The organism is Streptomyces sp. CB01580 (assembly GCF_001905795.1).
Taxonomy (GTDB): Bacteria; Actinomycetota; Actinomycetes; order Streptomycetales; family Streptomycetaceae; genus Streptomyces.
In genome coordinates, this window is sequence record NZ_LIXJ01000014.1 from 1 (window position 1) to 181,265 (window position 181,265).

Annotated in this window: 157 protein-coding genes, 2 tRNA genes and 4 pseudogenes; 70 read left to right on the forward strand and 93 right to left on the reverse strand. The window is 71.2% G+C overall.

Features of this window, described 5'->3' with window-relative positions; all coding sequences use genetic code 11:
• Nucleotides 1-788 (forward strand): peptide-N4-asparagine amidase (locus AMK22_RS20435; protein ID WP_338014181.1); only part of this gene is annotated, 788 nt, incomplete at its 5' end.
• Nucleotides 789-1,156: 368 nt separating this feature from the next.
• Here the strand turns inward: AMK22_RS20435 and AMK22_RS20440 are convergent.
• From AMK22_RS20440 to galU, 7 genes are all read right to left on the reverse strand, one after another.
• A tRNA-Ala gene (locus AMK22_RS20440) sits at nt 1,157-1,230 on the reverse strand.
• A 96-nt stretch (nt 1,231-1,326) separates the two neighbouring features.
• A complete protein-coding gene (gene sepX, locus AMK22_RS20445; protein WP_073786997.1) occupies nt 1,327-2,445 on the reverse strand; it encodes a divisome protein SepX/GlpR in 1,119 nt (372 codons plus the stop codon).
• A gap of 162 nt (nt 2,446-2,607) precedes the next feature.
• Nucleotides 2,608-3,342, reverse strand: a complete 735-nt coding sequence (locus AMK22_RS20450; protein WP_073786999.1) for a GNAT family N-acetyltransferase — start codon at nt 3,340-3,342, stop codon at nt 2,608-2,610.
• A 17-nt stretch (nt 3,343-3,359) separates the two neighbouring features.
• A complete protein-coding gene (locus AMK22_RS20455) occupies nt 3,360-3,908 on the reverse strand; it encodes a MogA/MoaB family molybdenum cofactor biosynthesis protein (protein ID WP_073787248.1) in 549 nt (182 codons plus the stop codon).
• 146 nt (nt 3,909-4,054) lie between these two features.
• Nucleotides 4,055-4,582 carry a cyclic pyranopterin monophosphate synthase MoaC gene (gene moaC, locus AMK22_RS20460; protein ID WP_073787001.1) on the reverse strand — a complete coding sequence of 176 codons (528 nt, stop codon included), beginning with the start codon at nt 4,580-4,582 and terminating at the stop codon, nt 4,055-4,057.
• Between the two features lie 123 nt (nt 4,583-4,705).
• Nucleotides 4,706-6,013: a molybdotransferase-like divisome protein Glp gene (glp, locus tag AMK22_RS20465; RefSeq protein WP_073787003.1), complete on the reverse strand. Its 1,308-nt coding sequence runs from the start codon at nt 6,011-6,013 to the stop codon at nt 4,706-4,708.
• A gap of 4 nt (nt 6,014-6,017) precedes the next feature.
• Entirely contained in the window at nt 6,018-6,920 is a 903-nt protein-coding gene (gene galU / locus AMK22_RS20470; RefSeq protein ID WP_073787005.1) for a UTP--glucose-1-phosphate uridylyltransferase GalU, read from the reverse strand.
• A 105-nt stretch (nt 6,921-7,025) separates the two neighbouring features.
• Here galU and AMK22_RS20475 point away from each other — a divergent pair, with 105 nt between their 5' ends.
• Nucleotides 7,026-7,670, forward strand: coding sequence for a 5-formyltetrahydrofolate cyclo-ligase (locus AMK22_RS20475; protein WP_079186298.1), 645 nt, complete (start codon nt 7,026-7,028; stop codon nt 7,668-7,670).
• A gap of 236 nt (nt 7,671-7,906) precedes the next feature.
• Here AMK22_RS20475 and AMK22_RS20480 read toward each other — a convergent pair whose 3' ends face one another.
• Entirely contained in the window at nt 7,907-10,783 is a 2,877-nt protein-coding gene (locus AMK22_RS20480; protein WP_242434065.1) for a penicillin acylase family protein, read from the reverse strand.
• Nucleotides 10,784-11,126: 343 nt separating this feature from the next.
• Here AMK22_RS20480 and AMK22_RS20485 point away from each other — a divergent pair, with 343 nt between their 5' ends.
• The 4 genes from AMK22_RS20485 (at nt 11,127) to AMK22_RS20500 (ending at nt 15,820) form a co-directional block, all read left to right on the forward strand.
• On the forward strand, nt 11,127-12,662 hold the full coding sequence (locus AMK22_RS20485; protein WP_242434078.1) for a potassium/proton antiporter: 1,536 nt from the start codon (nt 11,127-11,129) through the stop codon (nt 12,660-12,662).
• Between the two features lie 411 nt (nt 12,663-13,073).
• Nucleotides 13,074-14,354 (forward strand): MFS transporter, encoded by a 1,281-nt coding sequence (locus AMK22_RS20490; protein WP_073787011.1) that lies wholly within the window; start codon nt 13,074-13,076, stop codon nt 14,352-14,354.
• Between the two features lie 66 nt (nt 14,355-14,420).
• Nucleotides 14,421-14,774, forward strand: coding sequence for an FmdB family zinc ribbon protein (locus tag AMK22_RS20495; RefSeq protein ID WP_073787013.1), 354 nt, complete (start codon nt 14,421-14,423; stop codon nt 14,772-14,774).
• 212 nt (nt 14,775-14,986) lie between these two features.
• The gene (locus AMK22_RS20500) at nt 14,987-15,820 is read left to right on the forward strand and encodes an S-methyl-5'-thioadenosine phosphorylase (RefSeq protein WP_073787015.1); all 834 of its coding nucleotides are present in this window, start codon (nt 14,987-14,989) and stop codon (nt 15,818-15,820) included.
• A gap of 181 nt (nt 15,821-16,001) precedes the next feature.
• Here the strand turns inward: AMK22_RS20500 and AMK22_RS41060 are convergent, their stop codons facing one another.
• The gene (locus AMK22_RS41060; protein WP_073787017.1) at nt 16,002-16,274 is read right to left on the reverse strand and encodes a hypothetical protein; all 273 of its coding nucleotides are present in this window, start codon (nt 16,272-16,274) and stop codon (nt 16,002-16,004) included.
• 67 nt (nt 16,275-16,341) lie between these two features.
• On the opposite strand from AMK22_RS41060, the gene AMK22_RS41065 reads away from it, so the two are divergent.
• Together AMK22_RS41065 and AMK22_RS20515 are read left to right on the forward strand one after the other, a co-directional pair.
• On the forward strand, nt 16,342-16,893 hold the full coding sequence (locus AMK22_RS41065) for an RcpC/CpaB family pilus assembly protein (RefSeq protein ID WP_242434066.1): 552 nt from the start codon (nt 16,342-16,344) through the stop codon (nt 16,891-16,893).
• A 123-nt stretch (nt 16,894-17,016) separates the two neighbouring features.
• Nucleotides 17,017-17,529 (forward strand): large conductance mechanosensitive channel protein MscL, encoded by a 513-nt coding sequence (locus tag AMK22_RS20515; RefSeq protein WP_073787021.1) that lies wholly within the window; start codon nt 17,017-17,019, stop codon nt 17,527-17,529.
• Nucleotides 17,530-17,588: 59 nt separating this feature from the next.
• Here the strand turns inward: AMK22_RS20515 and AMK22_RS20520 are convergent, their stop codons facing one another.
• Together AMK22_RS20520 and AMK22_RS20525 are read right to left on the reverse strand one after the other, a co-directional pair.
• The gene (locus AMK22_RS20520; RefSeq protein ID WP_073787023.1) at nt 17,589-17,798 is read right to left on the reverse strand and encodes a hypothetical protein; all 210 of its coding nucleotides are present in this window, start codon (nt 17,796-17,798) and stop codon (nt 17,589-17,591) included.
• Nucleotides 17,799-17,819: 21 nt separating this feature from the next.
• Nucleotides 17,820-18,209, reverse strand: a complete 390-nt coding sequence (locus AMK22_RS20525) for a DUF6755 family protein (protein ID WP_073787025.1) — start codon at nt 18,207-18,209, stop codon at nt 17,820-17,822.
• Nucleotides 18,210-18,641: 432 nt separating this feature from the next.
• On the opposite strand from AMK22_RS20525, the gene AMK22_RS20530 reads away from it, so the two are divergent.
• From AMK22_RS20530 to AMK22_RS20540, 3 genes are all read left to right on the forward strand, one after another.
• Nucleotides 18,642-19,799, forward strand: coding sequence for a low temperature requirement protein A (locus AMK22_RS20530; protein WP_443333305.1), 1,158 nt, complete (start codon nt 18,642-18,644; stop codon nt 19,797-19,799).
• A 301-nt stretch (nt 19,800-20,100) separates the two neighbouring features.
• Entirely contained in the window at nt 20,101-21,135 is a 1,035-nt protein-coding gene (locus AMK22_RS20535; protein WP_073787252.1) for a P1 family peptidase, read from the forward strand.
• 279 nt (nt 21,136-21,414) lie between these two features.
• Nucleotides 21,415-22,185, forward strand: a complete 771-nt coding sequence (locus AMK22_RS20540) for a DUF6227 family protein (protein ID WP_073787029.1) — start codon at nt 21,415-21,417, stop codon at nt 22,183-22,185.
• Nucleotides 22,186-22,356: 171 nt separating this feature from the next.
• On the opposite strand, the gene AMK22_RS20545 is transcribed toward AMK22_RS20540, so the two are convergent.
• Nucleotides 22,357-24,033 (reverse strand): MFS transporter, encoded by a 1,677-nt coding sequence (locus AMK22_RS20545; RefSeq protein WP_079186300.1) that lies wholly within the window; start codon nt 24,031-24,033, stop codon nt 22,357-22,359.
• A 164-nt stretch (nt 24,034-24,197) separates the two neighbouring features.
• Between AMK22_RS20545 and AMK22_RS20550 the strand changes: the two genes are divergently transcribed.
• Entirely contained in the window at nt 24,198-25,199 is a 1,002-nt protein-coding gene (locus AMK22_RS20550) for a helix-turn-helix transcriptional regulator (protein WP_073787031.1), read from the forward strand.
• 167 nt (nt 25,200-25,366) lie between these two features.
• Here the strand turns inward: AMK22_RS20550 and AMK22_RS20555 are convergent, their stop codons facing one another.
• Nucleotides 25,367-26,365, reverse strand: coding sequence for a sigma-70 family RNA polymerase sigma factor (locus AMK22_RS20555; protein ID WP_073787033.1), 999 nt, complete (start codon nt 26,363-26,365; stop codon nt 25,367-25,369).
• A gap of 536 nt (nt 26,366-26,901) precedes the next feature.
• Between AMK22_RS20555 and AMK22_RS20560 the strand changes: the two genes are divergently transcribed.
• Entirely contained in the window at nt 26,902-27,870 is a 969-nt protein-coding gene (locus tag AMK22_RS20560) for a questin oxidase family protein (RefSeq protein ID WP_443333306.1), read from the forward strand.
• 154 nt (nt 27,871-28,024) lie between these two features.
• Here AMK22_RS20560 and AMK22_RS20565 read toward each other — a convergent pair whose 3' ends face one another.
• Nucleotides 28,025-28,804: a dioxygenase family protein gene (locus AMK22_RS20565; protein WP_073787035.1), complete on the reverse strand. Its 780-nt coding sequence runs from the start codon at nt 28,802-28,804 to the stop codon at nt 28,025-28,027.
• Nucleotides 28,805-28,939: 135 nt separating this feature from the next.
• Here AMK22_RS20565 and AMK22_RS20570 point away from each other — a divergent pair, with 135 nt between their 5' ends.
• On the forward strand, nt 28,940-29,452 hold the full coding sequence (locus tag AMK22_RS20570) for a MarR family winged helix-turn-helix transcriptional regulator (protein ID WP_199883276.1): 513 nt from the start codon (nt 28,940-28,942) through the stop codon (nt 29,450-29,452).
• A 138-nt stretch (nt 29,453-29,590) separates the two neighbouring features.
• Here the strand turns inward: AMK22_RS20570 and AMK22_RS20575 are convergent, their stop codons facing one another.
• Nucleotides 29,591-31,168, reverse strand: coding sequence for an MFS transporter (locus tag AMK22_RS20575; protein ID WP_073787039.1), 1,578 nt, complete (start codon nt 31,166-31,168; stop codon nt 29,591-29,593).
• A 379-nt stretch (nt 31,169-31,547) separates the two neighbouring features.
• Nucleotides 31,548-32,210 (reverse strand): TetR/AcrR family transcriptional regulator, encoded by a 663-nt coding sequence (locus AMK22_RS20580; protein WP_073787041.1) that lies wholly within the window; start codon nt 32,208-32,210, stop codon nt 31,548-31,550.
• A 351-nt stretch (nt 32,211-32,561) separates the two neighbouring features.
• On the opposite strand from AMK22_RS20580, the gene AMK22_RS20585 reads away from it, so the two are divergent.
• Nucleotides 32,562-33,839: a M6 family metalloprotease domain-containing protein gene (locus tag AMK22_RS20585; protein WP_073787043.1), complete on the forward strand. Its 1,278-nt coding sequence runs from the start codon at nt 32,562-32,564 to the stop codon at nt 33,837-33,839.
• A 165-nt stretch (nt 33,840-34,004) separates the two neighbouring features.
• On the opposite strand, the gene AMK22_RS20590 is transcribed toward AMK22_RS20585, so the two are convergent.
• Both AMK22_RS20590 and AMK22_RS20595 read right to left on the reverse strand, forming a co-directional pair.
• Nucleotides 34,005-34,952, reverse strand: a complete 948-nt coding sequence (locus AMK22_RS20590) for a M23 family metallopeptidase (protein ID WP_073787045.1) — start codon at nt 34,950-34,952, stop codon at nt 34,005-34,007.
• A 169-nt stretch (nt 34,953-35,121) separates the two neighbouring features.
• Complete coding sequence (locus AMK22_RS20595; RefSeq protein WP_073787046.1) at nt 35,122-35,853, reverse strand: hypothetical protein; 732 nt, start codon at nt 35,851-35,853, stop codon at nt 35,122-35,124.
• A gap of 403 nt (nt 35,854-36,256) precedes the next feature.
• Between AMK22_RS20595 and AMK22_RS20600 the strand changes: the two genes are divergently transcribed.
• Nucleotides 36,257-37,795: a hypothetical protein gene (locus tag AMK22_RS20600; protein WP_242434067.1), complete on the forward strand. Its 1,539-nt coding sequence runs from the start codon at nt 36,257-36,259 to the stop codon at nt 37,793-37,795.
• 48 nt (nt 37,796-37,843) lie between these two features.
• Nucleotides 37,844-38,080, forward strand: a complete 237-nt coding sequence (locus AMK22_RS20605; protein WP_242434068.1) for a hypothetical protein — start codon at nt 37,844-37,846, stop codon at nt 38,078-38,080.
• A 57-nt stretch (nt 38,081-38,137) separates the two neighbouring features.
• On the opposite strand, the gene AMK22_RS20610 is transcribed toward AMK22_RS20605, so the two are convergent.
• The 3 genes from AMK22_RS20610 to AMK22_RS20630 all read right to left on the reverse strand — a co-directional run bounded on the left by AMK22_RS20610 (nt 38,138) and on the right by AMK22_RS20630 (nt 42,507).
• Nucleotides 38,138-38,875, reverse strand: a complete 738-nt coding sequence (locus AMK22_RS20610) for a transglycosylase SLT domain-containing protein (RefSeq protein ID WP_073787050.1) — start codon at nt 38,873-38,875, stop codon at nt 38,138-38,140.
• Nucleotides 38,876-39,113: 238 nt separating this feature from the next.
• Nucleotides 39,114-42,152, reverse strand: a complete 3,039-nt coding sequence (locus AMK22_RS37635) for an HAD-IC family P-type ATPase (protein WP_079186303.1) — start codon at nt 42,150-42,152, stop codon at nt 39,114-39,116.
• Nucleotides 42,145-42,507, reverse strand: a complete 363-nt coding sequence (locus AMK22_RS20630; RefSeq protein ID WP_073787052.1) for an ArsR/SmtB family transcription factor — start codon at nt 42,505-42,507, stop codon at nt 42,145-42,147. Before AMK22_RS20630 ends, AMK22_RS37635 begins: the two co-directional genes overlap by 8 nt.
• Before the next feature lie 284 nt (nt 42,508-42,791).
• Here AMK22_RS20630 and AMK22_RS20635 point away from each other — a divergent pair, with 284 nt between their 5' ends.
• Nucleotides 42,792-43,058 (forward strand): GlsB/YeaQ/YmgE family stress response membrane protein, encoded by a 267-nt coding sequence (locus AMK22_RS20635; protein ID WP_073787256.1) that lies wholly within the window; start codon nt 42,792-42,794, stop codon nt 43,056-43,058.
• Between the two features lie 87 nt (nt 43,059-43,145).
• Here the strand turns inward: AMK22_RS20635 and AMK22_RS20640 are convergent, their stop codons facing one another.
• The 3 genes from AMK22_RS20640 to AMK22_RS20650 all read right to left on the reverse strand — a co-directional run bounded on the left by AMK22_RS20640 (nt 43,146) and on the right by AMK22_RS20650 (nt 46,123).
• Nucleotides 43,146-44,081, reverse strand: coding sequence for a M56 family metallopeptidase (locus tag AMK22_RS20640; protein WP_073787054.1), 936 nt, complete (start codon nt 44,079-44,081; stop codon nt 43,146-43,148).
• Between the two features lie 4 nt (nt 44,082-44,085).
• Nucleotides 44,086-44,586: a BlaI/MecI/CopY family transcriptional regulator gene (locus AMK22_RS20645; RefSeq protein ID WP_079186304.1), complete on the reverse strand. Its 501-nt coding sequence runs from the start codon at nt 44,584-44,586 to the stop codon at nt 44,086-44,088.
• Nucleotides 44,587-44,758: 172 nt separating this feature from the next.
• A complete protein-coding gene (locus AMK22_RS20650) occupies nt 44,759-46,123 on the reverse strand; it encodes an alkaline phosphatase (protein WP_073787055.1) in 1,365 nt (454 codons plus the stop codon).
• 173 nt (nt 46,124-46,296) lie between these two features.
• Here AMK22_RS20650 and AMK22_RS41825 point away from each other — a divergent pair.
• The 5 genes and pseudogenes from AMK22_RS41825 to AMK22_RS20670 form a co-directional block, all read left to right on the forward strand.
• Nucleotides 46,297-46,620: pseudogene (locus AMK22_RS41825) on the forward strand (choice-of-anchor A family protein); the annotation flags it as partial.
• 43 nt (nt 46,621-46,663) lie between these two features.
• A pseudogene (locus tag AMK22_RS42385) lies at nt 46,664-46,990 on the forward strand (choice-of-anchor A family protein); the annotation flags it as partial.
• A gap of 15 nt (nt 46,991-47,005) precedes the next feature.
• Nucleotides 47,006-47,398, forward strand: coding sequence for a prealbumin-like fold domain-containing protein (locus tag AMK22_RS42390; protein ID WP_443333309.1), 393 nt, complete (start codon nt 47,006-47,008; stop codon nt 47,396-47,398).
• Between the two features lie 266 nt (nt 47,399-47,664).
• Entirely contained in the window at nt 47,665-48,588 is a 924-nt protein-coding gene (locus AMK22_RS20665; protein ID WP_073787061.1) for a GNAT family N-acetyltransferase, read from the forward strand.
• A 628-nt stretch (nt 48,589-49,216) separates the two neighbouring features.
• A complete protein-coding gene (locus AMK22_RS20670; protein WP_073787063.1) occupies nt 49,217-53,245 on the forward strand; it encodes a Pls/PosA family non-ribosomal peptide synthetase in 4,029 nt (1,342 codons plus the stop codon).
• Nucleotides 53,246-53,356: 111 nt separating this feature from the next.
• Here the strand turns inward: AMK22_RS20670 and AMK22_RS20675 are convergent, their stop codons facing one another.
• Nucleotides 53,357-53,542, reverse strand: coding sequence for a DUF1737 domain-containing protein (locus AMK22_RS20675; protein ID WP_073787065.1), 186 nt, complete (start codon nt 53,540-53,542; stop codon nt 53,357-53,359).
• Nucleotides 53,543-54,408: 866 nt separating this feature from the next.
• On the opposite strand from AMK22_RS20675, the gene AMK22_RS20680 reads away from it, so the two are divergent.
• From AMK22_RS20680 to AMK22_RS42395, 5 genes and pseudogenes are all read left to right on the forward strand, one after another.
• A tRNA-Arg gene (locus AMK22_RS20680) sits at nt 54,409-54,481 on the forward strand.
• Nucleotides 54,482-54,688: 207 nt separating this feature from the next.
• Complete coding sequence (locus AMK22_RS20685; protein WP_073787067.1) at nt 54,689-55,003, forward strand: hypothetical protein; 315 nt, start codon at nt 54,689-54,691, stop codon at nt 55,001-55,003.
• Complete coding sequence (locus tag AMK22_RS20690) at nt 55,000-55,476, forward strand: hypothetical protein (RefSeq protein WP_073787069.1); 477 nt, start codon at nt 55,000-55,002, stop codon at nt 55,474-55,476. Before AMK22_RS20685 ends, AMK22_RS20690 begins: the two co-directional genes overlap by 4 nt.
• A 450-nt stretch (nt 55,477-55,926) precedes the next feature.
• Nucleotides 55,927-58,011, forward strand: a complete 2,085-nt coding sequence (locus AMK22_RS20695) for a restriction endonuclease (RefSeq protein ID WP_199883277.1) — start codon at nt 55,927-55,929, stop codon at nt 58,009-58,011.
• Nucleotides 58,012-58,288: 277 nt separating this feature from the next.
• Nucleotides 58,289-58,480 (forward strand): annotated as a pseudogene (locus tag AMK22_RS42395) (NACHT N-terminal Helical domain 1-containing protein); the annotation flags it as partial.
• Nucleotides 58,481-58,643: 163 nt separating this feature from the next.
• Here the strand turns inward: AMK22_RS42395 and AMK22_RS41080 are convergent.
• Nucleotides 58,644-59,792 (reverse strand): HNH endonuclease signature motif containing protein, encoded by a 1,149-nt coding sequence (locus AMK22_RS41080; protein ID WP_443333307.1) that lies wholly within the window; start codon nt 59,790-59,792, stop codon nt 58,644-58,646.
• Nucleotides 59,793-59,968: 176 nt separating this feature from the next.
• Here AMK22_RS41080 and AMK22_RS20710 point away from each other — a divergent pair, with 176 nt between their 5' ends.
• A complete protein-coding gene (locus AMK22_RS20710; protein WP_073787075.1) occupies nt 59,969-61,060 on the forward strand; it encodes an alpha/beta hydrolase family protein in 1,092 nt (363 codons plus the stop codon).
• A 175-nt stretch (nt 61,061-61,235) separates the two neighbouring features.
• Here AMK22_RS20710 and AMK22_RS20715 read toward each other — a convergent pair whose 3' ends face one another.
• Together AMK22_RS20715 and AMK22_RS20720 are read right to left on the reverse strand one after the other, a co-directional pair.
• Entirely contained in the window at nt 61,236-62,258 is a 1,023-nt protein-coding gene (locus AMK22_RS20715) for an isocitrate lyase/PEP mutase family protein (protein ID WP_079186305.1), read from the reverse strand.
• Between the two features lie 126 nt (nt 62,259-62,384).
• A complete protein-coding gene (locus AMK22_RS20720; protein WP_073787260.1) occupies nt 62,385-64,202 on the reverse strand; it encodes a hypothetical protein in 1,818 nt (605 codons plus the stop codon).
• A gap of 445 nt (nt 64,203-64,647) precedes the next feature.
• Between AMK22_RS20720 and AMK22_RS41085 the strand changes: the two genes are divergently transcribed.
• Complete coding sequence (locus AMK22_RS41085; RefSeq protein WP_242434069.1) at nt 64,648-64,848, forward strand: hypothetical protein; 201 nt, start codon at nt 64,648-64,650, stop codon at nt 64,846-64,848.
• Nucleotides 64,849-64,924: 76 nt separating this feature from the next.
• Here the strand turns inward: AMK22_RS41085 and AMK22_RS20730 are convergent, their stop codons facing one another.
• Nucleotides 64,925-67,360 carry a serine hydrolase gene (locus AMK22_RS20730; protein ID WP_242434070.1) on the reverse strand — a complete coding sequence of 812 codons (2,436 nt, stop codon included), beginning with the start codon at nt 67,358-67,360 and terminating at the stop codon, nt 64,925-64,927.
• Between the two features lie 145 nt (nt 67,361-67,505).
• On the opposite strand from AMK22_RS20730, the gene AMK22_RS20735 reads away from it, so the two are divergent.
• From AMK22_RS20735 to AMK22_RS20745, 3 genes are all read left to right on the forward strand, one after another.
• Nucleotides 67,506-68,222 carry a GOLPH3/VPS74 family protein gene (locus AMK22_RS20735; RefSeq protein ID WP_073787079.1) on the forward strand — a complete coding sequence of 239 codons (717 nt, stop codon included), beginning with the start codon at nt 67,506-67,508 and terminating at the stop codon, nt 68,220-68,222.
• 463 nt (nt 68,223-68,685) lie between these two features.
• Nucleotides 68,686-69,555, forward strand: coding sequence for a helix-turn-helix domain-containing protein (locus tag AMK22_RS20740; protein WP_073787081.1), 870 nt, complete (start codon nt 68,686-68,688; stop codon nt 69,553-69,555).
• A 247-nt stretch (nt 69,556-69,802) separates the two neighbouring features.
• The gene (locus AMK22_RS20745; protein WP_073787083.1) at nt 69,803-70,009 is read left to right on the forward strand and encodes a DUF397 domain-containing protein; all 207 of its coding nucleotides are present in this window, start codon (nt 69,803-69,805) and stop codon (nt 70,007-70,009) included.
• 225 nt (nt 70,010-70,234) lie between these two features.
• Here the strand turns inward: AMK22_RS20745 and AMK22_RS20750 are convergent.
• Nucleotides 70,235-71,093 (reverse strand): annotated as a pseudogene (locus AMK22_RS20750) (hypothetical protein).
• A gap of 115 nt (nt 71,094-71,208) precedes the next feature.
• On the opposite strand from AMK22_RS20750, the gene AMK22_RS20755 reads away from it, so the two are divergent.
• A complete protein-coding gene (locus AMK22_RS20755; RefSeq protein ID WP_073787085.1) occupies nt 71,209-71,991 on the forward strand; it encodes an SDR family oxidoreductase in 783 nt (260 codons plus the stop codon).
• A 141-nt stretch (nt 71,992-72,132) separates the two neighbouring features.
• Here the strand turns inward: AMK22_RS20755 and AMK22_RS20760 are convergent, their stop codons facing one another.
• The 6 genes from AMK22_RS20760 to AMK22_RS20785 all read right to left on the reverse strand — a co-directional run bounded on the left by AMK22_RS20760 (nt 72,133) and on the right by AMK22_RS20785 (nt 78,527).
• Nucleotides 72,133-73,248 carry an ADP-ribosylglycohydrolase family protein gene (locus AMK22_RS20760; protein ID WP_073787087.1) on the reverse strand — a complete coding sequence of 372 codons (1,116 nt, stop codon included), beginning with the start codon at nt 73,246-73,248 and terminating at the stop codon, nt 72,133-72,135.
• Between the two features lie 236 nt (nt 73,249-73,484).
• Nucleotides 73,485-74,306: an inositol monophosphatase family protein gene (locus tag AMK22_RS20765; protein ID WP_242434071.1), complete on the reverse strand. Its 822-nt coding sequence runs from the start codon at nt 74,304-74,306 to the stop codon at nt 73,485-73,487.
• A complete protein-coding gene (locus tag AMK22_RS20770) occupies nt 74,303-74,929 on the reverse strand; it encodes a 2'-5' RNA ligase family protein (protein ID WP_073787089.1) in 627 nt (208 codons plus the stop codon). The genes AMK22_RS20765 and AMK22_RS20770 overlap by 4 nt, the downstream gene beginning before the upstream one ends.
• Nucleotides 74,926-75,819, reverse strand: a complete 894-nt coding sequence (locus AMK22_RS20775; protein WP_073787091.1) for a carbohydrate kinase family protein — start codon at nt 75,817-75,819, stop codon at nt 74,926-74,928. Before AMK22_RS20775 ends, AMK22_RS20770 begins: the two co-directional genes overlap by 4 nt.
• Nucleotides 75,816-77,081, reverse strand: a complete 1,266-nt coding sequence (locus AMK22_RS20780) for a DUF4145 domain-containing protein (protein WP_073787093.1) — start codon at nt 77,079-77,081, stop codon at nt 75,816-75,818. The genes AMK22_RS20775 and AMK22_RS20780 overlap by 4 nt, the downstream gene beginning before the upstream one ends.
• Nucleotides 77,082-77,255: 174 nt before the next feature.
• Nucleotides 77,256-78,527 carry a hypothetical protein gene (locus AMK22_RS20785; RefSeq protein WP_073787095.1) on the reverse strand — a complete coding sequence of 424 codons (1,272 nt, stop codon included), beginning with the start codon at nt 78,525-78,527 and terminating at the stop codon, nt 77,256-77,258.
• A gap of 663 nt (nt 78,528-79,190) precedes the next feature.
• Between AMK22_RS20785 and AMK22_RS20790 the strand changes: the two genes are divergently transcribed.
• The gene (locus AMK22_RS20790; protein ID WP_242434072.1) at nt 79,191-79,568 is read left to right on the forward strand and encodes a hypothetical protein; all 378 of its coding nucleotides are present in this window, start codon (nt 79,191-79,193) and stop codon (nt 79,566-79,568) included.
• Nucleotides 79,569-79,749: 181 nt separating this feature from the next.
• Here the strand turns inward: AMK22_RS20790 and AMK22_RS20795 are convergent, their stop codons facing one another.
• On the reverse strand, nt 79,750-82,332 hold the full coding sequence (locus AMK22_RS20795; RefSeq protein ID WP_073787097.1) for a bifunctional FO biosynthesis protein CofGH: 2,583 nt from the start codon (nt 82,330-82,332) through the stop codon (nt 79,750-79,752).
• Nucleotides 82,333-83,024: 692 nt separating this feature from the next.
• On the opposite strand from AMK22_RS20795, the gene AMK22_RS20800 reads away from it, so the two are divergent.
• Together AMK22_RS20800 and AMK22_RS20805 are read left to right on the forward strand one after the other, a co-directional pair.
• Nucleotides 83,025-83,363, forward strand: a complete 339-nt coding sequence (locus tag AMK22_RS20800) for an RNHCP domain-containing protein (RefSeq protein WP_073787268.1) — start codon at nt 83,025-83,027, stop codon at nt 83,361-83,363.
• A gap of 39 nt (nt 83,364-83,402) precedes the next feature.
• Entirely contained in the window at nt 83,403-83,822 is a 420-nt protein-coding gene (locus tag AMK22_RS20805; RefSeq protein ID WP_073787099.1) for an RNHCP domain-containing protein, read from the forward strand.
• 176 nt (nt 83,823-83,998) lie between these two features.
• On the opposite strand, the gene AMK22_RS20815 is transcribed toward AMK22_RS20805, so the two are convergent.
• Entirely contained in the window at nt 83,999-84,844 is an 846-nt protein-coding gene (locus AMK22_RS20815) for an LLM class F420-dependent oxidoreductase (protein WP_073787103.1), read from the reverse strand.
• A 98-nt stretch (nt 84,845-84,942) separates the two neighbouring features.
• A complete protein-coding gene (locus AMK22_RS20820) occupies nt 84,943-85,479 on the reverse strand; it encodes an NADH dehydrogenase (RefSeq protein WP_073787105.1) in 537 nt (178 codons plus the stop codon).
• A 233-nt stretch (nt 85,480-85,712) separates the two neighbouring features.
• On the opposite strand from AMK22_RS20820, the gene AMK22_RS20825 reads away from it, so the two are divergent.
• The gene (locus AMK22_RS20825) at nt 85,713-86,372 is read left to right on the forward strand and encodes a DNA polymerase ligase N-terminal domain-containing protein (protein WP_079186306.1); all 660 of its coding nucleotides are present in this window, start codon (nt 85,713-85,715) and stop codon (nt 86,370-86,372) included.
• On the forward strand, nt 86,369-87,109 hold the full coding sequence (locus AMK22_RS20830; RefSeq protein ID WP_073787107.1) for an endonuclease: 741 nt from the start codon (nt 86,369-86,371) through the stop codon (nt 87,107-87,109). The genes AMK22_RS20825 and AMK22_RS20830 overlap by 4 nt, the downstream gene beginning before the upstream one ends.
• Before the next feature lie 177 nt (nt 87,110-87,286).
• Here AMK22_RS20830 and AMK22_RS20835 read toward each other — a convergent pair whose 3' ends face one another.
• The 11 genes from AMK22_RS20835 to AMK22_RS20885 all read right to left on the reverse strand — a co-directional run bounded on the left by AMK22_RS20835 (nt 87,287) and on the right by AMK22_RS20885 (nt 100,856).
• Entirely contained in the window at nt 87,287-88,867 is a 1,581-nt protein-coding gene (locus tag AMK22_RS20835; protein WP_073787109.1) for an APC family permease, read from the reverse strand.
• Between the two features lie 248 nt (nt 88,868-89,115).
• Nucleotides 89,116-90,594: an aldehyde dehydrogenase family protein gene (locus AMK22_RS20840; RefSeq protein WP_073787111.1), complete on the reverse strand. Its 1,479-nt coding sequence runs from the start codon at nt 90,592-90,594 to the stop codon at nt 89,116-89,118.
• On the reverse strand, nt 90,591-92,330 hold the full coding sequence (locus AMK22_RS20845; RefSeq protein WP_073787112.1) for an N-acyl-D-amino-acid deacylase family protein: 1,740 nt from the start codon (nt 92,328-92,330) through the stop codon (nt 90,591-90,593). Before AMK22_RS20845 ends, AMK22_RS20840 begins: the two co-directional genes overlap by 4 nt.
• 288 nt (nt 92,331-92,618) lie before the next feature.
• The gene (locus AMK22_RS20850) at nt 92,619-93,746 is read right to left on the reverse strand and encodes an LLM class flavin-dependent oxidoreductase (protein WP_073787114.1); all 1,128 of its coding nucleotides are present in this window, start codon (nt 93,744-93,746) and stop codon (nt 92,619-92,621) included.
• A 130-nt stretch (nt 93,747-93,876) separates the two neighbouring features.
• Nucleotides 93,877-94,674 carry an SDR family NAD(P)-dependent oxidoreductase gene (locus AMK22_RS20855; RefSeq protein ID WP_073787116.1) on the reverse strand — a complete coding sequence of 266 codons (798 nt, stop codon included), beginning with the start codon at nt 94,672-94,674 and terminating at the stop codon, nt 93,877-93,879.
• 24 nt (nt 94,675-94,698) lie between these two features.
• Nucleotides 94,699-95,607 (reverse strand): TIGR03619 family F420-dependent LLM class oxidoreductase, encoded by a 909-nt coding sequence (locus tag AMK22_RS20860; RefSeq protein ID WP_073787272.1) that lies wholly within the window; start codon nt 95,605-95,607, stop codon nt 94,699-94,701.
• Nucleotides 95,608-95,848: 241 nt separating this feature from the next.
• Nucleotides 95,849-96,355 carry a hypothetical protein gene (locus AMK22_RS20865; protein ID WP_073787118.1) on the reverse strand — a complete coding sequence of 169 codons (507 nt, stop codon included), beginning with the start codon at nt 96,353-96,355 and terminating at the stop codon, nt 95,849-95,851.
• A gap of 395 nt (nt 96,356-96,750) precedes the next feature.
• Entirely contained in the window at nt 96,751-97,221 is a 471-nt protein-coding gene (locus AMK22_RS20870) for a hypothetical protein (RefSeq protein ID WP_073787120.1), read from the reverse strand.
• A 169-nt stretch (nt 97,222-97,390) separates the two neighbouring features.
• The gene (locus AMK22_RS20875; protein WP_073787122.1) at nt 97,391-98,284 is read right to left on the reverse strand and encodes an isocitrate lyase/PEP mutase family protein; all 894 of its coding nucleotides are present in this window, start codon (nt 98,282-98,284) and stop codon (nt 97,391-97,393) included.
• A 619-nt stretch (nt 98,285-98,903) separates the two neighbouring features.
• Nucleotides 98,904-99,869: a phosphotransferase family protein gene (locus tag AMK22_RS20880; RefSeq protein ID WP_073787123.1), complete on the reverse strand. Its 966-nt coding sequence runs from the start codon at nt 99,867-99,869 to the stop codon at nt 98,904-98,906.
• 159 nt (nt 99,870-100,028) lie between these two features.
• The gene (locus AMK22_RS20885; RefSeq protein WP_073787125.1) at nt 100,029-100,856 is read right to left on the reverse strand and encodes a M23 family metallopeptidase; all 828 of its coding nucleotides are present in this window, start codon (nt 100,854-100,856) and stop codon (nt 100,029-100,031) included.
• A 239-nt stretch (nt 100,857-101,095) separates the two neighbouring features.
• Here AMK22_RS20885 and AMK22_RS20890 point away from each other — a divergent pair, with 239 nt between their 5' ends.
• Nucleotides 101,096-102,073: a MaoC family dehydratase gene (locus AMK22_RS20890; RefSeq protein WP_073787127.1), complete on the forward strand. Its 978-nt coding sequence runs from the start codon at nt 101,096-101,098 to the stop codon at nt 102,071-102,073.
• Here the strand turns inward: AMK22_RS20890 and AMK22_RS20895 are convergent.
• On the reverse strand, nt 102,003-102,656 hold the full coding sequence (locus AMK22_RS20895) for a TetR/AcrR family transcriptional regulator (protein WP_073787274.1): 654 nt from the start codon (nt 102,654-102,656) through the stop codon (nt 102,003-102,005). The genes AMK22_RS20890 and AMK22_RS20895 overlap by 71 nt on opposite strands.
• A 285-nt stretch (nt 102,657-102,941) precedes the next feature.
• Between AMK22_RS20895 and AMK22_RS20900 the strand changes: the two genes are divergently transcribed.
• On the forward strand, nt 102,942-104,147 hold the full coding sequence (locus tag AMK22_RS20900; protein WP_073787129.1) for an alpha/beta hydrolase family protein: 1,206 nt from the start codon (nt 102,942-102,944) through the stop codon (nt 104,145-104,147).
• Nucleotides 104,148-104,230: 83 nt separating this feature from the next.
• Here AMK22_RS20900 and AMK22_RS20905 read toward each other — a convergent pair whose 3' ends face one another.
• From AMK22_RS20905 to AMK22_RS20925, 5 genes are all read right to left on the reverse strand, one after another.
• A complete protein-coding gene (locus AMK22_RS20905) occupies nt 104,231-105,607 on the reverse strand; it encodes a dicarboxylate/amino acid:cation symporter (protein WP_073787130.1) in 1,377 nt (458 codons plus the stop codon).
• Nucleotides 105,608-106,166: 559 nt separating this feature from the next.
• A complete protein-coding gene (locus AMK22_RS20910; RefSeq protein WP_073787132.1) occupies nt 106,167-106,463 on the reverse strand; it encodes a DUF4229 domain-containing protein in 297 nt (98 codons plus the stop codon).
• A 145-nt stretch (nt 106,464-106,608) separates the two neighbouring features.
• Complete coding sequence (locus tag AMK22_RS20915) at nt 106,609-107,133, reverse strand: GNAT family N-acetyltransferase (protein WP_073787134.1); 525 nt, start codon at nt 107,131-107,133, stop codon at nt 106,609-106,611.
• 149 nt (nt 107,134-107,282) lie between these two features.
• Nucleotides 107,283-108,446, reverse strand: a complete 1,164-nt coding sequence (gene mqnE / locus AMK22_RS20920) for an aminofutalosine synthase MqnE (RefSeq protein WP_073787136.1) — start codon at nt 108,444-108,446, stop codon at nt 107,283-107,285.
• A 255-nt stretch (nt 108,447-108,701) separates the two neighbouring features.
• Entirely contained in the window at nt 108,702-109,157 is a 456-nt protein-coding gene (locus AMK22_RS20925; protein WP_073787137.1) for an Lrp/AsnC family transcriptional regulator, read from the reverse strand.
• A 132-nt stretch (nt 109,158-109,289) separates the two neighbouring features.
• On the opposite strand from AMK22_RS20925, the gene AMK22_RS41835 reads away from it, so the two are divergent.
• Nucleotides 109,290-109,424: a hypothetical protein gene (locus AMK22_RS41835; RefSeq protein WP_274535432.1), complete on the forward strand. Its 135-nt coding sequence runs from the start codon at nt 109,290-109,292 to the stop codon at nt 109,422-109,424.
• A gap of 64 nt (nt 109,425-109,488) precedes the next feature.
• On the opposite strand, the gene AMK22_RS20930 is transcribed toward AMK22_RS41835, so the two are convergent.
• Nucleotides 109,489-110,166, reverse strand: a complete 678-nt coding sequence (locus AMK22_RS20930; RefSeq protein WP_073787139.1) for a UbiX family flavin prenyltransferase — start codon at nt 110,164-110,166, stop codon at nt 109,489-109,491.
• Nucleotides 110,167-110,307: 141 nt separating this feature from the next.
• Between AMK22_RS20930 and AMK22_RS20935 the strand changes: the two genes are divergently transcribed.
• On the forward strand, nt 110,308-110,973 hold the full coding sequence (locus tag AMK22_RS20935) for a rhomboid family intramembrane serine protease (protein WP_073787141.1): 666 nt from the start codon (nt 110,308-110,310) through the stop codon (nt 110,971-110,973).
• A gap of 184 nt (nt 110,974-111,157) precedes the next feature.
• On the opposite strand, the gene mqnP is transcribed toward AMK22_RS20935, so the two are convergent.
• Nucleotides 111,158-112,078, reverse strand: coding sequence for a menaquinone biosynthesis prenyltransferase MqnP (mqnP, locus tag AMK22_RS20940; RefSeq protein WP_073787142.1), 921 nt, complete (start codon nt 112,076-112,078; stop codon nt 111,158-111,160).
• Nucleotides 112,075-113,532: a menaquinone biosynthesis decarboxylase gene (locus AMK22_RS20945; RefSeq protein WP_073787144.1), complete on the reverse strand. Its 1,458-nt coding sequence runs from the start codon at nt 113,530-113,532 to the stop codon at nt 112,075-112,077. Before AMK22_RS20945 ends, mqnP begins: the two co-directional genes overlap by 4 nt.
• A gap of 176 nt (nt 113,533-113,708) precedes the next feature.
• Here AMK22_RS20945 and AMK22_RS20950 point away from each other — a divergent pair, with 176 nt between their 5' ends.
• The 3 genes from AMK22_RS20950 (at nt 113,709) to AMK22_RS20960 (ending at nt 118,135) form a co-directional block, all read left to right on the forward strand.
• On the forward strand, nt 113,709-114,113 hold the full coding sequence (locus AMK22_RS20950; RefSeq protein WP_073787146.1) for a PLD nuclease N-terminal domain-containing protein: 405 nt from the start codon (nt 113,709-113,711) through the stop codon (nt 114,111-114,113).
• A gap of 265 nt (nt 114,114-114,378) precedes the next feature.
• Nucleotides 114,379-116,571 carry a hypothetical protein gene (locus AMK22_RS20955; protein WP_073787148.1) on the forward strand — a complete coding sequence of 731 codons (2,193 nt, stop codon included), beginning with the start codon at nt 114,379-114,381 and terminating at the stop codon, nt 116,569-116,571.
• Nucleotides 116,564-118,135: an ABC transporter substrate-binding protein gene (locus tag AMK22_RS20960; protein ID WP_073787150.1), complete on the forward strand. Its 1,572-nt coding sequence runs from the start codon at nt 116,564-116,566 to the stop codon at nt 118,133-118,135. Before AMK22_RS20955 ends, AMK22_RS20960 begins: the two co-directional genes overlap by 8 nt.
• Nucleotides 118,136-118,198: 63 nt before the next feature.
• Here the strand turns inward: AMK22_RS20960 and AMK22_RS20965 are convergent, their stop codons facing one another.
• The 8 genes from AMK22_RS20965 to hemL form a co-directional block, all read right to left on the reverse strand.
• The gene (locus AMK22_RS20965; RefSeq protein ID WP_073787152.1) at nt 118,199-118,723 is read right to left on the reverse strand and encodes an SRPBCC domain-containing protein; all 525 of its coding nucleotides are present in this window, start codon (nt 118,721-118,723) and stop codon (nt 118,199-118,201) included.
• 117 nt (nt 118,724-118,840) lie between these two features.
• A complete protein-coding gene (ccsB, locus tag AMK22_RS20970) occupies nt 118,841-119,947 on the reverse strand; it encodes a c-type cytochrome biogenesis protein CcsB (RefSeq protein WP_073787154.1) in 1,107 nt (368 codons plus the stop codon).
• Nucleotides 119,944-121,743, reverse strand: a complete 1,800-nt coding sequence (gene resB / locus AMK22_RS20975; protein ID WP_073787156.1) for a cytochrome c biogenesis protein ResB — start codon at nt 121,741-121,743, stop codon at nt 119,944-119,946. The genes ccsB and resB overlap by 4 nt, the downstream gene beginning before the upstream one ends.
• 6 nt (nt 121,744-121,749) lie before the next feature.
• Entirely contained in the window at nt 121,750-122,472 is a 723-nt protein-coding gene (locus AMK22_RS20980; RefSeq protein WP_199883282.1) for a cytochrome c biogenesis CcdA family protein, read from the reverse strand.
• 46 nt (nt 122,473-122,518) lie between these two features.
• Nucleotides 122,519-123,130, reverse strand: coding sequence for a TlpA family protein disulfide reductase (locus AMK22_RS20985; RefSeq protein ID WP_073787160.1), 612 nt, complete (start codon nt 123,128-123,130; stop codon nt 122,519-122,521).
• 67 nt (nt 123,131-123,197) lie between these two features.
• A complete protein-coding gene (locus AMK22_RS20990) occupies nt 123,198-124,439 on the reverse strand; it encodes a hypothetical protein (RefSeq protein ID WP_073787162.1) in 1,242 nt (413 codons plus the stop codon).
• A 439-nt stretch (nt 124,440-124,878) separates the two neighbouring features.
• The gene (locus AMK22_RS20995; protein ID WP_073787164.1) at nt 124,879-125,580 is read right to left on the reverse strand and encodes a histidine phosphatase family protein; all 702 of its coding nucleotides are present in this window, start codon (nt 125,578-125,580) and stop codon (nt 124,879-124,881) included.
• Nucleotides 125,577-126,884 (reverse strand): glutamate-1-semialdehyde 2,1-aminomutase, encoded by a 1,308-nt coding sequence (hemL, locus tag AMK22_RS21000; protein WP_073787166.1) that lies wholly within the window; start codon nt 126,882-126,884, stop codon nt 125,577-125,579. Before hemL ends, AMK22_RS20995 begins: the two co-directional genes overlap by 4 nt.
• Before the next feature lie 302 nt (nt 126,885-127,186).
• Between hemL and AMK22_RS21005 the strand changes: the two genes are divergently transcribed.
• Nucleotides 127,187-127,777 carry a hypothetical protein gene (locus AMK22_RS21005; protein WP_073787168.1) on the forward strand — a complete coding sequence of 197 codons (591 nt, stop codon included), beginning with the start codon at nt 127,187-127,189 and terminating at the stop codon, nt 127,775-127,777.
• Nucleotides 127,778-127,840: 63 nt separating this feature from the next.
• Here AMK22_RS21005 and AMK22_RS37645 read toward each other — a convergent pair whose 3' ends face one another.
• Both AMK22_RS37645 and AMK22_RS42090 read right to left on the reverse strand, forming a co-directional pair.
• Nucleotides 127,841-130,555: a glycoside hydrolase family 65 protein gene (locus tag AMK22_RS37645; protein ID WP_079186307.1), complete on the reverse strand. Its 2,715-nt coding sequence runs from the start codon at nt 130,553-130,555 to the stop codon at nt 127,841-127,843.
• The gene (locus AMK22_RS42090) at nt 130,552-130,965 is read right to left on the reverse strand and encodes a hypothetical protein (RefSeq protein WP_073787170.1); all 414 of its coding nucleotides are present in this window, start codon (nt 130,963-130,965) and stop codon (nt 130,552-130,554) included. The genes AMK22_RS37645 and AMK22_RS42090 overlap by 4 nt, the downstream gene beginning before the upstream one ends.
• 542 nt (nt 130,966-131,507) lie before the next feature.
• Between AMK22_RS42090 and AMK22_RS39565 the strand changes: the two genes are divergently transcribed.
• The 3 genes from AMK22_RS39565 (at nt 131,508) to AMK22_RS21035 (ending at nt 135,072) form a co-directional block, all read left to right on the forward strand.
• Entirely contained in the window at nt 131,508-132,647 is a 1,140-nt protein-coding gene (locus tag AMK22_RS39565; RefSeq protein ID WP_158072067.1) for a nitroreductase, read from the forward strand.
• A 164-nt stretch (nt 132,648-132,811) separates the two neighbouring features.
• Complete coding sequence (locus tag AMK22_RS21030; protein WP_073787174.1) at nt 132,812-133,720, forward strand: universal stress protein; 909 nt, start codon at nt 132,812-132,814, stop codon at nt 133,718-133,720.
• A 140-nt stretch (nt 133,721-133,860) separates the two neighbouring features.
• Nucleotides 133,861-135,072, forward strand: a complete 1,212-nt coding sequence (locus AMK22_RS21035) for a hypothetical protein (RefSeq protein ID WP_242434074.1) — start codon at nt 133,861-133,863, stop codon at nt 135,070-135,072.
• A gap of 200 nt (nt 135,073-135,272) precedes the next feature.
• Here the strand turns inward: AMK22_RS21035 and AMK22_RS21040 are convergent, their stop codons facing one another.
• Entirely contained in the window at nt 135,273-135,845 is a 573-nt protein-coding gene (locus AMK22_RS21040; RefSeq protein WP_073787176.1) for a TIGR03086 family metal-binding protein, read from the reverse strand.
• 88 nt (nt 135,846-135,933) lie between these two features.
• Here AMK22_RS21040 and AMK22_RS21045 point away from each other — a divergent pair, with 88 nt between their 5' ends.
• Nucleotides 135,934-136,761: a helix-turn-helix domain-containing protein gene (locus AMK22_RS21045; RefSeq protein ID WP_199883278.1), complete on the forward strand. Its 828-nt coding sequence runs from the start codon at nt 135,934-135,936 to the stop codon at nt 136,759-136,761.
• 287 nt (nt 136,762-137,048) lie between these two features.
• Here the strand turns inward: AMK22_RS21045 and AMK22_RS21050 are convergent, their stop codons facing one another.
• Complete coding sequence (locus tag AMK22_RS21050; RefSeq protein ID WP_073787180.1) at nt 137,049-137,486, reverse strand: GNAT family N-acetyltransferase; 438 nt, start codon at nt 137,484-137,486, stop codon at nt 137,049-137,051.
• Between the two features lie 208 nt (nt 137,487-137,694).
• On the opposite strand from AMK22_RS21050, the gene AMK22_RS21055 reads away from it, so the two are divergent.
• Complete coding sequence (locus tag AMK22_RS21055; protein ID WP_079186309.1) at nt 137,695-138,567, forward strand: Mut7-C RNAse domain-containing protein; 873 nt, start codon at nt 137,695-137,697, stop codon at nt 138,565-138,567.
• A 306-nt stretch (nt 138,568-138,873) separates the two neighbouring features.
• Here AMK22_RS21055 and AMK22_RS21060 read toward each other — a convergent pair whose 3' ends face one another.
• The gene (locus tag AMK22_RS21060; RefSeq protein WP_073787182.1) at nt 138,874-139,446 is read right to left on the reverse strand and encodes a TetR/AcrR family transcriptional regulator; all 573 of its coding nucleotides are present in this window, start codon (nt 139,444-139,446) and stop codon (nt 138,874-138,876) included.
• A gap of 125 nt (nt 139,447-139,571) precedes the next feature.
• On the opposite strand from AMK22_RS21060, the gene AMK22_RS21065 reads away from it, so the two are divergent.
• Nucleotides 139,572-141,029, forward strand: a complete 1,458-nt coding sequence (locus AMK22_RS21065) for an FAD-dependent monooxygenase (protein WP_073787184.1) — start codon at nt 139,572-139,574, stop codon at nt 141,027-141,029.
• Nucleotides 141,030-141,109: 80 nt separating this feature from the next.
• On the opposite strand, the gene AMK22_RS21070 is transcribed toward AMK22_RS21065, so the two are convergent.
• On the reverse strand, nt 141,110-141,676 hold the full coding sequence (locus tag AMK22_RS21070) for a hypothetical protein (protein ID WP_242434076.1): 567 nt from the start codon (nt 141,674-141,676) through the stop codon (nt 141,110-141,112).
• 118 nt (nt 141,677-141,794) lie between these two features.
• On the opposite strand from AMK22_RS21070, the gene AMK22_RS21075 reads away from it, so the two are divergent.
• Both AMK22_RS21075 and AMK22_RS21080 read left to right on the forward strand, forming a co-directional pair.
• Complete coding sequence (locus tag AMK22_RS21075) at nt 141,795-142,130, forward strand: YnfA family protein (RefSeq protein ID WP_073787188.1); 336 nt, start codon at nt 141,795-141,797, stop codon at nt 142,128-142,130.
• A 162-nt stretch (nt 142,131-142,292) separates the two neighbouring features.
• Nucleotides 142,293-143,051, forward strand: coding sequence for an SDR family NAD(P)-dependent oxidoreductase (locus AMK22_RS21080; protein ID WP_073787190.1), 759 nt, complete (start codon nt 142,293-142,295; stop codon nt 143,049-143,051).
• A gap of 176 nt (nt 143,052-143,227) precedes the next feature.
• Here AMK22_RS21080 and AMK22_RS21085 read toward each other — a convergent pair whose 3' ends face one another.
• Nucleotides 143,228-144,421 (reverse strand): RtcB family protein, encoded by a 1,194-nt coding sequence (locus AMK22_RS21085; protein ID WP_073787192.1) that lies wholly within the window; start codon nt 144,419-144,421, stop codon nt 143,228-143,230.
• Between the two features lie 171 nt (nt 144,422-144,592).
• Between AMK22_RS21085 and AMK22_RS21090 the strand changes: the two genes are divergently transcribed.
• The 3 genes from AMK22_RS21090 (at nt 144,593) to AMK22_RS21100 (ending at nt 148,618) form a co-directional block, all read left to right on the forward strand.
• Complete coding sequence (locus AMK22_RS21090; protein WP_073787194.1) at nt 144,593-145,411, forward strand: hypothetical protein; 819 nt, start codon at nt 144,593-144,595, stop codon at nt 145,409-145,411.
• Nucleotides 145,412-145,634: 223 nt separating this feature from the next.
• Nucleotides 145,635-146,468, forward strand: a complete 834-nt coding sequence (locus AMK22_RS21095; protein ID WP_073787196.1) for a DUF3558 family protein — start codon at nt 145,635-145,637, stop codon at nt 146,466-146,468.
• 425 nt (nt 146,469-146,893) lie between these two features.
• Complete coding sequence (locus AMK22_RS21100; protein ID WP_443333308.1) at nt 146,894-148,618, forward strand: DUF2637 domain-containing protein; 1,725 nt, start codon at nt 146,894-146,896, stop codon at nt 148,616-148,618.
• 193 nt (nt 148,619-148,811) lie between these two features.
• On the opposite strand, the gene lysS is transcribed toward AMK22_RS21100, so the two are convergent.
• Nucleotides 148,812-150,587 (reverse strand): lysine--tRNA ligase, encoded by a 1,776-nt coding sequence (lysS, locus tag AMK22_RS21105; protein ID WP_073787199.1) that lies wholly within the window; start codon nt 150,585-150,587, stop codon nt 148,812-148,814.
• Nucleotides 150,588-151,097: 510 nt separating this feature from the next.
• Here lysS and argS point away from each other — a divergent pair.
• Nucleotides 151,098-152,864, forward strand: a complete 1,767-nt coding sequence (gene argS, locus AMK22_RS21110; RefSeq protein ID WP_073787201.1) for an arginine--tRNA ligase — start codon at nt 151,098-151,100, stop codon at nt 152,862-152,864.
• Nucleotides 152,865-153,048: 184 nt separating this feature from the next.
• On the opposite strand, the gene AMK22_RS21115 is transcribed toward argS, so the two are convergent.
• A complete protein-coding gene (locus tag AMK22_RS21115; protein ID WP_073787202.1) occupies nt 153,049-154,566 on the reverse strand; it encodes a helix-turn-helix domain-containing protein in 1,518 nt (505 codons plus the stop codon).
• A gap of 367 nt (nt 154,567-154,933) precedes the next feature.
• On the opposite strand from AMK22_RS21115, the gene AMK22_RS21120 reads away from it, so the two are divergent.
• Both AMK22_RS21120 and AMK22_RS21125 read left to right on the forward strand, forming a co-directional pair.
• Nucleotides 154,934-155,677: a DUF4232 domain-containing protein gene (locus AMK22_RS21120; RefSeq protein WP_073787204.1), complete on the forward strand. Its 744-nt coding sequence runs from the start codon at nt 154,934-154,936 to the stop codon at nt 155,675-155,677.
• Nucleotides 155,678-155,933: 256 nt separating this feature from the next.
• A complete protein-coding gene (locus tag AMK22_RS21125) occupies nt 155,934-156,599 on the forward strand; it encodes a hypothetical protein (protein ID WP_143203589.1) in 666 nt (221 codons plus the stop codon).
• A 188-nt stretch (nt 156,600-156,787) separates the two neighbouring features.
• Here the strand turns inward: AMK22_RS21125 and AMK22_RS21130 are convergent, their stop codons facing one another.
• Nucleotides 156,788-157,510, reverse strand: coding sequence for a tyrosine-protein phosphatase (locus AMK22_RS21130; protein ID WP_242434077.1), 723 nt, complete (start codon nt 157,508-157,510; stop codon nt 156,788-156,790).
• Nucleotides 157,507-157,977: an ATP-binding protein gene (locus AMK22_RS21135; RefSeq protein ID WP_079186310.1), complete on the reverse strand. Its 471-nt coding sequence runs from the start codon at nt 157,975-157,977 to the stop codon at nt 157,507-157,509. The genes AMK22_RS21130 and AMK22_RS21135 overlap by 4 nt, the downstream gene beginning before the upstream one ends.
• A gap of 151 nt (nt 157,978-158,128) precedes the next feature.
• On the opposite strand from AMK22_RS21135, the gene AMK22_RS21140 reads away from it, so the two are divergent.
• From AMK22_RS21140 to AMK22_RS21155, 4 genes are all read left to right on the forward strand, one after another.
• Nucleotides 158,129-158,914 carry a helix-turn-helix domain-containing protein gene (locus AMK22_RS21140; protein ID WP_073787208.1) on the forward strand — a complete coding sequence of 262 codons (786 nt, stop codon included), beginning with the start codon at nt 158,129-158,131 and terminating at the stop codon, nt 158,912-158,914.
• A complete protein-coding gene (locus AMK22_RS21145) occupies nt 158,911-159,162 on the forward strand; it encodes a DUF397 domain-containing protein (protein ID WP_073787210.1) in 252 nt (83 codons plus the stop codon). Before AMK22_RS21140 ends, AMK22_RS21145 begins: the two co-directional genes overlap by 4 nt.
• 25 nt (nt 159,163-159,187) lie before the next feature.
• Nucleotides 159,188-159,871, forward strand: a complete 684-nt coding sequence (locus tag AMK22_RS21150) for a maltokinase N-terminal cap-like domain-containing protein (RefSeq protein WP_073787212.1) — start codon at nt 159,188-159,190, stop codon at nt 159,869-159,871.
• 154 nt (nt 159,872-160,025) lie between these two features.
• Nucleotides 160,026-160,817 carry a DUF4253 domain-containing protein gene (locus AMK22_RS21155; RefSeq protein WP_073787280.1) on the forward strand — a complete coding sequence of 264 codons (792 nt, stop codon included), beginning with the start codon at nt 160,026-160,028 and terminating at the stop codon, nt 160,815-160,817.
• Nucleotides 160,818-161,170: 353 nt separating this feature from the next.
• On the opposite strand, the gene AMK22_RS21160 is transcribed toward AMK22_RS21155, so the two are convergent.
• Nucleotides 161,171-161,677: a hypothetical protein gene (locus AMK22_RS21160; RefSeq protein ID WP_073787214.1), complete on the reverse strand. Its 507-nt coding sequence runs from the start codon at nt 161,675-161,677 to the stop codon at nt 161,171-161,173.
• Between the two features lie 784 nt (nt 161,678-162,461).
• Here AMK22_RS21160 and AMK22_RS21165 point away from each other — a divergent pair.
• The gene (locus tag AMK22_RS21165) at nt 162,462-162,818 is read left to right on the forward strand and encodes a hypothetical protein (protein ID WP_073787216.1); all 357 of its coding nucleotides are present in this window, start codon (nt 162,462-162,464) and stop codon (nt 162,816-162,818) included.
• 38 nt (nt 162,819-162,856) lie between these two features.
• On the forward strand, nt 162,857-163,411 hold the full coding sequence (locus tag AMK22_RS21170; protein WP_073787218.1) for a hypothetical protein: 555 nt from the start codon (nt 162,857-162,859) through the stop codon (nt 163,409-163,411).
• 9 nt (nt 163,412-163,420) lie between these two features.
• On the opposite strand, the gene hemB is transcribed toward AMK22_RS21170, so the two are convergent.
• The 6 genes from hemB to AMK22_RS21200 all read right to left on the reverse strand — a co-directional run bounded on the left by hemB (nt 163,421) and on the right by AMK22_RS21200 (nt 170,064).
• Nucleotides 163,421-164,419: a porphobilinogen synthase gene (gene hemB, locus AMK22_RS21175; protein WP_199883279.1), complete on the reverse strand. Its 999-nt coding sequence runs from the start codon at nt 164,417-164,419 to the stop codon at nt 163,421-163,423.
• Between the two features lie 225 nt (nt 164,420-164,644).
• Nucleotides 164,645-166,318, reverse strand: coding sequence for a uroporphyrinogen-III synthase (locus AMK22_RS21180; protein WP_073787222.1), 1,674 nt, complete (start codon nt 166,316-166,318; stop codon nt 164,645-164,647).
• On the reverse strand, nt 166,315-167,301 hold the full coding sequence (gene hemC, locus AMK22_RS21185) for a hydroxymethylbilane synthase (RefSeq protein WP_073787224.1): 987 nt from the start codon (nt 167,299-167,301) through the stop codon (nt 166,315-166,317). Before hemC ends, AMK22_RS21180 begins: the two co-directional genes overlap by 4 nt.
• Nucleotides 167,298-168,701: a glutamyl-tRNA reductase gene (locus AMK22_RS21190; RefSeq protein WP_073787226.1), complete on the reverse strand. Its 1,404-nt coding sequence runs from the start codon at nt 168,699-168,701 to the stop codon at nt 167,298-167,300. Before AMK22_RS21190 ends, hemC begins: the two co-directional genes overlap by 4 nt.
• Complete coding sequence (locus AMK22_RS21195) at nt 168,698-169,516, reverse strand: redox-sensing transcriptional repressor Rex (RefSeq protein WP_073787228.1); 819 nt, start codon at nt 169,514-169,516, stop codon at nt 168,698-168,700. The genes AMK22_RS21190 and AMK22_RS21195 overlap by 4 nt, the downstream gene beginning before the upstream one ends.
• A 272-nt stretch (nt 169,517-169,788) precedes the next feature.
• Nucleotides 169,789-170,064 (reverse strand): glutaredoxin family protein, encoded by a 276-nt coding sequence (locus AMK22_RS21200; RefSeq protein ID WP_073787230.1) that lies wholly within the window; start codon nt 170,062-170,064, stop codon nt 169,789-169,791.
• Nucleotides 170,065-170,280: 216 nt separating this feature from the next.
• Here AMK22_RS21200 and AMK22_RS21205 point away from each other — a divergent pair, with 216 nt between their 5' ends.
• From AMK22_RS21205 to AMK22_RS21215, 3 genes are all read left to right on the forward strand, one after another.
• On the forward strand, nt 170,281-171,402 hold the full coding sequence (locus AMK22_RS21205) for an HAD family hydrolase (protein WP_073787232.1): 1,122 nt from the start codon (nt 170,281-170,283) through the stop codon (nt 171,400-171,402).
• A 393-nt stretch (nt 171,403-171,795) separates the two neighbouring features.
• Nucleotides 171,796-172,572 carry an ECF subfamily RNA polymerase sigma factor, BldN family gene (locus AMK22_RS21210; RefSeq protein ID WP_073787234.1) on the forward strand — a complete coding sequence of 259 codons (777 nt, stop codon included), beginning with the start codon at nt 171,796-171,798 and terminating at the stop codon, nt 172,570-172,572.
• A 396-nt stretch (nt 172,573-172,968) separates the two neighbouring features.
• A complete protein-coding gene (locus AMK22_RS21215) occupies nt 172,969-174,162 on the forward strand; it encodes a DUF5667 domain-containing protein (RefSeq protein WP_073787236.1) in 1,194 nt (397 codons plus the stop codon).
• Between the two features lie 128 nt (nt 174,163-174,290).
• Here AMK22_RS21215 and AMK22_RS21220 read toward each other — a convergent pair whose 3' ends face one another.
• From AMK22_RS21220 to AMK22_RS21255, 8 genes are all read right to left on the reverse strand, one after another.
• The gene (locus AMK22_RS21220) at nt 174,291-175,322 is read right to left on the reverse strand and encodes a lysophospholipid acyltransferase family protein (RefSeq protein WP_073787238.1); all 1,032 of its coding nucleotides are present in this window, start codon (nt 175,320-175,322) and stop codon (nt 174,291-174,293) included.
• Between the two features lie 40 nt (nt 175,323-175,362).
• Nucleotides 175,363-176,463 (reverse strand): NAD-dependent epimerase/dehydratase family protein, encoded by a 1,101-nt coding sequence (locus tag AMK22_RS21225; protein WP_073787240.1) that lies wholly within the window; start codon nt 176,461-176,463, stop codon nt 175,363-175,365.
• A 183-nt stretch (nt 176,464-176,646) separates the two neighbouring features.
• On the reverse strand, nt 176,647-176,745 hold the full coding sequence (locus AMK22_RS21230; RefSeq protein ID WP_003948845.1) for a 30S ribosomal protein bS22: 99 nt from the start codon (nt 176,743-176,745) through the stop codon (nt 176,647-176,649).
• 151 nt (nt 176,746-176,896) lie between these two features.
• The gene (locus AMK22_RS21235) at nt 176,897-177,109 is read right to left on the reverse strand and encodes a helix-turn-helix domain-containing protein (RefSeq protein ID WP_014046653.1); all 213 of its coding nucleotides are present in this window, start codon (nt 177,107-177,109) and stop codon (nt 176,897-176,899) included.
• Between the two features lie 128 nt (nt 177,110-177,237).
• Entirely contained in the window at nt 177,238-178,053 is an 816-nt protein-coding gene (locus AMK22_RS21240; RefSeq protein WP_073787242.1) for a phosphatase, read from the reverse strand.
• Nucleotides 178,054-178,179: 126 nt separating this feature from the next.
• On the reverse strand, nt 178,180-179,352 hold the full coding sequence (locus AMK22_RS21245) for an acetoin utilization protein AcuC (protein ID WP_073787244.1): 1,173 nt from the start codon (nt 179,350-179,352) through the stop codon (nt 178,180-178,182).
• A complete protein-coding gene (locus AMK22_RS21250) occupies nt 179,321-180,526 on the reverse strand; it encodes an MFS transporter (RefSeq protein WP_199883284.1) in 1,206 nt (401 codons plus the stop codon). Before AMK22_RS21250 ends, AMK22_RS21245 begins: the two co-directional genes overlap by 32 nt.
• A 54-nt stretch (nt 180,527-180,580) precedes the next feature.
• Nucleotides 180,581-181,225: an HAD family hydrolase gene (locus AMK22_RS21255; protein WP_073787246.1), complete on the reverse strand. Its 645-nt coding sequence runs from the start codon at nt 181,223-181,225 to the stop codon at nt 180,581-180,583.
• Between the last annotated feature and the right edge of the window lie 40 nt (nt 181,226-181,265).

A 181,265-nucleotide genomic window follows, 5' to 3' on the forward strand; every position in this document is an offset into this window, starting at 1 on the left:
TCCTCTGGTACGTCGTTCCGGCACCGCGCGCCTTCGACGTGAAGCCCCTGGAGTACGACCTGACGCCGTTCGCGGGCATCCTCAACGACGGGCGTGAACACCGCGTCGAGGTGTCGGTGGCGGGCGTGCCCGAGGGACAGAGCGGCTGGAGCACGCCCGCCAACGTACTCGTCTGGCAGGACGAGAACAGCAGGACGGTCACCGGGGCGCTCACCCGCCACGAGGAGAGCGACCCGTCCAACACGACGACGCACACGCCCGGTCCGCTCCACCGCCAGGACACCGAGGGCGGCCACCGGCTCACCGTCTCCGGCTACCTGAACACCTCCCACGGTCGTGTCGTCACCACCGTCGGCCGGACCGTCGCCAACACCTCCACCCACCGCTGGACGGAGGACGAGAACACCGACGGCCTCAAGGCCCGCTGGAGCGACGACGAGACGGTGACCGTGGACGGCCGCGGCCCGGCGCGCGTCACGCACACGAACCGCGCCTACACCGTGGACGGCGAGATCACGGTCGACTCCGCCGACAGGCTGCGCACCGTCATCACCCTCGGCGACCACGCGAGGACCTCGACCACCCGGGCCGGCAAGCGCGTCTCCTGGTCCCGGCTCGACGACACCTACACCGGCGACGCCGCCTGGACGCTGAACGTCCCGCGCGACCAGCGCCGCGCCGTGGGCACGTCCGGCGAGCACTACCGGCTCATCGGTTCCGAGGGCTGCTACGACCGCACGATCCGGACCGAGCAGGGAACGCTGACGCAGGACCGCCGGATCTGCTGACCCGGGCCCTGCCCGCGGCCCGCCGCCGTTCGGCCGCGGGCCGCGCCGCGCGGCGTCCGGTGCGTGCGATCGCGCGGGGCGCCGCGCGGCAGGCGGCCGTTCGGAGTGGCGGTGCCGCCGATGCGACGAGGCCGACCAGGAGGGCCTTCATGACTCATGTCCCGTCCGTCGTACGGCTGTCGGGCGCCGGAACTCCGGCCGCAGCGGGAAGCGCGGTCACCTTCGCCGCCATCCGCAGGAATGCGCTCCCCGGAAAACCGGAAAGCCGAAGAAGCGGAAAAGCCGGAAATGCAGAAATCCCGCCCGATCTTGCGATCGGACGGGATTCTCGTCACCGCTCTTGATCTGACTCAAGAACAGTTGTGCGGTGGACCTGAGGGGATTTGAACCCCTGACCCCCTCGATGCGAACGAGGTGCGCTACCAGACTGCGCCACAGGCCCTTGCAACGAGTGAAACTCTAGCATCCCCGCGCGGGTGCTCGGAAATCCGGTCCTCGCTGGTCAGCCGAGGCGGCCTCGCGGCGAGGGCCGCGGGGCTCACTCGTTGGCGGCACGGGGACGGTCGCCGTCCTCGTACTGGTCGAACAGCGGGGTCCGGCCGCGGTCACGGGTGCGCCGGGGCACGCCGGCGCGCCGACGGGGCGCCGGGTCGACGGGGGGCGCCTCGGGATGCGAGGTGCCCGTCCGCGTGGGTTCGGCGGCGCTGGAGCGGGCCGCGCTCCAGGTCTCCGGGTCGCCCACCTCGACGCCACCCGTGGCGCGCGGGGCGACCGGGGCGGTGACGTACGTGGGCAGCGGGACCGGGACGGGCTCCCAGCTGTCGCCCTGGGCCGGGCCGCGCTGGCGCTGCTGGTCGACCCACTCCGCATGGTCCGTCTGCTCGACGAGGGCGCGGCGGTCCGCCTCCTGCGGGGAGAGCGCGTGGGCGGGCTCGGGCTCGGGGCGGCGCGCCTCGGGCTCCTCGTCGGGCTCGGCGGGGACGGCCTCGGCCGGCTGCTGCCTGCGGGGACGGTTCTCGCGCAGCTGTCGCGCCGCCGCCTCGGCCCGGCGCCGGTCCATGGTGAAGGCGAACCGGCGCCGCTCCTGGGCGCGCAGATGCACGATGTACGTGCTCAGCAGCACCGCCGGAACCGCGGGCGCCCAGAGGAAGGCGAGGCCGCCGACCGCCGCGACGATCGCCCCCAGGGTGAAGGCGAGGAACAGGACGACGGTGGTGCGCCGACGGCGCGCGAGGACCTGGAGGCGCTGGGCCCGCCGGGCGCGCTCGGCATCCGTACGGCCGGAGCGCGGGCGTGCGCGCCGCGCCGGTTCGGGACGCTTCCGGTCCGTACGCTCCGGCGCACGCGCCGGGTCGTGCAACCCGGCTCCGGTATGCGCCTCGGGCGCGGCGAAGGCCCGGACGTCCACGGAGTCCATTCGGTCCGTGACGACATCCGGGTCGGCGTCGGGGTCGGCCTCCTCGCCGGTGCGCTCCCGCAGGTCCTTGACATACCGGCGCTCCATGGCCGCCCGGCCGGACAGCAGCCGGATGGCCGTGCTGAAGCGTTCCGTCGGACGAGCCTCGTTGAGTTCGTCCTGCCTGCGGAGCCACATCGGCACCAAGTAGGCGGCCCAGGCCCCGACGATGACTGCGTAGATGAGGCCGCTGCTGCTCACGTCTCACACCGTAGAGGGGTTTGCACGGAGCCATCGGCCAATTGGGCCGGTGTGTCGCGCAATCCCGCTGATATCAAGTGCTTTTTTTGTGATTGTTCCGATCAAACATGGAGGTTTGGGTGTTCGTTTGTGACCCATGCCGATCGATATCGAACATCTATTTCATTTTTCGGGGGCCCCGGGCCCCTCGGACGTCTCGGATCCGCCCTGTCGTCCGGGCCCCTCCGGCCCGCGCGGTTCCTCGGTCCCCCCGGCCGGTCCCTCGGAGGTCCCGGCCGTCCCGGACGCGCTCGGGTTTCCCGATGCCCCGGACCTCGTACGGTGCCAGCGCCTGAGCAGGCCGTCGGGGATCTCCTCAGCGGTGAGCGCGTAGATCAGGTGGTCCCGCCAGGCGCCGTCGATGTGGAGGTAGCGGGGGCGCAGCCCCTCCTCCCGGAATCCCAGTTTCTCGACGACCCTTCTGCTGGGCCGGTTCTCCGGACGGATGCACACCTCGACGCGGTGCAGTCCGACCCGGCCGAAGCAGTGGTCGACGGCGAGGGCGACCGCGGTCGGCATCACGCCGCGGCCGGCCACCTCCCGGTCGACCCAGTAGCCGATGTGGCCCGAGCACATCGAGCCCCAGGTGATCCCGGCGACCGTGAGCTGACCGACCAGCCGGCCCCGGTACTCGATGGCGAAGGGCAGCATCCGGCCCGCGTTGGCCTCGGCGCGCAGGTGGCGCACCATCTGACGGTACGTGGGGCGCTGGGCCACCGGCGCGCCCGGGGCGGGCGGCGGCACGGTCGCCTCCCAGGGCCGCAGCCAGTCGCGGTTGCGCTGATTGACCTCGCGCCACATGCGCTGGTCACGCATCCTCACCGGGCGCAGGGTGATCTCGCCGTCGGTGAGGACCACCGGCCAGGTCGGAACGTTCAGTTGGGGCTCCCGGGTCGGGGGTGATCGCCGCCGCGCAACTGGTCGACGGCGTGCACCAGGAGGCGTTCGAGGACGGCGAGGCCGTCGCGCACCCCGCCGGTGGAGCCGGGCAGGTTCACGATCAGCGTGCCGCCCGCGACACCGGCCAGCCCCCGGGAGAGCGCGGCGGTGGGCACCTTGTCGCGTCCCTCGGCACGGATCGCCTCGGCGATGCCGGGGATCTCGTGGTCGAGGACGCGGCGGGTGGCGTCGGGGGTGCGGTCGGTGGGCGAGATGCCCGTACCGCCGGTGGTGACGATCACGTCGTATCCGGCGGAGACGCCGTCGCGGAGCGCCCGTTCCACCGGGTCGCCGTCGGGCACGACCCGCGGGCCGTCGGCGGCGAAGCCGAGCCGGGTGAGCGCCTCGACGATGAGCGGGCCCCCCTTGTCGGCGTAGACACCGGCGGAGGCGCGGTGGGAAGCGGTGACGACGAGGGCCGTGTACGGGGCGGTCGGTGCGCCACCGAGCGGCGCGTCTCCGGACGGCGCGTCTCCAGGCGGCACGTCGGTCGTCCCGGGCTTCTGGTCCGGTCCGTCGGGCGTCTCGGTCCTCTGGTCCGGTCTGCCGGGAGTGATGCTGTCCGGTCCGCCGGGTGTCGCGCCGGACGTCGCCGGGGCGTCGTCGGCCGTGGGGCCGGCTCCGGAAGCGGTCATGCGTCCGTTCCGTCCTCATCGGTGTGCCGGGGGGCGTCGGACGTGCCGGTGCGGCGGTAGTCGCCCGACGCGCCGCCCGACTTCTCCTCGACCCGTACGTCCGTGACGACCGCCGCCTTGTCGACGGCCTTGACCATGTCGATCACCGTGAGCGCGGCGACGGAGACCGCGGTCAGGGCCTCCATCTCGACGCCCGTGCGGTCGGTCGTCCGCACGGTGGCGGTGATCTCCACCGCGTCGTCGGCGACCACCAGGTCCACCTCGACGCCGGAAAGGGCCAGCGGGTGGCAGAGCGGGATCAGGTCCGGGGTGCGCTTGGCTGCCATGATCCCCGCGATCCGGGCGGTGGCCAGGGCATCGCCCTTGGGGAGGCCCTCGCCACGGAGCAGTTCGACGACGCGCGGCGAGACGAGGACCCGGCCGCCGGCGCGGGCCACCCGCGCGGTGACGTCCTTCCCGGAGACGTCGACCATGCGGGCCGCACCCGTGTCGTCGATGTGCGTCAGCCTGTTCTGCGTACTCAACTCACTCCGCCTCGCGGTAGCGCGCCGGTTGCCCGCTCGGCCCGCACCGGGGTGCGGGCCCGGGGCCCGGGATCGTCCCCGGGAAGGCACAGCGGCAGATACCGTACCGCCACCGCCCGGGGATCAGCGGAGCAGGACTACCTCGGTGTCGGTGCCGGGCTCGGCGGACGTGACGTCCTCGGGCAGCACGATCAGCGCGTCCGCCCGGGCGAGGGCCGCGACCAGATGCGATCCGGCGCCGCCGACGGGGCTGACCGTCCCGGCCTCCGCATCGTACGTACCGCGCAGGAACTGGCGGCGTCCGGCCGGCGAGGAGAGCGCCTCGTCGGCCTTCAACGTGGCCCGGACCGTGGGCCGGCGCAGGTCCGCGAGGCCCATCAGGGCGCGGATCGCGGGCCGTACGAACAGCTCGAAGGAGACGTACGCCGAGACGGGGTTGCCCGGCAGCGCCAGCAGTGGCGTGTGGTCGGGGCCGATCGAGCCGAAGCCCTGCGGCTTGCCCGGCTGCATGGCGATCCTGCGGAAGTCGACGCCGCCGGGCCCGTCCGCGTCGTCCACCGACGACAGAGCCTCCTTGACGACGTCGTACGCGCCGACGCTGACGCCTCCCGTCGTGACGACGATGTCCGCGCGGATCAACTGGTCCTCGATCGTGGCGCGGAGCGTGTCGGGGTCGTCCGTGACGGCGCCGACGCGATAGGCGATCGCCCCCGCGTCCCGGGCGGCGGCCGTCAGGGCGAAGCTGTTGGAGTCGTAGATGCGGCCACCGGTCAGTTCCTCGCCGGGCTGGGCGAGTTCGGCGCCGGTCGAGATGACGACGACGCGCGGCCGGGGGCGCACCTTCACCGTCGCACGGCCGATCGCGGCGAGCAGCCCGATCTGCGGCGGGCCGATCACCGAACCGGCGGGCAGGGCCAGTTCGCCCGGCTTCACGTCGCTGCCGCGGTCCCGGACATGGGCGCGGGCCTCGACGGAGCGGTGCACGCGGACCTCGCCGCCCGCACCCTCCGGGGCGTCGCCATGGGCGCGCATGGCCTCGGCGGGGCCGCCGCCCGTACCTCCGTCGGTCCACTCGACCGGAATCACCGCCTCGGCACCGGCCGGCAGCGGGGCTCCGGTCATGACGCGGGCGGCCTCGCCGGGGCCGACGCTCCGGCCGCCGGGCAGTCCGCCGCTGCCCGCAGCGACGTCACCGATGACGGTGAGCACCGCGGGGAACTCCTCGTCGGCGCCCTCGACATCGGCGACGCGGACCGCGTACCCGTCCATCGAGCTGTTGTCGAAGGGGGGCAGGGCGATCTCCACGAAGACGTCCTCGACGAGGACGCAGCCCTGCGCGTCGTGCAGTTGCAGCTCGATGGGTTCGAGCGGGCGCACCGCGCCGAGAATGTCGTCCAAGTGCTCGTCCACCGACCACATCGTGCTGCTCAAGGTGCTACATCTCCTCGGTGACGTAACTGCGGAGCCAGGCCCTGAAGTCCGGGCCCAGGTCCTCACGTTCGCACGCGAGCCTGACAATGGCACGGAGGTAGTCGCTCCGGTCGCCGGTGTCATAGCGGCGCCCCTTGAAGACGACGCCGTGCACCGGGCCGCCGACCTTCTCGTCCTCGGCGAGGAGCTGGAGGGCGTCGGTCAGCTGGATCTCACCACCGCGGCCCGGCTCGGTCCGGCGCAGTATCCCGAAGACGGCGGGATCGAGGACGTAGCGGCCGATGATGGCGAGGTTGCTGGGCGCCTCCCCCGGCTCCGGCTTCTCGACCAGGCCCGTGACGCGCACCACGTCGCCGTCGGGGCCGGGTTCCACGGCCGCGCAGCCGTACATGTGGATCTGCTCCGGCGCGACCTCCATCAGCGCGACGACGCTGCCGCCCTCGCGCTCCTGGACCTCGACCATGCGGGACAGCAGCGGGTCGCGCGGGTCGATCAGGTCGTCGCCGAGGAGGACCGCGAACGGCTGGTCCCCGACGTGCGGCGCCGCGCACAGCACCGCGTGGCCGAGACCGCGCGGGTCGCCCTGCCGTACGTAGTGCATGGTCGCCAGGTCGCTCGACTCCTGGACCTTCCGGAGCCGGTCGGCATCCCCCTTGCGGGTGAGGGCGGACTCCAGTTCGTAGTTGCGGTCGAAGTGGTCCTCCAGCGGACGCTTGTTCCGGCCGGTGATCATCAGGACGTCGGAGAGCCCGGCGGCCACCGCTTCCTCGACGACGTACTGGATCGCGGGCTTGTCGACGACAGGCAGCATCTCCTTGGGAGTGGCCTTGGTGGCCGGCAGAAAGCGGGTACCGAGCCCTGCGGCCGGGATGACGGCCTTGCTGATCCTGCGGTGCGACATAGTCATGCGCAGAACGATAACCGGCACGCATGGGCGGAAGGTGAGGGTCCGGTTAACTTTGTACGCCTATATACGCATACGAGAGGTTCAGGGTATCCGTTGAACAGCGAGATGTCCGAAAAGGCCCGTATCAGGCGTGAACTGCTCGCCGCTCGACGCCTTCTGACCGGGGAAGACGCGGAAAACGCCGCAACGGTTCTGTCCCGGAGCGCATTGGATCTGCCGGAGCTCGCCGGGGCCCGTACCGTCGCCGCCTATGTCTCGGTCGGGAGCGAGCCGGGCACCCGCGTGCTGCTGGACGCGTTGCGCGCCCGGGGCGTACGGGTGCTGCTGCCGGTGCTCCTGCCGGACAACGACCTGGACTGGTCGGCGTACGAGGGCGCCGACCGCCTGGTGCGGGCCGGGCGCGGGCTGCTGGAGCCGGACGGGGAACGGCTGGGCCGGGACGCCGTCCTGGAGGCCGACGCCGTGCTGCTGCCGGGGCTCGCGGTGGACGCGCGGGGGATGCGGCTGGGGCGCGGCGGCGGCAGCTACGACCGGGTGCTGGCACGGCTCACGGCGGCGGGGGCGCACCCGGCGCTGATCGTCCTGCTGTACAACGACGAGGTGGTCGCCCGGGTTCCGGCGGAACCGCACGACCACCCCGTGGACGTGGTGGTGACTCCGGCCGCGACCCGCAGGACGGGGCGCACAGCACCCCGGGAGGGCGGCGCGGGGCCCGGGACGGGCCGCATGGAGCCCGGTACGGAGCGCTGAACGAAACGTTCGGGGCCCGGGACGGGCCGTTCCGGGCTCCGGCGGGGCGCGGTCATCCCCGCTGGCACCTGGTACCGGCACGACGGGCCGTTCCGGGCTCGGGCGGGGCCGCGCGGCCTGAAGCTCGCGCGGCCCGAAAGGCGAAGGCCGGGACCTCTCACGGTGGAGAGATCCCGGCCTCCTACGACGCGCGCCCGGTCACGGCCCGGCGGTCGGGCCACGGCCCGGGGGCCGGATCACGGCTTCAGGGTCAGGGTGTCGGTCGTCGACTTGCTCACCGCGTTGGTCCCGAAGGACCAGTCGAGCAGTTCGCCCTTGACCCACTTGTCGGTCTGATCGGTGTAGTGCGCCGCGTACGCGTGCCCGGAGGCACCGGTCAGGTTGATCCAGCGGGACTTGTCCCAGCCGCCCACGTTGACCACCATCCGCATCGACGGCACCCAGACGACCTCGTAGCCGCCCGCCGCGTTCCAGCCGGTGGCGTTCACCGCGGCCTCGCCGCCGCCGAGGTTCCACGGGCCGCGGTTGAGGAGCCGCTGGAGCAGACCAGGGCCCTCGGTGCCGAGGGTCTGGTTCTTCAGGGTCAGCTGGTGCAGTCGGCCCCAGCTCCAGGTGCTGATGTCCTTGCCGAGCTTGGCGGTCAGCTCCCAGCGGGCGTCCTCCATGGCGCGCGCGAAGAGTTCGTCGCGGGTCTCGGTCGCCTCGTACCGGCCGCTCTCCGGCGTCTTCCACCAGTCGCTCTTCGGGTCCTTCAGCAGCCCCTCGACCACCCGGTACCAGCGGTCACCGCCGTCCGGCTGGGCGGAGTCCGCCGCGCGCTGCCCGCACTCGCGCACCAGCTTGTGCCGCTCGTCGACCGGGCCCGAGCTGTCGGCCCGGCGCACGTTGAGGCATTCGCCCTTGACCCGCAGCTCCTTGGGCAGCTTGTCCCCGAAGGCCAGCTTGAGGATGTTGCGCCAGACCGCGTTGAAGTACGCGGCAGCGGCCGAGTCGGGCTCCTGGGTGTATTCCCAGCCCTCCAGCAGCTTCTGCGCCTCGCGGACGCTCTTGTCCGAGATGTTGATCTTCAACAGCTTGGGCACCAGCAGCGGGGCGATCTCGCTGTAGTTGTCCATCTGCATCTTCTGCATGTCTTCGGTCGAGATCTTCCCGCCGTCCTCGATCTTCGCCTTGATGAGGTCGTTGATCCGCTGGCTGCGGGAGCCGTAGCCCCAGTCCTTGGTGAGCAGGTGGGCGTACTTGTCGTCGACCACGGGCTGGTTGGCGGTGACGATGTAGCCGCGCTTCGGGTCGTACTCGTAGGGCAGGGCGTCGAACGGGATGGGTTCCTTCTCCCAGCCGTACTCCGAGGACCAGCCGGGGCTGGGCATCGTGCCGTCGCCCTTCTTGCGGACCGGGATCTTCCCGGGCGCCTGATAGCCGATATGCCCCTCGGTGTCGGCGTAGATCAGGTTCTGCGCGGGAACCTCGAAGTGCTCGGCCGCCTTGCGGAAGGATGGGAAGTCCTTGGCCCGGTTGAGCTCGAAGACGGCGTCCATGGACTTGCCGGGTTCCAGCGCGGTCCACTTCAGGGCCACCGCGTAGCCGTCGGACCGGTCCGGGGCGACGCCTTCGACGGGTGCCTTCTGGCCGACCTTCTCCAGCTCGCCGTTGCGGTCGGAGACCAGCGGACCGTTGTTCGTCTCGCGGATGGTGATCGTCCGGCTCTTGCCGCCCGCGACCTTGATCGTCTCGTCGCGGACGGTGAACGGCTTGACCTTGCCGTCGTACAGGTAGCCGTCGCGCGAGACCTTCTCCAGGAAGAGGTCCGTGACGTCCGCGCCCAGGTTGGTGAAGCCCCAGGCGATGTCCTGGTTGTGGCCGATGATCACGCCGGGCATGCCGGAGAAGGTGTAACCGGCCACGTCGTACTGGCACTTCGCGCTGGTCTCACGGCAGTGCAGCCCCATCTGGTACCAGAGCGAGGGAAGCTGCGGCGCCAGGTGCGGGTCGTTGGCCAGCAGCGGCTGCCCGGTCGTCGTGTACTTCCCGGAGACCACCCAGGAGTTGGACCCGATGCCGTTGCCGTTCGGGCCGAGCAGCGCCGGGATCTCGTCGAGGGTGTCGGAGAGCGAGGCGAGCTGGGTGTGCACGCCCTCGGCGGCGCCCTGCGCGGTGGCCCCCTGCATGCCGGTGCCCTGCCCGGTGGCGCCCTGCGTACCGGTCCCTTGACCGGTCGTGCCCTGCGTGCCGGTGCCCTGCCCGGTGGCGCCCTGCGCGGTGTCCGAGCCGGCGTCGGACGAGGACGGGGTCGCCTCCGGGTCGAACTTCCCGGTCACCGACGAGACCGCGCCCTTCTCGACGATCGGCTTGTGCGTCTCGTACGGGTAGTCCGGGTACAGCTGCGCGATCTGCTTCTTGTCGAGCCTGCTGGCCATCAGCGAGCGGTCGATCTCGTCCTGCATGTTGCCGCGCAGGTCCCAGGCCATCGCCTTGAGCCAGGCCACCGAGTCGACCGGGGTCCACTGGCTCGGCTTGTAGTCGTTGGTGAAGCCGAGGGCGGCGTACTCGACGGAGATGTCCTTGCCGTCGCGGCCCTTGAGGTAGGCGTTCACGCCGTCCGCGTACGCCTGGAGGTTCTTCTTCGTCTCCTCGGACAGGACCTCGTCGTACTCCTGCTGAGCCACCTTGCGCCAGCCCAGGGTGCGCAGGAACGCGTCGGTGTCGACCTGCCCGGAGCCGAACATCTCGGAGAGCCGGCCGGCCGTCATGTGACGGCGGACGTCCATCTCCCAGAAGCGGTCCTGCGCGTGGACGAAGCCCTGGGCGCGGAAGAGGTCGGCGTCGGAGTCCGCGTACAGCTGCGGGATCCCGTAGGCGTCGCGCTTGACCTCGACGTCCCCGTCGAGGCCGTCGAGCTTGATCGACCCGGTGGTCTGCGGGTACGAGGCCCGCACGGTCGACACGGACCAGAAGGCGCCGTATCCGATACCCGCGACGAGCGCCAGCACCAGAACGATCACGATCAGGCGGGCGCGTCGCCCCTTCTTCCTGCCGGGCTTCCCGGCGGCCTTCCCGGCGGCGGAACCGGCCGTACCGGAAGGGCCGGAAGAGGCGGTTGTATTGGCGGGCATCGCTGTCCTTCGAGGGGCAGGTGGTCCTGGGAGTGCAGGAGCAACCTTAGGCGCAGAGGCCGGGCCGCCCTGACGCGGTATCGGAATGGTTCCAGTTCCACAGCGGTCGCCGACGGTCGTACGAATGAACGAACGCGTCAAGAAAGCGTTAAAGATTAGGTAAGGTAACGAAGCACCGACCACCGACGGCCGATGCCGAGGAGCGATCCGGCCGAGCCCGCAGAACCGCTCGAACCGGTCGATTCGGTCGATTCGGCAGGCGCACGCAGGGAAGGAACGGCCACTGACTGTCCACACGCTCAACGAACTCCTGCTCGTCTGCTCGCTCGTGCTGCTCGTCGCGGTGGCGGCGGTGCGCGTCTCGTCCCGCAGCGGGCTCCCCAGCCTGCTCCTTTATCTGGGCATCGGGATGGCCATGGGGCAGGACGGCTTCTTCGATGTGAAGTTCAACAATGCGGAACTGACCCAGGTCATCGGGTATGCCGCACTTGTCGTGATCCTCGCCGAGGGCGGTCTGGGCACGAAGTGGAAAGAGATCAGACCCGCACTGCCGGCCGCCGCGATGCTCTCGATAGCCGGTGTCGCCGTGAGCGTCGGCATCACCGCGGCCGGGGCGCACTATCTGGTCGGGCTGGACTGGCGACAGTCGCTGATCATCGGTGCGGTCGTCTCGTCCACGGACGCCGCCGCGGTCTTCTCGGTGCTGCGCAAGGTGCCGCTGCCCGCCCGGCTCACGGGCGTCCTGGAGGCCGAGTCCGGCTTCAACGACGCCCCCGTGGTGATCCTGGTGGTGGCCTTCTCCGCCGCCGGGCCGGTGGAGACCTGGTACGTCCTGGTCGGAGAGATAGCCCTGGAGCTCGCGATCGGCGCGGCCGTAGGACTGGCCGTCGGCTGGGTCGGCGCGTTCGGGCTGCGCCATGTCGCACTGCCCGCGTCCGGCCTGTACCCGATCGCCGTGATGGCGATCGCCGTGTCCGCGTACGCGGCGGGCGCGCTGGCCCACGGCAGCGGCTTCCTGGCCGTCTACCTGGCCGCGATGATCCTCGGCAACGCCAAGCTGCCGCACTGGCCGGCCACCCGCGGCTTCGCGGACGGGCTCGGCTGGCTGGCCCAGATCGGCATGTTCGTGCTGCTCGGGCTGCTGGTCACGCCGCACGACCTGTACGACGACTTCTGGCCCGCGGTGATCGTGGGACTGGTGCTGACGATGGTGGCGCGCCCACTGGAGGTCTTCATCTCGCTGGCGCCCTTCCGCCTGCCCTGGCAGGAGAAGGTGTTCATGTCGTGGGCGGGGCTGCGCGGCGCCGTCCCCATCGTCCTGGCGACCATCCCGATGGTGTCCGGGGTCGAGGGCTCCACCCGGATCTTCAACATCGTCTTCGTGCTCGTCGTGGTCTACACCCTCATCCAGGGGCCGACGCTGCCCTGGATGGCGAAGGTCCTCAAGATCGCCGAGGACCCGTCCGAGGCCACCGACCTGGGCATCGAGTCGGCGCCGCTGGAGCGACTGCGCGGTCACCTGCTCTCGGTGGCCATCCCCGGCAGGTCGAAGATGCACGGCGTGGAGGTCGGGGAGCTGCGCCTGCCCGCCGGGGCGGCGGTCACCCTCGTCGTACGCGACGGCAAGAGCTTCGTACCGGCGCCGTCCACCGTGCTGCGGCGCGGCGACGAACTGCTCGTGGTCACCACCGATCCGGTGCGCGACGCGGCGGAGCAACGGCTGCACGCGGTCGGCGCGGGCGGCAAGCTCGCGGGCTGGCTCGGAACCACCGGCGGCGGGGAGAGCCTGGCCGGGGCCGATGTGGCGCACGAAGTGGCACATGCGTGGAAGGCCGCGAAGAAGCGGGGGAGGTCGGACGGCCCGAGGGCCCGCCACTGACCTCGCGACGGACCCGGCTCATGCCGTGTGCACGTATGTCGCGCACACGCACGGACGTGATGTCGTACGCGTACACCCACGCATGTACGTCGTACGCGTACGCCCACGTATGTGACGTACGCGACGGATGCGCGAGGTGAGGCCCGCGAGCACGCCGGTTGTATCATGCGGAAAGTCCGACCGGTCTCACCACGAGGCCGGGGACCCGCTTGACCACATCGAACGACCGACTCTGCCTGATGCAGAGCTGGCGCGACCGTATGGCGGTCGTGGCGTCCTCCGCCTCTGCTGAGCGCCCGGCATCTACCGCAGTTCCGCGCGAAGAGGACAGCTCTCGGCTGCGCCCGCCCGAGCCCGTGCCGGCCCGGACCTGCGGACGCTCGGCCACCAGGCGGCGGAAAGGCATGGGCCGTGGCGTCCACGGTCACCGAACGCCCCGGTTACGGGCAGTTGCTGCGCACTCCGGGTGCGTGGACGTTTCTCCTTCCGGGCTTCGCCGCACGGCAGCCCTTCGCGATGCTGACGATCGGCATCGTGCTGCTGGTCCAGCACACCACCGGCTCGTACGGCAGCGCGGGCGCCGTCGCCGCCGTGACCGGTGTGTCGATGGCCCTGTTCGCACCGCAGACCGGCAAGCTCGCCGACCGCTTCGGCCAGCGCGCCGTGCTGCTGCCCGGCGTCCTGGCGCACACGGTGTCCGTGTCGGCGCTGACGGCGCTGACGCTGGCCGACGCGCCCCTGTGGGCGCTGTTCGCCGCGGCCGTGCCGACCGGCGCGTCCGTTCCGCAGGTCGGCCCGATGGTACGGGCCCGCTGGGCGGCCGTACTGGGCGCGGCCCCGGGCCGTGAGGCGTCGCCCCTGCTGTCCACCGCTGCCGCCTTCGAGTCGGTGACGGACGAGTTCACCTTCGTCATCGGCCCGGTGCTCGCCACCGCGCTGTGCACCGGCGTGCACCCGGCGGCCGGGCTGATCGCCGAGGCCGGGCTGACACTGGTGGGCGGCCTGCTCTTCGCCGCACAGCACCGCACCCAGCCGCCGGTGCGCGCCGCTCGCGGTGCCTCCGAGCGGCACGCCTCCGCCCTGTCCGTACCGGGTGTGCGGGTGCTCGCGGTGGCGTTCCTGGGGATCGGCTCGGTCTTCGGTGGCATGCAGGTCTCGCTGACCGCGTTCGCCGAGGAGATCGGCCGGCCCGGCGCGAACGGTCTGCTCTACGGCGTCTTCGCGGCCGGCAACATGCTGGCCGGGATCGCCTGCGGCGCCATCGCCTGGCGGAGCGGGCCGCGGCGTCGGCTGATCGTCGGGTACACGGCGCTGGCTCTGACCGCCTCCGGACTGTGGGCGGTGCACTCCGTGTTCCTGCTGGCCGGGCTCGGACTGCTGGCCGGGCTCTCCATCGCCCCGGCCCTGATCGGCGGCTACACGCTGGTCGAGACGCTGGTTCCGGGAACCGCCCGGACCGAGGCGTTCACCTGGCTGACGGGATCGGTCGCGCTCGGCCAGGCGGCAGCGGTGACGGTCGCCGGGCAGCTCGCCGACGCCCACGGCGCGAGCGCCGGCTTCCTGGTGCCGCTGGTGGGGACCGTGCTGGCCCTGGCGACCCTGGTGACACTGCGTTCGAGGCTGGCACCCACCGTCGCGGGACGGACCGTGGCACGTGGTGTCGGTCACCGGACGTCGGTCACGGTGGACTGAACCGACGGAATACGTCACTATGGAACGTCGTTAGCACTCATTGAGTGAGAGTGCCAGGAGGAGCAAGTGCCGACCTATCAGTACCAGTGCACCGAATGCGGCGAGGGCCTCGAGGCGGTGCAGAAGTTCACCGATGACGCCCTGACCGTGTGCCCGAGCTGCAACGGACGCCTCAAGAAGGTGTTCTCGGCGGTCGGTATCGTCTTCAAGGGCTCCGGTTTCTACCGGAACGACAGCCGTGGCTCCTCGTCGAGCAGCTCCCCGGCGTCGTCCTCGGCCAAGGACTCCGGTTCCGCTTCGTCCGATTCCTCGTCCTCGTCTTCCTCGTCGACGGGTTCCGAATCGAAGTCGTCCGCTTCCTCCTCGTCCGCCGGGTCGTCGTCCTCGGCGTCCTCGACGAGTGGTTCGTCGGCCGCCTGAGCCTCCAGAATCCTCTGAGCTCCCGGAGCTTCCTGGGTCCCCGGAGCTTCATCGATTCCAAGAGCCTGTGAGTTCCCCGGGTCTGTGAGTTCCCCGGGTCCGTGAGTTCCCCGGGTTTCCGGGCTCTCCGCGTTTCCTGAGTTTTCCGAGGGACCCCATCGTTCCGTTCGATGGGGTCCCTCGGCGTTTTCGCCCGCCGCTAGTGTGATCGCATGGTGAACGCAGAGATCGGTGTCATCGGCGGTTCGGGCCTGTACTCCTTCCTGGAGGACGTCACGGAGGTGCGTGTGGACACCCCGTACGGACGGCCGAGCGACTCCCTCTTCCTCGGCGAGGTCGGTGGTCGCCGGGTCGCCTTCCTGCCCCGCCACGGACGCGGCCACCACCTGCCGCCGCACCGCATCAACTACCGGGCCAACATGTGGGCGCTGCGCTCCGTCGGCGTGCGTCAGGTGCTCGGCCCGTGCGCGGTGGGCGGGCTGCGTCCGGAGTACGGACCGGGCACCCTGCTCGTACCCGACCAGCTGGTGGACCGCACCAAGAGCCGGATGCAGACGTACTACGACGGGGAGCCCCGGGCCGACGGCACGGTGCCGAACGTCCTCCATCTGGGCTTCGCCGATCCCTACTGCCCTGCGGGGCGCAAGGCGGCGCTGGCATCGGCTCGCGCCAGGAACTGGGAGCCGGTGGACGGAGGCACGCTGGTCGTCGTCGAGGGACCGCGCTTCTCCACCCGGGCGGAATCGCGCTGGCACGCCGCGATGGGCTGGTCGGTGGTCGGGATGACCGGACATCCGGAAGCCGTCCTGGCCCGTGAACTGGGCCTCTGCTACACGACGACGACGCTGGTGACGGACCTGGACGCGGGGGCGGAGGCCGGGGAGGGCGTCTCGCACGACGAGGTGCTGAAGGTGTTCGCGGCCAATGTGGACCGACTGCGCGCAGTGCTCTTCGACATGGTGGGCGCTCTGCCCGCGGAGGCCGACCGCGACTGCCCGTGCTCGCGTGCGCTGGACGGTCTCGACCCGGGGATCGAGCTTCCGTAACGGGGGAAACGGGCGGGCTGCGAGGAACAGGCGGACGACCGCTGCGTAACGGGAGCAGCGTGGTGGGACGGTCGCGGCGCGAGTGGGTGACCGAGTTGTCCACAACGCCGCGGCCGTCCACAGGCCTCAGCGAGAAGTTCGCGGACTGTGGATCGTGAGGGGTGTTCGTCCGGAACTCCTCTCAGCAGGTGGTGTTGGCCATGCGCCCGTCCTCGTTCCCTTCGCCTTTCCCGTCCTCGGTCCATTCGCCGTTCCCGTCCTCTTTCCCGCCCTCTTTCCCCTCCTCTTTCCCCTCGCCGATTCCGCCTTCTCTCCCCTCGTCGTTTCCTTCGGCGCGGAATGTCCCGTCGTACCAGCGCCTGCCGCCGTCGGTATCGCCCGGGCCGCACACGTCGACCGCCTCGTCGACGCCGTCCGTATCGTCCGCGCCGACTCCGACACCTCGGTCGCCCACGGCTTCCCAGGCTTCCCCGGCCGTCCTCGCTTCGTGGCCCCCGGCGTCCGCTCCCCCGCCCTGCGGTGTGCCGGCGTTCGAGCCGTTGCGGGTGGGCGGAGGCGGTGCGCGCCGACTGCGGCGGGCGTTGTGGCGGCGACGTCACGCCCTGGCCGCCGGGCTCGCCGTGACGGCCGCCGCGTTGGCGGCGACGAGCCTGGGCGGAGGCGGCATGAACGGCGATGCCACGCAGGGCATCGGAACAGGCGCGGGAGGTACGGCCGGGGCCGCGCAGGAACGGGCCCGCAGGCCGGCCCCGCTGGCGTCCGCCCCGGTGCGGATCGCTGACGCGGGGACGGTGCGACTGTTACGGCCGGGGGACCGCGTCGACGTCGTCGCCGTCGGGAGACAGGAAGACCGGGACGGGATCCGGGACAAAGACCGCGACGGAAGCCGGGGCGAGAGCCTGGACGGGGTCCGGGTCCTGGCGAAGGGCGCGCTCGTGGCGGACGTGCCACAACGATCGGCCGAAGGTCTTGCGGAGGACGGTGCGTTGATCGTGCTGTCCGTCCCCCGGAGCACGGCCGCATCGCTGGCCGGTGCCGGAATCTCGACCAGGTTGGCAGTGGTCCTGTGCTGATTCGCGCGAACCATCGACACCACAACCCAACTAAAGGCTCCAATCGGGTGTTTCTTGTGCGTATTGTCGTAAATTCCGGAGGAGTCTGCTCCATCAACGGCACACGTGAAGGAAGGCTCACCCGTGAGCGAGAAGAAGAAGGTCGGCGTGCTGGAAGGGTTCAAAGCCTTCCTGCTGCGTGGCAATGTGATCGACCTGGCGGTCGCCGTCGTCATCGGTGCCGCGTTCACCCAGATCGTGAACTCGGTCGTCAAGGGAGTCATCAACCCACTGGTCGGCGCGTTCGGCACCAAGGACCTGGAGAGCTACAGCTCCTGCCTCAAGGGCCCCTGCGTCACGGACCCGAAGACGGGCGAGGCCGTCGAGGGCATCCGGATCCTGTGGGGTTCGGTGCTCAGCGCCACCCTCAGCTTCTTGATCACCGCAGCCGTCGTCTACTTCTTGATGGTGCTGCCCATGGCCAAGTACCTGGCCAGGCGGGCGGCCATGCAGGCGGCGAAGGAGGGCGTGCAGGAAACGCTGGAGGTGAGCGAGTTGGAGGTGCTGAAGGAGATCCGCGACGCCCTCGTCTCGCAGCGCGGCGGCCCCACGGGCGGGGCTCACGGCGAGGATTCCGGCGGGAATCAGGGCCGGTAGCGGGGCGCACGGCAGAAACACCGGCGGCAGCGTCGTCGGCCCACGCCCGAGCGGGGGGCTCAGATGTGGTGGGGCGGCTTCTCGTCCAGGAAGCGCGCCAGATCGGCGGCGCCACCACCGGCCGGGGCCCGCTCGCCCCACCCTCGGTCCGTATCGTCCGCGGACTGCTGGTCCAACGGATCGTCGAAGACCAGAGCCGGTCTCGGTTTCAGCTGATCCGGCTGCGACGGCTTCGAATCGCGCGGGCCGGGGGCGGGGGCGGTGCTCATGTCTCCAGGGTACGGCGGCGGTCAGCGATCCTCCGGTGCGAGCCTCCACAGCCCGAGCGCCACGAGGAACGACAGACAGAGAAAGCCGGCGCCCCACCAGGCAGAACCGGTGTCGCCCTCCATCCACGCGTCGACGACCACGGTCAGCCCCCAGAGCTGCCCCACGACCACAGTCATCGCCAGGACCAGCCGAGCCGTCAGCTTCGAGGACCGTTCGGGTTGCTGTTCGGCCCCCGCACCAGGAGCGGGGCCGGTGTGCCGGATGCGCGGGTCGCTGTAGCCACTGGTGGCACGGATCTGTGGATAGCGCTGATGGACAGGGCGGTTGAGTTCGGGGCGAGCACTGCCGGGGTGGTATTCCGGGCGCTCGGAAGGCCCCTGGCCGCCCGGGGGATGCTGAGCGCCGCTCATGTCCGCAGCCCGAATGTCCGCCGTCCGGATCCGGCGCCCTTCCGAAGATCTCGAACACCTCGGGTGCCCCGGCTTCGTCGGCGCCCCCACCGCTCCAGGCGATCCCACCGCTCCTGCCAGTCCCCGCTCCACCATGGTTCTCGGATGTTCCGGGCGCCTCGGCCCGGGGTGCCTCCGCTCCCCCGTCCTTCACCGCTGGGCAGCCGATACGGGAAGCGATGTCCGGGTGGTCGGCGGACAGCTCTCCGCACACTCGGTCACCTCGCCGCCGTAAGGACATATGCAACGGTTGGTCCTGTTTTACGGTTCGGCGGGGTGAGGCATTCGTCCGTCCGGGGCGCGACTCACGGTCCGGGCGCGGGTCCGGGCACGGGCCCGTCCTCCGGCATGCCGCCCGCCCCGCATCCGCTCCCGTCTGGTGTGCTTTTCCCCATGCCCACCATGACTGCTCGCAGCCGCACCGAGATACATCGCACGTCGACCCCGCTGGAGCTTCTCTTCGATCTCTGCTTCGTCGTCGCCGTGGCCCAGGCGGGCAGGCGGCTGCTGCACGCCGTCTCCGAGGGCCATGCCGCCACCGGAGTCGTCAGCTACGCGGCCGTCTTCTTCGCGATCTGGTGGGCCTGGGTCAACTTTTCCTGGTTCGCCTCGGCCTACGACACCGACGACGTGTTGTACCGCGTGGTGACGTTCGTCCAGATCGCCGGTGTGCTCGTCTTCGCCTCCGGGGTGCCGCGCGCCTTCGACTCGGGCGACTGGACGATCGGCGTCACGGGCTACGTCGTGATGCGACTCGCCATGACCAGCCAGTGGCTGCGAGCCGCCCACAGCACCCGGGGCGCCGAGCGCCGCGTCGCGCTGCGGTACGCCGTGGGCATCACCCTGGCGCAACTGGGCTGGATCGGCATGCTGTTCCTGACCGAGAACAAGGGAGGCGCGCGTGCCGCCGTGTTCGTCGTGCTCGTGCTGGCGGAGCTGTCGGTCCCGGCGATCGCCGAACGCGACCGTGCGACAGACTGGCATGCCCACCACATCGGCGAGCGCTACGGCCTGTTCACGATCATCGTGCTGGGCGAGACGATCGCGGCGGCCACGGTCGCGGTCCAGGAGGCGATGGCCGAGCACAACGCGTTCGGTGATCTGCTGCCGCTCACCGCGGGTGGGCTGCTGATCGTCTTCTCCGCCTGGTGGATCTACTTCGCCGTCCCGATCCACGACTACCTTCGCGGCAGCAGGGAAGCGTTCCTCTGGGGGTACGGGCACTACCTCGTCTTCGGTTCCGCGGCGGCGATCGGTGCGGGTATCGAGGTCGCGGCGGAGGAGGCCGTGGGCAAGGCCCACGTCTCGGACATAGTGGCCGCCGGCGCGGTCACGGTGCCGTCCGCGATCTTCTTCCTGACGGTGTGGGCCCTGCACGCCCGTCACTTCAAGCGGGATCTCGCGGAGCAGTTGTCGCTGCCCGCAGCCGCGCTGGCGATCCTGGCCTGCACGTTCGCCGGGGCGTGGGCGGTGTTCGCGGCGGGGCTGGTGGCGGCGGCGACCGTGGCCACGGGAGAGCTGCTGTCGCGGCGGGCCGCCCCGGCGCAGTGAGTGGTCGGCGGATGGAGAGTGACGGGGCACGTGACGGCGGTCAGAAGACTATGAGGGGACCATCGGTGGGGCCGAGGACAGGGAGCGTGCGGTGACGGCGGAAGATCCACAGGAACGGCGGGAACCCGCGGCCGGGGGCCCGCAGCGGTCGGGCACCGGCCCGACCGGCCCGGCGGAGCGCAGCGTCTTCGACACCGGCTCGCCCGGTACCGGGCCTGCGGGAAACGGACCATCCGGAAGCGAACCGTTCGGAAACGGACCGGCCGGAAGCGGCCCGGCCGACCGCGGGGCGCTCGACGCGCTGACCGATGTCGCCGGGCTGCGCGTCGGCCATGCACAGGTGGCGGGCGCGGGCGCGCTGACCGGCACCACGGTCGTCCTCGCCCCCGAGGGCGGCGCGATCGCGGCCGTCGACGTGCGCGGCGGCGGTCCCGGCACCCGGGAAACGGACGCGCTCGATCCGCGCAATCTGGTACAGCGCGTCGACGCCGTCGTCCTGACGGGCGGCAGCGCGTACGGGCTGGACGCGGCGTCCGGCGTGATGGCCTGGCTGGAGGAACGGGGGCGCGGGGTGCGCGTCGGCCCCGATCCGGCGCAGGTGGTGCCGGTGGTGCCGGCCGCGTGCCTCTTCGACCTGGGACGGGGAGGTGACTGGCGAGCCCGTCCGGATGCCTCGACCGGACGCGCGGCGGTGGAGGACGCGGCCGGTACAGCGCCCGGCGCACCGGTCCCCGAGGGGTGCGTCGGCGCCGGTACGGGCGCTGTCGCGGGGCAGTTCAAGGGCGGGGTGGGCACGGCGAGCGTGCGGCTGGCGTCCGGGATCACGGTGGGCGCGCTCGTCGTGGTGAACGCCGCGGGTTCGGTGGTCGACCCGCGTACGGGCATGCTCTACGGGGAGTACGGCGCCGCCGAACCGTCGGCGGTCCCGGCGCCCGAGGTCCATCGCGCGGCGCTGCGGCGCCTGGCCGAGGCCCGGGAGGCCGATGCGGCCCCTCCGCTCAACACCACGCTCGCGGTCGTCGGTACGGACGCCGATCTCACCCGGGCCCAGGCGCAGAAGCTCGCGGGTACCGCGCACGACGGTCTGGCGCGCGCCATACGCCCCGTGCACCTGCTGACCGACGGAGACACCGTTTTCACACTGGCCACCGGCGCCCGGCCGCTCGACCCGCGGAATCCGGTCGCTCTCAACGAGCTGCTGGCGGCCGGCGCGGACTGTCTGACCCGTGCCGTCGTGAAGGCCGTCCGGGCGGCACGGGGGACCATGGGCCGCGGCCTTGGCACCGGCCATCCCTCGTACAGCGATCTCTACGGCGGGGCCCGGCCGCCCGTATGAGCGCGGACGACCGCCCCGCAGCCGTCTCGCACGTCCGCCGCCGTGAGTCGGCCGTCGTCACGAGTCAGCCCTGCCCTGGGTCCGCCGTCGTCACGCGCCCGTCGCCCTCGCACACCCGCCCGGCCTCGACTCCCCTGCGGGGAAGGGAAGTTCGGACGAACCACCAGGAACTATCCCCGCGCGCCAATCGTTTTCCTGAACCCCGGTCACGATGTCGGACCCAGGGACTACGTTAAGCACGCATCAAGTAACACGCGGCAACGGCCTGGAGACAGCACCTTGAGCGATCCGTACGAGACAACCGAGCAACACCTCGAGCGACTCCTGCGACGGGCACTCAACTCTTTCGACCTGCCCGACAGTACGGTCGAAAGACTCGGTACCGCGCTCGCCCACAGCAGTTCCCTGCACTCCTCGCACCACAGTTCCGTGCTCCATCGGGAGACCTACCGGCACACGTATCTGCTGTCCGACGGCACCACCCTCTCGCTGTGGGAGCTGGTGCACACAGGTCCGCGGGGTGCGACGGACCCGCGCTCCCGGACCGAACCCGAGTTCCGCCACCACGAGTTGTACGACGACGAGGCCGATGCCCAGGTCGCCGCCGCCCGGCTGGCCGGCGGTCTCGGGGACGTCCCGCTGTTCGGGGACGACGGGCCGCAGACCGATCTGGACACGCTCACGGTCCTGATGGCGGCTCCCCCGGCCCCGTTGCCCCGGACGTACGCCCCGGACAACTCCGCCGACCACGCCCGCCGCGTGCTGCGCCGCGCGGAGAACAATGACGGCCCCGGTGAGGAGACCGCCCGGCTGCTGCGTGCCGCCTTCGCCCACCACATCACCCAGGTCTTCGGCCGCCAGTGCCAAGTGGGCGGGCGGAACGCCGGATTCACGCTGTACGAGCACGCCTTCCTCCTCCTGGACGGCAGCGAGACGAGCCTGTGGGAGGTCGAGCACACGGCCACGCCCGACGGCCGCCACATGTGCGAGGTGTACACCGACGAGGACTCCGCGCGCGGCGCCATGGAGAGCCGTACGCGCATCTGCTGACGGGGCGAGGAACGGACGCCCCCGGCCCTGGCCCAGGGCCCCAGCCCCAGCCCCCGGCCCCGGCCCCGGCCCCGGCCCCGGATGAGACTCCGGGTCCGGAGGGACGACGCACGAAATGGTGCCCGCACCCCGTAGGGCGCGGGCACCATCCGGTCCCTCGGTTTCAGGACCTCACGGCAGCAGCGCGGGCTTCCTGTCCGACGCGGCGTCGGCCCCGGGTGCGGCGCCGCCCTCGGTCCGAATCCCGGCACCGGCACCGGCACCGGCGTGGGTTCCGACACCGGCATCCGCGCCACCTGCGGCTCCCCCGCCGACGGCTCCCCCGCCCGCGAGGTCGCCATCCACGGCCTCGTCGTCGCCCTCCATGTGCTGCTTCGGGCGCGCGGGCAGCGCGAACATCACCAGCACGATCAGCGCGAGCACTCCGATCACCCACCACAGCGAGTGCCGGAACGCCTCCGCGAAGGCCGGTCCCACCTCCTGCGGTGCCAGCCGGTCCCCCATCGAGCCGAAGAAGACGACCGCGACCAGCCCGAGCCCGAGCGCGTTGCCCATCTGCTGAACGGTGCTGATGAGGCCGGAGGCCGATCCGGAGTGCTCCCTCGGTACCTCGGACAGCACCGCGTCCGTCAGCGGGGCCACGATCAGGCCCATGCCGAGGCCCATGACCGCCAGCGGCGGCACCATCTGCCAGGACGTGATACCCATCCCGTACCGCTCGGACTCAGCCATGTAGAGGAGCAGACCCGCGATCATCAGCAGCGCGCCCGCCTGGAGGACCTTGCGGCCGAACCGGGGCACCAGCTTCTGTACGGAGACCCCGGCGGCGCACGAGACGGCGACCGAGAACGGCACGCCGGTCAGCCCCGCCCGCAGCGCGGTCCAGCCGAGCCCCATCTGCATGTAGAGCGTCCAGACCAGGAAGAAGATGCCGAGCCCGATGCCGAAGGTCAGCTGAACGGCGATTCCGGCCGCGAAGCTCTTGAACCGGAACAGCGAGAGCTCCACCAGCGGCGAACCGCCCCTGCGCGTCTTGGCCCGCTCGAACAGCACCAACGCCAGGAACACCAGCAGGCTGCCGACCATCGACACATGGCCCCACAGCGGCCAGCCCAGCTCCCGCCCACGGGTCAGCGGGTAGATCAGCATCAGCATCCCCAATGTCACCAGGGCGACACCGACCAGATCGAGCCGGAGCGCCTTGGGCGCCTTGGACTCGGTGATGAACCTGTTGCCCAGGACCAGGGCGGCGACACCGACCGGCAGATTGATCAGGAAGATCGGCCGCCATTCAAGGCCGGCGATGTTCCACTGGGTGAGCAGCGCGCCCAGCAGCGGCCCCATGATCGCGCCGAGCCCGACGATCGCGCCGAAGAGACCGAATACCTTGCCGCGTTCGTGTGCCGGGAAGGTGGCGTGCACGATCGACAGCACCTGCGGGACCATCAGCGCGGCGGTGCCGCCCTGGAGGATGCGCGAGGCGACGAGCATTTCCGGGCTCACGGCGAAGCCGCAGAGCGCGGAGGCCAGCGTGAAGCCGCCGACACCGATCAGGAACAGCCGCTTGCGGCCGTGGATGTCGCCCAGTCGGCCACCGGTGATCAGTCCGGCCGCGAAGGCCAGGGAGTACCCGGCAGTGATCCACTGGATCGAGCTGAACGAGGCACCGGTGTCCTGCCGGATGCTCGGGATGGCGACGTTGACGATCGTGACGTCGACCAGGTCCATGAAGGCCGCGGTCATCACGATGGCGAGTGCGAACCAGCGTCGCCGGTCCGACGAGGCCGGGGCACTGGAAGCGGCCGGTGCGACCGGAGCACTGGCCGGATCCGGAGCGGCCGAGGCCATGGATGCCGGAGCGCCCGGGGAACCGGACGCCGAGGTCGGCGGTGTTGCGGAAGAAGGCATGGGAAGAAGTTAGATGTCTATTAGGTCAGCTCATGACCCAATGTGTGGGCACCCTGATCGGGTGACCGACCGCACCGGACCGAATCCGACACGAGAGTGAGCCCATGACCAGCACGCCGGCACGACTGCTGAATCTGCTGTCGCTCCTCCAGACACCCCGCGAGTGGCCGGGCAGCGAACTCGCCGAGCGGCTCGCCGTCAGCCCCCGCACCATCCGGCGCGACATCGACCGCCTTCGCGAGCTCGGCTATCCGGTCGAGGCCACGCGCGGTTCGATCGGCGGATACCGCCTGGTCGCGGGCACCGCCATGCCGCCGCTACTGCTCGACGACGAGGAGGCCGTGGCCATCGCGGTGGGGCTGCGGGCGGGGGCCGGGCACGCCATCGAGGGGGTCGACGAGGCGTCCGTACGGGCGCTGGCGAAGCTGGAACAGGTGCTGCCGTCGCGGCTGCGGCACCGGGTCTCGACCCTGCAGAACGCCACGGTGCCGCTGACCCGGGGCGACGGCTCGACGATCGATCCGCGCACGCTGACGGTAATGGCGTCGGCGGTCACCGGACGGGAGCGGCTGCGGTTCGCCTACCGGGCGGGCGACGGCGCCGAGACGCGGCGCGAGGCCGAGCCGTACCGGCTGGTGAGCGCGGGGTGGCGCTGGTACCTCGTCGCGTACGACCTGGGGCGCGCGGACTGGCGTACGTTCCGGGTCGACCGGGTCAGCGAGCCGTTCGCGACCGGGGCCCGGTTCACCCCGCGCGAGCTGCCGGCGGGGGACGCGGCGGAGTTCCTCAGCGGCTCCATCACCCGGCGGCAGCCCGAGCTGACGGTCGAGGTGAGCTTCGCGGCCCCGGCGGAGTTCGTGGCGGCCCGGCTGCCGTCCTCGTTCCGCCCGTTGGAACCGACCGGCGGGAACGGCTGTCGGCTGCGGGCGACACTGACGGACTCGTTGGAGTGGGTGGCCCTCCGACTGGCCCTGGTGGACTGCGAGTTCACGGTTCATGAGCCTGCGGCGCTGGTGACGCACCTGAGCGATCTGAGCGCCCGGCTGAACCGCGCCACGCGCGCCACGGCAGGGCCCGCCGCCGGGCCGGCCGACGCAAAGGAATGAGCCCCGGCGCCAGGGGGGGGTGGGCGCCGGGACTCAGCTCAGGGGCGTCGCGCAGAGCGACGCTCAGGGCCTCACGACCTCATGCGAGGCACGGACCGGGGCGTCGCGCGAGGCGACGATCGGGGGTCACGCGAGGCGACCTGTTTCGGAGGTTACTGGACAACCCCTCACGCCGCGGCGTCAAAACCCGTGTCGCGCGCCATTCGCTTCAGTTCGAGCAGCGCGTGCTTCTCGATCTGGCGGATCCGCTCGCGGGTCAGGCCGTGCTGCTTGCCCACCTCGGTGAGGGTCCGCTCGCGGCCGTCCTCGATGCCGTACCGCATGCGGATGATGGACGCGGTGCGGTGGTCGAGCTTGCCGATCAGGTCGTCCAGCTCCTCGCTGCGCAGCAGCGTCATGACCGACTGCTCGGGCGACACCGCGGAGGTGTCCTCCAGCAGATCGCCGAACTGCGTCTCGCCCTCGTCGTCCACGGACATGTTGAGGCTGACGGGGTCGCGGGCCCAGTCCAGGACGTCGCTCACGCGCTCCGGCGTGGAGTCCAGCTCGGCGGCTATCTCCGTGTGCTCCGGCTCGCGCCCGTGCTCGCGGTTGAACTCGCGCTGCACTCGACGGATCCGTCCGAGCTCCTCCACCAAGTGGACGGGGAGCCGGATCGTGCGGGACTGGTCGGCTATGGAACGGGTGATGGCCTGGCGGATCCACCACGTCGCGTACGTGGAGAACTTGAAGCCCTTGGCGTAGTCGAACTTCTCGACCGCGCGCACGAGGCCCGCGTTCCCTTCCTGGATCAGGTCGAGCAGGGGCAGCCCGGCCCTCGGATAGCGACGGGCGACAGCGACCACCAGGCGGAGGTTGGAACGGATGAATACGTCCTTGGCCCGCTCGCCCTCGGCGACCAGCGCCTCCAGTTCCTCGCGCGTGGCCCCGCCGGCTTCGCTCTCCACCTCGCCGGCGAGTATCTGCCGGGCGTAGACACCGGCCTCGACGGCCTGGGACAGCTCGACCTCCCTGGCGGCGTCGAGCAGCGGCGTACGCGCGATCTCGTCCAGGTACATGCCGACCAGGTCGCGATCGGCGATCTCTCCGCCCGCCGCGCGAACACTGCTTGCCCGGTTGGTCCCACCGGTTGAGGACGAACGACGGGCGACGGCACGGGTTGCCATGCGAGCTCCCTTGCTGAGTAGGTCGCGACACCCTCTCGGGTGCCCTGCATCCGATGGAAACAACGACTGGAATCAGGACAGAATTCCCATGCCCGGCATTCAATTTCTGGATCATGCAGTACCCTGTCTCGCCGCGAAGGGGACGAGCGTGCCGCACGATCAAAAAGAAGTGCAGGTCAGGCCGGGTATCGAAGGCGATCCGGCGAAACTCGCGGACATCTGCAGCCATGAGGTACGTGAGACCGTGGTCACATCCGATTACGGACCTCTTCACACCCGAACGGCGGCTGCCGCGTTTTCGTTCCCGTTCAAAAGACGGCCCGTACCGTCTCCTGGTTGCTCGGGATGTCCGCATTGTCGGACCCGGGTTCGGATTGTCGGACCCGGATCCGGGATGCGATGTCCCGGAATGCGACATACCAGGATGCGGCCGGGTACGAGAAGCGGCGCCGGGCACGAGAAGCGGCCGGGTCCCCGGTCCCAGGGCCCGGGCCGGGGCCGGGGCCGGGGCCGGATGGCTGAGCAATCACGCCCCGATGGCCGTCGAGGCGCTGGTCCGGCACGGCCGGGCGCCGGCCGTGCACCGATGGCTCGATCACTATCGGCACAAGCTGGAGGACATGCCGGACACCGCGTCGCGGATCACGGCGGAGAACTGGCGCGAGGCCCTGGGCGACCCGCGACGGATCGCGGACTGGACGGTGCACTTCGAGCGGGAGACGGCCGAGCGCCCCTGGCGGGAGGTGCTGGCCGAGTGGTGGCCGCGGCTGCTGCCCGGGATCGCGGCGGGGGCCACCCACCCGGCGATCCGGGTCGGCCACGCCGTACGCACCCTGCTCGGCGGTGAAGCGACCGCGCCCCGGGTCACGGAGCCGGCCCACGGCCTCGGCTACTGGGCCGCACGTCACCAGCCACTGCCCGCGCCGACCCCGCTGGCGCCCGAGCCGAGCGCCGCGGCGGCGCTGGACGCGGTGCCTCCGGTGTCCGACCAGAGCGGCGGCATCCGGGACCGGCTCGCACGGCTCACCGGCTTCCCGGTGTGGCCGCCCCGTCCGGCCGGCGCCCCGGACGAGGCGCGGGCCCACATGGAGGAGTTGGTGCGGGCCGCGACCCACCGCTATGCCGCGTACGGATACGGCGAGCCGATCATGCTCGTGCACGCCGCGACCGCACCCAACGCCGTGCTGCGCACCCTGCCCGCGCTCCCCCGCACGCTGTGGGGGCCGAGTCTGGAGGCCACCTGGGCGGCGAGCGCCGCAGTCACCGCCGCGTACGCCCCGGCCGAACCGGCCCCGGCCCGGGGCCCGGACCCGTCCGCCCCCGAGTTCTCGTCCCTGCCCTCGTCCTCGTCCTCGCTCTCGTCAGCCGAGGAAGTATTCGCGCGGGCGGCGGCGCGCGGCAACGATCACGCCATCAAGTTCGCCGACACCGCACTGGACGTGGGTGACGCCACGGCGCTGCGCGCCGCGCTCGGCGCGGTCGAACTGATCCCACCGGCCCTCTGACACACCCGACATACATGACACACCCGACGCACCCGACGCAACGGTCCGGATGGCACCCACAAGCGCCGAGAGACCCGTGAGCCCTATGAGCTCCACGAGACGCGCGGACCCCGCGAGCCCTATGAGGGCCGTGAGCCCCGCAGGCCCCACGGCCTCAGCCGAACTGCACCGAGCGCTTCGCGAGCCCCATCCAGAACCCGTCGATGACACTGCGGCCCCGGTCGAGCTCGTCCTCCGCGGCGCCGAGCGTCACGAAGAGGGGCGCGAAGTGCTCGGTGCGTGGGTGCGCCAGCTGCCCGGCCGGGGACTTGTGCTCGAAGTCCAGCAGCGCGTCGACGTCCTGCGCCCTGAGCGCCCGGTCCCCCCAGTCGTCGAACTCCGCCGACCAGCCGGGGACGCCGCCCGCATGGCGCAGCGCGGCGAGGTTGTGGGTGAAGAAGCCGCTGCCGACGATCAGGACGCCCTGGTCACGCAGGGGCGCCAGCCTGCGCCCGATGTCCATGAGCTTGCGCGGGTCCAGTGTCGGCAGGGAGATCTGGAGCACGGGGACATCGGCATCCGGGAACATCTCCACCAGCGGTACGTACGCGCCGTGGTCGAGCCCGCGGTCGGGCACGTCCTGGACCGGCGTACCGGCGCGCCGCAGGAGTTTACGCACGTCCTCCGCCAGCTCCGGCGCGCCCGGAGCGGCGTACCGCACCCGGTAGTAGTGCTCCGGGAAGCCCCAGAAGTCGTAGACGAGCGGGATCGTCTCCGTCGCGCCGAGGGCGAGCGGCGCCTCCTCCCAGTGCGCGGAGACCATCAGGATCGCGCGGGGCCGGGGCAGCCCGGCGGACCAGGCGGCCAGTTCGCCGGGCCAGACCGGGTCGTCGGCCAGCGGTGGCGCACCGTGAGAGAGGTAGAGGGCGGGCATCCGCTCCGCGGTGACAGTCATGGCACTCCCCATCCGCTGCTGCTCAAGGTATGTCTTCTAGAAGTCTCTTTGAGAAGGAAGAGTTCTTTAATCTTCAAGCTCCTACTTCTTGAGACCTTAGCTCTATCTAGTTAAACTTTCAAGAAAAGGTCTACAGTGGAGTCCATGACCACGGCACACCCCGGCGAACCACGCTGGCTCTCCGACGAAGAGCAGAGCACGTGGCGTGCGTATCTCCACGCCACCACCCTTCTGGAGGACCATCTCGACCGCCAGTTGCAGCGGGACGCCGGCATGCCGCACATCTATTACGGCCTGCTCGTCCAGCTCTCCCAGGCGCCGCGCCGCCGCAAGCGGATGACCCAACTCGCCAAGGATGCCAAGATCACCCGTTCTCGGCTCTCGCACGCCGTCGCGCGGCTGGAGAAGAGCGGCTGGGTGCGCCGTGAGGACTGTCCGTCCGACAAGCGCGGCCAGAACGCGGTCCTCACCGACCAGGGGTACGAAATGCTCACCCGGTCCGCGCCGGGCCATGTCAGCGCCGTACGGCAGGCGATGTTCGACCGGCTCACGCCCGAGCAGGTGCGCTCGCTCGGCGAGATCATGCAGGTCATCGCCACCGGACTGCAGCCGGAGGACACGGACGCGGATCTGCCCTGGCTGCGTTGAGCGGTTCGTCGAACGGTCGTCGAGCGGTTCGTCGAACGGTCGTCGAGCGGTTCGGCGGGCGGTCGGCCCGTGGCGTGGCTCTGCCCCGGTTCCACCGTGCGGAACCGGGGCAGAGCCACAGCTCGGGCCGGCCGTGCGTCAGTGGGCGACGACCGGGATCCCCGCCTCGTCCCCGGCCTTGTCGGCGCCACCCCGAGCGGACGGTCCGCCCGCCGCGTTCAGGTCGGGGCGACCGGCGTCGACGAGGGACACCGCGATCACGAAGGCGACCGCCAGAATGCCGACCGCCCACCAGATGGCACCCGTGAAGCCGTGCACCATGGCCTGGAGTTCGAGCAGCTTCGGGTCGGTGGCGCCGAGTGCGGCGTGCGAGGCGGCGTACGCGGTCGCGGCCGACGCGGCGACGGTGTTCAGCAGCGCCGTGCCGATCGCGCCACCCACCTGCTGCGAGGTGTTGACCATCGCGGATGCCACACCCGCGTCCCTCGGCTGGACCCCGTGCGTGGCCAACGACATGGCGGGCATGAACGCCGTGCCCATGCCCAGACCGAGCAGGAGCTGCGCGGGCAGGATGAGCCCGGCGTACGAGGAACCGATCTCCAGGCGCGTCAGCAGCAGCATGCCGACGGCGGCGGTCAGGAAGCCCGGCCCCATGAGCAGCCGCGCGGGGACCCGGGTCATCAGCCGGGCGCCGATCTGCGTGGAACCGGTGATCATGCCCGCGACCATCGGAAGGAAGGCGAAGCCCGTCCTGATCGGCGAGTAGCCCTTCACGACCTGGAGGTAGTACGTGAGGAAGAGGAACAGCCCGAACATCGCGATGACGGCCAGCCCCAGCGAGAGGTAGACGCCGCCGCGGTTGCGGTCCAGCACGACGCGCAGCGGCAGCAGCGGCGATCCGACCCGGGACTCGGTCACGACGAACGCCAGGAGCAGCGCGCCGGACGCGACGAACGTTCCGATGGTCAGCGCGTCCGACCAGCCGGCGGACTCGGCCCGGGTGAATCCGTACACCAGCGACACCAGGCCCAGCGCGGACAGGACGACACCCGGTATGTCGAGCGGCGAGCGGTTGCGGCCGCCGGACGGCTCGCGGATCACGAAGTACGCGCCCGCCGCGGCGACCACCGCGAACGGGATGTTGACGTAGAAGGTCCAGCGCCAGTTCAGCGCCTGGGTCAGGAAACCGCCGAGGAGCAGGCCGACGGCGCCGCCGCCACCCGCGATCGCGCCGTAGATGCCGAACGCCCTGGCACGTTCCCTGGCATCGGTGAACATCACGGCGAGCAGCGAGAGGGCCGCCGGGGCCAGCAGCGCGCCGAAGACGCCCTGGAGCGCGCGGGACCCGAAGAGCATGCCCTGGTTCTGCGCCGCGCCGCCGAGCGCGGAGGCCAGCGCGAAGCCGATGAGACCGACGACGAAGGTCCGCTTGCGACCCCAGAGGTCGGCGATACGGCCTCCGAAGAGCAGCAGCCCGCCGAACGCGAGTGCGTAGGCCGTGATGACCCACTGCTTGTTGGCGTCGGAGATCCCCAGGGCCGTCTGGGCGTGCGGCAGCGCGATGTTCACAATCGTGGCATCGAGCACGACCATCAGCTGCGCGAGGGCGATGAAGGCCAGCGCCTTCCAGCGACTGGGGTCCGGGAGCCGGCCGTCCGCCGCTTTCGGCGTCTTGGGCGTCTTCGGCAATGCAGGCGCATCAGGTGCTTCCGGCATGGGGGTATCCACTGTTTTTGGCATGGGTGTATCCATCTGAGGGCGTGTGTTGTATCGGGAAACCTGTGTGCACGCGCACGTGGGCGCGCGCAGCCGCCCCGGGAGACCGCCGAGCGGTCGGTGAGCGGGGCGGACGGCCGACGGGACCGCCGACGAAATCGGCTACGGGCGTGGGACGGGAACGGTCGGGTGGAGAGCGGTCGGGACGGGTGACGGGTGGGACGGGTGACGGGTGGGACGGGTGACGGGAGGAACGTGGCGGTCGGGGCGGGTGATGGGCGGGGCGGCCCACGGTGCGGCCGTCGGGGTCTGACGGGCTCCTCGCCCGGCGCCCCCGGGACGCTCAGCGCCCCGCCCCCTCAGCGGCCCGGCTCGGACATCACGCCCGGCGCCTCAGATCCTCCAAGGTCGCGGGCGTTCCGGGCAGCCGGGTTCGGGCGGGGGCCTCCAGGCCGTCCAGGAACAGTTGCAGATGTCGGTGGGCGAAGCGGTCGATGGCCGGACAGCCGGTGCCGGGCAACGGCCGGGTGAGCTGGGAGAGGGCGACCAGGATGTCACCGACGGCGATGTCGGTGCGCAGGCGCCCGGCGGACATGGCGCGCGCCACGAGCCCCTCGACGGCCTCTTCGAGGCGTCGACGCTCGGCGAGCAGTTCCGGGTGGTCCTTGTCGAAGGCGCCCGAGAGCATCGGACACAGCGCCCCGATGCGTTCATCTGCCGCCGCGTGCACGAAGCGGCTGAGCGCGGCGAAGGAGTCGGCCTCCTCGGCCGCCGCCTCCTCGGCACGGTCGGTGGTACGGGAGGTGACCGCGAGCACGACCTCGTGGATCAACGCGGCCCGGTCGGGGAAGTTCCGGTAGAGCGTGGCGTTGCCGACACCGGCGCGCCGGGCGACTTCGTCGAGCGGCACATCGGGGCCGAACTCGACGAACATCTCGCGCGCGGCCGTCACGATCCGCTCCCGGTTGCGCAACGCGTCGGCCCGCGGACGGGTCGTCCGGGGCCGCGCCGCTCCGCTCGCGGCACAGGCGACGGTCTCCACGACGGCTGTCCTTCCTTTCCTCGTGCTTGTCCTTGCTTCTTCCTGGACCCCGTGGTTCCCGGCTTCACGGCTTCCTCGCCCTGCGGCGTTCCGCAACCGAGAAACCGGACCCATCGGGGAACCGAGGAACCGGAGAACCGGGGAACATCTCCCCGTTTCAGCGGGGACACAGCTTCAAACGGGGAAACAGCCCCCACTTATTTCCTCAGCACGGTGTGCCCCGAACCACACCTCCCGGCCGGAAAACCAGCCGATCGGCGCACCCAGCGAGCGATGCCGCGACTCCCGCCACAGGCTGATCGAAGAGCGCAGTCGGGTCCGGCCGACTGCCGCGGACCCCGAGGCGACTCTATGGAACATCCCCGCCACCGGATACGCGGGCATCGCGGCCCGATCGCGCTCACCTCGGCAACGGCCCTGGTCATCGCCGCAGTCGCCTCGGCCAGCAGCAGCCTTCAGATACCCAGCCCGGCCTCGGCCGGACCGGTGGCCGAACCTCGGGCAGCGGGCATAGCCGCGTGCCGGATACCGGCGACCATGGGGGTGCAGATGTCGGAGGGCATGCCCACTCCGGAGGGGTACGCCCGTTCCACGGGCAAGGTACGCGCCCTCAACCTGATGATCGACTTTCCTGACGCGCGGGGACCCGAACCGGCGATGGACCGGTTCGCGGAGTTCTTCCCGCAGACCGTCGCCTGGTTCCGGACCGCCTCGTACGGGCGGCTCATCTACGTCCCCGACGCCCCCGTGAAGACCTGGCTGCGGATGCCGCTGCCGTTCGCCGAGTACGGAATAGACCGCGGGGCACCGTACGAGCCGGGCTACCGCCACCTCGTCCAGGACATCGTCGCCGCCGCCGACCCGAAGGTGGACTTCAGCGCGTACGACCTGGTCAACGTCCTGGTCACGCCGAACGCCGGTCCCCCCGCGCTCGAAACGGTCCTGTCCGTGACCTTCGCCGGCAATGCCAACGCCCCGCACGCGGACGGCGTCCCGCTCGCCAACATGTCCTTCATCTACAGCCGCCAGGACGACGGCTCGGGGTCGTACAAACGGACCGGGTTCCGCGTCCTGCCGCACGAGAACGGCCATGTCTTCGGCCTCCCCGACCTCTACACCATGGAGGGCGGCGGGGCGGTCGGGCACTGGGACATCATGTCCGAGGACTGGGGGGCCGACAACGACCTGCTGGGCTGGCACAAGTGGAAGCTCGGCTGGCTGGACAACAGCCAGATCGACTGCGCCGCCGGGTCCGGCACCAGCGACCACGTGCTCGAACCGCTGGCCACCCGGGGCGGCACGAAGTTGGCGTTCGTGCCGTCGAGCGCCGAGTCCGGCTATGCGGTGGAGGTACGCACCACGGCGGGCAACGATGAGGATGTCTGCCGTCCCGGTGTGCTGATCTACAGGGTGAGCTCCAATGTCGACACCGGGCAGGGCCCTGTGTCGGTCGTGGACAGCACCAAGAAGAGCGGCGGCTGCACCCGGGTGCCCAACGTCCACGCCGAACTCTCCGACGCCGCCTTCCGCCCCGGCCAGACCTTCACCGACCGGGCGACCGGCATACGCATATCCGTGGTCGAGAAGGACGACGAGGGGAACTACCGGGTCCGGATAAGCCGCCCGTGAACGGTTGCGGGTACGAGCGCCCGTCCGGCTACGAGAACCGGTACGGGTACGAGAGCCGGTAGGCGTACGCGTACGCGTGCGGGTGCCGGCACCGGTAGGGGTACGGGCAGGGCCGCGATACGGGCACGCTTGCGGGCACCGGTACGGGCAGGGCTGCGTGTGCGGCTACGGGCAGGGCTGCGACTGCGCCCCTGTTCCCACCTCGCCCGTTCCGACCTCGCCCGTACCCGTTTCACCCGTTCCCGTCTCACCCATGCCCGCCTCGCCCGTTCCGGTCTCGTCCCGGTCGGCGAGGACGTGCGCGAAGTCCTCGGGTATGCCCGTCCGTCGGGTGCCGTCGCCGTCGAGATAGCGCCATGCGAACGGCAGGCCGTGCGCGGTCATGATGTCGGGGCCGTCCATCAGCTGGAAGTGCAGATGCGGCTCGGAGGAATTGCCGGAGTTCCCGCACTCGGCAATCTCCTGACCGGCCGTCACCCTGTCCCCCGCCGCCACCCGCAGGGAGTCGCGCCGCAGATGGGCGTAGACCGCGTACACGCCGCCGCCGAGGTCCATCACCAGGTGGTTCCCCAGGAGATGGCGGGGCCTGCCCAGGGTGCGGACGAACCCCTCCAGGTAGAGGTAGAGGAAGCCGGGCAGCGACGTCCGGGACAGGTGGTCGCGCTGTCCGCTCACGGTCGCGACGACCACTCCGTCGGCCACGGCCAGCACCGGCGCCCCGAAGGAGGGATAACGCCGGGGTCTCCGGCCGAACGGCACGAGCCAGTTGAACGCAGGTGGCGACGGCGCCTCCGCCCCGTCCCGCGAGGCGGGCGGATCGTGCTTCAGATCGACGGCATACGTCTGCGCATGACTGTGCACGTGGCTGGGGACCTTCGTGGTGGGCCCGTTCAGCACCATCCAGCGACCGGCCACCGGCACCCCGACCGACACCGCGGGCCGCTCCCGACGCGGGCGCTGACTGCGCCCCAGGGTCCAGCGCATCAGCCCACCGACGACGAGCAGTGCGACGCCGATGTACCAGAGGGGGCCAAGGCCCTGACGGTTCACCAGGACGCACAGCGCTCCCGCACCGAAGACCGGCCCGTGCCATGTCCAGAGCCTCGTCAGCACCCTCGACATCCTCGATGACTTCGACAACACGCGCCCCCGCTCGTGGTCCGTTCGCGGGGCGGTCCGTTCCCGTCGACCAGTCGGCACGGAACGACAGGCCGACATGGCCGGCCCCCGCACGGCGCCTCCCGCACCCCGTTTACTACTTTACCGTCCGTTGACTATCACTTTACACATCGTGAGGTTCCCTCGCGCAAGGGGGCACGGCGGGCCGACGAGGAGACGAGGCCGCCATCGAGGTCGGCGAGCCCGAGGAATCCCCGTCCCCCGGGATGTCGACGGCGTCGGAGGACGGAGGGCGGATCGCGCCGACGAGAAAGGGCAGCATCCCTCGTTCGAGCAAGGCCCCCTGCCACGCCTCACGCGCGCGGTCGACCTCGGCGTCCCCGTCGGGCTTCGTCGAGCGATTGCCCGCCGCCACCACGAGCAGGCCGACGAGACCGGCCAGCACCGTCACCACCGCGACCCCGGCCGCGACCGCCCCGGCGCCGAGCATCACCTCCGCGAGGTGCGAGTGACTGTCGACGGCCCGGAAACCGAAGCCGATCACCCCGAACACGACGGCGGCCGTGGCGGACAGCCCCGGCACCAGCACGGCCACCGCGTGCAGCGCACTGCCCCTGGTGGCCGCACCGGCGCCGGACTCGCGCCGTGCGGCACCACGCGCTTTCGCCACATCGCCCGAGCCATCGAGGAGTTGACGGTAGGCGCGGTACTCGGCGGCGGCCGAAGACGCGATCGCGGTGCGCGCGCCGAGTGCCCGGGTGCGCAGCTGCTCGTTGTTGAGCGACCCCGGGTTGCCGCGCCGCCCCTCCTGGATCAGGGGCGAGCCCAGCGCACGGTCCAGGATGCGTTCGAATGCGGGCAGGTCCTCTGCGCGCAGGAAATCCGAATGGTCCACGAGTCTTCCTCGGTAGGTGAAGTCCACACAGGCCACGGGTCACAGGTCACGCCACGAGTCACAGGTCACGCCACGAGGCACGGTCGAGGCCACAGGTCAAGGCCACAGGTCGAAGTCACAGACCACGCCCACGAGTCACGGATCAACGGTGAAGCGGCTCCGACGGATCCACGCAGCTTCGGCCTCGACCCGGGCGTCCTCGCACCCCTCGACCCTCCCCAATGATTCCCGGATTGCGCAATTTCTAAAGCGTCTCCCCGCCCCCCACCGGAGCCATCCGGCCACTCGGCGACCCCGACCTCATCTTACTTGCTAGATTACGCAACTGAGCAATCGTTGGCGAGGGAGCCGCCGCAGCAGGGAGCCGCCGCAGCCGCACCCCGTCGCACGAGGAGGAACTCGCATGCCTGTCGCCCGCCGGACGCCACCACGGCCCGGTTCCGCCCCGACCACCGAGACCGCGCGCGCCGTCCCGGCCGTACCCACCGTCCTGGCGGCCAGAGCCCTGCCACTACCCCTGCGCCCGACCCCGAATCCGCCCCTGGCGCGGACTTCGCCCCTGCCTCTCCCCCTGGCTCTGGCTCTGGCTCTGGCCCTGGCGGTCTATGCCCTGCTCGCCGTCACCCCCGCGACCGCGCACGCCGCGGACACCGGGCTCGGCGCCGTGGCCGAGGCCCTTCGGAAGAGCCCGGTGTACGTCGATCCCCGCGCCCGGGACAAGCTCTCCGAGGCCGACGCCGAGGAACTCGCGAAGAAGATCGAGGACGCGGACAGGCCGGTGTTCGTCGCCGTGCTGCCCGAAGCGGCCGAGTTCCCGCCCCGGACTCTGATGCGGGACCTGCGCACCCTGGTCGGCGTCGCCGGTGTGTACGCGGTACGCCTGGGCGACGGCTTCGACGCGAAGGCGGACTCCTCCGTGATGTCACGCGACGCGGTCGGCAATCTGACCGGCGCCGTCAAGCGCTCCCACTCCGGGGACCCCGCCGGGATGCTGACCGCGTTCGTGGACCGGGCGACCGCCCAGGCCGCGGGCCGGGCGCCGGACACCTGGAGCCGGTCCGGGGCCGACGAGGGCGGCGGCGGGGCGGGGCCGCTGCTGGCCGTCGGCGCGGTCGCACTGGCCGGTGGCGGGGGCTACGCCTGGTACCGCCGGTCCCGGAAGAAGCGCGAGCGCGCCGAACTGGACGCCCTGCGCGTGGTCGTCGACGAGGACATCACCGCGTTCGGCGAGGAACTGGACCGGCTCGACTTCCGCCCCTCCGAGCCGGGAGCCGACGACGCGATGCGGCAGGACTACACCCGCGCCCTGGACGCGTACGACCGGGCCAAAGAACTGATGGCGGCCGCCTCCGCGCCACGGGACGTCCGGGCCGTGACCGAGACACTGACGGAAGGGCGGTTCGCACTCGCCACCCTGACCGCCCGCCGCAACGGCACACCGCTGCCCGAGCGCCGCGTCCCCTGCTTCTTCGACCCCCGCCACGGCCCCTCGACCGAAGACGTGCCGTGGACCCCGCCGGGCGGCACGCCCCGCGACGTTCCCGCGTGCCGCGTCGACGCCGAACTCCTGGCATCCGGGCAGGAACCGATGACCCGTCACGTAAGGACCGCCGAGGGGCCGCAGCCCTACTGGAACGCCGGTCCCGCGTACTCCCCCTGGGCCGGTGGCTACTTCGGCGCGGCCGCGGGCGCCGTGGGCGGGCTGCTCGTGGGCACGATGCTGGGTTCGGCACTCGGCGCGCCCGCCGCGTTCGCCGACACCCCGCCGTCCGGCGACGCGCCCGGGGGCGGCGAGTTCACCGGCGCCGACTTCGACTCCGCTGATTTCGGAGGCGGTTCCGGCACGGGAAGCGGCCTCGACGCAGGAAGCGGCTTCGGGAGCGGGGGCGACTTCGGAAGCAACTTCGGAGGCGGAGGCGACTTCGGGGGTGGCGACTGGTGACCCCTCGTCCACTCCCAAAAACTTAAAGGATTGCGCAATATTTAAACCATGACAGCGGATACGAACGACATGACCGGCTGGGAGTACGCGGTTCTCGACGGCGGCCCCGCCGACGGACTACGCATGCGGGTCACCGACCGCCCCGGGGTGCTCCAGGTGACGTACCCGTGCCAACTGGACGCACCACCGGGCGACATACAGGTGGAGGCGCTCTACGTCTACCGCCGCGACCTCCGGGTGCGGAGCGAGCCTCTGAGGTACGGCTTCGACCGCGCCAGCCCCTGACGCCCCGTCGACGCCCGAGAGCGGGCGGGCCCCGCCGTCTCCGGCCGGCCGTAGACCCTACGGCCGGCCGGAGACGGCCTTCCCGGCCTTGTCCCAGTTGGCGTGCAGCCGGTCCAGATAGGACTGCGCCTGGCTGCCCGGACGCGCGCCGCGGGCGAACGCCAGCATGTTGCCCGACCCTGTGTTGTATCCGAGGGCCAGCAGCTCGTCCGTCGTGTACGGCGCCGAGCGGTGCCCGGGCAACATCGCCGCCAGGTCGTGCAGGTGCCAGGCGGCGGCCTCGATCGCCAGGTCGCGGTCGTCGGGCAGTTCCTCCCACCGGCGACCCGCGAGACCGTGCCGCTGTCGCGTTTCGTCGAAGGCGGCACGGTGCATGTTCGCGATGCCGAAGGCGGCATCCGGCTTGTAGCGCTGCCAGGCCCGTTCCAGCTCCGGATCGTGCGGCTTGTACGACTCGTTGTAGAGGATCGCCATCAGCAGCCGGGGCTCGATTCCGGCCCGGGCCGCGTGCTTCCGTACCTGCGCGGCGCAGGACGCCGGGTCATAGGCCCCGTTCGACGGCACGGCCGGTCCGGTGGCCGGGGGCACCGACGGCGCGGGCGTGGTCCCGGCCCGCTCGGTGGGCTTCGCCGCGGCCGGCCCGGTGGGCCCGGTCTCGGACGGTGAGGCTCCGGACGGCGAGGCCCGCGGCCCGTCGGCCGACTCGGGCGCGTGACCGCCCCGTACCAGCAGCCACGCCACCAGTACGAGCACCGGCACCACGACCCACCGCCGACGCGCCCCGGAGTCCGTCATCGTCCGTCGCCTCCTCCGGTGCACCCGTCGAGTACCCACGAGTCTACGAAGTCCGTCCGCACTCTCAGGGTCCGGCGGCACGGGCCGAACGGCGTACCGCAACTCCCCGATGCCCGGCGACTCCCCGGAACCCGTCAACTCCCCGAAGCCCGGCACCGCGCCTGACGCCCGGGGATCACCTCTGGGCACGAGCCCGACATCCACGCCCGGGAATCGTGCTCGCGCCCGGGCACCGCTGCTACGCCCGGGCGCCACGGTTCTCGTGGCGGCGGCGGGCGACCGCGAGGGCGACGGCGTACAGCCCGAGGACGACCACGAGCAGCAGGTAGTAGACGCTCGGCAGCGCCGTCATGCCCAGGGGCGGACCGAGCGGGGAGAGCGGCAGCAGCAGACCGGTGACGGCGAGCGCGGCGGCAGCACGGCCGACCGGACTGATGCCCCGTACGCCGAAGACGCCACGGGCCCCGGAGGTACCAGGGGCCTCGGCGGTGCGGCGACCGGTCCGCAGGAGCACCATCACCAGAGCCTGGGTGAGCAGGTTCTCCGTGAACCAGCCGGAATGGAACAGCGCCTCGTCGTCCGTGCCGCCCGGGCCCCGCAGGGCAAGCGCGAGCACCGCGAAGGTGGCCAGGTCGGCGACGGCGTTGAGCGCGCCGAAGGCAGTGATGAAACGGAGGAAGTCACGCGGCCGCAGCATGGTCGGGCGCCTGAGCGCGGCCGGGGCGACCCGGTCGTAGGAGAAGGTGAGCTGGGCCGCGTCGAAGCACAGGTTCTGGACGAGGGCCTGGGCCGGGAGCATCGGCAGGAACGGCAGCAGGAGACCGGCGGCGAGCATGGCGATGACGTTGCCGAGGTTCGAGGAAAGCGTGATGCGCAGGTATGTCGCGATGGTGACGCTGCTGTGCCGACCCGCCATGATCGCGTGATCGATCGCGGTCAGGTCCTTGCCGTGACCGGCGAGCACCACGCCGGCGCTCTCCCGGGCCACGTCGACGGCGTCGCGCGGGCAGATCCCGACATCGGCGGCGTGCAGCGCGGGCAGGTCGTTGACGCCGTCGCCGAGGAAGCCGGTGGTGTGGCCGGCGGCCCGCAGCGTGGTGACGATCCGGGCCTTGTGCTCGGGGGTGCAGCGGGCGAACACGGTGGTCCGGTCGGCGAGTTCGGCCAGTTCCCGGTCCGTGAGCCGGTCGATGCCGTCCGCCGTGCACACCTCGCCCGGGTCGAGGCCCAGATCGCGGCAGGCCCGCGCCACGGTTCCGGGGTGGTCGCCGGTGAGCACCTTGACCGTGACGCCGCGGTCGGCGAGGACGCGCAGGGCACCGGCGGCGGAAGGGACGAGTTCCTCGCGCAGCGCGACGAAGCCGGTGAACGTCAGTCCGCGTTCGTCGGCGGGCGTGTACGCGCGCTGCCGCGCGGGACGTTCGGCGGTGGCGACCGCGAGGAGTCGCAGCCCGTCGTCCGCCCGGTCGGCGGCGAGTGCGAGCAGCCGCTGTCGCTCGGCGTCGTCGAGGGCACACCGTTCCAGCACGTTCTCGACGGCGCCCTTGACGACGAGGGTGTGGACGCCGAGGCGGCCGGGGGTGCGTACGACGGCCGTGGAGAGGCGGCGAGCGGGGTCGAAGGGCACGGCCGCGATCCCGTCGTAGTCGAAGGGCACGGCCGCACCCCTGCCGTGACCGGGCACACCATGGCCGGACGCGTCGTCCGCGTCGGCCGGGTCTGCCGTATCCGCCCCATCGGCCGTATCCGCCCCATCGACTGTGTCCGCCCCATCGACTGTGTCGCGGGCGTCGGTGGCATCGTGGGCGACGAGAATCGCCTCGCCCAGGGCGTCGTCGGCGTCGAGAATCGCCTCGTCCAGAGCGTCGGGGACGGGCAGGTCGGCGAGCTGAAGGGTCCACCACGCGTTGACGGCGGCCCAGTGCAGCACCTCGGGATCGTCCCGGCCGTCGGCGTCCAGCGCGCGGACCACGACGGGCCGGTCCTGCGTCAGCGTGCCCGTCTTGTCCAGGCACAGGACGTCGACCGCGCCCAGGTCGTGCAGCGCAGGCAGCCTTCGGACGATCACGCCGTGGACGCGGGCGAGGAGCGACGCACCACGCGCCAGGCACGTGGTGACGATGACGGGCAGCATCTCCGGGGTCAGCCCCACCGCCACCGCCACCGCGAACGGCAGCGTCTCCAGGCCCCGGCCGCGCAGGGCCGCGTTCGCCATCAGCACCAGCGGCGGCGTCAGCAGCATGAACCGGATCAGGATCCAGGAGATCCCGTGCACCGACCGGTCGAAGGCGCTCGGGCCGCGCGGGTGCACGGAGTCGTGCGCGGCGGCGAACCGGGTGCGCGCCCCGGTCGCGACGACCACCGCGGTGCCGCTGCCCGCCATGACGCTGCTTCCCTGGAAACACAGCTGCGGCGCGTCGAAGGGGCCGCTCTCCGGCGCCTCGCCGCGCGTCGCCCCGTGCCCCTTCCACCCGGCCCCGCCCCCTGCCGGCCCGTTCCCGTTCCCCGTCGGCCCGTTCCCGTTGCCCGTCGGCCCGTTCCGTGTCAGTCCGTCGTGGGTCGGCCCGTTCCCGTTCCCCGTCGGCGCACCGCCCGTCCACCGGTCCCCCGGCCGGTTCGGGGCGTCGACGGGGTGCTTGACGACCGGGGCCGACTCCCCGGTGAGCGCCGCCTGGTTCACGCTCAGGTTGTTCGCGCGCAGCAGCCGTACGTCGGCGGGGACCAGATCCCCGGGCCCCAGGCGCACCACGTCCCCCGGCACCAGTTCGTCGACCGGGATCTCGCGGGCCACCGGCGCCGCCTCGCCGTCCGCGCGGCGCAGGACCGTCGCGGTGGTCGCCACCAGGTCCCGCAGCCCGGCCATCGAACGGTCGGCGCGGTGCTCCCCCGCCGACCGCAGCACGCAGCTGACCACCACGAGCACGGTGATCACACAGGCGGTACCCCAGGCCGCGACGGCCGCGGACACCAGGCCGAGGCAGAGCAGCACCGCCGTGAACGGATCACGCAGACTGCGCAGGAAGCGCCCGGGCCACGACACGGTCCGCCGGGCGGGCAGCGTGTTCTCGCCGAACCTGACCAGGCGCTCGGCGGCGTCCCCGTCCGTCAGCCCGCGGGGCCCGGTGTCCAGCGTGCGCAGCACCTGGAGCGAGGTCAGTTCACGCAGGCCCCCGCCGATGACGGCGGCTCCGCCCGGCGCCGGGGAGGCCGACGGCAAAGGAGCCGGTGGTCCGGGTGCGGTACGACCTGACTCCTCGGCCTCGGAGGTCTCAGGCACCGGTCCTGCGGAGCGCGCGCACCGGCGCGGACGCCCCGTCGGCCCGTGCGGCCAACTGGCCGACCATCAGCCGTACGACGGTCACGACATCGGGGTCGTCCACGAAATACACCATGCGCCTGCCCTCACGACGGGAGCGCACGAGACCCGCGAGCTTCAGCTTCGTCAGGTGCTGGCTGACGGCGGGCAGCGCACCGCCCACCCGCTCCGCGAGTCCGGTGACATCGCTCTCGCCCTGGGCCAGCGCCCACACGATGTGCAGCCGCGCGGAGGACGCCAGCAGTCCGAAGGCCGCGGCGGCCTCCGCGAGCACCTCCGCAGGCGGGTCCTCGAAGCCGTCGGTGCCTGTCGCCACCGTCGTCCCTCCCTTTCCGCGGGGTCGCTTGCGAACCTGCCCAGTCTAGGCCGTACCCCGGGCGCCCGCCCGGTCCCGCCCGCTCGGCGCCCCGCCCCGCCACCCCAAGCCGAGCGGATCCGCAGGGTGGCGCCCGGTCGCGGCACCGAACCGAAGGGGCCGCGCAACCAGCACCGTCCCGGCGGCGTCTTCACCACCGTCTGTACAGTTGCGCAACCAAGCAACGCACTGTCGCCGTCCTGGACTTGCTCCGCCCGGTACGGCCCGACGAGGGGAACGAGAACGTGGGCATCATCAGCTGGATCATCCTCGGTCTGGTCGCCGGAGTCATCGCCAAGGTCCTGTTGCCCGGTCGTGATCCGGGCGGCCTGATCGGCACCACTCTCATCGGCATCGCGGGCGCCTTCATCGGCGGCTGGCTCTCGGCACGCCTCCTCGACCGGCCCGTGGAGAAGGACTTCTTCGACCTGGCCACGTGGGGGGCGGCGATCGGCGGCTCCCTCGTCCTCCTCATCGGCTACCGCATCCTCTTCGGGAACTCGCGGGACTGACGCCCGCGGAATCGCGCGGGAGCCGACCCCGGGGCCAAGGCCCCATCAGGCGGCCACCCCGGGGGGCTCAGGTCTCCCCACCCGGCTCTACAGCGGCGTGGCTGCCCGCAGGATCACGATCATCGTGACCGCGGAGTTCGCGGACGACATGGCCGACAGGGCCGCACCGGCCACGGCGTACCAGGCCGCGGCGCCGACCGCGGTGAACGTGGGCGGCCAGGTGCGGGCCGCCGGAGCCGGGCCGAGCAGCGCCGCCACCCTGCGCGGTACCGGACCCGGAGCGGCGAAGGCCGTCAGCGTCGAGGCGGGCGGCGGGGGCGAGATCAGCGCGGCCTTGCCCACCGCGCGGGCCGTCACCCGCCGGTCGCCGACCACGCGGGCGGCCTCCTCGTCCGCCCAGCGCTCCACGGTGTACGCCACGGACGTACGGAGCGGCCGCAGGAACGGGTTGGCACGCGCCGCCAGCCCGGCCACCAGGAGAAAGCGGTGGTGACGCCCGTCGAGGTGGGCGCGCTCGTGGGCGAACAGCGCGCGGCGCTCCCGCGAGCCCAGGCCGGCCAGCATCCCCCTGGAAACCAGGATCCGGCCCGCGCCCCCGCTTCCGGGCAGCGTGTGGGCGTACGGCGTGGCGTCCGGCAGTACGGCGACCCGGGTGGCGGGCAGCCCCCGCAGGGCCCGCTCGGCATGACGCCGCACCCGGTAGTGACGCAGCAGGAGCCCCGTACAGGCCGCGGCCACGACCGCGAGGGCGCCGATGGCTGCCTTCCCGACCAGTTCGTGGCGCGGCACTGCCGCCCGTACCTCGGGGTCGGACCAGCCGTCGGGCAGCGGGTTGCCCGGGAGCTGGGCGGTGCCGACGATCGCGAGCAGGACCAGGCAGAGGGTGCTGCACAGCCCGAGGACGGCGCTCGCCGCGGACAGGAGCCTGGTGGCGGCCCGGGGGTGGAGGTGGAGTTCCGCCAGGCGGGCGATCGGCCAGGCGGTCAGGGGCAGGACGAGCGGCAGGAAGACGAAGACGCCCATGGTTTCAGTTCTCCCGGCCGTCCCGGTCCTCGGTACGGCTTCCCGGTTCCCCGTCGTGGGCATCGTTGAGGAGCGCGCGGAGCAGTTCCTCGTCCCGTGCGGACAGGCCCGACACGAAGCTCATCAGCACGGCCTCGCGGTCGGTCTCGCCGTCCAGCACCCGCCGCATGCGGTGTGCGGCGAGCCCGGCCTCGTCCGCGGCCGCCGTCCACAGGAACGAGCGGCCCACCCGTTCCCGGGTGACGACGCGCTTCGCGTGCAGCCGGGTCAGGATCGTCATCACCGTCGTGTAGGCGAGCGTGCCCCCGAGGTACGCCCGTACCCAGGCCGCCGTCTCCGGACCGGGCGCGGCCCGCAGCGCGGACAGCACCTGCGCCTCCAGTTCGCCCTGTCCACGACGGCGACCGCGCGCACCCCACTCCCCGCCGCCGTCCTCGTCGCGTCCCCGGTCCCCGTCCCGGGACCGGCCCAGGTCGTGGTCCCGCTCCTGATCCTGATCCGTCATGCCGTCGTCTCCCTGCCCGTGTGCCCTCCCCGTCGGGTGGGCACCCCATCGTAGTGAGACAGGGCGACGGAGAGGGGCCGCCCGGAATTCCGGGCGGCCCCTCTACTCGTACACGTCACGGCCTGCGCGCGTGACACCGACGGCCGGACGGTCGATACGGACCGGCGGCCGGTCAGCGCAGCCGGAGCGCCTCGCGCAGCGTCGTGAACAGCTCGGTCTGGTCGGTGACGCCGAGGACCCGGTACGCCTGCGGGCCCTGCGCCGCGATCCGGACCTGGGTGCCGGTGTGCTCCTGCGACTGACCGGGCGGGTTGGTCGAGTAGTTGACCTTCAGCTGCTGGCCCTCGTCGGTGATCAGCGTGGAGGACAGGCCGGGCGGCTGGGCCTCCAGCGGCACGATCTGGCTGCTGTGGCCGTGGTCGGCGGTGGTGACGACCAGGGTGTCGGGGTGCTTGGCGGCGTAGGCGCGGGCCACCTTCACGGCGCGGTCGAACGCGGCCGTCTCACCGATCTGGCCGCACGGGTCGGCCGCGTGGTCCTGCTTGTCGATCGAGGCGCCCTCGACCTGGAGGAAGAAGCCCTTCTTGCTGTGCTTCTGCTTCGCCTCCAGGAGCTGGATGGCCTTGGTGGTCTGGTCGGCGAGGTTCGGGGTGCCGGCGGGCCGGTTCGGGTTGCTGGTGACGCAGCGCTGCGGGTCGGTGCCACCGACCGCCGCGGCCTTGCCGGTCCACTCGGTGGGCACGTTGCCCGGCGCGAAGAGGCCGAGCACGGGCTTGTCGCCCTTGACCGCCTTCAGGGACCGGTCGTCGGTGACGACCTGGTAGCCCAGCTTCCGGGCCTGCTCGGTGACGGTCAGGCCCTTGTACCTGCCGTCGGTCACCTTCTGGTCGAAGCGCTGCTTGCCGCCGCCGAGAAGGACGTCGACCTTGTGGTCGACGCTCTGCTCGGCGATCGATCCGGGGCCGCCCTCGGCGATGGTGTCGGTGGGGCACTTGGCCATGTCGGCGGGGCCCTGGCAGGAGCGGTCGGCGGTGTGCGAGGCGAGGACGGCCGGGGTGGCGTCGGTGAGCTCGGCGGTGGTCACCGAACCGGTGGCGAACCCGCCCTTCTGGGCCAGCTCCAGAATGGTCGGGACGGCCTTGTTGCTGCCCGGGGTCTTGGAGATCCGCCCGTTGACGGTCTTCACACCGGTCGCCCAGCCCGTGCCGCTGGCCGCGGAGTCGGTGACGTACTCCGGGGTGCCGTCGGCGTGCACGGCGTACGTCGTGTAGGCGCCGGTCAGCGGGAACTTGTCCATGTTCAGACGACCCGCCGCGCCCACGGTGTAGTCACGGGCGAGGGTGATCTCCGAGTCCCCCATGCCATCACCGATCAGCAGGATGACGTTCTTCGCCGTCCCGCCCTTGACGGCCCGCTGGGCCTGCTCGTTGGGGCCGAACGCGCCCGCCGTCGTGGTGACGGCGACGACGGCGGCGGTGGCCGCCACGACGGCACTCGCGGCCACCAGACGGCTGCGGGACAGTCTCGGTCCGGGCATGCGTGACTCCTTGCACAGGTCGGTACGGGGTGGAACCGGTCGGAACGGGGCCCGACAGCGAGGAGTCCATCAGCGCGACGTTAACTGCGGACGACATCGAGGTGCCCGCTGTTCGGCCGGAACAAGTCGCACCAACCTCCCACGCGCACCAACCTGAACGCGTGGGCTCGCGCGTGCCCCCGCCCAATGGTGCGGACTTCCTGACCACCGGCGGGAACGTGACGATCGCGAGCGGCCAGCGCCTCGACACCACCGGCGGGCTCATCGGCGAGCAGGGCATCGTGCGCTACGCCGGGACGGAGACCGGTACGGTCACCGGGCGGCTCGTCCACGCCCCCGACGCCCAGCCCTACACCGCCCTGCGGAACCAGCTGACCACGGCCAGCCGCTGCTACGCCCGGATCGACGACCGGCCACGGCCGGCCACGGGCACCGCGGTCAACGAGAACACCCAGACGGTCTTCCGGGGCGACGGAACGTCCTCGCTCCAGGTGTTCAACGTGGACTTCAACCTGACCGCGGCCAACGGGCGGCCAGCAGGGAATCGTCTTCCGGAACATCCCCGACGACGCGACGATCCTGGTCAACGTCCTGGGCGGCAACCGCGTCATCAACACCTTCAGCGGCGGCATCGACGACAGCACCTCGCCCCTCAACGCCTATCGCGAGCGGCTGCTGTGGAACTTCCCCGACGCGTCCTCCGTACGCCTCGCCGGCACCGGACAGCTCCAGGGCAGCTTCCTGATGGGCGAGCAGGCGTCCATGACGACGGTCACCATTCCCGGCATCAACGGCCGCTTCTTCACCACGGGTTCGCTGACTCACACCAGCCTGGCGGAGCACGGCGGCCAGGAGTTCCACGCCTACCCGTTCGTCGGCGACCTGCCCGACTGCTCGGGGCCGAACCCGGTCACCGGTGAGGTACGCGTCCTGAAGACCGACGCCGAGACCGGACACGTGCTGCGGGGCGCCGGCTTCGACGCGTGGCGCGAGACCAACGGCATCGCCGGCCCGCAGACCATCGGGATCAACCCGGACACCCGGGTCGGACCGGCCTGCGCCACCGACCCCGCCGGGCTCTGCACCTTCGACGGCCTTCGCCTCGGCGAGTACTACCTGCGCGAGACGGCCGTCCCCGAGGGCTATGTCCTGCCCACGAACCCGGTCTTCGGCCTCTACGCGGTGACCGAGGAGAACAGCGCCACCGGAGTGGCCGTCGAGCTCTCCAACCAGCGCGGCAAGCCGTGCAAGGGCGAGACCTGCACGAACGCCTGACCCACCCGCGCCCCGGCCCCGCCCGGGACCGGGGCGCACCCCTGCCCCGTGAACCGGTCGTGGGCGCCCCGGGCCGCACGGGCGGCACGGGCGAACAGGCGCCCCGGCCGAGGCGACCGACGCCGTCAAAACCGCGGTCGAGACCGACCGTGCCGACTCGGCGGCCCCGCGACCACCCGATCCGGGTATCGGGCGCCGCTCTGCTACATTCGTGGCATACCGCACCTCTTGGCGGCCTCCTGAATCCCTCGACTCGGAGGTTTGTCATGCCGTCCCCTCTGAAGGTGCGCTCCTTTCACCGCGACGACCGCGATCAGCTGACGGAGCTGGTCAACGCCCACGTCTCAGCGGTTGTCCCCGGTCTCTCCGTGTCCGTGAACACGGTTCTCAACCAGTTGCAGCGCCGTCCCGACGAGTTCATCACCGATCCGTGGGTGGCCGAGCGCGTCACGCTCGTGGCCGAACAGAGGCAGTACGTCGTCGCCGCCGCTCACCTGCTGCGCTACCGCGCCGATGCCGCGACCGGAGCGGATTACCGGAACGCGGGCGCGATCGAGTGGTTCGTCTTCCGGCCCCCGGCCTCCTTCTGGCCGGACTCCGAACAGGCGGCCGACCTCCTGATGGCGGCCTGTCTCGCACAGTTGAAGCGCTGGGAGGTGTCGCGGTGCTACGCCGACGGACAGCTCCCCGCACCCGGCATCTGCGGTCTCCCGGAACAGTGGCAGCACGTCCGTGCCTCCTACGAACGGGCCGGCTTCACGCGGACCGGACACACGGAAGTGCTGCTGATGGCCACGGTGGCTGACCTGAGGCAGGTTGTCGGGGCCGCCGCCCCGGGCCTGGCCGTCCAGCGCACCCTCGGCGAGTGCGGGACCCGGTTCTCCGCCTCGCTGGGCGCGGACGTCGTCGGATTCGCGGAGGTGGACACGTCCGTGGACCGGCCCGAGCGGCACGCGCGCAACGGTGGACTGGCGGACCTGACCGAACTCCATGTCGCCGAGCCGTACCGGGATTCGGGGCTGGAGGAACGTCTCCTCGCGCACGTCGCACAGTGGCTGCGGATGGCCGGGGTGGACCGGCTGACGGCATGCGCCTGCGCGGACGACACCGAGGAGATCGAGCGGCTGAGCCGGTACGGCTTCCAGGTGCTGTCCCGTATGACGCGGGGGTGGGAGCACCGGGCCGGCTGACGCCCCGCGACAAAAGTCCTGACCTAGTGCTGTGGCCTTCCGGTCACGGCACTAGCGAGGACCGGGACGTGGGTGGGTGATGCGGCCGTGCCGGATCGCCCGCCCACGACTGCCGGTGCGGTGACGTCGGATCACGGAGCGCCCCACCGCCGTGCCCCGGAGCACGGAAGCGCTCGGCGGCGCCGGTGTCGACGGCCTCCGGCCGTTCGCGACCGAGGATGTCCCGCTGATGGGTCGCACGCCCGCTGACGCGGTTGGCGCGCGCTGACGCGGCTGCCGCGCGCTCCGGCGTCGTGGACGGGAGGAACCGCACGGGCGGCGATCCCTCCTTCAGGTCAACGACACGGTGGCCGTCGTGGTCGATGACACGGCATGGCCGACGGCTGGGTCTATCGTCAGCGGCGTGCTCGCCCTGTGGAGCGCCGACCCGCACCCGGCGGAACGTCGTCCGGGCCATTCCGGTCCGGCTCCCCATGGCGCTCGGTTCTTCCTGCGCGACCGGTCCGCACGCCATTGAGCGCGCCGGTCCACAAGCCGGTGAGCGCAAGGGTGGCGTGCGGAAGGTCAGGGGCTCGCCGGGTCCTCAGCCCGTCCGTCAACGCCCCGCGCAGATGGGAAGGACACGGAGATGTCGGCTGTTCCGGGCTCGTTGCCGTCGCAAGAGGGGCTCCGACGCCTGCACTTCTTCTTCGAATCCTCCTGTGACCGTGTCCCGTCGGCCACGGCACTCGAGTGCGACCACCGGGTACTGACCTACGCCGAGGTCGAGGCGCGTGCCAATCGGCTCGCCCACTTTCTCCACGGACTGGGGATCGGCCCCGGTTCCCGGGTCGCCCTGCTGCTGCCGCGGTCGGTGGAGGGGTATGCGGCGTTGCTCGGGGTGGGGAAGGCCGGTGCGGTGTTCGTTCCGGTCGATCCGGCCTCGCCACCGGACCGGCTCGCCTACATCGCGAAGGACGCGGACGTGGACCTGGTTCTGACCACGTCCGCCCTCGCGCCGACGGCCGCCGGACTCGACCGCCGCGTGATCCGGTTGGACGCGTGCGCCGACGAACTGGTCGCCATGCCCACGGCCCGTCCGCTGCCGGGGCCCACCGGCTCCGGAGCGAAGGACGACGACGCCACCGCGTACATCATGTACACCTCCGGGTCGAGCGGCAGGCCCAAGGGAGTGGAAGTCGCACAGTCGAGCATCTGCAACTTTCTCGACATCGTGCCCCGGGTCTACGACGTGCGGCCGGACGACCGGGTGTACCAGGGCATGACGTTCTCCTTCGACTTCTCCATCGAGGAGATCTGGCCGACGTGGTCGGTCGGTGCGACTCTCGTCGCGGGGCCGGCCGGTCCCGGGCATCTCGGGGCGGACCTCGGCGACTTCCTCGACGACCGGCGGATCACGGTGCTGTACTGCGTACCGACGCTGCTGGAGACGATCCCGCCGGAACTGCCGCGGATCCGCACGCTCGTGGTGGGCGGTGAACCCTGTCCCGCCCAACTCGTCGAGCGGTGGAGCAGGCCCGGACGTCGCATGCTCAACACCTACGGCCCCACCGAGGCCACCGTCACCGCGACCTGGGCGGAGCTGAGTCCGGAACGGGCGGTGACGATCGGCAAGCCGCTGCCGTCCTACCTGGTGGTGCTCCTCGACGAACAGCTGGGAACGGTGCCCGACGGCCAGGTGGGCGAGATCTGCATCGGAGGCCCCGGCGTCGCCCATGGCTACGTCGGACAGCCCGCGCTGACGGCCGACCGGTTCATCGAGCATCCGCTGGCACCGCACGGGAGCCGGCTCTACCGCACCGGCGACCTCGGCCGGAAGGTCGCGAACGGTGAGATCGAGTTCCTGGGCCGGGCCGACGACCAGGTGAAGATCCGGGGCTACCGGGTGGACCTGGGCGAGATCGACAGCGCCCTGCTGGAGGCCCCCGGCGTGGTGGAAGCGGTCACCACGCTGACGGACGCTTCGCACGACGGCGACCGCGGTGACCGCACCGAGGCGGTGGGAACCGGCGAACTGTGCGCCTACGTGGTGCGCGACCCGGACGGTCAGGAGGACGAGCCCGCCTTCGTCGCCGGGCTGTACGACCGTTTGCGGCACAGACTGCCCGTGTACATGGTCCCGGCCTTCCTGGACGTCCTCCCCGCTCTTCCCTCCATGTCCAGCGGCAAGGTGGACCGCAGACGACTGCCCGCGCCGAGCGGCCGGAGGCTGGTCGGCGGCGGCCCGGTCGTGGCGGCCGAGGGCGAACGGGAGACGCGGGTGCGGGACGTCTGGGCGGAGGTGCTCGGGATCCCGCCCGAGGCCCTCTCGGTCCAGGCGGACTTCTTCACCGACCTCGGGGGCCACTCGCTCCTTGCGGCCAAGGTGGTGTCGGCCCTTCGGGACCGCGGCATCGGCGCGAGCGCCACACTGCGCGACCTCTACACGTATCCCACTGTGCGCGGCCTCACCGCCCAGTTGGGCGACGGACCCGGTGCGCAGCACGCGACCACTTCGCCCCGGCCCGATCCGATCCGCCATCGCACCCGCCGGATCGCCGCTGCGGGAACCGCTCAGCTGGGCGTCATCTACCTGATGCTGCTCGTGCTCGCCCTTCCGTTCGCCTATGTGTACAGCCGGCACGGTGGCCAGATCTCGGCCCAGTCCTCGGCGCAGACGACGATCGGCGCCTACCTCAGCTATCTGGGTGTGCGCTGGCTCGCGCCGGTCGCTCTCGTGCGCCCGCTGTCGGCGGGCATCCGGCCGGGCCGCTACCGCTTGTGGGGCCTGGTCTACACACGGCTCTGGACGGTGAACCTGCTGCTCGGCTTCTCTCCGCTCCCGATGCTCAGCGGCTCCCCCCTGATGGCCTGCTACCTGCGCCTGCTCGGCGCCCGCGTCGGACCACGCACGACCATCGCCACCGGCCTGATCACCCTGCCGAGCCTGGTGAGCATCGGCGCCGACGCGTCGATCGGCTACGGCGTCTCCGTCACCCCGTGGCGCGTGTCGGACGGGTGGGTCACCGTCGCCCCGATCGAGATCGGCTCACGCGCCTTCGTCGGAGCGAACGCGGTCCTGGAGCCGGGTGCGCGCATGGGGGCCGGTGCCTCGCTCGGCGAACAGTCCGCCATCGGCCCGGACGAGAGGGTCGCCGCCGGCACCCGCTGGGCCGGTTCGCCCGCGCGCCAGGCGAAGGCGCTGGCCCCCGTGGTCGAGACCATGCTGAACTCCCGTGGTGGCACGGGCCGATGGCGGACACGTCATCTCGTCGCGTCACTCGGCGGCCTGGTGTTCCTGGAGACCGCCGCGGTGGCGACGACCCTCCCGGGAATCGTGCTGTTCTGGTGGGCGATGCTGAACTGGGGCGTCGCGGGCGGCATCGTCGCCACCACGCTGTCCGGTCCCGTGTTCGTGGTCAGCGTCTGCTGCACGGTCGCGGCCGGAAAACGCCTGGTCCTGCCGAGAGCGCCGATCGGCATCCACCCGGTGCGCTCCTGGCTCGGCGTACGCAAGTGGGTGTCGGACAAACTCCTGGAGATCAGTCTCACCTTCACCAACTCCCTGTACGCCACCCTCTACACCGTCCCCTGGCTGAAGCTCCTCGGCGCCCGCATCGGCCGGAGCGCCGAGGTCTCCACCGTCGCGCACATCGACCCGGACCTGCTCACCCTCCACGAGGGCAGCTTCGTCGCGGACCTGGCCAGCATCGGAGGGGCCACGTTCGCGGCCGGCCAGGTGGCGTTCGGCCCCACCGAGGTCGGACGGCGTGCGTTCATCGGCAACTCCGCCCTCCTGCTCACGGGAACGCGGACCGGCCCGGGGTCCCTGGTCGGAGTGGGCACGGTCCCGCCGCAGGACGATGTGGCCGACGGCACCACCTGGCTCGGATCGCCCGCGATGCGTCTGCCCGTACGCCAGAGCAGCGGCTCGTTCCCCGAGGAACTGACGTTCCGCCCCACCCGCCGAGCGGTGCTCCAGCGTCTGGGCATCGAGTTCTTCCGCATCACGATGCCCGCCTCCGCTCTGGGCACGAGCGCCTACCTGTACCTGCAGGCACTGTCCTGGCTGACCGGCCGACCGGGCCTGCTGGTGCCCGTGCTCGCGGCACCGGTCCTCGTGATGGCCGCGAGCCTCGTGGTGATCACGTACTGCGCGGTGGTCAAACGCCTGGTCGTCGGCACCTACCGCGCTCGCGTCGAGCCTCTGTGGAGCCTGTTCGTACGCCGTACCGAGTTCGTCACCGGCCTCTTCGAAGCGGCCGCGGTACCGGTCGGCGCGGGCTTCCTGATCGGTACGCCCTACCTGCCCGTCGTCCTCCGGCTCTTCGGGGCGCAGGTCGGCAGGGGCACCTGGATCGCCACCACCTTCCTCACGGAGTTCGACCTCGTGAGAATCGGGGACGACGCCGCGATCGGCCTGCGCGCGTCGCTGCAGACGCACCTGTTCGAAGACCGCGTCATGAAGATGTCGACGGTCACGGTCGAGAACGGCGCGAGCATCGGCACACGAGCGGTCGTGCTCTACGACTCCGTCGTCGGCGAGGGCGTCCGTCTCGACGCGCTGTCGCTGCTCATGAAGGGCGAGCGCCTCGCACCGGGCACGAGCTGGCGGGGCATTCCCGCGGAATCCGTCGTCGAACGTCACACCCCCCGGATCCCGGAAACAGAGGCATGACACAACGGCCCCGGATCAAGCCCCACTGTTCACCGAACGGCCCACCGGCTCGTGCGAGCTGCTCACCTCACGAGCCGACCACGATCGCGATCGCCACTGCTCGCGAGACCCCTACGATCGCGTCGGCCAGACCAGCGCCTGGGCGACGATGACGCGCTCCCCGTCGAAGGTGACGGCGGGGCCTTCGTGCAGTTCGTAGCCGAGACCGATCGCCTCGCTCACGCGCCGGCAGAACGTCGCGTCGTCCGGTCCGGTCAGGACTCGATAGACGGGCAGTCCGTCTGGTGGTGTGCTCATGAGGGGAAGGATCCCAGACACACCCGCCCACCGAGTCGGCAGGCCGACATCGCCGGTCCGTCGAGGACGGCGTCGAAGGTGTCCCGAATCCTGCGGTGATCGCGCCGAACGCGTCGGCGAGCGCGGAACCCACCAGCAGCAAACCGTTCGTTTCCCGTCTCGGAGGGGCACGATCCGCAGCAGGGGGACGGGTCCGCCGGAGGTGGCCACGACCGGGCCCAGGCTCCACCACCCACAGGGCCCGAGTGCTGCCTCTGCCCGCGCTGCTACGACCATGCGCTGGAGGCCTACGGGACGTGCACCGGCTGCGGCACTGAGCGGCTGACGCCCGGCCTCGCGTCGGACGGCGGCAAGCTCTGAACCGACTGCGCCAGCGGCCTCGGAGACCTCACCTGCGAACGGCGCGGACGAGAGGCCAGGCCACAACCCAGTAGGACCGGCAATCGCCTGCCCTCCGGAGCCGATACCCCTGGCCCGCGGGAAGTGGCTCCTTACTCACGCCCGGCTGGCGACCATCCCGACCTCCGCCCCCAGCCTCGGCACTGACACGCCCATCGAATAGCCAATCGGGCAGAACAGACAAAGCCTCTGGCTGTGATCATGCGTTCCCTCCCTCCTCGTAACCCACACACCGACGAAACAGCAGGCCAGAAGCCCTCCAGACCCGCCCTCGCACGGTCAACCCGATACGGAACCCCCTCCACCAACCCGCATCCGCTACGCTGTCCCTGGTTGGTCACTGGCAAGCCGCACCGTCTGCCCGAGCAAGGCCGCAGAAGGCGCCGCACCCCACCCGACCAGCGGGCTTGTGTACCTAGCTGAAGATCCACTCACCGGGTTTTCTCCAAGGTTTCCTACAAGCCCCCGCCTTCGTAGCTCAGGGGATAGAGCACCGCTCTCCTAAAGCGGGTGTCGCAGGTTCGAATCCTGCCGGGGGCACAACGCATTACCGCTCTGACCTGGGGTTTCTTCCCCAGGGAGAGTTCTTTTCGGCCTCGGACGTCCTCGTCCGGGGCCGTTTCGCGTGAGCGGATGGGGCGCCGGACCCCGATGCTTCCCCGGATCTCTCGGCACTGTCTGGGACGGACTCCGAGCGGGTCCCTCCGCTTCGTCGCGCAAGCGCGGGGCGCTTCGTCCGTGCGCGCGATGGCTCCCGACGCCGATCTGGTCTATGTGGCGGCGCCGAAGGCGAGCCCCACCCCGAAGACGATGTTCGACGCGGTGGCGAAGGGGGTCGACGGCCGGCTGGCGGATGCCGTCTCCGACTCCTGGTATCTGGGGGTGGAATCACAGATGTCGGGTGACGTGACGGCGAGCATGCACCGCCTCTTCGGCCTGGGCGCCGTGGAAGGCATCGGGTTCACCTTCGCCTCCGGCGACGCGGGCGATTCCACGGGACCCGGGGCGACATCCCGCGTGACCGCCTGGCCGTCGAGTACCCGGCGTCGGACCCGTTGGTGACCGCCGTCGGCGGTACGAGCCTGATCCTCGACCGGAACGGACGCCTCCGATACGAGACCGGCTGGGGCAACGCCGTGAACTGGTACGACAGCAAGGCGGGCACCTGGGAAACCGCTCTGCCGGGCTACGACGACGGCGGCTCGGGAGGCGGCACCAGCGATCTCTTCCCCCGGCCGTCCTACCAGGACGGGATCACCCCGGCCGACGCCCGGTCGATCCCCGACATCAGCGCCGACGGCGACCCGGATACCGCGATGCAGATCGGTTGCCTCAACACCTCGGACACGCCGGGGCGCGACGAGGTCAACCAGGTCGGCGGCACCGGCGCCTCGGTCCCGCTCATGGCCGGAATGCGGGCTGTCCTGAATGAGCGGAACCAGCGCCCCACAGCCAAGAGCCACGGCTGCTCGAATCGCCCTGGCGGCGAGAGACCGTGGGTCCGGATACCGGCCTCGCCGCAAGCTCGTGCGTGAGCCGTGTGTGAGCCATGCGCGAGCCGTGTGAGCCGCGCGTGAGCAGACAGTGGCACATGAGGTACCCGAGGGCGGCTCCGGCGGCCCTACCGGAGCACAGCGGAAAAGCAGGTCAGGAAGCCTTCCGCCCAGCGGGCGGGAGGCTCCTGCGCTCGAACGGGCCATCGCGCTCCTCGTCCGTCGACCGGGGCCGGTCTCGATGAGGTGCAGCAGCGACCAGGCTGCCTCGTAGCGATCAGCCTTCCGCTCGTCGCGCCCGACCGCCGAACTGCCCTCTCCCTGCGCTCCGATCCTCCGGACTTCCGCCCACCCCTGGCGAAATGCTGCAATCTGCGGCAACCGGATGGGCGAGTCCGTGGTTGCCGACTAGAGTCGGCCCATCACCGCTGGTTATGGGGCCAGGGCCTGGTGCAGGGGTGCCGGGTGCCTGGTGGGGAGGGCCTGCAGAGCATGAGTCGTCGCTCCAATGGGTTGGTCGGTATCTGGGCCGAGGCGCAGCGCCAACAGCAACGCCGACTGGAGGCGCAAGCCAGGTATCAACGGGATCAGGAGCGACAACAACGCGCTTATGACAGGGAGTTGGCACGAGCCCAGCGTGAGCAGCGGGCGGCTTACCGGCAGCATCGCGAGGCGGAGGCCAGGCGACGTACGGAGGAACTCGACGCGCGCGTCGAGTCGTTACAGGGGCTGCTGGCGGAGGGGTGTCGGGCCCCGGCCTTCAGAGCGGGCGCACTGACCCGGCCCGAACAGGTCGAGGCGTTCTCCCCGGGGCAGCTCGCCCATCCGATCCGGATGCCGGACCCGAACCAGTACCAGCCGCAAGGCGGTTGGGCGGCCTCGCGACGAGCCCAGGCCCAGGCGGAGGCACAGTCCCGGTTCGAGCGCGACTGGCACGCCGCACAGGCGGCGGAGGCGCAGCGCAGGCAGCAGTTGGCCGCCTACCAGCTTCAGTACCAGCATTGGGCCGACGCACAGTTGGCGGAGATCCGACGGCACAACGCCGGTATCGCAGAGATGACGGCGGGGCTTCGCAACAAGGATCCCGAGGCCGCGGTGGAGTACTTCTCCGCCGCTCTCTACGCCTCCACCTCATGGCCCGATGACCTGCCGCGCCAGGTGTCGGCCGCGTACGACTCCGCCGCACGCCAGCTCGTACTGAACTGGGAACTGCCGAAGTACGACGTCGTCCCGGAGACGAAGTCGGTGCGCTACATGCCCACCGCCGACCAGGAGAAGGAAACGGCCCGGCCCGTGGCCCAGCGCCGCTCCCTGTACCGGGACGTGCTCGCGCAGTGCCTCCTGCTGGTTCTGCACGACCTCTTCGGGGCGGACGAGTTCGGCGCGCTGGAATCGGTCGCCCTGAACGGATTCGTGGACGACCACGACCCCGCGACCGGCAGACGGACGCACATGTTCCTGGCCACCGTCATGGCCACGCGTTCCACCTTCGCCGAACTGCACCTGGAACAGGTGAATCCTGTCGACTGCCTGGTGAACGGCCTGCGGGGACAGCTGTCGGCACGCCCCGACCAGTGCGCGACGGTGCGCCCCGTACGGGTTCCCGAGGATGTCGGCGACGGTGTCGTCACGCACGGTGGGGACGAGGAGCCGGACCTGTACGAGATGGATCCGATCGCCTTCGAGTCCTTGGTCGCGGACCTCTTCCGGGCCATGGGCATGCAGGCGGTGACGACTCAGCGCTCCAACGACGGCGGCGTGGACGTCGACGCCCTGGACCCGGCCCCGATTCGCGGCGGCAAGATCGTCGTGCAGGTCAAGCGCTACCGGAACACCGTGCCTCCGACCGCGGTACGTGACCTGTACGGCACCGTCCAGGACGCAGGTGCCAACAAGGGCGTCCTGGTCACGACGTCCCGGTTCGGCCCGGGCTCGCACACCTTCGCCAACGGGAAGCCCCTGGAACTGGTCTCGGGCCCCGAACTCGTCGACCTGCTCCACCGCCACGGACTGCGCGGACGGCTGGGCAGTGGCGAGCGCGCCGTACCGGCTCCGCGGACGGCACCCGACGACGAGCCCGCGGCCGGGGCCGACGACCACAACGTGCTGGGCATGTACTGGGCCGGGGGCGTCGCGCTGGACGTGTGCGCGCTCGTCTGCCGGGGCAGCAGTGTCCTGGACGACGACCACTTCGTCTTCTTCAACAACCCTCGAACGCCCGACGGCGCGGTCCGTGCGCTTCCCCCTGGCGCACCCGACAGGGCTGCCATCCGCGTGGCCTTCGACGCGCTCCCCGAGCGGGCCGACCGCCTCGTCATCGTCGCCGCGGTCGATCCCGAGCTCAATCCGGCGGCAGACCTGTCGGGGTTCACTCAGGCGGGCATCCGGCTGCTCGACTCCGAGGGCACCCAACTGGACCGGCTGGAGGTCTCCGACGGCCGCCCCCACGAGACGGCCCTGGTGCTCGGCTCCTTCCGCCGCCGTGCCGGAGGCGACTGGGACTTCGTGGTCGGCGGCAAGGGGTACCGGGGCGGCCTGGAGGAGCTGGTCCAGGAATACGGCATCGAGGTGGCCTGACGGGCTGGGGGCCGGGGGCCAGGGAGGCCAGGGGCCGGGGAGGCCAGGGGCCGGGGAGGCCAGGGGCCGGGGAGGCCAGGGGCCGGGGAGGCCAGGGGCCGGGGAGGCTGGCTGCCGGGACGGCCAGGGGTGGCCTGACGGTCCGGTCCGAATGGGCCCGAGCGGCAGCCGACCGACAGCGTCGACATGCCGCTGTCAGTCGGCTGCCACAGTCCATGCCCGTGGCGGCGCGTAGAAAGAGCGGGATCCGCTGATCGCTGAGACGGCGGCGCTGCGGCTGGGCACGGCGGTGGCGAACGCCGCGGGCCAGTGGTGGCTTGGCAGCGGACGGCGGGAGCAGGAACGTGCGCTGCCCATGGAGGAGCTGGTCCGTGTACGGGTGCCGGGTGTGCGGCTCCAGCGCGAGGTCCGGCAGCAGTTCGAGCAGATCACGAATGCGGTGTTCGACCGGCTGGAGCCGTATCTCAAGCACGCGTTCCGGACCCCGGGTACGCGTCTCGGTCGCCTACGTCAGCCTGCGGGCCGACGGGGACGACGGGAGGCGGCGGCCGGCGCGGAATGGCTGCGCGCCGAGGACTTCACCGCCCCGCGACCGTCACGCCTTTGCGCGGTTCGCGAACCTGACTCACTTGTCACTCTCCAAGTGCCACACCTCCGACGGCAGTCGTACCACCGCCCTGGACATCCCCGACGTACTCGTCGAGATCGCCTGACGGCATGGCGGCGCGGAAAGGCTGCGTTTCCTCTGCGCTCCGGCTCAGGGCGGCATGGCGTTCCGCCGCCACCGCGAGCAGGACGGCGCGGAGCGCTTCCCGGGTGCTGCCTCGTGTCTTCACGGCGTGACAGTTCGGGCAGAGGGCCACCATCTGCATCGGGTGGTCACGTCCGCCGAGAGCCAGGCCCACGACATGGTCGACCTCGATGATCGGCAGACGGGCATCGGTCACGTCGGTGGGCTGGCCCGTGCAGTGCGGATTCTCGCAACGGCCCTGGCTGCGAGACAGAACCGCCGCGCGGGCCGAGGCCGAACGGATCGGGTTGCGTACGGTCCGGGTGGCCCGCTTTCCGTGGTTCTCCGCCTCCCTGTGCTCGACGATTCGGCAGAGGCGCTCGTACCGGGCGGCCTCGACCGGCCACCGTTCCGACTCCTCCGGCTCCTCCGGTTCCTCCGATCGGTCCGCCCGATCCGCCCGGTCCTGTGGATGCGGTGGGTCCTCGGCTGCCGCGTCCTCGGCCACCCCGTCGTCGTACAGGCCGACATCGGCGAGAAGTTCCTCGTACTCAAGGCCGTCGAAGAACCTGCACAGCAATTGGTCGATCACGGCGAGCCGGGCCTCGCCCGACCGGTTCAGTAGGTCGTACACCGGCTCGATAAGGCCGCCGACCGGCTGGTTGTCGGCGAACCAACTCCGGAGCCCGGAGTCGCCGTGGGCGGTGGGCACGTCTCCCGCGACCCCGGGAAGGGACCAGAGCCCGGCCCGGTGCAGGGCCGCCACGGGGTAGTCGGGACGCGGGCGCTCCCCTCTCATGCCGTGGCGTTTCAGGAGCACCCGGACGGCCTCCTCCGTCTCGCCCCAGGACAGCAGCCGCGGTTCGCCCCGGTGAGCGCGGCCGATGGCCCAGAGCAGGGTGAAACGCGGGCCCGCGAGTCGACGTCGACGATGTCGAGCCGGACGCGTCGGCAGCCGTGGTCGGCTGCCAGGGCGGGCGATCTCCTGCAACAGCACGCCGGCGATCCCGCGACCGCGGCGCACCGGGCTCACCGCGCTGCCGTCCATCACGAGTTCACCCTCCCTGCCCTTCTGAACTCCTCACCCTTCACAGCCCTTTTTCGATCTTTTCCACCATCTCGCTCCCGCGGCTCACCCGGGCGGCAGTTGCCAACCCCCTCCCTTCAAGTCTAATACGTTCGTAAAATTTACGAGCGTTTTGAATTCGATAGAAAAGGTGGTGGATCATGCCGCTCGGGAGACGCGCCGGAGCGGGCCGACGCCGCAGGTGGCGGGTGCTGGCGGGGGTGCTGATCACGCTGTCGCTGCTGGCCGCCTCGGCGGTGGCGGTCGTGGTCTGGCAGAACGACTACGACCTGCGCGAGGGACACGTCACTCTGCGGCACGGAGACACGACGCTCGACGGGGTGCTGGCGCTGCCCGGGTCGGGGGACGGACCGTTCGGGCTGGTCGTCTTCGTGCACGGGGACGGGCCGATGGACGCGACGCACGACACGTTCTACCGGCCGACCTGGGAGTCCTTCGCCCGCGCCGGATGCGCCTCGCTGTCCTTCAGCAAGCCCGGCGTGGCGGGCTCGGAGGGCAACTGGCTGGACCAGAGCATGGAGGACCGGGCCGACGAGACCTTGGCCGCCGTGGCGTGGGCCCGCGCCCGACCGGACATCGACGGCCGCCGCATCGGCCTGTGGGGAGCCAGCCAGGCGGGCTGGGTGATGCCGAAGGTGGCCGCGCGCGATGCCGGGCTGCGGTTCGTCATCGCGGTCGCTCCCGCCATCGACTGGCAGCGGCAGGGGCGGTACAACCTCCTCGCGGAGCTACGCCGCGACGGCGCCTCCGACGAGGAGCGGGCCGCCGCGCTGCACCGCCGGGAGACGATGCTGCGGCTGCTGCGCAGGGGCGCTTCCGTCGAGGAGTACCACAGCGCGATGAGGAACGCCGAGGGCCCCGAGGGCTCCGGGGGCAACGAGGACATGACAGCAGACCGTTGGCGGTTCATCGCCAAGAACTACACCTCCGACGCCACCGCGGACCTGCGGGCGATGCGTGGTACGTCCGTCCTGCTGGTTCTGGGCGGTCACGACACCAACGTGGACGTCGCCGAGACGGAGCGGACCTACCGCGCGATCCTCCCGCCCGGAACCCTTGAGGTGCGGAAGTTCCCGGACGCCACGCACTCCCTGGTGAGGCATGACATCGAGCGCTCCGACACCGCTCTCACCCTGGCCGCGCTGTTCGCGCCCCGAGCCCTGTTCGCCGACGGAGTCCTCACCGGTCAGCGCCGCTTCCTGGAGCGTCTGGGACAGACGGAACGGACGTGACGGCCGACGCGGACGGAGCAGAAAGGGCAGTCGGAGCTGTGGCCGGGACAGGCGGAGCAGCTGGAGCAGCAGCCGGGACAGACGAAGCAGCCGGAGCGGCCGGGCCGGATTGAACGGTCGGCGCAGACAGGGCAGCCGGAGCAGACGGAGCAGCGGCCGGAGCCCCGGGGGCCGCTCAACCACTCAGGGCCCGTACCCACGCATACGTAGGCACGCTGCCGTCCGCCACGGGAATGTCCGCCACGGACCGGCCCACGGGAATGTCCGCCGCGGACCGGCCCACGGGGACGTCCACCGCGGACCCGCCCGCGCGGATGTCCGTCGCCGCGCGCACCGCCGCGCCGAGCGCCGTCCGGAACAGCAGCGATCCGAGACTCACCCGGCGTACGCCCAGATCACCGAGCTGGGAAACGGTCGGCCCGGAAGGGCTGTAGAGGATGTTGAGCGGCACTTCGAGCCGCTTCACCAGAGCGGCGATCGCCACGGGGGCGGCCAGCCCCGGCACGAACACACCGTCCGCGCCCGCCTGTTCGTACGCGTGGAGCCTGAGCTCCGTCTCCTCCGCTGCCCGGTCGACGCCCAACCAGTACGTGTCCGTACGGGCGTTGACGAAGAGCTCCGGCACGGCGGACTTCACCGCCGCGATCTTCGCCGTATGCACCTCCGCCGGAGCGAGTGTGCCGTCGGGACGGCCGTCCTCCAGGTTGATGCCGACCGCCCCGGCGTCCGCGAGCTCGCGGGCCAGTTCGGCGACCTCGCCGGGATCGTCGCCGAACCCGCCCTCCACATCCACCGACAGCAGATACGGCTCCTGCCCGAGCCGCCGGGCCAGTAGCAGCGTCTCCGCCCGGGTCGCCCCGGTACCGTCCGGCACGCCCACCGAGGCCGCCACTCCGAGACTGGTCGTCCCGATGGCCGGGAAGCCCTGCGCGGCGAGGGCGGACGCCGAGGCGTGGTCCCAGGCGTTGGGGATCAGGAGCGGTGATCCGGCCGCACGATGCAGTGCGGCGAAGGCCCCAAAGGACTCAAAGGCATCAAAGGGCTCAAAGGCATCGACGGAGAGAGCGGACGGGCCGGACGAGGCGGGCCGCGCAGACGAGAGGGACGAGGGCGGCAGCGCAGACGAGACGGACAGGGCAGGCGGGACGGATGGAACGGACGAGACAGGGAAGGCGGACGGGTCAGGGCTGGGTGTCATGCCCCGACGCTAGGCCGGGGACGGTTCGGTGAAGGCCGAACCGTCCCCGCTGTGCCCTCTGGCAGCCCGAGACATCGACGTACCGGGCGCGGGCACGAACGAAAAGCCGTCGCATCGGCATCCGGCTCAGCGCAGCTCGTCCGGGCACGGCGTACCGGGCAGCAGCTGGTAGGGCGCGGCCAACCGGTACACGCCCGGCCTCGGCGCGAGCAGTTCCGTCCACTCGTCGCCGTCCGCGTTCTCCTCGACCTTGGACAGGCAGCCATTGGTGTTGACGAAGGTCCGGCGGCCGCTCTCGTCCGCGCGCCCCTTGGACTCCTCGGTCTCCTGGGGTCGCTCGACGCTCTTGCCCGTGTCGTCGACGAGGGCCAGCCAGCGCGAGTACGGGACACGGATCAGTATCCGACCGGGCGTCTTCACACGGATGGTCAGCTCCTCCGCGGCGGCCCGCTCGACCGTGGCCGGCGGATCGGCCAGCGGAACCGGGTCGTCGACCTCGAAGAGCCGCCAGTTGGCATCCGACCAGACCCGCTTCAGGTACGGCAGCCCGGCATCGACCAGTTCCGCTTCCTGCACCGCACCGCTGGAATCCGGCGTCCCCTTGGGCAGCACCACGTAGTGCACGGCCCAGCGGTCGAGCCACTGCCGGTAATTGGCGCTGTTCAGGGTGTCGTCGTAGAAGAGCGGGTTGCGCTCCATGTCCGCCTGCCGGTTCCAGCCCCGGGCCAGGTTCACGTACGGCGCGAGCGCCGACGCCTCCCGGTGGCTGCTCGCGGGCACGACCTCGACCCTCCCGCGCTCCGCCCCGACCTCCTGGAGCTGATGGACCAGCGGGGCCAGCTCGCGCGTCCAGGAGGCGGCCGGGGCGGTCCGTACGACATCGTCGACGCTCTTGAACCCGATCCAGAAGTTCATCCCGACGAATGCGAGCACCAGCGCGTACCAGCGCCGGGAGCGCGGCGCGGTGTACGGCAGCGCGGCGAGCAGCACCACACCGGCGAACAGCATCGCCATGCGGGTGATGTTCGACCCGATCTGCGAGTCGAACACATAGGTCAGGAGCGTCCCCACGGCGTACACGGCGGCCACGGTGCGGACCGTCTTCCAGTCGCGCGGCACGAGGACGAAGACGAGCACCGCGAAGAGGAAGGGGAGCGACAGCGTCGCCAGCGACATGGGCTGCGTGCCGGAGAACGGGAACAGCAGCGCGGACACGGCCACGACCGCGACCGGTGCCAGCCCCAGGGCGTACGCGCCGGGGCGTCGCTTGTTCAGGAAGAGCGCGGCGGCGACCATCCCGAGGAAGAGCCCGGCCACGGGGCTGCCGGCGGTCGCGAGCCCGGCGAGCGGGACGGCGACGGCGGCCTTCGCCCAACGCCTGTGCCGCCACCGGTGCGGCCAGCAGAACACCGCGGCGACCGCGCCGACCGCGAACATCATGCCGAGCCCGAAGGTCACCCGCCCCGACACCGCGTTGCACACGTACGCGAACACTCCGGCGAAGGAACAGGCCAACGGGTTGCGGACGGCCCGGACCCGGACCAGGACCAGCGCGGTCAGCCCGGCCGACACCGTCCCGGCGACCATCATCGTGGTACGCACACCGAGCACCGACATCACGTACGGCGAGACCACGCTGTACGAAACGGGGTGCATGCCTCCGTACCAGGCGAGGTTGTACGCCGTACCGGGATGCCGGCCGACGAACTCGGCCCAGGCGTCCTGCGCCGCGAGGTCGCCACCGCTGTTCGCGAAGACGAAGAACCAGAGCACATGCGCGGCGCCCGCGACCAGGGTCGTCAGCAGGACCGGATGGCGGCGGCATCGCTCCCTGAAACGGCCCGCCCGGCCCCTCTCCCCCGGTACGCCGGCCCGCGCGGAACCCTCGGCCGAGTCCGCACCGGCTGGAGGACGCTTCGCCCATGTGGGCTCAGCAGTGGTCACTGCGACTCTCTCCCGTCCTCGCCCCGACGCGCCGGAACCGACGATCTGCTGCACGGGCGTCATTGCCGGAAGACGCGTCCTTCTGTCCCCACGTTGCTCCGGGGACGCTAGCACGAGGGATTTCGCCCCGTCCGGACGGTTTCCGGCAAACCCCGTCCGAGTGCTTTCCGTCGATCAAGGGCTCTTCGCGCCATGCGGTCGACCGGGTACCTGACCGAGATGGACCGGACGCATCTGGCAGAACCGGGAGGTCAGCCGAGGCACGTTCACGCTTGCCGCCGTAACTGGCACGCTACTCGTTGCCGGTACGACGGCTCCGGCCTACGCGGCACCCAGCCCCGCCTCTCTCTGCGGTTCTGGCTACAGCGTCATCGATTCCCACGCGCTTTCCTCGAGCCCCGCGGCAACGACATACCTCCTGTGGAACGGCAGCACGAACTGCGTCGTGACCATACGAGGAACCGCAGGCGGCGCCACCCTGATGCACGCCAAGGTCAAGGTGGAGGGTGGAAGCTGGAAGGTGGACGAGGGCAACTACACCTCGTACGCCGGTCCCGTCCGGGTTGCCGGGAGCGGCAAGTGTGTGATGTGGGGCGGCGGCATCAATGAGGCCTCCTACACCAGCAACTGGGAACACTGCGGCTGACCTCACGGTCGAACGGACGGTGGCTCTGGGGGCAAAGCCCCCAGAGCCACCGTCCGTTCGACACTGATGCAGCGGATCAGCCGAGCCGGGTCAGTTTCTGGCCGAAGCCCGGGGACTTCAGTTCCTCCTGGAGGGCCACCGGGGCACTGACCTTGCCCGGTCCGGTGCCCACGGTCACCACACCCACCTCGGTGCCTGTCGAAGCGCTGTTCGGGACCCTCTTGCCGTTGTCCGAGATGGAGAGCTCCACCTTGAGACCCGGCCAGCCCTTCGCCTTCAGGTCGCGGGTCGCGACCACCGGGGTACGACCGCCAAGGCCGTCGTCCACGTATCCGACGACGTCCCCCTTCTTCACGACCTGGGCCGACGTGACCGCCTTCTGCGCGCCCTTGATCACCTTGAGGCTGTTCTCCAGCGACATGACGAGGCTGTCGTACGGCTGGCCGGTACCCGCCTGCTGCCCCATGACGGCGCCGTAGATCCAGAGCTTCTTCCCGTCGACGACGGTGTTCGCGGACCAGAGCAGGTTGCCGCCGGCCGGGGTGGACGAGCCGGTCTTGATGCCGCTCACCCCCGGCTCCAGCAGAATCGTGTTGTTGTTGTAGATCACCTGGTCGATGCCCGGAATCTTTATCTGCGGGGTGTCGACGATCTCCCGGAACACGTCGTTCTGCATGACCGCCCGGCCCAGCTTGATCTGGTCCTCGGCGGTGGAGACGGTGGACTTGTCCAGGCCGCTCGGGTCGGTGTACCTGGTATTCGTCATGCCGAGTTCCTTGGCCGCGGCATTCATCTTCGCCACGAACTCCTTCTCGGACGGGGAGTCCCAGCGGGCGAACAGCCGCGCCGCGTTGTTGCCCGAGGGAATCATCAGCAGCTGGAGCAGCTGCTTCTGAGTGAACTGCTGGCCCTTCGTGATCGGCGCCGTCGACTCGTCCTCACGCTTGGACTCGTCCTCCGCCTGCTGGTCGACGGTGATCTTCTCTCCCTCTTCCTTGCCGGTGAGGGGGTGGTCCTTGAGGACCACGTACGCCGTCATGACCTTGGCGACACTGGCGATGGGCGCGGGCTTCTGCGCTCCCGCACTGCCCATCGAGCCGATGCCGTCCACGCTCACCGCGGACTGCCCCTGCGACGGCCAGTCGAGCTCCGGGCGCTGCCCCTTGAAGGTGTAGGCGGACTCCACCGACAGGCCCAGCTCGGGGTCCGGGAGCGGGCGCACCATCTGCACGATCGCAAAGACGACCAGCAGGAGCAGGACCAGCGGCGTCCAGATCTTGACCCTGCGGACGGCTACGCGGACCGGCGTTTCCGGCGGCGGGGGCGTGTTCGTCAGCTCGGCCAGCAGGTCGAGCGGCGGCTTGGGCGGCATCGGCTGCTGCGTCGTCCGCTCGGCGGTGACGAACGAGGGCGCGGCGGGGTGTGCGCCGGGCGTCGCCACGGAGGCGCCCGCCGGTTCCTTCGCCGGTCGTATGTCGTCCTGCCGCAGGGGTACGAACTTGCTCGTCCGCTCGGCGTCGGACTCGGGCTTCGGCTCCGAGCCCGGCTTCGTCCTCGACGGGGGCGGGGTGACCTTCAGCGCGGTCGTCGGCTGGTCGGCCCCAGCGGCGGGCGTCCTGAAGACGGCGGTCGGCTGATCGACCCCGCGCTCGTCGCCGTTGGCCTCCTTGGCGTCCTTGGCGTCCTTGGCGTCCTTGGCGTCCTTGGCGTCCTTGGTCCCCGTGTCGCCCTGGGGTGCTTCGTCGGCGTCGGCCTCGGTGTCCTTGTCGGCGTCGGCCTTGGAGTCCCCGGAGTTCCTGGAGCCCTTGTCCCCCTCTTCGGTCTCATCGGCAGCCTCGGAGTCGGCCTCCTCGCCATCCGTACGCTCCGCTCCCGCGTCCTCGGCCGGCGCGGGCTCCACGGCGTCGTCGTCGCTCTTCGGACCGTCGTCCTTGGCCACCCAAGCCGCGACCGCCTCACGCAGCCGCGCGTCACCCGGCTCGGGCTTCACGGCGTCCGCGTCGGCAGCACCGCCGGAGCCCTTCGAACCCTCGGCACCGGCGTCGGACGCCCCCGCCGAATCCTCCGGGCTCTCCGAACCTTCCGAAGTCGCCTGCCTCTCCGCGTCCTTCCGGCCCTCGGCAGCGCGCCCCGCCGCATCGGAGCTGTCGGGGCCATTGGAGTCGTCGGAGCCGTCGGAGCCACCAGAGCCCTCGGCGCGCGCCGACGACGGCGTGCGGAAGACGGCCGTCGCCGTGTCCGCCCTGCCGTTCCCGGTGCCCTGGGCGTCCGCGCCCTCGTCCCCGCTGTCACCGTCGCCGGACGGCCCGGTGCGGAGGACGGCCGTCGCGGTGTCCGTGGCGCCGCCTCCCTCGCCCCCGGCGGACTCTTCGCGGAAGACGGCGAGCCGCGGATCACTCTCGCTCCGAGCCGTGCCCGACGACTTCTGCTGCTTCGACCTGTCGGGGGACTCGCCCGCCACCGATGCCTCCTCCATGCGCCGCGGGGTGGATTCCCGCGCTGTCCGAACCATCTACCAGTGTCCTGTGTGAACCACCGGCCTCGGCTGCTAGACGAGAACGACATACCTACTGGTTCCCATACAAAGCACCCAGGCACTCTCGACAGACCAATGTGAGAGGGGTCACCCTGTCATTCATCCACGCGGGGAGGCATGGATGGGCAGGAGCCGCAGAACAATTCCGGAGGAGCTTCTGCTGCTCGCTCTGGACCCGGCCACGGGTACCACAGCGCAGCCGCAGTCGCTCGACCTCGGCCTCGCCGGAGCTCAGCTAGTGGAGCTGGCTCTGGCAGGACGGATAGCCCCTGACGGGGATCGTATCGCCGTGGTGATGCCGCGGCCGACAGGAGATCCGACTCTGGACTCCGCACTGGAACTGCTGCGCCGACGCGGCAGTCCGGTCCGGGCGGTCCACTGGATCGGCGGACCCCGGCTGGGGCTCCGTCAGATCTACCTCGCGCATCTGGAGCGGTGCGGCATGGTGCATGCCGTGGCGGGCCAGATGTGCGGAGTACTGCCGACGACTCGCTACCAGGCGACGGACACGGCAATCAGCCGGGACATCAGGGCCAGGCTGGACAGCGCGATCCGCACCGGCGTACCGCCGGACCCGCGGACCGCGGCGCTCGCCGCACTGGCCCACGCGGTCGGACTCGGCAAGCATCTGTACCCCGGGAACGAGGGGCGTTCATCCCGCTCCCGGCTCCGGGACCTGATCAGGCACGACCCGATGGGCGGACTCGTGGCACATGCCGTGATGGACGTCCAGAACGGAGCGGTCGCGCAACCGCGCCGCACCCAGGCGGGCGGAATGCCGTTGCAACCGCAAGCGCAGTCGCGTCGCGGCCGCATGGCGCACACCGCGGCCCGCTAGGGCCGTACCGGCCCACGCACCGCACCACCGCCGCACACGAGCACCACATCACGCCACATCACGTGACGTCGCTCCACCGCAGCACCGCAACAACCGGCAGCACCGCACAGCCACACCGGCACCACACCACCGCAGCACCTCACGACGTCAAAGCGCCGCACCACGGCAACACGTCGAACTCCAGAACCACCAGCACCATCAACGCCACAAGCAAGACCAACAGCACCACCCCCATCAACACCATCAGCACCACGGGACCACCCCAACCGAACACCGCCGCACCGTCATCCCCAGGAGCCGGTCCGGGAGCCGCACCGAGCGCGGGGCAGCCGTCAACCACGGCTGCCCCGCGCACTCGTCTGTGTCCATTTCTCAGCGCACCCCCTGCCGCGGGTGGCAATCTGCTCAGCAGTAGATACGCACAGCTACTACATACAGCTACATAGCCGGAGGTGCTGTTTCCGTGCCGTCCCACGTCAATCCCACCGTCAGGCGACGCCGGTTGGGCCAGGAATTGCGCCGACTGCGCGAACTCAAAGGCATGACGGCCGAGGAGGTGGCCGAACGGCTGCTGGTCTCCCAGTCGAAGATCAGCCGACTGGAGAACGGCCGCCGTTCCATCAGCCAGCGCGATGTCCGCGACCTCTGCGGAGTGTACGAGGTCGAGGACCACCGGATCGTCGAGTCGCTCATGCAGATGGCCAAGGACTCGCGCCAGCAGGGCTGGTGGCACGCCTTCGGCGACATCCCGTACAGCGTCTACATCGGTCTGGAGACCGACGCCGAGTCCCTTCGCGTGTACGAACCGCAGGTGGTTCCGGGGCTGTTGCAGACCCGGGGCTACGCCGAGGCGCTGATCAACGGCGCACTGCCCGAGGCCCCGCCGAACGACATCGAGAAGCGCGTCACCGTCCGGGCCCGCCGCCAGGACCGGATCACCACGCCCGAGCAGCCCCTGCGACTGTGGGCGGTCATCGACGAGTCGGCGCTGCGCCGCATGGTCGGCGGCAAGCAGGTGATGATCGAGCAGTTGGAACAGCTGGTCGAGCTGTCGCACCTTCCGCATGTCACCGTGCAGGTGCTGCCGTTCGGCATGGGCGCCCACCCCGGTATCAACGGGCAGTACGCCGTTCTGGAATTCCCGGACGCCGCGGATTCCAGCGTCGTCTACATCGAGGGCGTCACCAGCGATCTGTACCTGGAGAAGGCCCACGACGTACAGCGATACAGCGTCATGTACGAACATCTGCGGGCGCAGTCACTGAACGTGGAACAAAGTCGGATTTTCATCGGCGAGATCGCGAAGGAATATGCCCGGCGCACCGACCTCTGACGGGAGAACCAAAAAGTCCGTGATGCTGGAAATGGGCCTATTTCTCGGGGCGGCGACGGCAAGGTACACCGTCACCGCCCCACAAGGAAGACCTGGCTGGTACATACCACTAGGTCGAGTGAACGCCCCCTTCGCTCCAGGAGCTTGCCGAGTAGCGTCGATCACGCCAACGAAAAACGTTGACCGAAAACGTTGTTGGCGCTTTTCGCACGACCACACGACTCTCTGAAACTGAAGCGGAGTGAAAATGGCCATTCGTCAGGGTGCTACGGACAAGTGGACGAAGTCCTCGTATTCCGGGGGCAACGGCGCATGCGTCGAAGTCAGGTCGCCTTTCGCGCAGGCCGTCGCCGTACGCGATTCGAAGGCTCCCGAGGGCCCTTCGATCAACTTCGTCCCCGCCGCATGGAACGCCTTCGTACATGACATCGGCAAGGGCGCCGTCGACGCCTGATCGATGTCCTTCGGAGCCCGCGTCGCAGCACCGGTTCCGGTGCTGCCGACAGCCCTCTCGACCGGTTCGCCGTCCTGGCCGAGAGGGCTCGCCGCTCCACCGGGGCCTCGCCCCGACGGCCGTGCCGACACCGCCGGCCACCGACGGCCACACCAACACTTCCCGCCGCACCAGCCCCCGGCCACTCCGGCCGCCGCTCGGCTCGGTGCACGGCCGGCCCGCCCCTCAACGCAGCTGATCGACGTACGCGTCTGTACCGGGCACGGTCGGGATGAACGGCGCCACCAACTCCACCCGCGACAGCCACGTCGAGTCCGGTGAAGTGACCGTCCCAGCACTCCCGCGGGTCCTCCTGGAGGAACCACAGCAGGGTCAGCCGGGTGTCGACGCCCTCGACCTGTTTCACATAGGCCATGCGGTCGCCGGGCAGCGGGGTGGGGCGGAAGACGGTCACCATCGCCGCCGGTGAACCCGCCAGCCGCTCCGGCAGGTGTCGCGAGCGCAGCCATTCCAGCAACTCTGCCCGCCGCCCCGCCTCTTCCGCGTCGACCACCTGGAGGACCAGGCCCCGATAGGGGTGGTCGAGCGCATGGAAGTCCCGCGGGCCCGCGGCACCGTCGCGGTAGACCGTCGCCTCGTGGTTCTGGAACGACGTGAAGACGTGCGTACGGTCGTGGTGGACCCGGCCGTCCCGGTTCAGCCGCTTGTTGATCGTGACGGTCCAGCGCATGTGGTCGTCGTAGCGCCCTTCCGTCACCCAGTACGTCGACAGGTAGCAGCCTGCGCCGACCGGTTCGGCCACGGCGGACTTCTCCGGGTAGCGCAGTTCCCTCAGTTCGCGGGTGGCCACCCAGCGGCGGCCCGCGAACATCCAGGGCATCGCCATGGCGCCCGCGTAGTAGTGGTCGTCCTCGTACCAGCGGTTGTACGCGTACTCGTGGCCCGGATGCGGTTCGACCAAGGTGATCAACGCATGACCGGGGCGGACTCCGTACGGTCCCGACGCGGCCGGTTCGGCGTAGATGTCGCCGCGCGTCCCGTCGTCCACGCCGTCATTGAAGCCATCGCCCGAGCCACCACTCATGCCATCGCTCATGCCGTCTCCACCTCGTTGTCCCTTCCATGTCCCTTCCGTACCCCGCTACGGCGATCTACTCTGACGTTCCGTCAGATAATCCGCCAGAGCCGGGAGGCCGACGATGCCGCTCACAGGGAAGACCGTCGTCGTGTCCGGAGTGGGTGCCGGGCTCGGACACCAGATCGCGGCGACGGTGGTACGGGACGGCGGCAACGCGGTTCTCGGGGCGCGCACCGGCGCGAACCTCGCCAGGTCGGCCGCGGAGATCGACCCGGAGGGCCGCCGTACCGCCCACCGGGCCACCGACATCACGGACGAGGCGCAGTGCGAGGCGCTCGCCGGGCTCGCGCTGGAGCGGTTCGGGCGGCTCGACGCGGTGATCCACGTGGCGGCGCGCGACGACCACTTCGGCGGGGTCGAGGACGCCGACTTCGCCGCCTGGCGATCGGTGGTCGACGTCAATCTGCTCGGCACGCTGCGGATGACCCGCGCCTGCCTGCCCGGACTCAAGGAACGCGGCGGCTCGGTGGTCCTCATCGGCACACAGTCGTCGGTGGCCGCCCCGACCCAGGTGCGGCAGGCAGCATACGCGGCCTCGAAGGGGGCGCTGACCTCGGCGATGTACTCCATGGCCCAGGAGTTCGGCCCGTACCGGATCCGGGTGAACACGGTGCTGCCGGGCTGGATGTGGGGCCCTCCGGTGCAGGCGTACGTACGGTTCACGGCGCACTCCGAGGGCGTGCCCGAGGACGAGGTCCTCGGCCGGCTCACCGGGCGCATGGCCCTGCCCGACCTCGCCACGGACGGCGACGTCGCCGAGGCCGCCGCATTCCTGGCCTCGAACCGGGCGCGGGCGATCACCGGGCAGTCGCTTCTGGTCAACGCGGGCGAGCTGATGCGGTAGCAGGTGGTGGGCAGCCGGCGGACGACGCCCGTGGCCGGTGGCCGGGCCGCCACCGGATCCGCGGCACGTCACACGTGCGGTCGGCGGATCCGACGTACGGGCAACGGTTCACGCGCGGATGGCCGACCGGCCGCCGGAGGGTCAGAGGCGCGGGTAACGGTTCAGCCAACCGCGGGCGGCGGCGGAGGGGCTGTGCAGGGCGGGCCCCTGGGTCATCTCCATCGCGAAGTCGTCGGCCAGCTCCAGAACGGTGGGCCGCCCCTCCAGTTCCGCGAGCCAGGCGGGCGGCAGCGCGGTCTCACCGTGCAGCGCGCCGAGCAGTGCCCCGCACAGGGAGCCCGTGGCCGCGGAGGGGCCGCCGTGGTTGACGGCCAGCCGCAGGCCGTGCCGCATGTCCTCGCTGACCAGCGCGCAGTACACGGCGACGGCCAGCACGTCCTCCGCGGTGTCCGCGACGCCCAGCGACTCGATCAGAGCAGGGCCCGGTATGCCCTGGCGCACCGTGCCGAGGGCCCGTTTCAGCGCCTCGGTGACGGGTTCGTGCCCCTCGCGCTCCGCGAGCAGCGCCAGAGCTTGCTGGACGGAACCGTCCAGGGTCTCGCCCCGGGCCAGTCCGTGCATGATGACGGCGAGACCTCCCGCGGAGAGGAGGGCGGCCGGGTGGCCGTGGGTCTGGGCGGCGCATTCGACCGCCAACTGGAGGACGAGCTGGGACTCCCAGCCGACGAGCAGGCCGAACGGCGCGGAGCGGGTGAGGGCCGCCGAATCCCGCGCGGTGGGATTCTTGGGCTTGTCGAGCGTGCCCATGGTGGTGTCGCCCAGGCCGTTCAGACAGGTACGGGCGGGGGCGCGCCGCGCGTACAGCCACTCCTGCTGGGCGAGCCAGCCGTTGTCCTCGCGCCGCTCGTCGGGCCCCCAGTCGTGCTGGGTGGCCGCCCACCGCAGATGGGCCCGGTGCACATCGGTGGGCGGGTGCCAGGCACCCGTGTCGCGCCGCACCTGGGCGCGGATCAGCCCGTCGACGGTGAACAGGCTGAGCTGGGTGACGGCGGTGACGGTACCGCGCCCGCCGTGCGCGGGCTCGAAGTCGGTGATGCCGTCGGCGCCGTGGGCGGCCCGGATCTCTTCAAGCGTGAGCCCGTGGACCCCGGCTCCCAGCGCGTCCCCGATGGCCCCGCCCAACAACGCGCCACGCACCCGGCTGCGGAAGTCCTGCTGCTCGGCACGGCCCCAGACAGCCGTGGTCCCTGTGCTCACCGCGCCCCTCCCCGTCGGGCAGCCCGCCTGTGACTGCGCAGCACTGTAATCGAACAGGAACGGCCGGCAGAGGGCGCCGATCTGGGTACGCGTGGGTATGTGGACGGACGTCCCGCAGGTCGTTTTTGACCGGCCGGACGGCTGACGAGCACCGCGGGCAGGCCCTCGCCGGGAGCACCCGACGCACGTCCACAGGGTGCCGAACCACCGGGAAGGGCCGCTCGGCTCGGCCCCGTTCAGATCGCGGTGGACTCCCAGAGGGCGATCAGTCTGCGTGCGACCGGGGGCGAGCCCGCTGCCAGGACCGGCGATCGCAGGGTGAAATCCCGGGCGTCCTCCCCCAGCACCACCCCGCCGCGTTCCCGCACGAGAGCGGTTCCCGCCGCCACGTCCCAGGGCTTCGGGCCGAGGCATACGCAGGCGTCGAGCCAGCCCTCGGCCACCGCCGCCAGGTCCAGGCTCATCGCGCCCTGCAGCCTGACGCGGTAGGCGTCGGTGTACAGGCGGCCTATGAGCCGCGCCGTTCGGGGATTCCTGCGTCCCGCCCCCGTCAGACCGACGACCGCCCGGGAGAGGGTCCGGACGCGGTCGGACATGGCCGGAAGCGTTGCGTCCGCCTCTCCGGTGCTCCACCGTCGTCCGAGGCGCGGTGCGTGGATCACTCCCAGCACAGGGGTACCCGCCGTCACGTATGCGAGCGAGAGGGCGTAGCCCGGCGCACCACGGGTGAAGTTCATCGTGCCGTCGATGGGGTCCAGCAGCCAGCAGGTCGAGGGCGGTGGTTCCGGATGGGCCGACTCCTCACCGACCACCGGGATCTCCGGGGTGCAGTCCTCGAGAACCCGCGTGATCCGGCGCTCGACCTCGATGTCGGCCGCTGTGACCTCCTCCCCGGAGGGCTTGAGCCGAGCGCGTGTCCACGGTTCGCGCGTCCCGTCCCCCATGAGCCAGTGGACTCCCGCGTCCACCGCCTCCTGGGCGACGCGTCGCATGTCCTGCCACTGGTCGTGGCGCCCGCCCTGCCGTCGGCCCCGGCTCTCGTCGGGCCGCTGATTCACTCGTTGGCCAGCGGAAGTTCGGCCACCTTCTCCGCGTGGGCTCCATGTTCGCCCATCACGTAGAAGCTGAGCCGGTCGAAGGTCCACTCGACGGGGACACGAGTGCGCTCGGGCGCCGTCCGGACGAGTTCGAGAGCGGCTTCCTCGTCGGTGCGGCCGAGGGTGATGTGAGGTGCGTAGGCGTCGCCGGTGTAGCGGTACCCGTACCGCACGAAGCTCGCGCGCTCGCTGTCCGTGAACCGCGATGTGTCCTTCGTGGTGTCGAACGCCTCCCGGTCGAGGTGGGGCGCGAGGCGGTCGAGGACCGCCTCCTGGAGCTGCCGCAGCAGCGTCGGCCTCTCGACCGACACGAACAGCCAGCCCGTCGGCTGGTGGACGACGCCGACGGACGCGAGCGACAGTTCCTTCGGCAATGCCACCGAGGCACTGATCCGGGCGAGCTCGCGTTCGGGGTCGAGCGTGTCGGTGAACGGCCCCTGGAACACGGTCAGATGGGGCAGGTTGCCGTCCTCGCTCAGCGGAGGACGCAGCGGCCGGTCACCGCCCAGGCTCTGCTGCAGCAGGATCGCCGAGCGTGTGTGGTCCGCACGCGGAAGCAGTGCGACGCCAAGCCACCTGGTCATGGATGAGCTCCTATCTTCGTGATCACATGCAATGCCGCGGTCAGCCCTCTGCGCAAGCAGGCCGACGGCGGCTCGCCGAGCAGCCATCCGGCGACGACCCCCGCGTCGAAGGCGTCACCGCCCCCGGTCCGGTCGACCGGATCGACGGCCCGCGTCGGTTCATGGACGACTTCGCCAGACGGTCCCGCCCACAACGCACCGTCCGCCCCGAGCGTCAGGATCACATTTCCCGACAGCTGCCGCGCATACCGCCGCGCGGTGGCGGCCGCATCGTCCGGATCGGCCCCGGGCAGGCGCGCCGCCTCGTCGACGTTCATCAGGTTGAGCCCCGGCCCCGCGGCAAGCCCGCTCATGTCCCGGCCGTTCCATTCGATCGAGACGGAACGGCCGTACCGGCGGGCGAGGCCGACGACCCGGGCGAGCGGCGCCGTGGGCTCCCCCACGAAGTGCACATGGTCCACGTCCCGCACGTCGGCCTCCGCGACGGCGTCGAACGCCGCATCGCGATCGGCACCCGGGAACGTCATCATGCGCTTGCCGGTGCCGGAGGAGAGCACGATCGCCATGCTGGTGCGCGTGGCCGCGTCGACCCGGACCAGCGATGTGTCCACACCTCCGGCGCCCAGGTCGTCCAGGCACAGCCTGCCCAGCGCGTCGTCCCCGACCGCCGACACGAGCCGTACGTCGCAGCCCTGCCGGGCCAGCCCCAGCGCCGTGTTGGCCGCCGACCCACCGGGCAGGGCCGTGTAAGCGTTGCCCCGGACCTTCTCGTGCTCCTCCGGGAACCGCTCCGCCCGCACGATGACGTCGAAGTTGGTTCCGCCCAGGACCAGGACCTTCCCGGACCCGGGGACCGGGCCGGGTCGCGTGGCTGTGACGACGCCGCTCACGGATCCCCCAGCCGGTAGCTCTCGAACAGGACATGGCGCACCAGCCGTTCACGGCTGACCTGGCTGCTCTGCAGCGGGAACGAGGCGTGCGCAATCAGATCGTCGACGACGGACTCGAACCGGGTCTGGTCCGAGCCCATGTCGTGGAACCGGCGCATCAGTTGCCGGTACAGGTCGCTCGGCCTGGTGTCGAGCGCCGAGAGCCAGGCCCGGTTGGCGACGAGGACATTGGCCGCGGCGGACCGTAATCGTGCCTGCGTGGCCGCCGGCAGCATGTCGGAGTTGAGCAGCTCGAAGTAGTCGTCCTCGTCACGAGCGTGCATCCGCAGGTTCTGCCCGCCGACGGCCAGCACGTCCCGGTTCAGGTGGAAGAGTTCGAGCCCGAGGTGATGCGGTACGTCGAGAACGCGTACGCCCATGTCCCGGAGCCCGTCCTCGTCGGTGGAGAAGGCCGACAGCACGTTGGCGAACATGTCGCTGTGCCTCGGTACGGCGATCTCCGCACCGGCCGGATCCGCCAGGAACTCCTCGGCCGTCGTCCGGCCCCAGCGGCCGCCGCGCGCGGCCAGGAGGTAGAAGTTCCGGCCGCCCATCGAGTGCCCGAGACGACCGACGGACACCACCTGTGACTGGACTTCCTTCTCGTCCTCGGTCATCTTCAGCAGCCGCTGCTCGTTGTAGATGGCGAGGTCCAGCCGCCCTTGTGCGACATCCCGAACCAACTGGTCCGACCAGGGCAGCTGTATGTACGCCACCCGGTGGTTGTACCTGGCCATGACCTCCTCGAAGCCACAGCCCAGCAGCAGTGCCTTCACGACGATCAGGGTGGAGTCGGCCAGCCGCGTGGCCCCGGCCGCGCGTTGCATGGCGGCCAGCGCCTCGCGTCCCTCGTTCTCCGCGAACGACGACGCGGTCCGCCCGTACCAGGCAGCAAGCTGTGTGAGCGCCGTGAGACAGGGCTGTACGTCCTCCGCAGAGATCTCCTCGCCCGACGGCTCGAGGGCGTGGCTGCCGTAGTTGCCGTAGTTCTGAATGGTCCGGACGGCCAGCACCACCTTCCGGGGCAGGAGCCCCTTGGTGGTGAGCACGGTGAGCAGGGATTCGAGCGTCGGCTTCGAGCCGACGGCCTCCTGCATGGCAATGTCCAAGAGAATCGACTCCGCTGCTCGTCGTGCCGTGCTGAGGAACACCTCCGGATCCGATTCGGCGTACCTCAGCGCCTTTCTGTAAAGCCGGAACGACTCGCCCTCGTTGACCGTCACGTCGACCGTGTCCTGTTCGGCAGTTGGTGTCTGGATGGTGACAACCCATGTTTTTCTTATGCAAGTTGATCTGCGGCGGGGTCGCGGCGCCACTCATTTGCCTGTGTCACGCATGTGCCGTCCCGCTTGGTTGCCGTGTCGGTCGGCCGCTCGGTCGATCGGCTCGGCCGCCCGTCATTCGTCAGGGTCGGGACCACCGCGCAATGAAGCGAGCACGAGCCGCCCGTACCGGGTGGTGAAGGCGGCCGCGGTCGCGACGAGGGTGGCACCGAGCGCGATCAGCAGATGAACGGGATCCTCGTCGCCGAGCACCTGCAGAATGCTGAGCGCGGTTCCGAGCGGCAGACCGAGGATGGCGAGCACCCCGAGCGCACCGGCGATCTGCTGTCCGTCCTGCGTCTGGACGATCCTGGAGTAGTCGGCGGCCTCCGCGAGTATGTCGGTGAACCGGGCGGGCAGCCGGTACTGCTCGTGGTAGGCGAGGAGCAGCGCGTTGGCCGGGCCGTGGGCGGTGAGGTGCTGGCGCCAGTAGGTGCTGCGGAAGCTCGCGATGTCCCGTTCCAGACCGGTCAGGCGGCGGGCGAGGTCGGGGCCGTCGAAGACTTCCGACAGCCCGTCCGTCAGTTCGTCGATGTGGTCCCGTTGAGCGATGCCGAGAAGCAGGGCGTCGAGGTAGACGGAACGGGCGTGGAGCGCCGCGAAGTCGTAGAAGTCGCCCTCACCGCCGTCCGGCCGGTGCCCGAGGAACGCCGTGCCGTGCCGCAGGACGAGGGCGCTCCAGTCCGCCGAGATCCGCACCGCGTGCTCGGTCTGGGCCGGCAACTGCTCGGGGGCGATGGGGAAGTCCGTCTTGTCGGAACGGGAGGCCAGGGCCCACAGCCATCGGTCGGCCGTCGGCGGAAGCTCTCCCCCGCGGCGCAGCACCGGGGCGTCGCCGCCGCCCGGGCTCAGGAATGCCACGGTGTAGGGGTGGGCCACGGCAAAGGGGGCACCCGTGTCCGCGGGCGACGCGATGCCGTCGAGGAGGACATCCGGGGCAAGGGGGCCGCTGAGCGGATCGGATCCGGCGCCGGGCCGGTGTCCAAGTGCCCGCAGCACGTCCAGCAGCGCCGCGGACCTCACGGTGAAGTGCAGAACGGCCAGGGCGTGCCGCGGCCGGGCGGCGGTCGGTGTGCGCAGGATCTCCATGCCGTGCAAGCGCATGACCCCGTGCACGATGTCGGTGAAGAGGTGCCAACGGCGCGGGCGTTCGGCCGATCCGTACAGTGCGCGCCCCGCGGCATGGGTGAAGTACGCCTGCCGCGAGGCCGTATCCGTACGGTAGTTGCCGGCCTCGAAGGGAATCGGGCCCTCGACCCACTCCCGCGGATCGACCGGAAGCCGTACCGGAATGATCAAGGAGACCGACTGCCGTACACCCACCAGGGATCCGGCCCCTGCGGTCATCGTCGCCCCGGTCGGACAGGGCAACGCCTGTTCCACGTATCGCACTTCCGGTGTAAGTGCACCGCCACCCCCGTACTGAGCGCTGCCATAGGACGCCGCGCAAGACTACCCGGATCGTCGGCCGGCCAGGAAGCCTCCGCCCATCGGCCGGGCCGCGTTCGCGGGATGCGCCGCCAGGCGTCGAGGTACGTGCGCAGGTACGGATCGGCTCACCGTCGTCGTGCGGGCCGCCCGTCGTGACCGGCGCGGAGGCGGGCGAGGAGGCCCAGTCCGGGCATTCTCAGCATGCGGACGACCGCCCCCCGCGAGCAGCAGGACACTGGCCACGAGCAGGCAGCGTTCCTCGCCGAGTCGGCGCCGTACCGCCGAGGAGAGCAGGGCGAACACGCCCATGCAGAACGGCAGCAGTGGGCCGAGCAGGGTCACGGCCCCTGTCCCGAAACCCGCCACCGGCGCGAGCGGGTGAGGGTGCAGGGCCGGAAGTGGGAGCGGGGCCGGAAGTGGGAGCGGGAAGGGGGCTGGGTGGAGTGGCTGGACGCGGCTGCGGGAACGGACACGGGAACCATTTGTCCCGGCCCGACGGGGGCCGTTGATCGCCGGGCTCGTGCCTCGGCGGCGGGTGGGGCAGCCGCGCCCCGGTGCGGGATGCGCGATGCTGGAGGCATGGACGCTGAGGACAGGGAGGCCGAGGGCGTGGACGCCGAGGTCATGGACATCGAGATCCTGGTCGTACCGGACTGCCCGAACACCGGGCCCGCGGCCGAGCTGCTGCGTCAGGTGCTCGACGACATGGGGCTGCACGACACCGGCTTCTCCACGCGGGTGATCGCGGACCGGGCGGAGGCCGAGGCGGTCGCGTTCACCGGCTCCCCCACCTTCCTGATCGACGGCCGCGACCCCTTCGCCGAGCCCGGCCGCCCTTCCGGGCTCGCCTGCCGGCTGTACCGGGACCCGGACGGCTCGGGCCCGAGCGGGCTGCCCGAGGCCGAGCGGCTGCGGCAGGCCCTGTCCCAGGCCCGGCCCCGGGACCTCAAGGGCTGACGGGACCTCCAGGGCCTCCGGCGCCGATGGGGCCGACGGGGCCCGACAGGCGCTCGTATCGGCCCGACAGGGGCTCGTATCGGCCCGACAGGGGCTCGTGTCGGCCCGACAGGGGCTCGTGTCGGCCTGGCAGGCGCTCGTTCCGTCCGATGGCCTCCGGGCCGGGCCGAAGGCGCCCGGCTCAGTCCGGCAGCACGGGCAGCAGTTCCGGGAGGTGGCCGTCGGACGCGGTGGCCGCCGCCACCCGTTCCTCGGGCACCTCGCCGTACAGCGTCGTACGCGGCTTCGCCGGGCGGCCGGCCAGTTCGGCGATGGCGACCAGGTCCTGGATCGACCGGTACGAGCCGTAACCCGACCCGGCCATACGGGAGATGGTCTCCTCCATCAGCGTGCCGCCCAGGTCGTTCGCGCCGGAGCGCAGCATCTCCGCCGCGCCCTCCGTGCCGAGCTTCACCCAACTGGTCTGGATGTTGGTGATGTGCGGGTGGAGCAGCAGCCGGGCCATGGCGGTGACGGCCCGGTTGTCGCGGTCGGTGGGGCCGGGGCGGGCGATGCCCGCCAGATAGACCGGGGCGTTGGTGTGGATGAACGGGAGGGTGACGAATTCGGTGAACCCGCCGGTCTCCTGCTGGAGTTCGGCGAGGGTCCGCAGGTGGCCGAGCCAGTGCCGGGGCTGGTCGACGTGTCCGTACATCATGGTGGAGGAGGAGCGCAGGCCCACCTCGTGGGCGGTGCGGATGACCTCCAGCCAGGTGGCGGTGGGCAGCTTGCCCTTGGTGAGGACCCAACGGACCTCGTCGTCCAGGATCTCGGCCGCGGTGCCGGGGATCGACCCGAGCCCGGCCTCCTTCGCGGCGATCAGCCAGTCGCGGATGGACATGCCGGTGCGGGTGGCCCCGTTGACGACCTCCATCGGGGAGAAGGCGTGCACGTGCATGCCGGGGACGCGTTCCCGCACCGCGCGGGCGATGTCGAAGTACGCGGTGCCGGGCAGGTCGGGGTGGATGCCACCCTGCATGCAGACCTCGACGGCGCCGACGTCCCACGCCTGCGCGGCCCGGTCCGCGACCTGGCCCAGGGAGAGGGTGTACGCGTCGGCGTCGGTGCGCCGCTGCGCGAAGGCGCAGAAACGGCAGCCGGTGTAGCAGACGTTGGTGAAGTTGATGTTCCTGGTGACGATGTACGTGACATCGTCGCCGACGACGTCCCGGCGCAGGGTGTCCGCGATCCGGCACAGTTCGTCGAGGGCCGGGCCGTCGGCGTGGAGCAGGGCTAGCGCCTGGTCGTCGGTGAGCCTCGTCGGGTCGTCGGCCGCCTGGCTCAGCGCCTCGCGCACATCGGTGTCGATGCGGGACGGGACCATGCCGGGGGCGGCGGCCTCGCGCAGCGCGTCCCAGTCCCCGTACACCTCGTCGAAGTCCTCGCGGCGGTCGCCGGTGCGGCCCTCGGTGTCGATGGTGCGGTGCAGGTCGGTGCGGCCGGTGGCGCCGAACTCCTCGTCGGGTTCCTGCCAGGGCAGACCGGACGGGATCGCTCCCTCCTTCGCCAGCCCCGTCTCCGGGTCGGCAAGGGCGCGGACGTGCGGGAGGAGGCGCGGGTCGAGCCAGGGTTCGCCGCGCCGGATGAACTCCGGGTAGACGGTGAGACGTTCGCGCAGCGTGAAGCCCGACTCGGCGGTCCTGGCCGCGAGTTCGTCGATGTGCGGCCAGGGGCGTTCGGGGTTGACGTGGTCGGGGGTGAGCGGGGAGACGCCGCCCCAGTCGTCGATGCCCGCGCCGATGAGCAGCGCGTACTCGGCGTCGACGAGATTGGGCGGGGCCTGGATGCGGGCGGACGGGCCGAGGATGTGCCGGGCGACGGCGATGGCCGCGGCGAGTTCCTCCAGCTCGGCGTCCGGCATGCCGCGCATCGCCGTGTCCGGCTTGGCGCGGAAGTTCTGGACGATGACTTCCTGGATGCCGTGGTAGGCGCGGGCGGTCCGGCGGAGCTCGAAGAGGGCGTCGGCGCGTTCCTCGTACGTCTCGCCGATGCCGATCAGGACGCCGGTGGTGAACGGGACGTTGGAGCGGCCCGCGTCCTCCAGGACGCGCAGGCGTACGGCGGGTTCTTTGTCCGGGGAGCCGTGGTGCGGGCCGCCCGGCTCGGACCACAGGCGGGTCGCGGTCGTCTCCAGCATCATGCCCATGGAGGGGGCGACCGGCTTGAGGCGCTGGAGGTCGGTCCAGGTCAGCACGCCGGGGTTGAGGTGCGGCAGGAGGCCGGTCTCCTCCAGGACCCGGATCGCCATGGCGCGTACGTACGCGAGGGTGTCGTCGTATCCCTCGGCCTCCAGCCACTCCCGGGCCTCGGGCCAGCGGTCCTCGGGCCGGTCGCCCAGCGTGAACAGCGCTTCCTTGCAGCCCAGGGCCGCGCCCTCACGGGCGATGGCCAGCACCTCGTCGGGCGACAGGAACATCCCGTGGCCGGCGCGCCGGAGCTTGCCCGGGACGGTGACGAACGTGCAGTAGTGGCACCTGTCGCGGCAGAGCCGGGTCAGCGGGATGAAGACCTTGCGCGAGTATGTGATGACCCCGGGCCGTCCGGCGGCTTCGAGACCGGCGTCGCGCACCCGGGCCGCCGACGCGGCCAGATCCGTCAGGTCGTCGCCCCGTGCCTGGAGCAGCACCGCGGCCTCGGTGACGTCGAGGGCGACGCCGTCACGAGCGCGTTTCAGTGCGCGCCGCATGGCGTTGGTGGTCGGGCGTCCGCTCTGGGGATCGGTCATGGACCGAGCATACGAGCGAGAGCCGCGCCCCGGACCAGGGCCTCGGCGGGGCGAGTTCCCGGCCGGGCGGGCCCCCGACGGGGGTGGGCGCCGCGGCCCGGCGCCGTGAAGCACCCCGCGGAGCACGTCGTAAAACCGGTGGCTCGGGAACCGGACGCGTTGTTACCGTGCCCGGACCCGGCCACGGTGTCGACCGTGGATGACCTGTGGGCGCTTGCCCTGGAAAGTAGTTGATGTATGCCCCGGCCAGTGGTTCCGAGCCTCCCTCGTCGCGCTCCCAGGGCGTCGGGGCGACCGGACCCGCGTGTGCCCGCACTCCCGCGGCACCTCGCGGCACCCCACTGACACACGGCCTGACACACGGTCCCGCCGACGCGAGGTCCTCGGGCACGAGGCCCCGCTGACACGCGGTGATGTCGGCGTGCGATCCCACTGATACGTGGCTTCGCTTCCGCACGGTTTCGCTTCGCTTCCGTGCGCCGACACGTCCTGCTGTGCGGATGTCGTGGTTCTCCGGTTCCATGCCCCGCGAGGGCGACTCGGCCCTTCCCTGCTGCATTGCTCATCCTCTTCGGCAAGGAGAACACCGGGTGTCCACCAAGCATCCCCGCCACCGCTCGTCCACGTCTTCCGCGTCTTCCACCTCCTCCTCGTCCACGCCCGTCCCGCACGGTCACGGCGCCGGTGCCGTCCTGAGAACCGGCACCTTCACCTGCCTGTGGTGCGGGCTGACCGTCGCCACGCTCGCCCCGGACGGCAGCCGCCGCAACCACTGCCCCAGCTGCCTGCACTCGCAGCACTGCCTCGATCACGTCGAGGGCGGACCGTCCGACTGCGGGGGCCGCATGACCCCGATCTCCATCGCGGTACTGCGCACCGGCGACTGGATGGTCATCCACCGCTGCACCCGCTGCGACGAGCTGACCTCCAACCCGGTCTGCGGGGACGACAACCAGCTCATCCTGATGCGGATGGCCGTGCGCCCGTTGGCCCAACCGCCCTTCCCGCTCGAAGCGTTCGGTGACCTGTGACCGCCCGGCCGCTACCGAGGAGAGGGCGGAGGTCCCGCCATGCCACGACGTAGACCGCGTCGATCGGCCCCTCACCGGCCGCAGCGCCGCAAGGACGTCCTGCACGGCCCGGACGGCGCCCGGGGCGACGCGTTCCGCTGCGTCGGCTGCCGGCTCGACGTGCCGCTGAGCGCACCGGGCACCGCCCACCGCAACCACTGCCCGCACTGCCTGACCAGCCTGCACGTCGACCGTCGGATACCGGGCGACCGGGCATCGGAGTGCCGCGGCAGGATGGCGGCGCTGAGCCTGTCCGTCCGCCCGGACGGGGAGTGGGCGCTCATCCACGAGTGTCTGTCCTGCGGCGAGCTGAGCGCCAACCGCATCGCGGGGGACGACAACGCCCTCGCGCTGATGCGGATGGCGGTGCGCCCCCTGGCGGGCACCGCCGTCCCCGTACGGGCCCTGCTCGTGCTGTGACGCGGACCGGCCCCGGTCGCCGCCGCCCGACAGGGGACGGTGGCGGCGACCGGGGCCGGGAGCCGGATCACCACGAGAAGCGGACCGAACGGGGACGGAGCCGGGCCGTCAAACGGACACGGGCACGGACACGGGCACGGACACGGGCACGGACACGAACACGGGTACGGGCGCGGTCACAGGAACTCCGCGTACGCGTCCAGCGCCCGGAGCACCTCCGCCTCCCCCGCGGGCGGCAGTTGCAGCACGACCTCCTCGATGCCGAGGTCCGCGTAGTGCGTCAGCTTCCCCCGGTTCGGGACCACCGCGTACGGGACCACGTGGAGCTGCTTCGGGTCGCGGCCGGCCGCCTCCCAGGCGGTGCGCAGCTTCGGCAGCGACTCCGTGAGGCCGCCTCCGCCGATCGGGAGCCAGCCGTCGGCGTGCCGAGCGATGCGGTCGAACAGCTTCGGGCCCGCCGCGCCGCCGAACAGCGTGCGGGGGCCGTTCACGGGGCCGCGCGGACGCTGCACCGGCTTGGGGTACGCGTGACTGGCCCGGACCGAGCCGAACTCACCCTCGTACGCGGTCGGTTCGTCCTCCCACAGGGCCTGCATCAGGGCCAGACGGTCGTGGGTGAGCGCGCGGCGGGCCGGCCAGTCCACCCCGTGGTCGGCGGCCTCCTCGACGTTCCAGCCGTAGCCGACGCCCAGCGTGAACCGGCCGCCGGAGAGGTGGTCGAGGGTGGCGATCCGCTTCGCCAGGTCGATCGGGTCGTGCTGGGCGACGAGCGTGATGCCGGTGCCGAGGTCGAGGCGTTCGGTGACGGCGGCGGCCTGGGCGAGGGCCACGAAGGGGTCCAGGGTGCGGCCGTACTCGGACGGGAGTTCGCCGCCCATGGGGGCGGGGGTCTCCCTGCTCACCGGGATGTGGGTGTGCTCGGGCAGGTAGAGCCCGGAGAACCCGCGCTGTTCGAGCTCACGGGCGAGCCTCAGCGGCGTGATCGTCTCATCGGTGAGGAAGATCGTCGTGGCGATCCGCATGGGAAAGGACACCTCCGTCGTGGTCGGTCCGGTGACGGCCCCAACGTATGCCGTACGACGCGCGAAACCGAGCGCATCCGTCGGCTCATGACGGTCTCTCAGCTCATCACGGCCTCGACGAGGCAGGTGACCGCTCCCGCACCCGCCCCGTAGCCGGGAACCGCGAGCAGCGGCCACGGCACCGGCCGGGGGACGAGGACGCGTACGTGGAAGGCGAAGTCGCGGTACTGGGGCATGCCTTCGGTGCCGGGCAGCACCATGAAACGCGGCTGCACCCGACAGAACAGCCACCAGTCCAGAACCAGCAGGTCGAAGAGCACGAGGGCGAGGAAGCAGAACGCACCGAGGGCGAAGGGCGGCCAGAAGCCCAGCGGACCGTCCGCCCGGTCGCGCAGCGCGAGCACGCCGCCCACGGGCACCGCGACGAACACCAGCGCGTTCAGCAGCCCGGCCGCGGCGGCGACGCGCCTTCCGCGCTCGCTCCGGCTCCCGTACCGCTCCCGGATCGCCTGTGGATAGTCCGCGAGCAGGGCGTCACGGGCCACGAGGAGGGCCCCGAGGACGACCACGGTGAACAGTGCGACCAGAACGAGCGCGGAGGTGAGGGCGACACCCACCAGATCCCAGCGGTCCATGGGAAACACCCTAGAGTAATTTAGGTGTGCCTACCCTAAGTTTTCGAATTCGGTGTGCCCGCTTCCCACGCCCGGCGTGCCTCGCTTCCCGTACCCGGTGCGGCCCGCTTCCCGTACCCGGTGCAGCCCGCTTCCCGTACCCGGTGCACCACTTCCCGGACCCGGTGCGCCTCGCCGCCAGGGGGGTCACAGTGGAAGAAGGGGCACCGGGGGCTTCCGGAGGAGGTGTCGGGATGAACACGACCGGCGCGGGAGACGAGCGGCTCCGACCCTCCGGCGGACGCTCCGGGGACGCACGGCACGCCGGAACGGCGCGGCGAGGAGCATGGCGCTCCGGGGCGTCGGCGGCGTCGGCGCCCTGTTTCGTCGTGCAGATCCACCAGGCGCGGCGCATGCACTTCGACTTCCGGCTGGAGGTCGGCGGCGTGCTGAAGTCGTGGGCGGTGCCGCGCGGCCCCTCGGAGAATCCGCGCGAGCGGCGGCTGGCCGTCGCCACGCAGGACCATCCGCTGGAGTACCGCACCTTCGAGGGCGTCATCACGAAGGGCCGGTACGGCGGCGGCACGGTGATCGTCTGGGACCAGGGCATCTACCACCCGCTCAGCCACGACCGATGGGGCACCCCCGTGCCGTTCGAGCAGGCGCTGGAGGAAGGGCACGCCACCTTCTGGCTGGACGGCACCAAGCTGCACGGCGAGTTCGCCCTGACCCGTTTCAAGGGCGGCAGCGGGCACGACGTTCCGGGCGAGGAGGTGTGGCTGCTGATCAAGGCCAGGGACGGGCAGGCCACGCACGACGGACCGGACACCCCCGACCCGTACCTGGCCCGCTCCGCCCGTACCGGCCGCACCCTGGCGCAGGTCGCCGCCGAGGAAGGAGGCGGGGCCCCATGACCGCGCGCGACGCCCCGACCGCCCGCGAGACCGTGGAAGCCCTGCTCGACCGCCACGGGACCACGTACGCGGCCGAGGCCGGCATCCGGCTGCGGAACACCCCGCAGCCGCTGTACCAGCTCCTGGTGCTCAGCGATCTGCTCAGCGCCCGCATCCGGGCGTCGGCGGCGGTGGCGGCGGCCCGCGCGCTGTTCGCCCACGGCCTGCGCTCCCCGGACCGGATGCGGGACGCGACCTGGCAGGAACGGGTCGACGCGCTGGGCGAGGGCGGCTACCGGCGCTACGACGAGCGGACCGCCACCCAGCTCGGCGAGGGCGCGGAGCGCCTGCTCGACGACTACGGGGGTGATCTGCGGCGGCTGCGCGCGGAGGCCGACGGGGATCTGGACGTACTGCGGGCCGGGCTGCGCCGGACCCCGGGCATCGGACCGTCCGGGGCGGACATCTTCCTGCGCGAGGTGCAGGCCGTATGGCCGGAGACGGCGCCCTTCGTGGACGGGAAGGCCCTCCAGGGCGCGGAGAGGCTCGGGCTTCCCACCTCACCGGCGGAGCTCGCACGGCTGGCCGAGGAGGCGGAGCACGGCGGACGGGCCGGGCGGGGCCGCCGGGGCGGGCAGGCGTCGCGGGACGCCACCGGGACCGGGCCCGAGGACGGGACGGCGGTGCTCGCGGCGGCCCTGGTGCGGGCCGCCCTGGACAAGCACGTCGTGGAGGACGTCATCGAGCACGCCGCGTGAGGCGGGCCCCAGGAACGGCCGGCTCCGCGAACGCCGGCCCGGAAGGGTCGGCCGGGTACGTCGGCCCCGGCAGCGCCGGACCGGGTGACGCCGCCCCGGAAAGGCCGGCCGGGGACATCGGCCCGAGCAGCGCCGGGCCGGACGACGATGGCCCGGGAACGCCCCCGCCCCGGGGCCTCAGTCCGCCACGACCAGCGCCGGGGTCTCCTTGGTCAGCACCTCGCCGCGGAAGAAGGCCGGGCTGCGGCGCTGCATCACGAGCATCAGCACCAGGCCGAGCAGCAGCAGTCCGACGCCGATCACGAACACCGAGCCGACCCCGAGGACGGACGAGCCGGAGCCGTACGCCGGGTTCCACATGTCGCACAGGGTCTTGACGAAGACCGCGCTGAGCAGGATGCCGCCGACGACCGGGAACAGGCCCTTGAAGGCCAGGTCACGGAAGGAGCGGGTCAGGTCGGCGCGGAAGTACCAGGCACAGGCGAAGGCCGTCAGCGCGTAGTAGAAGCAGATCATGAGGCCGAGCGCGTAGATCGTGTCGACCAGGACGTGCTCGCTGACCAGGGTCATGACCGTGTAGAAGATGCCGGTCGCCACGCCCGCCGTGACGGTGGCCCTGCCCGGGGTCCGGAAGCGGGGGTGGACGCGGGCGTACGAGGCGGGCAGGGCCTCGTACGTGGACATCGCCAGGACCGTACGGGCCACCGGGATGAAGGTGGTCTGGAGGCTCGCGGCGGCGGAGGCCAGGACGGCGACGAACAGCAGGATCCCGAGGCCGGGGCCCATCACCGGACCGGCGAGCGCGGCGAAGACGTTGTCGGAGGTGTCCGGGTTGGCCAGGCCCAGGCCGGAACGGCCGGAACCGACGGCCATCTGGGCGGCGACACCCGTCGCCAGGTAGGAGCCGACGAGCACGACCATCGCGATGAGGGCGGCGCGGCCGGGGGTCTTCTCGCTGCCGACGGTCTCCTCGTTGGCGGTCAGACAGGCGTCCCAGCCCCAGAACATGAAGATCGACAGCGACAGTCCCGCCGTGAACGCCGCGAAGGACTGCACCGCGAACGGGTTCAGCCAGGACCACGAGAAGTCCAGCGAGGTGGCGAACTCGCCGCTGCCCGCCTTCTGCACCGCCATCGTCACGAACACCGCGAGAACGACGAGCTGGAGGCCGACCAGGGTGTACTGGACGCCCTTGGTGGCGGTCATGCCCCGGTAGCTGATCGCCGTGGCGACCGCGATCAGGGTCAGACAGGTGAGGATGTGGACGGGCTTGCTGTCGTCCAGGGCGGCGATCGAGGAGTTGCCCGTGACCTCGCCCGCGAGGAGCCAGAAGTACGAGGTCGCGACGCCCGCCAGGTTGGACAGGACGATGATCGTCGCGATGACCAGGCCCCAGCCGCACATCCAGCCGACGCGCGGGCCGAAAGCCTTCACCGTCCAGGTGAAGGAGGTTCCGCAGTCGGGCACGGCCTTGTTCAGCTCGCGGTACGCGAAGGCGACGAGCAGCATCGGCAGGAAACCGGCCAGGAAGACGGCGGGCATCTGCACCCCGACCTCGCCCGCGGTGGAACCGAGGGTGGAGGTGAGGCAGTAGACGGGTGCGACGGTGGAGACGCCGATGACGGCGCTTCCCATCAGGCCGACGGAGTTCCCGCCCAGGCCCTTGCCGCGTACTCCGTCGCCGCGCGCACCGCCGTCGGCCGGGGCGGCTCCCCTTACCGTGTCTCCGGCCCGCGGCCGCACGTCCAGCTGTGTCATGGAAAGGACGTTAAGCCCTGCGATTTCCACATCCGGATGATGAGACTCCGTCACCTCGCCCTTGAATTTCTCGTTACAGGCGGGCGAAGTTGACCTCAATCAAAGGCGCACGCCCCGTAACGCCATCCAATGTGAAGGTCGACTCGACTTGCAGCGTCGTACGGGAATCGCAGTACTGTCCGTTTTGTGTGCATTCAAAAATTTCCCATGGGTGTCCGCTGAGCGGACACCCATGGTGGTACGGGGCCTCAGCCGGGCCAGACGATCGCCTGGAGCTCGCTGTACGCGTGCAGTGCGTACGAGCCGACGTCGCGGCCCACCCCGCTCTTCTTGAACCCTCCGAACGGGGCCTCCATGTTCCGTCCGACGGTGTTCACCCCGACCCCTCCGGCGCGCAGCCGGCGGGCGATCCGGAAGGCCCGGGCCACGTCCGAGGACCAGACGTAGTCGATCAGTCCGTAGTCGCTGTCGTTGGCCAGCGCGATGCCCTCCTCCTCGTCGTCGAAGGGGACGACCACGACGACCGGACCGAAGATCTCCTCGCGGACGACGCGCATGTCGTTGGTGCAGTCGGCGAGGAGGGTGGGGGCGACGTGGAAGCCCCGCTCGAATCCGCGGCCGGAGGGACGCTCGCCCCCGGTGACGATGCGCGCGCCCTCCTTGCGGCCGAGTTCGACGTACGACTCGATGCGGTCGCGGTGGGCTGCGGAGATGACCGGGCCGACGACCGTGCCCCGGTCCGTGGGATCGCCCACCGTCAGCCGGTCCGCGTACGCGGCGAGCCTGCCGAGCAGAGCGTCGTGGACACCGCGCTGGACGAGCACCCGGGTCGGCGCGGTGCAGATCTGGCCGCTGTAGAAGGAGAAGGTGGTGCCGATGCCCGCGGCGGCGGAATCGAGGTCGGCGTCGTCCAGCACGACGGCGGCCCCCTTCCCGCCCAGCTCCATCAGCTGCCGCTTCATGGCGCGCCCGCAGACCTCGCCGATGCGCCGGCCGACGGCGGTGGAACCGGTGAAGCTGACCATGTCGACGTCCGGCGCGTCGACGGCTGCCTCGCCCGCCTCGGGGCCGGAACCGGTGACGACGTTGACGACGCCCGCCGGGACACCCGCCGCCTCCAGCGCCTCGGTCATCCGGTAGACGGAGAGCGGGTCCTGCGGGGCGGGCTTCACGACGACCGTGTTGCCCATGGCCAGCGCGGGGGCGATCTTCCCGGCCGGGTTGGCCCAGGGGTTGTTGTACGAGGTGATACAGGTGACGACGCCCACGGGCTGACGCACGGCGAGCGCTCCTAAGACGCCCGCCCGGCCCATCGGCCCGGCCTCGTTGACCTGCGGCATGACCGGCTCCTCGATCGGTTCCAGGGCACCCCTGGCGTACCGGCGGAAGCGGGCGGCGCCGACGGCGACCTGCATGCCCCGGGCGGTTCCCGTCGTGGCTCCGCTCTCCGCCTGGGCGAGCGCGGCATGGGCCCGGAGGTCGCGCAGCATCAGGTCGGCGGCGCGGTCCAGGATCGCGGCCCGCTCCTCGGGGCGGGTGCGCGACCAGCCGTCCAGCGCCTCGCGCGCGGCGGTGGCCGCCGCGTGCACCTGCTCGCGGCTCGCCTCGGGAGCGAGGCCGACGACCTCCTCGGTGGCCGGGTTCACGATCTCGTAGTGTCCGTGGTCCGGTTCGGTCCACCGGCCGCCGATGAAGAGGCGCCGCTCCGTCCGGTTTCCGTCGCTCATGCGGTGCTCACCGTCCGGGTGTCGCGGCCGGAGCGGAGCACCGTGCCGGGGACCGCGCCGGTCACCTTGTCGTCGCGCAGGGTCTCGACCCCGTTGACACGGACCGACACGATGCCGATGGCCCTGGAGTCGAGGCGGGGGCTGTCGCCGGGCAGGTCGTGGACGAGGGTGGCGGGTCCGGCGTCGACGCGTTCGGGGTCGAAGAGGACGAGGTCGGCGTGGAAGCCCTCCTCGATCCGCCCCCGCTCGCGCAGCCCGAACAGCCGGGCCGGGTCGTCCGTGAGCATCCTGACCGCCTGTTCCAGGGGCACGAGCCCGCGTCGGCGCAGGCAGTCCCCGAGGAACCGGGTGGTGTACGGGGCGCCGCACATGCGGTCCAGGTGGGCGCCCGCGTCGGAGCCGCCGAGCAGGACGTCCTCGTGCTCCCAGGTCTGCCGGCGCAGCTCCCAGGAGGCGGGGTCGTTGTCCGTGGGCATCGGCCACAGCACGGTGCGCAGGTCGTCCTCGGCGCAGATCTCGACCAGGCAGTGGAAGGGGTCCTGACCGCGTTCGGCGGCGATGTCGCCGACGACCCGGCCGGTCAGCCCTTCGTTGGCGGCGCTGTAGGTGTCCCCGATGACGTACCGGCCGAAGTCGGCGAGGCGGCGGAAGACCCCGGCCTCCTTGCTGTCCGCGCGACGCAGCATCTCGGCGCGGGTGACGGGGTCGCGGAGCCGTTCGACGCGTTCGGGGACGGGCAGGGCGAGGATCTCGCCCCAGCCGGGTATGAGGTTGAGGGCGCAGAACGTGCCGAGCGACATGTTCATGGGCGTGAGGATCGGCATGGTGAGCGCGACGATCCGGCCCCCGGCCCGGCGGGCGCGTTCGCTGGGGACGAGCTGGCGGGGCACGCGTTCGGGGACGGCGGCGTCGATGGTGAGGACGTTCCAGTTCAGCGGGCGCCCGGCGGCGGCCGTCAGGTCGACGAGGAGGTCGATCTCCTCGTCGGAGAACTGGTCGAGGCAGCCCGCCACGATCGCTTCGAGCTGGGTGCCCTCGTGCTCGCCGACGGCGCGGGCGAGGGAGAGGAGTTCCTCGGGGAGGGCGTGCCGGGAGGCGACCGGCTTCCCGTCGCCGTCGGAGTGGGTGGAGGACTGGGTGCTGGACAGTCCCCAGGCCCCGGCGTCCATGGCGTCGTGGAACAGCGCGAGCATGGCGTCGAGCTGTTCGGGCGTGGGCTGTCCGCCGATCGCGTCGGCACCCATGACGTGCCTGCGCAGGGCGCAGTGGCCGACCATGAACCCGGCGTTGACGGCGATCCGTCCTTCGAGCGCGTCGAGGTACTCGCGGAAGCTGGACCAGGACCAGTCGACGCCCTCCTCCAGCGCCGCCAGGGCCATGCCCTCCACCCGCGCCATCATGCGGCGGGTGTAGTCGGCGTCCTCCGGGCGTCCGGGGTGGAGCGGGGCGAGGGTGAACCCGCAGTTGCCGCCGACGACGGTGGTGACGCCGTGGTTCATGGACGGGGTGGCGTACGGGTCCCAGAACAGCTGGGCGTCGTAGTGGGTGTGCGGGTCGACGAAACCGGGGGCGAGGACGAGTCCGGTGGCGTCCTCGCTGGTGACGGCCTCCTCGGTGAGGGTGTCCGGTTCGGCGACGACGGCGATGCGGCCGTCGCGGATGCCGACGTCGGCGCGGTACGAGGGGCCGCCGGTGCCGTCCACGACGGTCGCTCCGCGGATGAGGTGGTCGAGCATGACGGGTTCCCTTCTGTGGTGGACCTGCAGCGGTGGATGTGCAGCCGGGGTGCGCACGGCCGCGGCGCACACCCCGGCTCCACGGAGCGGCGGTCCGGGAAGACGCCGCGGATTTCGGCGGGGGCCCCTCTCAGCCCCTCCGAGGACCCCTTCTCAGCCCCTCCGGCGATTGAGGGGCGGGGGTTCCGGGGCAGAACCCCCGGTTGCGGGAAGGGGCGGGCAGGGGAACAGCCCCGCCGCAGGCGACACGCACCCGCCCCGCCCCGCACGCCACACGCGCCCCGCGCGCTACGCGCGCCCCGCGGCCCGGAACCGTGAGGTCCGGTGCACCGGGTCCGTGTCGATCTTCGGGATCACGTGCTCACCGATCAGCCGGATCGAGTTCAGCGTGTCCTCGCGACCGATCCCGATCGGCAGCCCGAAGCTCAGCTGGTCCGCGCCCGCCTGCTCCCAGCGCCTGCACTGGCCCAGCACCTCGTCCGGGTCGCCGCAGATCATCAGCTCCTCGGCGATCAACAGCTCGATGATCTCCTCGGTGTACTCCGGCAGCAGCTCGGGCCACTCCGGAATGCCCTCGGGCCGGGGGAAGGTGTCGTGGTAGCGGAACAACAGCGACTGGAGGTAGTTGAGCCCACCGCCCACCGCGATCTCGACGGCCTTGGCGTGCGTCTCGGCGCAGATGGCCGTGGAGGTGACCATAACGTTGTCGTTGACGAAGTCCCCGACGGGCTCGGCCTCCTTGACGGCCGTCTTGTAGGACTCGACGACCCACTCCATGTCGGAGACCTTCTGCACGCTGAAGCCCAGCACGCCGAGCCCCTTCTTGCCCGCCATGGCGTACGAGGACGGCGACCCGGCCGCGTACCACATCGCCGGGTGCGATTTCCCGTACGGCTTGGGCAGGATCTTGCGCGGCGGCAGCGACCAGTGCTTGCCCTGGAAGCCGACGTACTCGTCCTGGAGCCACATCTTGGGGAACTCCGCGATGGTCTCCTCCCAGAGTTCCTTGGTGTGGTTCATGTCGGTGACACCCGGCATGAAGCCCAGGATCTCGTGGCTGCCCGCCCCTCGTCCGGAGCCGAACTCGAAGCGCCCCTCGGACAGATGGTCGAGCATGGCGACCTTCTCCGCCACCTTGACCGGATGGTTGACGGGGGCGAGCGGGTTGAAAATGCCGGAGCCGAGGTGTATGCGGTCGGTGGCGTGCGCGAGGTAGCCCAGGTACACGTCGTTGGCCGAGAGGTGCGAGTACTCCTCCAGGAAATGGTGCTCGGAGGCCCAGGCGTACTTGAAGCCGGACTTGTCCGCCTGGATGACGTACTCGGTCTCCTCGATCAGCGCCTTGTGCTCTGCCTCGGGGTCGGTCCTGGCCCGCGCGGCGGGCACGTACCCCTGTACAAAGAGCCCGAATTCCAAGGGGGTTCACCGTCCTCAGTCGCCCTGACTTTTCTGACGTACCGTCAGATCGTGATGCGTCCGACTGTTCCACCGCCTCCCGCGCCCGTCAATACCTGATGCTCCGTCAGATACCTTCGCCGGGGTCCGCTCAGAAGGGGCTGACGCCCGCCAGCCACCCGCCGTCGATGACGAACGGCTGCCCGGTGATGTACGAGGAGTCGTCCGAGGTCAGGAAGAGTGCCAGCGCCGCCACCTCCTGCGGCCTGCCGATCCGCCCCATCGGTACCAGCTTCCGGTACAGCTCGGCCACCGCCGCCGCGGTCTCCTCCGGGTCGGCGTCCGGGTCCAGGGCCGCCGGATTGGTCATGGCGGTGTCCACGGCGCCGGGACAGACGGCGTTGACCCGTATGTTCTTGGCGGCCAGTTCCATCGCCGCCACCCGGGTCAGCCCGAGGACCGCGTGCTTGGTGGCGGCGTAGGCGCCCACGAACGCCATGCCGGTGAGTCCCGTGTACGACGCGGTGTTGACGACGGTCCCCCCGCCCGCGGCCTCGATCTCGGGCACGACGTGCTTGATCCCGAGGAACGCCCCGATCTGGTTGACCCGGACGACCTGCTGGAACTCCTCCAGCGGCGTGCTCACCAGTTCGTTGAACCTGAGGATGCCCGCGTTGTTGACCAGCCCGTCGATCCCCCCGTACGCGTCCTTCGCGGCGGCGACGGCGGCCCGCCACTCGTCCTCCACACCCACGTCCAGGTGGACGAACCGCGCGGCGTCCTTCCCGTGCTTCTCGCGCAGCTCCCCGGCCAGCGCCTCGCCCTGCTCGTCGAGCACGTCGCCGATCACCACCCGCGCGCCCTCCGCGACGAACAGCCGAGCCTCCTGTTCGCCCTGCCCGCGCGCCGCGCCGCTGATCAGTACGGTCCGCCCGTCCAGCTTGCCCATGTCCGATTCCTCCTGCCTGTCGCGCTACCGGTCGAGGTGGGGTGCGACCTCGGCGGCGAACGCCGCCATCTGGTCGGTCAGTTCGTCGCGGCTCCGGCTGCGGAACCGCACCTGGATCTGGTGGACGCCCATGGCCGCGTACGCGCGCAGCGACTCGGCGAGGGCCTGCGGCTTGCCGGTGAGGGTGCGCCGCCCGACGGGCCACCCCGGATCGCCGACGTACAGCGGCTCGGTGATCGCACCGACGACGATCGGCTCCTCGATCCCCGCGGCCTCGCGCAACTCCTTCAGCCGGGCTATCTGCGCGGGCAGCCGGTCCCGGGGATCCCCCTGCGGCAGCCAGCCGTCGCCCCGCACCGCGGCCCGGCGCACGGCGGCGGGCGAGGAACCGCCCACCCAGACGGGCACCCGCCCCTGCGCCGGGCGCGGCAGCTGGCCCAGCCCGGAGAAGGCGTAGCGCTCCCCCGCGAACTCCGGGTACTCCTCGGGCCCGAGCGCCGCCCTGAGCGCGTCGACGGTCTCGTCGAGCAGCCCGCCCCGCCCCTCGAAGTCCGCGCCCAGCGCCCGGAACTCCTCCGGCACGTGCCCCGCCCCGACCCCGAGGACCAGCCGGCCGCCGCAGAGGTGGTCGAGGGTGGCGTACTGCTTGGCGGTGACCAGCGGATGCCGCAGACCGACGACGGCCACATGGCTCATCAGCAGCACCCGCTCGGTGATCCCGGCGAGAAAGGCGAGGGTGGCGACCGGGTCGTACCAGACGGTCCCCATGGCATCGGCGAGCCGTCGCGGGATCGCCACATGGTCACAGCTCGCCACATAGGCGAAGCCGGCGCGGTCGGCGGTGCGGGCGATCTCGGCGAGGTCGGCGGGGGTCGCCGCCGCCTCCCACCCCTCCGCGAAGATCGCGCTCTGCGACTGGATCGGGAGCTGCATTCCGTACGACAGCGGCCCGGTGGTCGTGATCGGCACCGAACGGCCTCCTTCCGTGGACCGCAGGAATCTGACACACCGTCACATTCTTGTGCGGGGGCCATCGTCGTGCCTGATGCCTCATCGCACAAGGGCCGCGCGGCCGACAGGGCCGGTGGGCGGCCGTGACCCGGCCCGGCACCGCTGCGCACACCCCCGGCCCCGTCGGCACGGGCGGCGGGGCCGGATCGCGGTCACGGCCGGATCAGCCGGAGGCCCTCTTGAACAGGAACGCGCCCTCGATCTCGACCCGGGTCGGGGGCTTGCTCCCGTCGTAGTAGTTCACGTCCTCCGTCACCGCCGTCCAGCGCAGCCAGAACCGGTCCCCGTCGCGGGAGACGACAGTGATCCGGTTGTCGCGCAACGGCTGGTGCTCGCAGTAGTAGAGCAGCGACATGCACGAGTCCTCGTCGTCGCTCCGCACCCCCGGCAGCACCAACTCCCGCCCCACCAGGGCGTCCACGTCGACGTCGGGCAGTTCGATGCCGACCTCCGCCGACGGCGCCATCCCCAGGTCGGCCGTGTCCTCGCACCGCCGGGCGCCGTCGGAATCCGCCAGGATCTCGAACCAGAGCGTGACGGGGCCCTCGCTCCCCTCAGCCACGGAGACCCAGATGTCGGCGGACGCGATGCGGTACACCTCGGCCCCGTTGAACCGGTGCAGAACGAACCGGCCTCCACAACGGCCCGCCTCCGCCGCACGCCCACTCATCCCGCGTCCTCCTCGTCCGCCGCCTCACAGCTCACCGTACCGGCGGGGTCGACGGCGTACCCGCGGGGCGGCGAGGTGGGAGAGAAGAGGCCACGGGGCACGCCGGGCGAGGGGCTGGGCTCCATCGATGCCCGGACCGCACGCTGGCCAGTGCTGTGACCGGGAAGGTTCACCGGCTCGCGACGCCCGGCAAACCTTCCCGGTCACAGCACTGGTGGCGGCCCTGCGCTTCTGAGCCGCACCCGTCAGGACTCGGACGGGTGCGGCGGGCATCCGACGACGTCGCCCCGGCATCGGCATCGCGCCCCGGCATCATGCCTTCGGCGTCACAATCCCTGCGTCACGACACCGGCGTCACGGCCTCCACGTCATGGCCTCACGTCACGACACCGACGTCACGGCCCTGACGCCGCGGCCCCGCCGGCGCGGGCATCGCGTTCGGTGTCCGCGTCGCCCTCGTCGTCGTCCCCTCCGGTCGCCGCGCTCTCCGGCGCCGTGTTCCTGGGTGCCGCGTCCTGCCCCGGAGCCTCGTCCTCCTCGTCCTCGCCCGCCTGTTCGTCCGGTGCGGCCTGGACTCCCACCCCCTGCGAGGCGGACACGTTCTGGTCGATCGCGCCCCCGCCGCCGTCGTGGTCGCTGCCCGCCGTGCCCTTGCTCAGGGGGGCCAGAACATTGGCCGTGCGGTCGACTTCGAGCCAGGAATCGGCATTGGAGTTGTCGATGGTGATCAAGGAGGGTCCGTGGTGCGTCTCCATGCCGCCGTCCGGGGCGTCGGCCCAGGCGTGCCCGGCGGCCAACTGGCCCTGACAGAGCACGCCGAGGGCGGTCACCAGGACCGCGCGTGCCTTGGATGAGTCGACTGCCATGATCCGGTTCCTCTTTCTTCGGGGTCTTCGGGGTCCTCGGGGTTCGGACACGCCGGGGCCGCGGGGCGCACGTGGTGCGCCGCGGGCCCCCGGCGCACGGTCCGGGCGACGGTGGTCCGGGCCGTCCGGGCCCGGTCCACCGCTCGTGTCATCCGCTGCTTACCGCGCGTCAGGCGACCGCGGGCTCGTGGACGGGGACGGCGAGGGAGTCGGGAGCCGGGGCGGCGTGGTGCCTGCTGATGTTCCGCTCCAGCAGCTCCGTCGACCGCCGCACCCCGATCCCCTCGACGGGGTCGAACTCGGGGAGCCGCCCGTCGGCCCGCTTGAGGTCCGTCAGCGCGGCGTCGATCGCGGAGTGCGCGGCGAACAGGCAGGGGGTGCTGTAGATGGCCACCTGGCAGTCCAGCTCGGTCAGTTCGGTGAGCGAGAGCCGGGGCGACTTGCCGCCCGCGATCTGGTTGAACAGCAGCGGCTTGTCACCGATCACCCTGCGGATGCGCTTGATCCACTCGATGCTGCGGACCCCGTCGACCAGGACGACGTCGGCGTCCGTCCTGGCCAGCGCCTCCGCCCTGCGCAGGATCTCGTCCTCTTCCGTGGCGTCCGTACGGGCCACGACCACCAGGTCCTGACGGCTCTTCAGCACGAGATCGAGCTTCTCCAGGTACTCCTCCAGCGGCAGCACCTGCTTGCCGTCCGCGTGACCGCACCGGCGGGGGCGCTTCTGGTCCTCCAGGATGACGCCGGAGGCTCCGATCCTCTCCAGCCGCTGCACCACGTGGCAGGCGACCTCCGGGTCCACGTAGCCGTCGTCGATGTCGACCAGCAGATGGTGGGAGGGAAAGGCCAGCCGCAGCCGTTCCACGAAGGCCACCATGTCCGGCCAGGCGATGAAACCGATGTCGGGAAGCCCGTAGTGGGAGGCGGCGAAGCCGAACCCGGACACGAAGAAACCTTCGTAGTGCCGGGCCACGACGGACGCCGAGTACATGTCGTAGATGCCGATGAGCGGAGTCGTCCCCGGGGACCGGACTTCCTGCCTCAGCACACTTCCGTAACGCACAACTTCTCCTTGGTGATGCTTCGTTGGTTCATGGGTCGGGGAGCCGCCGCGCGGCCGCGAAGCGGGTCGGAGATCTGGTGATCCGGTCCGGCGACGCCCGGATTCCGGGCGTCGCCGGACCGGAGTGACGGGACTTCGGCGGCGTGACATGGCGGACCGGGAGCCGCCGGGACACGGAAAGTCGGACCGGGGCTCACGGATGTGGATGGTTCGGCGACCGGCCGGTGCGGCAGATACGGGGACGCCGCGCCCCTGCGTCGGGCAGGCAACGGCGGCACCCGGTCCGCACGGGACTCGGTCCGTCCTTTCGAGAAAGACGCGTATACCTATACCGACATGACCGGCCCTTTACCGACGTACACGCCGTCTTTTACCTTGCGTACGACACTCGCGGGTACTCGCCGGGCTGCCGTTGACCAGCCCGGTGACAAGGGACTTCCCCTCTCCCGGCGGTCAGCCGGGAGGCAATCACACGGTCAATCGACTGCCTTGTGGAATAGCTGAGTTGAGGGGTGCGTCACGTACCCTCCGTACCACTCCCACGTGTTGTCCGGGCCCACGTCCAGGGGGTGCCCGACCCGGCGCGACGGCCGCTGGGCCGGCGCGCGGGCCGTACGGATCAGCCGAAGCGGTCGAACAGGCAGTCGACGTAGTCTTCCAGGCGTGCCGCGAGCATGTCGGGGGTCAGGTCGGTCCGTCCGAGTTCCCGCCACGGGACCGCGAGCTTCTCCGCGTCCGGCGCGTAGGCGAGCGCGTCCAGCAGCCGCCAGTAGAGGTGGTCCGCGTCGTCGTCCGCCAACCGCCCGCCCGCGCACGTGTATTGACCCGCGAAGCCCATACCGGTCGGTACACCGTGCAGCAGGGCGAGGGCCGTCGAACAGTGGGCCACGTCCAGGTCGGCGGGGCCCCACGAGGTCTCGACCCAGTCGACGACCCCGCTGACCCGGACGCCCGCCCCGGATCCGGTGAAGAGCACGTTGCCCGGGTGGAAGTCGCGGTGCAGGAACCGGGGCTCGTACGACGGCGGCTCACGGCGGATGACGTCGACCGCCCGCCGCCAGAGTCCCGCGCGCCCGGTCGCGGCGGGCACCTGTACCCGGTCCGGCGCGGTCCACGCCTGGTACGTACGCGGCCGGGTCGCGTCCGTCACCCGTACGGCGTGGATGTCGGCCAACTGCCGTGCCAGCAGCCCGATGCGTTCCGGCGCCCCGGCATCGTCGACCCGTACCCTCCCGGGCAGCAGGGTCATCAGCAGAGAGGGATGGTCGCAGTGCTCGGCCCGGGCGTCGACGGCCACCAAACGCGCGGCCGGGACACCGGTGCCGTCCGCCAGCAGCCGCAGGATGTCCGCCTCGCGGGTGAGCAGCCCCGGGGCGTGCCGTACATAGAAGGGCTTGACGAAGGACCGCAGCACGAGCGCCCGCGCACCCTGCGGCCCGGAGACGTCCAGCCGGCGCATCCGCGAGGTCCAGCCGCCGCGCAACTGCTCGACGGCTTCGATGCGTTCGCCCGGTGCGAGACTCTTCTCGACCCACGCGCGCGTCGCCGCCCAGCCGGTACCGCGGTCGTCCGCCTCTTCGCCCATGTTCCGAGCCTACGCCGGGGGGTTCGGGGACGAACTGGGTTCGGGACGACCGGGCCTCGGGACCTCCGGACGTCGGGGCGTCCCGGCTGCCCGGGACGCCCCTGGGCCCTTGTCCGCCCGGGACGTCTCACGTGGGCCGGGCGGATGCGCGTACGGCCCTCAGCAGTCCGGAATCACCGCGCCGTTGTTGTCGCGGGCCTCGTCATTGCCCCAGCGCGACAGGTAGTACGCCGAGACGTACGCGCCGCGCCCGTTCTTGCCCGCGTACACCGTGTCCAGGTCGGTCTTCAGCCACCAGTGGTTGTAGCTGGAACCCGAACCGACCTGGGCTCCCCACGCCTTGCAGTAGACGTAGTTCGTACCCGCGTTGAGGACGCCCTGCGCGTCGGCCGTGTTGGGGGCCGCGTAGCCCGTGGCGTTGGCGAAGGTGTCCACCCAGTACTTGCCGGTGCCCCCGCCCCCGCAGCCGTTGTCGCTGGTCAGGTACTTGCTGTTGTACGAGCCGGGATACGGGGCCAGGGAACGGCCGTTGATCGCGATGGTCTGCCCGACACCGTTGTAGAGCTGCTCGTAGTGGATGTGGGCGCCGCTGCTGTTGCCGGTGGAACCGGTGACGCCGATCTGCTGCCCCTGCGACACGGAGGCGCCGTCGGCGACGGAGTACGAGGCGAGGTGGAAGTAGTAGGTCTTCCAGCCGCCGCCGTGGTCGATGGCGATGTAGTTGCCCGCCCCGCCGGGCTGGGAGTAGCGGTAGGCGGTCCCGCCGGACGAGGCGAGGACGGGGGTGCCGGCCGTGGCGCCGCCGTCGGTGCGTATGAAGTCGAGGGCCTGCCTGACCTCCGCCGAGTGGTGGCCGTAGGTCCAGGTCTGGCCGCAGGGGAACGGTGCCTTGAAGTTGGGGGCCGCCGCCGCGGGTGTCGCGGTGAACAGGCCCGCGATCAGGGCCATCAGGCCCAGCAGGGCGATACGTGTCGAGCGCGTACGCATGCGTGGACTTCCTCCGAGTCGGGATCCGGACGTGGGGGGTGGCGTCGATCCGGTGGGACGAGGCAAGCGTGCCGGAAGTCCTGGTTCCGCAGTAGACCCACCGGGCCCAGCCCAGGGCCCAAAGTGGGCCCTGGGGCCCGCAGCGGTGGCCCACGGAATTCGGCCTCGCGGTATCGACCAGTTCCTGACTCTTGAGTAATCTTACTTTGGAGTAAATCCACAGCGGGGCAAGGAGTGGCATGACTCTTCTGCGGGCGGCTCTCACCTCCCCGTTCAAGAGGGGCGGCGGCAGACCCGGCGCGGCACTGCCCGCCGAGCGGGCCATCCGCCCGCCCGCGCCCGTCGCACCCGGCCCGCTCGCCGCGTACCGCCGGATCTGCGGGTTCCCCGACACGGACGAACTGCCCCTCACCTACCCGCACGTGCTCGGATTCCCCCTGGCCCTGCGGCTGATGACCGCCCGACGGTTCCCGCTGCCGGTCGTGGGGCTCGTGCACACCTGGATCGAGATCACCTGCCACCGGGCACCGCACCCGGCCGATCCGCTCGAACTCACGGTGTACGCCGAGGGTCTGTCCCCGCACCGGCGCGGCACGGAGGTCACGGTGGTCACCGAGGCGCGCCGCGCGGGCGAGCTGATCTGGGAGTCCCGCAGCGGTTACCTCTCCCGCCACTCCACGAACACCCGCCGCGCTGCGAGCACCAGCCACGACACGAGCACGCGTCACACGAGGCACGCGCCGAACGCGTCCGACGTGGCGGACGCGCCGGACACAGCAGGCACACGGACCACATCCAGCGGGCCCACCGCGGCCGTCCCCGACGTCACTGGTACCGCCGATGCCCCCGGCCCTTCCGTCGTCGCCGAGTGGCGGCTCCCCGCCGATCTCGGACGCCGCTACGGCGCCGTGTCGGGCGACCGGAACCCCATCCACCTGTACCCGCTGACGGCCCGGCTCCTCGGCTTTCCCCGGCCCATCGCCCACGGCATGTGGACCGTGGCCCGCTGCCTGGCCGAGGCGCCGACGTCCGGCACGATCCGACGGGTGCGGGCCGACTTCAGGGCCCCCGTGCCACTGCCCGCCACGGTCACCTACGCGGCCGACGTCACAGGCTTCCGGCTGCGCGGCGCGGACCGTGTCCACCTCACCGGGACGACCGACGGCCCGCCCGGCCCGCCTTCTGCTCCGGCGCCTGCCACGGACGGCCTCCCATGAGGTTCTCCAGCCCGGCCCAGGCGAAGTTCATCAGGGTGGCCGCGGCCTCCTTCGCCGAGACGTCCGGGGTCTCGTTCGCCCAGTCGGCGAGCGACTCCGCGGCCCCTACGAGCGCCCGTGCCAGCCCCGCCACGTCCCGGTCGGGGAGCTCCGGATCGCGATGCGTCTCGCGGGCCGCCGCCGCGATCAGCCCCGTCACGAACGCGACGATCTCGTCCCGCATCGCCGTCACCTCCGCGGCGAACGGCTCCCCGTGCGTCCGCGCCTGGCGGTGGAGCACCGCCCAGCCGTCCGGATGCCCCGCCGTGTGCGTGAAGAACGCGCACAGCCCCGCCCACAGCTGCCGGTCGGCCGGCAGTCCCGGCTCCACCCCCGCCCGCACCGCGTCGACGAGCGCCTTCGCCTCGCGTCGTATGCAGGCGGTGAACAGCTCCTCCTTGGAGTTGAGGTACAGGTAGACCAACGGCTTGGAGACCCCGGCCAGTTCGGCGATCTCGTCCATCGAGGCGGCGCGGTATCCGCGTTGCCCGAAGGTCCGTACGGCGGCGTCCAGCATCTGCCGCTCCCGCACGGCGCGCGGCATCCGCCTGCCCTTCACCGCACCCACGTCGACTCCCTCCCGCCCGCTGCGCCACTCCCCCGGCAAGGGTACGGCGCGGGGCGGGCCCCGCCGTACGCGACGGCGCCCTTCGGCCGCGTGGCCGAAATGGCCGTCATCCCCAGGTCGGAGCGTCGACCTCAGGGTGGGACGCTCTTTCCGGGCCGGGCCGTCATCCCCTGGTTGAGACGGGATCAGGCCCTGGTGCCACACGGAATCAGGCCCTGGGGCGATCCGCCCGCGGCACCCGCCCGCCTAGCGTGTGGACGCATGTTGACGACCTCATTCCGGCGGCGGACCCTTGCCGTGGCCCTCGCCGTGACCGCGCTGCTCGCCGCGCCCGCCACCGCCGTCGCGACCCCCGCCGCACCGGACGCCCCGTCCGCCACCGCGGCCACCCGTGCGCCCCAACTGCCCCGCCCCACGGGCCCGTACGCCGTCGGGACCGAGGTGCTGCACCTCACCGACCGCTCCCGCACCGACCCGTGGGTGCCGGAGGCCGGCCCCAGGGAACTGATGGTGACGATGCACCATCCCGCCCGACCCGGTGGCAGCGGCCCCGCGCCGTACATGACCACCGAGGAGGCCCGGCTGATGCTGGTGGCACGCGGGCTGGAGGACGTCATCCCGGCCTCCACCGTCGCCCGCCTCGGCACCCATGCCCGCACCGACGCACCGGCCGCGCGGGGCCGGTTCCCGCTGGTGCTGCTCTCCCCCGGCTTCGGCACCCCGCGGGCCACCTTGACCTCGCTCGCCACGGACCTGGCCGGCCGGGGCTACGTCGTGGCGACCATCGACCACGCCTACGAATCGACCGGCGTCTCCCTCCCCGACGGCCGGACGCTCACCTGCGTGGCCTGCGACCGGCTCGAATCCGCGCCGAACGAAGAGGCCCAGCGGAAACTTCTGACCGCCGTCTCCACCGGACGGGCCGCCGACTTCTCCTTCGTGCTCGACCGGCTGACCGGCAACCGTCCCGCCTGGCGCCACGCCCGCATGATCGACGCCTCGCGGGTCGCCGTCGCCGGCCACTCCATCGGCGGGAGCGCGGCGGCCTCCGCCCTGCTCTCCGACGGGCGCTTCGACGCCGGGGTCAACATGGACGGCGGGTTCCAGGAGCGGATCCCCGCCGAGGGCATCGGTCGGAAGCCGTTCATGATGCTCGGCACCGACGACATCCACCGCCCCGGGGGCGGCGACACGTCCTGGGACGAGGGCTGGCCGCGACTGGACGGCTGGAAGCGCTGGCTGAGCGTCAAGGGCTCCGGGCACTTCACCTTCACGGACCTCCCGGCCCTCGCCGAACAGTTCGGCCTGCCCGCGGATCCCGACGCCCCGCTCTCCGGGGACCGCTCGGTCCGGATCACCCGTGACTACGTCGCGGCCTTCCTCGACCTGCACCTGAAGGGCCGGCACCAGCCGCTGCTGAGCGGCCCCACGCCCGCCAACCCGGAGGTCGTCTTCCAGCGGCCCTGACCGCCGCACCCGCCCCGGAACGCACCGTGGGCCCCTCCCCCGGAGACCGGAGGAGGGGCCCACGCGCGGCGGGCTGCCGTCGGCTACGCGGTGACCGGCACGCGCTGCGGCTCGGCGTCGCGCGCCTCGGAGTCGTCGGACCTGTCGGAACCGTCGGAGCCGTCGACCGGGGAGGACGAGGCCGTGGCGTACGCCTCGTGGTCGAGGATCTTCTCGCGCGCCGAGACGATCACCGGGACCAGCGCCTGACCGGCCACGTTCGTGGCCGTCCGCATCATGTCCAGGATCGGGTCGATCGCCATGAGCAGACCGACGCCCTCCAGCGGGAGGCCCAGCGTCGACAGCGTCAGGGTCAGCATGACCGTCGCGCCGGTGAGACCGGCGGTGGCCGCCGAACCGATCACCGAGACGAACGCGATCAGGACGTAGTCACCGACGTTCAGCTGCACGTCGAAGATCTGCGCGATGAAGATCGCCGCGAGCGCGGGGTAGATCGCGGCGCAGCCGTCCATCTTGGTGGTCGCGCCGAACGGGACCGAGAAGGACGCGTACTCCTTCGGGACGCCGAGGCGCTCGGTGACCTTCTGGGTGACCGGCATCGTGCCGACCGAGGAGCGGGAGACGAAGGCCAGCTGGATCGCCGGCCAGGCACCCCTGAAGAACTGGATCGGGCTGAGCTTGGCGACCGTGGCCAGCAGCAGCGGGTACACCCCGAACAGCACCAGGGCGCAGCCGATGTAGACATCGGCGGTGAACGTCGCGTACTTGCCGATCAGGTCCCAGCCGTAGTCGGCGATCGCGTAGCCGATGAGGCCGACGGTGCCGATCGGGGCGAGCCGGATGACCCACCACAGCGCCTTCTGGAGGAGTTCCAGGACGGACTCGCTGAGCGTGAGGATCGGCTGGGCCTTCTCACCGAGCTTGAGCGCGGCGATACCGGCGACGGCGGCCATGAACACGATCTGGAGCACGTTCAGTTCGGTGAACGGGGTGATCACGTCGTTCGGGATGATGCCGGTGAGGAAGTCGAGCCAGGATCCGGCGTGCTGCGGCAGCTTGCCGTCCTTCGGCGTGAGGCCGGTCCCGGCACCCGGGTTGGTCACCAGGCCGATCGCGAGACCGATGGCGACCGCGATCAGCGAGGTGATCATGAACCAGAGCAGGGTGCGGGTGGCCAGCCGGGCAGCGTTGTTGACCTTGCGCAGGTTGGTGATCGACACCAGGATCGCGAAGAAGACGAGCGGTGCGACAGCCAGCTTCAGCAGCTGGACGAAGATGTGGCCGACCTTGTCGAGCGTGGTGTGGAGCCAGCCGATGTCGTAGCTGCGGGCGATCCACCCGAGGACGACACCGAGGACGAGACCGGCGACTATCTGGGCCCAGAACGGGACCTTCGGTATGCGGAAGCCGGAGCCTGACGGGCTGTCGGTGGCGGCGGTGGACGCGGGGGTCGCGGACACGGACACACTCCAGATGTGACGCATCGGGGCGCACGAGGACGCCGTGCGGGAGGACGTTGTACGGGGACGGGGGGGTGCGGCGCCCGCGTCGGGGCGGCGCCGCTGCATGGTGCCGGTTCGAACGCTGCTCAGAGGCTGCGGCAACGAACCGCGTTCATGCGCGGCCGACAGACCGCGGACATGCAGCGGCAGAGATCGACATGCAGGCGCGCCACGAGCGGGACGCTCGCGGCTTCGTGAGGGCGCGCCGCTGTCTTCATGCCCATCACGTTAACACTTGAACTTTGAGGACCTCAAAGGTCTTCTTTGGGTGCGGGCGCCGGACCGGGGTCCGCCCGCGCACACGAACAACCGCCCCGCGCGCGCGAACACCCGGCGCACGCAGGCGGGAACGACGAAGCCCCGGTGCCGGAGCAGTTGCTCCGGCACCGGGGTTCCGTAAAAGGTGTGAGGAACCTTACGCGGCCCGCGCGGACGGACTCACGCCGCTCCAAGCGCCTCGTCACGGCCCTCGCGGGCCGACGTGGCCCACGCGGCACTCGTCACGGTCCCGCGGTCCTCACGGGGCGACGTGGTCCTCGCGGGTGCGGTTCTCCTCGAGGCGCTGCTTGGCCCGCTCGATCCTGGGCGCGATCTGGGCGGACATCTCGTCACGCTGCTTGCGCAGCAGCACGTAGCTGAGCGGCGCGGACAGGACCAGCGAGAGGAGGATCACCCAGAAGAAGTTGGAGTCGCGCGCCCCGGAGGGAGCCAGGCCGAAGTGGACGGCGATGGCTGCGACGACGAAGCAGCCGACGAAGATGCTGAGGCGCATCGCGGTGTACCGAATGGTCGCGCTCGGCCTGGCAGCGGACACAGTTGGCCCCTTTCTCGACGTACGACGGTCCTGCAATCCTGCCCGACCAGTGAAGCATGCCCCGGAATCGAGCACTTCGGAGGGCCGTGCCAAAAGGGCGCGGGCCCCGTTCCGAGGCCGCGCGGGGCGGCGCGGCCCGCGTCCTTCAGCCCAGCGGCAGCAGCATGACGATCTCGTCGCGGTCGTCCCCGTCGGCGACCCGGATCGCGTCCGGCACCCTTCCGACCTCCTTGTATCCACAGGAGGCGTAGAACCGGTCGACGCCGGTGCCGCCGCGGCAGGTGAGCCGTATCGCCTCGATACCCGCCGTCCCGCGGGCGGCCTCGGCTGCGGCGTCCATCAGGTCGCGCCCGTACCCCTTGCCCTGGTGACGCGGGTGGACCATCACCGTGTAGAGCCAGAGCCAGTGCTCCATCAGGCGGTGGGTGTTGAGCGACAGGAAGGCCGTGGCGGCCACGGCACCGTCCTCGTCGCGGCCGACCAGCAGCCGGGTGCGCCCCTCGGCCGCGGCGGCGAGGTGCTTGGCCAGCTCCGGCCGGATGTCGTCGGCGGAGACGGGAGGCACGAAGCCCACCGCACCGCCCGCGTTGGAGACGTCGGTCCACAGCTCGGTGATGCCGTCCCGGAGGGTGCCGTCGACCTGGGGATCCAACGCGAAGGTAAGTGCCATAAGTAAAGATTAATCATTACTTCGCGCCCGCCTCAAACCGCGTCGTCGCACGACGGCGCCGCCCGGTACGCGAGAGAGCCCCGGCCGGTCGGCCGGGGCTCTCCCCTCGCTCATCGGAACCGGTACGCCGGAAGGGGCACCGGGAGCCGTCAGACGCGCATCGGCTGCGGCGACTCGCGCCGCTCGGCGTCCGGGCCCGGGTACTCGCGGAGGATCTCGTACCGGGTGTTGCGCTCGACGGGCCGGAAGCCCGCGTCGCGGATCAGGTCGAGCAGGTCCTCGCGGCTGAGCTTGTTCGGCGTGCCGTAGTTGTCCGCGTCGTGCGTGATCTTGTACTCGACGACCGAGCCGTCCATGTCGTCCGCGCCGTGCTGGAGCGCGAGCTGAGCGGTCTGCACGCCGTGCATCACCCAGAAGACCTTGACGTGCGGGACGTTGTCGAACAGGAGCCGCGAGACCGCGAAGGTCTTCAGCGCCTCGGCACCGGTCGCCATCGTCGTGCGCGCCTGGAGCTTGTTGCGGATCTTGCCGTCCTTCATGTCCACGAAGTCGTGCTGGTAACGCAGCGGGATGAAGACCTGGAAGCCGCCGGTCTCGTCCTGGAGCTCACGCAGCCGCAGCACGTGGTCGACGCGGTGCCGGGGCTCCTCGATGTGCCCGTACAGCATGGTCGCCGGGGTCTTGAGCCCCTTCTCGTGCGCCAGGCGGTGGATGCGCGACCAGTCCTCCCAGTGGGTGTCGTGGTCCACGATGTGCCGGCGGACCTCCCAGTCGAAGATCTCCGCGCCGCCGCCGGTCAGCGACTCCAGACCGGCCTCGATCAGCTCGTCGAGGATCTCGGAGGCGGAGAGCTTGGAGATGGTCTCGAAGTGGTGGATCTCGGTGGCGGTGAACGCCTTGAGGGAGACCTGCGGCAAGGCCTCCTTCAGCGCGCCGAGCGAGCGCGGGTAGTAGCGCCACGGCAGGGTGGGGTGCAGCCCGTTGACGATGTGCAGCTCGGTGAGGTTCTCGCCCTCCATCGCCTTCGCGAGCCGGACCGCCTCCTCGATGCGCATGGTGTACGCGTCCTTCTCGCCCGGCTTGCGCTGGAACGAGCAGTAGGCGCACGAGGCCGTGCACACATTCGTCATGTTCAGGTGCCGGTTGACGTTGAAGTGGACCACGTCACCGTTCTTGCGGGTGCGCACCTCGTGGGCGAGGCCGCCGAGCCAGGCCAGGTCGTCCGACTCGTAGAGGGCGATGCCGTCCTCACGGGTCAGCCGCTCCCCCGCGCGGACCTTCTCCTCCAGTTCGCGCTTGAGCCCGACGTCCATGCGGCTGCCTCCCAGTTGTCGACGTGCTGTGCCTCGTCCCGGCGCCTACCGGGCGAAACCCCCGGCCGGCCGGGGGTTCCACCACGTTACGCCCAGCGCCGCTCACGGCAACGCCCGCCCCGTCTCACCGCCCGGCACACGCACTCGCGGCGTTGACCGAAAGCCCACGCAGCACCGCTACGAGATCTTCCGGCCGCCTTGCGGTCGCGCGCACCGGACGACGCTCCTTCCGGGCAGGGATCGCCGCTCCCGGGACTACACCTCCTCGGGGAGTTCCCCGACCCGGTTCTCCCACTTGGTGGAGAGCACGATCGTGGTACGGGTGCGCGAGACACCCTTCGTGCCGCTGAGCCGGCGGATGGTCCGCTCCAGCCCGTCCACATCACCGACCCGCACCTTGAGCATGTACGAGTCGTCGCCCGCGATGAACCACGCGTCCTCGATCTCCGCGAGGTCCTTCAGCCGGCGCGCCACGTCCTCGTGATCGGCCGCGTCGGAGAGCGAGATGCCGATCAGGGCCGTGACGCCGAGCCCCAGGGCCGCGGCGTCGACGGTGGCGCGGTACCCGGTGATGACCCCGGCGGATTCCAGCCGGTTGATGCGGTCGGTGACGCTGGGCCCGGAGAGCCCCACCAGCCGCCCCAGCTCGGCGTACGAGGCCCTGCCGTTCTCCCTCAGTGCCTGGATGAGCTGCCTGTCCACCGCGTCCATGTGACTGAAACCTTCCATTGTTCAGCAGTATCGCGAGTTTACGTGTAGAATCTAAGGCATGCAGGCTTCATCGCCTGCAAAACTTCTCGTACATCCAAAAAACGCTTTCGAATCTTCAGGAGTGAGAACACCGTGTACTCGATCGAGATGGCCTACGCCCGTATGCGCGAGCTGCAGGACCTGGCCAACCGCTCGCGTGCCCACCAACCCGCCGCCGCGCGTCGCATCGACCGCGCCCGTACCGCGCGCGCCCCGAAGAAGCGCTGACCACGGGCCCGACGGCCCCGTACTCGTACTCGCACCCACACTCGCCGGGCTCCGCGGGCCGGTCCTACACGCCGCGGGAGCCACCACCGAGTTCTCCCTCCCACCGGCGGTACAGGTCGTGCGGCACCCCCGCCGCGTCCAGTACCCGCCCCGCGACGAAGTCCACCAGATCCTGGATGTGCGTCGCCCCCGCGTAGAAGCCCGGAGAGGCGGGCAGCACCACGGCGCCCGCCTCGTCCAGGCTCACCAGGTGCTTCAGCGTCTGCCCGTTCAACGGGGTCTCCCGCACGGCGACGACCAGCTTGCGCCGCTCCTTGAGCGTCACGCTCGCGGCCCGCTGGAGCAGATCCTTCGACAGTCCGAGCGCCACCCCGGCCACGCACGCCGTCGAGGCCGGCACGATGAGCATCCCCTTGGCCGGGTACGACCCCGAGGACGGCCCCGCGCCGAGGTCACCGGCCGCCCAGTGCCGTACCCGCTCGATCTCCGCCCCGCCCACCTCGAAGGTGTGCGGCTTCCCGTCCGCCCCGCGCGCCAGCCAGGTCCGCAGGTCCTCGCGCCAGTGCGCGTCGCGGAACGCGATCCCGGTCTCGTCCAGCAGCGTCAGCCGCGACGCCCGGCTCACCACCAGATCCACGTTCTCGCCCGCGGCCAGCAGACCGCGCAGCACGGCGGCGGCGAAAGGGGTGCCCGAAGCGCCGGAAACCCCCACGATCCAAGGCTGTCGCCGCTGCTGACTCACTGAAATCCCGGATTCCACGCCCCCGAGCCTATCCGGCCCCACGGCACCGGAACCGAGCAAGGGGCGTCGGGCGTTCTGACTGACGGAAGACGGTTGAAGGACGGACCGAATCGGCGACGACACCGGACGCAGGGGACCACGATGACCGCATGGCCGAATCGCAGTGCCGGCCCGGGCCGGGCGCCGACGTGGGGCCGGGCCGACCGGGCGAAGGCCGCGGCCAAGCTGATGCTGGGGTGGGTGGCGTTCCTCTGGGTGCTCGAAGCCGTCGACGTGTCGACGGGCCACGCGCTGGACACGTACGGGATCGAGCCACGCCACCCCGCCGAACTGCTGGACATCGTGCCCGCGGCCTTCATCCACTTCGGCTTCGGCCACGTCGCGTCCAACAGCGTGCCGCTGCTTGTCTTCGGCTTCCTGGCCGCACTGGGCGGCATCCGCCGTTTCGCGGCCGTCGCCGCGCTGATCATCGTGGTGGACGGCCTCGGCGTCTGGCTGGTCTCCCCCGCCCACTCCAACACGGCGGGCGCCTCCGGGCTCGTCTTCGGCCTCTTCGGCTATCTGCTGGTCCGCGGCTTCGTCGACCGCAGACCGCTCGACATCGGGATCGGCCTGTTGATCGGCGCGATATGGGGCTCGTCGATCCTGCTGGGGATATCCCCCACCAACACCTCGGTCAGCTGGCAGGGCCACCTGTTCGGGCTGGCGGCGGGCGTCGTGGCGGCGTTCGTCTTCCGCCGCCGCGCCGGCCGCACCGCCGGTACCGGCCGCGGGGGCGACCCGACGGCCACCCCGTTCCTGCCCTGACCGAGGCCCTGACCGGCGCGTGCCCGCGCGCCCGGCCAGTGGCGCGAGGAGGCTGTGACGCGTGCCGCGGCCCGATCGGGCCGCGGCGACGGGAAGCACGGACGTGCCGGTCCTCGGCACACCGACCGGGGGGACGGCCCGGCGCTCCGTACCCGACCGTGTCCCGACCCGCTCGGCGCCCCGCCTACACCGTCAGGCCGCGCACCACCAGGTCCAGCAGGGCACACACGAACAGCGCTATCCCGATGAAGCCGTTGACGGAGAAGAACGCCCGGTTCAGCCGGGACAGGTCGTGCGGACGCACCACCCGGTGCTCGTACACGAAGGCGACGGCGACGACCGCCATGCCGATCCAGTACAGCACCCCCGCCTCGGTGGCCAGGCCGAACCAGACCAGCAGCACCGTCGTCATCACGTGGGAGACCCGCGCGCCCCACAGCGCCGCCGGGATCCCGAACCGGGCCGGCACCGACCGCACCCCGTGCGCCCGGTCCGCCTGCACGTCCTGGCAGGCGAAGATCAGGTCGAAACCGCCGATCCAGATCCCGACCGCGAGACCGAGGATCAGCGCCTCCCACGACCAGCTTCCGGTCACCGCCAGCCAGGCGCCGACCGGGCCCATGGCCTGCGCGATGCCGAGGATGGCGTGCGGGTAGGTGGTGAACCGCTTGCCGTACGGGTACACCACCATCGGCACGACGGCGACCGGCGCCAACGCCAGGCAGAGCGGGTTCAGCAGGGCGGCGGCGCCCAGGAAGACCACGAGGGCGACGAGCGCCCCCGTCCACGCCGAGCGCACGGACACCGCGCCGGTGACCAGTTCCCGATTCGCGGTGCGCGGATTGCGGGCGTCGATCTCCCGGTCGATGATCCGGTTGCAGGCCATGGCGAACGTCCGCAGCCCCACCATCGCGACGGTGACGAGCAGCAGCTCGACCCAGTGGACCGTCTTGTCGGCCCGGAACATCGCGGTCAGCGCGGCGATGTACGCGAAGGGCAGCGCGAAGACCGAGTGCTCGATCATCACGAGCCGCAGGAACGCCTTGACCCTGCTGTTGTTCGGCCGTACGGGCTCCGAGCCCAGTGCTGCGTCGGCGGCGCTCACAGTCCGTATTCCTTCCACCGGCGGTCGACCTTCGCCGCCGTCCCGGGGTCCGACTCGACCATCTCCGGCCAGCCCCCGTCCCGGGTGTATCCCTCCTCGGGCCACTTCCGGGTCGCGTCGATGCCCGCCTTGCCACCCCAGAACTGCTGGTAGGAGGCATGGTCCAGGTGGTCGACCGGCCCCTCGGTGACGGTCAGGTCGCGCGCGTAGTCCGTGTTGCCCAGCGCCCGCCACGCCACCTCGTGCAGATCGTGGACGTCGCAGTCGGAGTCCACGACCACGATCAGCTTGGTCAGCGACATCATGTGCGCCCCCCAGATGGCGCTCATCACCTTCTGGGCGTGCTTCGGGTACTTCTTGTCGATCGATACGATCGCGCAGTTGTGGAACCCGCCCGCCTCCGGCAGGTGGTAGTCCACGATGTCCGGCACGATGATCTTGAGGAGCGGCAGGAAGAACCGCTCGGTGGCCCGTCCCAGCGGCCCGTCCTCGGTCGGCGGCCGGCCCACCACGATCGACTGGAGCAGCGGACGCCGCCGCATGGTCACGCAGTCGATGGTCAGCGCGGGGAACGGCTCCTGCGGGGTGTAGAAGCCGGTGTGGTCCCCGAACGGCCCCTCGGGCAGCATCTCCCCGGGCTCCAGCCAGCCCTCCAGGACGACCTCCGCCTGTGCCGGGACCTGGAGCGGCACGGTCTTGCAGTCGACCATCTCGATCCGCTTGCCCTGGAGGAACCCGGCGAACAGGTACTCGTCGATGTCCCCCGGCAGCGGGGCGGTGGAGGCGTACGTCACCGCGGGCGGCGCCCCGAACGCGATCGCGACCGGCAGCCGCTCCCCGCGCCGGGCGGCGACCTGGTAGTGGTTGCGGCTGTCCTTGTGGATCTGCCAGTGCATGCCGATGGTGCGCCGGTCGTGCCGCTGGAGCCGGTAGAGGCCCAGGTTCCGGACGCCGCTCTCCGGGTCCTTGGTGTGGGTGAGCCCCAGGTTGAAGAACGAGCCGCCGTCCCCGGGCCAGGTGAAGAGCGCGGGCAACCGGTCCAGGTCCACGTCGTCGCCGGTCAGCACCACTTCCTGGACGGGGGCGCTCTCCGCCTTCACCTTCTTCGGCGGCACGTGCACCATCGAGCCGAGCTTCCCGAACGCCTCGCGCACCCCGACGAAGCCGTGCGGCAGCTCCGGCTTGAGCAGCCCGCCGATCTTGTCGCCGATGTCCGCGTACGACTTCAGCCCGAGCGCCTTGAGCAGCCGCCGGTCGGTCCCGAAGACGTTCATGGCCAGGGGCATCGAGGACCCCTTGACGTTCTCGAAGAGCAGGGCCGGACCGCCCGCCTTGTTCACCCGGTCGACGATCTCGCCGACCTCCAGGTAGGGGTCGACCTCGGCCTTGATGCGCTTGAGGTCGCCCTCGCGCTCCAGCGCCCGGAGCAGGGAACGAAGATCGTCATAAGCCATGCCGTCCAGTTTGTCATCACCGCCGCCGCCCGCCGGGGGTGGCCCGGTCCCGGCGGGCGCACGGCGCCCGGTGCGGGTGCTCGGCTCCACGCCGGGCCGTCGGCGGCACCGGTTACCCTGGGCCCACACCGGGGCGGACAAGCCCCCGCCAACTCTCCTCAGGGGGACCTTCCATCATGTTCCGGGCCTTGATGTATCTCCTGCCTCTGGCTCTGACGATCTACGCGTTCATCGACTGCCTGAACACCCCCGAGGACGAGGCCAAGCATCTGCCGAAGATCGCCTGGATCTTCATCATCCTGCTGTTCTGGATCGTCGGCCCGATCGTGTGGCTGGCGGCGGGCAAGATGCGTCACGCGCCCGCCGGGGGCCGCACGCCGTCCGAATGGCACCGCACCCACCGCACGCAGTGGGTGGCCCCGGACGACAATCCGGAGTTCCTGAAGACGCTGCGCGAGGAGAACAAGAAGGACGAGTCGCTCCTCAAGGACTGGGAGGCGGATCTGCGCCGCCGCGAGGAGGAGCTGAAGCGCCGCGAGAACGAGACCGGGCCCGAGGGTTCGACGCCGCCCGCGTCCTGACCGCGCAGGGACCGCCGCCCGCGGCCCGACCGACCATGACGGCCACCGTGTGCCACCCGGCACGCGGTGGCCGTCGCCGTTCCGCCTGCCAGGGTCCCAGGGCCCATGCCCGGCTGCTTCGCGCGCCGGGCTCCTTCACGTGCCGGTCACTTCGTACACCGGACTCGCCGATCCTTCGAAAATCCTCTCCTCACCCCAACACCCTCCCGATACCCTGTTGTTGACGACGTGACAGATCGGAGTGGGCGACGGCGCTGGGGGTGCTGTGGACAGAGAGCTGTACGGACGTGAGGCGATCCTCGGCGCCGACGGACTCGCCGCGCGCCTGACCGGTCTCGCCCCGATCGGCTCCGCCCGGGTCGCCTACGAGCACCGCGACGATCCGCCGGTCGCCGTGCTCACCGGCGGGCGCGGCATGGGCAAGACGGCCGTGCTGAAGCAGTTGCGCAGGCTGTACCGGGAGGTCACCCCGGTCGCCCTGGTCGACTGCGAGGCGGTCGTGCCGCCCGCGGACCCGGGGCCGGGCTGGACCCCGGTCACCGGTGCGCTGCCGGAGCTCGCCGCCCAGTTGACGGCGCGGGTGCGGGCCGCGCGACCGGTGCCCTTCCCCCGGCTGAGCCTGGGGCTGGTGGCGGTCGCCTCGATCTCCTGGACGCGGGAGGACGAGACGCGGGCGCAGCGGGACCTCCAGGCGCTGGGCCCGGTGCTGGCGACCGTCGACACCCGGGGCGACGCGGCGACGGGCTGGGTGACCAAGGTGCTGACGAAGCTGGCCGCCGGCGCCTTCGACGCGATGGCCCCGCTGGCCGGGCTGGTCGCGGAGGCCACGGTCGAGACGGTGCTGGAGGAGTCGTTCGGCCGGTTCCAGCGGCGCACCGCGGACTGGTACGGGAGCTATCCGCACGCGGGCGGCAACGGCCGGATCGGACTGCGGCAGCTGGCGGTCGACTTCGAACGCGGCGGTGATCTGCGCCGCCGGGCCGAGGACCATCTGGTGCTGGCGCTGGTCACGGATCTGGTCCGGGCGTACGAGGGCCTGGCACGCGGGGCCAGGCGGGGGCGTCCGGTGCTGCTGCTGGACAACGCGCACACGGAGCTGGGCCGCAGGCTGGTTGAACCGCTGCTGCGGCGGCGGGCCGCCGGGGTGCGGGACCGGATCGCCGTGTTCGCCACCTCCCGGACCCATGACCACGAGGGGCTGAGCCATGCGACGCGCAGGCGGCTGCCCGAGGTGGCGCACGGTTCGCACTGGGCGCGAGGTTCGGAGGTGACCTCGGGGATCCTGGCCGTGGAGCTGACGGCGCTGGCCCCGGCGGACGTGCAGACGGCGTTCGACCGGCAGGATCCGGCGGGCCGCGCCCCGGCCGGGCTGGCGCGCGGGGTGCACCGGCTGACGGGCGGGCTCCCGCTGGGCGTGGCGCTGCTGGCGCAGGCGACGGGCGAGGCGCTGGCGCGGGCGGCGGGGACCGGCCCGGGGCGGCCGGACCGGGCCGCGGGGGCGGACCTGGTGCCGGGGGCGCTGCTGGACCACACCGTGGAACTGCGCGAGGACCGGCCCCCGGTGCGGGTGGCGGACGAACTGCTGGCGCGGCTGGTGCCCGGACAGCAGCTCGACATGCTGTGCGTGCTGGCCGCCGCGCACGGCGAGGAGTCGGCGCGGCTGCTGGCCACGGCCCGGCTGCGCGACCGGTCGCTGGAGGGCGACGTGGCGTTGCGGGTGCGCGACGCGCTGCGGGCGCAGGGCTGGCCGGTCGGTCCCGAGTTCTTCGTCGCCGATCCGCTGCTGCGGGCGCTGCTGCTGCACCGGCTGCGCTTCCAGGACGACGACCATCCGTACTACGCGGTGTGGCGCGCGGTGCACGAGACGCTGCGTACGGCCTACGCGCCCGGGGGCCGGCTGCCGAGCGTCCGGCACCGGCTGCACCAGGAGCTGGTGCTGGGCAGGACCAGGGACTGCGTGACGCATCTTCGGGAGCGGTTCGCCGACGCGGAGGTGACGGACTGGCTCGACTCGCTGCGGTTCATCGCCTCGGCGCCGTACCCGCGGGCACCCGGCCGTCCGGGGCCCGACCCGCGGCGGGCGGTGGCTCTCGGCCGGGAGGCGACCGACGCGCTGCCGGACGACGAGACGGGGCTCGGGGAGCTGGGCGAGCGGGCCGTGGAGCTCCAGTTGCGGCTGCGCAGGCTGCTGCACGCGGTGTGGCTGCTGTCCGATCCGCTGGTCCTGCCGGACGAGGAGGTGGTCGAGAAGATGGCGCACGAACTGCGGCAGCTGTCCGGCGTCCATCCGTCGGGCAACAGCGTGCTGTGGGACGCGGCGACGCACTGGCCCCGGGACATCAGGGCCTGGCGGCCGTTGTCCATGCCGCCGGGGGCGCCCGCCGGGTCTTCGGGCGGAGCGGGCGGCACGACGGGCACGAACGGCACGCGACGCGGGGAGGGTGGCTCGGATGCGTAATCCACTGCGGTACCGCCTCTGGTACACGGCGCGGCAGAAGGTCGTCACCTCGGTGGTGGCGGGCGCCCTGGTCGTCACGTCCGGCTGGTACGGCATCGGCCGGCTCACCGCCCCCGAGAACCGCGCCTGCGTGCCGGGCGTCGAGCGTCCGCCGGGCAGCGACGAGTGCGTGGGGGTCTCCGGTGACGGCTACGACTTCGGGCGGCCGAAGCTCACCGAGATCGCCGGGGCCATCGCCCGGGAGAACGCCACGCTGAAGCCCGGCCGGTACGCGACGGTCGCCCTGCTGCTGCCGCTCACGTCGAAGGACGAGGCGATGCAGACGAAGATGCAGCGCGAACTGCAGGGCGCGTTCGCCGCGCAGTACCGGGCCAACCACCTGTCGAACGGCCAGGTGCCCGGGATCCGGCTGGTGCTCGCCAACACCGGGAACAACAACCTGCTGTGGCGGCCGACGGTGGAACGGCTGAAGGCGATGACCGGGGCGCCCGACCACCTGCGCGCGGTGTCGGGGGTGGCGACCAGTAGTACCCAGGTCAGGAACGCGGTCAAGGAGCTGACCACCGCGCACATCGCGGTCGTCGGCACCACGATCACCGCGGACGACATCGCCAACGGTCCGGACGGCGACCCGTTCCCGGGCCTGGCGCGGGTCTCGCCGACCAACCGCGACGAGGCGCGGGCGCTGGCGCACTTCGGGCAGGTGAAGGCCGACAAGGCGCTGCTGGTGCAGGACACCCGGACCGGGGACCACTACACGGACACGCTGCGGGCGGCGTTCACCTCGCTGGTGAAGGGCACCCGTTACGAGCCTCAGCTGTTCACCTCGCGCAGCGACCCGAACGACGAGGGCACCACGGCCAACACGTTCCAGCAGATCACGCACCTGATCTGCGACACGGACGCGGACACGGTGTTCTTCGCCGGACGCCACACCCAGCTGCGGCAGTTCATCAACGCGCTCGGGTCCCGGGGCTGCCAGAGGCGCCCGTTCACGATCCTGACCGGCGACGAGGGCTCGTACCTCGGCAGCGACGAGAAGCTCGACCGGGGCGCGCTGCGCCGCGGGGTGACGGTGCGCTACGCGTCCCTGGCGCATCCGGACACCTGGACGACCACGGAACAGAAGGGAAAAGGGAAGTCGCTCACTGGCGGCTCCCCGGCGGACTACCGGAACTTCCTGGACCTGCTGGCCGCGGTGGCGCGCAGGCCCGTGGGCCCGATCGGGCCGACCGGGCACCAGGACCTGACGGACGGGCAGGTCATCATCGCGTACGACGCGCTGTCGCTGGCGGTGCGCGGCATCCGGCAGGCGACCCCGGAGGGCAAGCTGCTGCCCCGGCCCGCGGACGTGGGCGAGCAGTGGCCGCGGGTGAAGGGATCGTTGCGAGTGCCGGGGGCCGGCGGCTGGATCTGCCTGGACAACCACGGGAACCCGTACAACAAGGCGGTGCCGGTGGTGGAGCTGGCGCCGGAGGACGCCCGTCAGCGGTTCGTGGCGATCGCCTGGCCGGAGGGGACGCCTCCGGGCCCGAGCTGCCTGCCGCCGTCCTCGGGGCCGTGAGCCGCGTACGGCCGTGCGCCGCGTCGGGCCCCGCACGACGCGGACCCGCCGCCCACGCCCGCCTCACGCCCCGGCCGCGTACTCCTCGCGCAGTCCCGCCCAGCGCACCGGCGTCCATCTCGACCAGTCGGCGGGGCAGCCGTCCAGCGCGTCCGTGAGATAGCGGAAGTGGTCGTGCCAGCCGGCGAGGCAGTCCAGGCGCAGCGCGTCGTCGCCCCGGATCTCGTTGGTGAAGCGCAGCAGCACATGGTCGCCGCGCGGCGGTTCCAGATGGAAGCGGACGCGGCCGTGCGGTCCTTCGAGGGTGTATTCGGCGACCCGCTCGACGTCCCAGGCGGTGACGGTGCCCGAGGCGACGGTGGCGCTCCCGTCGGGGCCGGTGTTCAGCCAGCGCAGCGTGATCGCCCCGCCGACGCGTGGTTCGAACGTGTCGGCGGCGGCCAGCCAGCCGGGCAGCCCCTCGGCGCTGGCGACGGCCGTCCACACCTTGGGGACGGGGTGGGGCAGCCGGAGCAGGAAATGCAGGACGTGCAGGTCGCCGTGGGTCTCGCTGGTGCCGTGCTCGATGACGGGGGTCGCATCGGTCATGGTTCCAGCGTGGCCCGCAGGTGCGCGATCCGCACCCGTGCACGAACGAGGACCGGCCCCGCCGTCCCCGTGCGGGGACGACGGGGCCGGTCCTCTGACGGCCGCGCGGGTGCGTCGTCAGACGCCCGCGTAGGAGTGCTTGCCGTTGACGAAGATGTTCACGCCGTAGTAGTTGAACAGCCAGCAGCCGAAGGCGAGGAGTGCCAGGTAGGCGGCCTTGCGGCCCTTCCACCCGGCCGTGGCGCGGGCGTGCAGGTAGCTGGCGTACGCGACCCAGGTGATGAAGGACCAGACCTCCTTGGGGTCCCAGCCCCAGTAGCGGCCCCACGCGTCACCGGCCCAGATGGCGCCCGCGATGATCGTGAACGTCCACAGCGGGAACACCGCGGCGTTGATGCGGTACGAGAACTTGTCGAGCGAACCGGCGGCCGGCAGCCGGGAGAGCACGGACCGGGCGAACGCCCCCGGCTTCCCGCCGGCCGCCAGCTTGGCCTCGTAGCTGTCGCGGAAGAGGTAGAGCAGGGTGGCGACCGCGCCGATGTAGAAGACGGCACCGCAGAGGATGGCGGTGGAGACGTGGATCCACAGCCAGTACGAGTGCAGCGCGGGCACCAGCTGGTCGCTGGCCGTGTAGAGCAGCGTGGTCGCGACGCCGAGGTCCAGCAGGACGGTGGTGACCAGGAGCAGCCCCATCCAGCGGACGTTCTTCCCCAGCGCGAGGAGGACCAGGTACGTGCCGACCGCCACCGTGGAGAAGGTGATGGAGAACTCGTACATGTTGCCCCAGGGGGCGCGCTGCACGGACATCGCGCGGGCGACGACGCCGCCCGCCTGGACGAGGAAGGCGACGATGGTCAGGGAGATCGCGATGCGCCCGTACAGGTCGCCCTTGAACGTGCCGCCGGCCGCGCCGGGCCCGTCCGGGACGTCCCGGGAGCCCGCGGCGGCGCGCGTGACGATCTTCGGGCGGTCGAGCACGGCGGTGCCGCCGCCCTGCTGGGCGACCCGCACCTGCACTGCGGCACCCGCACCCGCACCGGCGCCCTCGGCCCCTGCCTGTGCCCCGGTCAGGGCGGCGGCGGTGCGGCCGACCTTGCTGCGGCTGCCGAACACCCATTCCGCGATGTGCGCGAAGAAGGCCAGGGTGTAGACGGCCATCGACGAATAGATCAGCACATTGCTGGTGTTCGCCAGGCTCTCGTTGGTTGCGGCGGCGAGATTCACTTCCCAGCCCCTTCGGCAGGTTCTTCGGAGGATTCTTCGACGGAGTCGGGGCCCGGCCCGCCGGGCCGCCCCTCGTCCGTGTCCGGGTCGGGCGCGTCGCCGTCGGAACCGGTGGGCGCCGGGTCGGGCGCGGTGGGCGCCCGGTCGTGGAGCGTGAGGGCGAGATCGGCCAGTTCCTCGGAGAGCCTGGCGGACTCGCTGCGGCCGAGGCCGCCCATCTCGACGACGGTGACGCCGTCGGCGCCGCGCACGGCCCGCACCCAGACCCGTCGCCGCTGGATGAACAGCGAGGCGGCGAGCCCGGCGATCGCGGCGGCCGAACCGCCGAGGGCCCAGCCGCTGGCGGGCTGCTCGGAGATCTGGAAGCTGGCCCACTCCTCGACGCCCACGAAGGTGATCGAGGCCGCGCCGTCGGGCAGCTTCATCGTGTCGCCGACCGCGAGGCGCTGCTTGAGGTCGCCGTTCTCGCCGTCCTTGAACGGCTTCATCTTCGTCTTGTCCAGCTGGTACACGTTCTGCGCCAGTCCGGAGTCGGGTCCGAGGTAGCCGTGGTAGGCGTTGAGCGCGAGCACGGGCATGTCCGCGGCCGGGAACTGGGAGAACATCGTGCCCTTGCCGTCACCCGCGAAGGTCGGCACGAAGAACGCCTGGAAGCCCAGCTGGGTCTTCTTGCCGCTCTTGTCCCGGTAGCCGTCCAGCACCTTGATCGCGCCGGTCGAGGTGATGTTGTTGTCGATCGGCAGCAGCGGCACGGCGTTCCGGTAGACCTCCTTGCCGGAGGCGTCCTTGACGGAGACGACCGGCGCGTAGCCGTGCGCGTTCAGATAGACCTTGGTGCCGTCGACGACGAGCGGCTCGTTGACCCTGATGACGGTCTTCCGCGGCTTGCCGTACGCGCCCTTCTCGTACGTCACACGGGCCTCGAAGGTCCGCGCCGTACCCTTCTGCGGGCCGCTGCGCTCGTACGTGCCGACGAAGTCGTCGAGCTTGAAGCTGAACGGGGCGAGCCCGTCGTAGTCGAACAGCGACCCGGACTTGAAGTCGTCGTACTGGGTCAGCGTGTTGGAGAAGCCGTCGCCCTCGACGATCAGCTTGGCGCCCTCGGACTTGAAGAGCTGGCCGTAGCCGAACGCCACCAGCATCACGATCAGGGAGACGTGGAAGAGCAGGTTCCCGGCCTCGCGCAGGTACCCCTTCTCCGCGGCGACCGCGTCCCCCACCACGTGGGCCCGGAAGCGGCGCCCGCGCAGCGTGGCGAGCGCGGCCTCGCGGACCTGCTCGGGCTCGGCCTCGGTGCGCCAGGTGGTGTACGCGGGCAGCCGGGTCAGGCGCTTGGGGGCGCCCGGCGGACGGCTGCGCAGCTGGCCGATGAACTGGCCGGTGCGCGGCACGATGCAGCCGATGAGCGAGATGAACAGCAGGATGTAGATCGCGGAGAACCACACCGAGCTGTAGACGTCGAAGAACTGGAGCTTCTCGTAGATCGGCGTGAGGGTGGTGTGGGCCTCCTTGAAGGCCTGCACCTTCAGCTCGTCAACGCTGTTCTGCGGGATCAGCGAGCCGGGGACGGCACCGAGCGACAGCAGGAAGAGCAGGATCAGCGCGACCCGCATGGAGGTGAGCTGGCGCCAGAACCAGCGGGCCCAGCCGATGACCCCCATGGCCGGCAGAGCTGCCGCGCTCTCCTCCCGGGGCGCGGTGGAGAGCTGGGAGCCGGCCGCGCCGAGTTCGGGGGCGCTCTCGTCGCGCCCCTTCTCCTCGTGCTCGCCGCTCGCGTTGGTCTTGGTCTTGCCCATGGAACCTCAGATCCCCACCGTGAAGCCGTCGGACCAGCCCTGCATCATCTGCATCAGGTCGGCCCACAGACCGGTCAGCAGGAGCAGACCGGTCACGATCATCATCGCGCCGCCGATCCGCATGACCCATGCGTAGTGGCGCTTGACCCAGCCGAACGCACCGAGCGCCTTGCGGAAGGCGACCGCGGCGAGCACGAAGGGCACGCCCAGCCCCAGGCAGTACGCGACGGTCAGGAGCGCCCCGCGTCCGGCGGTGCCCTGCTCCATCGCGAGGATGCTCACCGAGCTGAGCGTGGGCCCGAGACAGGGCGTCCAGCCGATCCCGAAGAGGGCGCCCAGCAAGGGCGCCCCGGCCAGTCCGCTCACCGGCCGTTTGTGGATACGGAACTCGCGCTGGGTCATCCAGGGCATCAGCCCCATGAAGAAGATCCCCATCAGGATCATCAGCACGCCGAGGATCTTGGAGAGGACCTCGCTGTGCTCCTGGAGGGTCTGGCCGAAGAAGCCGAAGAGTGCGCCGCCGGAGACGAACACGGCGGTGAAGCCGAGCACGAACAGCGAGGCGCCCGCGACCATGCGGCCCCGCCTGGCCTGAGCCAGGTCGGTGCCGCTGACGCCGGTGACGTACGAGAGGTAGCCGGGGACCAGGGGCAGGACGCACGGCGAGAAGAACGAGACGAGCCCGCCGAGCACCGCGAGGGGCAGGGCGACGATCAGCGCCCCGCTCATCACGGTCTCGTTCTGTGCCGGAAGCGCGGCGAGGGTGAGCACGGAGTCACTTCTCCGCGATCAGCGGGTCGATCATCTCGTGCAGCTTCTCGGCGTCGAGCGCGACCAGGGAACGGGCGGCGATCCTCCCGTCCCGGTCCAGGACCACGGTCGAGGGGATGGCCTGCGGGTTCAGCGTGCCCTTGGGGAAGCGGAGCATCAGCTTACCGGTCGGGTCGAAGAAGCTCGGGTACGGGACGCCGTAGTCCTTCTCAAAGCTCACCGCGGGACCCTTCTGCGCGTCCCGCGTGTTGATCCCGACGAACTCGACGCCCTTGTCCTTCGTCTCCTTCGCCACCCGGGAGAAGTACTGGGCCTCCAGCCGGCAGGGACCGCACCAGGAGCCCCATACGTTCAGCACGACGACCTTGCCCTTGAAATCGGCGACGTCGAGCTGCTTGCCGTCGAGGGTCTCCCCGTCGAGCTTCGGGGCGGGCTTGCGGTCCCCCTTGTCGACGGTGGAGATCCCGCCGCTGCCCGTGACGAAGTTCGTGCTGCCCCCACCGCCGACCTTTTCGTCGTTCCCGCCGCACGCGGTCAGCGTGAGGGCGAGTGCGACGGTCGCCGCGGGGGCGGCGAGCAGGATGAAGCGGCGTCGAGATGCCCGGCCATAGCTCATGTGAAAAGTTTCGCATGGCGGTTCCGGCGATCTCGGGCACCCCCCTCAGTGCCCGTAACGCCCCTTGTCAGGCTTTTTTAAAGAAGGCGTTCCAGCCGCCTTCGGGCGCCTGTCCGACACCCAGCGTGCGGAGCTTGTCGAGCACGGCCGGGGTCTGTACGTCGAGCCAGTCGACGAACTGCTTGAAGGAGACCAGCCGTACATCCGGCTTGTCGGCGATCTTCTTGATCGTTTCCTCGACCGCGTCCATGTAGATGCCGCCGTTCCACTCCTCGAAGTGGTTTCCGATGTAGAACGGAGCGCGATTCGTCGTGTACGCGCGGTCGAATCCCGCGAGATAGGACCCGGTGGCCTGTTTGCGCCATCCCGGATAACGGGACGGCATCCCCTTGGTCGAATTCTGCGACTGGTTGGCGAGGATGTTGTAGTCCATCGAGAGGACCTCGAAGCTGTGCCCGGGGAAGGGCATGGCCTGCAGCGGCAGGTCCCAGATGCCCTGCCGCTTCTGCGGCCACACCTGCGTCCCGCCGGGGGAACTGGCGTCGTAGCGCCAGCCCATCTTCTTGGCCGTGGGCAGCAGGTTGTCCTGACCGAGCAGACAGGGGGTACGGGCGCCGACCAGTTCCTTGCGGTAGTCGAAGGGCAGCGGATCGAGATCGGTCCAGCCGGTATTGGTGCGCCATTGGGTGACGAAGGAGATCGCCTGGTCGATTTCGCTCTGCCACTGGGCGGGTGTCCAGTTCGCGACCGATCCGGAACCGGCACAGAAATGCCCGTTGAAGTGAGTGCCGATCTCGTGTCCGTCGAACCACGCCTGACGGACGTACTTCATCGTCTCCTTGATGTGGTCATCGGTGAGGTAACCGATGTCGGAGGCGCCGACCGCGTTGTTGGGCGGCCGGTACTTGGACTTCTTCGACTCGGGCAGCAGATAGAGACCGGAGAGGAAGAAGGTCATCGCCGCGTCATGGTTCTTGGCGAGTTCCAGAAAACGCGGGAAGAGCCCGTTGCCGACCTCGCCCGCCCCGTCCCAGGAAAAGATCACGAACTGCGGCGGCGTCTGTCCGGGTTCGAGCGGGACCGGCGCCGGGGGCTGGTGCGGCTGCTTGCCGGTGTCCGCGGTGGAACCATCCCCGATCAGCCGGACGTCCTTCTTCGCGGGACCGGTCCCCCGGCCGCGCCCGTCGGTGCCCTTCCCCTCCGTGGCCCCGGCCTGCTCCGTCCCGGAGGAGCTGCATCCCGCCAGACCGATGGCGGCGGCGGCCCCAAGTCCGGCTCCGAGCAAACCCCTTCGGCTGATCTCGCGCATGCGTTCCCCATCTGCGGTCGTTTTGCCTGAAGTCCATACAAACTGGCGAAGGCTTAGATGGCGGAAACAGCACGGGGGTTCCGCGATTTAGCACAAAGTTCATTGCGGCACCAGAGCCCGAAGGTGATCGAACACACAGTCCAAGAACTGTCCCGTCATCCGTGGCGGATCAGCGCGCGGCGTGGCGTCGGACGTGGTGCGTCGCAGGACGCACGAGCGCCCGCGTACGAAACGGGGCGCAGCGCGTACGGGAGGCGGCAGGGCACCACCGCGGGCGCGGCGCGGGCATCGTCGAACGGGACGGGACGCAGCGCGTACGGGACGGGGCGGAGCACCACGGGAGCGCGGGCATCGTCGAACGGGACGGGGCGGGTACCGGACCCACCGGTCCAGAACCCGCCCCGTCCACGCCGTCCCGAGCCCGCGCCCGGACGCCGGCTCAGGCACCGAACGCCTTCGACCTCCCCTTCACCGGCTTCGCCCCGGCCCGCAGATGCGGCGGCACCAGGTCCCGGGCCGGCTCGCTGTACCCGACCGACACGATCTTGTCGCCCTGGTAGGTGAAGCTGGTCAGCGACGCGAGCGTGCACTGACGCTTGCGCGGGTCGTGCCACAGCCGCCGCCGCTCCACGAAGCTCCGCACGATCCAGATCGGCAGCTGGTGGCTGACGCACACCGCCTCGTGGCCACGCGCCGCGTCCCGGGCGGCGTCCAGGGCGCGCATCATCCGTACGACCTGCTCGATATACGGCTCGCCCCAGGACGGCCGGAACGGGTTCGTCAGGTGCTTCCAGTTGTCCGGCTTGCGCAGTGCCCCGTCGCCGACGCCAAAGGTCTTGCCCTCGAAGACGTTGGCGGCCTCGATGAGCCGCTCGTCGGTGGCGATCTCCAGACCGTGCGACGCGGCGATCGGCGCGGCCGTCTCCTGGGCGCGCTCCAGCGGGGAGGCGACGACGTGGGTGATGTCGCGGCCCTTCAGGTGCCCGGCGACCCGGTCGGCCATCTCCCGGCCCAGCTCGGAGAGGTGGTAGCCGGGGCGGCGCCCGTAGAGCACGCCCTCCGGGTTGTGCACCTCGCCGTGCCGCATCAGGTGGACGACGGTGATGTCCTTGCCGCCCTCGCGGCTCGTGTTCTCGCTCATGCCGTGGCCTCCGATGCCGCGCGGGCGGCGGCGGGCAGGGCGGCGGCGATGCGCTCGACGGCCCGCGTGTCGTGGGCGGTCGAGACGAACCAGGACTCGAAGGCGGACGGCGGCAGGTAGACGCCCTGCGACAGCAGCGAGTGGAAGAAGGCGGTGAAGCGGAAAGCTTCCTGCCGCTTCGCGTCCTCGTAGTTCCGCACCGGCTGGTCGGTGAAGAAGACGGAGAACATGTTGCTCGCGGACTGCACGGTGTGCGCCACGCCCTCCTTGGTCAGCGCGTCGCCGACCAGGCCGCGGATCTCCGCGGAGACCGCGTCCACCTTCGCGTACGCCGCGTCGTCGAGCAGCCGCAGCTGGGCGAGCCCGGCGGCGGTGGCGATCGGGTTCCCGGAGAGGGTGCCCGCCTGGTAGACGGGGCCGGCGGGGGCGAGGTACGCCATCACGTCCGCCCGGCCGCCGAAGGCCGCGGCCGGGAAGCCGCCGCCCATCACCTTGCCGAAGGTCATCAGGTCGGGGCGCACCCCGTCGACCCCGAACCAGCCCGCCTTCGAAGTACGGAACCCGGTCATGACCTCGTCGGAGATGTAGAGGGCGCCGTCGGCGGCGCAGATCTCCTTGAGCCCGGCGTTGAAGCCGTCCACCGGCGGCACGACGCCCATGTTGCCCGGCGACGCCTCGGTGATCACACAGGCGATCTCGCCGGGGTGCGCGGCGAACGCGGCCCGCACGGCGTCCAGGTCGTTGTACGGCAGCACGATCGTGTCGCCCGCCTGCGCGCCGGTCACCCCCGGGGTGTCCGGGAGCCCGAAGGTCGCGACCCCGGAACCGGCGGCGGCGAGCAGCGCGTCGACGTGGCCGTGGTAGCAGCCCGCGAACTTCACCACCTTGGCGCGGCCGGTGAAGCCGCGGGCGAGACGGATCGCGGACATGGTCGCCTCGGTGCCGGAGGACACCAGCCGCACCTGCTCCACGGGCTCGACCCGGGCCACGATCTCCTCGGCGAGCGCGACCTCGCCCTCACCGGGCGTCCCGAACGAGGTGCCGCGTGCGACGGCCTCCTGCACCGCGGCGATCACCTCGGGGTGGGAATGGCCGAGAATCATCGGCCCCCACGAGCACACGAGGTCGACGTACTCACGACCATCGGCATCGGTGAGGTACGGACCGGTACCGGACACCATGAAGCGGGGCGTACCGCCCACGGCCCGGAAGGCCCGCACGGGAGAGTTCACGCCACCGGGCGTCACGAGGGACGCGCGGTCGAAGAGCGTCTGGGAAACGGGGGCTTGATATGAATACGCCACTTTGGTCCTGATCTGCGATTCGAGGGTCGGTGGGCCGGGCCGGAAATCCTGACCGCGGCGAGCGGGGAACGTGTTCTCCTCGTGTGAACGTGTTCTCCTCTTGTGAGGGAAGGGCTCAGCCCCCTCGCGTCTGCGAGACTGGGGCGTGATGGGGGAAGCTCACACAAGCCATGGTGTCAGAGGCGCACACGGTCTTGCGGGACAGGTGTTTCACCGCACGCCCGCGGGGGAGGTCACTGACACGATGATCGGGTTGCACGGCGGGGGCCGTGTCTCCTCAGTAGTAGTCGGGTGGATGAGATATGCATCGCGGTGGCGGAGTGGGCGAAGGGACCGACGGCCTGGGGCCCGAGCCTGCCCGACGGGGTCGGCACCGGCGTGATGGGGAGCGCCGCCGGAGCGCGCGGCCCGGTGGTGCACAGGGCGGCGGGGCCGGGAGCAGGAGTGGTGGCCGGGTGGGGGTGACGTACAAGTACTTCGGCGCCCCGGACGGGGCGACCGCGGCACGCGTGCCCATTTCGATGCGCCCCGAGGAACTCGGCGGCGACGAGCTGGGCATGGGCGGCATGTTCACCAAGATCAAGCCGGAGACGGTGGCGGCGATGGTCCTCACCGGCATCCAGGGCATACCCCTGCACCGGGTCCCCCCGCTGGAACTGGTCGTCCTCCACCCCGACTACGCGGTGGTCAAGCTCCCGATGACGGTCGTCGACCCGCTGCGCGGCGTCGGCGAGGAGTCGGTCGGCGCCGCGGCCTTCATCTGGTCCACGGTCCCCGACCGCGGCGGCCCGCGCGACGCGTTCAACGTCTACCGACTGCTGCACGAGTGGCAGGACTTCAGCCACCGCCTGCACGACGCCGGGCATCAGGCGTACTGCCTGGTGTGGCCCTGACCCGAGGTTTCACGGATTCGAGGCTTCTCGGACCTGTAGTTTCTCGGACCCGAGGTTTCTCGCTCATGCGGGGCCGGGCGGCGAGGCGTCCGGGAGGTCCGAGGAGACCGGAGGCTCCAGGGGTTCCGGGGAATCCCGGGGCAGGTCCAGCCTTCGGGACGTGCCGGGTGCGATCACATGGGTATGGCCGCCGAGAACGACCCGGACCGCCGGATGCTGCGAGCCCGGTACGGCGATCCGTACGTGTCCGTCCCTGAACCGCAGGTCCACGTCCCAGTGCCGGCGGAAGCGGATGCGCATCGCGAACTCCGAGAGCTCGGGCAGCGCGGCCGGGTCGAGCCATAACGCGTCGTCACGGGTCTCCAGCCCGGTCATTCCGCGCTGCACGAAGTCGAGGGTGCCCGCCATCGCGCCCAGGTGGATCCCCTCCTCGGTGGTGCCGCCCTGGACGTCGGCCACGTCCCCGACCAACGCCTCCTGGCAGTACGCCCATGCCTCGTCGCGGCACACCCGGGCCAGCACCCAGGCGTGGACCAGCGAGCTGAGCGTGGATCCGTGGCTGGTGCGCGCGAGGTAGTAGTCGACGGTGGCCCGCCAGACGTCGTCGTCCAGCGGGTGCCCGAGCCGCCGGAAGAGGCCGGCGAGCTCCTGCGGCGAGAAGAGGTAGCCGAGCATCAGCACGTCGGCCTGCTTGGACGCCTGGTACCGGTTGACGGTGTCGCCCTCCGCCTCCAGGATCCGGTCCAGCCGCCGGATGTCTCCGTACCGCTTCCGGTACCGCTCCCAGTCGAGCTCGGCCAGCTCCCCGTAACCGACGAACTGGCTGATGACGCCCCCGTGGTACGGCACGTGCAGACGATGGGAGATGTCCTCCCAGCATTCCGGTTCGTCGGGTTCGAGCCGGAACCGGTCGTGCAACCGCCCCCGCATGCCCGCGGGGAGGTCGCGGTACAGCTCAGTCGCACGCGACAGGACCCAGGCCGCCGTCACGTTGGTGTACGCGTTGTCGTCGAGCCCGGCCGTCCCGGACCCCGGATAGGCGTCGTGGTACTCGTCCGGGCCGACGACACCGAGGATGCGGTACCGGCCCAGGGAGCCGTCCCACGCGGCGCTCGCCGCCCAGAACCTGGCGATCTGCAGCAGCATCTCCGCGCCCTTGGAGTGCAGATAGTCCACGTCCCCGGTCGCCTGGCAGTACTGCCACACGTTGTACGCGACGGCCGAGCCGACGTGGTGCTGGAGCCGGGAGCGGTCGGGCAGCCAGCGCCCCGAATGCGGGTTGAGGTGGAGTTCCTGTGTCTCCTCGCGTCCCGTGTCGGCGCTCTGCCAGGGGTACATCGCCCCGGCCCTGCCGGCCTCGCGTGCCGCCCGGCACGCTGCGGGCAACCGCCGATGGCGGTAGTCGAGGAGACCTCGGGAGACCTCCGGAAGGTGCAGGTTCAGGAACGGAAGGACGAACAGCTCGTCCCAGAAGACATGACCCCGGTACGCCTCACCGTGCAGCCCTCGCGCCGGAACCCCCACGTCGAGGTCGGCGGTGTGCGGCGAGAGCGTCTGCAGTACGTGGAAGAGGTGCAGCCGCAGAATGCGTCCCGACTCGCCGGGAACCTCCAGCCGGACCTGCCGCCACAGATCGGCCCAGGCCCGTCGGTGCGACGCCAGCAGGCGCGGGAAGCCGGGAGCCGCACGGACGGCGGCCGACGCCGCCCTCGACGGGCCGCCGATCGCGGGGTCGCGCGTGGTGTGCAGGGCGACCGTCTTGTCGACGACGGTGTCGGCCCCCGGGTCGAGCGGCAGCACCAACCGCCGGAAGACCGACGTAGGCGTCTGCCGGAACTGCGGGACGGGGGTGGTCGCGATGTCGAAGGCGGTTACGGGGGCGAGGACGGCTACCGGGCCGGGGGTCGCTACCGGGCCGGAAGCGGTTACCGGGCCGGAGGCGTTTGTGGCGTCGGGACCGGGGACGGGTGTGGTCGCGGGGCCGGGGCCGGACCTGGCGTCGGGGCCGGGATCGGATGCGGTCGCGGGGCCGGACCTGGCGTCGGATCCGGCATCGGGGGCGGCTGCGGTCGCGGGGCCGGGACCAGGGGTGCGGGCCGCCCCGTGCCCGGCCCAGGTGCGGGCCGCCAGCGCGATCCCGATGTCCGACTCCACCGTGCGGCACCGCAGCGAGACCACGCCGTCGTCGTGCGTGCCGGTCACCCAGCCGGTGAGGTGCCGGTTCGACAGGTCCCGGTATCTCTCCACCCCGGCGTTGCGGACGTCGCCGTCGATCCCCGACTCCACCTCGATCTCGCCCGCCCACCCCTCGGCCCGGAACACCATGCGCAGCGCGGCGAGGTGCGGGTCCCCCATGTGCACCAGTCGGCACTGTTCGACGCACAGGCGTCGTCCTGCCCCGTCCTCGTACACGGACCGACGCGTCAGCGTGCCCCCGCTCAGGTCGAGCCACTGGCCGTGCTCCACGAGCTGCTCGTGGTCCGGGGTGAGCCACGGCCCCGGCGCGGCGTCCTCGGGGCGGATGCGGTAGCGCAGCGGCAGCCAGTTCGGCAGGTTGACCAGGTCCTCGTTCTCCACTCTGCGGCCCCGCACCGAGGAGGTCAGCCGGTTGTAGCAGCCCGCCGCGTAGGTGCCGGGGTAGTGCGAGGGGCCCTCGGACGTCTCGGGCGCGGCGCCCCGGGTGGCGAAGTAGCCGTTGCCGAGGGTGCACAGCGCCTCGCGGAGCCGTTCCTCCCTCGGGTCGTATCCCTCGTACGACCAGGTCCAGGCATCGCTCATCGGTCTTCCCCGGCGCCCGGTGCCGCAGCACCCGCTTCCCCGACGGCCATGTCCCTTTCCCCGGCAGTGGCCTTCCCTGCGGCCGCTCCCGTGGTCAGCAGATCACCGGGATCGGACACCACGGGGTCGGCGCCGTGACGACGCAGCGCGGCGGCGCTGTCGGGCCCGCCGGTACGGTCCACGCCGATCACAGTTCCGAAACCGCCGCGCCGCCCGGCCTCGACACCGGCCGGCGCGTCATCCACAGCGTCGAAGGGCCGCTGTCCCTCGATGCCGGAGAGGACGGCGTCGAACGCCTTCTTCCAGGCTGCGGCGTGGCTACGGGCGAAGTCGGCGATCACTCCGTCGGTGTCGAGGACGACGGCCCGTGCAAAGCGCATGGGCGGCATCAGGGACAGGGCGGCTGCCATGAGCGGACGCTCCCTTCGTCACTCCCTCGGTCCCTCGGTCAGCCCTTGCGCCGGCCCCCCTTCTTCGGTCCCCTCGCCGGTCCTTCCGGGGTGCCTTCACCGGTTCCTTCGGGGTCCTTTCGCCGGTCCTTCCGGGGGTCTCTTCGCCGGGGCTCCTCCCATGGCACCACGGTTCCGGCGCACGGGCACCACGGCTCCGGCCCGGCCCGCGACCTCCGTACGGGCAAAGCACGCACCGGGTCGTCCCGGCGGGTGGGGCCCGGCCGTCGGGCGTGGGGTCGCCGCAGCAGGCACGGGGCCGTCCGAGGCGTGGGATCGCCCCGGACGTGGGAGAGTTCGTAACAGAAGAGCAGAAAATACTTATAACGGATTAACGGAGCACTCATCCTGAACCGGACGTGGGGCCTCCGTCTTCCGCGCGAACAGAGGAGCGAACGGATGGACGAAACGCATCCGTCATCCGCCCCACCGCGCGGCGAGTGCTCCACACCGCGACAGCACCGACCGAACCTCTCGACCGTTCCGGATACCCGGGAGTCACGATGCCCAGGTCACTCGACGACGCGACGCTGACCGGCCTCGTCGCCGATGCAACCGCCGCCCCGTCCATGCACAACGCCCAGCCCTGGCAATTCCGCTACACGCGCGCGGGCCACACGCTCACCCTCCTCGCGGACCTCGACCGCGCGCTGCCGGAGGAGGACCCGGCGACCCGCGCGCTGCACGTGGGCTGCGGTGCCGCCCTGCTCAACCTGCGGGTGTCCGCCGCCCACCACGGCCTGGAAGCGGTCACCACGCTGCTGCCCGAACCGTCGGCGCCCGCCGTACTGGCCTCCGTACGACTCGGCGTCCGCGCTGTCGCCCGACCGGCCCACGAGAACGAGGCGCGGGGTGGGGGCGAGGCGCGGGGTGGGGGCGAGGCGACGGCCGAAGACGAAGCGCGGGCCGGGGGCGAGGCGCGGGGTGAGGGCGAGGCACCGACCGGGAGCGAGGCACCGACCGGGGGCGCGCTCACCGAGAACGAGGCACTCGCCGCCCTCCATCCCGCGATCGAGCAGCGGCACACGAGCCGCTACCCATTCGACGACGCGCTGGTCCCGGAGGACGTCCGCGCGCTTCTCGTCGCGGCGGCCCGCGCCGAGGGCGCCGACTTCTCGTTCCTGGCCTCGCCGCATCTGGAGACCGTGCTGGGGCTGATCCGGGACGCCGAGGGGTACGACCGCGGGGATCCCGGACGGGAGGCGGAGCAGCACCGCTGGACCCGGGACACGAAGACCGAGGCGCCCGTCGACGGGATCCCGGACTATGCCTTCGGCCCCCGCGACGCCCATGAGCAGGCGACCACCCGCGACTTCGTGGGCACCGGCGTACTGCCCGGCCGGGCCCGTGTGCCGTTCGAGAAGCGGCCGCAGCTGGCCCTGCTGACCACGTCGAGCGACCACTCCGTCGACTGGCTGCGCGCCGGTCAGGCCCTGGAACGGGTCCTGCTCCTGGCCACCCTCCACGGCGTGTCCACGTCGTTCTCGACCCAACCCATCGAGTGGCCGGACCTGCGCTGGGTCCTGCGCGATCCGGTCTTCGGCTCGGGGCACGCGCAGATGATCATCCGTCTGGGATACGGGCCCACGGCACCGCGTACGCCCCGGCGCCCGACGAATCAGGTGCTGACGATCGAACCGTAGGACCGGGCACGCCGACGAACGACCGGACGAGAACGAGCGGGAGGTCGAACAGGCAGGCGAAAAACAGGCAACGGAAGAGCGGTAGAAACAGAACCAGACTCTTCAGCAAAAGGGACAGAAGAGGCGGAAGAGAGACGAGAGAGGGACGGAAGGCCGTGGAAGCGATGCGACGCCCCGTAGTCGTCGGAGTGGACGGGTCGGAGGGCAGTCTCCGCGCCCTCGACTGGGCGGCGGCGGAGGCGACGAGCGCGGGGCTTCCCCTGCGCGTCGTGCACGCCTCGCTGTGGGAACACTACGAAGGGACACACGCCGCCTCCGACCCCGAGCGTCCCGCCGACGAGATCCTGGCCGAGCATCTCGTCGCCGAGGCCCAGGAACGCGCGCGACGGCTCGGCCCCGAGGTGGACGTGGAAGCCGATGTGCTGCCCGAGGACCCGGTGGCGGCACTCGTCGCGGAGAGCCACGATGCCGCCGTGGTGGTCGTCGGCTCCCGCGGCCGGGGCCGGATCGCCGAAATGCTCCTGGGGTCCGTCAGCCTCGCGCTCGCCAACCGGTCCCGCTGCCCGGTCGTGGTGGTCCCGGCGCGGGCGCCGGACACACCACCACGGCCCGGTCGCGTCGTCGTCGGGATCAGCGACGCCGAGGAACCGACGTCGGCCGCCTTCTTCGCACTCGCCCACGCGACGGCCCGGCACGGCGAACTGGTCGCCGTACGGTCCTGGCGCGCCCCCGCCCACGAGGTCAGGAGCCATCCGCTGCTCTTCGGCTCCCCCGCCGCCACCCTCCGTCGGCAGGCCGAGGAACACCTGGAAGCCGTGCTCGCGAAGCTGGACCCGACCGGCGCCTGCGGTGTCGTCGTTCAGCGGTCGGTGGTGCGGGGGCCGACGCACCAGAAGCTGCTGGAGGCCGCCGAAGGCGCGGAACTCCTGGTCGTCGGCGCGAGCCGGACCGGCGGACGGCACGGACACCACACACCCCACGCACAACACCTCGGCACGGTGAACCACGCGATGCTGCATTACGCGCCCTGCCCGGTCGCCGTCGTCCCGAATGCGTACCCCTACGGCGGCTGACACCTCGGTCGAGCCCCGAACTGTCAGTCCCCGGCTGTACGGTTCGCCTCGTACCACGGCACCAATGCCCGACGCGTCACAGGCGTCAGCGCGCAGACCTGCCGACGCACCGCAGCACCGCCGCACGAGAGGGCCGTCCCATGGCCGAAGTCGCCGCCCGTCCTGTCGTCACGCTGGCCGCGCCGCTCGGCCGCGGCCGGGACGGGGCAGGTGCCCCGCGGCTCCTGCGTCGGGCCGGCAAGCACCTGCTCGTCCAGCGAGGCGACGCCGAGCTGGTCGCCGTCGACCCGGGCACCACCCGTCCAGACCCCGTCGGTCCGAACTCCGTCGATCCGGACTCTGCCCGTCCCTGCCCTGCCGACCCCTGCCCTGCCGGTCCGGACACCGCCGGTGCGGACTCCGAGGACGCCGCCGTGATCCGTTTCCCCGCGCCCTGGCCCAGCCGCTACGGCACCTGCGCGGTGGCGCCGGACGGCAATCTCGCGGTCTTCGCCGGGGTACACGCGCTGCGCGCCGTGGATCCGGCGGGCGAGGTGCGCTGGGAGATCCGGCACGGCTGCTGGGACGACGCCTGCCACACGCTCCACACCACGTACGACGAGTACGCGTCGGACCATTCGCACGGGTACGCGGACAAGGGCTCCGCCGTGTTCTCGGCGGACGGCACGCTCGTGTGGGCCCACATACGCGGCCCCCTCGCGGCGACCGGTCCCGATCCCGAGGCGCAGGACGAGTGGCTGGTCGTCGACGCCGCCGACGGCCGGGTGCTCGGCCGCGTCGACGCGGAGACCGCGGCCGTCGGTTCGGAACACGTCCCGCACCCCGACCCCGCTCGTATGGGGCTGTGCGTCGGCGAGGGCCAGGACGGCGTGCCGATGCTGTGGGGCCGGTGGGACGGGCAACGGCTCTCCGTCGAGCGGTTCTGCGACGACGAGCGGATCCTGATGGCGGTGAGCCCCTCGGGCGACCGGTTCCTGACGGTCACCCACTGCGAGGAGACGCTCGCCGTGCACCGTACCGAGGACGGTTCCGTGCTCTGCGAACTCGACGCCCAGGACGGCGTCGCTCGCCACCCCGAGGCCGATCCCGACGACCTCGACGCCGACGTGGCCCTCTGGGACTACACGGGTGGCTTCCTCGACGAGGAGACCGTCGTCGCGGGAACGTCGGAACGGGACTGGGAGTACGGCGAGCAGCGCCACTGGCTGGTGAGCGCGGACGCGGCGGGGATGCGGGTGAGCGCGCGGATCACGTACCCGTTCCCTGTGTCCGGCGGTGCCACGGCCCTCGGCGACGGCACCTGGTACACGGTCTCGGAAACCGGCGACGCCCTGCACGTGTGGAGCCGTTGACCGCGTCGCCCACGCCCCCACCCGCATGCCCCGGACACGCCACCCGGCCCCGGCACACCACCCCGGCACACAGGGTCCGCCCCGTACACCCCGCTCACCGGGCACGCCCCCGTACGCCCGGCCGTACGCCCGCCCAACCGGCATCCACCGGCCGGCACTCACCGGCCGGGCACGCGCCGCGCTGTCCGCCGGTGCCGACGTCACGCGCCGGGCGGCGTCCACCCCGGGTCCCGGCCGGTCAGCGCCAGCACCCGCTCGAACGGACCGGCCCCTTCCGGTACCGGGTGCGGCTCGCCGAACACCTTCATCTCCCGGGCCATCGGCGCCATCGCGGCCAGTGCCGGGCCGATCTCGTCCAGCACGGACTCGTCCGGGACGAACTCCTGGCCGGTGGCCCGCGCCAGGTCCCAGGCGTGGACGGTCAGATCGCCCAGCACCATGTTCCCGACGGTCCTGGCCGGGAGCGCCATGCGCCCCGTCGTGCCTTCCTCGGCACCGGGCGCGGCCCACGCCGCGGCCAGCTTCACGGTCTCCTCACGGAAACGGGCCCGCCAGTCGCCCGTCACCGCCTCCGGCACCTCTCCGAAGTCCGTCTCCCCCTTGGCCGCCAGGGCCTGGAAATTGACGACGACCTGGAAGAGGTGGTTGATCAAGGCCCGCACGTCGTACTCCGCACACGGCGTGGGGTCCCCGAGACCTGTGTCGGTGATCCCGTCCATCACGGGAACGGCCCGGTCGGCGGCCGCTTCGAGCAACTCGCTGATCTTCTTCATGCGTCGAGCCTGCACGCCACGACGGCCCGACGCTTGAAAAAACACGACACCCGCGGCCCCGGCCCGCCGCGGCCGTAGGATCGCCGACATGGCCGGTCCTCGACGCGACACCAGAGGCATCGTCGACGCCACCGAACTCTTCACGCGGGTACGTTTCCGGCGCCGCGAGCCCGCGCCCGCCCTGCGGCCGTACCTGGAGCACTACTGGCTCATCGACTGGGACCTGGCGAAGCCGTACGCCTCCCATCTGGTGCCGCACCCGTCCGTGAACGTGGTCTTCCAGCGCTACGCGGCGCCTCCGGCGCACGGCAACGGATACGCCGAGGTCTCCGGCATCGCTCCGGGGCTCTTCGTACAGAAGCTGGAGGGACGGGGCCGGGTCTGCGGCGTGCAGTTCAGACCCGGCGGGTTCCGCCCGTTCGCACCGGACCGGCCGGTCTCCGACTGGACGGGGCGGCGTCTTGCCGTCGACGAGGTGTTCGTCCCGCCCGTCCCGCCGCCGGCCGTCCTGGACCCCGCCGACGAGGACGCCCGGGTCGCGGCGCTCGACGCGTACCTGCTGGCGCTCGGCCCGGAGCCGGACCCGCAGGCGGACCGGGCGATGGCCCTGGTCGACCTGGTACGCACGGATCGCACGGTGCGCCGGGTCGACGAACTCGCCCGAGCCGAGGGTGTGTCGCCGCGCTCGCTGCAACGGCTCTTCGCCGCGTACGTCGGCGTCGGCCCCAAGTGGGTCATCCTCCGCTACCGCATCCACGAGGCGCTGGAACGGGCCGAGTCGGACCCGGCCGTGGACTGGGCGGCACTCGCGGCGGAGCTCGGATACAGCGACCAGGCCCATCTGATCAGGGATTTCACGGCGACGGTCGGCGTCTCCCCGACGGCCTTCGCCCAAACCGCCGTCCCGACGTCCTAGCCCCCACCCGTCGCACGGGGCGCGACCAGCCGGCGGGTCACGCATCGTTCCTGGACACGGACCGCCTCTGAGCACGGACACCCCTTGGGCACGGACCGCCCTCGGCCACGGACGGCCCCTGGGCGCACATCGCTCCTGACCACGGACGGCCCTTGGGCGCTCGTGGCCCTGTATCCCGGTGTCCGGGTATCCCGCCCCACAATCACTCACTCGCCCACGCCCACCCACGTCGTCCGGCTGCGCGCCGGCTCCTGTTCCTCCCGGCGCCTCGGCTTCCTCCTGACGCCTCAGCCCGCCTCCACCGCCTTGTCGAAGTGGAACGCGACGATGTCCAGCCGTTCCCGCAGGTAGAAACGGTGAGCATCGGTACGGTGCGTGCCCGAGTCGAGGTTGAGGTGCAGGCAACCGGCCTGCTTCGCCCGCTCCTCAAGATATGCGAGAAGCTCTCGGCCGACACCGGTCGAGCGGGCGTGCCCGGCGGTGACCAGATCGTCCACGTACAGCATGCGGATCAGGCTGGTGTTGTCGACGACGCGCCAGCCGGCCGCGCCCACGCAGACGCCCTCGTCGTCATAGGCGGCGCTGAATCGCAGCCCCTGCGCGTATCCCTTCTCGTACACCTCCTCGAAGAGTTCCGCGGTGAGGTGCGGCCGGAGTTCGCGCAGGACCGGAAGCAGGTCGTCACGCAGCCGCGCATCATCGGGGCCGAGGTCGAGGATCTTCACACGGGGATTCGCATGCGCAGTCGCCGAAGTCATGGGGGCACTGTAGGCAACGGGGCCCGCCCACGCAGCCGCGTCGGCACCCGCGAGAACCTGCCCCGGTACGGTTCCGCCACCCTGCGGCCACTGCGGTCACCGGTTCACGGCACCCGCTGGATCCCGGCGCCGAATTCCCTGGCTGTGGTGCCGGGTCCGATGACATCCTGACGAGGTGAACGGACCCGAGATCCAATTCGAAGTCGCCCCCGAGCTGCGCCCCTTCGTCTCGCCTGATCGCCGCCGGGGACGCTCGACCGTGGCCACCGACGGCTCCTCCACCCTCGGCCATGTCGTGGAGTCGCTCGGCATCCCGCTCACCGAAGCCGGGCAGATCCTGGTCGACGGCCGTCCGGTGTCCGTCTCGCACATCCCTGGCGCGGGCGAATCGGTCCAGGTACGCGCCGTGGAACGCCCCCAGCGCGTCCCCGGGGCGCCTCTGCGCTTCCTTCTCGACGTCCACCTCGGCACGCTCGCCCGGCGGCTGCGGCTGCTGGGGGTCGACGCCGCGTACGAGAGCGAGGACATCGGCGACGCCGCGCTGGCCGCCCGGTCGGCGGACGAGCGCCGCGTACTGCTCTCCCGGGACCGAGGGCTCCTGCACCGGCGGGAGATCTGGGCCGGGGCATACGTGTACAGCGACCGACCGGAGGACCAACTGCGCGATGTGCTGGAACGGTTCGCCCCGCGCCTGGCCCCCTGGACCAGGTGCACGGCCTGCAACGGACCGCTGAAGCAGGCCGACAAGGACTCCGTCAGCGACCTACTGGAGCATGGCACCCGACGCTCCTACGACGTCTTCGCGCAGTGCACGGAATGCGACCGCGTCTACTGGCGAGGGGCCCACCACTCCCACCTCGACGCGATCGTCGCGAAGGCACTCCGCGACTTCGCGCCCGCGGCCCCGGACGACGACCGGGAGGGCGACGCGGGACCCGACGGGGGGAACGGCCAAAGGAGCGCCCCGGGGGACGACGCCCCGCAGGACGAGGACAGCGCGCCGTCGGCCCCGTCCGAGGTCTCCAAAACCCCCGGAGCCACCGGCTGACAGCCCCGTCCCCACATCCCCCTGCCGCTGACCTGCCTCTGCCTCTGACTCTGCCCCACCTTCGCCACTCGGCTCCTCACCTCGACCCCTTCCGGCGCCAGGACCTGTCGTCGAAGTGCCGTCGTTCGGCCGGAGGTCGGGCCGTACGGCGTCCGTCCGGTGCGGGCGATCGCGAGGTGGAGAATCGTCCTCGCATCGGACACACGAGGACGACTCCGACAACACCGCGAGCGTGCATGACAGGCGTTGCATGACGGGCGTCACGCGGTAGGTGTCGCACGGCAGGCGGCAGTTCGACGACGGGGCCTACGGCTGCTCGGCGGTCAGGTAGCGCTGAATGGTGGGCGCGAGCCAGGCGATCACTTCTTCGCGCGACATCGCGACGGCGGGCTCGATCCGCAGGACATAGCGCGTGAGGGCCATGCCCAGGATCTGCGAGGCGGCGAGAGCCGCCCGGCGCGGGGCATCGGCCGGGTCGGGGCACACGCCGGCGGCTATCGGGCCGATCTGCTCGGCGAAGACCTCTCTCATCCGCTCGGCCCCCGCGTCATTGGTGACGGCGACCCTGAGCAGGGCGGTGAGCACGTCATCGCCCTCCCACCGGTCCAGGAAATGCGTCACGAGCACGGCACCGACGTGCTTGCCCGGCAGCGCTCCCAGCTCGGGAACGAGCAGATCGATCTCGGAGGCAGCCGCGAACAGCCTCTCCTTGTTCCCGTAGTAGCGCATCACCATCGACGGGTCGATGTTCGCGTCGCGGGCGATGGCCCGGATGGTGGCGCGCTCGTAGCCGTCGGCGGCGAACCGCTCGCGCGCGGCTTCGAGAATCGCGGCCTTGGTGGCGTCCGAACGGCGGGGGGCGGTGGGCTTACTGTTCACACCAACAACTGTAGGCCAACAACCGTTGACACTCCAGCCCCGACGGGGCTACCGTTGCCAACAAGTGTTGACCAACGCACGTTGGCATCAAGGTGACCACTCACGGCCGGGCCCAGGAGGCAGCCATGACCACCACCCCGAGCACCTCACCCGACACTGTCGACGTACTCGTCGTGGGCGCCGGCCCCACCGGCCTGCTGCTCGCGGGCGACCTGGCCGCCCAGGGCCTCTCCGTCACGCTCGTGGAGCGCCGCCCGCACGGGATCAGCAACGTGACGCGGGCATTCGCCGTGCACGCCCGCACGCTCGAACTGCTCGACGCCCGCGGCCTGGCCGACGAACTCGTCGGCGCGGGCACACCCCTCTCCTCCATACGCTTCTTCGGCAGGCTCTCGCTCGATCTCTCCGGGCTGCGCACGCGCTTCCCCTTCGTGCTGATCGCCCCGCAGTACGAGGTGGAACGCCTGCTGGAGCGCCGCGCCCGTACCGCGGGCGTCCGCTTCCGTCACGAGACGCGGCTGACCTCGCTCCACCAGAGCCCCGCGTCGGACACGGTCACCGCCGGACTGCGCGAGGCCGACGGCGGCACGAGCACGATCGACGCCCGCTATCTCGTCGGCACCGACGGTGTGCGCAGCCAGGTCCGTGAGGTGCTCGGTCTGCCGTTCCCCGGCGTTTCCGTGATCCGGTCGCTCGTCCTCGCGGACGTCCGGCTCGCAAAGGAGCCTCCCGGTGTCCTGACCGTCGACGGGGACGGGGACGCCTTCGCCTTCATCGCCCCCTTCGGCGACGGCTGGTTCCGCGTGATGGGCTGGGACCGCGGGCACCAGTCCGCCGACAGCACCCCCGCAGACCTGGAAGAACTGCGCGGGGTCGCCCGCCGCGCCCTCGGCACCGACTACGGCATGCACGACGCGCGCTGGATCTCGCGTTTCCACAGCGACGAACGCCAGGTGCCCGCCTACCGCACGGGCCGGGTCTTCCTCGCCGGGGACGCCGCCCACGTCCACTCGCCCGCGGGCGGCCAGGGCATGAACACAGGCCTTCAGGACGCCGCGAACCTCTCCTGGAAGCTCGCCGCGGTCCTGCGAGGACACACGGCCTCCCCGGAGGCGCTCCTCGACAGCTACCACGAGGAACGCCACCCGGTCGGCGCACAGGTGCTTCGCTCCAGCGGAGCACTCATCCGTCTCGCCATGGCCAAAGGCCCGCTCCAGCGTGCGGCCCGGACGGCCGCCACGACGCTGCTGTCCCACGTCCGGCCGGCCTCCGGCAAGGTCATCGGCATGGTGTCCGGGCTCGCGATCTCCTACGCCGCCCCGCGCGGGACCCACCCCCTGACCTTGCGACGAGCCCCCGACCTGAGCCTGCGGGAGGGCCGCCTCCACCAGTTGCTCCGCGGCGGCACCTTCACCCTCGTCACGCCCGCCGACACCCCGACTCCGGCCACGCCCACCCCGCTGGCGCACGCCCACTGGAAGGACGGCCGCACCACCACCCTGCTCATCCGGCCCGACGGCTACATCGCCTGGGCGAGCGAGCGCCCCGACCCGGCGGCGCTACAGGCCGCACTCACCCGATGACCCCACCCCGCCCCCGACGGCACCAGCACCGCACACACCCGCCCGACTCTCCCACGCCCCAGCGCGCCCCTGACCAGGCATCAGAACGCGTACTCGTCCCCAGTGGCCGGAGCCAGCACCTCGTACTCGTTGTTGTCCGGATTCCGGTCGGTCGCCCCTCCGTTCCACAGGGTGTCGATTCGCACGACGACCTCGTCCGGCCGCCCGGCCAGCTGGAGTTCCAGAGCCAGTTGCCGCCCGTCCCGGGCATCGGCGCGCAGCGCGGCCGTCCGGCACAGCACGGTCCGCCGGTCGGCCTGGAGGCAGCCCTCCGACAGTTCCTGCCGTCCGGAGAGTGCTACGGATGTGCGTACCCGCAGGGTCACGCCGTCCAGGTCGGAGGGACCGTGGTTCCGGCTCTGCACCCAGACCCCGAGCCCCGTTCCCCACAACGAGACGTGCCCGTGATGCGACACGTCCGCCTCGGGCGCGATACCACCAGCCACGGGCCCACCCACCGGTTTCGTCGCCGGATCCACCACCGATACACCCGCACGCCCGGCAGCGGCCGCGCGCCCCGTTCCCAATACCACGGCCACGGCCAGAGCCACGACCACGGCCACACCGACGCCGGACACCATGGGCGCGGCTCTACGTGTCATTGCCATGCACTGAAGATACCGATTGCCCGAAATTATCCTTATTTACCCACTAGTTCGGCGTGCCTCCCTGCCGGCCTCTCCCCCCCTTCGCCCCCTTCCCCTCCCTCGTGACACGCTGACGCCCATGTCCGTAGCCCGTTCTGTCGTCCTCTTCGTCATCGCCGCGCTCTTCGAGATCGGCGGTGCGTGGCTCGTCTGGCAAGGCGTGCGCGAGCACCGGGGCTGGATCTGGATCGGCGCGGGCGTCATCGCGCTCGGCGTCTACGGCTTCGCCGCCACACTCCAGCCGGAAGGGGAGTTCGGCCGCATCCTCGCCGCGTACGGCGGTGTCTTCGTGGCGGGCTCGATCGCCTGGGGCATGGTCGCCGACGGCTACCGCCCCGACCGCTGGGACGTGATCGGCGCGCTGATCTGCCTGGCCGGCATGGCCGTGATCATGTACGCCCCCCGCAGCCACTGACCACACGCGACAGCGACCATCGACCAGGCAAGGCGGCCGACCGGGTACGAGCGCCCACCAAGTACGAGCACCGACCGGGCAGGACCACCGACCACACGCAACCGCCGCCCCGGCGCCTGCCTATCCTGGCCCGGTACCGATCAGCTGCCCGAGGAGACCGTCATGGCCGCCACCCCGATCGCCGTCGTCACCGGAGCGAGCAGCGGCATCGGTGCCGCGACCGCCCGGCAGCTGGCCGCCGCCGGCTACCGCGTGGTTCTGACCGCCCGCCGCAAGGACCGCATCGAGGCTCTCGCCGCCGAGCTCAACGCGGCGGGCCACCAGGCGACGGCCTACGCCCTGGACGTCACCGACCGTGCCGCGGTGGACGAGTTCGCCACCGCGTTCCGCCGCCTCGCCGTCCTCGTCAACAACGCGGGCGGCGCGCTCGGCGCCGACCCCGTCGCAACCGGCGACCCCGACGACTGGCGCCAGATGTACGAGACGAACGTCATCGGCACGCTCAACGTCACCCAGGCCCTGCTGCCCGCGCTCACCGAGAGCGGCGACGGCACGATCGTGATCCTCTCCTCCACCGCGGGCCACGCCACCTACGAGGGCGGCGGCGGTTACGTGGCCGCCAAGCACGGCGAACACGTCCTGGCCGAGACCCTCCGCCTGGAGATCGTCGGCACCCCGGTCCGCGTCATCGAGGTGGCCCCCGGCATGGTCAAGACGGAGGAGTTCGCCACCACCCGTTTCCGCGGCGACACCGAGAAGGCGGACAAGGTGTACGCGGGCGTCGAGGCCCCGCTGACCGCCGACGACGTGGCCGACACCATCACCTGGGCCGTCACCCGCCCCAGCCACGTCAACATCGACCTCCTGGTGGTCCGCCCCCGCGCCCAGGCATCCAACACCAAGGTCCACCGCACCGCCTGAGCCCGCACCGGTCCCCGGCCCGAACCGCGAACGACGGTCGGGCAGACCCTCGGCCGGAAGGACGAAGGGCCCCGGCATGTCACCCGCGCCCGGGACCCGACGTTCAAAGCCCCACCCGCACATACCGAAGCCCGCCGCTCCCCCGTGGCGGCGGGCTTCGGTGTGCGGTCCGGGGGTCAGCCCTTCACGCACACCACCTGCTTGAGCTTGGCGACGACCTCGACCAGGTCCCGCTGCTGCTCGATGACCTGCTCGATCGGCTTGTACGCCGCCGGGATCTCGTCCACGACGCCGGAGTCCTTGCGGCACTCCACGCCCCGCGTCTGGTCCTCCAGGTCGCGCGTCGAGAAGCGTCGCTTCGCGGCGTTCCGGCTCATCTTGCGGCCGGCGCCGTGCGAGGCCGAGTTGAAGGACTTCTCGTTCCCGAGGCCCTTCACGATGTACGAACCGGTCCCCATCGAGCCCGGGATGATTCCATAGTCGCCGGAGCCCGCGCGGATCGCGCCCTTTCGGGTGACCAGCAGGTCCATGCCGTCGTACCGCTCCTCCGCCACGTAGTTGTGGTGACAGGAGATGACCGGTTCGAACGTGACCTTGGCCTTCTTGAATTCCTTGCGGACCACGTTCTGGAAGAGCGCCATCATGATGGCGCGATTGTGCTTCGCGTACTCCTGCGCCCAGAACAGGTCGTTCCGGTAGGCCGCCATCTGCGGGGTGTCGGCGATGAACACCGCCAGGTCACGGTCGATCAGGTCCTGGTTGTGTGGCAGCTTCTGCGCCTGCCCGATGTGGAAGTCGGCCAGTTCCTTGCCGATGTTCCGCGAGCCGGAGTGCAGCATCAGCCAGACCGAGCCCGACTCGTCCAGACAGAACTCGATGAAGTGGTTGCCCGAACCGAGCGTCCCCATCTGCTTCGTGGCACGTTCCTGACGGAACCGGACCGCTTCGGCGACCCCGTCGAACCGCGCCCAGAAGTCGTCCCAGCCCGGTGCGCGGAAGCCGTACAGCCCGTCGGGCGCCACGGCGTCGTCATGCATCGCGCGCCCCACCGGAATGGCCTGCTCGATCTTCGAGCGCAGCCGGGACAGGTCGCCGGGCAGGTCATTGGCCGTCAGAGAGGTCTTCACCGCGGACATTCCGCAGCCGATGTCCACCCCCACCGCCGCCGGGCAGACCGCACCGTGCATCGCGATCACCGAGCCGACCGTCGCGCCCTTGCCGAAATGGACGTCCGGCATGACGGCGAGCCCCTTGACCCAGGGCAGGGTGGCCACGTTGCGCAGCTGTCGCATCGCGACGTCCTCGACCGACGCGGGATCGGCCCACATGCGTATCGGGACCTCGGCGCCCGGCACCTCTACATACGACATAAGTTCCTCTAATCCCCCGAAAAGCCTGAAAGAGCAAAACCGGCGCCAAGGTCGGCAAATGAGTCGCTCGACCGGCGTTCACAGCGGCGTGTGCGATACACATTGTCTCCAGTGGCCGCCGTAGAGCGGCAACAGTTTTTCGCGCGAAGGGAGCCCAGGACCGTGCGGCGAATGGCGTACGTACCCGGCACCGCACTGCTGGCAGCGCTTGTCGTCGGCTGCAGTGCAGGCACCGGAACCGGTGGCTCGGCCGCCGACAGCAAGCCCGGCGAGGCGACCGCCACCACGGCGGCCCCCGGCAAGTACCGCACGCTTCTCGACGCTTGCCGCGCCGTCTCCTCGTCCTCGCTGAAGGACCTGCTCCCGGGCGCTGCCGAACTGCCCGAGGACCAGCAGAAGAAGGCGTACAAGGGCACGGCCGACGTCACGTACGACACGGACCGCCGGGTCGGCTGCCGGTGGAAGGCCGAGGCCCCCGGCTCCTCTCACACCCTCTCCGTCGACTTCGAGCGCGTCGTGTCCTACGACCCCTCGGTGAGCGACGACGACCGCGCCCGCGAGGTGTACGCGAAGAAGGTGACCGCCACCGGCCTCACCGCGCCGTCCGCCACGCCCGGTGGCACGGAGCAGCAGACCCCGCCCCCTTCGGGCACCGTCCCGCACACCGCGTCCAGCTCGTCCCCCACGAGCGACAGCAGCGGGACCGACACGGGTGACGAGGGCGAGAACGGCGACGGCACGGATGACAGCCTGTTGCCGCGCACCCTCGACGGCCTCGGGGACAGCGCGTTCCTGGACGACCGTCTCGTCCGCGCCGGTTCCACCGCCCAGAACCGTGTGGTGAGCGTGGTCTTTCGCACATCGAACGTCATCGTGACCGTCGACTACACCGAGCAGCCGACCGTCCCCAGCGTGGTCCCCGACAGCAAGGAACTGCAGGACAGAGCCCGATCGGTGGCCCGGCAGCTGGTGGAGAAGTTCAGCGAGTAGCCGCGCCCGCCGCGCCCCGCCACGCCGCCGACCGCACTCCCGAGATCCCCGTCCGGGGCCACGTCCGAACCCCGTCCGTCGTACGGTGGCCGTCCGGAACGCCTTCCGGAACCCCGCCGGGCACCCGCCCGGCAACCGCCGACCGACCGTGCACGGCCACCCGGCAGACCGCGCCCGAACCCCGGCGCGGCCCCTGCCCGCCGCGCCACCGAGTGAAGGAACCATGCACCGTTCAGCCCCGCGACTCACCCGCATACTCGCCTGCGCCGCCGTTCCGGTGATGCTCGTCGTCGCCGGCTGCTCGTCGGACTCCGGCGACAAGGACACCAAGGACTCGGGTTCGCCGTCGTCGTCCACGGCATCGGCCGCGCCCAAGTCGGAACCGACCGTCGAGCCGGCGAAGTTCGCCCAGCTGCCCGACCCGTGCACGTCGATCGGCAAGAAGACGATCACCTCCCTGGTTCCCGAGGCGAAGCCCAAGAACGGCACGGCGGCCAAGTCCAGCGACACCTCCTACCGCGCGGGCTGCTCCTGGAACGGTCTCGACGACAAGGGCGTGAAGGGGTCCCAGTACCGCTGGCTCGACGTCGGCTTCATCCGCTTCGACTCGGACCAGACCCTGGGCAGCGGCGCCGAGCGCGCGCAGCAGGACTTCACGAAGCAGGTCACCAAGGCCAAGGCGACCGAGGGTGCGAAGAAGGTCGCCGAGGCGCCCGTCACCGGCATCGGCGAGCAGGCGTCCAGGATCACGTACGACCTCACCAAGACGAGCGAGGACTTCAAGTACGCGACGGTCATCGCGCGTACGGGGAACGTCGTCGTCACCCTCACCTACAACGGCGCCGGTTACGCGGGTTCGAAGACGCCGTCCGCCGAGGACATCCTGAAGGGCGCCGAAAAGGCCGCCAAGGAGGCCGTGGCGACGGTCGCCGCCACTGACGCGAAGCAGAACGCAACGACCGCACCGGAAAAAACCGGTGAACCGGACACGAAGCCGGGGTCCGGGAAGTCGGTCGAGCCCGGCGAGAAGGACACGGCCACGAAGCCGAGCCAGTGAAGCGGAGCCGGTAGAACCGGGCGTCGGTGAAGCCGACGGGTGGGCGGGCGTACAGCACGGCTCCCACCCGACCGGCCATGAGGCCCGGCAGGCCATGAGCCCCGCCCGGCCATGAGGCCCGGCAGGCCATGGGGCCCGCTCGGTCATGGGGCCCGCTCGGTCATACGGCCCGCCCGAACACGGCCGGGTCACAGGAGGGGCGGTCTCGCTTCACTGGGGAAACGGCCCCCGGTCGCGGGGCTGAACGGCCCCGTTCACAGGTCTGGTCCCTGGGGCGGCATCAAGGCCGACACCGAGGTCGCGCACCGGGAACCACCCCCGGCTCCTGACCACGCTCCGCGGTGCCCGCCCCACGCCCTCTCGCACGCGTGTGCCAGGCTGTCGCTCTCAACAAACGAGCAGGGAGGGGAACGCGGGTGGCCGCGATGCAGCTGACACGTACCCACCGGGTACTCATCGGGCTCGTGATCGCCGGTGCGGTGCTCATCGCCGGGATCGGCTTCGCGGGTTCGTACGCGGCGGTGCGCGAGCTGGCCGTGCAGAAGGGCTTCGGCGACTTCTCGCTGGTCTTCCCGATCGGCATCGACGCGGGCATCTGTGTGCTGCTCGCCCTGGACCTGCTGCTGACCTGGCTTCGCATCCCGTTCCCGCTGCTGCGCCAGACGGCCTGGCTGCTGACCGCCGCGACGATCGCCTTCAACGGCGCCGCCGCCTGGCCCGACCCGCTCGGCGTCGGCATGCACGCGGTCATCCCGGTGCTGTTCGTGGTCTCCGTCGAGGCCGCCCGGCACGCCGTGGGCCGGATCGCCGACATCACGGCGGACAAGCACATGGAGGGGGTGCGCCTCACCCGCTGGCTGCTCTCCCCGGTGCCGACGTTCCGGCTGTGGCGGCGGATGAAGCTCTGGGAGCTCCGCTCGTACGAACAGGTCATCAAGCTCGAACAGGACCGGCTGATCTACCAGGCACGGCTCCAGGCCCGCTTCGGCCGCAACTGGCGCCGCAAGGCGCCCGTCGAGTCCCTGATGCCGCTGCGCCTGGCGAAGTACGGCGTTCCGCTGGCCGAGACCGCCGGGGCCGGGCTGGCCGCGGCGGGCATCGAACCGGCACTCCTGCCCCCGGCGCCCGCCCTGTCCGCGGCCGGGCCGGACGAGTTCCCGCCCGAGCTGCCGTACGCCGGGCCGCCGACGCAGCCCCGGTCTCAGGCGCACCCGCAGGCGCTCGCGCCTCAGCAGCACCAAGAGCAGCAGGGGCACCAGGAACACCCGGAGCAACAGCAACAGCAGGCGTACGGGCAGCAGCCCGGGCACCCGCAGCAGTACGAGCAGCAGCAACAACCGCAGCACGCTCGCCCCGACGACATGGCGGCGGCCGACGAGCGGCCCCAGGACGGCCCGGGCTCGCACGAGAGCCCGTGGTTCGCGGCGTCCCCGGTCCCGAACGACGCGCACCGGAGCGCGTACGACCCGACGTACGTCGAGGGCCTGGAGCCGATGCCGGTCCAGGTCCCGCTGGGCCCCGGCGGCCGGACCCGTCCGCTGGGCAACGTGGGGACGATCGGCGCCGTGCCCGAGCCGCGCACCGTGGCCCCCCGTCCGATGCCGCAGGCCGAGCACGACGAGCAGGCACAGCAGGTCCAACACACGCAGCAGACCTACCAGACCCAGCAGACCCAGCAGACCCAGCAGGCCCAGCAAGCTCAACAGCCTCACCAAGCTCAGCAGGCCCACCAAGCACAGCAGGCTCAGCAGACCCAGCAGTCCGACCAAGCACAGCAGGCTCAGCCGGATCCCCAGCCCGCACCGGCCCCGGAAGAGCAGCAGGCACCGGCCCAAGCGCAGCAGGAGGGACCCGTACCCGAATCCGGGCCCGCGGTCGAGTCCGGGCCTGAGACCGCATCCGGGTCCGCGGCCGAGGTCGAGTCCGGCTCCGAGGTCGAGTCCGAAGTCGAGTTCGGGACGGTCGCGTACCAGGTCTTCGCCGAGTACACCCGCACGCACCAGGCCCACCCCAGTGCCGAGGTCCTCGACATACACCTCTCGGACGTGCACAACATCCATCACCCCCGCGGCGCGGCCCTGCTCCGCCGTATGCTGCCGGGCTTCAAGCAGCGCTTCGACAACGAGATGGCCGAGAACCACATCGCTTGACACCCTCCCCGGCCCGAGGCCGGGGGCTCCCGGCTGCTCCCCTCGGAGGGGTGAGGGCTTCGGGTGGGTCCCGTTTCGCCGCGCGGCTCCGGGACGCGTGCTCGGTTCTCACGGATCAGCCGGCTGAACGCGGATCGCCGGGTGCTGAATCCTCAGCACCCGGCGATCCGCGTTCAGCGATACCCCGAAACCGTTACGCGCCCAGCAGCCTGCGCACCCGGTCCGCGCCCACGGCCAGCAGCAGCGTGGGCAGCCGCGGCCCGGTGTCCCGACTGACCAGCAGCCGGTACAGGAGCGCGAAGAACGACCGCTGCGCGACCTTCAGCTCGGGCGTCGGCTTGGCGTCCGGCTCCAGACCCGCCAGCACCTTCGGCACGCCGTAGACGAGCGTGGTGAGACCGTCCAGCGACCAGTGCGAGTCCAGTCCCTCCAGGAGCAGCCGCAGCGACTCCCGGCCCTGGTCGTCCAGCGAGCCGAGCAGTTCCTTGTCCGGCTCGTCCCGGACGATGGTGCGGGCCTCGGCCGGGACCTGCGTGGTGATCCAGTTCTCGGCGCGGTCGAGACGCGGCCGGACCTCGTCCAGCGAGGTCAGCGGGTTCTCCGGGTCCAGCTCGCTCAGGATGCGCAGCGTCTGCTCGTCGTGCCCGGCCGTGATGTCGACGACCGACGCGAGCGTGCGGTACGACAGCGGGCGCGGCGTGCGCGGCAGTTCACCGGCGGCCGTGCCCACGGCCCGGCTGTACGCGGCGGCGTCGGCGGGGAGCACGGAGCCGTCGGCCACCTTGCGCACCAACGAGTCCCACTCGTCGTAGAGCCGCTGGATCTCCTGGTCGAAGGCGATCTTGAAGGACTGGTTCGGCTTGCGGCGCGCGTACAGCCAGCGCAGCAGCGGCGCCTCCATGATCTTCAGCGCGTCGGCCGGGGTCGGCACGCCGCCCTTGCTGGAGGACATCTTCGCCATGCCGGAGATGCCGACGAAGGCGTACATCGGGCCGATCGGCTGCGCTCCGCCGAAGACCTCGCGGACGATCTGGCCGCCGACGACGAACGACGAGCCCGGCGAGGAGTGGTCCACGCCGCTCGGCTCGAAGACCACGCCCTCGTAGGCCCAGCGCATCGGCCAGTCGACCTTCCAGACCAGCTTGCCGCGGTTGAACTCGTTCAGCCGGACGGTCTCGGCGAAGCCGCAGGACGTGCAGGTGTAGTTCAGCTCGGTGCTGTCGTCGTCGTACGACGTGACGGTCGTGAGGTCCTTCTCGCAGTTGCCGCAGTAGGGCTTGTACGGGAAGTAGCCGGCCGAGCCGCCGCTGCCGTCGTCCTCGCTGGCCGCGCCGGAACCCGCCTCGGCCGCCAGTTCCGCCTCGTCGACCTTCTTCTGCTGCTGCGGCTTCTTGCCGCCCTTGCCGCCCTTGGCCGCCGCGTCCGCCGGGTCCTTCTTCGTCCGGTAGCGGTCGAGCACGGCGTCGATGTCGGCGCGGTGCTTCATGGCGTGCAGGATCTGCTCGCGGTACGCCCCCGAGGTGTACTTCTCGGTCTGGCTGATGCCCTCGAACTCGACGCCCAGCTCGCCCAGCGCGGCGGTCATGGCGGCCTTGAAGTGCTCGGCCCAGTTCGGGTACGCGGACCCGGCCGGGGCGGGCACCGAGGTCAGCGGCTTGCCGATGTGCTCCGCCCAGGACTCGTCGGTGCCGGGGACGCCGTTCGGGACCTTGCGGTAGCGGTCGTAGTCGTCCCAGGAGATCAGGTGCCGCACGGTGTACCCGCGGCGGCGGATCTCGTCGGCGACCAGGTGCGGGGTCATGACCTCGCGGAGGTTGCCCAGGTGGATCGGGCCCGACGGGGAGAGACCGGACGCGACGACGACCGGTTTGCCAGGCGCACGACGCTCCGATTCGGCGATGACATCGTCCGCGAAGCGGGAGACCCAGTCGGCCTCGGTGCTGCTCTGACTCTGAGCCACGGTCTGCACGTCCTTCTCTCTTGTGGGACTCGTAGGGACAAAACCCTCTGTGGAACCTGTCGGGGACCCTGGTGGGGGACCTGTCGGGACTTGCCAAGGTCTGCTGGGGCCGGTCGGTACCAGCAGACCCGCCAGTACCCGTGACCTGTCAGTACCGGCCGGAGCCATTCGGAACCGGTCGGCACGGACGGGACCGGTCGGGGACCGGAAGGCCCTGTCGAACCGGTACGGGACGTCCACCATTCTCCCAGGTCCCACCGGTAGCACGAAAACGGCTTTGCCGACGCCCGGCCCCGAGCCGGAACACGGGCCTGTCCGGCGCCCGACCGGCGCCGGAGGACGGCTCTGTCCGGCGCCCGACCGGGCGCCGGACCGGTGACCGATGGCGCACGGGCGACGACGTCCGGCCGCGACGCCGGAAAACGGGTTTACCCACCGTGGAATACTGGTGTGATACTTCGCAGCCGTCGTGCCGCGTCACTGTGCCCCTGTACCCCTACGGAAACGGCATCCAAGCCCATGGCCTCGGTCAATTCCCTCGCTTCCACGCTCCGGCAGCAGCTCGCGGACGCCCTGACGGCAGCACTGCCGGACGCCGGCACCGCGGACCCGCTGCTGCGACGAAGCGACCGGGCCGACTTCCAGGCCAACGGCATCCTCGCCCTGGCCAAGAAGCTCAAGGGCAACCCGCGCGAGCTGGCCGCCCAGGTCACCGCGGCCGTTCCGGCGGGCGGCCCGGTCAAGGAGATCGAGGTCTCCGGCCCCGGCTTCCTCAACATCACGCTCAGCGACCGGGCGATCATCGAGACCCTCGCCGCGCGCGACGCGGACGACGAGGACCGCCTCGGTGTCCCGTACAACAGCGCCGCGGGCACCACGGTCATCGACTACGCCCAGCCGAACGTGGCCAAGGAGATGCACGTCGGTCACCTCCGCTCCGCGGTGATCGGTGACGCGATGGCGCAGATCCTGGAGTTCACGGGCGAGACGGTGGTCCGCAGGCACCACATCGGTGACTGGGGCACCCAGTTCGGCATGCTCATCCAGTACCTGATCGAGCACCCGGGCGAGCTGAACCACGAGGGCGGCGAGGGCGACGGCGAGGCCGCCATGTCCTCCCTGAACCGCCTCTACAAGGCGTCCCGCGCGCTCTTCGACTCCGACGAGGAGTTCAAGGCCCGCTCCCGGGACCGCGTCGTCGCGCTCCAGGCCGGTGACGAGGAGACCCTCGCCATGTGGCAGCGCTTCGTCGACGAGTCGAAGATCTACTTCTACTCGGTCTTCAACAAGCTCGACATGGAGATCCGCGACGCCGACATCGTCGGTGAGTCCGGCTACAACGACATGCTGGCGGAGACCTGCCGCCTGCTGGAGGAGTCGGGCGTCGCCGTCCGCTCCGAGGGCGCGCTCTGCGTGTTCTTCGACGACGTGAAGGGCACCGACGGCGAGCCGGTGCCGCTGATCGTGCAGAAGTCCAACGGCGGCTTCGGCTACGCGGCCACCGACCTCTCCGCGATCCGCGACCGGGTCCAGAACCTCAAGGCGTCCACCCTGCTGTACGTGGTGGACGCGCGGCAGGCCCTGCACTTCAAGATGGTCTTCGAGACGGCCCGCCGGGCGGGCTGGCTGAACGAGGACGTCCAGGCCGTGCACCTCGCCTTCGGCACGGTGCTCGGCAAGGACGGCAAGCCGTTCAAGACGCGTGAGGGCGAGACGGTCCGGCTGGCGGACCTGCTGGACGAGGCGATCGACCGGGCGTCGGCCGTCGTGCGCGAGAAGGCCCAGGACCTCACCGAGGAGGAGATCGCGGAGCGTGCCGCGCAGGTCGGCATCGGCGCGGTGAAGTACGCGGACCTGTCCACGTCGGCCGCCCGCGACTACAAGTTCGACCTGGACCAGATGGTGTCGCTGAACGGCGACACCAGCGTGTACATCCAGTACGCGCACGCCCGTTCCTGCTCCATCAAGCGCAAGGCGGGCGAGCTGAAGCCGCAGCCGCACCCGGAGCTGGAGCTGGCCCCGGCCGAGCGCGCGCTGGGCCTGCACCTGGACCAGTTCGGCGAGGTCGTGGCCGAGGTCGCCGCAGCGTACGAGCCGCACCGCCTGGCCGCGTACCTCTACCAGCTGTCGTCCCTGTTCACGACGTTCTACGACCAGTGCCCGGTGCTGAAGTCCGACGTCCCGCAGGACGTGGCCGAGAACCGCCTCTTCCTCTCGGACCTCACCGCCGGCACTCTGCGTCAGGGCATGGAACTGCTCGGCATCAGGACCCCCGAGCGCCTCTGACGCGTCTCCGCGTACTGACGCGTCGCTCGCGGCGTCTCCGAGTACTTCCGGCGCGTTTCTGAGCACCTTCGACGCGTCTTTGAGTGCTTCTGAGCGTCTTCGAGTGTTCCTGGCGCGGATTCTCAGTACGGCTGAACGAATCGCCTCGCGGCCGCCCACCAGCCCGGTGGGCGGCCGCGGTGGTTCATTCGGTCGCCCACTGGACCGTGTCGTACCGGTATTTGTACAGCGGCCGGGTCTCGATGGCGCTCGTACGGAACGGCTCCCCGCCGTCGTCGATGCGCAGGGTCCCCTTGCGGCCGCCGCTGCTCCAGTCCAGCTCCAGGTACCAGCTGACGTCGTGGGCCTCGACATGGACGTCGAGGTCGAAGACCTCCACGTCGGTGGACGTCACACGGAACGGGAAGTCCTTGGGAGGCACCGGCTTGCCGGCCTTCTCCCCCGCGACCGGCCTGAGCACCGGCCGGGCGTCGTCGAGATCGATGTCGAAGGTCTGCGGGGTGATGCCGCTCCCGCACCCGTCCCCCATCGAGTACGCCGACCACGGCAGCGGAGCCTTCCTCGCGACTTGCCGCACATGCAGGTCGCGCAGCACCACCGCGTCGGCCGACTTCCCCTGCAGGACCAGTTCGAGCTGCATGTGCCCGCCGTCCACCCCGCCGAGCGCCCTCGCCCAACCGCGGGTGTCCTGCGGCGAGGGGGGCGGGGGCACGTTCTCCGGCTCCCGGTCCAGGACGTAGTACTGCCCACAGGGGGCCGCCCAGTTGTACGAGCTGATCGTGGCGCTCACGGGTGGGCCCCCGCCCGTCCGCGTACCACCGGCCCCGGCCCCCCTGCCGCTCCCGGCCGACGCGGAGCCGGAAGACCCGCCCCCGGGCTTCAGGGACGGGGTCCGTGTGGCCCCGGACGTGGCCGACGCACTCGGCGTACCCGGTGACGCGGTCGTCCCCTTCCTGTCCTCCACCGCGGGCGGCGCGGACATGTCGTTCTCCACCCCGTCCACCATGGGGGCGTTGCTCAACGCGCTGTCGCCCGTCCCGGAGAGCTTGCTGACGACCATCGTGGTCGGCACGGTGAGCGCGACCACGGCCGCCGCGGCGAGCAGGACGCGCATGCGCGGCGAGGACCGGAACCGCCGGGACCGGGCCGCCGTGCCGGTACCGGTCACAGCCCCGGCCCCGGTCGCGGCCATGTCGCTCCCGTCGTCCCCCGCACTGCCGCCGTCCCGGTCACCCCTCTCGTCGGGCCCCGCGTCGGTCCTCTCGGCCGAAGCCGTACCACCGACCACCGGAACATCACGCTCCGGAACGGTCCCCGGCGCGGAAGCGGACCCGGAAGCAGGCCCGGGAACAGAGGTCGGATCAGGAGCAGCAGCGGAAACCGCCCCGGAGTCCGAGGCGGAGGCGGCGGCAGGGGCCGAGGCGGAAGCGGACTCGGCCGCCGGCGCCGGGCGCCGTCTCGCCGCATCGGCGACGATCCACCGCCGGTGCAGCTCCACCAGTTCGTCCGGCTTCGCCCCGCACAGACGCCCCAGCCGCTCCACCGGCGCGTAATCGTTGGGCACGGCGTCCCCGTTGCAGTACCGGTGCAGCGTCGACGTGCTGACGTGCAGTCTTCCGGCGAGCACCCCGTAGCTGAGCCCCGACCGTCCCTTCAGTTCCTTCAGCAGGGCCGCGAAATCCTCGGCCTCCGGCGTCGCCACTGCGGCCTTCCCCCTCCTCGTCCGTCCCGGAACGCCGTTCCAGGGACGCGGAATCTGCCCAGGTCAGCGTACGCGCAGGCATTCCAGCTTCCCCAATGGCCCGTTCGGCGTTGCGGCCGGAATCCGACGTCCCGCAGTCTGTGACCACACCGCAGAAACCACCGGGACGACGCAATGCGAACCCCCTTCCGCATCGAACCCATCGATGCCGTGGCCATCGGCGTATTGATCGTGGCGACCGCGATCGTGGTGTACCTGAGCTGCCGTCACTGAGCGGCCTCACCGCCACGCCGCACACGGCCTCAGCGCACATACAGACCTCAACTCGACTCTGCTCGAACCAACTCATACGGGGAGTACCTTCACCATGCGCAGCAACCGCTTCCGCACCACCGCCCTCGCCGCCACCGCGCTCCTGGCCGCCCTGTCCCTCACCGCCTGCACCGGCGACGACGACGCCGCGGCCGAAAAGGCGGGCGCCGCCGCTCCGGTGGCGAGCAGCAGCGACCAGCAGTCCTCGACGACCGGCACGGACACCGGCAAGACCGCCGACGACAACGCGAAGGACGCGGGCAGCAAGCCCGACGCCCCCGCCGAGAACGCCGCCGGCGCCTCCAAGGGCTCCAGCTCCGGCAGCGGCACGAGCAACGGCGGCACGAGCAGCGGCAACAAGGGCAACACCAACCGCACCCCCGTCACCTGCACCGGCGACAACACCAAGGTCACCGTCAGCAAGGTGAGCCGTCCCATCAACCACCTGCTGCTCACCGCGACCAACACGGGCAACCGCCCCTGCTACGCGTATCACGCGCCGGGTCTCCGCTTCGACGACGCCCAGGCCGCCTTCCCGGTCCTCCGCGACAGCATGCCGCAGGCCGTGGTCACCCTTGAGCCGGGCCAGTCCGCCTACGCCTCCGTCGGGCTGTTCGGTGAGTCCGACGGCACCGACCTGAACAAGAGCACGCACCTGACGGTGTACTTCACCGGGAAGAGCGACTCGGGCTCCACGGGCTCCCCGGCGGAACTGAAGCTCCCGGCCGAGACGGTCTGGGGCAACAACGGCTTCGTCACCTACTGGCAGAGCGACATGGCCGACGCCCTCGCCTACTGAGCAGACACTCGCCTGCGGTGCTTCCGCTCGCCTGCGGAGCAGCCGCCCACCTCCTGAGCAGCCCTCGCACAACGGGCCGAAAATCGTAGGGCCGGACCGAGAACTCACCACTCCCCCAAGGGCAGTAGATCCTAAGATCCGAGGATCGAGACCCGAGGGGGATGGTGTGCATACAGGAACGGGCAACGGACTGGTGGCGTCGCGCCATAGGCGCGCCACGAAGGCCACTTCGATCGCGGCAGCCGCGGTGGTGACCATGTCTCTGGCGCTTCTCACCGGCTGTGGCAAGGCCACCGGGTACCACGACGCCACAGGCGGCGAGTCCGGCAGCCCGACGCCCAGCCCCAGTCCCAGTCCCAGCGTGAATCCGTCCTACGGCACGCTGTACCTCGACGACGAGGAGTGCGCGGCCCCCGAGGGCAAGGGGTCGGAAACGTACCGCGAGGTCCCGTGCGACGCCCCCGAGGCCACCGCGCAGGTCACCCTCCGGCTGGAGAGCGGCAACGCCTTGCCCTTCTCGGAGACGGTCTGCGCCCGGAACACCGACTTCGTGATCGACGTACCGATCAGCCTCGCCGCACTGGAGCACACGCGGCCGACCGGCGAGGGGTACGCCTGCATGCGCAACCTGAAGCCGCCGCACCCCGGGGACCCGGGCGGAGGCGGCGGCCCCAGGATCGAGATCGGCGACTGCGTGCACAGCGACCCGAAGAAGGGGGACGCGGTCACGGAGGTCGCGTGCCGGACCAAGGGCCGGAAGGACGGCGCCACCCACAAGATCATCGAGATCCTCAAGGACCGGATCCTGGGCGGTTTCAGCGATCCGTGCGACTACAAGGCCGACGCCGTGTTCACCGAGAATCCGATCTTCGACTCCGACAAGTTGAAGAACGACCGCGTCCTGTGCGGCAAGAAGCTGTAGGACCGGGAAACGAACGCCCCGCGGGCGGCACCCGAGAGGTGCCACCCGCCGTGTCACTCAGCCGGGCCCGGACGGCCAGGTCGGACCCCGGACCTGGAGGTGCCTCGACACCCCCAGGTCCGGCTGCGGACACTGACGGGCCGCCCCGTTCCGCCGCTTCTCGTTCTCGGAACGGTGGAACGGGCCCCTCAGAACGCTCCCCGCACGGCGGACAGCTCCGAGGCGTCCAGACCGTGGGCGACGAGGTACCGGTGGACCGAACCGTGATGGCTCCGGATCCACAGCATGGCCCGTTCCAGATGCGCGGCGGCCACGGGCAGGGACCCATGGGCCACCGTCGCCCCGGCGGCCGGAGGGCCTGCGACCAGGCCGAGTTCCGTGTTCGAGCGCAGGAAGCCCTGGAGAACCTCCTCCTCGGAGGCGCCCATCAGGGTCTGCACGACCGCGACGACGACCCCCGTCCGGTCCTTGCCCGAGGCGCAATGGACCAGCACCGGGGCGCCGTCGCCCGCGAGCAGTTGCCGCACGACCGCCACCGCCGCCTTCCCGGCGCGCTCGGCCATCAGCGGATAGAGCTCCCTCTGGTCCGCAGGCCAACGCCGCTCCTCGAAGACGGGTACGTGCAGGTACCTCGCGTACCCCCCACGCACCACTTCGACGGCGTCCGGCCGCTCCGCCACCTCCGGGTTGCTGCGCAGGTCCACGATCGTCCGCAGCCCCAGCCGCCGCAGAGCGCCCTCGTCCTCCGGGGCGAGAGCGTGCAGCGCGGCGGAGCGGAACAGCACGCCCGTGGACAACGTGCCCATGCCCCCGGCGTCACGGAAGTTCCTCACGCCGAGCGGAACCTTCCGCTCCCGCTCCCACTCCCGCGTCCGCCCGGATTCCGTCATGGGTTCATCGATGCTGGTCACGCCTCACTGTATGCGGCTGCCCCGAGCGTTCCGCTGCCTGGACCGGGCCCCTCCCCACACGCCCCGAACTCGCACCACACGACCTTGCCCGGGTCCCGCTCCCCCACTCCCCACCGGTCGGCCACCGCCGCGACGATCAGCAGCCCCCGCCCCGACTCCCTTGCCGGTCCGGGCCCCGGCTCCCGCACCGCGGGCTCTCCGCTCCCGCTGTCATGCACTTCCACCCGCAGGGCCGCCCCGCCCTCCCTCAGCAACAGACGCACCAAGTACCCACGCCCGGGGGACACTCCGTGCATCAGCGCATTGGTGGCCAGCTCGCTCACGCACAGCAGTACGTCGTCCAGCCGCGCCCCGAACCCCCAGTCGGCCACGGCGGCTCGCACGAACTCCCGGGCTGCGGGGACCGATCGGCGCTCACGCCGACAGAACCGCTCGCGCAGCAACGAGAGTTGCATCGTCTCATTCATGGAACGAGAGTCACACTCTGTGACTACGCTGCCACAGTATGCGCATCCGTACTCCTTCGTTGTACGGGTCGTGCGCGCGTGACGTACGCACAACGGTGGGAGTTCGGTTCATATGCACCCCAGGAAGCGGCAGCGCAAGAACGCGTCGGCAATGAAACTCGTGGGCAAGCTCGTCGGCCTGTACCGCATCGCGAACGGCCTGACCCAAGCCCAACTCGCGGACCGTGTGGGCCATCAGGTCGACACGATCGCCTCCATCGAGCAGGGCAGGCGCTCGCTCCTGCCCGATCTGGCAAGCCACCTCGACCAGTTGCTCGGCACCAAGGGCGCGCTGGAGATGGCGGTGGGCAACCTGCCGGAGGTGGACCTGATCCCGGCATGGGCCGAGCAGTACCTGGATCTGGAGCATGACGCGCTCGCGCTGTCCTGGTACGACAACCAGGTGCTGCCGGGGCTGCTCCAGACAGCCCCGTACGCCGAAGCGGTCTTCCGCAACCGCGTCCCGGTCTTCAGCGAGGAGGAGATCGCGAACCAGACGGAGGCCCGCCTCCAGCGCCAGGAAATCCTGCGCCGCTCCTCGCCCCCGACCATCAGCTTCGTCGTCTGGGAACCGGTCCTGACGCTCCAACTCGTCGACGACGAGGCGCACATGGAACAGCTCCGCCATCTGCGGGCCTGTGCCGGGCTCCCCGGCATCTGCTTCCAGGTGCTGCCACTGAACAGCCGTACCCACGCGGGCCTCAACGGCCCCTTCACCCTGCTGGAGACTCCGGACTTCCAGCACATCGCCTACTCCGAGACCCAGCGCGGCAGTCTGCTCGTCTCCGACCCCGACGAGACCAGCATCCTCGCTCAGAAATATGCGATGCTGCGAGCCCAGGCCCTCAGCCCCAAAGACACCGTGGGCCTGTTGGACCGTCTGCTGGGAGAGCGATGAGCAGCACACTTGAGTGGTTCAAGTCCAGCTACAGCGGCGACGAGGGGGGCGCCTGCCTCGAAGTCGCCTACGACTGGCGCAAGTCGAGCTACAGCGGCGACGAGGGCGGGCAGTGCGTCGAGGTGGCCGCCCACCCCGCCGCCATCCACATCCGCGACTCCAAGAACCCCGAAGGCCCCATCCTCACCATCACCCCCACCACCTGGGCAGCCTTCGCCGGCTTCGCCGCCGACCGGCGAACCGACTGACCCCACGGGAGAGGCCCCAACGGCCATGGCATTCATCCACCGCACCACACTGACGCCCACCAAGCTGGAACTCCTCACCACCTGGCTGCCCGCCCAGCCCTGGTACCGAGGCAAGGGCCGGCCCGAACTGGTGAAGTCCGGCGGGTTCCGGCTGGACGACCCCGACGGGGAGGTCGGCATCGAGTTCATGGCCGTCACCGACACCTCGGAGGATGAACCCGTCACGTACCAGGTGCCGTTCAGCTATCACGGCGCCCCGATCGCGGGCGCCGACGAAGCCCTGATCGGCACCACCGAGCACGGTGAGCTGGGAACTCGGTGGGTGTACGACGGCACGCGTGATCCGGTACTCGTCGCGCAACTGTTCGCGCTCGTCATCGGCGAGGCCGAACCGCAGATGCAGAGCATCAGCCACACCCCCGACCCCTCGGTCACCGCCTCGTTCGCCGAGTCGGTCGTCACATCCGCGATCACCTCCACGACCGTGTCCGACGACCCGGACGGCACGGATCTCCTCGTGGAAACGGCGGCCGACGACGAGGCGGCGGCCGACGGCCGTCAGCTGGCCATCCACATCAACCGCGTGCTGCGGCCGGGCCAGGAGACCGACGAACGGGCGGCCCTGGGCCAGGTCACCGCGGGCTGGCCACTGCCCGACGGCACGGCGGCGCGCGCGGTGTTCGCCCTCGTGCGCGACGCGCGCCCGTAGACCGCACGCCGAACGCTCATGTGCCGGACCGGACGCGCCCCGAGCCGGCGGCACCCGGACCGGACGCACACCGCCCCGGCCCTCGCGGTCGCGCGGCGTGCTCCGGAACCGCGTACCACCGTCGATGTCAGTGGCCACCCGTACGCTCGGCACCATGGCGACGCTCCCGAACCCGCTCCCGTCCCTGGCCGCTTCAGGGCTCCAGCTCCCGCCCGGCTCGCTGGTGGATGCCACGATCGACGGCACCTGGCACGAACCGCTGCTCTGGTACACCGACGCGCCCGTGGTCCCCGGGGACTGGTCCCGGCTGCGCGCGGCCGGGCGGCCCCTCGGGCTGCTGCCCGTGCTGATCGACGGCGGGCGGCGCGACGCGTGGCCCGAGGACTGGGACCTCGTCCCGGAGGACACCTCGTACCCGGGCGATCACGACGCCGACGAGGTGCTGGCCAATTACTGGGCCGAGTGCGCGCCCGAAGAACTCGACGCCGCACACGCCGAATGGCCGGGCCTGGCCCCCGCCCCTGGCGCCCCCTCCGCCCAGTCCCCCGATGGCCTGGCCGCCGAGATGGCCGACATGTGCACCGGCCCGGAGGGCTGGTTCCCGAGCGTACGGGCGGCGCTCGTCCCGGCCCGGCGCAGCGCGGACATCCTCGCGGCGATCGGCTGGTCGGGCCCGCTCAACTACGAGAACGACGTGGCCAGGCTCAGCGCGGTGCTCCGCTCCTGGGAGGACCGCTACGACATACGGGTCCTGATGCTCGGCTTCGACACCCTCACCGTCACCGTCGGCCGCCCGCCCACCACTCTGGACGAGGCGCGGGCGCTCGCCGCCGAGCACTTCGCGTTCTGCCCGGACAACATCAACCAGAACCCGCCCTACGACCTCGACGACTACGCCAGGAGCAACCTGCTCGACCAGTCCACCTGGTCGTTCTGGTGGGACTGACCCGGCCGGCCCGCCCACGCCCACCCGTAGACCCACCCGCGCCCGCCCGGGACGGAGCCCGCTCCGACCCGGGCGATGTCACACCGCGTCGGCCGCGTCGGCCACGTCGAAGGCGGCCCGCAGCACCGGAAGCACCCGCCCCGGGCCGCCTCCCGGGCGCCGATGCGCTCGGTTCCCATGCGCGGACAGAACCCTTCGACATGTGGGTCGGGCTCCACGGTCAAGCTGCGGAATCCGGCGCTCTGCGCCGAGGCGGCGGCGTGTTCCCGACTGTGGCCAGACCAATGGCCGTGACCAGCTCACCGCCAGTCACAGCCATTGATCTTCTTGGGAGTTGCCGACCGCACCCCTGACTAGCAGTAGGTGTCGTAGCTGGTCCGGTACGCGAGCGAGTACGCGTCCCTGTACTCCTCCGTCGCCTTCGCCGGAGCGTACGAGTGGCGATAGTCGCACTTGTCGGTGAGACCGTCGCGCTTGCCGTCCCTCGCGCCCTTGGCCTGACCCTCGGCGGCGTCGTTGACCCCCGGAGGCGGCGTGGTGGGCGCCTCATCGCTGCAGTAGGTGTCGTAGTTGGTCCGGTACGCGAGCGAGTACGCGTCCCTGTACTCCTCCGTCGCCTTCGCCGGAGCGTACGAGTGGCGATAGTCGCACTTGTCGGTGAGACCGTCGCGCTTGCCGTCCGTCGCGCCCTTGGCCTGGCCCTCGGAGGCATCGTCCATGGAAAAACGCTCGATGTCGGAGGCTGTCGTTGCCGAGGTGTCCGTGGTGGCGGCCGCGGCCTGCGACATCGCCGCCGGCGAGAGGGCCACGGCTGCTGCGACGAGGGGGCTCGCCAGAGCGATGATGTGCTTTGCACGCATAGCTATCCCCTTTCTCGAGGTCAATACGCGTGGATGGCGCCTTGGACCTGGCCGGACGCAGATGCATGCGTCGCGAGCCAGGGAATGGATTCTGCACTGGGTGTTGTGCGCTGGGCACCATGAGAGGGCCGGTGGATTCCGGCTTCCGAACGCCAATTGCGCTGCATGCCTGCAACTGCGCAGCTTTGACGCCTTCTACTCGAAGGTAGCGAGCCAGGTCCCATATGTCCACCTATGCGGCAATATGCCCAGGATCCGTTGGGGCCGGGGCATGGACGGCCCGCACTGCGACGAGTGTGGGCCGACCAAGGATCTCACGTTCGATGGCACAGCAATCGACCCGATGCCACCGGGGCAGTAGGAGGCATCCGCGCAGGTCAGCATGGATGGCTCTGGCTGCGCGAGCCAGTCCGTGGGGAAGCTGCCAAGGGAGCGCCGACGGCAACTTCCCCGGCCGCACCCCGGCCCGAGAGCCGCTCACCGGATGGCTTCTTGCCGCCCCACTCCCGCCACAGGGGCAACAAAAGAAAGAAATCGCCCTCAGGTTTCCGGCATTCGATTCGGGCGAGAAAAACCTCACCGAATTTCGCGTTTCGCTTCTTCTTCGCCTTCCCGCGCGGGGTTGTCGCCCGGCGGATACGGACCTGACGCGGGGGGCGCGGCGGACCCCGGCCCGCACTCCCCGGCCCGCGCTTTCTGCCTGCGCATCCCGTCCGTTCCCCCGGCGCCGCGCTGAGTACGCGCACTCATGTACCCCACGAGGAAGCCGCGTTGACTCGTACGCATGACCGAGAATCTCATGGACGACATCACCGCGCCCCGCCCGCCGCGCACCTGGATCGCCTCGCTGCTCTCCACGGTCGTGACGCTTCCGCTGGCGTGCGTGGCACTGATGTACGCCGGGTTCTCGCCCATGGCCTGCGACCCCTGCAACGGAGCCGAGGCCCACCGGTTCGACGCGAGCTTCAAGCCTGCGTGGACGGTGTTCACCTGCGGTCTGGTGCTGGCTCTGATCACCCTGGTGGCGAGTTGGGTCCTCTGGCGGCGCAGGCCGCCCGCCGGTCTCGCCCTCGCAGTCGCCGCCCCCGGTGTCGTGCTCCTCGCGACGCTGGTGTTCACGGCCATGGTCGACTGGCCCTGACCAAGACGGATTCCCGAAGCCCGGAAGGACCCCGCCCCATGCCGCAGCCCGCGAGCGATCTCCACCGCCTCGTCGAGGAGTTCCGCGCCCTGCCCGCGGACGACGACCGCCGACGGGCGATCGTCGCAGAACTGGGCACCGACGACACCGCCGTCCAGGCCGCGCCCTTCCTCGCATCCGTCGTCGCCGACCCGCACGAGTACGACCTGGCCCGGGTGGAGGCCGCCACGATCCTGCGCCTGTGGTCCCCGTCCGATCCCGTCACCGCCCGGACGGTCGCCCGGGCCCTGCTGGCCGCGCTCGACGACCTGGACGAGGACCTGGTCCGCCAGTACGCGGCTCACGCGCTCGGCTCCTACGCCGACGACCCGGCCGTGCACAAGACCCTGGCCGCCGCCGTGCTGGACAGCGGCACAGGCGACGACGGCGAAGACGTCCTGGTCCGCCACAACGCCCTCGCCGCCCTCGAAGAGGCGGGCCCGAGCGACGCCCGCGCCGACGTGCTGCGCGCCCTCGCCGAGGACCCCGAGCTCGGCAGAGCCGCGACCCGCGTCCTCACCGGCTGGAACGCGGGGCCCGGGGGCCCCGCGTAGACAGCGGGATCAGCGACCGCCCAGCCGCTGCGCGACCTCCGTCGCCCAGTACGTCAGGATCATCTGGGCACCGGCCCTGCGGATGCCGGTCAGGCTCTCCAGGATCGCCGCGTCCCGGTCGATCCAGCCCTTCTCGGCGGCGGCCTCGATCATCGCGTACTCGCCGCTGATCTGGTACGCGGCGACCGGCACGTCCACCGCGTCGGCGACCTTCGCGAGGATGTCGAGGTACGGACCGGCCGGCTTGACCATGACCATGTCGGCGCCCTCTTCGAGGTCGAGCGCCAGCTCGCGCAGGGACTCGCGGGCGTTCGCCGGGTCCTGCTGGTACGTCTTGCGGTCGCCCTTCAGCGACGAGCCGACCGCCTCGCGGAACGGCCCGTAGAACGCCGAGGAGTACTTCGCGGTGTACGCGAGGATCGACACGTCCTCGTGGCCCGTCCGGTCCAGCGCGTCCCGGATCACCCCGACCTGGCCGTCCATCATGCCGCTGGGGCCGACCACGTGGGCGCCCGCGTCGGCCTGGACCTGGGCCATCTCCGCGTACCGCTCCAGCGTCGCGTCGTTGTCGACCCGGCCGTCGGCGGTCAGCACACCGCAGTGACCGTGGTCGGTGTACTCGTCCAGGCACAGGTCCGACATGACGACGAGGTCGTCACCGACCTCCTCGCGCACCGCCCGCAGACCGGCCTGGAGGATGCCGTTCGGGTCGGTGCCCGCCGTGCCCCGGGCGTCCTTCTTCTCGTCCGCCGGAACGCCGAAGAGCATGATCCCGGAGACGCCCGCCGACACCGCCTCGGCGGCGGCCTTCCGCAGCGTGTCCAGGGTGTGCTGGTACACCCCCGGCATGGCCGAGATCGGGACGGGCGCGTCGACGCCCTCGCGTACGAACGCGGGCAGGATCAGGTCCGCCGCGTCGAGCCGTGTCTCGGCGACCATGCGCCGCATCGCCGGGGTCGTCCGCAGCCGCCGGGGGCGGGAGCCGGGGAAGTTTCCGTACACAGTCATGCTTCGAGACTAGACCCGTACACATCACCGGTTTACCGACACCTGTACCGGAAAAACCGGTGGCGTCGCCGCCGGGCGGAGCGCCCCGGAAACGCCGCGAACGCAGGGAACGGCGACGGGCGGCCCGGCCGCCGAAGCAGCCGGACCGCCCGGTCCGTGCACCTGCCGCGCCATCGCGAGAGGCGTTCTCGTACGTGTCGGCGCGAAAGCGGGTACTCGTACGCGTCAGGTCGTCGTCGAACGGCGCCGCCGCGCCCCCGGACGCCGCTCGCTCGGCCGCGTCACCGGGTCACCGGCCTCCTTCGCCGCCTCCCGGCGCCGCGCGCCGAACTCGGCGAGGGCCTCGGCCAGCTTGTGCACCGAGGGTTCCGGCGACAGCACGTCGACGCGGAGCCCGTGCTCCTCCGCGGTCTTCGCCGTCGCCGGGCCGATGCACGCGATGACCGTGACGTTGTGCGGCTTGCCCGCGATGCCGACGAGGTTCCGGACGGTCGACGACGAGGTGAACAGGACCGCGTCGAACCCGCCGCCCTTGATCGCCTCACGTGTCTCGGCCGGCGGCGGCGAGGCACGGACCGTGCGGTACGCGGTGACGTCGTCGACCTCCCAGCCCAGCTCGATGAGGCCCGCCACCAGCGTCTCGGTGGCGATGTCGGCGCGCGGCAGGAAGACCCGGTCGATCGGATCGAAGACGGGGTCGTACGGCGGCCAGTCCTCCAGCAGACCCGCGGCGGACTGCTCACCGGAGGGCATCAGGTCCGGCTTCACACCGAAATCGACGAGCGCGGCGGCGGTCTGCTCGCCGACGGCCGCGACCTTGATCCCGGCGAAGGCACGGGCGTCGAGCCCGTACTCCTCGAACTTCTCCCGGACGGCCTTCACGGCGTTGACGCTGGTGAAGGCGATCCACTCGTACCGGCCCGTGACCAGGCCCTTGACCGCGCGCTCCATCTGCTGCGGGGTGCGCGGCGGCTCGACGGCGATCGTCGGGACCTCGTGCGGCACGGCACCGTACGAACGAAGCTGGTCGGAGAGCGACGCCGCCTGCTCCCTGGTCCGCGGGACGAGCACCTTCCAGCCGAACAGCGGCTTGGACTCGAACCACGCGAGCTGGTCGCGCTGGGCGGCGGAGCTGCGCTCACCGACCACGGCTATGACGGGGCGATGCCCCTCCGGCGACGGCAACACCTTCGCCTGCTTCAGAACCTGCGCGATCGTGCCGAGGGTCGCCGTCCAGGTGCGCTGGCGGGTCGTCGTACCGGCCACGGTCACGGTCAGCGGGGTGTCGGGCTTGCGGCCCGCCGCGACCAGCTCACCGGCGGCCGCGGCCACCGAGTCGAGCGTCGTCGAGATGACGGCCGTGGCGTCGCTCGCGCCGACCTCGCCCCAGCAGCGGTCCGAGGCGGTACGGGCGTCCACGAACCGGACGTCCGCGCCCTGCGCGTCCCGAAGCGGCACACCGGCGTACGCGGGCACACCCACGACCTCGGCGATGCCCGGCACGACCTCGAAGGGGATACCGGCGGCGGCGCAGGCCAGCATCTCGGCACCGGCGTCCGCGTCCAGCCCCGGGTCTCCCGGGACCGCACGGACCACCCGCTTGCCGCCCTTCGCTGCCTCCATGACAAGATTGACCGCATCCCTGAGAACGGGGACACCGGCGGCGGTTGACTGTGCGTCAATGACCGTCAGCTCGGGTGTGCTCACGCCTGCCCGTGCATGGCAGCGAACGACACCGAGAACGTCCGGCTCGGCGACAAGAACGTCCGCGCTCGCAAGCGCCTCGACGGCGCGCAGGGTCAGCAGTCCCGGATCGCCGGGACCAGCACCCAGGAAGGTGACGTGCCCGTGGGCGGACACGGCCGGAAAGTCGGATGCGGCGGGGCCGGTGGGGCTCAAAGTGCTCGCTCCCCGATAAGACCGGCCGCACCCTTGGCGAGCATCTCGGCCGCGAGCTCGCGACCGAGGGCCGCCGCGTCGTCCTGCGACGTGGGAACGGGACCGGTGGTGGACATCTGCACCAGCGAGGAACCGTCGGTGGAACCGACGACACCGCGCAGGCGCAGTTCGTTGACAGCCTGTCCGTCGGCCTGGAGGTCCGCCAGCGCACCCACGGGTGCGGAGCAGCCGGCCTCCAGGGCGGCGAGCAGGGCACGCTCGGCGGTCACGGCGGCCCGGGTGTACGGGTCGTCGAGCTCTCCGAGCGCGGCGACGAGGTCGGCGCTGCCGGCAGCGCACTCGATCGCCAGTGCTCCCTGGCCGGGAGCGGGCAGAAGGGTGTCGGGCGACAGGAAGTCGGTCGCCTCACCGGTCCGGCCGAGGCGGCTGAGCCCGGCCGCGGCGAGTACCACCGCGTCCAGCTCCCCGCTTCGTACAAATCCGATACGCGTGTCGACGTTGCCCCGGATCGGCACCGTCTCGATGTCGAGGCCGTGGCTGCGGGCGTACGCGTTGAGCTGCGCCATGCGGCGCGGCGAGCCGGTGCCGATGCGGGCACCGGACGGCAGCTGCCCGAGGGTCAGCCCGTCCCGCGCCACCAGTACGTCGCGCGGGTCCTCGCGCACCGGTACGGCGGCCAGGACGAGGCCCTCGTGCGGGGTGGTCGGCAGGTCCTTGAGCGAGTGGACGGCGAAGTCCACGTCGCCGCGCAGCAGCGCCTCGCGCAGCGCGGCGACGAACACGCCGGTGCCGCCGATCTGCGAGAGGTGCTCGCGGGAGACGTCGCCGTACGTGGTGACCTCGACGAGCTCGACGGCCCGCCCGGTCACCTCGCTGACCGCGTCGGCGACCAGGCCGGACTGCGCCATGGCGAGCTTGCTGCGCCGGGTGCCCAGCCTCAGCGGCTTGGCGGCATCCGTGCCCAGGGGTGAGTTGTCGGTCATGACCGCCCTCGATTCGGGTCGTTCAGGTCTGCCCGGGAGACGGCGGCGACCGTCTGCGGGTCGAGGTCGAAGAGTTCTCGGAGCGCGTCGGCGTACCCGGCGCCGCCGGGCTCGCTGGCGAGCTGCTTGACCCGCACGGTGGGCGCGTGCAGGAGCTTGTCGACGACGCGGCGCACGGTCTGCGTGATCTCGGCGCGCTGCTTCGTGTCCAGACCGGGGAGGCGCCCGTCGAGCCGGGCGATCTCGCCCGCGACCACGTCGGCGGCCATCGCGCGCAGCGCGACGACGGTCGGGGTGATGTGGGCGGCCCGCTGGGCGGCACCGAAAGCGGCCACCTCGTCGGCGACGATGGTGCGCACCTGGTCCACGTCGGAGGCCATCGGGGCGTCCGCGGACGCCTCGGCGAGCGACTCGATGTCGACGAGGCGCACCCCGTCGAGGTGGCCGGCGGCGCCGTCGATGTCGCGCGGCATGGCGAGGTCGAGCAGGGCGAGGCGGACGGGGCCGTCGTTCCCGGCGGGCGCGGTCTTCCCGGCGGACGCCGCGCGGACCGGCTCGTGGGGCAGGCCGAGCGCCCCGGCGACGACCTCGGCGGTCAGCACCAGGCCCGTCGCACCGGTGCACGAGACGACGATGTCGGCACGTGTCAGTTCGCCGGGGACCGCGGCCATCTCCACGGCGCGGGCGGCCACTCCGGTGCCGCCGGGCTGGCCCAGGATCTCGACGAGCCGCTCGGCACGGGCCCGGGTCCGGTTGGCGACGGCGATCTCGGCGACACCGGCACGGGCCAGGGTGGCGGCGGCCAGCGAGGACATCGATCCGGCGCCGATCACCAGGGCGCGCTTGCCCCGGGCCCACTCGGCGACGTCCTCGCCCGCCGCGAGCTGTTCGAGACCGAAGGTGACGAGCGACTGCCCGGCCCGGTCGATCCCGGTCTCGCTGTGGGCGCGCTTGCCGACCCGCAGCGCCTGCTGGAACAGGTCGTTCAGCAGCCGTCCCGCGGTGTGGAGCTGCTGGCCCCGTGCCAGCGCGTCCTTGATCTGTCCGAGGATCTGGCCCTCGCCGACGACCATCGAGTCCAGCCCGCACGCCACCGAGAAGAGGTGGTGGACGGCCCGGTCCTCGTAGTGCACATAGAGATACGGAGTGAGCTCGTCCAGACCCACGCCGCTGTGCTGGGCGAGGAGGGTGGACAGCTCGGCGACGCCCGCGTGGAACTTGTCCACGTCGGCGTACAGCTCGATGCGGTTGCAGGTGGCCAGCGCGGCGGCCTCGGCCGCGGGCTCGGCGGCGAGCGCGTCCTGGAGGAGCTTGGCCTGCGTCCCACCCGCCAGCGAGGCCCGCTCCAGTACGGAGACGGGGGCGCTGCGGTGGCTCAGCCCTACGACGAGAAGACTCATGCCGGCATCACGGCGGGCATGTCCCCGTCAGGTCCCTTACGGCCTTCGGCGACCGGACGCACCGGCGCCTCCTCCGCGTCCGGCACGGCCGGCACGGACACGTCCTGGGCGACCCCGGCGGTGCTCTGGCCGACTCCGGCCTCGCCGGTGTCCTCGACCGACTTGCGCTGCTCGTGGAAGGCGAGGATCTGGAGCTCGATGGAGAGGTCCACCTTGCGGACGTCGACGCCGTCGGGCACGGAGAGCACCGTCGGCGCGAAGTTCAGGATGGAGGTGACGCCCGCGGCGACGAGCCGGTCGCAGACCTGCTGGGCGGCACCGGCCGGGGTCGAGATGACACCGATCGACACCCCGTTGTCCCGGACGATCGTCTCCAGGTCGTCGGCGTGCTGCACGGGAATCCCGGCGACCGGCGTCCCGGCCATCGCGGGATCGGCGTCGATCAGGGCGGCGACCCGGAAACCGCGGGAGGCGAAACCGCCGTAGTTGGCGAGCGCCGCGCCGAGGTTACCGATACCGACGATCACGACCGGCCAGTCCTGGGTCAGCCCGAGCTCGCGGGAGATCTGGTAGACGAGATACTCGACGTCGTACCCGACCCCGCGCGTCCCGTAGGAGCCGAGGTAGCTGAAATCCTTGCGCAGCTTGGCGGAGTTGACCCCCGCCGCCGCGGCGAGTTCCTCGGACGAGACCGTGGGCACCGAGCGCTCGGAGAGCGCGGTCAACGCGCGCAGATACAGCGGAAGCCGGGCGACGGTGGCCTCGGGAATCCCTCGGCTACGGGTCGCCGGTCGGTGAGTTCGGCCAGTTGCCACGGTGCTCCTGCGGTATGAGCGGGGCTGCAGGCGGCCGTATTTCGCATGACCGCCCCGTCGAATGCAGGCTATGTCTTTGTGAACGTGTGCACAAAGATTGTGTCCGTTTTGTCCGGTCAACGTGACCGGGGTCACGCGCTTTCGTCGCGTAATCCCGGAACCGGGGACCGCGTCAAACCGTTGCAGACCCGAAGGGGGCAAAGCGGCACACACTCCTCACTACCACTCCCCCGAGACCACTCAAAACGCCCATGATGGTAACCGGGTTTCACTCACGAGCCCAGCGCGTCGCGCAGCCTCCCCGGGTCCACCCGCCAGAACGTGTGCTGCTCGCCGTCGATCAGGACGACCGGGATCTGCTCCCAGTACGCACGGTGCAGCGCCTCGTCCTGCGTGATGTCCTTCTCCTCCCAGGAAGCGCCGGTCTGCGCGCACACCTCCCGCACCACCTCCCTCGCGTCGTCGCAGAGGTGACACCCCGGCTTGCCCACGAGGGTCACCGTCCGGTCGGCGGGGTTCTTCTTCGTACGTCGGAACATGGCGCTCATGCCCTCATTCTGCGCCGCACCACGACGCGCTCCCGCCCGGCATGCCGTCCGGCGCCCTCTCCCTGTCCCGCCCGCGAGACCTCCGGAGCGCCGACCACACCCCCTCCCGGCTCCTTCACCTCTTCGTCCCTCCTTCGACAAAGCAACGACCAAGAGTTCACGGCGCGGCATCCCGGCAGGTCGGGAAGGGCCCGAGCACATGGCTATGCTCACGACATGGCCGCTCTTGGATGGCTCACACCCCGTAGACGCCCCGCGACAGCACGGAGCGTGCTGGCAGGCGAGGCCGCAGCCGAGGCTGCGCGGAAGTCCGCCCTGCGCAGCGAACACCCCGTCGCCGGTGACGACCGGCCCTCCGCAACCGCCGCCCGCGAAGCCGCCGAGGCCCCCGAAGCCGCGGAGGTTCCCGAGGCCCGGGAAACCGGCCGCACGAAGACGGCGAAACCCACGAAGAACGCGAAGGCCACCGAGCCGAAGAAGGACGCGGAGAGGGACAAGGGGAAGGAAAAGGAGAAAGGGGCGGGCAAGGAGAAGAAGTCCGAGGAACCCCCCTTCCCCGTCGCCGGTGACGACCGGGCCGCCGCCTTCTTCGACCTGGACAACACCGTCATGCAGGGCGCGGCCCTGTTCCACTTCGGCCGCGGCCTGTACAAGCGCAAGTTCTTCCAGCGCCGCGAACTGACCCGCTTCGCCTGGCAGCAGACATGGTTCAGGCTGGCCGGCGTCGAGGACCCGGACCACATGCAGGACGCCCGCGACAGCGCCCTGTCCATCGTCAAGGGCCACCGCGTCTCCGAGCTGATGGCGATCGGCGAGGAGATCTACGACGAATACATGGCCGACCGCATCTGGCCCGGCACCCGCGCCCTCGCCCAGGCCCATCTGGACGCCGGCCAACGGGTCTGGCTGGTCACCGCCGCCCCCGTCGAGACGGCCACGATCATCGCCCGCCGCCTCGGCCTGACCGGCGCGCTCGGCACGGTCGCCGAGTCCGTCGACGGCGTCTACACCGGCCGCCTGGTAGGCGAACCGCTGCACGGACCCGCGAAGGCCGAGGCGGTCCGCGCCCTGGCCGCCGCCGAGGGCCTCGACCTCGACCGCTGCGCCGCGTACAGCGACTCGCACAACGACATCCCGATGCTGTCCCTGGTCGGCCACCCGTACGCGATCAATCCCGACGCCAAGCTCCGCAAGTACGCCCGCGCCCACGACTGGCGGCTGCGGGACTACCGGACGGGCCGCAAGGCGGCCAGGGTCGGCATCCCCGCCGCGGCCGGGGTCGGCGCCCTCGCGGGCGGCACGGCCGCCGCCGTCGCGCTGCACCGTCGCCGCCGCTGACACACCGACACGCCCGGTCGGCCGCACAGCCGTTCGTCACTCGTCGAGCCGACACCGCCCGTCGGGCGGCGCCCGGCCGCGCCCGGACACGGCACGATCGGAACTCCCTACCCACCGGCTGCCTCGGCCAGACGACACGCCCCCACTCGGCCACAACCGGTTCCCCCCGCAGACAAATCACGAAGTAATCCGATCAATAACCGGTCACGATGTGCTACTTGATACGTCGATTAGTCGCTACAGAAGCGACGTAATCGATGATTTGAGCAACTGGGTGTAGCACTGTCTGTACGAAGCGTTATTCTCCTCAGACGCATTCCGGAACCCCTGACTCACTACGACGAGTGAGGGTTTCGCACTGCACGTGATGGAAGCTCTGCCTCTGGGAGTCCCGTGTACCCACACGTCGGGGTTGACGCCTCGGGCCTGGCTACGCTGCGCGCATCGGTCGCCAACCGCTTGCGCGGCTTCGTCCCCACCGCGTACGCCGTACCCGCATTCGCCACCCCTGCGCCAGTCGGCCCCTGCTACGCCATGGCCGAACGCGGTGCGGCGGTCGGAAGACGCGGCAGCCGCGGCGCAACAACCACGTCCACCGTCCGCCGTCCCACCGCCGACAGCGACAGCGCGCGCATGATGGAGCTCGTCGAGCGCGCGCAGGCCGGCGAGGCCGAAGCCTTCGGCCGCCTCTACGACCAGTACAGCGACACCGTCTACCGCTACATCTACTACCGCGTGGGCGGCAAGGCCACGGCGGAGGACCTCACCAGTGAGACCTTCCTGCGCGCCCTGCGCCGCATCTCGACGTTCACCTGGCAGGGCCGCGACTTCGGCGCGTGGCTGGTCACGATCGCCCGCAACCTCGTCGCCGACCACTTCAAGTCCAGCCGCTTCCGCCTGGAGGTGACCACCGGCGAGATGCTCGACGCGAACGAGGTCGAGCGCAGCCCGGAGGACTCCGTCCTGGAATCCCTCTCCAACGCCGCACTGCTCCAGGCCGTACGGCGGCTCAACCCTCAACAGCAGGAGTGCGTGACCCTGCGCTTCCTCCAGGGCCTCTCGGTCGCCGAGACCGCCCGTGTCATGGGGAAGAACGAGGGCGCGATCAAGACCCTGCAGTATCGCGCCGTCCGCACCCTGGCCCGGCTCCTGCCGGACGACGCCCGCTGACCCCCCTCCCGAAGCCCGCCGTCCGACCACCCGGGCCCGACCGAGCCGTCCCACCGCACCACAACGGCCCCGCCGTCCCGCACGAAGCCTCCCGGTCACGCCCCCGATCAACGACTCGCCCCACCCGGCCGGTCCCGGCCCGATCAGCCCCTCGTCCGGCCGCGCGCCCGGCTCGGCCGACCCGCCGACGTCACGCCAGGCGATGCCCTCCTCACACAAAGTCCGGTCACTCTTCTTGCGTAACCCAAGTGCCGCGCCCCTCGTTGTGTCGGTTGCAGGCCCCCTGTCGTCACCCATGTCCGCCGACACTCACTCATTCGTGTGAAAGCGCTCAAGGTGTACAACCTTCCTGACACCCAGGGGAGTCGACCGTCATGACGAGAGGAGGTGCCGCCAGTGATCGCAAACGTTTCGGCGCACCGGCGGGCGAACGCCTTCGCCCAGGCCCTGGAGGAGCAGCCGCCCCGCGACGAGGCGGCCGCACAGCCCGAGGAAGCGGCCGAACAGGCCGACCACGGGCCGCTGTTGGCCCTGGCGAACGGCCTCGGTGAGCTACCGCGGCCGGAATTGGATCCCGAAGTCAAAGTGGTGCAGCGAGCCCAGCTCGTCGCCGCCATGGAGGCCATGTTCGCCGAGGGCGGCGCGTCCGCGGGCCCTACGGTGCCCGAGCAGCGCACGAAGGGTGCCCATCGGGCCTCCGCGCTCCGGAAACTGCGCCCGCGTTCGCGCTGGTCGAAGGGGCTCGCGGCCGGCGGGCTCACCGTCGGTGTCGCGGCGGGGGCCTTCGGCGGAGTGGCCGCTGCCAGTTCCGACGCCCTGCCGGGTGATTCGCTGTACGGGCTCAAGCGCGGCATGGAGGACATCCATCTCGGGCTGACCAGCGGCGACACCGACCGCGGCGAGGTCTACCTCGACCAGGCGTCGACCCGGCTGAGCGAAGCCCGCCGTCTGATGGAGCGCGCCCGTTCCGGCGACCTCGACCACGAACAGCTCGGTGAGATCCGACGCACGCTCAACGGCATGACGCACGACGCCACCGAGGGCCACCGCCTGCTCCGCTCGGCCTATCAACGGGACGGCGCCATCGGCCCGATCCAGACCCTGGATTCCTTCTCCCGCTCGCACCGCGGGAGCTGGAGCAGCCTGCGCGACCGGCTGCCACTGCAGCTGACCGATGTCGGCAACCAGGTCAGCTCGGTGTTCGACGCCATAGACGAGGAAGTCGGGCCACTGCAGTCGCTGCTGCCCCGCGGCCCGGACCGGAGCGACGACGCGAAGCGGTCCGACACCAGGGAACGGGACACGGCCCCGTCCCGTACGGACGGGACCACGCCCTCCGCGCCGGACGTCCCCCACGCCCGAACGAGCGACGGCGCCACGCCACGCCCGTCCGACGGTTCCGGCAGCGCCACCTCCGAGGGCCTGCTCTCCGGTGGCACGGACGGACTGTTCGGCACCCAGCCCCCGCGCACCGACCCGTCCATCGGCGGCCGGATCAGCCCGCCGCCGGCCCCGGACGTGACGCTGCCCCCGCTCCTTCCCGGGCTGCTCCCGGGCCTGGGCATCGACAGCGAGCACGTGGACGAGTGACCCGTCCCTCACCCCTCGATCGCCGGCCGTTCCGAGCCGGTCCGGAGATCGAGGGGTGAGCCGCCGAAAAGACCCTTCGACAGGATCCGGCGAAGGCAACCTGTCGAAGGACCGGGCGGGAGAGCCCGTCAGAAGAACACCGACCTCCGCTGCACCAGCAGCCTGTACAGGGTGTGCTGGATCTGCTCGCGCACCTGATCGGTCAGGTTGAACATCAGCATCGGATCGTCCGCCGCCTCCATCGGATACCCGCTCGTGGAGATCGGTTTTCCGAACTGGATCGTCCACTTCGTCGGCAGCGGCACCGCTCCCAGCGGGCCCAGCCAGGGGAACGTCGGCGTGATCGGGAAGTACGGGAAGCCGAGCAGCCGGGCCAGCGTCCGGGAGTTGCCGATCATCGGATAGATCTCCTCCGCGCCCACGATCGAGCACGGAATGATCGGCACCCCCGCCCGCAACGCCGTGGAGACGAAACCGCCCCGGCCGAAGCGCTGAAGCTTGTACCGCTCGCCGAACGGCTTGCCGATGCCCTTGAAACCTTCCGGCATCACCCCGACGATCTCGCCCCGGCCCAGCAGCCGCTCCGCGTCCTCCGTGCACGCCAGCGTGTGACCGGCCTTGCGGGCCAGCTCGCTCACCACGGGCAGCACGAAGACGAGATCGGCGGCGAGCAGCCGCAGATGCCGCCCCGCCGGGTGGTTGTCGTGCACGGCCACCTGGAGCATCAGCGCGTCGAGCGGCAGCGTGCCGGAGTGGTTGGACACGATGAGCGCGCCCCCGTCCGACGGGATGTTCTCGATGCCCCGCACCTCGACGCGGAAGTACTTCTCGTACAACGGCCGCAGCATCGACATGAGGACCTGGTCGGTCAGCTCCTCGTCGTACCCGAACTCGTCGACCTCGTACTCGCCGGTGACCCGCCGCCGCAGGAACGCGAGCCCGGCGGCGACCTGCCGCTCCCAGCCGTCTCCGGGCTCCGGAGCCTGCCCGGATCCGTCGGGCTCCTCCCTCGGCGACTCGGCGTCCTGCTGCCCCGGAAGGGCACTGACGGCCGCGGTGCCGACCCCGGGGCCCGCGGTGGACCTGCGCCGCGCGGAGCGCGGCGGGCCGCCCGCCCGCGAACGGTCGTCGTCGAACGGAATGACCTTGGCGTCCGCCATCGTCGATGCGCTCCTCTGTTGCCTGCCGGTACCGGGGGTTCTACTGCCTGCCGGCGCCGGGGGCCGGGGATGTGCCGTCGGCCCCGGTGATCCGCGACGCTCCGCCCGCCGCCCCGATGAACGGTGCGGCGGCCAGCCTGTCGACCGCTCGTCCCACCACCTCCGGCGGCAGCAGACCGGGGCCCTGACCGCGCGCGAACTCCGCGAACGTCTCCGCGGTGGTGAACGCCGGGTGGAACCCCAGGGTCTCCCGCATCTGGACAGTCGACACCACCCGCCCGTGGGTCAGCAGCCGGATCTGCTCCGGCGAGAAGTCCGTCATGCCGGCCCGGCGCAGCGCCTGGCCGACCCAGGTGACAGCGGGCAGCAGCAGCGGCATCGTCGGCCGTCCGAGCCGCCGCGCGCACTGCGAGAGCAGCAGCACCCCGTCCCCGGCGATGTTGAAGGTACCGCTGTTCAACGTCCCGCGCCTCGGCTCGCGCGAGGCGATGCCCAGGACGTCGAGGACATCGTCCTCGTGCACGAACTGAAGTCTCGGGTCGTACCCGAACACCGTCGGCAGGACGGGCAGCGACAGATAGTCGGCGAGCGGCGAATCCGCCTCCGGCCCGAGGATGTTCGCGAACCTGAGCACGCACACGGCGACGTCCGGCCGACGGCGCGCGAAGCCCCGTACGTACCCCTCGACCTCCACCACGTCCTTCGCGAACCCGCCGCTGGGCAGCGACTTGGGCGGGGTCGTCTCGCCGAAGACGGCCGGATCGCGGGGCGCGGAACCGTACACGTTCGTACTGGACTTGACCACCAGCCGCCGCACGCGCGGGGCCTTCTGGCAGGCCCCCAGCAGCTGCATCGTGCCGATGACGTTGATCTCCTTGACCGCGGTCCGGCCTCCCGTACCGGCCGACTTCGCGGAGACGTCCAGATGGACGACCGTGTCGACCGCGTGCTCCGCGAGCACCCTCGCGATGGTGGGCCGACGGATGTCCGCCACCACGAACCGGGCGTCGCCCAGCGAGTGCCCGGGCGCGACGGCATCGACGGCGATCACCCGGTCCACCTCCGGGTCACCCTGGATGCGCCGCACGAAACGGCCGCCCAGCTGCCGGGCCGCTCCCGTGACCAGCACGACCTTCCCCAAGATCAGCGCCTTCCGTCGAAAGGTTCTACCTGGCCGTCACGGTAGCGGGTGGACGTCGCCCCGCGACGACCTCGCGGCGGGCTTCCTCCGACTCTTGGCCCGAATGCGGGTACCTCTCCACAACGCGCCGCAGCCCTCCCGCCATTTCGGCGGGAGGGCTGCGGAATCACGAACCGCGTTCGCTTACTTCTTGTTGCGACGCTGAACGCGCGTGCGCTTGAGCAGCTTGCGGTGCTTCTTCTTGGCCATCCGCTTACGCCGCTTCTTGATAACAGAGCCCACGACTACCCTCGCTCACTTCTCGGAACATCCCCACGCCAGCGGGGATCGGTGCGGGGCGTCTGGGCCCACACGACCTACGTCGGCCTAGCCTACCCGCCACCGCGTGAGGGACGTAATCCGAGGCGAATATCAGGTGGACTCCGCCCCGGTATCAGGCGGATTCCACCCCCACGAAGGACTCGCGGAGATACTCGTGAACCGCTTGCTCCGGAACCCGGAAGGACCTGCCCACCCGGATTGCCGGCAGATGACCGCTGTGCACCAAACGGTACACGGTCATCTTCGACACCCTCATGACCGAGGCGACTTCCGCCACGGTCAGAAACTTGACCTCGTTGAGAGGCCTTTCGCTGCCAGCAGCCATGACCCACCTGTACCTTCCGCACGAGACGCGCACCGGCTTCCCCTCCGGTGACTCTTCGTCGTTGTGCGCTCACTCCCCAGATTAGGGGCGGGTGATGCGAGTGGGGAAGAGGAGAGGTGACCGGCCGCCTACTGTGACAGACACGCCCGATTGAGTACATAGCGAGTGAGCGGCAGGTAGGAGGCGGACCCTACGGCGTCGTCGAGCGGCACGGCGACCGACACCCGCCCCTCGGCCTCCCCGACGAACAGCGCGGGGTCGTCCGTGTCAGCCAGCCCGATCGCCTCGATGCCCAGCTGACCTGCTCCGCAGACCCATCCGTGGTCCCCCACGACCAGCCCGGGAAGCCGCCCACTGCCCACCGCCGCCGCCTCCAGGGCGACCCGCACCGGCAGCGGCGAGTGGGTGTGTGCGCCGGTGTCGTCGCCGGGACTCCGTGCGCCCGGCTCGCGCACCATCGCGACCCCTCGTACGTAATCGAGGCGGCACGTACGTACGCCGAACCGGGTCGTTATGTCGATACATCGCCCCTGCGCAGGGGTGAGGACGGGACATCCCGCCGCCGACACGGCGTCTGCCAGCGCTGCGTAGAAACCGAGCAGCCGATGCGGGTGCCCGGTCCCGAACAACACCGGCGACCGTCGCGACGCGGCCTCCGACAGCCGCCCGGCGAACGCCTCCAGCCCTGCCAGGGTCCGCTCGGGATCGATCACGTCGGGGCCCGAGACGAAGGCCGGGTCGTCACAGACCCCGCACTTGTCGGCCATCAGACGAAGAAGCTCGGGCTCGCCCCAGTCCCCCTCGGGAGCGAGGCCGAGCGTCATGCGCGGATCACGGGCCGCGAAGAGCCGATAGCTCCGCAGGCTCGCCTCCCGCGTCGTGGCCACGGGACCGGCCAGCCGGGCCCTCAGCAGATGCGCACGCAGCGCTCCGGTGCTCAACACCCCGCCGATGCTTCCCCCAACCACCCGAACGGAGGGCCAAAAGCCGGGTGATGCCCCACGGTCGGCGTAACGGACCTCGACGCGTACGAGAGAACTCCCGTGTCCACGACACGGAACGACGGGGTCTCAGGCCAGCAGCCCCCGCAGCGGGAACGCCGCCCGCCGGGTCGCCAGCACCGCCTGGTCGAGCCGGTCCGCGGGGTCGTACCCCTCCTCCCACGGCTTCCAGGACGGAGCGCGCCCGTCCGTCATCCGGGCGGGCCCCAACCGCCGTGTCCGCGCGTAGACCTCGTCCCGCCACGAGGACGGGATCACCGACTCGGGATCCACCGGCGTGTGCGCGGCGATCCCCACCAGATGCGCCCAGGACCGCGGCACCACGTCGACCACCTCGTACCCGCCACCGCCGAGCGCGATCCAGCGCCCGCCCTCCGCATGGGCGTGGGCGAGGTCGTGACAGGCCGTCATCACGGCGCGCTGAGCGTCCAACGACACCGCGAAGTGGGCGAGCGGGTCCTCGAAGTGCGTGTCGGCCCCGTGCTGCGTGACCAGGACCTGCGGCCGGAAGTCCGCCAGCAGTTCCGGCACCACCGCGTGGAACGCCCGCAGCCACCCCGCGTCGCCCGTGCCGGCGGGCAGCGCCACGTTCACCGCGCTGCCCTCGCCCGCCCCGACGCCGGTCTCCTGAGGCCAGCCGGTCTGAGGGAAGAGGGTGCGGGGGTGCTCGTGCAGCGACACGGTCAGGACCCTCGGATCCTCCCCGAACGCCGCCTGCACCCCGTCGCCGTGGTGCACGTCGACGTCGACGTACGCGATCCGCTCGGCGCCCAGTTCCAGCATCCGCGCGATGGCGAGCGCCGCGTCGTTGTAGACGCAGAACCCGGCCGCACCGCCCGGCATGGCGTGGTGCAGCCCGCCGGTGAAGTTCACCGCGTGCGCGGTGTCGCCGCGCCACACCGCCTCGGCCGCGGCCACCGACTGCCCGGCGATCAGCGCCGACGCCTCGTGCATCCCCCGGAACGCGGGGTCGTCGACCGTCCCGAGTCCATAGCGCTGATCGGCCCGCTCCGGATCGGCGGAGGCCGCGCGCACGGCCGCCACGTAGTCCTCACGGTGCACCAGGCGCAGGGTCGAGTCCCCGGCGGGCCTGCCCGCCACCACGTCCACGGCGCGGTCGAGTCCCAACGCCCGCACCAGCCCCATCGTCAGGGCGAGTCGCACGGGGTCCATCGGGTGGCCTTCCCCGAAGTCGTATCCCGTGACTGCGTCATCCCACATCAGCTGTGTGCGGCCGCTCATGCCCGCCACCGTATCGGGCGGGCGGCGCGTCGAACGACTTGGCGTACGCGAGCGTCGCGAGCACCAGCACCATCGGCACCAGCATCGCCCCGCGGTAGCTCCACGCGTCCCCCAGCACCCCCACGAGCGGCGAACCGATCAGGAAGCCCACATAGTTGAAGACGTTGAGCCGAGCGATGGCCGTGTCGCTCGCGCCGGGGAACATCCGCCCGGCGGCGACGAACGTCTGCGGCATGACCACGCACAGCCCGAACCCCAGCATCGTGAACCCGAGCATCCCGACCCACGCCCCGCCGGCAGCCGAGACCACGGCGAACCCGGCGGCCGCCAGCACGCTCCCGAACCGCACCACGGCCACGGCCCCGAACCGCCGCACCCCGAAGTCCCCGACGGTCCTCCCCAGCAGCGTCGTCACCATGTAGACGTTGTACGGGACGGTCGACAGCTGCTCCGAACTCCCCAGCACGTCATGGAGGTACTTCGCGCTCCAGTTGGAGACCGTCGAGTCCCCGATGTACGCGAAGCTCATGACGAGACAGAGCGGCATCAGCAGCTTGAAGGAGACCGAGGCAGTGTCCTTGGCCCCTTCCTCCCCCGGTCCCTCGGCCGCCGCCCTGCCCTCGGCATACCACCGGCTGCCGACGAACGCGGCGGGCAGCAGCACGACGACGGCCGGGAGGTACGACATCAGCAGCGAGAGGTCCCAGTGCGCCCCGGCCCACGCCATCGACGCCCCGGCGATCCCGCCCAGGCTGTACGCGGCGTGGAACCCGAGCATGATGGAACGCCTGTACGCCCGCTGAAGGCTCACCCCGATCATGTTCATGGAGGCGTCGAGCGCCCCGACGGCGAGCCCGAACGCCCCGAGCGCGAGCGCCGCTTCCCACAGCGCGTCACCGGCTCCGGCGGCGACCAGCGCGAGCATCACCACGGGCTGCGCCCACCTGAGTACGACGCCCGGCCGCACCCGCGCGACCACCTTCTCGGTGATCACGCTGCCCACACCGGCGAGAATCGGCACCGCGGCCAGAAACGCCGGCAGCAGTCCATCGGATATCCCGTACCGGTCCTGGATCGCGGGTATCCGTGTCACGAGCAGAGCGAACGTCACTCCCTGCGCGAAGAAGCTCAGCGTGAGGGAGGCCCTGCCGTTCCGCAGGCGCGCATCTGTCATGGCCACAGTCATGGCGGCGAGCGTAGGGCCAGTTTCTACCCGTGGGTAGAGAGATCACGCGAGCATTTCCCGCAGTTGGCTCATGTCGGAGAAGAGGCCCGTCACCCCGGTGAGCCGGTCCGCCGGCATCATCGACGTGAACCCGTACACGTCCATCCCCGCGGCCTTCGCCGCCTGCACACCGAGCGGGCTGTCCTCGATGACGACGCACCGCTCGGGGGCGACGCCCATCCGTTCTGCGGCATACAGGAACAGGTCCGGCGCCGGCTTGCCGCGCCCGACGTCGTCCACGCTGAAGATCCATTCTTCTTCGAACCACTGGTCCAGCCCGGTCTTGAGGTGCCCGACCCGGATCCGCTCATGGCTCCCGGACGACGCCACGCAGTAGGCCACCCCGTCGGCGACGAGCCCCGCCAGCACGTCCTCGACGCCCGGCACCGGCACCAACTCCTGGCGGAACGCCGCGAAAACGCGCGAGTGAAACGTCTCGTCGAAGTCGTCGGGCAGCTTCCCGCCCGTTCTTTCCTCGACGAGATCGTGCACGCGGTGCACGGCGGCCCCCATGTAGTCCCGGAGGCTTTCCTGGTACGAGGTGGGGTGGCCGAGTTCGGTGAGGTACTCGGCCAGGATCGTGTTGGAGATCGGCTCGCTGTCCACGAGCACCCCGTCGTTGTCGAAGATGACCAGTTCGTAGCGCATGGTCCGAGACTAGACGCTCTGAACGCGAGAAAGCCCCGCA

Bases quoted from the DNA above. Each gene is read 5' to 3' on its own strand.
- galU (WP_073787005.1), bottom strand. From the start codon at position 6,920: ATGACTATGTCGCACCGCAGGATCAGCAAGGCCGTCATCCCGGCCGCA.
- AMK22_RS20475 (WP_079186298.1), top strand. From the start codon at position 7,026: ATGTCCGAAAAGGCCCGTATCAGGCGTGAACTGCTCGCCGCTCGACGC.
- AMK22_RS20480 (WP_242434065.1), bottom strand. From the start codon at position 10,783: ATGCCCGCCAATACAACCGCCTCTTCCGGCCCTTCCGGTACGGCCGGT.
- AMK22_RS20500 (WP_073787015.1), top strand. From the start codon at position 14,987: ATGGTGAACGCAGAGATCGGTGTCATCGGCGGTTCGGGCCTGTACTCC.
- AMK22_RS20520 (WP_073787023.1), bottom strand. From the start codon at position 17,798: ATGAGCACCGCCCCCGCCCCCGGCCCGCGCGATTCGAAGCCGTCGCAG.
- AMK22_RS20525 (WP_073787025.1), bottom strand. From the start codon at position 18,209: ATGAGCGGCGCTCAGCATCCCCCGGGCGGCCAGGGGCCTTCCGAGCGC.
- AMK22_RS20530 (WP_443333305.1), top strand. From the start codon at position 18,642: ATGCCCACCATGACTGCTCGCAGCCGCACCGAGATACATCGCACGTCG.
- AMK22_RS20545 (WP_079186300.1), bottom strand. From the start codon at position 24,033: ATGGCCTCGGCCGCTCCGGATCCGGCCAGTGCTCCGGTCGCACCGGCC.
- AMK22_RS20550 (WP_073787031.1), top strand. From the start codon at position 24,198: ATGACCAGCACGCCGGCACGACTGCTGAATCTGCTGTCGCTCCTCCAG.
- AMK22_RS20555 (WP_073787033.1), bottom strand. From the start codon at position 26,365: ATGGCAACCCGTGCCGTCGCCCGTCGTTCGTCCTCAACCGGTGGGACC.
- AMK22_RS20560 (WP_443333306.1), top strand. From the start codon at position 26,902: ATGGCCGTCGAGGCGCTGGTCCGGCACGGCCGGGCGCCGGCCGTGCAC.
- AMK22_RS20565 (WP_073787035.1), bottom strand. From the start codon at position 28,804: ATGACTGTCACCGCGGAGCGGATGCCCGCCCTCTACCTCTCTCACGGT.
- AMK22_RS20575 (WP_073787039.1), bottom strand. From the start codon at position 31,168: ATGCCGGAAGCACCTGATGCGCCTGCATTGCCGAAGACGCCCAAGACG.
- AMK22_RS20585 (WP_073787043.1), top strand. From the start codon at position 32,562: ATGGAACATCCCCGCCACCGGATACGCGGGCATCGCGGCCCGATCGCG.
- AMK22_RS20600 (WP_242434067.1), top strand. From the start codon at position 36,257: ATGCCTGTCGCCCGCCGGACGCCACCACGGCCCGGTTCCGCCCCGACC.
- AMK22_RS20605 (WP_242434068.1), top strand. From the start codon at position 37,844: ATGACAGCGGATACGAACGACATGACCGGCTGGGAGTACGCGGTTCTC.
- AMK22_RS20610 (WP_073787050.1), bottom strand. From the start codon at position 38,875: ATGACGGACTCCGGGGCGCGTCGGCGGTGGGTCGTGGTGCCGGTGCTC.
- AMK22_RS20640 (WP_073787054.1), bottom strand. From the start codon at position 44,081: ATGGGCGTCTTCGTCTTCCTGCCGCTCGTCCTGCCCCTGACCGCCTGG.
- AMK22_RS20645 (WP_079186304.1), bottom strand. From the start codon at position 44,586: ATGACGGATCAGGATCAGGAGCGGGACCACGACCTGGGCCGGTCCCGG.
- AMK22_RS20650 (WP_073787055.1), bottom strand. From the start codon at position 46,123: ATGCCCGGACCGAGACTGTCCCGCAGCCGTCTGGTGGCCGCGAGTGCC.
- AMK22_RS20665 (WP_073787061.1), top strand. From the start codon at position 47,665: ATGCCGTCCCCTCTGAAGGTGCGCTCCTTTCACCGCGACGACCGCGAT.
- AMK22_RS20670 (WP_073787063.1), top strand. From the start codon at position 49,217: ATGTCGGCTGTTCCGGGCTCGTTGCCGTCGCAAGAGGGGCTCCGACGC.
- AMK22_RS20675 (WP_073787065.1), bottom strand. From the start codon at position 53,542: ATGAGCACACCACCAGACGGACTGCCCGTCTATCGAGTCCTGACCGGA.
- AMK22_RS20685 (WP_073787067.1), top strand. From the start codon at position 54,689: ATGGCTCCCGACGCCGATCTGGTCTATGTGGCGGCGCCGAAGGCGAGC.
- AMK22_RS20695 (WP_199883277.1), top strand. From the start codon at position 55,927: ATGAGTCGTCGCTCCAATGGGTTGGTCGGTATCTGGGCCGAGGCGCAG.
- AMK22_RS20710 (WP_073787075.1), top strand. From the start codon at position 59,969: ATGCCGCTCGGGAGACGCGCCGGAGCGGGCCGACGCCGCAGGTGGCGG.
- AMK22_RS20715 (WP_079186305.1), bottom strand. From the start codon at position 62,258: ATGACACCCAGCCCTGACCCGTCCGCCTTCCCTGTCTCGTCCGTTCCA.
- AMK22_RS20730 (WP_242434070.1), bottom strand. From the start codon at position 67,360: ATGGTTCGGACAGCGCGGGAATCCACCCCGCGGCGCATGGAGGAGGCA.
- AMK22_RS20735 (WP_073787079.1), top strand. From the start codon at position 67,506: ATGGGCAGGAGCCGCAGAACAATTCCGGAGGAGCTTCTGCTGCTCGCT.
- AMK22_RS20745 (WP_073787083.1), top strand. From the start codon at position 69,803: ATGGCCATTCGTCAGGGTGCTACGGACAAGTGGACGAAGTCCTCGTAT.
- AMK22_RS20755 (WP_073787085.1), top strand. From the start codon at position 71,209: ATGCCGCTCACAGGGAAGACCGTCGTCGTGTCCGGAGTGGGTGCCGGG.
- AMK22_RS20770 (WP_073787089.1), bottom strand. From the start codon at position 74,929: ATGACCAGGTGGCTTGGCGTCGCACTGCTTCCGCGTGCGGACCACACA.
- AMK22_RS20785 (WP_073787095.1), bottom strand. From the start codon at position 78,527: ATGACCGCAGGGGCCGGATCCCTGGTGGGTGTACGGCAGTCGGTCTCC.
- AMK22_RS20790 (WP_242434072.1), top strand. From the start codon at position 79,191: ATGGACGCTGAGGACAGGGAGGCCGAGGGCGTGGACGCCGAGGTCATG.
- AMK22_RS20795 (WP_073787097.1), bottom strand. From the start codon at position 82,332: ATGACCGATCCCCAGAGCGGACGCCCGACCACCAACGCCATGCGGCGC.
- AMK22_RS20805 (WP_073787099.1), top strand. From the start codon at position 83,403: ATGCCACGACGTAGACCGCGTCGATCGGCCCCTCACCGGCCGCAGCGC.
- AMK22_RS20815 (WP_073787103.1), bottom strand. From the start codon at position 84,844: ATGCGGATCGCCACGACGATCTTCCTCACCGATGAGACGATCACGCCG.
- AMK22_RS20820 (WP_073787105.1), bottom strand. From the start codon at position 85,479: ATGGACCGCTGGGATCTGGTGGGTGTCGCCCTCACCTCCGCGCTCGTT.
- AMK22_RS20825 (WP_079186306.1), top strand. From the start codon at position 85,713: ATGAACACGACCGGCGCGGGAGACGAGCGGCTCCGACCCTCCGGCGGA.
- AMK22_RS20830 (WP_073787107.1), top strand. From the start codon at position 86,369: ATGACCGCGCGCGACGCCCCGACCGCCCGCGAGACCGTGGAAGCCCTG.
- AMK22_RS20835 (WP_073787109.1), bottom strand. From the start codon at position 88,867: ATGACACAGCTGGACGTGCGGCCGCGGGCCGGAGACACGGTAAGGGGA.
- AMK22_RS20840 (WP_073787111.1), bottom strand. From the start codon at position 90,594: ATGAGCGACGGAAACCGGACGGAGCGGCGCCTCTTCATCGGCGGCCGG.
- AMK22_RS20845 (WP_073787112.1), bottom strand. From the start codon at position 92,330: ATGCTCGACCACCTCATCCGCGGAGCGACCGTCGTGGACGGCACCGGC.
- AMK22_RS20855 (WP_073787116.1), bottom strand. From the start codon at position 94,674: ATGGGCAAGCTGGACGGGCGGACCGTACTGATCAGCGGCGCGGCGCGC.
- AMK22_RS20860 (WP_073787272.1), bottom strand. From the start codon at position 95,607: ATGCAGCTCCCGATCCAGTCGCAGAGCGCGATCTTCGCGGAGGGGTGG.
- AMK22_RS20865 (WP_073787118.1), bottom strand. From the start codon at position 96,355: ATGAGTGGGCGTGCGGCGGAGGCGGGCCGTTGTGGAGGCCGGTTCGTT.
- AMK22_RS20870 (WP_073787120.1), bottom strand. From the start codon at position 97,221: ATGGCAGTCGACTCATCCAAGGCACGCGCGGTCCTGGTGACCGCCCTC.
- AMK22_RS20880 (WP_073787123.1), bottom strand. From the start codon at position 99,869: ATGGGCGAAGAGGCGGACGACCGCGGTACCGGCTGGGCGGCGACGCGC.
- AMK22_RS20885 (WP_073787125.1), bottom strand. From the start codon at position 100,856: ATGCGTACGCGCTCGACACGTATCGCCCTGCTGGGCCTGATGGCCCTG.
- AMK22_RS20890 (WP_073787127.1), top strand. From the start codon at position 101,096: ATGACTCTTCTGCGGGCGGCTCTCACCTCCCCGTTCAAGAGGGGCGGC.
- AMK22_RS20895 (WP_073787274.1), bottom strand. From the start codon at position 102,656: ATGCCGCGCGCCGTGCGGGAGCGGCAGATGCTGGACGCCGCCGTACGG.
- AMK22_RS20900 (WP_073787129.1), top strand. From the start codon at position 102,942: ATGTTGACGACCTCATTCCGGCGGCGGACCCTTGCCGTGGCCCTCGCC.
- AMK22_RS20915 (WP_073787134.1), bottom strand. From the start codon at position 107,133: ATGGCACTTACCTTCGCGTTGGATCCCCAGGTCGACGGCACCCTCCGG.
- mqnE (WP_073787136.1), bottom strand. From the start codon at position 108,446: ATGGACGTCGGGCTCAAGCGCGAACTGGAGGAGAAGGTCCGCGCGGGG.
- AMK22_RS20925 (WP_073787137.1), bottom strand. From the start codon at position 109,157: ATGGACGCGGTGGACAGGCAGCTCATCCAGGCACTGAGGGAGAACGGC.
- AMK22_RS20935 (WP_073787141.1), top strand. From the start codon at position 110,308: ATGACCGCATGGCCGAATCGCAGTGCCGGCCCGGGCCGGGCGCCGACG.
- AMK22_RS20945 (WP_073787144.1), bottom strand. From the start codon at position 113,532: ATGGCTTATGACGATCTTCGTTCCCTGCTCCGGGCGCTGGAGCGCGAG.
- AMK22_RS20950 (WP_073787146.1), top strand. From the start codon at position 113,709: ATGTTCCGGGCCTTGATGTATCTCCTGCCTCTGGCTCTGACGATCTAC.
- AMK22_RS20960 (WP_073787150.1), top strand. From the start codon at position 116,564: ATGCGTAATCCACTGCGGTACCGCCTCTGGTACACGGCGCGGCAGAAG.
- AMK22_RS20965 (WP_073787152.1), bottom strand. From the start codon at position 118,723: ATGACCGATGCGACCCCCGTCATCGAGCACGGCACCAGCGAGACCCAC.
- resB (WP_073787156.1), bottom strand. From the start codon at position 121,743: ATGGGCAAGACCAAGACCAACGCGAGCGGCGAGCACGAGGAGAAGGGG.
- AMK22_RS20980 (WP_199883282.1), bottom strand. From the start codon at position 122,472: ATGAGCGGGGCGCTGATCGTCGCCCTGCCCCTCGCGGTGCTCGGCGGG.
- AMK22_RS20985 (WP_073787160.1), bottom strand. From the start codon at position 123,130: ATGAGCTATGGCCGGGCATCTCGACGCCGCTTCATCCTGCTCGCCGCC.
- AMK22_RS20990 (WP_073787162.1), bottom strand. From the start codon at position 124,439: ATGCGCGAGATCAGCCGAAGGGGTTTGCTCGGAGCCGGACTTGGGGCC.
- AMK22_RS20995 (WP_073787164.1), bottom strand. From the start codon at position 125,580: ATGAGCGAGAACACGAGCCGCGAGGGCGGCAAGGACATCACCGTCGTC.
- AMK22_RS21005 (WP_073787168.1), top strand. From the start codon at position 127,187: ATGCATCGCGGTGGCGGAGTGGGCGAAGGGACCGACGGCCTGGGGCCC.
- AMK22_RS37645 (WP_079186307.1), bottom strand. From the start codon at position 130,555: ATGAGCGATGCCTGGACCTGGTCGTACGAGGGATACGACCCGAGGGAG.
- AMK22_RS42090 (WP_073787170.1), bottom strand. From the start codon at position 130,965: ATGGCAGCCGCCCTGTCCCTGATGCCGCCCATGCGCTTTGCACGGGCC.
- AMK22_RS39565 (WP_158072067.1), top strand. From the start codon at position 131,508: ATGCCCAGGTCACTCGACGACGCGACGCTGACCGGCCTCGTCGCCGAT.
- AMK22_RS21030 (WP_073787174.1), top strand. From the start codon at position 132,812: ATGCGACGCCCCGTAGTCGTCGGAGTGGACGGGTCGGAGGGCAGTCTC.
- AMK22_RS21035 (WP_242434074.1), top strand. From the start codon at position 133,861: ATGGCCGAAGTCGCCGCCCGTCCTGTCGTCACGCTGGCCGCGCCGCTC.
- AMK22_RS21040 (WP_073787176.1), bottom strand. From the start codon at position 135,845: ATGAAGAAGATCAGCGAGTTGCTCGAAGCGGCCGCCGACCGGGCCGTT.
- AMK22_RS21045 (WP_199883278.1), top strand. From the start codon at position 135,934: ATGGCCGGTCCTCGACGCGACACCAGAGGCATCGTCGACGCCACCGAA.
- AMK22_RS21065 (WP_073787184.1), top strand. From the start codon at position 139,572: ATGACCACCACCCCGAGCACCTCACCCGACACTGTCGACGTACTCGTC.
- AMK22_RS21070 (WP_242434076.1), bottom strand. From the start codon at position 141,676: ATGGCAATGACACGTAGAGCCGCGCCCATGGTGTCCGGCGTCGGTGTG.
- AMK22_RS21075 (WP_073787188.1), top strand. From the start codon at position 141,795: ATGTCCGTAGCCCGTTCTGTCGTCCTCTTCGTCATCGCCGCGCTCTTC.
- AMK22_RS21080 (WP_073787190.1), top strand. From the start codon at position 142,293: ATGGCCGCCACCCCGATCGCCGTCGTCACCGGAGCGAGCAGCGGCATC.
- AMK22_RS21085 (WP_073787192.1), bottom strand. From the start codon at position 144,421: ATGTCGTATGTAGAGGTGCCGGGCGCCGAGGTCCCGATACGCATGTGG.
- AMK22_RS21090 (WP_073787194.1), top strand. From the start codon at position 144,593: ATGGCGTACGTACCCGGCACCGCACTGCTGGCAGCGCTTGTCGTCGGC.
- AMK22_RS21095 (WP_073787196.1), top strand. From the start codon at position 145,635: ATGCACCGTTCAGCCCCGCGACTCACCCGCATACTCGCCTGCGCCGCC.
- AMK22_RS21100 (WP_443333308.1), top strand. From the start codon at position 146,894: ATGCAGCTGACACGTACCCACCGGGTACTCATCGGGCTCGTGATCGCC.
- argS (WP_073787201.1), top strand. From the start codon at position 151,098: ATGGCCTCGGTCAATTCCCTCGCTTCCACGCTCCGGCAGCAGCTCGCG.
- AMK22_RS21120 (WP_073787204.1), top strand. From the start codon at position 154,934: ATGCGCAGCAACCGCTTCCGCACCACCGCCCTCGCCGCCACCGCGCTC.
- AMK22_RS21125 (WP_143203589.1), top strand. From the start codon at position 155,934: ATGTCTCTGGCGCTTCTCACCGGCTGTGGCAAGGCCACCGGGTACCAC.
- AMK22_RS21135 (WP_079186310.1), bottom strand. From the start codon at position 157,977: ATGAATGAGACGATGCAACTCTCGTTGCTGCGCGAGCGGTTCTGTCGG.
- AMK22_RS21140 (WP_073787208.1), top strand. From the start codon at position 158,129: ATGAAACTCGTGGGCAAGCTCGTCGGCCTGTACCGCATCGCGAACGGC.
- AMK22_RS21145 (WP_073787210.1), top strand. From the start codon at position 158,911: ATGAGCAGCACACTTGAGTGGTTCAAGTCCAGCTACAGCGGCGACGAG.
- AMK22_RS21150 (WP_073787212.1), top strand. From the start codon at position 159,188: ATGGCATTCATCCACCGCACCACACTGACGCCCACCAAGCTGGAACTC.
- AMK22_RS21155 (WP_073787280.1), top strand. From the start codon at position 160,026: ATGGCGACGCTCCCGAACCCGCTCCCGTCCCTGGCCGCTTCAGGGCTC.
- AMK22_RS21160 (WP_073787214.1), bottom strand. From the start codon at position 161,677: ATGCGTGCAAAGCACATCATCGCTCTGGCGAGCCCCCTCGTCGCAGCA.
- AMK22_RS21165 (WP_073787216.1), top strand. From the start codon at position 162,462: ATGACCGAGAATCTCATGGACGACATCACCGCGCCCCGCCCGCCGCGC.
- AMK22_RS21170 (WP_073787218.1), top strand. From the start codon at position 162,857: ATGCCGCAGCCCGCGAGCGATCTCCACCGCCTCGTCGAGGAGTTCCGC.
- hemB (WP_199883279.1), bottom strand. From the start codon at position 164,419: ATGACTGTGTACGGAAACTTCCCCGGCTCCCGCCCCCGGCGGCTGCGG.
- hemC (WP_073787224.1), bottom strand. From the start codon at position 167,301: ATGACCGACAACTCACCCCTGGGCACGGATGCCGCCAAGCCGCTGAGG.
- AMK22_RS21190 (WP_073787226.1), bottom strand. From the start codon at position 168,701: ATGAGTCTTCTCGTCGTAGGGCTGAGCCACCGCAGCGCCCCCGTCTCC.
- AMK22_RS21200 (WP_073787230.1), bottom strand. From the start codon at position 170,064: ATGAGCGCCATGTTCCGACGTACGAAGAAGAACCCCGCCGACCGGACG.
- AMK22_RS21205 (WP_073787232.1), top strand. From the start codon at position 170,281: ATGGCCGCTCTTGGATGGCTCACACCCCGTAGACGCCCCGCGACAGCA.
- AMK22_RS21220 (WP_073787238.1), bottom strand. From the start codon at position 175,322: ATGGCGGACGCCAAGGTCATTCCGTTCGACGACGACCGTTCGCGGGCG.
- AMK22_RS21235 (WP_014046653.1), bottom strand. From the start codon at position 177,109: ATGGCTGCTGGCAGCGAAAGGCCTCTCAACGAGGTCAAGTTTCTGACC.
- AMK22_RS21245 (WP_073787244.1), bottom strand. From the start codon at position 179,352: ATGAGCGGCCGCACACAGCTGATGTGGGATGACGCAGTCACGGGATAC.
- AMK22_RS21250 (WP_199883284.1), bottom strand. From the start codon at position 180,526: ATGACAGATGCGCGCCTGCGGAACGGCAGGGCCTCCCTCACGCTGAGC.
- AMK22_RS21255 (WP_073787246.1), bottom strand. From the start codon at position 181,225: ATGCGCTACGAACTGGTCATCTTCGACAACGACGGGGTGCTCGTGGAC.